The 188358-nt window shown below is 71.2% G+C and carries 155 protein-coding genes, 3 pseudogenes and 1 riboswitch; of the genes and pseudogenes, 79 read left to right on the top strand and 79 right to left on the bottom strand.

The genetic code is table 11. From position 1 onward, the window contains the following. Positions 1 to 171: 171 nt before the first annotated feature. Positions 172 to 1524, bottom strand: a complete 1353-nt coding sequence (locus ACZ6KY_RS00790; RefSeq protein ID WP_469308138.1) for a class II 3-deoxy-7-phosphoheptulonate synthase — start codon at positions 1522 to 1524, stop codon at positions 172 to 174. A gap of 130 nt (positions 1525 to 1654) precedes the next feature. Beyond that, positions 1655 to 2878: a glycoside hydrolase domain-containing protein gene (locus ACZ6KY_RS00785; RefSeq protein WP_469308137.1), complete on the bottom strand. Its 1224-nt coding sequence runs from the start codon at positions 2876 to 2878 to the stop codon at positions 1655 to 1657. 48 nt (positions 2879 to 2926) lie between these two features. On the opposite strand from ACZ6KY_RS00785, the gene ACZ6KY_RS00780 reads away from it, so the two are divergent. Beyond that, the gene (locus tag ACZ6KY_RS00780) at positions 2927 to 3067 is read left to right on the top strand and encodes a trp operon leader peptide (protein ID WP_469308136.1); all 141 of its coding nucleotides are present in this window, start codon (positions 2927 to 2929) and stop codon (positions 3065 to 3067) included. 109 nt (positions 3068 to 3176) lie between these two features. Further along, positions 3177 to 5078: an anthranilate synthase family protein gene (locus ACZ6KY_RS00775; protein ID WP_469308135.1), complete on the top strand. Its 1902-nt coding sequence runs from the start codon at positions 3177 to 3179 to the stop codon at positions 5076 to 5078. Here ACZ6KY_RS00775 and ACZ6KY_RS00770 read toward each other — a convergent pair. From ACZ6KY_RS00770 to ACZ6KY_RS00750, 5 genes and pseudogenes are all read right to left on the bottom strand, one after another. Next, positions 5030 to 6025: a 2-hydroxyacid dehydrogenase gene (locus ACZ6KY_RS00770; RefSeq protein ID WP_469308134.1), complete on the bottom strand. Its 996-nt coding sequence runs from the start codon at positions 6023 to 6025 to the stop codon at positions 5030 to 5032. The genes ACZ6KY_RS00775 and ACZ6KY_RS00770 overlap by 49 nt on opposite strands. Before the next feature lie 71 nt (positions 6026 to 6096). Beyond that, positions 6097 to 7125 (bottom strand): 6-phosphofructokinase, encoded by a 1029-nt coding sequence (locus ACZ6KY_RS00765; protein WP_469308133.1) that lies wholly within the window; start codon positions 7123 to 7125, stop codon positions 6097 to 6099. Positions 7126 to 7280: 155 nt separating this feature from the next. Continuing rightward, positions 7281 to 7928, bottom strand: coding sequence for a response regulator (locus tag ACZ6KY_RS00760; RefSeq protein WP_469308487.1), 648 nt, complete (start codon positions 7926 to 7928; stop codon positions 7281 to 7283). Between the two features lie 73 nt (positions 7929 to 8001). Then, positions 8002 to 9225, bottom strand: a complete 1224-nt coding sequence (macS, locus tag ACZ6KY_RS00755; RefSeq protein WP_469308132.1) for a MacS family sensor histidine kinase — start codon at positions 9223 to 9225, stop codon at positions 8002 to 8004. Positions 9226 to 9444: 219 nt separating this feature from the next. After that, positions 9445 to 10227 (bottom strand): annotated as a pseudogene (locus ACZ6KY_RS00750) (lysophospholipid acyltransferase family protein); the annotation flags it as partial. A gap of 158 nt (positions 10228 to 10385) precedes the next feature. Here ACZ6KY_RS00750 and ACZ6KY_RS00745 point away from each other — a divergent pair. Then, positions 10386 to 11195, top strand: a complete 810-nt coding sequence (locus ACZ6KY_RS00745; RefSeq protein ID WP_469308131.1) for an alpha/beta hydrolase — start codon at positions 10386 to 10388, stop codon at positions 11193 to 11195. Continuing rightward, complete coding sequence (locus ACZ6KY_RS00740; RefSeq protein ID WP_469308130.1) at positions 11188 to 11949, top strand: hypothetical protein; 762 nt, start codon at positions 11188 to 11190, stop codon at positions 11947 to 11949. The genes ACZ6KY_RS00745 and ACZ6KY_RS00740 overlap by 8 nt, the downstream gene beginning before the upstream one ends. Before the next feature lie 65 nt (positions 11950 to 12014). On the opposite strand, the gene ACZ6KY_RS00735 is transcribed toward ACZ6KY_RS00740, so the two are convergent. The 6 genes from ACZ6KY_RS00735 to ACZ6KY_RS00710 all read right to left on the bottom strand — a co-directional run bounded on the left by ACZ6KY_RS00735 (position 12015) and on the right by ACZ6KY_RS00710 (position 17482). After that, positions 12015 to 12779 carry an endonuclease/exonuclease/phosphatase family protein gene (locus ACZ6KY_RS00735; RefSeq protein WP_469308129.1) on the bottom strand — a complete coding sequence of 255 codons (765 nt, stop codon included), beginning with the start codon at positions 12777 to 12779 and terminating at the stop codon, positions 12015 to 12017. A 130-nt stretch (positions 12780 to 12909) separates the two neighbouring features. Continuing rightward, positions 12910 to 13863 (bottom strand): ROK family glucokinase, encoded by a 954-nt coding sequence (locus ACZ6KY_RS00730; protein ID WP_469308128.1) that lies wholly within the window; start codon positions 13861 to 13863, stop codon positions 12910 to 12912. Positions 13864 to 13917: 54 nt separating this feature from the next. Next, on the bottom strand, positions 13918 to 14403 hold the full coding sequence (locus tag ACZ6KY_RS00725; protein WP_469308127.1) for a DUF5304 domain-containing protein: 486 nt from the start codon (positions 14401 to 14403) through the stop codon (positions 13918 to 13920). A gap of 93 nt (positions 14404 to 14496) precedes the next feature. Then, on the bottom strand, positions 14497 to 15666 hold the full coding sequence (locus ACZ6KY_RS00720) for an ArsA family ATPase (RefSeq protein WP_469308126.1): 1170 nt from the start codon (positions 15664 to 15666) through the stop codon (positions 14497 to 14499). A gap of 495 nt (positions 15667 to 16161) precedes the next feature. After that, positions 16162 to 16602: an SRPBCC family protein gene (locus ACZ6KY_RS00715; RefSeq protein ID WP_469308125.1), complete on the bottom strand. Its 441-nt coding sequence runs from the start codon at positions 16600 to 16602 to the stop codon at positions 16162 to 16164. 124 nt (positions 16603 to 16726) lie between these two features. Next, entirely contained in the window at positions 16727 to 17482 is a 756-nt protein-coding gene (locus tag ACZ6KY_RS00710; RefSeq protein WP_469308486.1) for a metallophosphoesterase family protein, read from the bottom strand. 338 nt (positions 17483 to 17820) lie between these two features. On the opposite strand from ACZ6KY_RS00710, the gene ACZ6KY_RS00705 reads away from it, so the two are divergent. After that, positions 17821 to 19617 carry an AMP-dependent synthetase/ligase gene (locus tag ACZ6KY_RS00705; RefSeq protein WP_469308124.1) on the top strand — a complete coding sequence of 599 codons (1797 nt, stop codon included), beginning with the start codon at positions 17821 to 17823 and terminating at the stop codon, positions 19615 to 19617. Positions 19618 to 19853: 236 nt separating this feature from the next. On the opposite strand, the gene ACZ6KY_RS00700 is transcribed toward ACZ6KY_RS00705, so the two are convergent. Beyond that, on the bottom strand, positions 19854 to 20996 hold the full coding sequence (locus ACZ6KY_RS00700) for a glycosyltransferase family 4 protein (protein ID WP_469308485.1): 1143 nt from the start codon (positions 20994 to 20996) through the stop codon (positions 19854 to 19856). Positions 20997 to 21139: 143 nt separating this feature from the next. Here ACZ6KY_RS00700 and ACZ6KY_RS00695 point away from each other — a divergent pair, with 143 nt between their 5' ends. Continuing rightward, positions 21140 to 22381, top strand: coding sequence for a glycosyltransferase 87 family protein (locus tag ACZ6KY_RS00695; protein WP_469308123.1), 1242 nt, complete (start codon positions 21140 to 21142; stop codon positions 22379 to 22381). On the opposite strand, the gene ACZ6KY_RS00690 is transcribed toward ACZ6KY_RS00695, so the two are convergent. Continuing rightward, on the bottom strand, positions 22342 to 23661 hold the full coding sequence (locus tag ACZ6KY_RS00690; protein WP_469308122.1) for an MATE family efflux transporter: 1320 nt from the start codon (positions 23659 to 23661) through the stop codon (positions 22342 to 22344). The genes ACZ6KY_RS00695 and ACZ6KY_RS00690 overlap by 40 nt on opposite strands. Before the next feature lie 195 nt (positions 23662 to 23856). On the opposite strand from ACZ6KY_RS00690, the gene ACZ6KY_RS00685 reads away from it, so the two are divergent. Next, positions 23857 to 24381: a PadR family transcriptional regulator gene (locus ACZ6KY_RS00685; protein WP_469308121.1), complete on the top strand. Its 525-nt coding sequence runs from the start codon at positions 23857 to 23859 to the stop codon at positions 24379 to 24381. 13 nt (positions 24382 to 24394) lie between these two features. Here the strand turns inward: ACZ6KY_RS00685 and ACZ6KY_RS00680 are convergent, their stop codons facing one another. The 5 genes from ACZ6KY_RS00680 to ACZ6KY_RS00660 all read right to left on the bottom strand — a co-directional run bounded on the left by ACZ6KY_RS00680 (position 24395) and on the right by ACZ6KY_RS00660 (position 29931). Beyond that, the gene (locus ACZ6KY_RS00680; RefSeq protein WP_469308120.1) at positions 24395 to 25591 is read right to left on the bottom strand and encodes a hypothetical protein; all 1197 of its coding nucleotides are present in this window, start codon (positions 25589 to 25591) and stop codon (positions 24395 to 24397) included. 55 nt (positions 25592 to 25646) lie between these two features. Beyond that, positions 25647 to 26669 (bottom strand): C40 family peptidase, encoded by a 1023-nt coding sequence (locus ACZ6KY_RS00675; protein WP_469308119.1) that lies wholly within the window; start codon positions 26667 to 26669, stop codon positions 25647 to 25649. A gap of 238 nt (positions 26670 to 26907) precedes the next feature. Then, positions 26908 to 27942, bottom strand: coding sequence for a C40 family peptidase (locus tag ACZ6KY_RS00670; protein ID WP_469308484.1), 1035 nt, complete (start codon positions 27940 to 27942; stop codon positions 26908 to 26910). A 364-nt stretch (positions 27943 to 28306) separates the two neighbouring features. Then, positions 28307 to 29656 carry an NYN domain-containing protein gene (locus ACZ6KY_RS00665; RefSeq protein WP_469308118.1) on the bottom strand — a complete coding sequence of 450 codons (1350 nt, stop codon included), beginning with the start codon at positions 29654 to 29656 and terminating at the stop codon, positions 28307 to 28309. A gap of 35 nt (positions 29657 to 29691) precedes the next feature. Next, the gene (locus ACZ6KY_RS00660; RefSeq protein ID WP_261706939.1) at positions 29692 to 29931 is read right to left on the bottom strand and encodes a hypothetical protein; all 240 of its coding nucleotides are present in this window, start codon (positions 29929 to 29931) and stop codon (positions 29692 to 29694) included. A 153-nt stretch (positions 29932 to 30084) separates the two neighbouring features. On the opposite strand from ACZ6KY_RS00660, the gene ACZ6KY_RS00655 reads away from it, so the two are divergent. Both ACZ6KY_RS00655 and ACZ6KY_RS00650 read left to right on the top strand, forming a co-directional pair. Continuing rightward, positions 30085 to 30840, top strand: coding sequence for a rhomboid family intramembrane serine protease (locus tag ACZ6KY_RS00655; protein WP_469308117.1), 756 nt, complete (start codon positions 30085 to 30087; stop codon positions 30838 to 30840). Positions 30841 to 30882: 42 nt separating this feature from the next. Further along, positions 30883 to 31164 (top strand): Lrp/AsnC family transcriptional regulator, encoded by a 282-nt coding sequence (locus ACZ6KY_RS00650; RefSeq protein WP_326788250.1) that lies wholly within the window; start codon positions 30883 to 30885, stop codon positions 31162 to 31164. A 39-nt stretch (positions 31165 to 31203) separates the two neighbouring features. Here ACZ6KY_RS00650 and ACZ6KY_RS00645 read toward each other — a convergent pair whose 3' ends face one another. The 6 genes from ACZ6KY_RS00645 to ctaE all read right to left on the bottom strand — a co-directional run bounded on the left by ACZ6KY_RS00645 (position 31204) and on the right by ctaE (position 38424). Beyond that, complete coding sequence (locus ACZ6KY_RS00645) at positions 31204 to 32580, bottom strand: aminotransferase class V-fold PLP-dependent enzyme (RefSeq protein ID WP_469308116.1); 1377 nt, start codon at positions 32578 to 32580, stop codon at positions 31204 to 31206. A gap of 187 nt (positions 32581 to 32767) precedes the next feature. Next, positions 32768 to 32884, bottom strand: a riboswitch (SAM riboswitch). 94 nt (positions 32885 to 32978) lie between these two features. Further along, on the bottom strand, positions 32979 to 34043 hold the full coding sequence (trpD, locus tag ACZ6KY_RS00640; protein ID WP_469308115.1) for an anthranilate phosphoribosyltransferase: 1065 nt from the start codon (positions 34041 to 34043) through the stop codon (positions 32979 to 32981). Positions 34044 to 34220: 177 nt separating this feature from the next. Beyond that, on the bottom strand, positions 34221 to 35861 hold the full coding sequence (gene qcrB, locus ACZ6KY_RS00635) for a cytochrome bc1 complex cytochrome b subunit (protein ID WP_469308114.1): 1641 nt from the start codon (positions 35859 to 35861) through the stop codon (positions 34221 to 34223). Continuing rightward, complete coding sequence (gene qcrA / locus ACZ6KY_RS00630) at positions 35858 to 36934, bottom strand: cytochrome bc1 complex Rieske iron-sulfur subunit (protein ID WP_469308113.1); 1077 nt, start codon at positions 36932 to 36934, stop codon at positions 35858 to 35860. The genes qcrB and qcrA overlap by 4 nt, the downstream gene beginning before the upstream one ends. Beyond that, the gene (gene qcrC, locus ACZ6KY_RS00625; protein ID WP_469308112.1) at positions 36931 to 37740 is read right to left on the bottom strand and encodes a cytochrome bc1 complex diheme cytochrome c subunit; all 810 of its coding nucleotides are present in this window, start codon (positions 37738 to 37740) and stop codon (positions 36931 to 36933) included. The genes qcrA and qcrC overlap by 4 nt, the downstream gene beginning before the upstream one ends. Before the next feature lie 63 nt (positions 37741 to 37803). Beyond that, entirely contained in the window at positions 37804 to 38424 is a 621-nt protein-coding gene (gene ctaE, locus ACZ6KY_RS00620) for an aa3-type cytochrome oxidase subunit III (RefSeq protein WP_469308111.1), read from the bottom strand. Positions 38425 to 38626: 202 nt separating this feature from the next. Here ctaE and ACZ6KY_RS00615 point away from each other — a divergent pair, with 202 nt between their 5' ends. Further along, positions 38627 to 39028, top strand: a complete 402-nt coding sequence (locus ACZ6KY_RS00615; RefSeq protein ID WP_469308110.1) for a response regulator — start codon at positions 38627 to 38629, stop codon at positions 39026 to 39028. 29 nt (positions 39029 to 39057) lie between these two features. On the opposite strand, the gene ACZ6KY_RS00610 is transcribed toward ACZ6KY_RS00615, so the two are convergent. From ACZ6KY_RS00610 to ctaC, 4 genes are all read right to left on the bottom strand, one after another. Further along, entirely contained in the window at positions 39058 to 40329 is a 1272-nt protein-coding gene (locus tag ACZ6KY_RS00610; protein WP_469308109.1) for a L,D-transpeptidase, read from the bottom strand. Between the two features lie 130 nt (positions 40330 to 40459). After that, positions 40460 to 40858 (bottom strand): cytochrome c oxidase subunit 4, encoded by a 399-nt coding sequence (locus ACZ6KY_RS00605; protein WP_469308108.1) that lies wholly within the window; start codon positions 40856 to 40858, stop codon positions 40460 to 40462. Next, positions 40855 to 42591, bottom strand: coding sequence for an aa3-type cytochrome oxidase subunit I (gene ctaD / locus ACZ6KY_RS00600; protein WP_469308107.1), 1737 nt, complete (start codon positions 42589 to 42591; stop codon positions 40855 to 40857). Before ctaD ends, ACZ6KY_RS00605 begins: the two co-directional genes overlap by 4 nt. After that, positions 42588 to 43553 carry an aa3-type cytochrome oxidase subunit II gene (gene ctaC, locus ACZ6KY_RS00595; RefSeq protein WP_469308106.1) on the bottom strand — a complete coding sequence of 322 codons (966 nt, stop codon included), beginning with the start codon at positions 43551 to 43553 and terminating at the stop codon, positions 42588 to 42590. The genes ctaD and ctaC overlap by 4 nt, the downstream gene beginning before the upstream one ends. A 270-nt stretch (positions 43554 to 43823) precedes the next feature. Between ctaC and ACZ6KY_RS00590 the strand changes: the two genes are divergently transcribed. Beyond that, positions 43824 to 45206 carry an aminotransferase class V-fold PLP-dependent enzyme gene (locus ACZ6KY_RS00590; RefSeq protein ID WP_469308105.1) on the top strand — a complete coding sequence of 461 codons (1383 nt, stop codon included), beginning with the start codon at positions 43824 to 43826 and terminating at the stop codon, positions 45204 to 45206. A 93-nt stretch (positions 45207 to 45299) separates the two neighbouring features. Here ACZ6KY_RS00590 and ACZ6KY_RS00585 read toward each other — a convergent pair whose 3' ends face one another. Next, positions 45300 to 46274, bottom strand: coding sequence for a carbohydrate kinase family protein (locus tag ACZ6KY_RS00585; RefSeq protein ID WP_469308104.1), 975 nt, complete (start codon positions 46272 to 46274; stop codon positions 45300 to 45302). 133 nt (positions 46275 to 46407) lie between these two features. Between ACZ6KY_RS00585 and ACZ6KY_RS00580 the strand changes: the two genes are divergently transcribed. Continuing rightward, positions 46408 to 46629 (top strand): hypothetical protein, encoded by a 222-nt coding sequence (locus ACZ6KY_RS00580; RefSeq protein ID WP_401325835.1) that lies wholly within the window; start codon positions 46408 to 46410, stop codon positions 46627 to 46629. Positions 46630 to 46838: 209 nt separating this feature from the next. Continuing rightward, entirely contained in the window at positions 46839 to 49160 is a 2322-nt protein-coding gene (locus ACZ6KY_RS00575; RefSeq protein WP_469308103.1) for a hypothetical protein, read from the top strand. 180 nt (positions 49161 to 49340) lie between these two features. On the opposite strand, the gene ACZ6KY_RS00570 is transcribed toward ACZ6KY_RS00575, so the two are convergent. After that, positions 49341 to 49697, bottom strand: coding sequence for an iron-sulfur cluster assembly accessory protein (locus ACZ6KY_RS00570; RefSeq protein ID WP_385702096.1), 357 nt, complete (start codon positions 49695 to 49697; stop codon positions 49341 to 49343). Between the two features lie 338 nt (positions 49698 to 50035). Between ACZ6KY_RS00570 and nadA the strand changes: the two genes are divergently transcribed. Beyond that, entirely contained in the window at positions 50036 to 51220 is a 1185-nt protein-coding gene (gene nadA / locus ACZ6KY_RS00565; RefSeq protein ID WP_469308102.1) for a quinolinate synthase NadA, read from the top strand. Between the two features lie 69 nt (positions 51221 to 51289). On the opposite strand, the gene ACZ6KY_RS00560 is transcribed toward nadA, so the two are convergent. The 6 genes from ACZ6KY_RS00560 to ACZ6KY_RS00535 form a co-directional block, all read right to left on the bottom strand. Further along, a complete protein-coding gene (locus ACZ6KY_RS00560) occupies positions 51290 to 52399 on the bottom strand; it encodes a glycoside hydrolase family 19 protein (RefSeq protein WP_469308101.1) in 1110 nt (369 codons plus the stop codon). Positions 52400 to 52635: 236 nt separating this feature from the next. Continuing rightward, complete coding sequence (locus ACZ6KY_RS00555; protein ID WP_469308100.1) at positions 52636 to 55776, bottom strand: efflux RND transporter permease subunit; 3141 nt, start codon at positions 55774 to 55776, stop codon at positions 52636 to 52638. A gap of 156 nt (positions 55777 to 55932) precedes the next feature. Next, on the bottom strand, positions 55933 to 56616 hold the full coding sequence (locus ACZ6KY_RS00550) for a response regulator (RefSeq protein WP_469308099.1): 684 nt from the start codon (positions 56614 to 56616) through the stop codon (positions 55933 to 55935). Further along, positions 56613 to 57833 (bottom strand): sensor histidine kinase, encoded by a 1221-nt coding sequence (locus ACZ6KY_RS00545; protein WP_469308098.1) that lies wholly within the window; start codon positions 57831 to 57833, stop codon positions 56613 to 56615. Before ACZ6KY_RS00545 ends, ACZ6KY_RS00550 begins: the two co-directional genes overlap by 4 nt. 478 nt (positions 57834 to 58311) lie before the next feature. Next, positions 58312 to 58590 carry a PspA-associated protein PspAA gene (gene pspAA, locus ACZ6KY_RS00540; RefSeq protein ID WP_469308097.1) on the bottom strand — a complete coding sequence of 93 codons (279 nt, stop codon included), beginning with the start codon at positions 58588 to 58590 and terminating at the stop codon, positions 58312 to 58314. 30 nt (positions 58591 to 58620) lie between these two features. Next, complete coding sequence (locus ACZ6KY_RS00535) at positions 58621 to 59418, bottom strand: PspA/IM30 family protein (protein WP_469308483.1); 798 nt, start codon at positions 59416 to 59418, stop codon at positions 58621 to 58623. 246 nt (positions 59419 to 59664) lie between these two features. Here ACZ6KY_RS00535 and ACZ6KY_RS00530 point away from each other — a divergent pair, with 246 nt between their 5' ends. Then, on the top strand, positions 59665 to 60291 hold the full coding sequence (locus ACZ6KY_RS00530; RefSeq protein ID WP_469308096.1) for a DUF3043 domain-containing protein: 627 nt from the start codon (positions 59665 to 59667) through the stop codon (positions 60289 to 60291). Positions 60292 to 60374: 83 nt separating this feature from the next. After that, a complete protein-coding gene (locus tag ACZ6KY_RS00525) occupies positions 60375 to 61076 on the top strand; it encodes a class I SAM-dependent methyltransferase (protein WP_469308095.1) in 702 nt (233 codons plus the stop codon). Positions 61077 to 61411: 335 nt separating this feature from the next. On the opposite strand, the gene ACZ6KY_RS00520 is transcribed toward ACZ6KY_RS00525, so the two are convergent. Then, positions 61412 to 61624, bottom strand: a complete 213-nt coding sequence (locus ACZ6KY_RS00520; RefSeq protein ID WP_081216814.1) for a hypothetical protein — start codon at positions 61622 to 61624, stop codon at positions 61412 to 61414. Positions 61625 to 61737: 113 nt separating this feature from the next. Here ACZ6KY_RS00520 and ACZ6KY_RS00515 point away from each other — a divergent pair, with 113 nt between their 5' ends. Next, on the top strand, positions 61738 to 62937 hold the full coding sequence (locus tag ACZ6KY_RS00515) for a bifunctional adenosylcobinamide kinase/adenosylcobinamide-phosphate guanylyltransferase (protein WP_469308094.1): 1200 nt from the start codon (positions 61738 to 61740) through the stop codon (positions 62935 to 62937). A 109-nt stretch (positions 62938 to 63046) separates the two neighbouring features. Here ACZ6KY_RS00515 and ACZ6KY_RS00510 read toward each other — a convergent pair whose 3' ends face one another. Beyond that, entirely contained in the window at positions 63047 to 64114 is a 1068-nt protein-coding gene (locus tag ACZ6KY_RS00510; protein ID WP_469308093.1) for a class I SAM-dependent methyltransferase, read from the bottom strand. 122 nt (positions 64115 to 64236) lie between these two features. Here ACZ6KY_RS00510 and cobT point away from each other — a divergent pair, with 122 nt between their 5' ends. The 3 genes from cobT to ACZ6KY_RS00495 all read left to right on the top strand — a co-directional run bounded on the left by cobT (position 64237) and on the right by ACZ6KY_RS00495 (position 68417). Continuing rightward, positions 64237 to 65409 carry a nicotinate-nucleotide--dimethylbenzimidazole phosphoribosyltransferase gene (cobT, locus tag ACZ6KY_RS00505; protein WP_469308092.1) on the top strand — a complete coding sequence of 391 codons (1173 nt, stop codon included), beginning with the start codon at positions 64237 to 64239 and terminating at the stop codon, positions 65407 to 65409. 457 nt (positions 65410 to 65866) lie between these two features. Continuing rightward, positions 65867 to 67663: a phosphatidylglycerol lysyltransferase domain-containing protein gene (locus tag ACZ6KY_RS00500; RefSeq protein WP_469308091.1), complete on the top strand. Its 1797-nt coding sequence runs from the start codon at positions 65867 to 65869 to the stop codon at positions 67661 to 67663. Between the two features lie 52 nt (positions 67664 to 67715). After that, positions 67716 to 68417 (top strand): hypothetical protein, encoded by a 702-nt coding sequence (locus ACZ6KY_RS00495; RefSeq protein WP_469308090.1) that lies wholly within the window; start codon positions 67716 to 67718, stop codon positions 68415 to 68417. Here the strand turns inward: ACZ6KY_RS00495 and ACZ6KY_RS00490 are convergent. Further along, entirely contained in the window at positions 68354 to 69121 is a 768-nt protein-coding gene (locus tag ACZ6KY_RS00490; RefSeq protein ID WP_469308089.1) for a hypothetical protein, read from the bottom strand. The two genes, ACZ6KY_RS00495 and ACZ6KY_RS00490, sit on opposite strands and share 64 nt — an antisense overlap. A gap of 60 nt (positions 69122 to 69181) precedes the next feature. On the opposite strand from ACZ6KY_RS00490, the gene ACZ6KY_RS00485 reads away from it, so the two are divergent. Further along, a complete protein-coding gene (locus ACZ6KY_RS00485; protein WP_469308088.1) occupies positions 69182 to 69976 on the top strand; it encodes an adenosylcobinamide-GDP ribazoletransferase in 795 nt (264 codons plus the stop codon). A 247-nt stretch (positions 69977 to 70223) separates the two neighbouring features. Here the strand turns inward: ACZ6KY_RS00485 and ACZ6KY_RS00480 are convergent, their stop codons facing one another. After that, positions 70224 to 72254, bottom strand: a complete 2031-nt coding sequence (locus ACZ6KY_RS00480) for a hypothetical protein (protein ID WP_469308087.1) — start codon at positions 72252 to 72254, stop codon at positions 70224 to 70226. A 345-nt stretch (positions 72255 to 72599) separates the two neighbouring features. On the opposite strand from ACZ6KY_RS00480, the gene ACZ6KY_RS00475 reads away from it, so the two are divergent. The 7 genes from ACZ6KY_RS00475 to ACZ6KY_RS00445 all read left to right on the top strand — a co-directional run bounded on the left by ACZ6KY_RS00475 (position 72600) and on the right by ACZ6KY_RS00445 (position 83588). Next, a complete protein-coding gene (locus tag ACZ6KY_RS00475) occupies positions 72600 to 74126 on the top strand; it encodes a leucyl aminopeptidase (protein WP_469308086.1) in 1527 nt (508 codons plus the stop codon). 315 nt (positions 74127 to 74441) lie between these two features. Beyond that, positions 74442 to 75830 carry a dihydrolipoyl dehydrogenase gene (lpdA, locus tag ACZ6KY_RS00470; protein WP_469308085.1) on the top strand — a complete coding sequence of 463 codons (1389 nt, stop codon included), beginning with the start codon at positions 74442 to 74444 and terminating at the stop codon, positions 75828 to 75830. Between the two features lie 145 nt (positions 75831 to 75975). Further along, complete coding sequence (gene sucB / locus ACZ6KY_RS00465) at positions 75976 to 77787, top strand: 2-oxoglutarate dehydrogenase, E2 component, dihydrolipoamide succinyltransferase (RefSeq protein WP_469308084.1); 1812 nt, start codon at positions 75976 to 75978, stop codon at positions 77785 to 77787. A 320-nt stretch (positions 77788 to 78107) separates the two neighbouring features. Further along, positions 78108 to 78731: a GntR family transcriptional regulator gene (locus ACZ6KY_RS00460; protein ID WP_328555938.1), complete on the top strand. Its 624-nt coding sequence runs from the start codon at positions 78108 to 78110 to the stop codon at positions 78729 to 78731. Positions 78732 to 79027: 296 nt separating this feature from the next. Further along, positions 79028 to 81733: a pyruvate dehydrogenase (acetyl-transferring), homodimeric type gene (gene aceE / locus ACZ6KY_RS00455; RefSeq protein WP_469308083.1), complete on the top strand. Its 2706-nt coding sequence runs from the start codon at positions 79028 to 79030 to the stop codon at positions 81731 to 81733. Between the two features lie 154 nt (positions 81734 to 81887). Continuing rightward, complete coding sequence (locus ACZ6KY_RS00450; protein ID WP_469308082.1) at positions 81888 to 82859, top strand: helix-turn-helix transcriptional regulator; 972 nt, start codon at positions 81888 to 81890, stop codon at positions 82857 to 82859. A gap of 207 nt (positions 82860 to 83066) precedes the next feature. Next, positions 83067 to 83588, top strand: coding sequence for a DUF4240 domain-containing protein (locus ACZ6KY_RS00445; RefSeq protein ID WP_469308482.1), 522 nt, complete (start codon positions 83067 to 83069; stop codon positions 83586 to 83588). Between the two features lie 259 nt (positions 83589 to 83847). Here ACZ6KY_RS00445 and ACZ6KY_RS00440 read toward each other — a convergent pair whose 3' ends face one another. After that, a complete protein-coding gene (locus ACZ6KY_RS00440) occupies positions 83848 to 84132 on the bottom strand; it encodes a hypothetical protein (RefSeq protein ID WP_469308081.1) in 285 nt (94 codons plus the stop codon). Positions 84133 to 84244: 112 nt separating this feature from the next. Then, positions 84245 to 84943, bottom strand: a complete 699-nt coding sequence (locus tag ACZ6KY_RS00435) for a peptidoglycan recognition protein family protein (RefSeq protein ID WP_469308481.1) — start codon at positions 84941 to 84943, stop codon at positions 84245 to 84247. A gap of 425 nt (positions 84944 to 85368) precedes the next feature. On the opposite strand from ACZ6KY_RS00435, the gene ACZ6KY_RS00430 reads away from it, so the two are divergent. Both ACZ6KY_RS00430 and ACZ6KY_RS00425 read left to right on the top strand, forming a co-directional pair. Further along, positions 85369 to 86553, top strand: a complete 1185-nt coding sequence (locus ACZ6KY_RS00430; protein WP_469308080.1) for a MarP family serine protease — start codon at positions 85369 to 85371, stop codon at positions 86551 to 86553. Positions 86554 to 86739: 186 nt separating this feature from the next. Then, entirely contained in the window at positions 86740 to 87441 is a 702-nt protein-coding gene (locus ACZ6KY_RS00425; RefSeq protein ID WP_469308079.1) for a TetR family transcriptional regulator, read from the top strand. Positions 87442 to 87454: 13 nt separating this feature from the next. Here the strand turns inward: ACZ6KY_RS00425 and ACZ6KY_RS00420 are convergent, their stop codons facing one another. Next, positions 87455 to 87946, bottom strand: coding sequence for a GNAT family N-acetyltransferase (locus tag ACZ6KY_RS00420; protein WP_469308078.1), 492 nt, complete (start codon positions 87944 to 87946; stop codon positions 87455 to 87457). Between the two features lie 72 nt (positions 87947 to 88018). On the opposite strand from ACZ6KY_RS00420, the gene ACZ6KY_RS00415 reads away from it, so the two are divergent. Continuing rightward, entirely contained in the window at positions 88019 to 88936 is a 918-nt protein-coding gene (locus ACZ6KY_RS00415; RefSeq protein ID WP_469308077.1) for a TIGR01777 family oxidoreductase, read from the top strand. A gap of 279 nt (positions 88937 to 89215) precedes the next feature. Then, a complete protein-coding gene (locus ACZ6KY_RS00410) occupies positions 89216 to 90577 on the top strand; it encodes an NAD(P)/FAD-dependent oxidoreductase (protein ID WP_469308480.1) in 1362 nt (453 codons plus the stop codon). 149 nt (positions 90578 to 90726) lie between these two features. On the opposite strand, the gene ACZ6KY_RS00405 is transcribed toward ACZ6KY_RS00410, so the two are convergent. Then, on the bottom strand, positions 90727 to 92202 hold the full coding sequence (locus tag ACZ6KY_RS00405) for a regulator (RefSeq protein ID WP_469308076.1): 1476 nt from the start codon (positions 92200 to 92202) through the stop codon (positions 90727 to 90729). 331 nt (positions 92203 to 92533) lie between these two features. Between ACZ6KY_RS00405 and lipB the strand changes: the two genes are divergently transcribed. The 4 genes from lipB to ACZ6KY_RS00385 all read left to right on the top strand — a co-directional run bounded on the left by lipB (position 92534) and on the right by ACZ6KY_RS00385 (position 95716). Further along, positions 92534 to 93340 carry a lipoyl(octanoyl) transferase LipB gene (lipB, locus tag ACZ6KY_RS00400; RefSeq protein WP_469308075.1) on the top strand — a complete coding sequence of 269 codons (807 nt, stop codon included), beginning with the start codon at positions 92534 to 92536 and terminating at the stop codon, positions 93338 to 93340. Positions 93341 to 93471: 131 nt separating this feature from the next. Continuing rightward, the gene (gene lipA / locus ACZ6KY_RS00395) at positions 93472 to 94437 is read left to right on the top strand and encodes a lipoyl synthase (RefSeq protein WP_261708511.1); all 966 of its coding nucleotides are present in this window, start codon (positions 93472 to 93474) and stop codon (positions 94435 to 94437) included. A 291-nt stretch (positions 94438 to 94728) separates the two neighbouring features. Then, on the top strand, positions 94729 to 94923 hold the full coding sequence (locus ACZ6KY_RS00390) for an SCO2195 family GlnR-regulated protein (RefSeq protein WP_469308074.1): 195 nt from the start codon (positions 94729 to 94731) through the stop codon (positions 94921 to 94923). A gap of 94 nt (positions 94924 to 95017) precedes the next feature. Next, positions 95018 to 95716 carry a DUF4191 domain-containing protein gene (locus ACZ6KY_RS00385; RefSeq protein WP_469308073.1) on the top strand — a complete coding sequence of 233 codons (699 nt, stop codon included), beginning with the start codon at positions 95018 to 95020 and terminating at the stop codon, positions 95714 to 95716. A 157-nt stretch (positions 95717 to 95873) separates the two neighbouring features. Here ACZ6KY_RS00385 and ACZ6KY_RS00380 read toward each other — a convergent pair whose 3' ends face one another. Next, on the bottom strand, positions 95874 to 96341 hold the full coding sequence (locus ACZ6KY_RS00380) for an RDD family protein (protein ID WP_469308072.1): 468 nt from the start codon (positions 96339 to 96341) through the stop codon (positions 95874 to 95876). Between the two features lie 199 nt (positions 96342 to 96540). Between ACZ6KY_RS00380 and glnA (ACZ6KY_RS00375) the strand changes: the two genes are divergently transcribed. The 3 genes from glnA (ACZ6KY_RS00375) (at position 96541) to pspAB (ending at position 99742) form a co-directional block, all read left to right on the top strand. Beyond that, positions 96541 to 97950 carry a type I glutamate--ammonia ligase gene (gene glnA / locus ACZ6KY_RS00375; protein WP_469308071.1) on the top strand — a complete coding sequence of 470 codons (1410 nt, stop codon included), beginning with the start codon at positions 96541 to 96543 and terminating at the stop codon, positions 97948 to 97950. 258 nt (positions 97951 to 98208) lie between these two features. After that, the gene (htpX, locus tag ACZ6KY_RS00370; protein ID WP_469308070.1) at positions 98209 to 99153 is read left to right on the top strand and encodes a zinc metalloprotease HtpX; all 945 of its coding nucleotides are present in this window, start codon (positions 98209 to 98211) and stop codon (positions 99151 to 99153) included. 4 nt (positions 99154 to 99157) lie between these two features. Beyond that, positions 99158 to 99742, top strand: coding sequence for a PspA-associated protein PspAB (gene pspAB / locus ACZ6KY_RS00365; protein ID WP_469308069.1), 585 nt, complete (start codon positions 99158 to 99160; stop codon positions 99740 to 99742). A gap of 33 nt (positions 99743 to 99775) precedes the next feature. Here pspAB and ACZ6KY_RS00360 read toward each other — a convergent pair whose 3' ends face one another. Then, on the bottom strand, positions 99776 to 100135 hold the full coding sequence (locus ACZ6KY_RS00360; RefSeq protein WP_469308068.1) for a hypothetical protein: 360 nt from the start codon (positions 100133 to 100135) through the stop codon (positions 99776 to 99778). 116 nt (positions 100136 to 100251) lie between these two features. Between ACZ6KY_RS00360 and ACZ6KY_RS00355 the strand changes: the two genes are divergently transcribed. Next, on the top strand, positions 100252 to 101037 hold the full coding sequence (locus ACZ6KY_RS00355) for an alpha/beta hydrolase (RefSeq protein ID WP_469308067.1): 786 nt from the start codon (positions 100252 to 100254) through the stop codon (positions 101035 to 101037). Positions 101038 to 101075: 38 nt separating this feature from the next. Here ACZ6KY_RS00355 and ACZ6KY_RS00350 read toward each other — a convergent pair whose 3' ends face one another. Beyond that, the gene (locus tag ACZ6KY_RS00350; RefSeq protein WP_469308066.1) at positions 101076 to 102434 is read right to left on the bottom strand and encodes a DUF2252 domain-containing protein; all 1359 of its coding nucleotides are present in this window, start codon (positions 102432 to 102434) and stop codon (positions 101076 to 101078) included. Positions 102435 to 102439: 5 nt separating this feature from the next. Next, on the bottom strand, positions 102440 to 102949 hold the full coding sequence (locus ACZ6KY_RS00345) for a hypothetical protein (RefSeq protein WP_469308065.1): 510 nt from the start codon (positions 102947 to 102949) through the stop codon (positions 102440 to 102442). Between the two features lie 143 nt (positions 102950 to 103092). On the opposite strand from ACZ6KY_RS00345, the gene ACZ6KY_RS00340 reads away from it, so the two are divergent. Further along, on the top strand, positions 103093 to 104343 hold the full coding sequence (locus ACZ6KY_RS00340; protein WP_469308064.1) for a winged helix DNA-binding domain-containing protein: 1251 nt from the start codon (positions 103093 to 103095) through the stop codon (positions 104341 to 104343). Between the two features lie 158 nt (positions 104344 to 104501). Here the strand turns inward: ACZ6KY_RS00340 and ACZ6KY_RS00335 are convergent, their stop codons facing one another. Next, positions 104502 to 104810 carry a hypothetical protein gene (locus ACZ6KY_RS00335; RefSeq protein ID WP_469308063.1) on the bottom strand — a complete coding sequence of 103 codons (309 nt, stop codon included), beginning with the start codon at positions 104808 to 104810 and terminating at the stop codon, positions 104502 to 104504. Positions 104811 to 104974: 164 nt separating this feature from the next. On the opposite strand from ACZ6KY_RS00335, the gene ACZ6KY_RS00330 reads away from it, so the two are divergent. From ACZ6KY_RS00330 to ACZ6KY_RS00300, 7 genes are all read left to right on the top strand, one after another. Next, on the top strand, positions 104975 to 105334 hold the full coding sequence (locus tag ACZ6KY_RS00330; RefSeq protein ID WP_469308062.1) for an arsenate reductase family protein: 360 nt from the start codon (positions 104975 to 104977) through the stop codon (positions 105332 to 105334). A 142-nt stretch (positions 105335 to 105476) separates the two neighbouring features. Continuing rightward, a complete protein-coding gene (locus ACZ6KY_RS00325; protein ID WP_469308061.1) occupies positions 105477 to 106166 on the top strand; it encodes an RlpA-like double-psi beta-barrel domain-containing protein in 690 nt (229 codons plus the stop codon). A gap of 418 nt (positions 106167 to 106584) precedes the next feature. Continuing rightward, a complete protein-coding gene (glnII, locus tag ACZ6KY_RS00320; protein WP_469308060.1) occupies positions 106585 to 107613 on the top strand; it encodes a glutamine synthetase in 1029 nt (342 codons plus the stop codon). A 126-nt stretch (positions 107614 to 107739) separates the two neighbouring features. After that, complete coding sequence (locus ACZ6KY_RS00315; protein ID WP_469308059.1) at positions 107740 to 108663, top strand: DUF6891 domain-containing protein; 924 nt, start codon at positions 107740 to 107742, stop codon at positions 108661 to 108663. A gap of 331 nt (positions 108664 to 108994) precedes the next feature. Further along, positions 108995 to 109588, top strand: a complete 594-nt coding sequence (locus tag ACZ6KY_RS00310; RefSeq protein ID WP_469308058.1) for a winged helix-turn-helix domain-containing protein — start codon at positions 108995 to 108997, stop codon at positions 109586 to 109588. A 129-nt stretch (positions 109589 to 109717) separates the two neighbouring features. Continuing rightward, a complete protein-coding gene (locus ACZ6KY_RS00305; RefSeq protein WP_469308479.1) occupies positions 109718 to 110704 on the top strand; it encodes an NAD-dependent epimerase/dehydratase family protein in 987 nt (328 codons plus the stop codon). Between the two features lie 490 nt (positions 110705 to 111194). Further along, positions 111195 to 112748, top strand: coding sequence for a DUF1996 domain-containing protein (locus ACZ6KY_RS00300; RefSeq protein ID WP_469308057.1), 1554 nt, complete (start codon positions 111195 to 111197; stop codon positions 112746 to 112748). Between the two features lie 122 nt (positions 112749 to 112870). On the opposite strand, the gene ACZ6KY_RS00295 is transcribed toward ACZ6KY_RS00300, so the two are convergent. Continuing rightward, complete coding sequence (locus ACZ6KY_RS00295; protein ID WP_469308056.1) at positions 112871 to 113296, bottom strand: hypothetical protein; 426 nt, start codon at positions 113294 to 113296, stop codon at positions 112871 to 112873. A gap of 157 nt (positions 113297 to 113453) precedes the next feature. Here ACZ6KY_RS00295 and ACZ6KY_RS00290 point away from each other — a divergent pair, with 157 nt between their 5' ends. The 3 genes from ACZ6KY_RS00290 (at position 113454) to ACZ6KY_RS00280 (ending at position 116780) form a co-directional block, all read left to right on the top strand. Next, positions 113454 to 113963: a tetratricopeptide repeat protein gene (locus tag ACZ6KY_RS00290; RefSeq protein ID WP_469308055.1), complete on the top strand. Its 510-nt coding sequence runs from the start codon at positions 113454 to 113456 to the stop codon at positions 113961 to 113963. 52 nt (positions 113964 to 114015) lie between these two features. Further along, the gene (locus tag ACZ6KY_RS00285) at positions 114016 to 115944 is read left to right on the top strand and encodes a hypothetical protein (RefSeq protein ID WP_469308054.1); all 1929 of its coding nucleotides are present in this window, start codon (positions 114016 to 114018) and stop codon (positions 115942 to 115944) included. A 134-nt stretch (positions 115945 to 116078) separates the two neighbouring features. Further along, positions 116079 to 116780: a TetR/AcrR family transcriptional regulator gene (locus ACZ6KY_RS00280; RefSeq protein ID WP_469308053.1), complete on the top strand. Its 702-nt coding sequence runs from the start codon at positions 116079 to 116081 to the stop codon at positions 116778 to 116780. Between the two features lie 78 nt (positions 116781 to 116858). Here ACZ6KY_RS00280 and ACZ6KY_RS00275 read toward each other — a convergent pair whose 3' ends face one another. The 3 genes from ACZ6KY_RS00275 to ACZ6KY_RS00265 all read right to left on the bottom strand — a co-directional run bounded on the left by ACZ6KY_RS00275 (position 116859) and on the right by ACZ6KY_RS00265 (position 124290). Continuing rightward, positions 116859 to 117215: a 5-carboxymethyl-2-hydroxymuconate Delta-isomerase gene (locus ACZ6KY_RS00275; protein WP_469308052.1), complete on the bottom strand. Its 357-nt coding sequence runs from the start codon at positions 117213 to 117215 to the stop codon at positions 116859 to 116861. A gap of 157 nt (positions 117216 to 117372) precedes the next feature. Then, positions 117373 to 122763 carry a pullulanase-type alpha-1,6-glucosidase gene (gene pulA / locus ACZ6KY_RS00270; RefSeq protein ID WP_469308478.1) on the bottom strand — a complete coding sequence of 1797 codons (5391 nt, stop codon included), beginning with the start codon at positions 122761 to 122763 and terminating at the stop codon, positions 117373 to 117375. 144 nt (positions 122764 to 122907) lie between these two features. Then, complete coding sequence (locus ACZ6KY_RS00265) at positions 122908 to 124290, bottom strand: alpha-amylase (RefSeq protein WP_469308051.1); 1383 nt, start codon at positions 124288 to 124290, stop codon at positions 122908 to 122910. Between the two features lie 198 nt (positions 124291 to 124488). Between ACZ6KY_RS00265 and ACZ6KY_RS00260 the strand changes: the two genes are divergently transcribed. Next, the gene (locus tag ACZ6KY_RS00260; RefSeq protein ID WP_469308050.1) at positions 124489 to 126546 is read left to right on the top strand and encodes a carbohydrate-binding module family 20 domain-containing protein; all 2058 of its coding nucleotides are present in this window, start codon (positions 124489 to 124491) and stop codon (positions 126544 to 126546) included. 189 nt (positions 126547 to 126735) lie between these two features. On the opposite strand, the gene ACZ6KY_RS00255 is transcribed toward ACZ6KY_RS00260, so the two are convergent. The 4 genes from ACZ6KY_RS00255 to ACZ6KY_RS00240 all read right to left on the bottom strand — a co-directional run bounded on the left by ACZ6KY_RS00255 (position 126736) and on the right by ACZ6KY_RS00240 (position 131990). Beyond that, complete coding sequence (locus ACZ6KY_RS00255; protein ID WP_469308049.1) at positions 126736 to 128415, bottom strand: glycoside hydrolase family 13 protein; 1680 nt, start codon at positions 128413 to 128415, stop codon at positions 126736 to 126738. Between the two features lie 240 nt (positions 128416 to 128655). Continuing rightward, positions 128656 to 129564, bottom strand: a complete 909-nt coding sequence (locus tag ACZ6KY_RS00250; RefSeq protein WP_469308048.1) for a sugar ABC transporter permease — start codon at positions 129562 to 129564, stop codon at positions 128656 to 128658. A gap of 13 nt (positions 129565 to 129577) precedes the next feature. Next, positions 129578 to 130582 (bottom strand): carbohydrate ABC transporter permease, encoded by a 1005-nt coding sequence (locus ACZ6KY_RS00245; protein WP_469308047.1) that lies wholly within the window; start codon positions 130580 to 130582, stop codon positions 129578 to 129580. A 130-nt stretch (positions 130583 to 130712) separates the two neighbouring features. Next, positions 130713 to 131990 carry an extracellular solute-binding protein gene (locus ACZ6KY_RS00240; RefSeq protein WP_469308046.1) on the bottom strand — a complete coding sequence of 426 codons (1278 nt, stop codon included), beginning with the start codon at positions 131988 to 131990 and terminating at the stop codon, positions 130713 to 130715. A 470-nt stretch (positions 131991 to 132460) separates the two neighbouring features. Between ACZ6KY_RS00240 and ACZ6KY_RS00235 the strand changes: the two genes are divergently transcribed. Both ACZ6KY_RS00235 and ACZ6KY_RS00230 read left to right on the top strand, forming a co-directional pair. Next, a complete protein-coding gene (locus tag ACZ6KY_RS00235; protein ID WP_469308045.1) occupies positions 132461 to 133495 on the top strand; it encodes a LacI family DNA-binding transcriptional regulator in 1035 nt (344 codons plus the stop codon). A 124-nt stretch (positions 133496 to 133619) separates the two neighbouring features. Then, on the top strand, positions 133620 to 134465 hold the full coding sequence (locus tag ACZ6KY_RS00230; protein WP_469308044.1) for a phosphatase PAP2 family protein: 846 nt from the start codon (positions 133620 to 133622) through the stop codon (positions 134463 to 134465). Between the two features lie 135 nt (positions 134466 to 134600). Here the strand turns inward: ACZ6KY_RS00230 and ACZ6KY_RS00225 are convergent, their stop codons facing one another. Then, entirely contained in the window at positions 134601 to 137597 is a 2997-nt protein-coding gene (locus tag ACZ6KY_RS00225) for a bifunctional [glutamine synthetase] adenylyltransferase/[glutamine synthetase]-adenylyl-L-tyrosine phosphorylase (protein ID WP_469308043.1), read from the bottom strand. Between the two features lie 302 nt (positions 137598 to 137899). Here ACZ6KY_RS00225 and ACZ6KY_RS00220 point away from each other — a divergent pair, with 302 nt between their 5' ends. The 4 genes from ACZ6KY_RS00220 (at position 137900) to ACZ6KY_RS00205 (ending at position 142724) form a co-directional block, all read left to right on the top strand. Then, complete coding sequence (locus ACZ6KY_RS00220) at positions 137900 to 138787, top strand: alkaline phosphatase family protein (protein ID WP_469308042.1); 888 nt, start codon at positions 137900 to 137902, stop codon at positions 138785 to 138787. A gap of 1 nt (position 138788) precedes the next feature. Beyond that, the gene (locus ACZ6KY_RS00215; RefSeq protein WP_469308041.1) at positions 138789 to 140108 is read left to right on the top strand and encodes an MFS transporter; all 1320 of its coding nucleotides are present in this window, start codon (positions 138789 to 138791) and stop codon (positions 140106 to 140108) included. After that, complete coding sequence (locus tag ACZ6KY_RS00210) at positions 140105 to 141124, top strand: TolB family protein (protein ID WP_469308040.1); 1020 nt, start codon at positions 140105 to 140107, stop codon at positions 141122 to 141124. Before ACZ6KY_RS00215 ends, ACZ6KY_RS00210 begins: the two co-directional genes overlap by 4 nt. Before the next feature lie 235 nt (positions 141125 to 141359). Then, positions 141360 to 142724 carry a glutamate decarboxylase gene (locus tag ACZ6KY_RS00205; protein ID WP_469308039.1) on the top strand — a complete coding sequence of 455 codons (1365 nt, stop codon included), beginning with the start codon at positions 141360 to 141362 and terminating at the stop codon, positions 142722 to 142724. Between the two features lie 218 nt (positions 142725 to 142942). Here ACZ6KY_RS00205 and glnA (ACZ6KY_RS00200) read toward each other — a convergent pair whose 3' ends face one another. Then, the gene (gene glnA, locus ACZ6KY_RS00200; protein WP_469308038.1) at positions 142943 to 144304 is read right to left on the bottom strand and encodes a type I glutamate--ammonia ligase; all 1362 of its coding nucleotides are present in this window, start codon (positions 144302 to 144304) and stop codon (positions 142943 to 142945) included. A gap of 324 nt (positions 144305 to 144628) precedes the next feature. On the opposite strand from glnA (ACZ6KY_RS00200), the gene ACZ6KY_RS00195 reads away from it, so the two are divergent. Continuing rightward, entirely contained in the window at positions 144629 to 145834 is a 1206-nt protein-coding gene (locus ACZ6KY_RS00195) for a globin domain-containing protein (RefSeq protein ID WP_469308037.1), read from the top strand. Between the two features lie 175 nt (positions 145835 to 146009). On the opposite strand, the gene ACZ6KY_RS00190 is transcribed toward ACZ6KY_RS00195, so the two are convergent. After that, positions 146010 to 146444: an RrF2 family transcriptional regulator gene (locus tag ACZ6KY_RS00190; protein WP_469308036.1), complete on the bottom strand. Its 435-nt coding sequence runs from the start codon at positions 146442 to 146444 to the stop codon at positions 146010 to 146012. Positions 146445 to 146677: 233 nt separating this feature from the next. On the opposite strand from ACZ6KY_RS00190, the gene ACZ6KY_RS00185 reads away from it, so the two are divergent. Together ACZ6KY_RS00185 and ACZ6KY_RS00180 are read left to right on the top strand one after the other, a co-directional pair. Next, entirely contained in the window at positions 146678 to 147349 is a 672-nt protein-coding gene (locus ACZ6KY_RS00185) for a DUF3105 domain-containing protein (RefSeq protein WP_469308035.1), read from the top strand. Continuing rightward, entirely contained in the window at positions 147346 to 147969 is a 624-nt protein-coding gene (locus ACZ6KY_RS00180; protein ID WP_469308034.1) for a DUF305 domain-containing protein, read from the top strand. The genes ACZ6KY_RS00185 and ACZ6KY_RS00180 overlap by 4 nt, the downstream gene beginning before the upstream one ends. 71 nt (positions 147970 to 148040) lie before the next feature. Here ACZ6KY_RS00180 and ACZ6KY_RS00175 read toward each other — a convergent pair whose 3' ends face one another. Continuing rightward, positions 148041 to 148334 carry a hypothetical protein gene (locus ACZ6KY_RS00175; protein ID WP_469308033.1) on the bottom strand — a complete coding sequence of 98 codons (294 nt, stop codon included), beginning with the start codon at positions 148332 to 148334 and terminating at the stop codon, positions 148041 to 148043. Positions 148335 to 148638: 304 nt separating this feature from the next. Between ACZ6KY_RS00175 and ACZ6KY_RS00170 the strand changes: the two genes are divergently transcribed. Both ACZ6KY_RS00170 and ACZ6KY_RS00165 read left to right on the top strand, forming a co-directional pair. Continuing rightward, positions 148639 to 150579, top strand: a complete 1941-nt coding sequence (locus ACZ6KY_RS00170; RefSeq protein WP_469308032.1) for a S53 family peptidase — start codon at positions 148639 to 148641, stop codon at positions 150577 to 150579. A 175-nt stretch (positions 150580 to 150754) separates the two neighbouring features. Further along, on the top strand, positions 150755 to 152800 hold the full coding sequence (locus tag ACZ6KY_RS00165; protein WP_469308477.1) for an NAD(+) synthase: 2046 nt from the start codon (positions 150755 to 150757) through the stop codon (positions 152798 to 152800). Between the two features lie 148 nt (positions 152801 to 152948). Here ACZ6KY_RS00165 and ACZ6KY_RS00160 read toward each other — a convergent pair whose 3' ends face one another. From ACZ6KY_RS00160 to ACZ6KY_RS00145, 4 genes are all read right to left on the bottom strand, one after another. Next, positions 152949 to 154172, bottom strand: coding sequence for an MFS transporter (locus ACZ6KY_RS00160; RefSeq protein WP_469308031.1), 1224 nt, complete (start codon positions 154170 to 154172; stop codon positions 152949 to 152951). 204 nt (positions 154173 to 154376) lie between these two features. Further along, positions 154377 to 155414, bottom strand: coding sequence for an endonuclease/exonuclease/phosphatase family protein (locus ACZ6KY_RS00155; protein WP_469308030.1), 1038 nt, complete (start codon positions 155412 to 155414; stop codon positions 154377 to 154379). A gap of 200 nt (positions 155415 to 155614) precedes the next feature. Further along, the gene (locus ACZ6KY_RS00150; protein WP_469308029.1) at positions 155615 to 156235 is read right to left on the bottom strand and encodes a TetR/AcrR family transcriptional regulator; all 621 of its coding nucleotides are present in this window, start codon (positions 156233 to 156235) and stop codon (positions 155615 to 155617) included. A 98-nt stretch (positions 156236 to 156333) separates the two neighbouring features. Then, positions 156334 to 157935: an MFS transporter gene (locus ACZ6KY_RS00145; RefSeq protein WP_469308028.1), complete on the bottom strand. Its 1602-nt coding sequence runs from the start codon at positions 157933 to 157935 to the stop codon at positions 156334 to 156336. A 251-nt stretch (positions 157936 to 158186) separates the two neighbouring features. Here ACZ6KY_RS00145 and panB point away from each other — a divergent pair, with 251 nt between their 5' ends. The 3 genes from panB (at position 158187) to ACZ6KY_RS00130 (ending at position 161193) form a co-directional block, all read left to right on the top strand. After that, positions 158187 to 159074: a 3-methyl-2-oxobutanoate hydroxymethyltransferase gene (gene panB, locus ACZ6KY_RS00140; RefSeq protein ID WP_469308027.1), complete on the top strand. Its 888-nt coding sequence runs from the start codon at positions 158187 to 158189 to the stop codon at positions 159072 to 159074. A 266-nt stretch (positions 159075 to 159340) separates the two neighbouring features. Beyond that, positions 159341 to 160375 carry an ATP-binding cassette domain-containing protein gene (locus ACZ6KY_RS00135; protein ID WP_469308026.1) on the top strand — a complete coding sequence of 345 codons (1035 nt, stop codon included), beginning with the start codon at positions 159341 to 159343 and terminating at the stop codon, positions 160373 to 160375. Then, positions 160372 to 161193: an ABC transporter permease gene (locus ACZ6KY_RS00130; protein WP_261709340.1), complete on the top strand. Its 822-nt coding sequence runs from the start codon at positions 160372 to 160374 to the stop codon at positions 161191 to 161193. Before ACZ6KY_RS00135 ends, ACZ6KY_RS00130 begins: the two co-directional genes overlap by 4 nt. 56 nt (positions 161194 to 161249) lie before the next feature. Here ACZ6KY_RS00130 and ACZ6KY_RS00125 read toward each other — a convergent pair whose 3' ends face one another. Beyond that, positions 161250 to 164924, bottom strand: a complete 3675-nt coding sequence (locus ACZ6KY_RS00125; protein WP_469308025.1) for an AfsR/SARP family transcriptional regulator — start codon at positions 164922 to 164924, stop codon at positions 161250 to 161252. A 356-nt stretch (positions 164925 to 165280) separates the two neighbouring features. Between ACZ6KY_RS00125 and ACZ6KY_RS00120 the strand changes: the two genes are divergently transcribed. Next, positions 165281 to 166078 (top strand): site-2 protease family protein, encoded by a 798-nt coding sequence (locus ACZ6KY_RS00120; protein WP_469308024.1) that lies wholly within the window; start codon positions 165281 to 165283, stop codon positions 166076 to 166078. Between the two features lie 63 nt (positions 166079 to 166141). On the opposite strand, the gene ACZ6KY_RS00115 is transcribed toward ACZ6KY_RS00120, so the two are convergent. The 3 genes from ACZ6KY_RS00115 to ACZ6KY_RS00105 all read right to left on the bottom strand — a co-directional run bounded on the left by ACZ6KY_RS00115 (position 166142) and on the right by ACZ6KY_RS00105 (position 168288). Then, positions 166142 to 166303: a hypothetical protein gene (locus ACZ6KY_RS00115; RefSeq protein ID WP_469308023.1), complete on the bottom strand. Its 162-nt coding sequence runs from the start codon at positions 166301 to 166303 to the stop codon at positions 166142 to 166144. 54 nt (positions 166304 to 166357) lie between these two features. Next, on the bottom strand, positions 166358 to 167062 hold the full coding sequence (npdG, locus tag ACZ6KY_RS00110) for an NADPH-dependent F420 reductase (protein ID WP_469308022.1): 705 nt from the start codon (positions 167060 to 167062) through the stop codon (positions 166358 to 166360). Positions 167063 to 167130: 68 nt separating this feature from the next. Beyond that, the gene (locus ACZ6KY_RS00105; RefSeq protein WP_469308021.1) at positions 167131 to 168288 is read right to left on the bottom strand and encodes a sialidase family protein; all 1158 of its coding nucleotides are present in this window, start codon (positions 168286 to 168288) and stop codon (positions 167131 to 167133) included. Positions 168289 to 168404: 116 nt separating this feature from the next. On the opposite strand from ACZ6KY_RS00105, the gene ACZ6KY_RS00100 reads away from it, so the two are divergent. Continuing rightward, positions 168405 to 169007, top strand: a complete 603-nt coding sequence (locus ACZ6KY_RS00100) for a hypothetical protein (protein WP_355845114.1) — start codon at positions 168405 to 168407, stop codon at positions 169005 to 169007. Positions 169008 to 169324: 317 nt separating this feature from the next. On the opposite strand, the gene ACZ6KY_RS00095 is transcribed toward ACZ6KY_RS00100, so the two are convergent. Then, positions 169325 to 169561, bottom strand: a complete 237-nt coding sequence (locus tag ACZ6KY_RS00095; RefSeq protein WP_469308020.1) for a hypothetical protein — start codon at positions 169559 to 169561, stop codon at positions 169325 to 169327. Between the two features lie 58 nt (positions 169562 to 169619). Between ACZ6KY_RS00095 and map the strand changes: the two genes are divergently transcribed. Both map and ACZ6KY_RS00085 read left to right on the top strand, forming a co-directional pair. Continuing rightward, a complete protein-coding gene (gene map, locus ACZ6KY_RS00090; protein WP_469308019.1) occupies positions 169620 to 170477 on the top strand; it encodes a type I methionyl aminopeptidase in 858 nt (285 codons plus the stop codon). A 168-nt stretch (positions 170478 to 170645) separates the two neighbouring features. Next, complete coding sequence (locus ACZ6KY_RS00085) at positions 170646 to 171350, top strand: biliverdin-producing heme oxygenase (RefSeq protein ID WP_469308018.1); 705 nt, start codon at positions 170646 to 170648, stop codon at positions 171348 to 171350. Positions 171351 to 171572: 222 nt separating this feature from the next. On the opposite strand, the gene ACZ6KY_RS00080 is transcribed toward ACZ6KY_RS00085, so the two are convergent. Beyond that, on the bottom strand, positions 171573 to 172217 hold the full coding sequence (locus ACZ6KY_RS00080; RefSeq protein WP_469308017.1) for a PhzF family phenazine biosynthesis protein: 645 nt from the start codon (positions 172215 to 172217) through the stop codon (positions 171573 to 171575). A 55-nt stretch (positions 172218 to 172272) separates the two neighbouring features. Between ACZ6KY_RS00080 and ACZ6KY_RS00075 the strand changes: the two are divergent. The 5 genes and pseudogenes from ACZ6KY_RS00075 to ACZ6KY_RS00055 all read left to right on the top strand — a co-directional run. Further along, a pseudogene (locus tag ACZ6KY_RS00075) lies at positions 172273 to 172556 on the top strand (hemin ABC transporter ATP-binding protein); the annotation flags it as partial. A gap of 189 nt (positions 172557 to 172745) precedes the next feature. Further along, positions 172746 to 173882 (top strand): iron uptake system protein EfeO, encoded by a 1137-nt coding sequence (gene efeO / locus ACZ6KY_RS00070; protein ID WP_469308016.1) that lies wholly within the window; start codon positions 172746 to 172748, stop codon positions 173880 to 173882. Between the two features lie 10 nt (positions 173883 to 173892). Then, on the top strand, positions 173893 to 175248 hold the full coding sequence (gene efeB, locus ACZ6KY_RS00065; RefSeq protein ID WP_469308015.1) for an iron uptake transporter deferrochelatase/peroxidase subunit: 1356 nt from the start codon (positions 173893 to 173895) through the stop codon (positions 175246 to 175248). Between the two features lie 2 nt (positions 175249 to 175250). Next, positions 175251 to 176126 (top strand): iron uptake transporter permease EfeU, encoded by an 876-nt coding sequence (efeU, locus tag ACZ6KY_RS00060; RefSeq protein ID WP_469308014.1) that lies wholly within the window; start codon positions 175251 to 175253, stop codon positions 176124 to 176126. Further along, positions 176083 to 177126, top strand: coding sequence for an SCO2278 family lipoprotein (locus tag ACZ6KY_RS00055; RefSeq protein ID WP_469308013.1), 1044 nt, complete (start codon positions 176083 to 176085; stop codon positions 177124 to 177126). The genes efeU and ACZ6KY_RS00055 overlap by 44 nt, the downstream gene beginning before the upstream one ends. Before the next feature lie 39 nt (positions 177127 to 177165). On the opposite strand, the gene ACZ6KY_RS00050 is transcribed toward ACZ6KY_RS00055, so the two are convergent. Continuing rightward, positions 177166 to 177900 carry a bifunctional DNA primase/polymerase gene (locus ACZ6KY_RS00050; protein WP_469308012.1) on the bottom strand — a complete coding sequence of 245 codons (735 nt, stop codon included), beginning with the start codon at positions 177898 to 177900 and terminating at the stop codon, positions 177166 to 177168. A 159-nt stretch (positions 177901 to 178059) separates the two neighbouring features. Then, a pseudogene (locus tag ACZ6KY_RS00045) lies at positions 178060 to 178236 on the bottom strand (TetR family transcriptional regulator); the annotation flags it as partial. Between the two features lie 207 nt (positions 178237 to 178443). Here ACZ6KY_RS00045 and ddaH point away from each other — a divergent pair. After that, positions 178444 to 179277, top strand: a complete 834-nt coding sequence (ddaH, locus tag ACZ6KY_RS00040; RefSeq protein WP_469308011.1) for a dimethylargininase — start codon at positions 178444 to 178446, stop codon at positions 179275 to 179277. On the opposite strand, the gene ACZ6KY_RS00035 is transcribed toward ddaH, so the two are convergent. From ACZ6KY_RS00035 to ACZ6KY_RS00025, 3 genes are all read right to left on the bottom strand, one after another. Beyond that, positions 179274 to 180269, bottom strand: a complete 996-nt coding sequence (locus tag ACZ6KY_RS00035; protein WP_469308010.1) for a small ribosomal subunit Rsm22 family protein — start codon at positions 180267 to 180269, stop codon at positions 179274 to 179276. The genes ddaH and ACZ6KY_RS00035 overlap by 4 nt on opposite strands. Positions 180270 to 180360: 91 nt before the next feature. Further along, a complete protein-coding gene (locus tag ACZ6KY_RS00030) occupies positions 180361 to 181542 on the bottom strand; it encodes a serine hydrolase domain-containing protein (protein WP_469308009.1) in 1182 nt (393 codons plus the stop codon). Then, positions 181488 to 182948, bottom strand: coding sequence for a multidrug effflux MFS transporter (locus ACZ6KY_RS00025; RefSeq protein WP_469308008.1), 1461 nt, complete (start codon positions 182946 to 182948; stop codon positions 181488 to 181490). The genes ACZ6KY_RS00030 and ACZ6KY_RS00025 overlap by 55 nt, the downstream gene beginning before the upstream one ends. An 81-nt stretch (positions 182949 to 183029) precedes the next feature. On the opposite strand from ACZ6KY_RS00025, the gene ACZ6KY_RS00020 reads away from it, so the two are divergent. Continuing rightward, positions 183030 to 184040 (top strand): Gfo/Idh/MocA family protein, encoded by a 1011-nt coding sequence (locus ACZ6KY_RS00020; RefSeq protein WP_469308007.1) that lies wholly within the window; start codon positions 183030 to 183032, stop codon positions 184038 to 184040. 122 nt (positions 184041 to 184162) lie between these two features. Further along, positions 184163 to 184948 carry an SDR family oxidoreductase gene (locus ACZ6KY_RS00015; RefSeq protein ID WP_469308006.1) on the top strand — a complete coding sequence of 262 codons (786 nt, stop codon included), beginning with the start codon at positions 184163 to 184165 and terminating at the stop codon, positions 184946 to 184948. A gap of 270 nt (positions 184949 to 185218) precedes the next feature. Here the strand turns inward: ACZ6KY_RS00015 and ACZ6KY_RS00010 are convergent, their stop codons facing one another. Further along, entirely contained in the window at positions 185219 to 186427 is a 1209-nt protein-coding gene (locus ACZ6KY_RS00010) for a D-alanyl-D-alanine carboxypeptidase family protein (RefSeq protein ID WP_469308005.1), read from the bottom strand. A 361-nt stretch (positions 186428 to 186788) separates the two neighbouring features. Here ACZ6KY_RS00010 and ACZ6KY_RS00005 point away from each other — a divergent pair, with 361 nt between their 5' ends. After that, entirely contained in the window at positions 186789 to 188261 is a 1473-nt protein-coding gene (locus tag ACZ6KY_RS00005; protein ID WP_469308004.1) for an ABC transporter permease, read from the top strand. The last annotated feature ends 97 nt before the right edge of the window (positions 188262 to 188358 follow it).

Genomic DNA, 188358 nt, shown 5'->3' with positions numbered 1-188358 from the left:
ATGTGTTCCCCCCCCCGCGGGAGTGGGGGGTTGTTGCCTTCCGGGGGGTGGGGGAGAAAACCCCACCCTTACCGGGAAAAAAGAAACAAAAAAGGGGGGGGGGGGGGGGGGGGGGGGGCCCCCCCCCCCCCACTTCAGGTGCCGGTAACAGGCGTGACGCCTGTTGATCTGCTACTGGTCGCGGTACATCTCGGCGACGAGGAACGCCAGGTCAAGGGACTGGCTGCGGTTCAGGCGGGGGTCGCAGGCCGTCTCGTAGCGCTGGTGCAGGTCGTCGACGAAGATCTCGTCGCCGCCGCCCACGCACTCGGTGACATCGTCACCGGTGAGCTCGACATGGATACCGCCCGGGTGCGTGCCGAGGCCCTTGTGGACCTCGAAGAAGCCCTTGACCTCGTCGAGCACGTCGTCGAAGCGGCGGGTCTTGTGGCCCGAGGCCGCCTCGAAGGTGTTGCCGTGCATCGGGTCGGTCACCCAGGCCACGGTCGCGCCCGAGGCGGTGACCTTCTCGACCAGCTCGGGCAGCTTGTCGCGGACCTTGTCGGCGCCCATGCGGACGATGAAGGTCAGCCGGCCCGGCTCGCGGTCCGGGTCGAGGCGCTCGATGTACTGGAGCGCCTCCTCGGCCGTCGTCGTCGGGCCCAGCTTGATCCCGACCGGGTTGCGGATCTTCGAGGCGAACTCGATGTGCGCGCCGTCGAGCTGACGGGTGCGCTCACCGATCCACACCATGTGGCCCGACACGTCGTACAGGTGGCCCGTGCGCGAGTCGACGCGGGTCAGCGCCGACTCGTAGTCCAGGAGCAGCGCCTCGTGGGAGGAGTAGAACTCGACGGTCTTGAATTCCTCCGGGTCGGTCCCGCAGGCCCGCATGAAGTTCATCGCGTTGTCGATCTCGCGCGCGAGCTGCTCGTAGCGCTGGCCGGACGGGGACGACTTCACGAAGTCCTGGTTCCAGGCGTGCACCTGGCGCAGGTCGGCGTAGCCGCCGGTGGCGAAGGCGCGCACCAGGTTGAGCGTGGAGGCGGACGCGTTGTACATCCGCTTCAGGCGCTCGGGGTCCGGGATGCGGGACTTCTCGTCGAAGTCGAAGCCGTTGACCGAGTCGCCCCGGTACGTCGGCAGGGTCACGCCGTCGCGGGTCTCGGTGCCCTTGGAGCGCGGCTTGGAGTACTGGCCGGCGATCCGGCCGACCTTCACCACCGGCACCGAGGCGGCGTACGTGAGGACGGCGCCCATCTGGAGCAGGGTCTTGAGCTTGTTGCGGATGTGGTCGGCCGACACGGCGTCGAAGGCCTCGGCGCAGTCGCCGCCCTGGAGAAGGAACGCCTCTCCCTTGGCGACGGACGCCATCCGGGCGCGCAGCTGGTCGCACTCGCCGGCGAAGACGAGCGGCGGATACGACTCGAGGTCCGCGATCACATCGCGCAGAGCCTCGGCATCGGGGTACTCGGGCTGCTGCGCCGCGGGCAGGTCTCGCCAGGTGTTGCCAGCGCTCGCGCTGGGCTTAGCGTTCACGGTCACCCCGACAACATTACGTCGTCGTGTCGGGCGTCCATTCACATGCTCATCAATTGAGACGAACCGCGCTCGAACGGCATCTCTCCGGGCGGCCGTGGGACTCGGCACCGCGGCCGCCCGGGGAGGGAATCCGCTAGTCCACGTCGAGGCGGTCGCGGTCGATGGAGATCTTCACACCGCCGTGGGTCTCGGTCGTGTCGCCCACGTACTGGTGGATGCGCTGGTGCTTGCTCCACAGGGCCGAGGGGATCGAGGAGTCGGACGTGCTCGACTCGGCGTTCCATCGGGCGAAGTGGATCACGTCGGGCAGGGTGACCTCGCCGCGGTGGGCGATCAGGTCGGACACCAGGGACGAGGTGCTGCCGTACGCGCCGGAGCGGTAGCCGAGTGCGTGCAGGCGCTCGGTGTAGGCGTCGAGGTAGGAGAGCACCTGGTCGGTGACCTTGCCGCCGGGCTCGTAGTGCTCCAGGTCGTTGTAGATCACCGTGCCCTTGCCGAAGCCCAGCGCGGCGGCCTGCTTGACCGCGTCGTCGGCGGCCGCGGTGCCCTGCGGCACCGGGCTGGTGATCGCCGAGCAGCCGCCCCCGCAGCTTCCGCCGTCGGAGGAGGGCTGCCGGCCGACGTACAGCGGGAAGAACCGCCAGCCGCGCGTGTACTGCGTCCGCACCCAGTCGGCGGTGAGGTGCTGCTGGGCGCAGGCGCGGTTGAGACCACCGATGTAGACGCCGATGGCGCCGTAAGGGGAGTCGTCCTGCCAGGCGTCCATCGCCGACTGGCTCGGGGCGGTACAGGCGTCGAAACCCTCGCCGTGGTAAGTGGTCGCGTCGGTCGGCAGCGGGGCCGCGGCGGGCTGTTCCGCTGGTCCCTCCTGCCGGGCGGCGGCGACGGGCAGTCCGGCGCTGCGCAGGACGTCCTGGATACGGGTGCGGTCGTAGCCGTAGGCGGCGGTGACGGCGATGCGGTCGGCGGTGGCCCGGTAGGTGCGGGCCGTCGGGTTCTCGGTGACGGCCCGGTCCGCGGCGGGGGCGGGGGCGGGCTGGACCAGCAGCGCTTCGGTACGTCCGCTGGCCCTGGCCGGGCAGTTCTGGTCGCTGCCGGGCGTGCCGAGGTAGACGGCGTGCCGGTCGAAGCGGACGCAGGTGTCCGGATGTTTCTTCAGGTCCACGATCTGCCAGGAGGCGGGGACGGTGAAGATGTGGCCGCGGTACGCGACCTGGGTCAGGTCCTCGGAGTCGCTCGGGCGCGGGGCCGAGCTCGCGGGGCCGAGCGGCCCGGCGGCGAGGGCGGCCGCCGCGAGGAGCACGGTCAGGGCGCGGGCGCCGGTCCGGCGGGTCTGGGGCGAACGTGCTGCGTGCATGACTCTCGTTTCACGGTGGGTTCGGACGGTCGGGCTGTCTGGCCATCCATGGCCGGTGGCCGGGCGGTCGGAACGCCATGCGGGAACGGTTCACGCTGTTGCGCACCCCTCACGTCGGGTAATGTGCGGCGCATGTCCGCGCATTCGAACCAGAACTGGTGGTGGACCGCTCATCCGGCGGCCCACTGACTGCGCGTAGACACGACTTCGCGAAGGCCGCCCGAGGGGCGGCCTTCGGTGTTTGCGGACCCGGGCCGTTCCTCTCCGAGATGCACGATCCGAGAGAAGGACCGCACCGATGAATCTGCTCGACCTGCTGGACGATCCCCGTCCCTTCGCCCTGCTGCGCCGCCGCACTCCGGGCCGCGACCACGAGGTGGTGGAGCTGCTGCTGGGGCCGGTGCGCGAGGTGGAGCACCTCGCCGACATCCCCGACGAGGGCCTCGCGCTGATCCCGTTCCGGCAGATCCGGGAGCGCGGCTTCGATGTCCGCGACGACGGGACCCCGCTCTTGGTGCTCACCCCCGAGGAGCGCCACGAACTGCCGCTCGGACAGGCGCTGGAGCAGCTGCCCGCGCACGACGTCCGGGTCGAGGGCGGCGGCTTCGACGTCGGCGACGAGGAGTACTCCGGGATCGTCGAGCGGGTGCTGCGCGAGGAGATCGGGCGCGGCCAGGGCGCCAACTTCGTGATCCGGCGGACGTACGAGGGACGGATCCCGGGGTTCGGACGGGCCGACGCCCTGGCACTGTTCCGCCGGCTGCTGGTCGGTGAGCGGGGCGCGTACTGGACGTTCGTCGTGCACACCGGGGAGCGGACGCTGGTCGGGGCGAGCCCGGAGGTGCATGTCCGGATGTCCGCCGGGACGGTCGTGATGAACCCGATCAGCGGGACGTACCGCTATCCGGCCGGTGGGCCGACGCCGGAGGACCTGCTCGCGTTCCTCGCCGACGGCAAGGAGATCGAGGAGCTGTCGATGGTGGTCGACGAGGAGCTCAAGATGATGTGCACGGTGGGTGACATGGGCGGGGTGGTGATCGGGCCGCGGCTCAAGGAGATGGCCCATCTCGCGCACACGGAGTACGAGTTGCGGGGCCGCTCCTCGCTGGACGTGCGGGACGTGCTGCGGGAGACGATGTTCGCGGCCACCGTCACCGGCTCGCCGGTGCAGAACGCCTGCCGGGTCATCGAGCGGCACGAGGCCGGCGGGCGCGGCTACTACGCGGGCGCGCTGGCGCTGGTCGGGCGGCAGCCGGGGGACGGTCCGGACGCGGGGGCCGGGGCGCAGACCCTCGACTCCCCGATCCTCATCCGGACCGCCGACATCGACGCGGACGGGCGGCTGCGGGTGCCGGTCGGCGCCACCCTCGTACGGGGATCGGATCCGGCGGGCGAGGTCGCCGAGACCCATGCCAAGGCGGCGGGTGTGCTGGCGGCGCTCGGGGTGCGGCCCGGCAGGCCGCGCCCGGACGGCGTACGGCCGAAGCTGGGCGACGATCCGCGGGTGCGGGCGTCGCTGGACGGGCGGCGGGCCTCGCTGGCGCCGTTCTGGCTGCGGATGCAGGAGCGGTCCCAGGAGCTCGCCGGGCACGCGCTGGTCGTGGACGCCGAGGACACCTTCACCGCGATGCTGGCGCATCTGCTGCGGTCGTCCGGACTGGACGTGACCGTGCGCCGCTACGACGAGCCGGGGCTGCGTGAGGCGGTCCTCGCGCACGAGGGGCCGGTGGTCCTCGGCCCCGGTCCCGGCGACCCCTCCGATCCGGCGGACCCCAAGATGCGCTTCCTGCGGACGCTCACCGCCGAGGTGCTCAGGGAGCACCGGCACGGTGTCCTCGGTGTCTGCCTCGGGCACGAGCTGATCGCGGCCGAACTGGGGCTGGACATCGTCCGCAAGGACGTTCCGTACCAGGGTGCGCAGACCCGTATCGACCTCTTCGGGCGGGCCGAGACCGTCGGTTTCTACAACAGCTTCGTGGCGCGCTGCGACGACGAGGCACTGGTGGAGCTGCGGGCGCACGGTGTCGAGGTCAGCCGTGCCGCGAACGGTGAGGTGCACGCGCTGCGCGGTCCCGGGTTCGCGGGCGTGCAGTTCCACCCGGAGTCGGTGCTGACGCTGAACGGTGCTGCCGTCGTACGGGAGCTGACGGGTCAGCTGCGGGGTACCAGCACGTTCTCCGAGCGGCGGCCCTCGGTGTAGTCGAGGACGTTCCCGACGGTGGTGTCGACGATCTGGCCGACGGCGTCACCGGTGTAGTACGCCTGGTGCGAGGTGACCAGGACGTTCGGGAAGGTGACCAGGCGGGCCAGGGTGTCGTCCTCGACGGTTTCGAGGGACTTGTCGAGGAAGAACAGCCCGGCCTCCGCCTCGTACACGTCGAGGCCGACGCCCGTGAAGCGGCCCTCGCGCAACTGGGTGACGAGGGCCTGGCTGTCGATCAGGCCGCCGCGGCTGGAGTTCACCAGGATCGCGTCGTCCTTCATCGCGCGCAGGGCGTCGGCGTCGATGAGGTGCTGGGTCTGGGGCATCAGCGGGACGTGCAGGGTGACCAGGTCGGACTCGGCGAGGAGGCGCTCCTTGGAGACGTACTCCATGCCGAGTCCGGCACAGACCGGGTTCTCGGCGATGTCCCAGCCGAGCAGGTTCATGCCGAAGCCGTGGGCGATCCGGGTGAAGGCCTCGCCGATCTTCCCGGTGCCGAGGACGCCCGCGGTGCGGCCGTGCATGTCACGGCCCATCAGTCCGTCGAGCCGGAAGTCGAAGTCGCGGGTGCGGTTGGCGGCGCGCACGATACGGCGGTTGACGGCCATGCCGAGGGTCCAGGCGAACTCGGCGACCGAATAGGGCGAGTAGTACGAGACCCGGGCGACCGTCATGCCGAGGCGCTCGGCGACGTCGAGGTCGATGTTGTTGAAACCGGTGGAGCGCTGGGCGACGAGCTGGGTGCCGCCGGTCGCCAGGGTCTGCAGGACACGGTGTCCCAGGCCGCAGTTGACGCTGGTGGAGACGGCCTCGTAGCCGGACGCGATCGGCGCGGTGTCCTCGGTGAGGAAGACGCCGAGGCAGCGGACCTCGTGGCGTCCCGCGAAGGCCTTCTCGATCAGGGGCTTCTCGTCGGACTGGACGCCGAACGCCAGGATCTCCACCGGTTTCTCCCGTTCTGGGGGTATGGGCCGAATATACGGCCCATACCCCCAGAACGGCAGAGGCGCCGCCGTCAGCCGAAGAAGACCCCGACCTCCTCGTACAGCTTGGGGTCGACCGTCTTCAGCTTGGCGGTGGCCTCCGCGATGGGAACGCGGACGATGTCCGTGCCCCGCAGGGCGACCATCTTGCCGAAGTCGCCGTCCCGGACGGCCTCGACGGCGTGCAGGCCGAAGCGGGTGGCGAGCCAGCGGTCGAAGGCGCTGGGCGTCCCGCCGCGCTGGACGTGCCCGAGGACCGTGGTGCGGGCCTCCTTGCCGGTGCGCCGCTCGATCTCCTTGGCCAGCCACTCGCCGACACCGGAGAGCCGGACATGCCCGAAGGAGTCCAGGGTGCCGTCCTTGAGGACCATGTCGCCGTCCTTGGGCATGGCGCCCTCGGCGACGACCACGATCGGCGCGTACGACGCCTTGAAGCGCGAGGTCACCCAGGCGCAGACCTGCTCGACGTCGAAGCGCTGCTCGGGGATGAGGATGACGTTCGCGCCGCCGGCCAGGCCCGAGTGGATCGCGATCCAGCCCGCGTGGCGGCCCATCACCTCGCAGACGAGGACGCGCATATGGGATTCGGCGGTGGTGTGGAGGCGGTCGATGGCCTCGGTCGCGATGTTGACCGCCGTGTCGAAGCCGAAGGTGTAGTCGGTGGCGGAGAGGTCGTTGTCGATGGTCTTCGGTACGCCGACGACGTGGATGCCGTACTCGTCGCCGAGCCGGGCGGCGACGCCGAGGGTGTCCTCGCCGCCGATCGCGATGAGGGCGTCCACCTCCTGCTTGGCGAGGTTCTCCTTGATCCGGCGGATGCCGTTCTCCTGCTTGAGGGGGTTGGTGCGCGAGGACCCGAGGATGGTGCCGCCGCGCGGCAGGATCCCGCGCACGGCGGGGATGTCGAGCCGTACGGTGTCGCCTTCGAGCGGCCCCCGCCACCCGTCCCGGTATCCGACGAAGTCATAGCCGTACTCCTGCACGCCCTTGCGGACGATGCCCCGGATGACGGCGTTGAGCCCGGGGCAGTCGCCGCCTCCGGTCAGTACTCCGACCCGCATGGAAAGTCCCTTCGCCACGGTTGGCTGTCGGACTCACGCTAATAGTGATCCAGGTCACTTCGGCATGGTGCGGAAGGGCTGTTCCGGTGAATTGTCGGGCGGTTGATCGGTACAGATCACCCGAAGGGCGGCATCCGTGCCGGGATCCGCGCGGGTCACGCCTCGTCCAGGCCGCGCTCTATGGCGTAGCGGACCAGCTCGACACGGTTGTGCAACTGGAGCTTGCCCAGGGTGTTCTGCACATGGTTCTGGACGGTGCGGTGGGAGATGACCAGGCGCTCGGCGATCTGTTTGTAGCTCAGGCCCTTGGCGACCAGGCGCAGCACCTCGGTCTCACGGTCGGTCAGCTGCGGGGCCCTCGGCTGGTCGGCGCCCGTGGCGGTGACGGGCTCCGAGGCCAGCCGGCGGTACTCGCCGAGGACCAGGCCCGCCAGGCCCGGTGTGAACACCGGGTCACCGACGGCGGTCCGGCGCACCGCGTCGGTCAGCTCCTCGGCCGACGCCGACTTCAGGAGGTAGCCGGTCGCGCCGGACTTCACCGCCTCCAGTACGTCGGCGTGCTCGCCACTGGCCGACAGGACCAGGACGCGCAGGGCAGGCTGGGCGCCGACGAGTTCCTTGCAGACCTGGACACCGGGCTTGGCGGGCAGGTTCAGATCGAGGACGAGGACGTCGGGCGCCGCCGCCAGGGCGCGGCGCACGGCCTGTTCGCCGTCGCCCGCGGTGGCGACCACGTCGAACCCGGCGGCCGCCAGGTCACGGGCCACGGCGTCACGCCACATGGGGTGGTCGTCCACCACCATGACCCTGATGGGGTCCTCGCCCGCCCGCGCTTCCTCCGCCGCCCCGCCCGTCATCGCCCTACCGTCGCCTTCGTCATCGTGTCCTCGCCTTCCCCCGCACTTCCTTCGGCACCTTCAGCTCGACCTCCGTGCCCTGCCCCGGGACCGAGATCAGCTCTGCCGCGCCGCCCAGCTCGCGCAGCCTGCCGCGGATCGACAGCGCCACGCCGAGCCGCCCCTCTCCCTCGGCCTGGGCGAGCCGCCCTTCCGGGATGCCGGGGCCGTCGTCGCGCACCGTCACGATCACCGTGTCCGGTTCGTCCTCGACCAGGATCCAGGCGGCGGCGTCCGCGCCCACGTGCTTGCGGACATTGTCCAGGGCGGCGCCGACGGCAGCGGCCACCTCCCGTGCGACGGGCGGGTCTAGCGGCACCGGCGCGCCGGGCTCGGAGAGGGTCACCCGCGCGGTGGCGTACGGGGCGAGCAGGGCGCGCAGGTCGACGGGACCGGCGGGGCCCTCGTCGTCGGGTTCGTCGACGGCGCGTACGACCGCGCCGAGCGCCGAGTCCTCCGACACCCGCGAGACGGGCACCAGACCGCCCGACACCAGGGTGCGCAGCGCGGCCTCCTGCTCACCGGCCATCCGGCCGAGCTCGGCCGCCTCGCCGCCGAGCGCGGCGCCGCGCCGCTGCACCATGGCGAGGACCTGGAGCACACCGTCGTGGATGTCCCGGGCGAGGCGCTCGCGTTCACGGGTGGTCGCCTCGATCTCCAGGGCACGGGCGAGGGTGCGCTCGGAGGCGCGGGCGACCTCGACGACGTAGCCGATGGCGATGGAGGCGACCCAGACGAGGATCACGTTGTGCACGGTGTCGCGGGTCGGGGCGCCGCGCTCGATGAGGTTGGCCGCGGCGACGAGCGTGGAGGCGAAGGCCGCCCACCGCCAGCCGCCCTTGATCGCGAAGGCCAGGACGGCGCCCGCCGTCCATATCGACGGCAGCGTCGGGCCGCCCGAGTCGATGCGCGTGGTGGAGTCGGCGACGCGGGTGAGCATGATGCCGGCCAGCGCGACCGTGAGGTCGGCGGCGAGGAACCGCTTGGTGCAGTTGGCCGCGCCGGAGACCCTCGGGAGCGTGGCCAGCGTCCAGACCAGCAGGAACGCGAAGAACGCGACGGCCACCCATGGGCGGGCGAACCTGTCGTACGCGGTGGCGAAGAGCCCGATCGCGTACAGCACGGTCAGTACCCGGTACCCGGTCAGCGCACGCCACAACGGCTGCTCGACCGACATCCTCATGACTCTCTCGCGCCTGGCCATGCCCCCCACCCCACACTGCCGACGTCCCTACGGACGCTTCTAGGAGCCGGAACGTTGCCTGTCGGTCGGTTCGGCTTCCCCGCCGGCCTGCTCACCGGCCGACGGATCGGCCTGTTCCCCGGCCTGCTCCTCGACAGCCTGCCCCCCGGCCTGCTCGTCGGTCTCAGCCTTGGCCGCCTGATTCTCGGCCCTGTCTTCGGCCCGCTCCTCGATCGCCCGCTCCGCGGCCTGCTGCTCCGCGGCCTGCTTGTCGGCCTGGTCCTTGGCCGCCTGCTTCTCGGCCTGGGCGAGTGCCGCCCTGGCCGCCTTCTCCGCGTCCTTCTCGGCCTTCGCCGCATCCGCGATCTGCCGCTTGGCGGCCGTCGCGTACATGTCCACGTACTCCTGGCCGGAGAGCTTCATGATCTCGTACATGACCTCGTCGGTCACCGCGCGGAGCACGAACCGGTCGTGCTCCATGCCGCTGTAGCGGCTGAAGTCCAGCGGCTTGCCGATGCGGATACCCGGACGCATCAGCTTGGGCATCACCTTGCCCGGCGGCTGGATCTTCTCGGTGTCGATCATCGCGACGGGGATGACGGGCGCGCCGGTGGCGAGGGCCACGCGCGCGAGGCCACCCGGCTTGCCCCGGTAGAGACGCCCGTCGGGCGAGCGCGTGCCCTCCGGGTAGATGCCGAACAGCTCACCGCGCTCGATCACGTCTATGCCGCTCTTGACGGCCGCCTCGCCCGCGCCGCGCGCGCCGGAACGGTCCACCGGGAGCTGGCCGACGCCCTTGAAGAAGGCGGCGGTCATGCGGCCCTTGATGCCCGGGGTCGTGAAGTACTCGGCCTTCGCGATGAAGGTGACCTTGCGGTCGAGGACCGCCGGCAGGAAGAACGAGTCCGAGAACGACAGGTGATTGCTCGCCAGAATGGCCGGGCCGTCGGCGGGGATGTTCTCGAGGCCTTCCACCCAGGGCCTGAAGGCGAGCTTCAGCGGCCCTCCGATGGAAAACTTCATTGCGCCGTAGATCACCCGAGTGCCTCCTGTGTCGTAGATCAGACCTTAACCCGGAGCACCGTCAAAGCACCCGACGACCCTGGTCGGTGTCAGTACGGTCGCGTACGGTGAAACACACCTGGAGTCGTTTCCGCCCAACTCATGAACAGGAGACCGAGGTGCCGGTCCTTCCTGGAGCCGAGCCGTTCCGCCACGAGGGCGGAGAGGTCGGCGTCCTTCTCTGCCACGGTTTCACCGGCTCCCCGCAGTCGCTGCGCCCCTGGGCGGAGTACCTCGCCGAGCGCGGTCTCACGGTCGCGCTGCCGCTGCTGCCGGGACACGGCACCCGCTGGGAGGACATGCAGCTCACCGGCTGGCAGGACTGGTACGCGGAGGTCGACCGCGAGCTGCGCGCCCTGCGCGAGAACTGCTCGCGGGTCTTCGTCCTCGGGCTCTCGATGGGCGGCGCGCTGAGCCTGCGGCTCGCGGCCAAGCACGGCGACGAGATCACCGGCGTCGTGGTCGTCAACCCGCTGAACAAGGTGCAGGGCCTGGCCGCGCACGCCCTGCCCGTGCTCCGTCACCTCGTTCCGTCGACGAAGGGCATCGCGAGCGACATCGCGAAGGAGGGCTCGCAGGAGGTCGGCTACGACCGGGTGCCCCTGCACGCCGCGCACTCGATGCGAAAGCTGTGCGCGGTCGTGGACGCGGAGCTGCCGCAGGTCACCCAGCCGCTCCTGCTGCTGCACAGCCTCCAGGACCATGTGGTCTCCCCCGCCGACTCGGCGCGCATCCTCGGCCGGGTGTCGTCCACGGACGTGACGGAGATCGTGCTGGAACAGAGCTACCACGTCGCGACGTTGGACCACGACGCGGACCGGATCTTCGAGGAGAGCTACTCCTTCGTCACCCGGCTCGCGCCCGGTGCCGGCAAGGAGGCCGACGCGGGTCAGGTGGGTCGGCAGGAAGGGACGGCAGCCGGTGGCTGAGCACGACGCGGACCGCGGCGATTCCGAGGAGAAGGGCGTACCCGTCGGCGAGCCCCTGGACGGGACCCTCGGCGACGCGCTCAAAGAGTCCGCGGGGGACCCGCTCGGAGAGTCGCTCGGTGATGCCCGTGGGGAGTCCCTCGGCGACGAGCAGAGCGTGCCCTTCGACGAGGACGCCGCCTGGCAGTCGATCGTCGAGGGATACGGCGAGGAGCCGCCGGACCCGCCCGGCTCGCGGCCCTTCAGGTCGGTGGAGGACCTGGCGCTCCCCGAGCCCGGTACGGACCCGGGACCCGGGACCGGCGGCGAGAGCGCCGGGGACGGCACGGGCGGGGGCGACGACACCCCGGCACCTGGAGCCGCGCCCGAGCCGGAGGCCACCGTCGGCGACGGGCCCTCCGCCATCAAGCCCCTCGGCAGTTCGATCGCCTTCGCGCCCGGTGTCGGCGGCCCGCGGGACTACCGTGCGCCCGAGCCGGCCGAGGACGACTTCGACGAGGACGACGAGGGCCACTTCGTACCGCCCGAGCCTCCTCCGCTGCCGACCGCGGACACGACCGCCAAGTTCGCCTGGCTCGGCGTGCTCGGCGGCCCCGCCCTGCTCCTGCTGGCTGTCCTGCTCAGCTGGGACATGACCTGGTGGCTCACCACCCTCGGCATCGGCGGCTTCCTCGGCGGCTTCGCCACCCTGGTGACGCGCATGAAGGGCGACGACGAGGACCTCGACGACCCCGGTCGCGGCGCGGTCGTCTGACCCCCGGTTCCCAGGACTCGGGCACTCGGGCAGCGGTACTCAGGACGCGGTACTCAAGACGGCGCTCAAGACGCGGGCACTTTGAGGGCGGCCAGCACGGGCAGGTGGTCCGTGGCCGCCCTCAGGTCCGTCCCGGTGACCCCGGGAAGGCCGAGCGGCACCCCGCAGCCGAGGACCTCGATGCCGGGCGTGGCGAAGATCGCGTCGATGCGCCGGTCGGGTCCCGCGAACGTCCAGGTGTGCTCCCCGCCCCAGGGACGGGTCGCCCAGCCGTCCTGGAGCGTGCCCGCGAGACGGCGGAACGCCGGCCCTGTCGGACGTTCGTTGAGGTCGCCGCCCGCGACGGCGTGCGGGGTACCGAGACCGGCGAGACGGTCGAGGAGCATGCCGCTCTGCTGGAGGCGCTCGTCCTTCTGGAGCGACAGATGGCAGCTCAGCACGCCGAGCCGGGCGCCCCCGAACCGGACGACCGCCGTGGCGAAGCCGCGCCGGTGCTGGCCCGGGGTGAGCGGGAGCAGCACGTCCTCGGTGCGCTCCACGGTGGCCCGCAGGGTGCACAGCAGCGCGGGGCCGGAGGCGGTGGCACCGCCGGACAGGACGACCAGGCCGGAGGCGGCGGCGAGCCGCGCGAGTTTCTTGCGCCAGCGGAAGAAACGCGGCGCCTCCTGGACCAGGACGAGGTCCGGTGCGCAGGCGCTGATCACGCGGGCGAGCGCGGCGGTGTCGTCGCGCGTCGAGCGGATGTTGTAGCTGAGCACGCGGATGACGGCCGAACCGTCGGATTCGGTGCGGGACGCGGGCAGCGGACTGGCGGAGGGGCTGGTCGGCATGGCGATCAAGATACGCGCCGAGAGCCCCCGGAAGGGGTGGAAGTCCCGGCGCGGCCGGCCCCGGACACGGCGGCGCCCGCCGTCCCATGGGGGTGCGGCGGGCGCTGCCGTGCGACAGGATGTGCGGGCGCTACATGATGGGGTCGGGCTCCCGGGCCAGGTCCGCCGCTCCGACGAGACCCGCCTTGTTGCCCAGCTGGGCGGCGATCACCTCGGCGACCGGGCGCCAGTTGCCGCCGACCAGCCAGCGCTTGTACGACTTGCGGATCGGGTCGAGGACCAGCTCGCCCTCGTCCGAGAGACCGCCGCCGACGATGAAGGCGGACGGGTCGAAGAGCGAGGCGAGGTCGGCCAGACCCGCGCCGGCCCAGCGGGCCAGCTCGCGGTAGGAGTCCACCGCGACATGGTCGCCCTGCCGGGCCGCCATGGAGATGTGCTTGCCCTCGATGCCGTCGGGGGTGCCGTCACCGAGGCCCAGCAGGACCTCCGCGGCCTCCGGGGTCGCGTTGGCCCGCTGCTTGGCGTAGCGGACGAGGGCGCGCCCCGAGGCGTACTGCTCCCAGCAGCCCTGCGAGCCGCAGCCGCACAGCAGACCGTCCGGCACCATCCGGATGTGGCCGAACTCGGCGGCCACGCCGAAGTGGCCGCGGCGCAGCTTGTTGCCGATGATGATGCCGCCGCCGAGGCCCGTGCCGAGGGTGATGCAGATGACGTTGCGGTGGCCCTTGCCGGCGCCGAACTTGTATTCGCCCCAGGCGGCCGCGTTCGCGTCGTTCTCCACGACGACCGGCAGGCCCACGCGCTGCTCGACCTCGGCCTTGAGCGGTTCGTTGCGCCAGTCGATGTTCGGCGCGAAGTAGACCGTCGAGCGCTGGCGGTTCACGTATCCGGCGGCACCGATGCCGACGCCCACGATGTCGTGACCGGCGCGCGCGCCCTCCACGGCCGAGGCGATGGCGTCCACGATCGCCTGCGGCGTGGTGGGGGTCGGCACCTTGTGCGTCGAGAGGATATTGCCTTCCTCGTCGACCACACCGGCCGCGATCTTCGTGCCGCCGATATCGACGCCGATGGTGAGTCCCATGAATCCCTCAGTTTCGGTCGAGCCCCGCTACGGCCAACCGTACCCGAGGGGCGATTAGTCCAAGTCGATGTGTTCGCCGGGACCGGACTCGTCGTCGCGGGATCCGGTGCCCCGAGTGGTCCAGCGGCGCTCCTGGTTCTCGACGGCCGAACGGTAGGCGGCGAGCAGTTCGGAGCCCGCGGCCGCGAGATGGTCGAACACCTCGGGGTTGCGCTCCAGCACCGGTTCCACGGCGGCCTTGGCCTGCTGCACGACCTGGTTGACCATCTGCTGGGCGGTGCCGGAGGCGACCGCGCCGAGCAGCGGCGACTGGAGCCCGGAGAGCTTGTCGGCGACGGCGTCGACGAGTTTGCGCAGTTCCTCGGCGGCCGAGCCGGGCGGCGGGCCGTGCTGGGCGCGGCGACGGGCCTTCTCCGCGGCGAGGTCCTCCGCGCAGGCCGTCGCCCAGGCGTCGGCGTCGGTGGCGTGCGTTTCCTCGACGCGCACCTCGTCGGCCGTCTCCTCCTGAGCGGCGTCGGATGGGGGGCGCTCTTCGCTCATGGCGGGACTCCTGCCTACTTTTCTTCGTGCCTTCGACGTTACCCGAACGGGGGTATCCCGTTCACCGTGTCCGACGCCCGGATCACGGCACGGTCACTTCTCGCGCGGCCACAGCCCGGGATCGGGCGTGAAGCGGACGCGCAGCTCGCCCTCGCGCAGTGCCGCGCCCGCCACGGTGCAGCGGCGCAGTACCGAGGGGAGGGGGACGATCCTGCGGAACTGGCCGACGGTGACGACGAGTTCGTCACCGCGCCGGATGAGGTCGAGTTCGTCGCGTATCGCGCCGGGCAGCGGGATGTGCCAGACCAGCACGCCGTCGGCGGCGAGATGGTCGGTGACGGGCCACTCGACGGGGGTGGGCGCCGTGTTGACGCCGGGCACGGGGAGCGCGGCGAGGTCGTCGGTGCCGCGCGGGTCGTGGCCGCGGTGCGGGACCTCGTGGACCTCGTACGTCTCCTGCCACTCGTCCAGGGCCTTGCGCTGCTGGGCCGCGAGGGCCCCCAGCCAGGCGTCGTTGGTGGCGCCGGGCAGCACCCGGTTCGCGACCAGGCTGTCGACGGGCAGGCCGCGCAGGGCGAGGGCGGTGGCGGTGGTGCGGACGGCGTCACTGCCTGCCGGTCCTGGCTCGGCGACCAGTCGTACGGTCGTGGCGCGGTCCTCGACGACGGCCTGCACGGCGGCGAGTTCGACGTCCCAGCGCCCCGCCGTCTCGTACAGCCACTCGGCGGGCATGGGCACGCCCGCGAGCCGCCCGAGGACGGGGCGCAGGGCGCGGGCCGCCTGGCGCTCCGGCGGGAGCAGGCGGCGCAGATAACGGCGGAGTTCCTCGGGCAGGGCGAGGAGGGCGAGTGCCTGGGGGGCCGGCGGAAGGTCCACGACGAGCAGGCCGTACGCCTCCGACAGCGCGGCGTCGCGCAGGGCGCGCAGCAGGGCGAGTTCCTCGGCGCCGGGGAGCGGGGTGACTTCCTCGGCGTCCAGACGGGAGGCGCCGAGCAGGTCGAGGGCGGTGGTGGCGCGCCGCTGGAAGGCGGTGAGGTCGTCGCGGAAGCGGGCGGCGGCGTCGGGGCGCCAGGCCGTGAGACCGGGGGCGGCTTCCACGGGGTCCGGGCCGGTGGGGACGCCGAGGACGGCACCGAGGGTGTCGGTGCGGTCGGCGGTGAGCACCAGGGTGCGGGTGCCTTCCCTCGCCGCCTTCAGCGCGGTGGCCGCGGCGACGGTGGTACGGCCGGTGCCGCCTTGGCCGGTGATCAGGATGGTGCGCATAGGGGTGAACGCTACCGGTGCGGCGGCCTCGGCGGTTTTCGGGTTCCGGTCCGGTGGGTGGGCGGGCCGCGCCGGTACATCCGCGGTCCCCTCCGGTGGGTGGGTCGGGGCCGCGCCGGTACATCCGCCCGCATCCGGACGGATCCCGGCGGCGTCGCGAAGTGGGCGTGGGTGCCGATCCGTCCGGCCTGCGGGCATTTGATGTACCGGCACGTCCCCTCACGCCGGATCCCGGCTGCGCGTGCGTCGTGGTGGCCCATCACTTCAGCCCCGGCCGGGGCTGAATTCAGCCCCTCCGGCGTTTGAGGAGCGGGGGCTGGGGCGGAGCCCAGGTACGGGAAGGGTAGGGGCGGCGGCGGAAGAAGGGTTGTGGCTCCGGCGGGCGCCTTTTGGGTCTCGCCGGGGTCGTCGTCGCCCGGGGTGGGGGGCGCGGGGCGCGTTCCAGGGGCTCGCCGGGGTGACGTCCCGGGGTGCGGGGCGGGCGCCCGTGGGTGGCTAGACCGTTTCCTCGACGCGCTTCTTCAGGCCCGCCAGGGCGCGGTCGATGATGACCTTCTCGGCCTTGCGCTTGATCATGCCGAGCATGGGGATCTTGACGTCGACGGTCAGCCGGTAGGTGACCTCGGTGGCGCCCTCGCCCGCGGGCTTGAGGAGGTAGGAGCCGTCCAGGGAGCGGAGCATCTGGGACTTGACCAGGGTCCAGGAGACCTCGTTCTCGCCGGTCCAGGTGTAGCCGAGGGTCTGGTCGTCCTTGATGGCGCCGGCGTCCATGACCAGGCGGACCTGTTCGGCGCGGCCCTTCTCGTCCGTCCCGAGCACCTCCGCCTCCTTCACCTCACCCGTCCAGTCCGGGTAGCGGGCGAAGTCGGCGATCACCGCCATGACGTCAGCCGGTGCCGCCTCGATCGTGATGCTCGAACTGGTGTGTTCCGCCATCGCGGTGGCTCCTCCAGATGCGGTCCGGTGAGGGAGGTCGGTGCGCACGTGTGTGCAGCGTGAAGGCTACCGCGCACGGCCGCGGGCGCCGTCACCCCGCCCGGCGTTCACCACGGCCCGGGGCTCACCACTCCAGCGCCCAGGGCCGGCCCGACCCGGCGAAGTGCCCCACATTCACGCATTCCGTCGCCCCGACGCGCATCCGGCGGACGAGGGGCTGGTGGACGTGGCCGAAGAGCGCGTAACGGGGGCGCGTACGCCGGATCGCGTCCAGCAGGGCACGGGATCCGCGCTCGAAACGGCGCGCCACGGTGTCGTACACCAGCTCCGGCACCTCCGGCGGGATGTGCGTGCACAGCACGTCGACCTCGCCGACCGCCTCGATCTTGGCCGCGTACTCCTCGTCGCTGATCTCGTACGGCGTCCGCATCGGTGTCCGCAGTCCGCCGCCGACGAACCCGAAGACACGGCCGCCGATCTCGACCCGCTCGCCGTCGAGGACGGTGGTGCCGGGTCCGGCGTACTCCGGCCACAGGGTCGGCATGTCGACATTGCCGTAGGTCGCGTACGTCGGCGTCGGGAGCGCGGCGAACATCTCTGCGTACTGCTTGCGTACCGCCTTCTCGATCGCGGCGGCCCGGTCGGTGCCGATGCCCGCCCACAGCCGGGCGCCGAACGCGCGCGCCTCCTCGAAGCGCCGGGCGGTGCGCAGCTCGACGAGGCGGTCGGCGTTCTCCACGCCGAACAGGTCCGGGAAGATGCCGCGCGCGTGGTCGGCGTAGTCGAGGAAGAGGACCAGGTCACCGAGGCAGATCAGGGCGTCGGCGCCGTCGCCCGCGCGGGCGAGGTCCCGGGCGTTGCCGTGCACGTCACTGACCACGTGAATGCGCGTCCTCGGACGGCCGACCGGTGTGGATGCCATGACGATCAAGCGTAGGCCCGTGCGGCAAACGTGAACAGAGGCGGCCGGACCTGCGATTACTGGCTAGCCGGGAAGGGCGTGGACTACTGTGCGCGAAGGAACGCCAACACGTGTGACGCATAGAACATCTCGCCGGGACCCCCTGTCGAAGAAGGCATACCGGCGGGTAACGTCCGGGCAGTCCAGTCGTACTCAGGATTTCAACAAGCGATCTCTTGGGTACCTGCCCGAGCCTTGGACCGCACCGGCGCGTCACACAGAGTCGTGGCGTCGGCGCCCTATGAGGAGCAGCAGTCTTGCGCGAGTTCAGCCTTCCGGCTTTGTACGAGGTCCCTGCGGACGGAAATCTCACCGACATCGTCCGTAGAAACGCCGCGCAGCATCCCGACGTTGCCGTGATCGCCCGCAAGGTGGGCGGTTCTTGGACGGACGTCAGCGCCACCACCTTCCTCGCCGAGGTGCGGGCCGCGGCCAAGGGCCTGATCGCCTCGGGCGTGCGGCCCGGCGAGCGGGTCGCCCTGATGTCCCGTACCCGCTACGAGTGGACGCTGCTCGACTTCGCGATCTGGAGCGCCGGCGCCGTCACCGTGCCGGTGTACGAGACCAGCTCCGCCGAACAGGTGCAGTGGATCCTCGGTGACTCGGGCGCGACCGCCTGCATCGTGGAGCTGCCGACGCACGCGGCCTCCGTCGAGTCGGTGCGCGACGGGCTGCCGGCGCTGAAGAACGTCTGGCAGATCGAGGCCGGCGGCGTCGAGGAGCTGGGACGCCTCGGCAAGGACGTCAGCGACGCCATCGTCGAGGAGCGCGGCTCGCTCGCCAAGGCGGACGACCCGGCGACCATCGTCTACACCTCCGGGACCACCGGCCGGCCCAAGGGCTGTGTCCTCACCCACCGCGCCTTCTTCGCGGAGTGCGGGAACATCGTGGAGCGGCTGCGCCCGCTGTTCCGCACGGGCGAGTGTTCCGTCCTGCTCTTCCTCCCGCTCGCGCACGTCTTCGGACGGCTCGTGCAGGTCGCGCCGATGATGGCGCCGATCAAGCTGGGCTGCGTCCCGGACATCAAGAACCTCACCGACGAACTGGCCGCGTTCCGGCCGACGCTGATCCTCGGTGTGCCGCGCGTCTTCGAGAAGGTCTACAACTCGGCGCGCGCCAAGGCCCAGGCCGACGGCAAGGGCAAGATCTTCGACAAGGCGGCGGACACGGCGATCGCGTACAGCCGCGCGCTGGACACCCCCTCGGGCCCGTCGCTCGGTCTGAAGATCAAGTACAAGACGTTCGACAAGCTCGTCTACAGCAAGCTGCGCGCGGTCCTCGGCGGGCGCGGCGAGTACGCGATCTCGGGCGGCGCCCCGCTCGGTGAGCGGCTCGGCCACTTCTTCCGCGGCATCGGCTTCACGGTCCTGGAGGGCTACGGCCTCACCGAGTCCTGCGCGGCCACGGCCTTCAACCCGTGGGACCGTACGAAGATCGGCACGGTCGGCCAGCCGCTGCCCGGCTCCGTGATCCGCATCGCCGACGACGGCGAGGTGCTGCTGCACGGCGAGCACCTGTTCAAGGAGTACTGGAACAACGAGGCCGCGACCGCCGAGGCGCTCGCCGACGGCTGGTTCCACACCGGTGACATCGGCACCCTCGACGAGGACGGCTACCTCCGCATCACCGGCCGCAAGAAGGAGATCATCGTCACCGCGGGCGGCAAGAACGTCGCCCCGGCCGTGATCGAGGACCGTATCCGCGCGCACGCGCTGGTCGCGGAGTGCATGGTGGTCGGCGACGGGCGCCCGTTCGTCGGCGCGCTGGTCACGGTCGACGAGGAGTTCCTGGCCCGCTGGGCCGAGGAGCACGGGAAGCCGGCCGGCTCGACCGCGGCGTCGCTGCGCGAGGACGCGGACCTGATCGCCGCGATCCAGGACGCGATCGACGACGGCAACGCGGCGGTGTCCAAGGCGGAGTCGGTGCGCAAGTTCCGCATCCTCGCCCACCAGTTCACCGAGGAGTCGGGGCACCTCACGCCGTCTCTGAAGCTGAAGCGCAACGTGGTCGCGAAGGACTACGCGAACGAGATCGAGGCGATCTATCGGGGCTGACGCCCGAGCGACCGGGTTCCGCCCCGGCCGGGAACAACGGCTCGGCCCCCTTCACCGGAGGGGGCCGAGCCGTTCTCCGTCCCGGCCTAGGTGTTTCCGGGGACCGCCGTAGCCGGTACAGGTCGTTTCCGGGCGGATGGTACGTCGTGGTTGCTCGCGCAGTTCCTCGCGCCCCTGAGCGCCCTGGCGGGCGCCCGCGGGCCGCAAGTGGCAGCCCCGTAGGCGCACCGGTGACGCTAGAGCAGCTCCCGCAGCCGCTCCGCCAAGAGGTCCCAGCGCCATTTCTCCTCGACCCAGGCGCGTCCCCGTTCGCCCATCCGGCGGCGTAGTTCGGGGTCGCCGAGCAGGGTGACGATGCGGTCGGCGGCCTCCTCCGCGGAGCCGCCGCGTACGACCCAGCCCGTCTCGCCGTCGAGCACGGCGTCGGGCGCGCCGCCCGAGTCGCCGGCGACCACCGGAAGGCCCGTCGCCGACGCCTCCAGGTACACGATGCCGAGCCCCTCGACGTCCAGCCCGCCCCTGCGGGTCCGGCACGGCATCGCGAAGACGTCCCCGGCTCCGTAGTGCGCGGGCAGCTCCGACCAGGGCACCGCTCCGGTGAAGCGGACCGAGCCGGCGACACCGGTGTCGTGCGCGAGCTTGCGCAGCTCCTTCTCGTACGGGCCGCCGCCCACGATCAGCAGCACCGCGTCCGGCTCCTTGGCCAGGATCCGCGGCATCGCGAGCACGAGGGTGTCCTGGCCCTTGCGCGGCACCAGGCGGGAGACGCAGACGACGACCGGCCGGTCGGTGAGGCCGAGCCGGGCCCGGACCTCCGCGCCGCCCGAGCCGGGGTGGAACGTCCGCTCGTCGACGCCGGGCGGCAGCTGGACCATGCGCGCGGCCGCCTCGGGGCTGAGCGCGGAGGCGATCCGCGAGCGCGTGTACTCCCCGAGGTAGGTGATCGTGTCGGTGGACTCGCCGATCCGGCGCAGCAGCGTGCGCGCGGCGGGCAGCTGGGCCCAGCCGGCCTCGTGGCCGTGCGTGGTCGCGACGAGGCGTCGCGCGCCCGCCTTGCGCAGGGCCGGAGCCATCAGGCCGAGCGGGGCCGCCGCCCCGAACCACACCGACGTACAGCCGTGTTCGCGCAGCAGGCCGACTGCCCGCCGGGTGGCGCCGGGCGTCGGCAGTAGCATGGTCGTGCGGTCCCGTACGACGGTGAAGGGCTGTTCCGCGTCGAACGCGGCGGTCGCCTCGGCACCCTCGCTGCCGCGCTTCCACGTCGAGGTGTGGACGACGAGCTGCCCGGGGTCCAGGCGCAGGGCCATGTTGTGCAGAAAGGCCTGGATGCCGCCGGGGCGGGGCGGGAAATCGTTCGTCACGATCAGGGTCTTGTGCATCGTGTTCGACACTATCGAATCTATACTCACAGCTCCGCACGGCCGCGCTTGACGGCTCGCGCACAGACCGGCGTATCACCCTCGGTCCGCGAAAAGCACGGCGGCGACGCACACGGTTTCCGGACGAAGAGGGCCAGGTGGGCATGACGGGGGCACGCGGTACGAGGTTCCCGTTCGGCGTGGCCGTACTGCTGGGAGTCTGGGGCCTGACCAGGCTGATGCTGCTGCTCTTCGTGGCCAAGGTGTACGTCTTCCCCGGCCCGGACGTCACGAGCGACGTCGCCGTGATCTACCACGGCTGGTACGACGTCCTGCGGCACGGCACCTTCCCGCTGAACGACGTCACCTGGCAGTACCCGCCGGCCGCCTCGCTCGCGATCCTCTCCCCCGGCCTGCTGCCGTTCCTCGACTACCCGCACGCCTTCTTCGTGCTGGCCTTCGTCGCCGACCTGGTGACGTTCGGGCTGCTCCTCTACGCGGGCTCGCGCTCCGGCAAGACGCTGCGCGGCGCCTGGGTGTGGATGATCGGGGTTCCGCTGCTCGGACCGACGGTGTACGCCCGCTACGACGTGATGGTGACGGCCGTCGTGGTCGCCGCACTGCTCGCCGGAGCCCGCCATCCCCGGATGATGGGGGTGCTCACCGGCATCGGCGCGATGGTGAAGGTGTGGCCGGTGCTGCTGCTGCTCGGCGCCGTGCGCCGCCGGGCCTGGGTCTCGGCCGCGGCGACGGTGGCCGGGATCGCGGGACTGTTCTGGGTGACGATGCCGGGCGCGTTCGCCTTCCTGACCTTCCAGCGCGACCGCGGCACCGAGGTGGAGTCGCTCGGCTCCCTCGTCTTCCATGTGGCCCGGCACCACGGCTGGAACGGGCGGGTGCTGCTCAACTACGGCTCGGTGGAGTTCGTCGGCCCCTACGTCGACCTGGTGAGCACGGCGGCCCTGTTCCTGACGGCGCTCGCCTTCGGCTGGCTGCTGCTGTGGCGGCTGTGCGCCAAGCGGTTCCTGCCGCACACGCTCGCCGACGCCGCGTTCGTCGCCGTCCTGATGTTCACCGCGACCAGCCGGGTCATCAGCCCGCAGTACCTGGTGTGGCTGGTCGGGCTCGCCGCGGTGTGTCTGTGCTTCCGGGCGAGCCGGATGATGTGGCCCGCCTGCCTGGTGCTGATCGCGTGCTTCGTGACGGTGCTGGAGTTCCCGATCTGGTTCGCGGACGTCGTGGACAGCACGTGGCTCGGCGTCACTCTGCTCGTCGTCCGCAACGGCCTGCTGGTGATCGCCGCGCTGCTGGCGGCCCGGGTGCTGTGGCGGAGCACGGTCTCCGAGCCGACGCCGGCGCTGCCCGCTCAGGCGGCCCGCACCAAGGAGACGCTGGCGTCCTCCTGACGCCCGCTCCGCCCGGCCCACAGCCACAGGGCGGCGCACTGCACCGCCATGGACAGCGCGAGGGCCAGGCAGATGCCCGGCAGCCCCGGTCCGGACAGGGCGTGGGCGAGCGGGAGCTGGACCGCCGTTCCGGTCAGCGTCACCCGGAGCAGTACCGGCGCTCCCCCGCTGCCCTCGAAGACCCCGCCGAGGGCGATGAAGCAGGCCATCAGCAGCAGGTAGGGGCCCACGCAGCGCAGGAACAGCGTGCCGTCGTGGGCGACCGCGGGACCGGCGCCGAAGGCCCGCATGATCCAGGGAGCCAGGGCGCCCAGGAGCCCGGCGGCGAGGAGGCCGACGGTCCCCGAGACGAGGACGGCCTGCCGTCCGATGGCGCCCCGCTCGTCGCGGCCCGCGCCCCTGGTGTGCGCGGTGTGGATCGAGGCGGCCTGCCGGACGGCGTAGAACGCCATGGTGGCGACGTACATGACCTTGTACGCGATGACGTACGCCGCCACCGCCGTCGTCCCGAGCCGGGCCACGATCGCGACCAGCGTCAGGGCGCCGCCCTGACGCACCGTGAAGTCGGCGGACATGGGCAGCCCGGTGGTGAGGGTGCGGCGCAGCGCGGCGCCGGTGGTCCCGGCGGGCGGCGCGGTGGCCGCCTCGGACAGCAGGGGGTTCCGGCGCAGGGCGCGCAGGCCCACGACGAGGGCCACCGAACGGCACAGCACGGTCGAGACGGCGGCGCCCGGGACGCCGTACAGGTGGATGAGGAGCGGATCGAGGCCGAGGATCAGTCCGTTGGCCAGCAGGGCGAGGCGCATCGGGGTGCGGGTGTCGCCCGCGCCCTTGAGGATGCCGTCGACGAGGTTCTGCGCGAAGAAGACGGCGATGCCGGGCAGGGAGACGGCGAAGTACTGGACGGCGAGGGCCGGCGCGCGTCCGTCGCCGCCGAGGACCAGCCGGGCCAGCGGCTCGCGCAGCAGGTAGCCGCCGAGGGCGATCACCGGTGTGACGGCGGCGCACAGCGCCCAGCCTCCGCGTACGGCCGACCGGACCGCGCCCGGGTCGCGGGCACCCCGGGCGTGCGCGACCAGGACGGTGGTGCCGGAGGCGAAGACCAGGGCGACGCCGAGCAGCACGTTCTCGGTGTTCGTCGCGACGGCGACGGCGGCCACGGCGGCACCGCCGAGCCGCGAGACCCACACGGTGTTGATGATTCCCGCGGCGACGGAGGCGAGCAGCGAGAGGTAGACGGGATGGGCGAGCGCTATGAGCTGCTTGCGATGGGCGTTCACGAAGCCTCCCTCGATACGAGCTACATCGATTCGAGGTAGCTCGACAAGAGGTACCATGAGCATCTGAACCCCGCAAGGATCAGGACGCGTACGAAGGTGCGGGGCGCCCGTGAGCGACTCCGGAAGCGGGAGGGCGATTCGGCGGAACGGCAGGCGCGTCGTATCGTGACGGCCCACGAGCGAGGAGCCGACCGGATGCTGGAGCTGTCGATCCTGGGCTTTCTGTACGAGGAGCCCCTGCACGGCTATGAGCTGAAGGAGCGCATCAAGGCCCTCAGCGGCCATGTCCGCCCGGTCAGCGACGGTGCCCTCTACCCGGCGATCACCCGCCTGGTCGCCGCGGGCATGCTCGACCAGCACACCGAGCCCGGCAGTGGCGCGGCCCCGCGGCGCGTCCTCTCGCTCACCGACCAGGGCCGTGCGGGCCTCCTGGAGCGGCTGCGCCACCCCCAGCGGGCCGAGATCACCGACCAGGTCCGCTTCAACACCCTGCTGGCGTTCCTGCGCCACCTCGGCGAGCCCCGCGAGCAGGCCGCGGTGCTGCGCCGCCGCCTGGAGTTCCTGGAGACCCCGGCGAGCTTCTTCTACCGGGACGGCCGGCCCCTGCGCGCGGAGGAGGCCGACGACCTGTTCCGGCAGGGCATGCTGCGGGTGGCGCGGGCTACCGGTGAGGCGGAACGGACCTGGCTCGCGGAGGCCATCCAGCGGCTGGAGGAGTGAACAGCCCCGTACGTCAGCCGAGTTGGTCCTTGAGGTACTGCCGCCACAGCTGGGTGAACCCCTCCGGTGTCGTGTGCAGCACGTCCCGCAGCGCGCCCTCGACCGCCCCCGCCCGCTGCCGGTGGTCGCCCACCGCCCGGTAGAAGTCGTTCAGCCGGACCTCGCCCCAGTGGTCGGCGATCAGCCGGCAGGCCATCCAGCCGCCCTCGTAGGCCCGCGCCAGCCGGCCCGCGTCCGAGGTGAACCCGAAGTCCCCGTCGTCGGGCAGCGCGGCCGGAACCCGCCCCTCGGCCACGGCGCGCTCCAGTTCCGGCGCGACCTGCCCGGGTGCCCGCCCGCTGCCCCGGTAGCCGGCCCAGTCCGCGTACCCCTCGGAGAGCCACAGCGGGGTGGCGGCCGTGGTGTGGGCGCGGGTGGCGACGTGCGTGGTCTCGTGGGTGAGCACGACCTGTTTGCCGAAGTCGCCGAGGACGCCGTACGCGTCCGGGTTGACGATGATCCGGTCCGCGGGCGCCCTCGCCGGCCCTCCGGCCTCACCGGTGGTCACCGCCGCGATCCCCCGGTACCCGGACGCCGGAGACCCGAGCAGCCCGGCCATCCCCTCCAGCGACTTCGGTACGAGGACGACGACGTGCCGCGTCCAGTCCGTGCCCCATGCCTGCGACACGGCGGGCACGGCGTGGTCCGCGAGATCCGCGAAGGACCGCAGCCGCGCGCCGGACTGCCCGACCCCCAGGACGAGGCTGTGCTCACCCCGTACGGCCGTCACGGCCCCCTGGTCCCAGAGCTGGGCGCCGCCCTTGCCCGCGGGTTCGTCGGAGGTGACGCGCCAGGTTCCACCGGCGCGGGTCAGCCGCAGGGTGCGGTCCGCCTTGACCGGCGCGGTGTCGTAGCCCTCGACGCGGTAGCGCAGTTCGGCGTCGGCGGTGGCCCGGTCGCCGGAGCGGCGCAGACCGGTCAGCCGGTAGGACCAGCCCGCCAGCGGCACCTCGCGCAGGTTCGCGAAGCCGGTTCCGGCGCCGGCCGACGCCCCGGTGGCCCGGAAGGCCGCCGCGTCCCGGTCCAGGACCGCGGTCGCCCGCCGGTCGAGGACCCGCTGCACGTCGGCCGCCGCGGTGTCCGACGGCGCCCGGCCGCCGCAGCCGACGAGCACGGCGAGCAGCAGCACCAGGGAGAGTCCCGCTCGCGACGCACACCTTCGACCAGCCATCCTCCCGATCGTACGGTGCCCGCGGCCGGACGCCGGACGCCGGTCGCGAGACCCGTCAGACCCGGGTGACGGACGAGATCGGCATCATCCCGACCGGGTCGTAGCGCACCGGGGCGCCCGGATAGGGCGCGTGGATCACCTGGCCGTTGCCCACGTACATCGCGACATGGCTGGCGTCGGACCGGTAGGTGACCAGGTCACCGGGCTGCGCCTGGGAGAGCGGGATCTGCCGTCCGGCGTACCGCTGGGCCTGCGAGGTGCGCGGCAGACCGACCCCGGCGTGCGCGTACGACCACTGCATGAGGCCCGAACAGTCGAAGCCGCCGGGCCCGTTGGCGCCCCACACGTAGGGGCGGCCGAGCGCCGAACGGGCCGCGGCGACGGCGACGGCCGCGCGCGCCGAGGACGCGACAGCGCCGCCGAGGCCGGGCAGGTCGGCGCGCGTCGAGCGTGACGCCCGGTCGTAGGCGGCGCGTTCGGCGTACGGCAGCGAGTTCAGCAGCTGTCGCGCCTTGGTCAGTTTGCCCTCGATGACCCGCTTGTTCCGGGCGACGGCCGTGCGGCTGCGCTCCAGTTCGGCGAGTTTCCCGTCGGCCTCCTCGCGTTCCTGGGCGAGGTCGCGCAGGGCGAACTGGAGGTCCTTGAGTTCGCCGGCCTGGCGGGTGGTGATCCGGTCGAGCTCGGAGGCCTTGTCGAGGTAGTCGTCCGGGCTGTCGGAGAAGAGCAGCGCGAGGGAGGGGTCGAGGCCGCCGGAACGGTACTGCGCCCCGGCCAGCGAACCCAGCGCGTCCCGCATGGTGTTGACGCGCTCCTGCTGCCGTGCGATCTCGTCCTGTGCCGTCCCGATCTGCTCGCGCAGCGCGGCACCGCGCTCGTCGGCCTTGTCGTACGCCTGGGTGGCCTGCTCCGCCTGGGTGTAGAGGCGGTCCACCTCGGCCCGGGTGTCGTCCTGCGGCGCCGCGGAGGCGGGCAGGGCGCCGAGTGCGGCGGCCGCCGCGGACATCACGCAGGCTGTGACGCCGAAGGCGCCGGCGCCCCGGTCGAGGCCGGTCGGTGCAAGGCGGCGATGGAACCCCACGGGTGGCCGCACTCCCTTCCGCTGACGGTCCCCCGCCGTCGGGGGATCGCGCAGACAGTAGCCGTGCGACCGCACACCGGCCAAAGACCTCCGTGGGCACACACAGTGACGCCCCGCCGGAGACGCAGGTCACCGACGGGGCGTGGGGTCAGCGGGAGTTGTCACAATTCGCCCGTTTGGGCGGAGTGACAGGAGGCCCCCGCGGGCGGCGGAGGTCAGCTCCGGCCGCCCGTCCGGATCAGATCCGGACGCCGAACTGGAAGGGCATGTCGGCGATCGACTCGTAACGGACGACCGCGCCGGTGTGCGGGGCGTGCAGCACCTGGCCGTTGCCCGCGTAGAGACCGACGTGGTGCTGGTCGCCGTAGAAGATGACCAGGTCACCGACCTGCAGATCGCTCTGCGAGTAGATGCGGGTGCCCGCGTTGGCCTGGGCCTCCGAGGTGCGCGGTATGGAGACGCCGGCCTGGGCGTAGGCCCAGGAGGTGAGGCCCGAGCAGTCGAAGGAGCTGGGGCCGGAGGCACCGTAGACGTACGGCGAGTTGATCACGCTCTGGGCCGCGGCGAACGCGGCGCCGGCGCGGCCCGAGGCGGCCTTGGTGTTGCCGAGGTCCACGCGCTCGCTGGCGCGGGTCGCCCGCTCCTGGTCCTGGGAGGCCAGCGCCGCCTTCTCCTGCGCCGTCAGCGAGTTCAGAAGCTTCTGGGCGCTGCCCAGCTTGCTCTGGACTTCCTTCTTCTTGTTGGCGAGCTCGGTCCGCGTGTCGGCGAGGTCCTTGAGCTTCGCGGACGCCTCGGCGCGCTGCTGCGCGAGCGAACGCTGCTTCTCCTGGACCTTCTTGAGCGACCCGACCTGCTGGGCGCTCAACTGGTCCATGGCCGAGGCCTTGTCCAGGAAGTCGTCCGGGTTCGAGGAGAGGAAGAGCGCCACGGAGGGGTCGATGCCGCCGGTGCGGTACTGGGCGCTGGCCATCGAACCGAGGCCGTCGCGCAGGTCGTTGAGCTCCTGCTGGCCGCGGGCGACGTTGTCCTGGAGCGTGCTGATCTGCTTCTGCAGCTCCTGCTGCTTCTCCTTGGCGCCGTCGAGCTTCTCAGTGGCCTGCTCGGCCTCCTGGTAGAGCTTGTCGACCTTGGTCTTGACCTCGTCCTTGTTGGGCTTCTCGGACGGCGCGGCATTGGCGGCGTTGGCGCTGAGGACAACGGCGGCAGCGGCGGCGGTGGTGAGCACGGTCACACGGGTGCGGCTCGGCTGCTTGGGTCGACGGTGGGACGCCACGAAGGCGAGCTCCTTCTTCCTCCAGCCGCCTGCCGAGAACGCCGACGGGCGGTGCCCCTCCACCGTCACTCCCCATGAGTGATCACCCTAGTTGGAGGTTCGAGACCTGACCTTAGTGACCTTCTTGTGATCAGTTCAAATCCAAACCTGAAAATTCTTTGTCACCCAGCGCATTCTTTGCCATCAACTCACCTGCAGTGATGTCCGCTTGACACTACGTCGCGTGAAGGTCCGACGAATTCGGGCATCGGGCCCAGAGGTTACGCATGGGACGTAGGTGGCTCATGCGACTTAGGCCCCGGATCGCCGTTCGCGCGAACCGCGAGGCCGGGATCGGGAGAAACGGGGCGAAAGGGAAGACTGCTCAGCCGCGCGAGAAGCGCTTGAGGAGCACCACGGACGCCACCGGCCGGGCGCCCGCCTTGGCGATGCCGTCGGCCACCTCACGGTCGGTCGAGACGACGATGACCGGCCGGCCGGGCGGCTCGGCCCGCACCAGCTGACGGATCAGCTCGTCCGCCGTGACACCGGGCTTGGAGAACAGCACCCGCACCCCGCGCGGCGGCGCGAGCAGCACCGGCGCGAGCAGTTCGGCCCCGTCGAAGACACAGGTGACCTCGGCGCCGGTCTGCGCGGCCAGCTGCGAGAGCTGCCCGAGCAGCCTCAGCCGCTGCTTCTCCAGCGGCATCTGGGGATAGCCGGTCTTGGTGACGTTGTAGCCGTCGACGACCAGATGCGCCTGGGGCAGCGCGAGCAACTGGTCCAGGATCGCGGGGTCGTTCTCGGAGAGCGCGCGGGCGGCGATGTCCTTGGGCGTCATCTGCCCCGGCTCGACCGCCTCGACGGTCTCCGCGGGCCGGACGGAGACGGGGGGCAGCGCGAGTTCCCGGCGCAGGCCCTGGGCCGCGTCCAGCACGGTGTCGAGCAGCAGCCGCACACGCATGTCCTCGACGCTGCGCCCCTCGCGGGCCGCCTTGCGGGTGGCCTCCAGGGCCGCCTCCGCCTCCGCGAGACGCGCCTTGAGCCGCCGGCTCTCGCTCTCCGCGGCGGACACCTGGGCCTGGCCCTCCGCCTTCGCCGTGTCCGTCTCGGCCTGGAGCTTGCGCAGGGCCGCCTCGCCGCGCTTGATGTCACTGAGGGCGCTGCGCAGCTTGCGGTGAAGCGATTCCGCTTCCTTCCTGGCCGACTCCATTTCCGTGCGCAGCCGTTCGGTCTCGGCGCGCGTCTGCCCGCGGGCCTCCGCGAGTTCCGTGCGCAGCCGCTCCAGCTCGGCGCGGCTCTCCTCGTCGGCGCGCTCGGCGTCCGCCCGCAGGGCCTCCTCGCCCGCGGCGGTCACCAGCTTCACCCAGCCCGCGGGACGCAGCACATAGGCCGCGGCCGCCACGTCCAGCGGGTCCGCGGCCGGGGGCGGCGCGCCGGAGTCGAGGGCTCCGACGAGCTCCGGCTGGGACTCTCTGAGCTTCTCGGCGATGCGCTGTCTGAACAGCGGGTCCGTCTCCAGCGCCGCGGCCATGGCGTTGCCGGCGAACCTGGCCCGCCGGCTCGGTGTGAACCGGGCGTACTGCCGCAGCTGGGCGGGCAGTTCGGCCATCGTCAGCCCGCCGAAGCCGTCCGAGACGATCTGCACGACGCGTCGGCGCACGCCGTCGGGCAGCGGACGGTCGAGCACCTCGGCGGTGCCGTCGTCCGGCTCCCCGCCTGTGGTCTCCACCATCCGTTCACCCCAATATCCGTGCGGGGCCCGCTCCCTCAGGAGCCGGCGCCCGGCCTGTCCACGAGTTCGACCTGATCCACCGCGTTGCACCAGCGGCACCGCACCGACTCGATGGTCTCACTGACCACCTCTCGCTCCTCGACCTTCGGCTCACCGGCCAGGTCGAGGTGTACGTACTCGACGACCTTCGAGGAGCGGGTGACGTCGAAACGCGTGAGGTTGCCGCAGAGGGCGCAGCGCCAGCGGGTCTTGGCGTCGGGCAGGGGAACTGTCATAGGGCGGTCGCTTTCCTTCTAGTGTCCGTCCGGCGCCGGTCTCCCGGTGCATGTGGCTCGTAACCCTACGGCCTGGCGGGTACTCGACGCTCGGCTGTCCCCGGCGGCGAGGCGGTCTGTGCGCATCGGTGCGGTTACGTCATGCTCTGCACCATGATCGGCAATTGGAGCACGGCGGTCGGCAGGGCGCTGCGGGGTCGGCCGGCGCCGGTGACGTACGGGCTGATCGTCCTGTGCTGTCTGATCTTCGTGATCGGTCCCGCCTCGGGGCTCGATCCCGCGTACGGCACCGGGGACGAACTGCTGGTCGCCCAGCGGGCGTACTTCCGCCGCTGGGGCGTGGTGCCGGCCGAGCTGTTCGGCGGGGCCCCGCGCGAGGCGCTCACCCCCGCGACCGCCCTGTTCATCCACGGCAGCTGGCTCCACCTCCTGGGCAACATGCTCTTCTTCTACGTCTTCGGGCTGATGACCGAGGAGCGCATGGGCCATCTGGAGTTCGCCCTCTTCTACCTGGGCTGCGGATATCTGGCCCTGCTCGGCTACGCCGCCGCCAACGCCGGCTCGCAGCAGTCCCTGGTCGGGGCCTCCGGAGCGATCTCGGCGGTGCTGGGCGCGTTCCTGTACCTGTTCCCCAAGGCCCGGGTGACCAGTCTCTTCCCGTTCCTGTTCTTCCTGCCGCTGCGGTTCCCGGCCTGGGTGGTGCTGCCGTTCTGGTTCACCCTGCAGTGGCTGGCGGCGGGCCGCAGCGCCTCGGGCCCCGGGGTCGCCTATCTGGCCCACCTCGTGGGCTTCTCCCTGGGCTTCGTCTACGCGTGGGCGCGGTTCCGTCACCGTACGGCCGTCGCGCCCGCTCCGGGGCTGCTCCCGGGGCCCCCGGCCGAACGGCCGGGTCAGGTGGACCGCGAGTAGGGTGAGATCCCCAGCAGCGGCCCCCTAGGGAGAGAACCAGCCGTGATCACCGCGATCGTCCTCATCAAGACCAGCGTGGACCGGATCCCCGAGATCGCCGAGTCGATCGCGTCGCTGGAGAGCGTCAGCGAGGTCTTCTCCGTCACCGGCACCTACGACCTGATCGCGATGGTCCGGGTCAAGGCCCACGACGACCTCGCGGACGTCATCCCCGGCAAGATCAGCAAGATCCCGGGCGTCGAGGCGACGGACACGCACGTGGCGTTCCGTACGTACTCCCAGCACGACCTGGAGGCGGCGTTCGCGATCGGCCTCGACTCCTGACCGACGGAACACCGCCTCCGGGCGGAACGGCTTCGGGCGTCAGACCGCCGGGACGCAGCGGCCGCCCTCGGTGCGGTACTGCCAGCGGGCGCCGTCCCTGACCAGCTCGCGCACCGCGCGGACGAACCGCTCCACGTGCTCGTCGGGGGTACCGGCCCCGAAGCTGACGCGGATGGCGTTGAGGGACTTCTCCCCGGGGGCCGCCTCGGGGGCGCCGCACTCCCCCTGGGTCCCGGGGTCGCTGCCGAGCAGCGTGCGGACCAGCGGGTGGGCGCAGAAGAGGCCGTCGCGGACGCCGATGCCGTACTCGGCGGAGAGCGCGGCCGCGAAGTGCGAGCTGTTCCAGCCCTCGACGACGAAGGAGATGACGCCGACCCGCGGGGCGTCGTCACCGAAGAGGGACAGGACCCGGACCTCGGGGACCTCGGCGAGGCCCGCGCGGACGGTACGGATCAGGTGCTGCTCACGGGCGACGAGCTTGTCGAAGCCCTCGTCGGTGAGCGCCTTGCAGGCCGACGCGATCGAGTAGGCGCCGATGACGTTCGGCGAGCCGGCCTCGTGCCGGGCGGCGCTGTCGTGCCACTCCACGTCCACGCCGCCGTCCGTACGCCGGGTGACCTTGCGGCTGGCGCCGCCGCCCGCGAGGTAGGGCTCGGCGGCGAGCAGCCAGTCGGAGCGGCCCGCGAGGACACCGGAGCCGAAGGGCGCGTACAGCTTGTGCCCGGAGAAGGCGACCCAGTCGACGTCGAGGTCCTGGACCGACACCGGGTGGTGCGGGGCGAGCTGCGCGGCGTCGAGGACGATGCGGGCGCCGTGGGCGTGCGCGGCTGCGGCCAGTTCACGCACCGGCCACAGCTCCCCGGTGACGTTCGAGGCGCCGGTGACGCAGACCAGGGCCGGCCCGTAGCCCCCTTCAATGGACACAGTGCGGGCGGCGAGGGCGCGCTCCAGGGTGTCGACGGCCTCGCCCGGGGTGCGCGGTGCGTTCAGGTAGGTCACCCGGGCGTCGCGCCAGGGCAGCAGCGAGGCGTGGTGCTCGGTCTCGAAGACGAAGACCTGGCAGTCGGCCGGGAGCGCGGCGGCGAGCAGGTTGAGCGAGTCGGTGGTGGAGCGGGTGAAGACCACCTGGTCGTCGGCGCGGCAGTCGAGGAACTCCTCGACGGTCCTGCGGGCGTTCTCGAAGAGGTCGGTGGACAGCTGCGAGAGGTAGCCGGCGCCCCGGTGGACGCTGCCGTAGTACGGGGCGTACGCGGCCACGTCGTCCCACACCCGCTGGAGGGCGGGCGCGCTGGCGGCGTAGTCGAGGGCCGCGTAGGTGACCTCGCCGCCGGTGACGAGCGGGACGGTGACATCCCGGCCCAGAACGGCCAGAGGGGCACAAACAGACTGGTCGGCGGCAACGGTGGAGACAGACATGGCGAGCTCCTGTGAGAGGCAGGCGGGATCACCGCGCGAGCCGGCCGCCGGGAGGCAGCGCTCAGCGCGGGAAAGGTGAAAAGGGTGTGCGGGGGCGGGGCTCTACGCCCTATCGCATTCGCTTGCTCACAGAAGGCTCCCTCGAACGACCAGGACCCCTGGTTGCGTCCGCCCGGAGGGCGGGAGGGGTCCGCGCTTGCCGTAGGCCTCGCTGCCTACGACCTGGTCTTCACCCGGGGCACCCCGCCACGGACGGAGGGTTGCCGGACAGCCGGCCGGGGCCTGATGGCTGTCACTCATGACCTGGTACAGCATCTTGCCAGAGGATCTTCCCAGCGCAAGACGCGGTCCGGATCGTGGACCGCGCCTTGCTCCGTTTCCTCCGTGTCACCGGTGGATCAGGCGTTGCTGGCGGCCACCCAGCGGTCCAGGGTGCGCCTGGCGGCGCCGGAGTCGATCGCCTCGGCCGCCTTCTCCATTCCGGCGCGGAGCTGGTCCGCGAGCGGCGCGCCGGTCGGCGACAGGGCCACCAGGGCCGCCGCCGAGTTCAGCAGGACCGCGTCCCGTACGGGCCCCCGCTCGCCGTCCAGCACACGCCGGGCGACCTCCGCGTTGTACGAGGCGTCGGCGCCGCGCAGGGCCTCCACCGGGACGATGTCGAGCCCGACGTCACGCGGGTCGAAGCACTCCTCGGTGACCACGCCGTCGCGGACCACCCAGACGTGGGAGCCCGCGGTGGTGGTCAGTTCGTCGAGTCCGTCGTCGCCGCGGAAGACCAGCGAGGAGTTGCCGCGCTCGGCGAACACGCCCGCCACGATCGGCGCCATACGGGGGTCGGCGACCCCGACCGCCTGGGCCTTCACCCGCGCCGGGTTCGTCAGCGGGCCGAGCACGTTGAAGGTCGTCCGGATGCCCAACTGGCCGCGCGCCGCCGCCACATGACGCAGCGCCGGGTGGAACTTCACCGCGAAGCAGAAGGTGATCCCGGCTTCCTCGGCGACCTCGGCGACCCGCTTCACCGTGAGCTGGAGATTGACGCCGAGCTTCTCCAGGACGTCCGACGAGCCGGACGCCGAGGACGCGGCCCGGTTGCCGTGCTTGACGACCTTGGCGCCGGTGCCGGCCACCACGATCGAGGACATCGTGGAGATGTTGACGGTCTTCGCGCCGTCGCCGCCCGTTCCGACGATGTCGACGGTGTGTCCGGGCACCTCGATCACATTGGCGTGCTCGTACATCGCCCGGACGAGTCCGGTGATCTCCTGGACGGTCTCGCCCTTGGCCCGCAGGGCCACCACGAACCCGGCGATCTGCGCGTCGGTCGCCTCGCCGCGCATGATGCGGTCCATCGCCCAGGCCGTGTCGTCCGCGCTCTGGTCGCGGCCCTCGAGCAGGCCGTTCAGTACCGCCGGCCAGGAACGGCCCGCCGCGGTGTCGCCTCCAGCGGGGTTCACAGCGCTCATGGTCGCTCCTGGGTTCGTAGGTCACGCGGTGGTCGGTGACGCGGTCGTAGGTGACGCGGGGTGGATCACCCCGCACCACGGGGTGAGTCCACCCTATCCAGCCCGGGAGACGGCAAAGAGCCCCGTCCGTTGCGTGGACGGGGCTCCTGCCATGGCGAACAGCCGGGGATCAGGGGATCAGTGGTGGCCGTGGCCGCTCGTGATCTCCTTGTACTCCTCGACGGTGGGCTTGGGGATCTGGTTGTCCTCCCCGTAGAAGCCCTGGCTCATCTTGGCGCGCAGCTTCTTCGCGCCCGAGACCTTGCGCTCGACACCGTTCTCGTCGACCGTCGGGCCGATCTCGGCCGGCTTGTACTGGTCGTGCGCGGTGAGCGTGTGCAGCGCGTCCTGGCTGAGCGGCTCGTGGACCTCGATGAACTCACCGTGCGGCAGGCGCTTGATGATGCCCGACTCGCGGCCGTGCAGCACCTTGTCCCGGTCCCGGCGCTGGAGGCCGAGGCAGACCCGCTTGGTGGCGATGAAGGTGAGCACCGGCACGACGAAGAAGGCGATCCGCACGAACCAGGTGATCGAGTTGATCGCCAGGTGGAAGTGCGTGGCCCAGATGTCGTTGCCGCCGCCGACGAGCAGCACGAAGTACCAGCTGATCCAGGCGGCACCGAACGCGGTCCGGGTCGGGACGTTGCGCGGGCGGTCCAGGATGTGGTGCTCGCGCTTGTCGCCGGTGACCCAGGACTCGATGAACGGGTAGACCGCGATCGCGACCAGGACCAGCGGGAAGATCACCAGCGGGATGAACACGCCCAGGACGAGCGTGTGGCCCCAGAGGTTGATCTCCCAGCCCGGCATGACACGGATGAGGCCTTCGGAGAAGCCCATGTACCAGTCGGGCTGGGCGCCCGTGGACACCATGTCCGGACGGTACGGACCCATCGCCCAGATCGGGTTGATCGAGGCGATCGCCGCGATGGCCGCGATGACACCGAAGACCAGGAAGAAGAAGCCTCCGGCCTTGGCCATGTAGACCGGCAGCAGCGGCATGCCGACGACGTTGTTGTTCGTCTTGCCGGGACCCGCGAACTGCGTGTGCTTGTGGTAGAAGACCAGGATCAGGTGGCCCACCACGAGGCCGAGCATGATCCCCGGCAGCAGCAGCACGTGCACCGAGTAGAAGCGGGCCACGAAGTCGCCGCCCGGGAACTGGCCGCCGAACAGGAAGAACGACAGGTACGTGCCCACGATCGGCACGGACAGGACCGCGCCTTCCATGAAGCGGACACCGGTGCCGGAGAGCAGGTCGTCCGGGAGCGAGTAACCGGTGAAGCCGGTGAACATGCCGAGGACGAACAGCAGGAATCCGAAGACCCAGTTGACCTCACGGGGCTTGCGGAACGCACCCGTGAAGAACACGCGCATCATGTGCACGAACATGCCGGCGAGGAAGATCAGCGCCGCCCAGTGGTGGATCTGCCGGATCAGCAGACCACCGCGCACATCGAAGGAGATGTGCATGGTCGAGTTGAACGCCTCGGACATCAGCTGGCCCTGCAGCGGGATGTAACTGCCGTGGTACTCCACCTCGTTCATCGACGGGTGGAAGAACAGGGTCAGGTACACACCCGTGAGGATGATGATGATGAAGCTGTAGAGGCAGATCTCACCCAGCATGAACGACCAGTGGTCGGGGAAGATCTTGCGCATGTTGGACTTGGCCAGGGAGTAGATCCCCAGACGGCCGTCGGCCCAGTCGGCGACCCGCTCACCGGCGGGCGCCTTCTCGCGCGAGGAGCGCGAGTCGGAGGTGGTGGTAGTGCTCATCCGCGCTCCCAGAATGCAGGACCGACGGGCTCCTCGAAGTCGCTGAGCGCCTCGAGGTAACCCTCAGCGTTCACACCGATGCGCAGCTGCGGCAGGGCGTGACCGGCCGGGCCGAAGATGACTCGGGCGCCGTCGGAGAGGTCGAAGGTGGACTGGTGGCACGGGCAGAGCGCGTGGTGCGTCTGCTGCTCGTACAGGGAGATCGGGCAGCCGACGTGGGTGCAGATCTTCGAGTAGGCCACGATGCCCTGGTAGGACCACTCGAGTTCCTGCTTGTCCTTGATGTTCTCCGGCTGGAGCCGGATGATCATCAGGGCCGCCTTGGCGATCTCCGTCTGGAAGTCCTCGTCGTGCACCTCCAGGCCCTCGGGCTTGGCGAAGGTGAGCGAACCGACGGCCACGTCCGAGGGACGCAGCGGCTCGTTCGTGTTCATGTTGACGAGGAGCTTGCCCTTGGACCACAGCGTGTGGCGCAGCTTCGTGCCGGGCAGCGGGCCGAGGTCGCGCAGCAGCATGACGCCGGAGAGCGGGAACAGGGCCAGCGCGCCGAACATCGTGTTGCGGATCAGCTTGCGGCGGCCGAGCACCGATTCCTTGGCGCCCTGCTTGAAGTCGGCCAGGACCTTGGCCTTGACCTCGGGCTCCGCCTCGATCGGGTGACGCTCGTCGGCGATCTCCACGTCGGACATCAGGGTGCGGGCCCAGTGGACCGCGCCCGCGCCGATGGCGAAGAGCGCCACACCGAGCGACATGCCCAGCGCGAAGTTCAGCGCGCTGATGTGCCCGAGCGGGAAGACGAAGATCGACTTGTCGTTCGGGATCGCCACGTACGAGGTGATGAAGCCGACGGTGGCCACCATCGACAGCACGAACAGCATCGCGACAAGACGCTCGGACCGCTTGGCGGCCCGCTCGTCGATGTCCTGGATGCGGTGCTCGTGGGGCGGCAGCCCCGGATCCGCGAACGGGTTCTGCTCGTCCGCGACGGCTACCGCGCCATGACCGTGCTCGGCGTGGTCGTCGGAGGCCCGCTCAGCGGGCACGTTCTCTTCTGGAATGTCTTGGCTACTCATGACTTCTTGGCCTTTGCGGTCCGAGCGGCGACCCAGACGGCGACGGCGACCAGGGTTCCGAGACCGAAGACCCAGCCGAACAGGCCCTCGCTGACCGGCCCGAGGCCGCCCAGCTCAAGACCGCCCGGGCTCTCGGTGTCGTCACCGTTGACCGCGTCGAGGTACGCGATGATGTCCTGCTTGTTCTTCTCCGTCAGCGTGGTGTCGGGGAAGGACGGCATGTTCTGCGGGCCCGTCTGCATGGCCTCGTAGATGTGCTTCGGGTCGACACCCTCCAGGCTCGGCGCGAACTTGCCGTGCGTCAGCGCGCCGCCCTTGCCGGTGAAGTTGTGGCACTGGGCGCAGTTGGTACGGAAGAGTTCACCGCCGTTGGCGATGTCCGCGCCCTCGGGGCTGACCTGGCTCTTGGTCGGAATCGTGGGGCCGGCGCCGAGCGAGGCGATGTAGGCCGCGAGCTGGTCGATCTCGGCCTGCGAGTAGATGACCTTCTTGCGCGGGATCTGAGCGCCCGGCTGCTGGGCCGGCATACGGCCGGTGCCGACCTGGAAGTCGACTGCCGCGGCGCCCACGCCGACCAGGCTGGGACCGTCGGAGCTGCCCTGACCGCCGGTTCCGTGGCAGCTTGCGCAGCCCACGGAGTACAGCTTCTTGCCTTCGGTGATACCGAGGGACTGGGCGGTTTCATCGGCCTGCGCCTTGCCCGCGGGTGCGAACGCGGCGTACAGCCCCCCGGTGGCCGCCAGCGCGAGGAGTAGGACGACGACCGCCGCCAGCGGATGGCGTCGTCGTGCGGAGAGCTTTTTCACGGATTACCCCGGTGTCAGGATCTTCTGCGTCGGTGCTTCTGGATGTTTCGGGCGTGGGCCCGATTACTTGATCAGGTAGATCGTGGCGAAAAGGCCGATCCAGACGACATCGACGAAGTGCCAGTAGTAGGACACGACGATGGCGGCGGTTGCCTGCTCGTGAGTGAACCTCCGAGCCGCGTAGGTGCGACCGAGGACCAGCAGGAAGGCGATGAGGCCGCCCGTCACATGCAGTCCGTGGAAGCCGGTGGTCAGGTAGAACACCGAGCCGTACGGGTCGGAGGAGAGCGAGAGCCCGTCCTTCGTGACCAGTTCGGTGTACTCGAAGACCTGACCGCCGATGAAGGTCGCGCCCATGATGAAGGTGACGATGAACCACATCCGGAGCTTCTTCACGTCCCCGCGCTCGGCGGCGAACACGCCGAGCTGACAGGTCAGGGAGGAGAGCACCAGGATCGTGGTGTTCGTCGCCGAGAACGGAAGGTTCAGGCTGGACGCCATTTCCTTCCAGTGAGCCGGCCCGGTCACCGATCGCAGGGTGAAGTACATCGCGAAGAGGGCCGCGAAGAACATCAGCTCGGAACTCAACCAGATGATGGTTCCGACGCTGGTGAGGTTCGGCCGATTGACCGACGGGTGCGCGTGCCCGGTTTCTACTGTCGTTGCTGTCGCCACGACCGACATTATGTCGGTCGCTTATCCCGCCCTCACCCCGGGGGGTGCCGTTCGGGGTGTTGACGGGGTGTGTCCAGCCCGTATGGCCCATCGAAGCCCTGTCCGAACCGGTGTTGACGAGGTGTTCAAGGGAGTAGCATCCGCGCATCGGGCCGGGGACGATCGGCCCGATCGCTTGATGTCCGTACGACGCTGACGTCTCGGAGGAAGAATGCAGCCGACCGCCACGGTGCTGGTCTACAGCGACGACTCCAACACCCGCGCACAGGTGCGGCTCGCCACCGGGCGCAGGCCCGCCCCGGACGTTCCCCTCGTCGAGTTCGTCGAGTGCGCGACGCCGGCCGCCGTCATCAAGGAGCTCGACAAGGGCGGCATCGACGTCTGCGTGCTGGACGGCGAGGCGGTTCCGCTGGGCGGCATGGGGGTGTGCCGGCAGATCAAGGACGAAATCTTCAACTGTCCGCCCGCGCTGGTCCTCATCGGGCGCCCGCAGGACGCCTGGCTGGCCACCTGGAGCCGCGCGGACGCCGCGGTGACCCTGCCGGTCGACCCGGTGGAGTTCGCCGCCTCACTGGCCTCCCTGCTGCGTCGCAGGAACCTTCAGAGCGTCTGAGGAACCCGCGCCCCGCGAGGGGCGCGGCCTCACACGCTCTCGGGACGCAGCCTCGCGCGCTGGGCCGGGCTCGGGGCGTCCGGGGATCCGCCCGCCAGGGCGCTGCCCGCGCGCCAGTTCTTCCAGCCGAGGTTCCAGTCGCCGAACCCGTTGCCGAACGCGTCCATCGTCTTGCCGTCGGAGTTGACGACCTTGACGATGTCGCCCTCGTTGAACGTGTTGAAGAACCACTCGGCGTTCTCGGTGCTCATACCGGTGCAGCCGTGGCTGACGTTGGCGTACCCCTGGGAGCCGGTCGACCAGGGCGCAGCGTGCACGTACTCGCCGCTCCAGGTGACCCGGGTCGCGTAGCGAACCTCCAGGTCGTAGGAGTCCGAACTGCCCTCGGCGATACCGATGCTGGTACCGCGCATCCGTACGAGGGACTCCTTTCCGAGCACGACCTTGACGCCGTTGCGCGTGTCGAAGCCGGGCTTCCCGGTGGTGACGGGAATCTCCTTGATGTCCTGGCCGTTGCGGTAGACCGTCATGGAGTGCGTGGCGGCGTCGGTCATGGCGATCAGGCGGTCGCCCGTGGTGATCTTCACAGGCTTGGCGTCGCCGCCCCACAGACGCTCGCCGATCCTGACGCCGGCGAGGTTGCTGTGTGCCGTGATGGTGGCGTGGACGGGCCAGTAGTCCTTGGGGCGGTAGTGCAGCGTCTTGTCGTCCACCCAGTACCAGGCGCCGTCCACCGCGGGGGTGGAGTCGACCCTGAGGGCGCGTTCGACGACGGTGCGGGCCGCCTTGTCCTTGACGGGGGCGCTGAGTTCGGCGGTTATGGGCTGGCCGACGCCGTACTTGCCGGTCTTGGGCCCGAACTCGACGTTCAGCAGCTTCTTGGTCTTGGGCGTACTGGTGTCGAAGCCGATGACCTTGCGGCCGGGGGCGCCGTCCTCGTCCTCCGTGCTCACGCGGACCGTGTAGTGGGCGCCCGCGGCGAGGGGCGAGGTGCTGTGCCAGCGGCTGCCGTCGGCGGCCAGTTCGCCCGCGACATAGCGTCCTGACGCGTCCGTGGCGGTCACGTCGGTGATGCGCCCGGCGTCACTCTCCGAGGTGATTTCCAGCGGCTTGTCGGGGTCGGCCTTGGCCGACTTCCTGCTGTCTCCGGAGAGGCCCTTGAACGAGATCTGTCCCGCCGCGTCGTACGGCTTCGCCGAGAGCGGGTGGCCGTCGGAGCCGCAGGCGGTGGCGCCCGCTCCGAGGGCGACCACCAGCGCGGTGCAGCTGACGACCGTGCGGATTCGCGGTGAGTGGTTCATGAGCCCACGTTATGAACGCTCGTCAAGCACGGCGCGCCGAGTGGGCCGAGTGAGGGACAGAAGTCGCGGCAAACGAGGGAGCCCGGACTCTCCTGACGGAGTGTCCGGGCTCCCGGGCGTTCAGCGCGTGCTACTGGGTGCGGTTCTCACCGTGGTAGTACTCGAAGACCCAGCCCCACAGGCCGAGCACGATGAGCGGTGCCGAGAAGTACAGCAGCCACCAGCCGAAGACGACGGAGGTGAAGGCGAGCGCGCCGCCGACGCCGAGCGAGAGCGGCTGCCAGCTGTGCGGGCTGAAGAAGCCCACCTCGCCGGCCTCGTCCGCGACGTCGGCCTCCTTGTTGTCCTGCGCCAGCTTGTCGACCCGCCGGGCCGTGAAGGCCAGGTAGTAGCCGATCATCATGCAGAGGCCGAAGCCCATGAAGAGGGCCGTCGAACCGGCCGGCTCCTTGGACCACACGCCGTAGACGATCCCCATGATGAGGATGAACACGGCCAGCCAGAGGAACATCTTGCCTTGGACCTTCACTTGCCGGCCTCCTTGCCACCAGCGAGGGACGCCGAACCGTGACCGGCGTTCTCGAGCTGGTCGAGAGCGGCGATCTCCGGGTGGTGCAGGTCGAACGCCGGGGATTCACTGCGGATCCGCGGCAGAGTGAGGAAGTTGTGCCGCGGCGGCGGGCAGGAGGTCGCCCACTCCAGCGAACGGCCGTAGCCCCACGGGTCGTCGACCTCGACCTTCTTGCCGTACTTCGCCGTCTTCCACACGTTGTAGAGGAACGGCAGGATCGACAGGCCGAGCAGGAACGAGCTGATCGTCGAGATCGTGTTCAGCGTGGTGAAGCCGTCGGCCGCGAGGTAGTCCGCGTAACGACGCGGCATGCCCTCGGCACCGAGCCAGTGCTGCACCAGGAACGTGCCGTGGAAGCCCACGAACAGCGTCCAGAAGGTGATCTTGCCGAGACGCTCGTCGAGCATCTTGCCGGTCATCTTCGGCCACCAGAAGTGGAAGCCGGAGAACATCGCGAACACCACGGTGCCGAACACGACGTAGTGGAAGTGCGCCACCACGAAGTACGAGTCGGACACGTGGAAGTCCATCGGCGGCGAGGCCAGGATGACGCCGGTCAGACCACCGAAGGTGAACGTGATGAGGAAGCCGACGGCCCAGAGCATCGGTGTCTCGAACGACAGCGAGCCCTTCCACATCGTCCCGATCCAGTTGAAGAACTTCACGCCGGTCGGTACGGCGATGAGGAACGTCATGAAGGAGAAGAACGGGAGCAGAACGCCACCGGTGACGTACATGTGGTGCGCCCACACGGTCACGGAGAGACCGGCGATCGCGATGGTCGCGCCGATCAGGCCCATGTAACCGAACATCGGCTTGCGCGAGAACACCGGGATGACTTCGGAGATGATCCCGAAGAACGGCAGGGCGATGATGTACACCTCTGGATGGCCGAAGAACCAGAAGAGGTGTTGCCAGAGCAGGGCTCCGCCGTTTGCCGCGTCGAACACATGCGCACCGAATTTTCGGTCCGCCTCCAGCGCGAACAGCGCCGCCGCGAGGACGGGGAAGGCCAGCAGCACCAGAACCGCGGTGAGCAGGACGTTCCACACGAAGATCGGCATACGGAACATCGTCATGCCGGGAGCGCGCATGCAGATGATCGTGGTGATGAAGTTGACCGCGCCGAGGATGGTGCCGAAGCCGGAGAAGGCCAGACCCATGATCCACATGTCGGCGCCGATGCCCGGCGAGCGGACCGCGTCCGACAGCGGGCTGTAGGCGAACCAGCCGAAGTCGGCCGCACCCTGCGGGGTGAGGAAGCCACCGACCGCGAGCGACGAGCCGAAGAGGTACAGCCAGTAGGCGAACATGTTCAGCCGCGGGAACGCCACGTCGGGCGCGCCGATCTGCAGCGGCATGATCCAGTTCGTGAAACCGGCGAACAGCGGCGTCGCGAACATCAGCAGCATGATCGTGCCGTGCATCGTGAACGCCTGGTTGAACTGCTCGTTCGACAGGATCTGCAGTCCGGGACGCGCCAGTTCCGCACGCATCAGCAGCGCCATGACGCCACCGATGAGGAAGAACGCGAACGACGTCACGAGATACAGCGTGCCGATCGTCTTGTGGTCAGTGGTGGTGAGCCACTTGATCACGACGCTGCCGGGCTGCTTGCGCCGTACCGGCAGCTCGTTCTCGTACGAGTCTTCGGCTGCGGCGGCACCCTGGGGTTCGTTGAGGATGCTCACAGGTTGTTCGTCTCCCGGTTCTTCTCGTGGCCCGTCTGCTCAATGCCGGCCGGGACGTAACCGGTCTGTCCCTTGGCCGCGAGCTGCTTGAGGTGGGCCTCGTAGCGCTCGGGGGAGACGACCTTCACGTTGAAGAGCATCCGGGAGTGGTCGACGCCGCACAGCTCGGCGCACTTGCCCAGGAACGTGCCCTCACGGTTCGGGGTCACCTGGAAGGAGTTGGTGTGCCCCGGGATGACGTCCTGCTTCATGAGGAACGGCACCACCCAGAAGGAGTGGATGACGTCACGCGAAGTGAGGACGAAGCGGACCGTCTTGCCCTCGGGGAGCCAGAGGGTCGGACCGGGGTTGCCCGTCTGCGGGTTCTTCGTGGCGGGCGTGCCGACGTCGTAGACACCGCCGGCGTTCGCCGGAAAGTCCTTCTTGAACCGGTCCGGAATGGCGGCCAGGTTCGGGTCGGTCTTGGCGTTCCCGGAGGAACCGGGGACGTTCTCGATGTAGTTGAAGCCCCAGCTCCACTGGAAGCCGACCACGTTGACCGTGAGGTCGGGCTTCGGGCTGAGGCTGAGCAGCTTCGTCTCGTCACGTGCGGTGAAGTAGAACAGCACCGAGACGATGATGAGCGGGACCACCGTGTACAGCGCCTCGATGGGCATGTTGTACCGGGTCTGCGGAGGAACTTCGACCTTGGTCCGGCTGCGCCGGTGGAAGATGACACTCCACAGGATCAGGCCCCAGACCAGCACGCCCGTGGCGAGCGCGGCCGCCCACGAGCCCTGCCAGAGGGAGAGGATCCGCGGAGCCTCCTCCGTGACCGGGGTGGGCATACCAAGGCGGGGGAAGTCTTCCCAGTTGTACGAGCAACCAGTGGCTGTCGCCAGGACCAGGCCCGCAGTCATTGCCTGCAGCAGCTTCCGCCGCATCGGGCGCCGCGGCGAGCGGTCGGAGCCGTTGGGACTCACGTAGCGCCTTCCCGAGAGTCTCGCCCGCGCTGTTGGCTGCGGCCTTCTCGCTGGTCCGGTCGCCGCCCTGCGTCGGGCAGGGGTTTGGATGTTTATGCGGACCAAACCCTACTGGACGCTATTTGGGGTCGCGCGGGGAGGGTGCCCAACGCGCCGCCCGACTCCCCGAAGGAGTGCTGTTTCGCCTGCAAGGCCCTGTCGGGGCACCTGGAATGCCCCAGTCCGGATGGCTTCTGACGCCCCCTTGGGAGCACGGGCTAGCGTGGTGGCGTGTCCTACTTCGACGCCGCGTCCGCGGCTCCGCTGCACCCCGTCGCCCGACAGGCCCTGCAGGCCTCGCTCGACGAGGGGTGGGCCGATCCCGCCCGTCTCTACCGTGAGGGCCGGCGGGCCCGGCTGCTCCTCGACGCGGCGCGCGAGGCGACGGCCGACGCGGTGGGCTGCCGCCCCGACGAACTGGCCTTCACCGCCTCCGGCACCCGCGCGGTGCACTCCGGGATCGAGGGTGCCCTGGCGGGCCGGCGGCGCGTCGGAGACCACCTGATCGTGTCAGCCGTCGAACACTCGTCGGTACTCCATGCGGCAGACGCCCACGAGACGTCGGGCGGCGCGGTGACCCTGGTTCAGGTCGACCGCGCGGGCAGGGTGTCCCCTTCTTCCTACGCGGCCGCCCTGCGCCCCGGCACCGCGCTCGCCTGCCTCCAGTCCGCCAACCACGAGGTGGGCACGGAGCAACCGGTGGCCGAGGTAGCACAGATGTGCCGGGAGGCGGGGGTGCCGCTGCTGGTGGACGCGGCGCAGTCGCTGGGCTGGGGGCGGGTGGAGGGCGGCTGGTCCCTGCTGACGGCGAGTGCCCACAAATGGGGCGGCCCTTCGGGCGTCGGGCTGCTCGTCGTACGCAAGGGGGTACGGTTCGCGCCCCAAGGCCCCGCGGACGAGCGGGAGTCGGGGCGGGCGGTGGGGTTCGAGAACATCCCGGCGATCGTGGCCGCGGCGGCTTCGCTGCGTGCCGTCCGCGCGGAGGCGGCCGAGGAGGCGGTACGGCTGCGTGAACTGACGGAGCGGATCCGCGCGCGGGTGCCGGCGCTGGTGCCGGATGTCGAGGTGGTCGGCGACGCGGTCCGCCGACTGCCGGGGATCGTCACCTTCTCCTGTCTCTATGTCGACGGAGAGACCTTGCTGCACGAACTGGACCGCACGGGCTTCTCGGTGTCCTCGGGCTCGTCGTGCACGAGCAGCACCCTCACCCCCAGCCATGTCCTGAAGGCCATGGGTGTCCTGAGCGAGGGCAATGTGCGGGTGTCGCTGCCGCCCGGCATCCCGGAGGAGGACGTCGACCGCTTCCTGTCGGTTCTCCCGGGCCTGGTCGCGGGGGTCCGCGAGAAGCTGGGGGCACCGACGACGGTGACGAAGGTCCCCGCCTCGGTCGACGCGCTGGTGGTCGACGCGCTGGGCAGGCGCTGCCCGATCCCCGTCATCGAGCTGGCCAAGGTCATCGGGGACGTGCCGGTCGGCGGCACGGTCCGGGTCCTGTCCGACGACGAGGCGGCCCGCCTCGACATCCCCGCGTGGTGCGAGATGCGGGGCCAGGAGTACGTAGGAGAGGAACCGGCGGACCACGGCTCGGCCTATGTCGTCCGCCGGCTGTCCTAGGCCCCGTCCTGGTCTCACGGTCCGGGCCGGGACCACCACCGGGGCGGGCCGGGCCCTGACCTCCGTCCGGCGGAGGCGGGCCCGGACCTCGGCCTAGGAGAGGTGCGCCCGGACCTCGGTGGCGGCCTCGTGGCCGTACGCCTTGGTGAAGCGGTCCATGAAGTGGGTGCGGCTCAGCTGGTACTCCTGGGTGCCGACCGTCTCGATGACCAGGGTGGCGAGCATGCAGCCGACCTGGGCGGCGCGCTCCAGGGAGACACCCCAGGCGAGACCGGAGAGGAAGCCGGCGCGGAACGCGTCTCCGACGCCCGTCGGGTCCGCCTTGAGCTCCTCCTCGGGGCAGCCGACCTCGATCGGGTCGTCGCCCGCGCGCTCGATACGGACACCGCGCGAGCCGAGGGTGGTGACCCGGTGGCCGACCTTGGAGAGGATCTCCTCGTCGGTCCAGCCCGTCTTGGACTCGATGAGCCCCTTCTCGTACTCGTTCGAGAAGAGGAACGTCGCGCCGTCCAGCAGGACCCGGATCTCGTCGCCGTTCATGCGCGCGATCTGCTGCGAGAAGTCGGCGGCGAACGGGATCGCGCGGGTGCGGCACTCCTCGGTGTGACGGAGCATCCCCTCGGGGTCGTCGGCGCCGATCAGGACGAGGTCGAGACCGCCGACCCGGTCCGCGACGGCCTTGAGCTCGATGAGGCGGGCCTCGCTCATCGCGCCCGTGTAGAACGAGCCGATCTGGTTGTGGTCGGCGTCCGTGGTGCACACGAAGCGCGCGGTGTGCAGCACCTCGGAGATGCGCACGGAGGCGGTGTCGACGCCGTGCCGGTCCAGCCAGGCGCGGTACTCGTCGAAGTCGGATCCCGCCGCCCCGACCAGGACCGGACGGGTACCGAGCTGGCCCATGCCGAACGCGATGTTCGCGCCGACCCCGCCCCGGCGGACATCGAGGTTGTCGACCAGGAAGGAGAGGGAGACCGTGTGCAGCTGATCGGCGACCAGCTGGTCGGCGAAACGGCCGGGAAAGGTCATGAGGTGGTCGGTGGCGATGGAGCCGGTGACTGCGATACGCACGGCGAGGACACGCTCCTGCGGGGGGAGGGGATTGACACTTAACGCTACCGGGTCCGCGCGCGACCCCTGAAGGGCCAAAACTACCCGATAGTAGATCTTTCTTCGTGACGGCAACGGTGCATACGGTTCCGGTATGACGAACCTCAAGGTCCATGACACCGCTCCGCTCGGCCCGGTCAGTGACCTGGAAGGCGATCTGGCGTCGCTGCGCGGCGACTGCGCCCGGATGGCAGGCCACTGGTCGGCTCCCGCACCGGTCCCTCCCCTGCACGTCTCCCTCTCCCTCATCCACGGGGTGACCGTTCCGCCCACCTCGGCACGGATGCTGGACGCGATGTCCGACTACGGCGACTGACGGCGGTGGCCCGCGCGGTGCCGCCGTACGGGTGAGAGCCCCGGCGGCGCCGAACGGGTGAAGACGGAGTGCGCTCGCAGGGAACCGTGCGCTCCCCCGCTGCGTCCCAACGCTGTCCCCCGTATAGGGGATGCGTAATACGACCCTGGAGGGCCCGTCCTTGACAGGGTCGGGTCATGGGACAGCAGTGGAGCCGAAGGAGCGATGCGGTGAGCACCGAGCGACCCGACTACGACGCGACCGATCCCGTCGAGGGTCACGGCAGGGGTCCCGTCGAGGACGCCACCGAGGACGCCGTCGCGGGTCCCGCCGACGCGGCCGACGAGACGGTGGAGGGTTCCGCGGACGGAACCACCCCGGAGACGGTCACGGATTCCGGCGAGGACGCCACCGCCGTGGCCGCCGAGGCTTCCGTCGAAGGTCCCGCCGAGGGCGCCGTCGAAAGCCCCGGCGAGCGTTCGCCCGAGGGTGCCGTCGGAGATCCCGGCGACGCATCCACCGGCGGAGCGGCCGAAGGTCCCGGCGCGGGCGGTGTCGGAAGCGACGCCGAGCGGTCCGGCGCGGATCCTGCGGACGGCTCCGTCGAAGGCGGCATCGCCGGTTCCGACGCGGGTCCCTCCGGGACCGCCGTCGGAGGTCCCGCGAAGGACCCCGGCGACGCTTCCGCCGAGCGCCCCGGCGAAGGTGACACCGAGCACTCCGTCGAGGATCCCGCCGAAGCAGCGTCGGAGACTCCCGCCGACAGCGGCGTCGCGGGTCCCGCGGAACGCGGCGTCACGCTTCCCGCCGAAGGCGGCGTCGAGAGTCCCGCCGAAGGCACTACCGAAGGGCATGCCGAGGGTGCGCTCGACGGGCATGCCGAAGGCACGGTCCCCGGGCAGGCCGAGACGGTCGGCGGGCACGCCGAAGGCGCGCTCGGCAAGCAGGCCAAGGGGGCCGTCGTGAGTTCGGGCGACGGCTTCCGCGGTGAGCACGGCGGAGGTTCCCCGGAAGGTCCCGTCCCGGAGATCATCGGAGGTCCCGGCGAGGGGACCGGGGCAGGTGGGGTGCGCCGGCGGCGGACCCCGGCGGTCGTCGCCTCGGTCGTCGCCGCTGTGCTGCTGGTCGGGGGCGGCGGCGCGTACTTCGCCGCGACCGCGTCCGGCGGCGGCCGTTCCGGGACGCCCGGCGCCGACGGCACTCCCCCGCGGCTCGCCCTCGACGGCTACGCCGGGAGTACCGCGAGCGCCGGGGCCACGGGCGGTACCGCCGGTATCGCGCCCGGCGAGCCCAACCCCTACGGCACGACCTACCGCGCCGACGGCGCGCTCCCCGCGGGACCGGGCTCGGCGCGCGTCCAGTGGGCCGAGGGCGAGGTGACCCGGGCCGAGGTGGCCCGGCTCGCGAAGGCCCTGGACCTGGCGGGCACACCCCGGCTCGTCGGGGACGCCTGGACGGTCGGCACGGCCGAGGGCGGCGCCGAGCCGAACCTGCGGGTGAACGCGGACGCCCCGGGGACCTGGACCTTCAGCTCCTACATCCCGGGGACCGACAACTGCGCCAAGGGCAAGATGTGCCGGCCGATCGGCTCCGGCTCCCCGACCGGCTTCGCTCCGGACCCGGTGAGCGAGGCGGCGGCGAAGAAGGCGGCGGCACCCGTGCTGAAGGCGGTGGGCCAGGACGACGCGAAGCTGGACGCGAGCCAACTCATGGGCCCCGTAAGGGTGGTGAACGCCGACCCGGTGGTGGGCGGACTGCCCACCTACGGGTGGACGACCGGCCTCCAGATCAACGTGGAGGGTCATGTCATCGGCGGCAGCGGCCAGTTGAAGACGCCGGTGGAGGGGGACGCGTACCCGGTCGTCGGCGCGCGGAAGACACTGGACCTGATGAACGGGTCGGCGCCGACGACGGGCGACCGGCGCATGGGCATCGGCGGCTGCGCCAGCCCCGTACCGCTGAAGGACCGGGACGAGATGCCGTGCGAGCACTCGACCCCGGCACCGAAGCCGGAGTCGGTGACCGTCGAGAAGGCCACCTTCGGACTGGCGGCGCAACGCGCGAACGGGCGGCAGGCGCTCGTGCCGTCCTGGCTGTTCGAGGTGCGGTCGCCGGGCGCGGGCGACACCTACACCGTGACGCATCCGGCGGTCGACCCGAAGTTCCTGGCCGCGCCGGCGTCGTCGGCGGAGCCGAGCGCGGATCCGACCGTGCCGCCGAGCGAGCCGTCCTCACCGGCGGCCACCCGTGACGTCGACGTCCAGGGCTACACCGCGGACGGCAGGAACCTGACGGTCAGCTTCACCGGCGGCGTGTGCGCCGACTACACGGCGTCGGCGGCCGAGAGCGCCGGCAAGGTCACGGTGACCGTGACGGAGAAGCCCTGGAAGAACAGGATCTGCATCATGATCGCCAAGATCTACGAGAAGACGGTGCGCCTGGACGCGCCGCTCGACGGCCGCGCGGTCGTGGGGACGGACGGCAAGGCGGTCCACCACGGGAGCTTCGCCCTGCCCTCGCCGTCCACGGCGACGCCGGAGCCGCTCGGCTAGCGGCTGCCCGGTCCCGGATACGCGAAGGCGGCGTCCCCGTCGGAGGGGGACGCCGCCTTCGTCCGTACTCGGCGTGTACGTACGCGTCCGGCCGGAGCCGTGAGCCGCGGGCTCGGCTCAGTGGCAGTCGGGCCGGCCGAACACGGGCCCGGAACGATCCCGGGCCCCGCCGGTCGCGGACTAGCTGAAGGAGTCGCCGCAGGCGCAGGAGCCCGTCGCGTTCGGGTTGTCGATCGTGAAGCCCTGCTTCTCGATGGTGTCCACGAAGTCGATCGAGGCGCCGCCCAGGTACGGGGCGCTCATGCGGTCGGTGACGACCTTCACCCCGTCGAAGTCCTTGAGGACATCGCCGTCGAGCGAGCGCTCGTCGAAGAAGAGCTGGTACCGCAGGCCGGAGCAGCCGCCGGGCTGAACGGCGACGCGCAGTGCCAGATCCTCGCGGCCTTCCTGGTCGAGCAGGGCCTTGACCTTGGCCGCGGCGGCGTCGGACAGCATGATGCCGTCGCTCACGGTGGTGGTCTCGTCCGATACGGACATCTGCTTCTCTCCCGGGTTGTACGGAGACTGCTTGCCGCTGGTTGCAACCGGCGGGGCCGCGGATTCATTCCGGGGCCGAGCTCATGTCTTGTGCCTTCTCTCTTCATGCTCGCACATACGCCCGCGCACGAACACCGGCCTGTGGACAACCCCACGGACACCCGGGTGTCACCCGCCGGAGCGGCGACCGGGATTCACGTCACATGGACGCTATGGCCATCGTCAACGTGACGTGAAGCGGTTATGATAGATAGCGTCAATTCGACGAAAAGGTATCGTTACGCCGGGCCCGCCTCCTTACGAGCCCGGCGACCCGCAGAACAGAAAGGGTGCGTGTCGTGACCACCGCCCAGACCCAGGAGCTCGACGTACAGCCGACGCCCCTCGCCCTGCTGCTGCTCGGCCGCCAGGCCGACCCGAAGAGCGAGCGGGGCGTCGAGTGTCCCGGCGACCTGCCCTCGCCGTCCGACCCGGACCTGGTCGAGCGCGCACGCGTGGCCAAGGAGAAGCTCGGCGACAAGGTCTTCGTGCTCGGCCACCACTACCAGCGCGACGAGGTCATCCAGTTCGCGGACGTCACGGGTGACTCCTTCAAGCTGGCCCGCGACGCGGCGGCCCGTCCGGAGGCCGAGTACATCGTCTTCTGCGGTGTGCACTTCATGGCGGAGTCGGCCGACATCCTCACGGGCGACGCCCAGAAGGTCGTCCTGCCGGACCTCGCCGCGGGCTGCTCGATGGCCGACATGGCCACCGCCGAGCAGGTCGCCGAGTGCTGGGACGTACTGACCGAGGCCGGGATAGCCGAGCAGGTCGTGCCCGTCTCGTACATGAACTCGTCGGCGGACATCAAGGCGTTCACCGGTAAGCACGGCGGCACGATCTGTACGTCGTCGAACGCCCAGCGGGCCCTTGAGTGGGCCTTCGAGCAGGGTTCGCAGGTGCTGTTCCTGCCCGACCAGCACCTCGGCCGCAACACCGCCGTCCGCGACATGGGCATGTCCCTGGACGACTGCGTGCTCTACAACCCGCACAAGCCGAACGGCGGGCTGACCACGGAGCAGCTGCGCTCCGCGAAGATGATCCTGTGGCGCGGCCACTGCTCGGTGCACGGCCGCTTCAGCGTGGACTCGGTGAACGACGTGCGCGAGCGGATCCCCGGCGTCAACGTCCTCGTGCACCCCGAGTGCAAGCACGAGGTCGTCGCGGCGGCGGACTACGTGGGCTCCACGGAGTACATCATCAAGGCCCTGGAGGCGGCCCCGGCCGGCTCCAAGTGGGCGATCGGCACGGAACTGAACCTCGTACGGCGTCTCGCGAACCGTTTCGCGCCCGAGGGCAAGGAGATCGTCTTCCTCGACAAGACGGTCTGCTTCTGCTCGACGATGAACCGCATCGACCTGCCGCACCTGGTGTGGACGCTGGAGTCCCTCGCCGAGGGCAACCTCGTCAACCGCATCGAGGTCGACAAGGAGACCGAGGCGTTCGCGAAGCTGGCGCTGGAGCGGATGCTGGCGCTGCCGTAGACCCGACGGCTCGACGGCAAGGGGCGCCCCTCGGTCACGAGGGGCGCCCCTTGCCGTGTCGTCGGGCGGTCAGCAGTAGAGGTTGGCTCCCTGCGCGACGCCGAGGATCGACGTGAAGCGCTGGTAGGCGTCCACGCGGCTCTGCACCTGTGCGGGGTTCCTGCCGTCGCACTCCAGCGAGCCGTTGATGCTGCGGATGGTCTGGCCGAAGCCCGCGCTGTTGACCATCGCGTTGTGCGGGGTCATGGAGCCGGGGCCCGACTGGGTGTTCCAGTACCAGAGGCCGGTCTTCCAGGCCACCGCCGCGTCGTTCTGGACGAGCCAGGGATTGCCCAGCAGGTCGATACCGAGGGCGTCACCCGCGGCCTTGTAGTTGAAGTTCCAGCTGAGCTGGATCGGGCCCCGCCCGTAGTACGCCGCCTGGCCGGCCGGGCAGCCGTAGGACTGGCTCCAGTCGCAGTAGGTCGGGTAGTTGGCGGTGTTCTGCTCCACGACGTAGACGAGTCCGCCGGTCTCGTGGCTGACGTTGGCGAGGAACGCGGCGGCCTCCTGCTTCCTGACCGTGTCGCTGCCGGTCGTGGTGAAGGCGGGGTAGGCGCCGAGCGCGGCGGTCAGGCCGCTGTAGGTGTAGAAGGAGTTCCGGTTCGGGAACATCTGGTTGAACTGCGCCTCGGAGACGACGAATCCGCTCGGAGTGCCGCCGCCGGCCGGAGCCGTCCACTTCTGGTTCGCGCCACCGGTGCAGGTCCAGATCTGCAGCCGGGTGGAGTTGGCCGGGTTGTTCCCGGTGACGTCGGCACACTTGTCGGCCTGGGGGTTCACGATGTCCCGGGCCGCGGTGACGACCCACTGCTGGTTGGGGCCGCCGTTGCAGTCCCAGAGCTGGAGCTGGGCTCCGGAGGCGGTCGAGTTGCCGGTGACGTCCAGACACTTGCCGAGCGCCCGGATCGTGCCGTCCGCGCCGACGTTCCACTGCTGTGCCGCCGTGCCGTTGCAGTCGTAGAGCTGTACGGCCGTGCCGTTGGCGGTGCCCGCGCCGGCCACGTCGACGCACTTGCCCGCGAGGCCGCTGATCTGCCCCGTGGCGGCCGCGGCGGGCGAGGCCGGGAGCACGCTGAGCAGTCCGAGGACGAGGGTGCCGGCCGCGGCGTACGCCGCACGCCTCCACCGAATTTGCATGCCCATGTCATACCTTTCGCCGATGTGCGCCCTGAACGTTCCGGTGGGGGGTCGAAAGAGAGGTGTTCACCAGTTGTTTTAAGGCGCAAGCAAAGCGCCGTCAAGGCTTTGGTATGGACCAATTGCGGAAGGCTCGGGTGCTGCCGGAATCCCGGCGGTTCCGGTGTGGCCGAAAAGCGAGGGGTCCCCGCCCCGGCGCGTGAACGCCGGGGCGGGGACCCCTTCCTGGAACCGGATCAGACTCCGGCCGGCTCCGGGGACTTGTCCTCGTCGCCTACGGCGCTCTCGCCGGACTCGGCCTCCCGCTCCGCCGACTCCCGCTTCGCCGCCCGCTTCTTCGCCCGGCGCTCCTTGCGCAGTTCGACCATCGCGTAGAGCGTCGGAACGAGCAGCAGCGTCAGCAGCGTCGACGTGATGAGACCGCCGATCACGACCACCGCGAGCGGCTGCGCGATGAAGCCGCCCTCGCCGGTCACGCCCAGCGCCATCGGCAGCAGCGCGAAGATCGTCGCCAGCGCCGTCATCAGGATCGGGCGGAGCCGGTGCCGGCCGCCCTCGATCACGGCCTCGACCACGCCGTGACCCTGCGCGCGGTACTGGTTGACGAGGTCGATCAGCACGATCGCGTTCGTCACCACGATGCCGATGAGCATCAGCATGCCGATCATCGCGGGGACACCCATCGGGGTGCCCGTGACGACGAGCAGGCCGATCGCGCCGGTCGCCGCGAACGGGATCGACACGAGCAGGATCAGCGGCTGGACCAGCGAACGGAACGTCGCCACCAGCAGCATGAAGACGATCGCGATCGCCGCGAGCATCGCCAGGCCGAGGTTCTTGAACGCGTCGCTCTGGTCCGACGAGACACCGCCGATCGCCGCCGTGGCACCGGCGGGCAGCTTCAGCGTCTTGAGCTTCGCCGTGAGATCCGCGCTGACCGCGCCGGTGTTGTCACCGGTCGGCTTGGCCGTGATCGTGGCGGCCCGCTGGCCGTCGATCCGGGTCATCGAGACCGGCCCGTCGACCAGCTTCACGTCGGCGATGTCACCGAGCTTCACCGCGCCGAGCCGCAGCCCGCGCAGCTCCTGGAGCGTGCCGACCGGCTCGGCCGTCTTGATGACGACGTCCCGCTCAGTGTTGTCCAGGATCGCCTTGCCGCTGGTCGTGCCGCGGACCGCCTGGGTGACGGCCGCGCCGAGCGTGGCCTCGTTGAAACCGGCCGCCGCCGCCTTGGAGTTGGCCGTGACCGAGATGCGCGGCACGCTCTGGGAGAGGTCGCTCGTGACGTCGGTGACGTCGTCGAGCTTCGCGACCTCGTCACGGACCTGGCCGGCCGCCTTGCGCAGCACGTCCCCGTCCGCCGCCTTCACGACGACCTTGAGGTCCTGGCTGCCGAACCCGTTGCCGGCCGAGACCGTGAGGGTGCCGGCGCCGGAGAGCCCGCCGAGTCCCTTCTCGATACGGGCCTGGACGTCCTTGGAGGACGCGGAGTCCTCCAGCATGACCTGGTACGACGCCTGGTTGGTGTCCGTACCGCCGCCGAAGGCCGCCAGGAAGCCGGACGAACCGATGGTGACCTGGTAGTCCTTGACGCCCTTGACGCCCGCGAGGACCTTCTCGACCTTCCGCGTCTGCGTGTCGGTCGCGGCCAGGCTGGTGCCCGGCTTCAACGCCTGCTTGACGGTGAGGACTTCCTGCTCGCCCTGGTCGAAGAAGTTCGTCTTCAGCAGGGGCGCCATGCCGAACGTGCCGACGAGGATCGCGGCCGCGATGAGCAGGCTGGTCAGCCGGCGACGGGTCGCGAAGCGCAGGACGGGGACGTAGAAGCGCTGGAGACGGCTGCGCTCCTCCTTCTCCTCGGCCAGGCGCCGGGCCTCCTCGGCGTCCGCCGGGGTGCCCTTGGGGGCGCGCAGGAACCAGTACGAGAGAACCGGGACGACCGTCAGCGAGACGAGCAGGGACGCGAGGAGCGCCGCCGTGACCGTCAGGCTGAAGGAGCCGAACAGTTCGCCGACCATGCCGCCGGTCAGACCGATCGGCAGGAAGACGGCGACCGTGGTGAGCGTCGAGGAGGTGACCGCGCCGGCCACCTCGCGGACCGCGGTGAGGATCGCCTCCTGGCGCTCCTCGCCGTATCCGAGGTGCCGCTTGATGTTCTCCAGGACGACGATCGAGTCGTCGACGACCCGGCCGATCGCGATGGTCAGCGCGCCCAGCGTCAGCATGTTGAGCGACAGGTCACGGGTCCACAGCACGACCAGGGCCAGCACCACGGACAGCGGGATGGACACCGCGGTGACCAGCGTCGAACGGACCGACGCGAGGAAGAGCAGGATGACCAGGACCGCGAAGAGCAGGCCGAGGGCGCCCTCGGTGGTCAGCCCGTGGATGGACTTGGAGACCGCCGGGCCCTGGTCGCTGACGACGGTGATCGCCGATCCCGTGCCCAGGTCGGCCCGCAGGCCGGGCAGCTTCTTCTTGACCGCGTCGGAGATGGCGACCGCGCTGCCGTCGTGGGACATGGTGACGGTCACCGCGAGGCTCGGGCGGCCGTCGGTGCGCGTGATGGAGTCGGCCTTGGCCTGCTCCTGCTTGACGGTGGCGACATTGCCGAGGCGCACGGGCTTCTTGCCGGGCAGCCCCGTGACCATCAGGTCCTGGATCTGCTTCAGCGAGGTGAAGCCGCCGCCGACCCGCACGGTGCGGTTGCTGCCGCCCTCGTCGAAGGAGCCGGCCGGAACGGTCGCCCCGGCCGCCTGGAGCGTCTGGCCGAGGGCGGCCGGGGTGAGACCGGCCCGCGCCATCTTCTTGTCGTCGGGCGTGACGGTGACCTGGAGGTCACGCACACCGGCGACATCGACCCGGCCGACGCCGTCGATGCCCTCGAGGGTGGGGACGACCGTGCGGTCGAGCCGGTCGGCCAGGGCCTGCTGGTCCTGGCCGGAGGTGACGGCGAGGACGACGGTCGGGATGTCGTCCGTCGAACCGGCGATGACCTGCGGGTCGACGCTGTCGGGGAGCTGGGCGCGGGCCCGGTTGACGGCCTGCTGGACGTCGGCGACGAGCTGCTTGGTGTCGTTGCCGTAGTCGAAGGACGCCATGATGACGGCGTTGCCCTCGCTCGCGGTGGAGGTGACACCGGTGATGCCGTCGACGGCCTGGAGGCTGTTCTCGACGGGCTCGACGACCTGCTTCTCGACCACATCCGGAGACGCACCCTGGTACGGCGCGAGCACGGACACCACGGGCAGTTCGATGGTGGGCAGCAGCTGCTGCTTGAGCTGGGGGATCGCTATCGCCCCGAAGCCGAGCGCGATGATCGACATCAGCCCTATGAGGGCCCGCTGCGCGAGGCTGAATCTGGACAGCCAGGACATGGGTGGTGGGTCTCTCTTCTGTGGTTCGAGCGGAATGCGGGGGACGGGGGAACTCCCCACGTCACACCCTGGTCCATGAACGGGCCGCGATCCGTAGCCCCTGGGTCCATTTCCTTACCCGGAACCTACTCCAGGCGCAGTACGGGCAGGTAACGCTCAGTCCACCCTCGGGCGTACCAGGCCGGACTCGTACGCGATGACTACCAGTTGTGCCCGGTCACGGGCGCCGAGCTTGGACATGGCCCGGTTGACGTGTGTCTTCACCGTGAGCGGGCTCACTTCGAGGCGCTCGGCGATCTCGTCGTTGGAGTGGCCCGCGGCGACCTGGACGAGCACCTCGCGCTCGCGCCCGGTGAGCGCGTCGAGCCGCTCGGAGCGCGCGGCCCCGCGCCCGTCGTCCGCGCCGCCGCCCTGCGCGAGGAACCTGGCGATCAGGCCCTTGGTCGCCGCCGGGGACAGCAGCGCCTCGCCGCCCGCGGCGATCCTGATGGCGTTCAGCAGTTCCTCGGGCTCGGCGCCCTTGCCGAGGAACCCGGAAGCGCCGGCCCGCAACGACTGCACCACGTACTCGTCGACCTCGAAGGTCGTCAGCATCACGACGCGTACGTGCGCGAGGCCCGGGTCGGCGGTGATCAGCCGGGTGGCGGTGAGGCCGTCGGTTCCGGGCATCCGGATGTCCATCAGCACCACGTCGGCCCGCTCGTCCCGGGTCACCGCCACGGCCTGGGCGCCGTCCGACGCCTCCCCCACGACCTCCATGTCCGGCTCCGAGTCGACCAGCACGCGAAACGCGCTGCGCAGCAACGCCTGGTCGTCGGCGAGCACGACACGGATCGTCATACGGGGTCCCCCAGGGCAGGCGCGTGGTTCTTGACCGGAAGGATCGCATGGACGCGGAAGCCGCCTCCGTAGCGGGGACCGGCCGTGCAGCTCCCGCCGATCGCGGTGACGCGCTCCCGCATGCCGAGCAGTCCGTGGCCGCCGCCCTCCTGCGGGGCGGTGTCCTGTCCGGGGCCGTTGTCGAGGACGGTCACCTCCACCATGGGGCCGACCCGGACCACGCTGACCTCGGCCTTCGCCGCCTGGCCCGCGTGCTTCTGCACATTGGTCAGGGCTTCCTGGATCACCCGGTACGCGGCGAGGTCGGCGGCCGCGGGCAGAGCGGTGCCGTGGTCGGAGCGGGCCACCTCCACGGGGAGCCCCGCGTTGCGGAAGGTGTCGGCGAGCTCGTCGAGCCGGGCCAGTCCGGGAGCGGGCTCGGTCGGGGCCTCGGGGTCGCCGGACTGGCGCAGCAGGCCCACGGTGGCGCGCAGTTCGTTCAGCGCGGACCGGCTGGCCTCCCGTACGTGGGCGAGGGCCTCCTTGGCCTGGTCGGGGCGCTTGTCCATCACATGGGCGGCCACTCCGGCCTGCACGTTGACGAGCGCGATGTGGTGGGCGACGACGTCGTGCAGATCGCGGGCGATCCGCAGCCGCTCCTCGGCGACACGGCGGCGCGCCTCCTCCTCACGGGTGCGCTCGGCCCGTTCGGCGCGTTCCCTGATCGCGTGCACGAAGGCGCGGCGGCTGCGGACGGCGTCGCCCGCCGCGGCGGCCATGCCGGTCCAGGCGAAGACGCCGAGGTTCTCCTGGGCGTACCAGGGCAGAGGTCCGGCGAGCATCGCGACCGCCGTCAGGACGGTCATGGTGGCCAGGCCGACGCGCCAGGTCGTGGGGCGGTCGGTGGCCGAGGCCACGGTGTAGAGGGCGACGACGGCGCACATCGCGACCGGGGCCCTGGGGTCGGCGGTCACCAGCTCCACCAGGGAGACGGCGACGGTCGCCGCGAGGACCTTCATCGGGGCGCGGCGGCGGAAGACCAGGGCCGCGGAGCCGAGGACCATGAGGGCGAGGCTGAGGGCGTCCGGGGTGCGGGCACCCCAGGTCGTGCCGTCGGCCCCGTGCGGGTCGACGAAGGAGCCGGCCACCATGCTGACGAGGACGCCCGCGGCGAGCGCGGCGTCCAGGGCGAGGGGGTGGGCCCGCAGCCAGTCCCTCATACGCTCCAGGGTGCTCACCCGGTCCACGGTACGGGGCCCCTGCCGGGCTTGAACCCGACCGGTACGAAGCGGCGCTCCCCGCCTGGACAGGGAGCGGGCCACAGCTCCCGGACCGGCACCGGGGGTTCCGCCCGCGGGCTGGGAGAGCCGAGCGGGCCGCTCGTGAGACGCGGGACCGAGGTGGGTCACCGGACGCGGTACGGGGGTACGGGCTCACCGGACTCGGAGAGCGCGCGCCGCCCGCCGGGCTCGCGACGGGCGGTGCGGCGTCGCCCCGGACCGGGCGCGGACAGTTCGGCGCACCCGCCGGACCAGGGCGCCGGGTGTGCCGCCGGCCGGGCTCGGGACGAGCCGTGCGGTGTCGCCCGCCGGGGCCGGGGGCTGGGTGTGCCGCCCGCGGGGCGGGGGCTTCTCGGTGCCGGCCCGGGTGGCCTGCGGACGTGCCGCGGGCCGCTCTCCGCCGGTGGCGGCAGAGCGGTCGGGGTGCTGAAGGGGTTCAGCCGGGGATCAGGCCGTCGTCGCTCAGCATCTCGCGGACCTCTTCGAGGGTGGCGTCCGGAGACGGGAGGATGAGCTCCGACGGCTCCAGCGAGTCGTCGGGGAGCGGGGTCCCGGCGCGGCGCACCGCGTCCAGGAGGGCTCCGAGGGTGCGGCGGAAGCCGGGCTCGTCGCCCCTCTCCATCTCGGTGAGCAGCTCGTTGTCCAGCTTGTTCAGGGCGGTGAGGTGGCCGTCGTCCAGCCTCACCTGCCCCTCGCCCATGATCCGTACGATCATGTCGCCCTCCTCAGGCATGGGCCCGCCAGGTCACTGCTTGTCGAAGCGCGGAGTGTCCTGCGGCTGCGACGACGGCTGGGACTGACCCGGGCCGCCCTCGATCGCCTGCTGCTGCGCCGACGAGCCGCCGGCCAGTTCCGCCTTCATGCGCTGAAGCTCCAGCTCTACATCCGTACCACCGGAGATCCGGTCCAGCTCGCTCTGGATGTCGTCCTTGGCGAGCCCGGACTGGTCGTCGAGCGCTCCGGAGGCGAGCAGCTCGTCGATCGCGCCGGCCCGCGCCTGGAGCTGCGCGGTCTTGTCCTCGGCACGCTGGATGGCCATGCCGACGTCGCCCATCTCCTCGGAGATGCCGGAGAAGGCCTCTCCGATCCGGGTCTGCGCCTGGGCCGCCGTGTACGTGGCCTTGATCGTCTCCTTCTTCGTACGGAAGGCGTCGACCTTGGCCTGAAGCCGCTGGGCCGCGAGGGTGAGCTTCTCCTCCTCGCCCTGCAGGGTCTGGTGCTGCGTCTCCAGGTCGGTGACCTGCTGCTGGAGCGCGGCGCGGCGCGACAGCGCCTCACGGGCAAGATCCTCGCGGCCGAGCGCGAGGGCCTTGCGGCCCTGGTCCTCCAGCTTGGTGGACTGGTTCTGGAGCTGGTTCAGCTGCAGTTCGAGGCGCTTGCGGCTGGTCGCCACGTCGGCGACACCGCGCCGGACCTTCTGGAGCAGCTCCAGCTGCTTCTGATACGAGTAATCGAGGGTTTCGCGCGGGTCCTCGGCCCGGTCAAGGGCCTTGTTCGCCTTCGCGCGGAAGATCATCCCCATACGCTTCATGACACCGCTCATGGGCTTCGCGCGCCCCCTTCTGACGGACTCCAGCTCCAGGTACTGCAACAGGACCCACAGTACGGGCCCCGCATCCATTACCGCACTGTTCGGGGACGGATGCGCTCATCCCCAAGGACGACTGCGGCCGCCACCGCTCCGGCGTAAGGAGTAGGTGGCACCCGGGGTCCACCCGGGGGCGACATCCCCTCTGTCCCACTACAGACGCACGGTGTTGCCGGATCGTTCCCCACTCGATCGACGTCCATGCCCGCGGACCCCGTACCCTTGGGTTTTGTGTTCCGTAGCCGCGCGAAGGAAGAGAAGGCCCCCGCCGACAAGGCGCTGGTGACCGACTCCAAAGTGACCCGTGACCCTCAGGCCCCCAAGGGGCGCCCCACGCCCAAGCGCAGTGAGGCCCAGACCCAGCGCCGCAGCGTCGCCCAGACGCCGTCGACGCGCAAGGAGGCGTCCAAGCGACAGCGCGACGAGCGCCGTACGCAGATGGAGAGGCAGCGCCAGGCGCTGGCCAGCGGTGACGAGCGCTACCTGCCCGCACGCGACAAGGGCAAGGTGCGCCGGTTCGCGCGCGACTTCGTGGACTCGCGGTTCTGCATCGCCGAGTTCTTCCTGCCGATGGCCGTGATCATCCTCGTCCTGAGCGTGGTGCCGGTCGCCTCGCTCAAGAACGTCGCGCTGCTGCTCTGGCTGGTCATCATCGTGATGATCGTGGTCGACTCGATCAACATCACGATCCGCCTGAAGAAGCAGCTCAGCACGCGCTTCCCGGACCTGCCCAAGAAGGGCGCGGTCCCCTACGCGCTGATGCGTACCCTCCAGATGCGTCGACTCCGGCTGCCGAAGCCGCAGGTCAAGCGCGGAGAGCGGCCCTGAGCACTACGTCGTTCTCCGGGGGCGCGGCGGATGCCTGGCTGAGCAAGCTGGGCGGGCTGCGGAATGTCGTACGGCAGGAACTGGTGGCCCGGCAGCTCGATGAGCAGATAACCGGGCGGTATCCGGTGGGACAGCGCCTGCGGGTGCTGGACGTCGGGACGGGCCAGGGCACACAGGCCCTGCGGCTCGCGCGGGCCGGCCACCAGGTGACCGGGCTCGAACAGGACGCCACCATGCTGGCCATGGCCCGTCAGGCGCTGGCCGCCGAGCCCGAGGGCATCCGGAGCCGGGTGCGCCTCATCGAGGGCGACGGACGCGAGACCGGCGTGCACTTCCTGCCGGGCAGCTTCGACGTGGTGCTGTGCCACGGCGTGCTCATGTACGTCGAGGAGCCGGACGCGCTGCTGGCGGGGCTGGCGCGGATGCTGGCCCCGGGCGGGCTGCTCTCGCTGCTGGTGCGCAACGCGGACGCGCTGGCCATGCGGCCCGGAATCGGCGGGGACTGGGCGGCGACGCTGGCCTCGTTCGACACGACCGCGTACACGAACCGGCTCGGTCTCGGCGTCCGCGCCGACCGGCTCGCCACGCTGACCGGCACGCTCGCCGGGATCGGGGCTCCGCTGCACGCCTGGTACGGGGTGCGCGTCTTCACGGACACGGCGGCCGACGGCGCGCCGGTTCCGCCGGACACGGAGACACTGCTGGCCGCGGAGGAGCGCGCCGGGCGCACGGATCCCTACCGCCAGGTGGCGGCGCTGCTGCACCTGTGCGGCGTGCGGGGCTGACCCCCCTCTCCGGACGGGTCCGGGACAGCCCCCTTCGGGGCCGGGCGGAACAACCCGGGCGGGCCCGGAGACGCCCGGAGCCACGGGGGCTCCCGGCCCGGCAGAGCCGAAGGCCGACCCGCCCCCGGCGGAGTCGGCCGACTGCCGTTCCCCTGCGGAACCGGACGACGGCCCCGGCCTGTCAACGCCGGACGACCGGCCGTTCCCGGCACGTGCTCACGACGAGGGGCCGGCCGGGGACCGTGTCGCCGGGGTGTGCCGGGGTCTCGCTCGGCTGGGTCGCCGCGGTGGGCGGTGGCGGGTTGCCGGGGTGGGACCCGGCAACCCCTACCGGCCTACTCCGGTTCGGCGTGCAGGCTCATCGGACCGTAGATCTTCGTGCTGTCCTCGAAGAGGAACACCTGGTCCGCGCCGCCCGCCAGAAGGTCCTTCCACACTTCGCCGATCCAGGACTCGGCGTCGCCCTGGGTGGTGAACTCCTCGGGCTGCACCGCGGGTTGGACCTCTGTCCCGTCGGACTTCTCGAACCGCCACGTCCATGCCGCCATGTACGCCTCCAAGATGTGAGCACACTGCACAGCGGAAGCCGGACAAGATCCGTCTCCCGTCCGAAGCCTAGCCGGACGCGCAAGACGTGCGGGGACACGGAAAAATCGGCGACGTGGAACTGACTCTGCTCGGCACCGGCGCCCCCGCGGGCCTGCCCCGCCCCGACTGTCCCTGCGCCGCGTGCGCGACCGCGCTCGGCGAGAGGGCGCGGGCGGCGACCGCGCTGCTCGTGGACGGCACACTGCTGCTCGACCTCACCCCCGGCGCCGCGTTCGCGGCCGCCCGCGCCGGACACTCGCTGGGCGGCGTACGGCAGGTACTGCTCTCGCATCCGCACGACGGGCCCGCCGTGGAGGTGGCCGCCGGGCTGCCGCAGCCCGGCCGGGTGCCCGACGGACGGGAGTTGGCGCTGCTGACGGGACACCGGGTGCGGGCGGTGCCGATGGACGCGCCCGGCACGGGGTACGCGGTGACCGGCCCGGACGGGCGGCAGCTGCTGTACCTGCCGCCGGGCGCCGCGCCGGCCGGTCTGGACGAGAAGGGGGACGTCTACCACATGGTCCTCCTCGACGTGGTGGGACGCCCGGACGCCCTGGCGAAGCTGCGCGCGGTCGGCGCGGTCGACCCGACGACGGACGTGATCGCGGTGCACCTCGACCACGACGTGCCCCCGGGCCCCGAACTGCGGCGGCGGCTCGCCGCGGCGGGCGCGCGGGCCGTGCCCGACGGGACGACGCTCGACGTGGGCGTCTACGAGGACGTACCCGACGTGCCGCGCAGGACGCTGGTGCTCGGCGGGGCGCGTTCGGGCAAGTCGCTGGAGGCGGAACGGCGGATGGAGACCTTCCCCGACGTCCTGTACGTCGCCACGGGAGGTACGCGGGGCGGGGACTCCGAATGGGCGCAGCGGGTCAGCGTCCACCGTGAACGGCGGCCCGGCTCCTGGCAGACCGTCGAGACCTGCGACCTGGCCCCCCTCCTCGCGGAGGACGGACCGCCCCTGCTCGTCGACTGTCTCTCGCTGTGGCTGACGGACGCCATGGACTCGGTGAACGCCTGGGACGACGCCGAGTGGTCCGGCGGCGGCGAACGCGCCCTGCGCGCCCGCGTGGAGGAGCTCGTCGGCGCGGTCCGGAACACCCGCCGCACGGTCGTCGCCGTCTCCAACGAGGTCGGCTCGGGCATCGTCCCCGCCACGGCCTCCGGGCGCCGCTACCGCGACGAACTCGGGCGGCTGAACGCGGCGTTCGCCGGGGAGTGCGAGCACGTGCTGCTGGTGGTGGCGGGACAGGTCCTGAAGCTGCGGGGCTGACCCCGGCCCGCTTCTCGTCCGTCCCGTCCGTCCCGCGCTGGCCCCCGTCCATCCCGCGCTCGCTCGCTCCCGCCCGACCCCGGTTCGCGGCGGGCGGCGGGCGGCGGGCTCAGACCTCCTTGCGGGCCACGACGCGGTACGCGTTCGAGAAGCGGGTGCGGCGGAGCAGGGGGGCCATCAGGCGGTCCAGCGCGGCGGTCGAGGCCAGGAGCGGGGCGGACGCCCGGGTCAGGGCCAGGCGCGCGGTGCGCTGGAAGGGGGTCGGGGGTGCCGGGCGCCAGGGGACGTCGGGGCCGGGGAGGGCGCGCCCGAGGGCCAGGGCGAGGGCGCCCGACAGATCATGGGGGATGTGCGGCTCACGCCGGTCCGTCGCGACGACCACGCAGCCGAGGGATTCGAGCTCGCCGAGCAGATTGGGCAGCGGCATCAGATGCAGATGGCGCGGCTGGCCGTACGCCACCCACCACTTGCCGAGCAGCAGGCCGAACGCGCAGTCGGGGTCGGGCACTTCGACGAGGAGATGTCCGCCGGGGCGCAACACCTGGAGCGCGGCGCGCAGTTCCTCGCGCGGGTCGGGCGTGTGCTCCAGATGGTGGAACATGCTCACGACGTCGTAGCGGGCCCGCAGCCGCTCGGCGATCCGCGGGTCGGTGAGCCGCCCGACGTGCGCCTCCTCCACCCGTCCCGCCGCCCGCGCCCTCTCGACGCGCCGTGTCGGGTCGAGCCCGTCGAAGGACGTGTACGGGTGGACCTCCTTGGCCGCCTCCGGGAAGTACCCGTGCCCGGTACCGATGTCGAGCCAGCTCTCCGGCTCCGGGAAGGGCAGCATGGCGCGGGCCGCCGCGAGGTGGCGTCCGGCTCCGCCGCGGGCGCCGAGCAGCCGTTCGGCGAGGCTGTCCCGGGCGTCCTCGCGGAGGTCCCGGTGGTAGAAGGCCAGCCCCTCGGGGGTGAGCCGGGGGTTCTGGAAGGCGTGGGCGCAGTCCCCGCATTCGTCGACGACGAACGTCCCCGGCTTGCGCTGCCGCAGATCCGGCGTACGCAGCCGGGTGCGCAGGCGCTTCGAGCCGCACCAGGGGCAGTCGGCGCGGCGCGGTTCGTGGAACCGGGCGGTGCCCTGGGCGAGTTCGGCCGCGTAGGCGGCCCGGCGTTCGGAGACCGGCTGCGGGGTGGGGGGCATGGGCGCTCCTGTCGGGGACGAGCTGTACGACAATCCGACACAAACGGTACGTATGCGAAGGGGATCCGGAGTGCAACGACGTGGCGCGGACGCGTTCGATCGCTGCCGGTACTGTTCGGCGAATGAGCTCGCTTAATCTCGACGACTTCACCGATCTGATCGAGCGTCCCGACGGAGGCGTACGCCGTGACGCCGAGGCGTACCGGGAGCGCCGGACCGTGCCGCCCGGGGCGCTGGGCCGCCTCGACGACCTGGGTGAGTGGCTGGCGGCGGCGCAGTCCGCGGTGCCGGTGCGGCCGATCGAGCACCCGCGTGCCGTGCTGTTCGCGGGCGACCACGGGATCGCCGCCCTCGGTGTGTCGGCGCGCCCCGCGGGCAGTGCCGGCCGTCTGGTGCGGGCGGTCCTGGAGGGCGCGAGCCCCGCGTCGGTGCTGGCCCGCCGGCTCGGCGTGCCGGTGCGCGTGATCGACATGGCGCTGGAGGCCGATCCCGAGGGGCTGCCCGACGAGGTCGTACGGCACCGGATCCGGCGTGGTTCGGGCCGGATCGACGTCGAGGACGCGATGACCCTGGAGGAGGCGGAGGCCGCGTTCCGGGCCGGGGTCGCCATCGCGGACGAGGAGGCGGACTCCGGTACGGACCTGGTGGTGCTCGGCGACATCAGCGTGGGCGGGACCACGGCGGCGGCCGTCCTGGTCGCGGCGCTGTGCGGGACCGACGCTTCCGTCGTGACCGGGCGGGGCGGGCAGGCCATCGACGACCTCGCGTGGATGCGCAAGTGCGCCGCCGTGCGCGACTCCCTGCGGCGGGCCCGGCCCGTGCTCGGGGACCAGCTTCAGCTGCTCGCGACGGTGGGCGGGGCCGACCTGGCGGCGATGACCGGGTTCCTGCTCCAGAGCGCGGCACGGAAGATGCCGGTGATCCTCGACGGGGTCGTGTCGGCCGCGTGCGCGCTGGTCGGTCAGCGGGTCGCCTTCCGCGCGCCGGACTGGTGGCTGGCGGGGCAGCGCAGCGGGGAACCGGCGCAGGCCAAGGCGCTGGACCGGATGGCCCTCGAACCGCTGCTCGACCACGGGGTGACGGTGGGCGAGGGCGCGGGCGCCCTGCTCGCCCTGCCCCTGGTGCAGGCCGCGGCGAGCCTCGCCGCGGACCTGCCGGAGGCCCCCTCCCCGGAGGCGGAGGCGGCACCGGAAGCGGAGCCCGAGCTGGACTCCGAGCCCGGCGCCGCATCCGACGCCGAGCCCGAGAGCGGCACCGAGACCGACACCGGACCCGACACCGAGCCCAAGGCCTGACACCGGGTCCGGCCTCGGCGCTCAGGCCGCGCCCAGGCCCGACCCCGACTCCACGGCCCCCGGCCGGGACGAGCAGCCGGCCGGTTCCTGGGCGGCGCCCGAGCCCGGCGCCGACCGTCCGGTCCCGGCCAGGACGATTCACTGGACGAGTCGGGCTGCCGCACGCCCGAAGGGGCACCCCGTACGACACAGGCCTTTCGGACCCCTGCCGGAAGATTCACCGACCGGGGCGACCGGGGTCGGGTGCCTCGGTCCGAGGGGGCGTCCAGGGGCGGCAGTTGTTCTCCGGGCCCCGGCCGGGGCCAGTGGCCGAGCGGGCGGGGCGGTTTCGGTGTCATGGAGTCCGGTGCCCCCCGGCCGGGGCGGGCCGGCAAGGTGAGGACCCGCCGCCCGGCGGGGCACCACCCGTACCGGCCCTCCCCCGCACGGGCCACCACGACCCATATCATCGCGCTTTATGGGAGATGCCCGAATTGCCGCTGACCAGGAACGGGCGTCGGCCCGCCGGAGTGACGGGGACCGGCGGTCCACGGCTTCCTCCCGGCGGTCCGCCGCCTTCGCCGTGTGGTACCTGCGCGCGGTCACGTTCATCAACTTTCTGAGCGCCGCCTGGGTGTCGCTCGGACAGGACGTCCGACGGCACAACACGGAGAACTACTTCACGCCCTATCTGCTGACCGCGGGCTTCGCCTCCGGTGTGTTCACGATGTTCCTGGCCATCACGATGCGGCGGCGCAAGCGGGCCGCCTGGATCCTCAACTCCGTGCTCAGCGGCCTGTTCCTGCTGCTCTTCGGCGTCGCGATGGCGTTCCCTGAGATCCGCCAGTACGCCCAGAACTGGGTCTCGCTCGCGCTGACCGCAGCCTTCGTGGGCTCCCTGGTCCTGGGCCGCCGGGAGTTCTACGCCAAGGGCGACCGGTCGAACCCGAAGCTCGCCGCGGCCGTCGCGGTCGGCGGGCTGCTGGTCACCTCGCTGCTCGCCGCGCTGCTGGTCACGGTCACCAACAACGCGCACGACGCGCACCGTTCGACCTTCCTGGACCGCTGGCGCTACGGCACCCTGCGGCTCGTCTCGGTCGCCGCCGACGACTCCCGCTACCCGGGGATCGCGACGCCGAACTGGGTCAACGTCACGATCAACGTGCTCAGCACCCTGCTGGTACTCGCCGTCCTCTACGCCGCCTTCCGCTCCCGGCGCGCCGTCGACCCGCTCACCGAGGACGACGAGAAGCGGCTGCGCGCGCTGCTCGACCGCAACGGCGACCGGGACTCACTGGGCTACTTCTCGCTGCGCCGGGAGAAGAGCGTGGTCTGGTCGCCCACCGGCAAGGCGGCGGTGGCGTACCGCGTGGTGGGCGGGGTCTCCCTGGCGAGCGGCGACCCCATCGGCGACCCCGAGGCCTGGCCCGGCGCCATCGAGCCCTGGCTCGCCGAGGCCCGGGAGCACGGCTGGATCCCGGCGGTGATGGGCGCGAGCGAGGAGGCGGGCACCATCTACTCCCGGCATGGACTCGACGCCCTGGAGCTGGGCGACGAAGCCCTCGTCGAGACAGCCGAGTTCACCCTCGAGGGACGGGCCATGCGGACGGTCCGGCAGGCCTACAACCGGGTCAAGCGGGCGGGCTACCGGGTACGCATCCGGCGGCACGAGGACATCCCGGCCGCCGAGATGGCCTATCTGCTGGAGCGTGCGGACGACTGGCGCGACGGCGCGACCGAGCGCGGCTTCAGCATGGCGCTCGGCCGGCTCGGCGACCCCGAGGACGGGCAGTGCGTGATGCTCGAATGCACGGACGCCGAGGGCGGGTTGAGGGCGGTGCTGTCCTTCGTGCCGTGGGGGCCGGGCGGGCTCTCGCTCGACCTGATGCGGCGCGACCGCGACGCGGAGAACGGGCTCATGGAGTTCATGGTGATCGAACTCCTGCGGCGCGCCCGGGAGATCGAGATCACTCAGGTCTCACTCAACTTCGCCATGTTCCGTTCGGTCTTCGAACGTGGCGCGCGTCTCGGCGCGGGCCCGGTGCTGCGGCTGTGGCGCTCGCTGCTCAGCTTCTGCTCCCGCTGGTGGCAGATCGAGTCGCTGTACCGGGCCAACGCCAAGTACCGGCCCATCTGGGAGCCGCGGTTCCTGCTCTTCGAGAAGAGCGCGGACCTGCTGCGCATCGGTGTCGCGTCCGCGCGCGCCGAGGGGTTCCTGGAGGCGCCGGGCCTGCCGAAGTGGCTGCACCGCAAGCACTTGGAGTCGCACAGATGAGACCGACGGGACGGACGAGGACCGACGTGAGGAGAGCCGTGGGGACGCCCGGATGAGCACACTCGCCCGCTGGGCCCGCGCCGAGTGGGGTCTGCTGTACGCCACCGTGCGCCGGGCCCTGAAGGCGAGGGGGTGGCGGGCGGTCCCCATGACCCTCGGCGCGGTGTGCCTGACGGCCGTCCTCCAGTTCGTCCAGAACCAGTCCTGGGGCTATCAGCTGGTGCAGAACACGGGCGCCGTCCGGGCCGAGGACCCGTTGTGGCTCGCCCTGCTGCGCACCCCGCTCTCCTTGTTCGTACCGGCCCTGGACCTGCCCGTGTGGGGCGCGCTCGCGCAGATGCTGGTCGTGTTCGGGATCGCCGAGATCTGTCTGGGCTGGTGGCGCACGCTCGTCATCGCGTACGTCGCCACGCTGGCGGGGACGCTGTACGCCCGGGCCGGCATCGCGCTCGGCCCGCACCGTCCGCTGGGGCTGCCCGGGGCGGACTCGCTGGTCGTCGACACCGGGCCGTCGGCTGCCGTGGTGGGCCTGGCGGTGTTCCTGGGCTGGCGCTACCGGGCGTATGTGACGGCGGGGGTGGTGATCGGGGCGATGGTGGCCGAGGTGCTCGTCAAGGACAACCTGGCGGGCAAGGAGCACCTGGCGGCCATCGCCGCCGTGCTGGTCGTGTGCTGCCTGTCCGCGGTGCGTCACCGCCGTTCGGGCAGGGAGCGGTCGGGCGCGGGGTCGGGTTTACCGCCGATCCACTCCTGAGCCCTGCGGCTGGGGCCCGCCCAGCGGCGGTCGTGCCGGTAGGTGCGCAGCCTTGACCGGGCGCGGGCGCGCGGCCGGCGCCGGTAGAAGCGCTTGGCCCACGGTGAACCGGGCTTGGCCAGCCGCAGCGTGCCGATGAGGGCGATGAAGGGAACGATCACCCCGAAGATGGCCATGCGTACCTTGCCCTTGCTGAGGCAGAGCAGCGCGAAGAGGAAGTTCAGGGCGATGGTCACGATCACGCTGGCGCGGTCCTGCGCCTCCTGGTCGCTGACGTCGTTGACGCCGAACGGCGAGAAGCCGCTGAGCATCAGACCTACGAGGGCCGCCGTGACCACCACGACCTCGACGCTCTTGCGCCCCGCCTCGGTCCAGTAGACGTCGTCGAGGTGCAGGATCAGCGCGAACTCGTCGAGCACCAGGCCCGTTCCGATGCCGAACACCACGGCGCTGGCGCACGCCCCGGCCCCGTACCGGCTGCTGGCCACCGCGCCGAAGCCGCCGATCACCGTGAGCACGACCCCGGGCACCACGTGGTGGATGTGCAGATCACCGGCCTTGACGTTGCCGAAGGGCCCTTTGCCGGCGCGGATGAGCCGCACGATGGCGCGGGTGACCACGAAGGTCACGACGAACGAGGCCAGCGCCAGCAGCAGCGGGAGCTTCCCGGGCTCGATGACGTTCCGCTGAAACCAATGACCCATATGTGAACTTTATCCACCGCCGCCGTATCCGCCCTCCGGGCGTCCGGGTAGCCTGCGCCGATGTCCAAGACCGCCTCCGGGGCCTCCCTCGCCGACAGCCTCCGCTTCGCCTTCGGCACCCTCACCGTGCTCCCCGTGAAGGTGGGCCGCTGGGACCGCGACGCGGCGCGCGGCGGCATGCTGTGCGCCCCGCTGGCCGGTCTGGTGGTCGGGGCGGGCGCGGCCCTGGTGGGCGTGGCGCTGCTGGCCATGGGCGCCGGCCCGCCGCTCGCGGCCGTGGCCACCGCCGCCGTGCCCGCCGCGCTCACCCGGGGCCTGCACCTCGACGGCCTCGCCGACACCGCGGACGGGCTGGGCAGCGGCAAGCCCGCCGAGGAAGCACTGCGGATCATGAAGCAGTCGGACATCGGCCCGTTCGGCGTGATCACCCTCCTGTTCGTCCTGCTCGCCCAGGTGGCCGCACTCGCCCAGGCGTACGACGCCTCGTGGGGCCGGGGTGTCCTCGCGGCCGTCGTCTCGGCGACCGCGGCCCGCCTCGCGCTCACGCTCGCCGCCCGCGCCGGGGTGCCCGCGGCCCGTCCCGAGGGTCTGGGCGCGGCGGTCGCGGGCACCGTGCCGGTGCGCGGCGCCCTGCTGGTGGCGGCGGCCGTGGCCGGCGCGGCGGCGGGTGCGGGCGCGCTCGTCGGGACGTACGACCTCGTGCGTGCCGCGGTGGCGGTGGGCGTTTCCTGCCTGGCCGCGGAACTGCTGCTGCGGCACTGCACCCGGCGCTTCGGCGGTGTCACCGGCGATGTGTTCGGGGGCCTCGCGGAGACGGCGGCGACGACCGCGCTGGTGGTTCTCTCGCTGGGCTGACCACCGGGGTGTTCACGGGGCGGGGTCGAGGGTGTGCGGCAGCGTGCCCCAGGGGTGGTCCCCACTCCGGGGACCGCGCAGTACAGGGCGGCCCCCCGTTCCTGTGCCAGGGCCGCCGCGTCGATGCCGGCCGGTACCCCGTGGACGAGGTGACACAGACTCGCCCCGGCACCCGTCGCGCGGCTCGCGAGCGCACCCCGGCCGTGTCGGACCGGGGTGCGCGTCGCGAGCCACGGCGCTGCCGTGCTTACGCGGGCAGGTTCAGCTTCACTGCGGACTGAAGGAGCTCCGGCTTGGTCCAGTCATTGCGCTGTCCCGCGTACGGCGTGCCGAACGGGGTGGTGCCGACCAGGAGTTGCTTGGTGGTCCCCTCGGGCACGGTCACCGGGATCTGGGTCCCGGACGGGGCCGTGACGGTGACGGTGTTGCCGACGCGGTAGGCCGTGACCTTGCCGCTCGCCAGGGCCGTCTGCCAGTCGGTACGGCGCTGGAGCTCGGTGCCGATCGCGCTCTCGCGGGGGTTCTGCAGCGGGGTGTTGTCGGCGTAGATGTCCTTGTAGTCGGAGAGCACCTTGTCCAGGACCGGGTACAGGATGCGGTCCTCGGCCAGGTTGGACTGGTGGACGTAGTGCGGGCGCGGGTCGTTGCCGATGGCGTGCGACAACGCGTTGCGCGCCTCGACCGGGACGATGTAGTCGGCGTAGCCGGTGGCCGCGTTCAGCGGGGCCGGCATGCAGGTGGACGTGGCGTTGTTCTCGCAGAGGCCGCTGCCGCCGTCGGCCTTCGAGGTGTAGATCCAGTTGTACTCGTCGGCCATCTCCTCGGCCTTGCCGGCGTTGTAGTAGATGTTCATCGGGTAGCGGGGGACGGTCATCACGCCCTTGCCGACCGAACGCTGCTCGGGCTCACGGGAGTTGTCGGACCCGGTCCACTTGACGCCGTTCGCGGAGAGGGCGGCCGCGAGGTTCGGGTTGTCGTCGGGCTGCTGGGGCAGCGTCTTGAGACCCGAGTGCTCGCCGGTCACCAGCTCGGTGCGGTCGGTGGACAGGCCGTGGGAGGCCGCCCAGTTGTTGTTGTTCGCGATCTCCGCGGAGATGTCCGACCGGCTCACGTACTTCGTCGAGCCGTCGGCGTTCTTCGAGCAGGTCCAGGGGACGGTCGTGGTGTCCTGGACGCAGCCGAGGAACAGGTGCGTGTACGTGTGGTTCATCCAGCGGAACTTGGCCTTGTCGGCGAGCAGCCGGTCCGTGAGGGCGTCCGTGCCGCCGTTCTCGGTCTTCCACTCCTCGCCCGCGCCCGCGTTGAAGACCATGTCGAGCGTGAACCCGTGGTCGGCCTCCCACTGGGCGGCGTAGGCGGCGTCGTCCGCGGTCATCCGGATCGGCGTGGTCGTGTCCTCGCCGTCGCCGCCCGCGCAGTCGATGTCGCCCGGCGTGCAGTTGAGCTGGGAGTCCCAGCGGGCGTCGGACGCGAAGACGTCGTCGACGTGGACGGAGAAGTAGTTCCTGCTCTGCCCGAGGTGCACGCCCTGGGTGAGCCATTCGACGATGCCGCGCGCCAGGACCTTGAACTGCTTCTGGTACTGGTTGTACGCGAAGGTCACCACGAGTTCGCGGCGCCCGTCGTGCGCGTACTGCCCGAGCATCGAACCGCCGGTGGGCGCGTCCAGGTAGCTGGTGAACCCGTCCCTCGGGTGCGCCGCGTACCCGTAGGTCTCCTGCACCGCCGGGTCGTTGTCCTCGAAGGTCAGCGGTCCGTCGAGGTAGCGGAACGGGCCGGCCGTGCCCGCCGCGGTGATCTGGGTGGTCGCTCCGTCCAGGACGCCGGACCAGCCGCCGTTCTGGTTGGTGTAGTCGAGACCGACCTCGGGGTGTGCCCAGGTGTAGGCGTCGACCTGCGGGATGCCGAACGTCTTCTCGTACGTCTCCAGAGCGGTCTGTTCGGCCGAACCCGCGCCGAACGGCGCCTCGTTCGGCAGGACGACGCCCTGGTACTTGGCGCGCGGGGCGCCGTTCACGGTGTCGCTCAGGAACGTCGCGCTGATGGTCGGACGGCTCGCGTCACCCAGATTGACCGTGGTGTACGGGACACCGTCGTTCTTCAGCTCCGCGGTGATCGCCCCCACCTGGCCCGCGCCGTTGTCGACGACCAGGACCTTGAGATCGATGCGCGGTGTGGCGGCAGCGGATGCGCCGGGAGTCCCCACTCCCAGCGCCAGGAGTCCGGCGGCCCCCAGGACGGCGGCCGTCCCTCTCCACCGATGCAGACTCTGTGCCATGTGTTGCGCCTCCCCCTCGAAGATCCCCCTTCGGGTGGAAACCGTGGGGGATCTGTGGAAATCGTGCAAACCAGTGGACGACCCGCCCACCGGAACACGATGAGTGTGTCTCAGGTGACCAAGAGTGAGGGGCGGGAATCCAGCACGCCGCCACTTGTGGGTGAACGTCCGTAGGAATGAGCGAAACCCGAGCCCGAGCGTAGGCTCGTCCCGGGTACTCGCCCGCCCTGTCAGGGGCCCCGGCAAGGACCGCCCCCGAGGACGGATCTAGGGTCAGCCGTCGGGCCCGGTCGACCCACCCCTCTCGGCCACACGAACTTCAATGGAAGCGGAGATCTCACCACCGTGACTGCTCTCACTCTCAGCACCGCCGCAGCGTCAGGTCTGCGGGCCGACGCGATCGTCGTCGGTGTCGCGAAGGGCCCCAAGGGCCCGGTCGTCGCACCGGGCGCCGAGGCCGTGGACAAGGCGTACGACGGCGGGCTCGCCGGAATCCTGGAGACCCTCGGCGCCTCCGGGTCCGAGGGCGAGGTGACCAAGCTGCCCGCGCCGTCCGGATTCAAGGCCCCCGTCGTGGTGGCCGTCGGCCTGGGAGCGGTCCCCGAGGAGGAGGACGGCTTCGACGCCGAGGCACTGCGCCGCGCGGCCGGTGTCGCCGCCCGCGCGCTCGCCGGAGCCAAGAAGGCCGCCTTCGCGCTGCCGATCCGGGACGCCGCCGACGCCGGTGCCGTCGCCGAGGGCGCCCGCCTGGGCGCGTACGGCTTCGACGCCTACAAGGAGACCGGCCGGGGCGACGCCGCCAAGAGCGGCAAGGGTCCGCTCGGCGAGGTGACGCTGCTCGGCGGCAAGCCCCGGGACGCGGCGTACAAGGCGGCCGTCGCGCGCGCCACCGCCGTGACCGAGGAGCTCAACCGCGCCCGCGACCTCGTCAACACCCCGCCGAACGACCTCAACCCGGAGTCCTTCGCCGCCGTCGCCACCGCGGCCGGCAAGGAGCACGGCATCAAGGTGACCGTGCTCGACGAGAAGGCCCTGGCCAAGGGCGGCTACGGCGGCATCGTCGGCGTCGGCGCCGGAGCGGTCGCCGGTCCCCGCCTGGTGAAGCTGTCGTACACCTCCGCCAAGGCCACCAAGCACCTCGCCTTCGTCGGCAAGGGCATCACCTACGACTCGGGCGGCATCTCGCTGAAGCCCGCCGGGCACAACGAGACGATGAAGTGCGACATGGCCGGCGCCGCCGCGGTCTTCGCCGCCGTGGTCACCGCCGCGCGCCTCGGCCTGGAGGTCAACGTCACGGGCTGGCTCGCCCTCGCCGAGAACATGCCGTCCGGCTCCGCCACCCGTCCGGGTGACGTGCTGCGCATGTACAGCGGCAAGACCGTCGAGGTCCTGAACACCGACGCCGAGGGCCGGCTGGTCCTCGCGGACGCGCTGTGGAAGGCGTCCGAGGAGAAGCCGGACGCGATCGTCGACGTGGCGACGCTGACCGGCGCGATGGTCCTGGCGCTCGGCAACCGCACCTTCGGCGTGATGGCCAACGACGACGCGTTCCGCGCCTCGATCGTCGAGGCCGCCGACGAGGTCGGCGAGGAGTCCTGGCCGATGCCGCTGCCCGAGCACCTGCGCAAGGGCATGGACTCCCCCACCGCCGACATGGCCAACATGGGCGAGCGCATGGGCGGCGGCCTGGTCGCCGGTCTGTTCCTGCGCGAGTTCGTGGGCGAGGGCATCACCTGGGCGCACCTGGACATCGCGGGCCCCGCGTTCAACGAGGCCGGCCCGTTCGGCTACACCCCCAAGGGCGGTACCGGTTCCGCGGTCCGCACCCTGGTCCGTCTCGCCGAACTGACGGCGGCCGGCGACCTGGGCTGAGCCTTCGTACCGCGAGCGGCCCCGGGCGTTGACTCGCCCGGGGCCGCTCGTATGGCCGTACGGAGGTTTCGCCCGCGACGAAATCCGCGGGTTCACCCGGCTCCGCACCCCGTCGACGTGATGGATCAGACGTCCCACACACCGGCCCGGCGTCTCGCTCGCCCTCGACAAGTGCGAAGATGGGTTCTCGGCAGGACAGGGCCCCCACCACAGGGCCGTAGAAAGAGCGGCCGGACACCAGCCGACCGACCGGTCAACCACCCGCAAGGGACAACGGTGCCCGGCGTTACGGCGCACATGCATGGAGGACGTGACGTGGCGAACGACGCCAGCACCGTTTTCGACCTAGTGATCCTCGGCGGCGGTAGCGGCGGTTACGCCGCGGCGCTGCGCGGAGCGCAGCTGGGCCTGGACGTCGCCCTGATCGAGAAGGACAAGGTCGGCGGTACCTGCCTGCACCGTGGGTGCATCCCCACGAAGGCCCTGCTGCACGCGGGTGAGATCGCCGACCAGGCCCGCGAGAGCGCGCAGTTCGGCGTCAAGGCCACCTTCGAGGGCATCGACGTACCCGCCGTCCACAAGTACAAGGACGGGGTCGTCTCGGGCCTGTACAAGGGTCTCCAGGGTCTCATCGCGTCCCGCAAGGTGACGTACATCGAGGGTGAGGGCCGTCTGTCCTCCCCGACCTCCGTCGACGTGAACGGGCAGCGCGTCCAGGGCCGCCACGTGCTCCTCGCGACCGGCTCCGTGCCGAAGTCGCTGCCGGGCCTGGAGATCGACGGCAACCGCGTCATCTCCTCGGACCACGCCCTCGTCCTGGACCGCGTGCCGCAGTCCGCGATCATCCTGGGCGGCGGTGTCATCGGCGTGGAGTTCGCCTCCGCGTGGAAGTCCTTCGGCGCCGACGTGACGATCGTCGAGGGCCTCAAGCACCTCGCGCCCCTCGAGGACGAGAACTCCTCCAAGCTTCTTGAGCGCGCGTTCCGCAAGCGCGGCATCAAGTTCAACCTGGGCACCTTCTTCTCGAAGGCCGAGTACACCCAGAACGGCGTCAAGGTCACCCTTGCCGACGGCAAGGAGTTCGAGGCCGAGCTGCTGCTCGTCGCCGTCGGCCGCGGCCCGGTCTCGGCCGGTCTCGGCTACGAGGAGCAGGGCATCGCGATGGACCGCGGCTACGTCCTGGTCGACGAGTACATGCGCACGAACGTGCCGACCGTCTCCGCCGTCGGCGACCTCGTCCCGACGCTCCAGCTCGCGCACGTCGGCTTCGCCGAGGGCATGCTGGTCGCGGAACGGCTGGCCGGTCTGAAGACCGTCCCGATCGACTACGACGGTGTCCCCCGCGTGACGTACTGCCACCCCGAGGTCGCCTCCGTGGGTATCACCGAGGCCAAGGCCAAGGAGATCTACGGTGCGGACAAGGTCGTCGCCCTGAAGTACAGCCTCGCGGGCAACGGCAAGAGCAAGATCCTCAACACCTCGGGTGAGATCAAGCTCGTCCAGGTGAAGGACGGTGCCGTGGTCGGCGTCCACATGGTCGGCGACCGCATGGGCGAGCAGGTCGGCGAAGCCCAGCTGATCTACAACTGGGAAGCGCTGCCCGCCGAGGTCGCCCAGCTCATCCACGCCCACCCGACGCAGAACGAGGCGCTCGGCGAGGCCCACCTCGCCCTCGCGGGCAAGCCGCTGCACGCGCACGACTGATCAGCCCCGGCCGGTCCGCCCGGCCGCCGGCTGTACCCAGTCCCCGCGTCGAGCAGGGCGCGACGACGACCACAGACTTCCGCACTTCCCCTAGCTCTCGATTCCGATCGAGCAGGGGAGACCCCAATAAGGAGCAACAGAAACCATGCCGGTTTCCGTAACCCTTCCGGCACTCGGTGAGAGCGTCACCGAGGGCACTGTCACCCGCTGGCTGAAGGCCGAGGGCGAGCGCGTCGAGGCCGACGAGCCGCTGCTGGAGGTGTCGACGGACAAGGTCGACACCGAGATCCCCTCTCCCGCCGCCGGCATCCTGGCGTCCATCAAGGTCGCCGAGGACGAGACCGTCGAGGTCGGCGCCGAGCTGGCCGTCATCGACGACGGCACGGGCGCGCCCGCCGCCGCCCCGGCCCCCGCCGCCGAGGCCCCGGCCGCCGCTCCGGCCGCCCCCGCCCCGGTCGCCGAGGCTCCCGCGGCCCCGGCCGCTCCCGCCGCCGCCCCCGCCGCTCCGGCCGGTGGCGCCTCCGGTACCGACGTCGTGCTGCCCGCGCTGGGCGAGTCGGTCACCGAGGGCACCGTCACCCGCTGGCTGAAGCAGGTCGGCGAGGAGGTCGCGGAGGACGAGCCGCTGCTCGAGGTCTCCACGGACAAGGTCGACACCGAGATCCCCGCGCCGGTCGCCGGCGTGCTGCTGGAGATCGTCGTCGGCGAGGACGAGACCGCTGAGGTCGGCGCCAAGCTGGCCGTCATCGGCGCTCCGGGCGCGGCTCCGGCCGCCGCCGCTCCTGCCGCCCCCGCTGCCCCCGCCCCGGCTCCGGCGGCCCCCGCCGTTCCGGCTCCGGCGGCCCCCGCCGTTCCGGCCCCGGCCCCGGTCGCCGCCGCCCCGGCCCCGGCCCCGGTCGCCGCCGCCCCGGCCCCGGCCCAGCCGGCCCCCGCGCCGGTGGCCGCGCCCGCCGCTCCGGCCCCCGCGCCGGTCGCCGCCCCCGTCACCCCGGCTCCGGCGCCCGCCGCCACCGCCGGTGACGACGGCGCCTACGTGACCCCGCTGGTGCGCAAGCTCGCCGCCGAGAACGGCGTCGACCTGGCCGCCGTCAAGGGCACCGGCGTCGGCGGCCGTATCCGCAAGCAGGACGTCATCGCCGCCGCCGAGGCCGCGAAGGCCGCCGCGGCCGCTCCGGCTCCGACCGCCGCCGCCCCGGCCGCCTCCGCCAAGAAGGCGCCGGTCCTGGAGGTCTCCCCGCTGCGCGGCCAGACCGTCAAGATGCCTCGCATCCGCAAGGTCATCGGCGACAACATGGTCAAGGCCCTGCACGAGCAGGCACAGCTGTCCTCGGTCGTCGAGGTCGACATCACCCGGCTGATGAAGCTCCGCGCGCAGGCGAAGGACTCCTTCGCGGCCCGCGAGGGCGTCAAGCTCTCCCCGATGCCGTTCTTCGTGAAGGCGGCGGCCCAGGCGCTGAAGGCCCACCCGGCCGTCAACGCCCGGATCAACGTGGACGAGGGCACGATCACCTACTTCGACACCGAGAACATCGGTATCGCGGTGGACTCGGAGAAGGGCCTGATGACCCCGGTCATCAAGCGCGCGGGCGACCTGAACATCGCCGGTATCGCCAAGGCCACCGCCGACCTGGCGGGCAAGGTCCGGGCGAACAAGATCACCCCGGACGAGCTGTCCGGCGCGACCTTCACCATCTCCAACACCGGCTCGCGCGGCGCGCTGTTCGACACGATCATCGTGCCGCCGAACCAGGTCGCGATCCTGGGCATCGGCGCCACGGTCAAGCGTCCGGCCGTCATCGAGACGGAGGAGGGCACCGTCATCGGCGTCCGCGACATGACGTACCTGACGCTCTCCTACGACCACCGTCTGGTGGACGGCGCCGACGCGGCCCGTTACCTGACCGCGGTCAAGGCGATCCTGGAGGCGGGCGAGTTCGAGGTCGAGCTCGGCCTGTAACCCGCACCGCTCGCACGCTGACACGGCACCCCCGTCCGGACCTCCGGACGGGGGTGCCGTGTTTGTGCGGGGCCGGGGTTCCCGCGGCCGCCGTTCTTCCGCCGGACCCCGGGTTCGGCGGTCACATCGGCGGTACGAATCCGGACTTCACCCGGTACGAGCCCGTACGGCAGGGAACACTCTGACAGCGTGTAAGTCTCGTCTCACCTGCGGGAAAGCGCCGCCATGCACCCCTCACCGACCGGGGCGCGGCCTTATTGTCTAAAGGTCAAACGCCCTCGGGGTTTCGCCGTTTCGCCGCCCCTCCCAAAGGAGCCTTCATGACCGCGCCCGTCGTCCACTCGCTGCGCGAACAGATCCGCGAGCACATCGTGGAGGGGATCGTCAGCGGGCGCTGGAAGCCGGGCGAGCGGATCGTGGAGCGGCGGATCGCCACCGAGCTGGAGGTCAGCCAGACCCCGGTCAGGGAGGCGCTGCGCGAGCTGGAGTCGCTGCGGCTGATCGAGTCGGCGCCGAACAAGGGCGTACGGGTGCGGAATCTGACGGCCGCCGACCTGGAGGAGAGCTACCCCGTACGAGCCGGTCTTGAGGCCATCGCGGCGGAGCTGGCGGCCGGGCGGCTGGCCGAGGACTGCTCGGCCCTCGAACCGCACGTGACGGCGCTGTACGAGGCCGACCGGCTCGCGGACGGGACCGGCCAGGTGCGGCACACCGTGGGGTTCCACCGCGAGCTGGTCCGGGCGGCCGGTAACTCCGTCCTCCTGCACACCTGGGAGGGCCTGGGCATCGAGGTCTTCACGGCCCTGTCCATCCGCTGGCTCGGAACCGTCCAGCAGTCGTACGCGGAGGAGCACGAAGCCCTCGTGGACGCCTTCAGGCGGCGCGATCCGCTGATCGCCGACCTCGTGAAGGCCCATGTCCTCGGCTGCGCCCCACGCCCGTGAGGCACGCCCGGACGACACCGGCGCAGGGGAGCACACCCGCGCTCAACCGTGCTCCCACCTGCGAGAACCGTCGATTTTCAAGGCACCCGGTGCCTGGCTTCAAGGCACCCCGTGCCGACTTTCCGATCTGAAGAGGATTTCCCCCGGAATCCTTTGATCGATCATCGATCAGGGAGTTACAGTCACCGACGGGCTCCTACAAGAGCCCGCCGCCCTGTCCTGCCACAGACCAAGGGCACACCCCGAAAACCCCTTGCCGATGAGGGAACCCCCCTCCGCATCCGGAAGGCGGCGCAATGACCGACCCCACCGCAATCCAGCCGAGCGAGCTCGACCAGCTCCCGGACCGCGACCCCGAGGAGACCGCCGAATGGCAGGCCTCCCTGGACGCCGTCACCCAGGCGGCCGGGCCGCACCGTGCCGCGTACCTGATGCGCCGCACGCTGGAGCGCGCCGAGGGCAACGGTCTCGCGCTGCCCAAGCTGCTCGAGACCGACTACGTCAACACCATCCCCACCGCCGCCGAGCCCACCGTGGACGGCGACGAGGCGATGGAAGCCAGGATCACCGCGTGGAACCGCTGGAACGCGGCCGCGATGGTGACCCGGGGCGCGAAGCACGGCGTCGGCGGCCACATCGCCACCTTCGCCTCCGCGGCCTGGCTCTACGAGACCGGCTTCAACCACTTCTTCAAGGGCAAGGAGGGTGACGGGTCCGGCGACCAGCTCTACATCCAGGGCCACGCCTCCCCCGGCATCTACGCCCGTGCCTTCCTCGACGGGCGCCTGACCGAGCACCACCTGGACAACTTCCGCCAGGAGGCGGGCGGCAACGGCCTCCCGTCGTACCCGCACCCGCGCCGGCTGCCCTGGCTGTGGGAGTTCCCGACCGTCTCCATGGGTCTCGGCCCGCTGTCGGCGATCTACCAGGCCCGCTTCAACCGCTACCTCACCAACCGCGGCATCAAGGACGTCTCGGCGTCCCACGTGTGGGCGTTCCTCGGTGACGGCGAGATGGACGAGCCGGAGTCGACGGCGGCACTCGCACTCGCCTCCCGCGAGGGTCTGGACAACCTGACCTTCGTCATCAACTGCAACCTGCAGCGCCTCGACGGCCCGGTCCGCGCGAACTTCAAGATCGTGCAGGAGCTGGAGGCCCAGTTCCGCGGCGCCGGCTGGAACGTCGTGAAGTCGCTGTGGGGCTCGGCCTGGGACGAGCTGTTCCGGCTCGACACCACGGGCGCGCTCGTCCGCCGCCTGCGCCAGGTACCCGACGCGCAGGTGCAGACGTACCAGACCCGCGACGCCGCCTACATCCGCCAGGACTTCTTCGGCTCCGACCCGGCGCTCGTCGAGATGGCGAAGCTGCTGAGCGACGACAAGATCTTCGAGTGCTTCCACCTCTCGCGCGGCGGTCACGAGGCCCGCAAGGTGTACGCGGCCTACCGCGCCGCCCTCGCCCACAAGGGCGCGCCGACGGTGATCCTGGCCCAGACGGTCAAGGGCCACACCCTCGGTGAGGGCTTCGCGTCGAAGAACGCCAACCACCAGATGAAGAAGCTGTCGACGGACGAGTTCAAGCAGATGCGTGACCTGCTCGAACTGCCCATCTCCGACAGCCAGTTCGTCGACGGCGTGGTGCCCTACGGCCACCCGGGCGCCGATTCCCCCGAGGTCCGCTACCTCCAGGAGCGCCGCGCGGCGCTCGGCGGCCCGGCCCCGGCCCGCCGTACGCACGCCGTGGCCCCGCTGCCGGCCTCCGCCGACAAGACGTTCGCGGCCTTCGACAAGGGCTCCGGCACGCAGAACCTGGCGACGACGATGGCCTTCGTCCGGCTGGTCAAGGACCTGGTCCGCGACAAGCAGACCGGCCGGCGCTGGGTGCCGATCGTCCCGGACGAGGCCCGTACCTTCGGTATGGAGTCGCTCTTCCCGTCGCTGGGCATCTACTCGCCCAAGGGCCAGACGTACGAGCCGGTCGACCGCGACCAGCTGATGTACTACAAGGAGGCCAAGGACGGCCAGATCCTCAACGAGGGGATCACCGAGGCCGGTTCCATGGCGGACTTCATCGCCGCGTCGACCGCGTACTCCACGCACGGCGAAACGATGATCCCCTTCTACATCTTCTACTCGATGTTCGGCTGGCAGCGCACCGCCGACCAGATGTGGCAGCTCGGCGACCAGCTCGGCCGCGGCTTCCTGGTCGGTGCCACGGCGGGCCGTACGACGCTGACCGGTGAGGGCCTGCAGCACGCGGACGGCCACTCCCCCGTCATCGCGGCGACCAACCCGGCGGCGCTGTCCTACGACCCGGCGTTCGCGTACGAGATCGCGGCGATCGTCAAGGACGGTCTGCGCCGGATGTACGGCGAGGCGGCCCCGGGCGAGGACCAGGACGTCTTCTACTACCTGACCGTCTACAACGAGCCGATGCGGCAGCCGGCCAAGCCTGCCGGCCTCGGTATCGACGAGGGCATCCTCAAGGGCCTGTACCGCTTCAACACGGCGGAGTCTGCGGGCCTGAACGTGGCCGCGGCGAACGCCCCGCGCATCCAGCTGCTCGGTTCCGGTACGGCGATCCACTGGACCCTGGAGGCCCAGCGGCTGCTCGCCGAGGAGTGGGGCGTGGCCGCCGACGTGTGGTCCGCGACCTCCTGGACCGAGCTGCGCCGCGACGCGCTGGAGGCCGACGCGGCCCTGCTGCGCGGCGAGGAGCGCGTGCCGTTCGTCCGCCAGGCGCTGCAGGGCGCGGAGGGCCCGGTGCTCGCGGTCTCCGACTACATGCGCCAGGTCCCGGACCAGATCGCGCAGTGGGTCGAGCAGGACTGGTCCTCGCTCGGTGCCGACGGCTTCGGCCTCTCCGACACCCGTGCGGCGGCCCGCCGCCACTTCGGCGTGGACGCGCAGTCGATCGTCGTCGCGGCGCTGGCGCAGCTCGCCCGCCGCGGTGAGGTCAAGGCGTCCGCGGTGAAGGAGGCCCGGGAGCGCTACGGCCTGTAGTGCTCGGGGTATGAACCCGGTGAAGGGGTACGGCGACCGACCGCCGTACCCCTTCACTGATTTTCCCCGCCCTCGCACGACGGCCCCGCACGGCGGCCCCGCGGGGTCAGCCGCCCGTCCCCGGGTTGTCAGTGGTGCCCGGCATGATGAAGCCATGCGTGCCGCTCGTCTGATCAAGCTGGTGCTGCTGCTCCAGACCCGCGCGTCGATGACCGCCGCCGAGCTGGCGCGGGAGCTGGAGGTGTCCGAGCGCACGATCACGCGGGACGCGCAGGCGCTGTCGGAGGCGGGGGTCCCGGTGTACGCGGACCGGGGGCGGACCGGCGGCTACCGCCTGGTCGGCGGGTACCGGACGCGGCTGACGGGGCTGGCTCGCGGCGAGGCGGAGGCGCTGTTCCTGAGCGGGGTACCGGGGGCGCTGCGCGAGATGGGCCTCGAGGACACCGCGTCGGCGGCCCGGCTGAAGGTGTCGGCGGCGTTGCTGCCCTCCGTTCGGGACGCCTCGCGCACGGCGGCGCAGCGGTTCCATCTGGACGCGCCCGCCTGGTTCAGCGAGCCCCGGACGCCGGAGCTGCTGCCCTCGGTCGCGGACGCGGTGTGGGACGACCGCCCGGTCCGCGCGCGCTACCGGCGGGGCGAGTCGGAGGTGGAGCGGACGCTGGAGCCGTACGGGCTCGTCCTGAAGGCGGGCCTCTGGTATCTGTGTGCGCGGGTGGCGGACGCGGAGTCCTTCCGGGTGTACCGGATCGACCGGTTCACCGCCGTCGCCCTCGGTGCGGAGCGCTTCCGCCGGGACGAGGGGTTCGACCTGCCCGCGTTCTGGGAGGAGCGGGCCGAGGAGTTCGCCCGGTCCGTCCTGCGGTCCGAGGTCGTCGTACGGCTGTCCCCGGAGGGCGTACGACAGTTGCCGTACGTCCTTGATCCCGTGGCCGCGAAGGAGGGGCTCGGCGCGTCCGGCGCCCCCGACGGGTGGGGCTGGGTGACCCTCACGCTCCCGGTCGAGTCCGAGGAGGTCGCCCGCGTACAGCTGCGGGGGCTCGGGCCCGAGGTGGAGGTGATCGCTCCGGCGGCCCTGCGGGAGCGGTGCGCGAAGGACGCGGCCGGATCGGCCTCGCTCTACCGGTGATCGCGGCCGGACGGGTGGCGTTCCACCGGTGCTCGCGGCCGGATGCGCGGCACTTCGCCGGCGATCGCGGGCTGCGTGAGGCCGTTCCGCGCCACCCCGCTTGAAATCCGCACGAACCCGGCGGTTTTACCTTCGGCATGTGCATGCATAACAATCTGCGCCACTCCGCGTGCGTCCCTCCCGCCCAGGCCCGATGCTGGACCCGTGATGGACGAGACGGAGTTCTGGCAGCTGGTGGACACGACCCGCGAGACTGCCGAGGGCGATCCCGAGGAACAGGCCGATCTGCTCGTCGAGCGGCTCGTCCAGCTCGACCCGGACTCCGTCCTGGACTTCGCCCGGCACTTCGAGTCCCGCTACAACCGCGCGTACCGCTGGGATCTGTGGGGCGCGGCCTGGGTGCTGCTCGACGGGGCCAGCGACGACGCCTTCGACTTCTTCCGGTGCTGGCTGATCGGCCAGGGCCGGGACGTCTTCGAGGGCGCGATGCACGACCCCGACACGCTCGCCGAACTCCTGGAGGACTTCGACGAGGAGATCGACGGCGACGGCGAGGAGCTGGGTTACGCGGCCGACGAGGCCTACGAGCAGCTGACCGGTGCGGTCGCGCCCGCCCTGGGCATCCCGGCCGCGGCGGCGGAGCCCGAGGGCACCCCGCTCGAATTCGAGAACGAGTCGGTCATCGCGGAGCGCTACCCCAAGCTGTGGGAGCGGTTCAGGGAGGACTGACGGGACCGGCTGCGGGGACTGACGGGACCGCCGGGGACCGGCTGCGGGACCAGCGGAACCTGTTGCGGGACTGGCAGGACCGGCTGCGGAACCGGCGGTCCCTGCTGTGGGACTGGCGGGACCCGAGTCTCAGGCGTGGCCGGTCCGCTTCCAGGCTGCGGTCCGTCGGCGCCAGGCCGCAAGTCCGCCGGCTCCAAGCCGCAGGTCCGCCGGGTCTGGGCCGCGGCTCCGCCGGCTCCAAGCCGCAGGTCCGCCGGGTCTAGGCCGCGGTTCGTCGGCGGACCAGGTCCGAGGGGAGGTGCGCCTGCGGCTGATCGGCGTGCGCCGTTTGGTGCATCGGGGCCGCGTTGGCCTGGTCCAGCGCGGACGCCGTGACCGCCGCCGGGCCCAGGACGACCGTCGCCACCGCGCAGACCACCGCCCACGGGCCGCGCGCGGTCCTCACCCGGCCGTCGGCCGGCTCCGCGTCCCGCGCGCCCGCGATGTGCCCCGCGTGCGCCCCGCTCCCCGTGCGGCGCGCGGGCTCCGTCCGACTGATCCTCATGATCCCCACCTCCGGTCAGTGCGTACGACGACCGTAGGACGCACGGCTCTGGGGAGTCTGTGAGCCGCCGGGGGCGTGCCTGTGACTGTCGGCGCGGGGCTCGGCGGGGCCGTCAGCGGCCCTGGTAGCGGGCGGCCAGGGCGCGGATCTCGGGGAGGCGGGCGGTGAGGGCGGCACCGGGGCACGTGGTCATGAAGGCGGCGTTGTGGCCGGAGACGGTGGAGAGCACGGCGGCGGTGCCCGTCGCGTACCGGCTGAGGCTGTTGCTGGAGACGAGGCGGACGGTGCCCCGGGGATCGACGCCGGCGAGCCCGAGTTTCCAGGCCACGAGGCGGGCTATCGCCTCGGTCATCGCCTTCGGCACCGGTGCTCCCCCCGTGAAGGTGCCGATCGCGGCGATCCCGGCGGAGCGATGGTTGAAGCCCTGCGTGTGCGCCCCGGTGACAGGCCGGTCGACGCCGCCCGCGCGGCCCTCGTAGATCGTGCCGCAGCGGTCGACGAGGAAGTTGTAGCCGATGTCGTCCCACTGTTTGACACCGGTCTGGCCCGCGTAGACGTCACGGATGATGCGGGGCACGTCGGCGCAGTCGTAGCCGTTCGGCGAGTCGGTGTGGTGGATGAAGACCGCGACGACTCGGTCGTCGTAACGGGGCGGCGGCTGCTCGCGCGTGGTCGCGGCGTCGAGCCACTTCGACCGCGGCACGATGGGCGGCCGGGCGACGGGGCGGGGCACGGTGAGCCGGGCCGCGACCGGGGGCGGTCTCGGGACGGACGCGCGGGGCGCCGTGCGGTCCATCCCGGCCGTGCACATCACCAGCGCCAGGAGGGCGAGCAGGCCGGGTACGCACCCGAAGAGGATGAGGAGCGGTCTCGGCGGCCCCACCCGCGCACGCCGGCGCACGCCGGACGGCAGGGAGGCACGGGGCGCTCGCCCCGCTCCTGTGTGATCCTCGCGGGCCCGGGGCGCCGGGCGCCCATGACGCACGGGACGGGACGCTCGCTCCCCGCTCCGTATTCGAGGCCCCCGCGGCTTCCGGAAGACACGCATGGAGCCACCCTGACCCGGATCAGCGCGGCCCGCGATGTGTGGTGTGCCACCTGGTGGAACCATCATGCGTGTCCGGGACGTTTCTACAGGTCCACGGGTGTGTGGCCGTTTCCGCGGCACCGAACGCGCGTGGCTGATCACTGGGCCCGCCCGGCGCGTACTAAGGGGCCCTAGAGAAAGGCGGCTCCGTGGACGTGCTCGACCTCCTGCTGATGCTGGTGATCCTGGTCTACGCGGCGTCCGGGTACCGCCGCGGCCTGGTGGCCGGCTGTGTGTCGCTGGCCGGTTTCGTGGGCGGCGCCGTCATCGGCGTATGGGTGCTGCCCTGGATGATGGAGCTGGTCACGGCGGGGACACCGGCGGCGACGGTGACGGCGGTGCTCACGGTGCTGGTGCCCGCCGTGGTGGGCCACGAGCTGGCCGGGCGGCTGGCGCTGAAGCTGCGCCGCGAGCTGGACGAGGGGCCGCTGCGGGTGGCCGACGGGATCGGCGGAGCCGCGGCGAACACGCTGGCCGTGCTGCTGGTGGCCTGGGTGGCGGCGAGCGTGCTCGGCGCGTCCTCCTCGGTGGTGGTGACGCAGTCGATCCGCAACTCGGCGCTGCTGGGCGCCGTGCAGAAGACGATGCCGGAGACCACCCCGACCTGGTTCTCGCGTGCGACCTCGGCGCTCACGGAGGCGGGCTTCCCGCAGGTCTTCAACCCGTTCGAGAACGAACCGACGGCCGGGGTCGCCAAGCCCTCCGGGGACAGTGTGACGCCGTCCGCGACGAACGCCGCCAAGCTGAGCACGGTGAAGGTCGAGGGCGTCTCGGGCAACCAGGGCCGGGAGGGCAGCGGCTTCGTCTACTCCTCCCAGCACGTGATGACCAACGCCCACGTGGTGGCGGGCATCGACCGGCCGACCGTGCGGGTGGGCGGGGTCGGCCGCCCCTACCAGGCGCGGGTGGTGCTCTTCGATCCGCAGAAGGACGTCGCCGTCCTGTACGTGCCGGGTCTGCGGGCGCCTGTCGTCCACTTCGACGGGGTCGCCTCGCGCGGCGACTCCGCGGTGGTCGCGGGCTACCCGCAGGACGGTGGCCTCGATCTCCAGGCCGCCACGGTCGCGAACCGCATCAACGCGACGGGCCAGAACATCTACAACTCCGGCACGGTCACCCGCGAGATCTACTCGATCCGCTCGACCGTCCGTCCGGGCAACTCCGGCGGGCCGCTCCTCACGACCGACGGCAAGGTGTACGGCGTGGTCTTCGCCCGTTCGACCTCGGACAACGAGACGGGGTACGTCCTGACGGCGCACGAGGTCGCGGGCGACGCCCACAAGGCGGCACACGCCACGGCCCGCGTGGACACGGGCGACCTCGTCACCTCCTGACCCGGGCGGGTCGCGGACCGGCCCGGGAGCGCGGCCTGCCCCATGCCGGGGAACGCGGCCTCCTCCCGGCGAGGGGATACGGCCGTCCCGGCGCGGGTCCCGGGGTGTGGTGCCCACGGCCTGGGACCCTGCGGCGCGGGGCCGCCGGGACCCGCCGTGTGGCATGTTTTGCCGCATCGGCGAAACATGCCCCTCGCCTCTCTCCCGGCGTACGCTTTCCCCGTGAGCAGCCAGCCGTCCCGCGCGCCCGAAGCCCCCGCACTCTCGCTGACCGAGCGCCGCAAGGCGGCGACCCAGCTCGACATCGCGCGCGCGGCGGCGGAGCTCTTCACGGAGCACGGCCCGGACGGCACCACGGCGGAGGACATCGCCCGCCGGGCCGGCGTGGGGCTGCGCACCTTCTACCGCTACTTCCGCAACAAGCAGGACGCCGTGGGCCCGCTGCTCGCCGCCGGAGGCGACCACTGGCGGGCGCTGCTCGCGGCGACGGAACCGGACACGGCGCTCCCGAAGGCGCTGGAGCGGGCGGTCACGGAGGCGCTGTCCTCCCCCGGCGCGCACGCGGCCGAACGACTGGAGCAGACCCGCACCCTGCTGCGGGCTGCCGTCGGCGATCCCGCGCTGCGCGCCGTCTGGTACCGGGTGAACCAGGAGTCGGAGGAACGGCTGATCCCGGTGGTCGCACGGCTGGCCGGCACCGGTGCGGACCCGCTGGAGACCCGGCTGATCGCCGCCGCGGCCACGGACGCGATCCGGATCGCCCTGGAGACCTGGGCGGCCACGGACGCGGCGGCGGACGGACCGGGTTCACCCGCAGAGCTGGCGCTCCGCTGTCTGCGTCACCTCATGGACGGCCTTCGCCCGTTGCCCACCGGGGACGAGGACTGATCAGCGGGACCGATCAGAGCGGGCGTCCCATCAGGACGTCGTCCACGTACACGCCGTCCAGCAGGAACTCGCCGGGCAGGATCCCCTCGACGACGAAGCCCTCGGACTCGTACAGCCCGCGCGCCGGAGTGTTGTGGCCGAGCACGCGCAGCGTGATGCGCCGGGCGCCCTGGCGGCCGGCCTCCTCGCGCGCCGCCCGCAGCAGCGCGCGGCCCACCCCGGCGCCGCGCGCGTCGTCGGCGACGGCGAGTCCGAGGATCTGCCGGACGTGCGCGTTGCTGGCGAGCGGGGTCGGGAAGCCGAGCCGGATGTACCCCACCAGGCGGCCGTCGAGCTCGGCGACGAAATGGTCCCGGGGACCGAACCGCTCGCTGTAGAAGGGTTCGTACGGCGGCCTGGGGCGCGGCATGACGGCGTGCAGCGTGGACCAGGTGTCGCGGTCGAGCCGGCCGAGCGCGTCCTCGTCGTCGAGGGTGGCGGTGCGTATCCGCGGAGCAGCTGACATACCGGTCACTGTACGGCCGCCGCGCTGGGGCTCGTTCCGTGAAGTCCGCGGCGGCGCGGGCAGGATGGACCCATGAGCGACTCACCGCTGTCCCCGGGTTCCCGCATCGTGATCGCCGGCGCGTCCGGTCTGATCGGTTCCGCGCTGGCGCGCTCCCTGAGCGCCGAGGGGCACGAGGTGGTCCGGCTCGTGCGCCGGGAGCCGCGCTCGGCGCACGAGGTCCGGTGGGATCCGCAGCGGCAGCGGATCGACGCGGTGGGGCTCATCGGCTGTGCCGCGGTGGTCAACCTGGCGGGCGCCCCGGTCGCGGCGCGGCCCTGGACGCGAACGTACAAGCGGATGATCCGGGACAGCCGGGTGCTCGGGACGGCGACCCTCGCGGAGGCGGTGGCGTCGCTCGACGAACCGCCGCGGGTCTTCGTCAACGGGAGCGCGATCGGGTTCTACGGGGACACGGACGGCCGTGCGGTGGACGAGTCGGCGCCGCCCGGGGACGGGTTCCTGCCCTCCGTGTGCGTGGAGTGGGAGGAGGCGACGGCTCCCGCGCAGGAGGCAGGGGTGCGTACGGTGCTGCCCAGGACCGGGCTCGTGGTGGCCCGCGAGGGCGGGGCCTGGGCCAGGCTGATCCCGCTGTTCCGGGCGGGCGCCGGGGGGCGGATGGGGAACGGGCGCCAGTACTGGAGCTACATCGCCCTGCACGACGAGGTGGCCGCGATCCGGCATCTCATCGACACGGAGTCCCTGTCCGGGCCGGTGAACCTGACCGCCCCGGACCCGCTCACCAACGGCGAGATCACCGAGGCGATGGGCCGCGTGCTGCGCCGCCCGACCCTCCTCACCACCCCCGCCCCACTCCTCCGCCTCGCCCTGGGCGACATGGCCGAGGACATCCTGGGCAGCCAACGCGTCCTGCCCACCCGCCTCCTGGAATCGGGCTTCACCTTCGCGTTCCCGTCGATCGAGGGAGCCCTGCGCGCCACGCTGGACTGAGCGGGGGGGCGCGTCTCCGGGGAACCCCGGAGCACCTCGCCGGGTGTCGCCCGGGGCACGCGTACCGCCTCCGGCGGGTCCAACTGCCCCCGGCGGTCGGGTACATGCACCCCCCATGCTCCCGTGCACGGCCGCCGCGCGACTTCCCCCTCGGGCCCACACCTCGCACCCTCGATCCGAACTCGGGTATCCCAGAAGCGTGTTGGGGGCATGACGTCCCCACCGGCCGCGCAACCTCGAGGAGGGCACGTGCTAGAGCCCGCACGCCAAGCCGCGCACATGGCGGAGATCGCGGAAGACGTGGACGTCGTCGTCGTCGGAGCCGGTGTCGCCGGCCTCGCGGCCGCACGGCATCTGACCGGGGCGGGGCTGAGGACCGCCGTCCTGGAGGCCGCCCCCCATGTGGGCGGTCGTATGTCCACGGAGAAAATCGACGGCTTCCGGCTGGACCGGCTCGGCCGGCTCCTGTCCACCTCGTACCCGGAACTGCGCCACACCCCGGGCCTGGGCGCCCTTGCCCTGTGCCCGTTCTCCCCCGGCGTGCTGCTGCACAGCGACGGACAGCGCCACCCCGCGGGCACGCCCGGCACTCCCCGGAGCGCGAGGGGCGCACTCACCACCGCACGCGCCCTCGCGAGCGCCCCCCGGCTTCCGCTGCCCCGGCCCGCCCGCGGAACCACCCGCCCCGGGCCGCTCGGCGGCCCCCTCGACCAGTCCCGTCTCAGCACGGCCCTCGCGCGTCTGGCCGCCACCCCGCCGGAGCGCCTGCTCGCCCGCCCGGACCTCGCCGCGGCGGGGGCGCTGACCGCCCGTGGCCTCCCGCCCCGCACGGTCGACACCTTTCTGCGCCCCCTCCTCGCCGCCCTGCTGTGCGACCCGGAGCTCCGGACGTCGAGCCGTTGCGCCGACCTCGCGCTGCACTCCTTCGCGACGGGCCGGCTGTGTCTGCCGGAGGGCGGCGCGGACGCGCTCCCCGAGCTGCTCGCGGCCGCCCTTCCGCCCGGCACCGTGCACACCGGCGTCGAGGTCACCGCCGTCTCCACGACCCGTGTGACGACGAAGGACCACGGCGAACTCCGTTGCCGGGCCGTCCTGTTGGCGACCGGCGCCCGCGCAGCCGCCCAGTTCCTGCCCGGACTGCACGTCCCCGCCTTCCATCCGGTGACCGTTCTGCACCACACCACGGACGAACCCCCGCTCACCGAACCGGCGTTGCTCCTGGACGCCGACCGGAGCGGTCCGGTGGCGCACACGGCGGTCGTCAGCCAGGTCGACCCCACCCGGGCACCCGCGGGCCGCGCCCTGATCTCCTCGACCGTGCTGGGCACTCCGCCCGCCGCGGCCCACCTGGACGCGGCGGTCCGCGCCCAGCTGGCCCGTCTCTACGGCACGTCGACGTCCCGCTGGGAACTGCTGGCGGTCCATCACGAACCCGAGGCGGTCCCGGCGATGCCGCCACCGCACGATCCGCGCCGCCCCGTACGGCTGCTGGCGGGCCTGTACGTGTGCGGCGACCACCGGGACACCAGCACGGCACAGGGCGCGCTGCACTCGGCCCGGCGGGCCGCCCACGCCCTCCTGACGGACCTGGACGTCCGCCCGGCCCCGTTGGCGGCACCCCTGGAGTCCGCCGCCGCCTGACCCCGCGTCCCAGGCTCTGGTCCCAGAGCCTGGGACCATCCCGGCGACGCCTGCCTGCCGGGCGGGCGAAACATGCTCCCCCGGTGAGCCCATCGAGCTTCCCGGTCTCCGGTACCCCAGGCCGGAGACCGGGGACGCCCCGGCCCCGCTCAGCTCAGCGCGGCCACCTTGTCGCGGTAGCCGCGGACGGGCGCGGCGTCCTTGTACGGTTCGAGCCGTTTCTCGAAGTCCCGTACGTACTCGACGGCCCGCGCCGACCGCATCTCGGCCGCCTGCCCCGCGGCCTCCGCGCCCAGCAGACAGGCCTGGTCGAGCTCTCCGAGCCCGAGCCGTGCCGAGGCGAGCACCACCCGGCAGAACAGCCGGCTGCGCGCGTAGCCGGGTGCCCGCAGTTGCAGCGACCGTTCGGCGTGCTGCGCGGCGGCCCGGAACTGCTGAAGGTCCCGGTGGCAGTGCCCGAACTCGTCGGCGAGCTGCGCCTCGTCGAAGTACCGTGCCCAGTGCGGGACTTCGTCGCCGGTCCGGGAGGTCTCCAGCGCGCGCTCGGCCCGGACCAGGGAGGCCGTGCAGGCCCGCACCTCGCCGAGCACTCCGTGGGCGCGCGCCTCGACGGCGTGCAGCAGCGCCTGCACGACGTGCGGGCCCCCCGAGCCGAGGCCCTGCTGGGCGACCCGCGCGAGCTGCACGGCCTCGCGCCCGTGCCCGAGGTAGACGGCCTGCCGGCTCATCGTGATGAGCACGTAGGAGCCGTACACCCGGTCGCCCGCGGCCTGCGCCAGGCGTAGCGCCTGGACGAAGTACCGCTGCGCGAGTCCGTGCGCGCCGATGTCGTACGACGTCCAGCCGGCCAGCCGCGTGAGGTCCGCGGCGGCGGCGAACAGATGCCGGCCGGTCTGCTCCCCGTAGGTGCCGCGCAGCATCGGCTCGGCCTCGTGCTCCAGGTAGCGGACCAGTGCCTGCCGGGCGTGGCCGCCGCCGTAGGCGTGGTCGAGGGCGCGGAAGAGTTCGCCGACCGAGCGGAGCGCGGCGATGTCCCCGCCGCTGACCCGCTGGCCGGGGCCCCGCTCGGTCCGGCCGCGCTGCCGGGACGAGGGTCCGCCCTGTTCGGGCGGTGCCGTGAGCCTGGGCGCGGCCGGGCGGCCCTGCGCGGGCACGCGGGAGGGCTGGTCGCCGCGGGCGACCCGGTCGTCGGCCCGGCCGATCAGCCAGTCCCGGCTGGGCACGACGAGTCCGGCCGGGGTGAAGGCGATCTTGCGGAGCTCGGCGTGGCTGCCGGAGTCCTTGCGCCACAGGCCGCTGACGATGTCCACGGCCTCCTCGGGGGTCGCGGCGAACTCCAGCCCCGCGTACACGGGTGCGCAGGCGTCGAGCCCGAGGTCCTGCGCGCTCAGGCGCCGGCCGAGGCGGCGGGTGAAGACCTCGGCGATGAGCGCGGGAGTGGTCCCGCGCGGCTGCTGGCCCCGCAGCCACCGGGTCACGGAGGTCTTGTCGTATCTCAGGTCCAGTCCGTGTTCGAGCCCGAGCTGGTCCACGCGACGGGCGAGACCTGCGTTGGAGAACCCCGCTTCTGCGATGAGCGCGGCGAGCTGTCGATTGGGAATGCGCTGCGCGGGTCGTTCCGTCATCTGCGGTGCGGTCTCCTGCCTTCGGGTCCCCAAGGGGCCGCGGGGCGGCGTGGAACGTGTTCGCGCCTCCCCCGAGGACTCCTCGTGCCCGGATTGCCTGTGAGCAGCCCTTATGGCCTCGTGAACGGCGCGAATGTAGCGGAGCGTGAGCACCGCATCGCACATATCGACATTCATTCATCCGATCGTGTGAGGATTAGCCGTCGGGCTGACGCGGATCGGGCGGACGTACAGTGGCGTGGGCGCACGACGGACCTGACGAAAGGTTCCTCCGCGCGCCCCGCACGGGGACCACCACGTGCCCGAGGAAGCTTCTAGGGAGGCGCTTGCCGTGAGTGAGTTGCGGTTCGTCCGCATGGGATTCGGTGCCGAGGCCGTCGAGTACCAGCAGGCGTGGGACGAGCAGCGCCGTGTGCACGCCGCCCGGTTCCTGGACGAGATCCCCGACACCTGTCTGCTTCTGGAGCACCCGCCGGTCTACACCGCGGGCCGGCGCACGGCGGACAACGAGCGGCCCCTGGACGGCACGCCGGTCATCGACGTGGACCGCGGCGGCAAGATCACCTGGCACGGTCCTGGCCAGCTGGTCGGCTACCCGATCCAGAAGCTGCCGCGCCCGGTGGACGTCGTAGCCCACGTACGCCGTCTGGAAGAGGCCCTTATCCGTACCTGCGCGGAGTTCGGTCTGGAGGCGAGCCGGGTCGAGGGCCGCAGCGGCGTCTGGATCCTCGGTGACGCCAAGGATCCCGCCGACCGGCCCTCCGCGCCCGGGGGCCTCTCCCTCGACTTCGACCCGCGGCTGCGGGACGACGAGTTCGACCCGCGGCTCAACGGCCCGGAGTACGCCCCGTCCAACGCCGGCCAGCGCCGCGAGGACCGCAAGATCGCCGCGATCGGCATCCGCGTCGCCAAGGGCGTCACGATGCACGGCTTCGCCCTGAACGTGAACCCGGACAACGCCTGGTTCGACCGGATCATCCCGTGCGGCATCCGCGACGCGGGGGTCGCCTCCCTCGCCGGAGAGCTGGGCCGCGACGTGACCATCGCCGAGGTCCTCCCGGTGGCCGAGAAGCACCTCGGGGACGTACTGGCGAACGCGGACCTGAAGCCGCGCGTCGTCGAAGCCGCGCCGGCCTAGGACCCGCACCCCCACGGCGGGAAACCCCCGGGAATGCACCCCCGCTCCCGAAGGTTGCCCACCTCGGGGGCCGAGAACCGCACGGGCGTACCCTGGTGTACGCCGAAGAATCGAAGTTACAGGGAGCCGATGTGTCCGCAGTCGCACCCGACGGACGCAAGATGCTGCGCCTGGAGGTCCGGAACAGCCAGACCCCCATCGAGCGCAAGCCCGAGTGGATCAAGACCCGGGCGAAGATGGGCCCCGAGTACACGAAGATGCAGGCACTCGTGAAGAGCGAGGGCCTGCACACGGTCTGCCAGGAGGCGGGCTGCCCCAACATCTACGAATGCTGGGAAGACCGCGAGGCCACCTTCCTCATCGGCGGTGACCAGTGCACCCGGCGCTGCGACTTCTGCCAGATCGACACCGGCAAGCCCGAGGCGCTGGACCGCGACGAGCCGCGCCGTGTCGGTGAGTCCGTCGTCACGATGGACCTGAACTACGCCACCATCACCGGCGTCGCCCGCGACGACCTGGAGGACGGCGGCGCCTGGCTGTACGCCGAGACGGTCCGCCAGATCCACGCCCAGACGGCGGGCCGCGAGGCCGGCCGTACCAAGGTCGAACTGCTCGCCCCGGACTTCAACGCCGAGCCCGAGCACCTCGCCGAGGTCTTCTCCTCGCGCCCCGAGGTCTTCGCGCACAACGTCGAGACGGTCCCGCGGATCTTCAAGCGCATCCGTCCGGGCTTCCGCTACGAGCGCTCGCTCAAGGTCATCACCGAGGCCCGCGACTACGGTCTGGTCACGAAATCGAACCTGATCCTCGGCATGGGCGAGACCCGCGAAGAGGTCAGCGAGGCGCTCCAGCAGCTGCACGACGCGGGCTGCGAGCTCATCACGATCACGCAGTACCTGCGCCCCTCCGTGCGCCACCACCCCGTGGAGCGCTGGGTCAAGCCGCACGAGTTCGTGGAGCTCAAGGAGGAGGCCGAGGAGATCGGCTTCTCCGGCGTCATGTCGGGCCCGCTGGTCCGCTCCTCGTACCGGGCCGGCCGGCTGTACCAGATGGCCGTCGAGAAGCGTGGCGCGTACGTCGCGTCACAGGCGGTCTGATACGCCGAACGGATCACGTTGCGAAACGAAAGCGGTGGCACTCGGTGCCACCGCTTTTGTGTGAATCCGGGCACAAGCGGCCTTGCATTCACAAGGCCCCGTTCACATCCACCAAGGCATCCCCGCAGTTGACGACACCATCCGGCCCACGCCAGGGAGAAGACCCGCGGTTTCAAGGCTTCACTGGTGTTTGACCGGTCGGTCACGCCCTGGTAACACCAGTCAGTGACGCTGGTCCTACGTCACGCACCGCCCCGTCCGAGCCGCCGATCCCGAGGGGGGACCTCCATCATGCAGGCCGCGCCCGTACGCGCCACCGCGATTCCGTCGTTCACCGATGCACTCCGTGCCGTCGAGTCGCTGCTCATGAGCAGCGGGCAGCGCACCGCTCGCCGCAACGCCTGGACCTCCGTCCTGGAGGACCGTCGCCGGGCCAAGGACCGGTTCGAGGCGCAGCGCGTGCTGGAGTCCGTCTCGCACTCCTGATCGACGCACTCCCGGCCGCCGCTTCCTCGGTGCAGCGGTCCCGCCCGCCGGTACTGCCGTCGTCGGCACCTCGCGGGCCACGTAGACTCGTGGCATGGCGAGGAAGGAAACCGCAGCGGACGCTGCGAACCCCGGGCGACTCAAGCAGATCGCTCAGACGTACAAAATGACCCGCAAGGCCGATTCCAAGATCGGTCTTGTACTCGCGGCTGTCGGAATTCTCACCCTCGGTGTCTTCCTCGCGATCGGCTTCTTGATCGGTCACCCGGTCTATCTCGGGATTCTCGGGCTTCTGCTCGCTTTCCTCGCGACGGCGATCGTCTTCGGACGCAGGGCCGAGCGGGCCGCCTTCGGACAGATGGAGGGCCAGCCCGGCGCGGCCGCGGCGGTGCTCGACAACATCGGCCGAGGCTGGACCACGACCCCGGCGGTGGCGATGAACCGCAGCCAGGACGTGGTGCACCGCGCGGTCGGCAAGGCCGGCATCGTGCTGGTCGCCGAGGGCAACCCGAACCGGGTGAAGGGCCTGCTGGCCGCCGAGAAGAAGAAGATGGCGCGGATCGTCGCGGACGTCCCGGTGCACGACATCCTCGTGGGCAAGGGCGAAGGCCAGGTGGAGCTGAAGAAGCTCCGCACGACGATGCTGAAGCTGCCGCGCGTGCTCGCCGGCCCTCAGGTCACCGCGACCAACGACCGGCTGCGCGCCATGGGCGACCTGATGAGCAACATGCCGCTACCGAAGGGCCCGATGCCCAAGGGCATGCGGATGCCGCGCGGCGGCCCGAAGGGCTGACCCTCCAGCTACGACCTCTACGCGGTACCACGCACTTCTACGACGATGGGGCGCCCGGAGATTCTCCGGGCGCCCCATCGTCGTAGAAGCTCGTTCCGCCTCGTGCCGTTCCGCCCCGTGTCCGTACGCCCCCGGGGCGGACGGACAGTCGGACGCGTCAGATACGGACCTCGATCGTGCGGGCGAGACGGTCGTGCAGACCGCGGCCGTCGCGGTCCCAGATCAGCGCCGGGACGGCCACGCACAGGAGCGCGGTGCGCGCCAGGACGCGCAGCGGGTTCAGCCGGCCGCCGCCCTCGGGGACGACGCGCAGACCGAACAGGCGCTTGCCCGGCGTGAAGCCGACGGTACCGACCGTGAGCAGGCCGAGAACGAAGAAGACCAGCAGGGCCCAGTTGCCCGTCGCCTGGTCGTAGCCGTCGGTGAGCAGCCCGTATGCGATCAAGAGGCACAGGCCCCAGTCGACGGCGAGGGCGCCCAGACGGCGGCCGGGGCGGGCGATCGAGCCCGGTCCGTGCTCGGGGAGACCGAGCTGTTCACCCCGGTACCCGAAGTCGACACCGGCGTCCTCCGCCGCCGCGCGGGGGCCGGAGAGCCACGATCCGATTGCTTGCCTGTTGTCCACCCGTCCAAGGTACTGTGCCCGTTTTGCCATACGGACAGGAGGGGCCGGGACAGCCCAGGTCGGTTAACTTGGGCGAAACAAATGGGTCACGCTTGAGAAATCCCCCGTCCCTATGGTCGGCTCCAGCGTGTGCCACCGCACTGGCCGCACGAACGAACTACCACCCCGGTCCACTGTGGGCGGGAGTAGGAGGAGCTGGATGTTCCAGAACGCCGACGAGGCCAAGAAGTACATCGCGGACGAGGGCGTCAAGTTCGTCGATGTCCGCTTCTGTGACCTGCCGGGTGTGATGCAGCACTTCACGATTCCGGCCGAGGCCTTCGACCCGACCGAGGAGCTCGCGTTCGACGGCTCCTCCATCCGCGGCTTCCAGGCCATCCACGAGTCCGACATGGCGCTCCGCGCCGACCTGTCCACCGCGCGCGTCGACCCCTTCCGCCGCGACAAGACGGTCAACATCAACTTCTTCATCCACGACCCGATCACGGGCGAGCAGTACTCCCGTGACCCGCGCAACGTGGCCAAGAAGGCCGAGGCCTACCTCGCGTCGACCGGTATCGCCGACACCGCGTACTTCGGTCCCGAGGCCGAGTTCTACGTGTTCGACAGCGTGCGCTTCAAGACCTCCGAGAACGAGGCCTTCTACCACATCGACTCCGAGGCCGGCGCCTGGAACACCGGTGCGGTCGAGGACAACCGCGGTTACAAGGTCCGCTACAAGGGCGGCTACTTCCCCACCCCGCCGGTCGACCACTTCGCCGACCTGCGTGCCGAGATCTCCCTGGAGCTGGCCGCCTCCGGCCTGCAGGTCGAGCGCCAGCACCACGAGGTGGGCACCGCCGGCCAGGCCGAGATCAACTACAAGTTCAACACGCTGCTCGCCGCGGCCGACGACCTCCAGCTCTTCAAGTACATCGTGAAGAACGTCGCCTGGCGCAACGGCAAGACCGCGACCTTCATGCCGAAGCCGATCTTCGGTGACAACGGCTCGGGCATGCACGTCCACCAGTCCCTGTGGAGCAACGGCTCTCCGCTGTTCTACGACGAGGCCGGTTACGCGGGCCTGTCGGACATGGCCCGCTACTACATCGGCGGCATCCTCAAGCACGCGCCGTCGCTGCTGGCCTTCACCAACCCGACGGTGAACTCCTACCACCGCCTGGTCCCGGGCTTCGAGGCCCCGGTCAACCTGGTGTACTCGCAGCGCAACCGCTCCGCGGCCATGCGTATCCCGATCACCGGCTCGAACCCGAAGGCCAAGCGCGTCGAGTTCCGCGCGCCCGACTCCTCCGGCAACCCGTACCTGGCGTTCGCGGCCCTGCTGATGGCCGGCCTCGACGGTGTCAAGAACAAGATCGAGCCGGCCGAGCCGATCGACAAGGACCTGTACGAGCTGGCTCCCGAGGAGCACGCGGGCGTCGCCCAGGTCCCGACCTCGCTCCCGGCCGTCCTCGACCGCCTGGAGGCCGACCACGAGTTCCTGCTCGCGGGCGACGTCTTCACGTCGGACCTGATCGAGACGTGGATCGACTACAAGCGCACGAACGAGATCGCGCCGCTCCAGCTGCGTCCGCACCCGCACGAGTTCGAGCTGTACTTCGACGTGTAAGCCCGTCGCTGACGTGTGAGCCCGTCGCTCCAGCCGCACACCACCGGCCGTGCCCTTCCTCCGGGAGGGGCACGGCCGCTGTGCTTTCCCGGCGACGCGAACGTCCCGGCGGCTCCGGGCGCGTCCGCTCCGCATAAATAAGGGGCTCTTGACAGGGAAGTTCTTTGCCCACCGCGGGGCCGATCGGCACCTGTTCATGGGGAACCGCAGGAGCACAATGGAAAGCGGGACGAGTGCCTGACAGCGGGGTGGTACGAGATGCAGAGCCGATTCCGGAACGATCGGCAGCTGACCGTGCGGATGACGGTCACGCTGTTCCTGCTCGGATTGCTGTACGTGGCCTTCGTCGCCGCGTTGATCGTTTTGCTGAAGTCCTGGGTGCTGGTCGTCGTGATCGCGGCCGGGCTCCTCATCGCGCAGTACTGGTTCTCGGACCGGATCGCGCTGTACGCCATGCACGGGCGGATCGTGGAGCGGGAGGAGTATCCCCAGCTGCACGGCGTCGTCGACCGGCTGTGCGCCGTGGCCGACATGCCCAAGCCGCTCGTCGCCGTGTCGGACATCGACATGCCGAACGCGTTCGCGACGGGACGCAACGCCGATCACGCGGTGCTGTGCGTGACCACCGGGCTGCTGCGCCGGCTGGAGCCCGACGAGCTCGAAGGCGTCCTCGCGCACGAGCTGTCGCACGTGGCGCACAAGGACGTCGCCGTGATCACCGTGGCCTCCTTCCTCGGGGTGCTCGCCGGGCTGATCGTGCGGTTCGCGTTCTACTCGCAGCTCTTCGGCGGGCGGGGCCGCAAGGACCAGAACACCGTCGCCATCTTCATGGCGGTGATGGCGGTGTCCGCGGCCGTGTACGCCATCAGTTTCATGCTGATCAGGGCGCTCTCCCGGTACCGCGAGCTGGCCGCCGACCGTTCCGCGGCCCTGCTCACCGGCCGCCCCTCGGCACTGGCGTCCGCGCTGACCAAGGTGACCGGGGACATCGGCCGGATCCCGACGAAGGACCTGCGGACCGCGCAGGCCTTCAACGCCTTCTACTTCACGCCGGCGCTCGGCGCCCAGCCGGGCATCGCCAACCTCTTCTCCACCCACCCGAGCCTGGAGCAGCGGCTCGAACAACTGGCCCGCATCTCCGTCGAGCTGGGCGAGCCCGCACTGCCGGACGCGGGCGCACCGACTCCCGGAGAGGCCGTCTGACCGCATGGGGTTCCTGGACATCCTGCTCGGCCGCAGCAAGCCCGCCGCACCCGACCTCGACCAGCTCTTCGGCCTGCCGTCGGCGGCCGTGACGCTCCAGGCGGCGGCCGGGTTCACCCCGACCGGCACGGGCGCGGTGTGCTTCGCGTCCGTCGAGGGCGCGGCCTTCGCCGAGGCGCACCAGGAGGCACAGGCCCTGCTCGACGCGGACACCGGGCGGACGGGCACCCCGGTGGAACTCAGCAAGGACGAGTACGGCTACTCGTGGCTCGTCTCCCGCCGCGCGCCGGACGACCTGCCGGCCCTGGTGAGCGATCTGCACGCCGTCAACACAGCGCTGGAGGGCACCGGTTTCGGACCCCAGCTGCTCTGTTCCGTGGTGGGTTTCAAGGACAGCGGGCAGCGGCGGCTCGACCTCGTCTACCTCTACAAACGAGGTTCCTTCTACCCCTTCGCTCCGCTCGCCGACGAAGGTGAGCGGCGCGACAACGCGCTGGAACTCCAGATCAAGGCGGCGCTCGTCGACGACCTGCGTATCGAGCAGGATCTCTCCCGCTGGTTCCCGATCTGGGGCGCCCCAGGACTGTGACGCCCCGGCGCTGGGGCCGGATCCGTGGACGTCCTACTTCTGGCGCTCCTGGCGGCGCGTCCGAAGGGGGCGTTCGCGCCGGTAGCGGCGCTCCCACCTGGCCTGGCGGTCACGGCGCTCGCGGTACGCCCGGTGGCTGGCGTCCGTGCGGCCCGCGGCTCCGCCGGAGCCCGGAGCGGCGGAACCCGGGGACCCCGCGGCGGACGTGCCGCGGCACCGGAAACGGGCGCCCGCGACAGGCGCGACGGCCGCTCCGGAAGCAGGCGCTAAGGCCACACCCGGAACCGGCCCCGCGGTCGTAGCCGGAGCCGGTGCCGCCGCCTCGCCGACGGTCAGCACCACCGCGCCGGACGCGAGCGGCGCTCCCGCCTCCTCCTGAGCCGACGGTTCCACCCCGTCAACCACCCTTCCCCCGAAGGGAATTCGCCCGTCGCTCCCGTCGCCCGGGTGATGTCCCACGCGCCGCACCCACCTCAGGAGCGGCGCGACCCGCGTGCGTAAATGGGGGCATGCTCTCTCCCTTCACACACGACCACGACGGTGAACGACTGAGCTGCGTCAGCGGCGGCGCGGGCGACTTCGGCGGCGGCACGGCCACCGCCGTTCTCCTGCACGGCGCGGGCAACGGCAGCAAGGAGCGACTGCTCCCGCTGCTCGACGACTTCGCCGCCCGCGGCTGTGCGGGGCTCGCGTTCGACTTCTCCGGGCATGGTGAAAGCACCGGCACGCTGGGCGAGTTGAGCCTTCGGCGGCGTTTCGAGCAGGCCGTGTCGGTCATCGACGCGACGGTTCCGGCGGGCGCCCCGCTGATCCTCGTCGGGTTCAGCATGAGCGGCCAGACGGTGGCCGATCTCGCGCGGCACTACGGGGAACGCGCGGTGGCGCTCGTGCTGTGCGCGCCCGCGGTGTACGCCGCCGAGGCCTGGCCGGTTCCGTTCGAGGACGCGGAAGGCACCTCGCGGCAGGACGGCACCGGGACGGCGGAGAGCCGCTTCAGCCGGATCATCCGCACGCCGGACAGCTGGCGACAGGCCTCCGCGCTCGGCGTACTGCGGGCGTACGAGGGGCGGGCGGTGCTCGCCGTACCCGCCGTGGACGCGGTCATCCCGCCCGCGGTGACCGAGGCGGTCGCCAAGGCGCTCACCGCCCGCGCCCGTTTCACCCGCTTCGAACTGCCCGACGCCGATCACCTGCTGGGCCTCTGGTTCCGCGACCACGCCGAGGACCGGCGCCGGCTCGTGGACCTCGCCCTCACCGGACTCGGCGACCCGGTCCGGACAGCGGCCGACGCCTGAACGGCCTTGACGGCGGCGGGAGTTCCGGACGAGGGACCTCACACGCCGGGGGCCGCCGGGACCACGCCCGCGATCACCGCGGCGCCCAGTGCCGCGTGGTCGGTGGCGTTGCGGTCCGTGTAGCGCAGCGCGAACTCCGCGACGGCACGGTCGAAGGTGTCGGCGCCGCCGAGATAGGCGGCGATGGCGACACGGTCGCCGGAGCGGGCGTGCGCGCGGGCCAGGGCGGTGCCGCACAGCCGGGCGTAGGCGCGCAGTTCGCCCGGACTCATGCCGGCGATGTCCGCGGACCCCTTCATGTCGTGCAGTTGGCGCCAGTAGAACGCCCGCCCCTCGGGGCCGGTCGTCCAGCCGAGGAAGATGTCCCCGGCGGCCTGCATGAGCCGTTGCCCCGCGACGATCCGGCGCCCTGGATGGACGTACGGGCCGCTGGGCAGATGCTCTTCGAGTACGGACGGTCCCGCCTGCTTGATCTGCAGGAACAGCGGGTCGTCGGCGTCGCGCCCGGCGAGCAGCACGATGAAGCAGCGGGTGCCGACACTGCCCACGCCGACGACCTTGCGGGCCGCGTCGACGAACCGGTAGCGGTCGAGGAGCAGCCGGCGTTCCTCGGGGAGCGTGGAGCGGTAGTCGCTGAAGATCTTGCGGAGCGAGGCCATGTCGAGGGATCCGGCCGGTTCCAGCAGGGGCGGGTCGCGGACGATGCGGCGGCGTCCGTCGACGGTCTCGGTGAGTTTGCCGAGCGCCTGCAGGCTGGTGCGGCGGCGGGCGCGGGTGAGGGTCGCCTCGGCGCGCCGGCGCTGTCTCCCCGAGCGGACCAGCGGCAGCAGCAGATCGGCGTCGATGTGCTGGTACCAGACGGTCAGTTCGCCCTGCCGGGCCAGCCGTCGCACGACCTCGCGGTACTGCCCGGCGGCGGCCCGTGCCGCGCCGAAGACGTGCTCGTCCTTGTGCCCGTTCTCCCGGGCCGCGACCGCGACGCTGGCCGCGAGCCGTTTGACGTCCCACTCGAAGGGTCCGGGGAAGGTCTCGTCGAAGTCGTTGAGGTCGAAGAGCAGGGAGCGTTCCGGGGAGGCGTACAGGCCGAAGTTCAGCAGGTGCGCGTCGCCGCACAGCTGGACGGTGAGCCCGGTGTGCGGCTGGGCGGCGAGGTCGGCGGCCATGACGGCGGCGGACCCGCGCAGGAACGCGAGCGGTGACGCCGCCATCCGCGCGTACCGGATCGGCAGCAGTTCCGGAAGCCGGTCCCTGCCCTGCGCCTGCAGGAGGCCGACCGGGTCCGGGCGGTCGGCTGCCGGGATCCAGGTGCCGTGCGCGGAACGGGAGACCCGCTTGCGGGCCGCCCGGCCCCGGGCGGCCCGGTCCGCGGAGGTGGCCGTGACGCTGTTGCGGAGCACGGGCGTCAGTGCCTGACGGCGCGGGCGACGCCGGTCTTGACGTCACCGGTGAGGGAGCGGTTGCTGCGGGCGGTGCCGTCCTTGGACGCGCCCCCCGCGACGTCGTTCACCGTCACGACGGTCGTGTCGAGGAGGTTGCCGCTCGTGTCGCGGAAGTCGACCTGGACGACGTACGACTTCGCCGAGGAGGTGGGGTTGGTGACGGTCACCTTGACCGTGGCGCGCCCGTCGGAGTCGGGGCTCGCGTTCCCGTCGAGCTTCACCTCGCCCTTGGCGTCCACACCGCCCTTGAACTCGTCGAACTTCCGGCCGGCCTCGGCGGTCGCGGAGGCGAGGGCGTCACCCGCCTGGGTGGCGGCGGACGCGGCCTGCGAGACGGCGGACGCGGCCTTGGAGGCGGTGCCGGAGGGGCTGCTGTCGTCCGAACAGGCGGTCAGCTGCGTGGCCAGGGCCGCCACCACGAACACGGCCAGGATCAGTCGGACCGGTCCTTGTATGCCGTTCCTCTGATGCATCGTCTCTCCCCACGTGGTCCTGGTTCGCCTCCGGATCCCGCTTCCTCGCGGTGGGCCCAGTCAAGGCCGCGGTCAGGGCCGCCGCATGCCCGGCTACGTCGAACGGGTGAGCCTCGCTCTGTGACGGGCGGACGTTCGAGAGGATGTGGAGCACGAAGCGCGGAGCGCGGAGTACGAGGCGACCGGACGGAGGCGACGTGACGGGGAAGCCGCGGCACATCGGGGTGGCGGAGCGGCGGGCACGGCTCGGGCTGCGGCAGCGGCTCGTGGGCGCCGCCCGGGCGGCGAGCCCCGAGGAGGTGGCGGACTCGCTGGTCGCGCTGCACGGCACCGACCCGGCGACGGTGTACCTCGCGGTGGGGGCCCGTCTCGCTGACGCCGGGGAGACGGTGGCGCAGGTCGACCGGGCGCTGTACGAGGACCGGTCACTCGTACGGATGCACGGCATGCGGCACACCGTGTTCGTGTTCCCCACCGGCCTGGCCGCCGTCGTGCATGCCTCGACGGGGCTCGACATCGCCGCGAAGGCCCGGGCCGGACTGGTCAAGGACATGGTCACCGGAAGCGACGGGCGGCTGACCGAGGAGTGGCTCGACGAGGTCGAGGCGTCCGCGCTCGCCGCGCTGGCCCGGCGGGGACAGGCCACGGTGAACGAGCTCACCCGGGACGAGCCGCGGTTGAAGGAGCGGTTCGTCTACGGGGCCGGGAAGAGTTACGAGAGCCCGCACACCGTGTCGTCCCGGCTGATGCGGGTGCTGGGCGTCGAGGGCCGGGTGGTGCGGGGGCGCCCGCTCGGGTCCTGGACGTCGAGCCAGTTCCGCTGGGCGGTCGCGCCACCGCATCCCCCGCTCCCTCCCGCCGAGGCCAGGTCCGAGCTGCTGAGCCGCTGGCTCACGGCGTGCGGGCCCGCCACGGAGGCCGACCTGAAGTGGTGGACGGGCTGGAAGGTCACCGACGTACGGCGGACGCTGACCGTGATCGGGGCGGTGGCCGTCTCGCTCGACGACGGGGTCACGGGGTATGTGGCGGCGGGTGACGAGGGCCTGGTGGACGGGCCGGGAGCGCCCTGGGCGGCCCTGCTGCCCGCCCTCGATCCGACGCCCATGAGCCGGCAGGAGCGGGACTGGTATCTCGACCCCTCCCTGCGTCCCGCGCTCTTCGACCGCAGCGGGAATGTCGGGCCGACGGTGTGGTGGGACGGCCGGGTGGTCGGGGGATGGGCGCAGCGGCCCGACGGCGAGGTCGTCTGGCGGCTGCTGGACCCCGGGGGCGTCGGACACGAGGCACAGGCCGCGATCTCGGCGGAGGCCGGGCGCCTTCAGACGTGGCTGGGTCACACCCGGATCACTCCACGCTTCCGGACACCGCTGGAACGGGAGCTGTCGGCGGGGTGACGACCGGCACGGGAGCGGGAGCCCCCGGCCGAGCGACGACCGGCGCGAACGCCGGTCCCGGCGCCGACGTGGATCCCGTTGCCGGGTCGGGGTCGGTGCCGGGTGTGCCCCTCGGCGGGGGAGTCACCCGGCACCGGTGGATCGGCGCGCTCAACTCCTCAGCGCGCGTACCTCATCAGCGCACGCACCATGTGGCACGTGGTGTCCGACGGCGAGTGGACGCCGATGAGTTCGGCGGTGCTGCGGATCTTCTCGTTACGGGCCTGGTTCGGCACGTACACACCGGAGTCGAGCAGGGCGATGGCGAGTCGCATCGCCTTGAGCCGGCGGTTGTGGGTGACGTACCAGTCGCGGGGGCGCCCCGGCGGCAGCGGGCGCTTCTCCACGGGCTCGTACGGCAGGTCCAGCCGAACCGCCCTCTTGGATGTGGACTGGGTGGGCAGCGGCTTCAGTGCGGCAGCGGGCACAGGCATCCTCCTGTCGCGGTCAGGGCGCCGTCCGGACCGCCCGGCGACACCCTCGAACACTGCTTCTATTCTACCGCCGGGCACTGACAAAAGCCGCTGGCCACAAGGGCTTCGAGGGGGCCGTGACAGCAGAACGCGAGGGTGTCTCACGTAACGTGTGCGGGATGGAGATCTGGATCAACCCGGCCTGTTCGAAGTGCCGCAGCGCGATCAGCCTGCTCGACGCGGAGGGCGCCGACTACACCGTCCGACGCTATCTGGAGGACGTGCCAGGCGAGGACGAGATCCGCGGCGTCCTCGACCGTCTCGGCCTCGAACCGTGGGACATCACGCGGACCCAGGAGGCCGACGCCAAGGAGCTGGGGCTCAAGGAGTGGGCGCGGGACGCCGGTTCACGGGACCGGTGGATCAAGGCGCTGTCGGAGCACCCGAAGCTGATCCAGCGGCCGATCATCACCGCGGACGACGGGACGGCACTGGTGGGCCGCACGGACGAGGCGGTGCGGGACGCCCTGTCCCGGTAGCGGGCCCACGCCGGGCCCGCGCCCGCCCGGCCCAACTCCCGTGTGATCCAGGTTACTTAAGTGAATGCCGTAACCATTGAGTAACCGCGTTCGGCATCTCGTACATAGCGGCGTAACGCCCCCCACCGCTCTGGAGGCGCGCATGTCGCGTAGGAGAAGGACTCTCAGCACCAAGAAGAAGATCGCTCTGCTGGTCAGCGCGGCGACCGTGGCGGGCGGCGGGGCCTTCGCCCTGGCCGCCACCTCGAACGCGGCGTCGGTGCAGACCGCCCAGACTTCGATCGCGTGCAAGGGCCTGGCCACCGCGCTCGGCAACAACCAGCAGTTCATCGCGGACCAGCAGGCGCACCCGGACGCGCAGTCGGCGGCCAGGATCGCCAACCGCCAGGCCGTCATCGCGCAGATCAAGGTTCAGCAGCAGGCTTCCGGCTGCGCTGTCGGGGAATCGGCTCAGGACTCCCAGACCGCCCAGCAGCCGGCACAGTCCGCGCCGGCCAAGGCCGCGCCCGCCCCGGCGGCTCCGGCGAAGACCGCCCCCGCGAAGACCGCCCCCGCCAACAACGCCGGCGGTGCCGCCGCCACCGGCCAGCAGGTCTGCACCGGTTCGACCGTCACGCTCTCCGGCGAGGCGGGCGCGCCGGCCGCGTCCAGCAACCAGTTCCCGGCCGGAACGAAGCTGAAGGTCACCAACCTGGACAACAACAAGTCCACGACCGTTCAGGTCACCTCGGTCTCCGGCAGCTGTGTCCTGCTGAACAACGCGGCCTTCGAACAGGTCCGCGAGCCGGGCAAGTTCCTCATCCGCAGGGCCCGTATCGAGAAGGTCGGATAACGGGCACACCATGCTGAAGGCCCTGCCGTCGCCGATCCCCTCCCGGTCGGAAGCGGCAGGGCTTTCGCATGGACGGACCACCGCTCGCCCGGACAGGCAACCGGGGCGGAACCGGGCCACATCCCCCGTACCGCTCCCACGCGCATCGCATACGAGCAAGTCCCCCGCCGCCCCCGCGGGACCCGGCTGGGCGACCAGCCGGCCGATCGCGGTCGCGAACGATCGCGCGCGGACAACCGTGAAGGCGCAGGTCGTGTGAGACCGGGCACACACAACCCAGGTAACACGGGGTTCACATTCGGGCAACGCTCGGGAAATCGCTGGTTGACAGGCTGCCCGGCATATCGGCGGCGCCCCAGTGCCGCAGCGCCGCAGCACCCGCGAGTGCGATCAAGACCCACCCCGAAGGATGTGGCCCGTGAGCTTCAAGGCTGAGTACATCTGGATCGACGGCACCGAGCCGACGGCCAAGCTCCGTTCCAAGACGAAGATCCTGGCCGACGACGCCAAGGGTGCCGAGCTGCCGATCTGGGGCTTCGACGGCTCCTCGACGAACCAGGCCGAGGGTCACGCCTCGGACCGCGTACTCAAGCCCGTGGCCAGCTTCCCGGACCCGATCCGCGGCGGCGACGACATCCTCGTCATGTGCGAGGTCCTCGACATCGACATGACGCCGCACGCCTCCAACACCCGTGCCGCGCTGGCCGAGGTCGCGGAGAAGTTCGCCGCGCAGGAGTCGATCTTCGGCATCGAGCAGGAGTACACCTTCTTCAAGGGCGCGCGTCCGCTCGGCTTCCCCGAAGGCGGTTTCCCGGCCGCGCAGGGCGGCTACTACTGCGGTGTCGGCGCGGACGAGATCTTCGGCCGTGACGTCGTCGAGGCGCACCTGGACAACTGTCTCAAGGCGGGCCTCGGCATCTCCGGCATCAACGCCGAGGTCATGCCCGGTCAGTGGGAGTTCCAGGTCGGCCCGCTGGCGCCGCTGGAGGTCTCGGACCAGCTGTGGGTCGCCCGCTGGCTGCTCTACCGCACCGCCGAGGACTTCGGCGTCTCCGCGACGCTGGACCCCAAGCCGGTGAAGGGCGACTGGAACGGCGCGGGCGCGCACACGAACTTCTCCACCAAGGCGATGCGCGAGGGCTACGACGCGATCATCACCGCGTGCGAGTCGCTCGGCGAGGGCTCCAAGCCGATGGACCACGTCAAGAACTACGGCGCCGGCATCGACGACCGTCTGACGGGCCTGCACGAGACCGCCCCGTGGAACGAGTACAGCTACGGCGTCTCCGACCGCGGTGCCTCGGTCCGCATCCCGTGGCAGGTCGAGAAGGACGGCAAGGGTTACATCGAGGACCGCCGCCCGAACGCGAACGTCGACCCGTACGTCGTGACGCGCCTCATCGTCGACACCTGCTGCACCGCCCTGGAGAAGGCCGGCCAGGTCTGATCCCCGCACACCCGCGAAGGGGTGCCCGCCGACTCGGCGGGCACCCCTTCCGTGTCTCCCGCGCTGCCATGGAAGCCGTTCCGCCCGGTCCGTCGCGTTGTCAGTGGCGTGTGTCAGCCTTGATCCATGCAGAGCGACGAGTCCCTCGCCATCAAGGTCGAGACGGAGAACCGGCAGAAGCACGCGCGGATTTCGGGCGGGCGGCTGCGGGAGTTGGTTCACCGGATCGGCGATCACGGCGACCACTTCCTGGTCGTGCAACGGATACCGGACATCCCGGACGTCTTCGTCCAGGTGTGGCACAAGCACGGCGAGGAGTATCAGCTGGAGTACCGCGAGGGCGGCGACCGCTTCTTCGGCACCGTTCTGGGTGACCGCGACCGGGTCGCGGACGCCATGACGGGGTGGGCCCGCAAGGACGCCGGCTGGGATGCGGGAATCACCTGGGACCTGCTCGGCCACGACGCCCCGCAGGATGTGCCCGAACTCCCCGAGGACGTACGGGAAGAGGTCGAGGCCCTGATCAGGGAACAGCTGGCCTGCGGGTACGCGGACCGGGCGCAGCTCACCGAGGACGCCGAGGAGTGTCTCGTCTCCGGCGACCACCGCCCGGTGTCCAAGGCGCAGGCCCGGGTGCTCGTGGACCGGCTGTGGACGGAGCGGCTGGCCGAGCAGGAGACCTGGGAAGGGCTCACCGATCCCGAGCGCCTCACCGAGGTCTTCGAGGCGCTCGACGCGAGTGGCATCACCGCGCGCGAGAACTTCGCCTGCTGCCGCAACTGCGGCACCACCGAGATAACCGAGGAGCGCGGCGAGGGAGCGCGTGGCTTCGTCTACTTCCACAGCCAGTGCACGGAGAGCGTCGCCGCGGGATACGGACTGAGCCTGCTCTACGGCGGGTTCGACGGGTCGGCCGAGACCACGGCGGCCGTCGGACGCGAGGTCGTCGCGGCGCTCGGCGCGGCCGGGCTGTCCACACAGTGGGACGGCTCCGCCGGCACCACGATCCGCGTCACGGCGCTGACTTGGCACAAGCGCCTGGTCGGATAGGGGTTCGCGCCGTCGGCTTCACGCCAAGAATGTGTCCAGGTCCTGACGGGAGTCTCCTGCCGGGCTCCGGATTCTGCTTCAATGGGTTCATGGCCAGCTTCCAGAAGTGCATCGCGACGGGTCGCCATGACCTCGAGCCCTTCTGGCCCTCTCGTCAGCACCACGACTTCGACCGGGTGTGTTGTCGCGCGATGAACGCGCCGGCCCTCTAAAGCCGTACACCCCCGGCCTTCGGCCAGCGCGCACGACGTACGTCCTCGACGGCCCCGACCACGAACTCGCGGCCGTCGACCTTCCCGACGAACTTCTCGCGCGAAAGAGCTGACCTCTCATGGCGACCACTCGTTCCTTCTCCTCCGTCGCGACGGCCCCCACCCCCTCGACCGCTCCGGGACGGCACCGACTGCGTGCCGTCGACCGGGACGAGGTGCTGGACGTCGCCGAGTTCCTGCCGCCGGGCGCCACCTGGCTGCCCGCCCCCCAGCACGCGCTGCCGGTCCTGCCGGGGCAGCCGCCGATGATCGGCTACCTGGTCCTCGTGCCGGCGGACCAGCAGCCCCTGTTGCCGGTCGCCCTGACGGGCCGGACCGAGCCCTCCGCCGCCACCGACGGTGCGGCCGGCACTGCCGCCGACCCGCTGGTGCGCATCGACACCGTGCAGCGCACCGCCGAGGTCGACGGGCAGGTGCTGGACCTCACCTACCTGGAGTTCGAACTGCTCGCGCATCTCGTCCGGCATCCGCACCGGGTGCACACCCGCGACCAGTTGGTCTCCACGGTGTGGGGCTACGGGCACGTCGGCGACGGGCGGACCGTCGACGTCCATGTCGCCCGGCTGCGCCGCAAGCTCGGCGCCCAGTACCGGCAGGCGATCCAGACGGTGCGTCGAGTGGGATACAAGTACACGCCGCCGACCGGCCGTTGACCACTCCGACCGGGAGTTCACCGGTCTCCGGCCGGAGTTGACCCGCCCCGCGAGTCTTCTGTCAGCAGATTCGCGTGCCACCGGCCGGCCCGTCCGTGCAGAGTCGTCCGTATGACACGGAGACTTCTGATGCTGGGCGGTACGGAGTTCGTGGGGCGCGCCGTGGTGGAAGGGGCGCTCGCGCGGGGGTGGGAGGTCGCCGTCTTCCACCGCGGGCGGCACGAACCCCCGGCCGGGGTGCGGTCGTTGCTGGGCGACCGCGCCACGCCCGACGGGCTCGCGGCACTCGCCGGCATCGCGGACACCTGGGATGCCGTCGTCGACACCTGGTCGGCGGCGCCGCGGGCCGTCCGGGACGCGGCCCGGCTGCTGGCCGGGCGGGCGGCCCGCCATGTGTACGTGTCGAGCTGCTCGGTGTACGCGTGGCCCCGGCCGGCCGGGTACGCCGAGGACGCACCGCTGGTGGAGGGGGCGTCGGCCGGCGCGGACGCGACCGACTACGCCCGGGACAAGCGGGGCGGGGAACTGGCCGCTGTCGAGGCCTTCGGCGCCGAGCGGTCGCTGCTGGTGCGGTCCGGGCTGATCCTCGGGCCGTACGAGAACATCGGGCGGCTGCCGTGGTGGCTGGACCGGATCGCGGCGGGCGGTCCCGTGCTCGCTCCCGGGCCGCGCGATCTGCCGCTCCAGTACGTCGACGTCCGGGACCTCGCGGAGTGGACGCTCGGGGCGGTGGAGGCGGAACTCGACGGGGCGTACAACCTGGCCGGGCCTGCGGGGCACAGCACGATGGGGGCGCTGCTCGACGCGTGCGTCCAGGTCACCGGGGCTCGGGCCGAGCTCCGCTGGACGGACCCCGAGGTCGTGCTGGGCGCGGGCATCGAACCGTGGACCCAGCTCCCCATGTGGGTACCGCCCGGGAGTGACTTCCAGGCCGCGCTGTACTCGGCGGACGTCTCCCGCGCCCTGCGGACGGGCCTGCGGTGCCGGCCCGTCCAGGAGACCGTCGCCGGCACCTGGAGCTGGCTCCGGTCGCTCGGCGGTCCGGCTCCCCGGCGCGCCGACCGGCCGGCGGTGGGACTGGATCCCGCGGTGGAGGCGAAGGTCCTCGGAATCTGAGCCCCCGGGAATTCCCGGTCCCGGACGTTCCGGCCGCCGTGAGTGTGGCGTCGGCACGCACGTCGGGGGATTCGGTCCGGCTGCCGGTTCCCGTCGGTCGGCGGACATCTTCCTGTCGCCCGCCGGCCGGGTCCGGCCGCTTCCGGCGTACGGCTCCGAGATCGCCGCGACGGTCGGGCGCGATCTCGAACTTGGCCGTGCGATCGGCGAGTTGGAGCCAGGGGTGAGCTCCGGTCGGCGTACGGCGACGGAGCCATTCGGATGGTCGCCTACTGAATATCAGTCAAAAAAAGCGCCCTCAAACCTGAATAGCCAGATCAACTCTCGTGAATTCGCGGGCTTCTGGGACCATTGTGCCCGAATTGGTCTCAGGAACTTCCAAGTTTTCTTCGAGACCCCTGAACACCTCCCGCACCTCCCGCGTATGGAAAGGAGCCGCTTCACTCCTGTCGGGCGCCTCACTGCCCCGCAAGGAAGTCAGAGGAGTTCCATGGGACGCAACATTCGAAAACGCCGTTCGCCGCTGGTCGTTCGCGCCGTTGCCGCGTCGGCAGCGCTCGCGATCGGTGGGGGTGGGCTGGTCTGGGCGAATTTCTACGCCTCGGCACACGAGAGCAACTCGGCTCACAACACCACCAAGGCCGCTACCGCACAGGTCGCGACCATCACCTGTCCGGATGTCGGTCAGAAGCTGACCAGCGTTCCGAACCAGGCGCGGGGCCAGGTCGACGGAGAGCTGGCGACACTCGACCAGCAGATCACCGCCGCCTACCAGCGGCTCGCCACCACACGTGACGCGCAGACGAGAGACGCGAGCTTCGTCCAGAACTCCATCCTCGTACCGCTGAAGAACAACCGGTCGGTGATCCTCGACCGGATCAAGCTGGAGATCAGCCGCGTCGGCGGAAAGGTTCCTGGCTGGCTCGACGGTCTCTCCACCTGCACGGGACAGCCCGCCGACCAGACGAACACCGGCGGACAGAACAACGGCGGCGCCGCGGCCAGTCCGTCCGCGAGTGCCAGCGCGAGTGCGGGCGCAGGCGCCGGTGCAGGCGCCGGTGCAGGCGCGTCCGCGAGCGCCAGCGCCCCTGCCGGTGGCGCGCAGGCCGGGAACGGCGGCCAGGGCGGAAACGGTCCGCTCGCGACCGACTTCGTCGACATCCGCAAGGTCCAGCCGAACGTCACCGCCAAGGCCAAGATCGGGGCGGCCGGTTCGGCCGGTGTGTTCACGACGGCCTGTGGTGTCAACGCGAACAAGAAGTTCAACACGGACAACGTGATCGTGGCGCCCGGTGTCACCAACGGCGCGCACCACCTGCACGACTACGTCGGCAACCAGTCGAACGACGCCTTCGCCACCAACGACACGCTCGCGGCGGCCCAGACGACCTGTGCCAACCAGGGCGACAAGTCGACGTACTACTGGCCGGTCGTGCGTGTCCAGAACGGTACGCAGGACTTCGACCAGAACAACCTGGGCGGCGGCAAGGAAGGCAACGTCGGCCAGATCCAGCAGGTGAAGCAGGCGCAGATCAAGTTCGTCGGCAGCCCGACCAGCAAGGTCGTCGCGATGCCGAAGTTCCTGCGCATCATCACCGGTGACGCCAAGACCACGACCAACGGTCTCGGCAACGCCAACGCCCACTGGAGCTGCACCGGCTGGGAGAGCAAGGTCCAGCTGACGCAGCAGTACCCGATCTGCCCGCGAGGCAGCACCGTGGTCCGCACCTTCGCCTTCCAGAGCTGCTGGGACGGGGTGAACATCGACAGCGCGAACCACCGCACGCACGTGGCCTTCGCCGACGCCCAGGGCAACTGCGCCAACGGGTTCAAGGCGATCCCGCAGCTGACGATGCGCCTCGTCTACAACTTCCGGGCCCCGGTCCTCACCAACGGGCAGATCAAGAACGCCTACGCGGTGGACGGTTTCCCGGAGCAGCTGCACAAGCCGGCCACCGACCACGACGACTTCATCAACGTCTTCGACGACAACCTGATGAACAAGCTGGTCACCTGCATCAACAACGGCCAGCGTTGTAGGTAGGCCCCCATGAGGAAGCCGGTGGCGGGAACTCCCCGCCACCGGCTTTCTTTTGTGTCCTCACCCCGTGGCCCTCCGTGGCCCGCGCGGTCGGCCCCGCGGCCCTCGCGCGCTCAGCCGCTGTGTCAGTGGCCGGCGTGCGAGGCGTGCGAGGCGCCTTCTTCGAGGGTCCCGCCGAGCCGGCCGCGCAGCGACGTGACCATCTTCTGGTCCCCGACGGCGACCCACTTGGCGCCCACGAGGTACGAACCGCCGTAGTCCTTGGCCCCGTTGAGCCACTCGCGCTGACCACGGTCGGTGGCGAAGGTCGCCAGGATGAACTTGCCGGTGCTGATCGCGCAGACACCCTGGCGGATCTCGTCCGCGTCGGTCTGGATGCTCGGCTTGCACTTCACCTCGGCCGCCAGGTCCTCCAGGCTGCCGGTCGCCGTGGGCGGGACGGTCTCCTTCGCCGCCGCGCCCTTGCCGTCCGATCCGCCGCCGCAGCCGGTCAGTGCCAGCAGAGCGGCCACGGCCGCCCCGGTCAGAAGCTTCCCGCGTGTCAACCTCATACGTTCCTCCGGTACCTGTCGGCGTTCACGCCGAGGAGAGCCCCGGGCGAGGGCTCTGCCTTCGATACGGCTCCGGGCCGCCCCGTGCTCAATCGGCCGTCGTCACGGCTGGGGAACCCGGTACCGCCGGAGGTACGGCTGTGCGAGGGTGACACCCGTGAACGAAGACTGGGAAGAGCGTACGACGGCGGCCTGGGCCGGCTTCGACGACTACGAGGAGGAGCGGGCGGCGGACTTCCGGGCGGTGATCGACGCGCTGGTCGCCGAACTGCCCGCGGACAGCCCCCTCGGCCCCTTCGAGCAGGCCTGCGCCTGGGACTCGACGGGCCACTCCGACAAGGCCGTGCCCCTGTACCGGGAGGCGCTGGCCCGCGGTCTGAACGGGTACAAGGGCCGGCGCGCGAAGATCCAGCTCTCCAGTTCGCTGCGGAACATCGGACAGGCGGACGAGGGCGTCAAGCTCCTCACCCGCGAACTGGACGGACCCTCCGACGAGCTGGACGACGCGGTACGCGCGTGTCTGGCGCTCTGCCTCGCCGACCTCGGCCGCGAACGCGAGGGCCTGTCCCTGGTGATCGGCGCCCTGGCCCCCCATCTGCCGCGCTACCAGCGGTCGATGGCGAACTACGCGCGCCTGCTCGTGGAGCCCGGGGAATCCGGGGCCTGAGCCCTCGGCGGGGGGCCGGTGACCATCCATCGATTCGCTCGTTTTGCTGAACGTGCAGTCACAGGATGTAGCCCCGCGCCCAGCACCCTCCGCCGGAGCGGTCGTCGACCTCGAGCAGGCCGAGGCCGCGCTCGTCGAGCACTACCCTCGGCTGGTCCGGCTCGCCTATCTGATGCTTCCGCCGAGCCTCGGCCGCAATCGCCGGGTGCTCACGGCGCACGCCCTCACCCAGCGCGCGCTGCCGCGGGGCCGGGCGTCGGACGACGCGTCGGCGATCCCGGCCCAGCAGAGCGGCGGCGGCCGCGACGGCGACCCGGGCTACACCTTCGTACGCCTCCAGGTGGTGCGTACGGCACTGGAGGCGGGGCTGCCGCTGAGGCGGCGGGCGTGGCCCAAGCGGTCCCAGCTGCCGCCCCTCCTCCCCCACGTGTGGGGCCTGCGGCTCTTCCCGCGCTCGGGCGGCGCCGACGAACTCGCCCTGGACCAGCGGCTGTCCGCGCTCTCGGGACCGGCCCGCGCCGCGTATGTGCTGCGCGGCCTGGAGAAACTGCCCGACGCGGGTCTGCGCAAGGTGCTGGCGGCGGCGGGCGTCGAGGACCCCGCCGCGGCGCTGAAGGAGGCCGCGGGCGTCGAGGCGCGGGACGCGCTGCTCGACTCCCCCGAGTTCGACCCCTGTTCACTGCACGCCCGGCCCACCGACCTGATCCGGCGCAGGCAGCACATGAAGGCCGCGCTCGCAGCCACCGCCGCCGTGGCCGTGTGCGGCGCGCTGCTCGGACTGCCGGGCGACGGCTGGCGCCCGGACGGCGCCGCGGCCCCCTCCTACGCGCAGAACCCGGCCGCCGAGGCCGCCCTCGACCCGGCCCGGCTGGAGCGGGTGGCGCCCGCGGCCTGGGAGTCCTCCGCGCGCACCGACTTCTCCGTCTGGCCCGCGCGCGGCGACCTCGTCAAGGACACCGCGCTGCTGCGCCGCGCGCTCGCCGTCTGGGCCCGGCCGGGCGAGTCCGTCCAGGTCGCGGCGACGCCCGACACACCCTCCGGCGCCCCGCCCGGACCGCCGCAGCTGCTGTACGCGGGCGAGGTCGACCAGGCCCGCGTGGTGCTCCTCTACGACGGTCTGCGCGTCGTGCGCTACGCCGAGCCGAGGAACGGCACGGGCGGCGCGGCCCTCGACTTCGCGCGGGTCGACGGGGCGAGCGGGGCCGAGGCGAGCGCGGTGGTGCTGGGCCGGGCCGACGGCAACGTCCGCTATCTGACCGCGCCGTGGGTGACCGAGGCCGCCGAGCTCGACCTGCTGAAGCCCTCCGCCGGGGCCATCGACCTCACCGTGTCCGCGGACGGCGCCACCTCTCCGCTGGCGGGACCGCCGCAGACCGGGGCGTGCACCTCGTGGAACGTGCTCCAGATCAAGGACGGTTCCGGCACCCATCTGCTGAGCGACCTCGGCGAGCTGACCCCGGCCCACCTCACCGCGGGCCGGCCCGCCGCGCCCCAGGAGGCGGCGGGCGCCGAGAACCTGCGGGAGTGGGCGCCGTTCGCGTGTTCGCTGGCCTCCGTGCGTTCGCAGGGCGTGCGGTCCGTGAACGCCTGGCAGTACGCCCGGCAGCCGCTGCCCGACGGGAGCGGGCCGGCCGCGTGGGTGTGCACGCGCGCCGACACCTGGCGGGGCGGCGGCACCCGGGTGCTGGCCCACTTCCGCACCCCGGACGGGACGTCCGGGGCGGTCGTCGCGAAGGCCGAGAACTCCCCGGCGTGCGGTTCCCGCGATCCGCACGTACTGGCCGGTGTGCTGTGGAAGTCGGGTGCCGGGACGTGGTACCTCCTCGCGGCCGGCAGCCAGGACACGGCGTCGGTCATCGCGACGGGCGGGGTGCGCGGGTCGGCGGAGGGATCCCTGCTCACCGTGCGGACGAAGCAGGGGGCGCGGGCCGAGCTGAAGGGCACCCTGGCGGACGGCCGGGGCATCACCGGGCTGCGCTGAGTTCCCCACGCACTGGCGTCACAGGACGCGGTTCCTCCCGGCGTGGACGCCGGGACATCCCTCGCACGAGTCAGGTGAACACCCTCGGCCGGACCTGCCCGATCAGGGCCGGAATCGATCGGTAAGGTGTTCGCATGACAATCGGGGTACGCCGCAGGATGGGTGTCGAGGAGCGACGGCAGCAGTTGATCGGCGTCGCCCTCGAACTGTTCAGCCGACGCTCGCCCGACGAGGTCTCCATCGACGAGATAGCCTCGGCCGCGGGCATCTCGCGACCGCTCGTGTACCACTACTTTCCGGGCAAGCTCAGCCTGTACGAAGCCGCGTTGCAGCGGGCCGCCGACGATCTCGCGGGCCGGTTCGTGGAGTCCCGCGAGGGGCCGCTGGGGGCGCGGCTGCTGCGGGTGATGCGCCGGTTCTTCGATTTCGTGGACGACCACGGGCCCGGTTTCGCCGCGTTGATGCGGGGCGGGCCGGCCGTCGGCTCGTCGACCACCAACGCGCTCGTCGACGCCGTACGGCAGGCGGCGTACCTCCAGATCCTGTCGCATCTGGACGTCGGGAACCCGCCCGCCCGGCTGGAGCTGGTGATCCGCTCCTGGATCTCGCTCGTCGAGTCGACCGCGCTGATCTGGCTGGACGGACGGCGGATTCCGCGCGGTGAGCTGGAGGTGCAGCTCGTGCACGACTTCGCGGCCCTGGCCGCGGTGAGCGCCGCCTACGACCCGGAGGTCGCCGAGCTGCTGCGCAAGGGCCTCAGGGGCGAGCCGGGCGACGGACCGTTCACCGACCTCGTCGTCCGGCTGCTCGCGCTCGCCTCGCCGCCGGAGGCGTAGGAAACGGGCAGCGGGGTTCCGCCCCGCACGGACCGGGCGCGCCCCGGAGCCTCGGGACTGCGTCTCGGACCCGCGGGACTACCCCTCGAACTTGCGGTACGACGGGTCGAGGTCGCGTACCTCGGCCGAGGCGTGCAGTTCCAGTCCCCCGGACTGCTTCACATGGGTCTTCAGCAGCTCCAGTACGGCCTCGGTCAGCTTCTCCTTGACCGCCTCGGTCCGCCCGGCGAGCAGACCGAGCGTGACGTGGACGACGGCGTGCCCGCCCGTGTCCGCGCCGACGACCGTGTCCTCGGTCCGGCGGAACTGCGTCTTGCACGCGCCGATCTTCGCGGCCGCCGTCTCGACCACCTCCGCGTGCAGGGCCAGGGCGAACCCGTGCCGGTCGAAGGCGTCTTCGAGCGGCGCGGAGTAGTCGACGGTGATCTGCGGCATGAGCACTCCTGTTCCAGGGACAGTCGTGATCACCCTAACCGCAGCGCCGGCGACCGGAACGACCCCGTGCCGGGCGGGCGGACGCCGGTGAGGGCGGCTCCGGATCCCGGCTCGAACTCCCGGTCTCCGGCTCCGCCCTCACCGAGCTAGCCAGCTGTCACGGCGTCCGGGTGAAGACCGCGACCGTGCGGCCCGGAACGGCGAAGGTGCCCGTTCCCTCCGCGTAGGACGAGGACTTGACGACCGGGTCCGCGCCCGCCGCCTGCACCGGGTGCAGCGTGTATCCCGTCCCGGCCAGGGAGCCGACGGTCTGCTCCTGCTTGTCGGGGGTCGCGTTGAGGACGATCACGAGATCGCCGAGGCGCAGGGTGATCACCCCGGGGGTCTCGTCCTTCCCGGACAGCGGGAAGGAGAGCTTCGACTGCACCTGATCGGCCGTGGAGAGCGAGAAGACCTTCTCGGTCGAACGGATCCGCTGTAGGTCCTGGAAGGCGGCCGAAGTGCCGTCGATCTGGGCGCAGCCCACCTTGACCGAGGTCAACAGCGGTGTGGCGTAAGGCCACTTGGCGGCGTTGTCGGCGGCCGGGGGCAGCCCGCGCCCGAAGCCGTTGCCGTCCTGGCAGTTCCAGTGGATGGCGTTGAACCAGTCACCGCTGTCGAAGGAGTTGCGGTCGAGGGACTTGGAGCGCAGCAGGTCGGAGCCGGCCTGGGAGAGGGACGGCCCCTGCGAGAGGGTGGCCGTCGCCATCGCCAGGACCTGCATCCGGGCCCGGTCGGCGGCGCTCGTCGTCGCGGGCAGCTTGTACGTCAGCGCGTCGTACAGGGACTCGTTGTCGTGCGCGTCGGCGTAGGCGAGCGCGTCACCCGGCGCGGCCGCGTAACCGGCGGGCTGGCCGTTGTAGTCGACCTCGGAGCCCTTGACCTCCTTGCCGGCGGAGTCGGTGAAGTGGAACGCGGCCAGGTTGCCGCTCAGGCCGACCTCGATGAGGTCCTGGTAGTGCAGCAGCCGGGCCTTCTGCTCGGCCGGAGTGCCGTTGGCGGTCGAGGAGTTGGGGTCGGTGTACAGGCCCGAGGCGAAGCCCTGGACGCCGGGGTCGGAGTCGAAGGGGCTGCCGCCGCGGACGGCGTCGCGGGCGCGGTCGGAGAAGGTCGCGATCCCCGTCCCCGCCATGTTCTTCTGGGTGGCCTGGACGAACCGGGCGTCGTCGGCGACCTCACCGAAGTTCCAGCCCTCGCCGTACAGGATGATCTTCTTGCCGTCGACGCCGTCCTTCGCGGGGGTCAGCCCGTCGAGGGCCTTCCTGACCGCGAGGATGTTGGCCTTGGGCTGGTGTCCCATGAGGTCGAAGCGGAAGCCGTCGACCTTGTACTCCTTGGCCCAGGTGACGATCGAGTCGACCACCAGCTTGCCCATCATGGCGTTCTCGGTGGCCGTGTTGGAGCAGCAGGTGGAGTTGGCGACGCTGCCGTCGGCGAGGAGCCGCTGGTAGTAGCCGGGGACGACCTTGTCGAGGACGCTGGTGTCGGCCTGGCCGCTCGCGGCGGTGTGGTTGTAGACCACGTCCATGACGACCCGAAGGCCGTCCTGGTTCAGGGACTTGACCATCTTGCGGAACTCGACCGTGCGCCCGGTGCCGTCGGGGTCGGTGGCGTAGGACCCCTCGGGAACCGTGTAGTGGTACGGGTCGTAGCCCCAGTTGTAGGCGTCCTTGGCGGCGGTCTTCGCCACGCACTCCTGCTGCTTCTGGGAGTCGGCGGCGTAGGAGGCGAGATCGCAGTCGGTGCTCTGCTGGTCGGCCTTCTTCTCGGGGATGGTGGCGATGTCGAACGCGGGCAGCAGGTGCACGTACGAGGTGCCGGACGCGGCCAGCTTCCTCAGGTGCTTCGAGCCGTCGCTGTTCTTGTCGGTGAAGGCGAGGTAGGTGCCCTGGTCCTTCGCGGGGACGGTCGTGTCCGCCACCGAGAAGTCCCGGATGTGCAGTTCCTGGATCTGCGCGTCGCGCAGCGGTACGGCCTTGGGCTTCTTGAGCGCCGACCAGCCGGACGGGGCGAGGGACTTGGCGTCCAGGTCGACGACCAGGCTGCGCTCCGAGTCGGCGGTCAGGGCCACCGAGTACGGGTCGGTCACCTTGTTGGTGACGATCTTCCGGACGGTCGGCGCCCACACCTTGACGACGTAGCGGTAGGGCTTGTTCGTCCAGGACTTCCTGCCGGTCACGGACCAGACGCCGGTGGCGTCGTCGCGCCGCATGGCGACGGTGGAGCCGTCGAGGTCGAGGTGCACCGACTGGGCGGTCGGGGCCCACACGGACAGGGTGGGAACGCCGTGGTGGAAGACCGGCCCGAGGTGCGCCTTCGTCGCGGGGTACAGGTCGTCGAGGACGCCGGCGATCTGCACGCCGGTCGCCGCCAGCACGGCGCCGTTCGCGGCGCGTTGCGAGGCGACGAGCTGGCCGCCGAGCGCCGAGCGCACCCGGGCGCGGTCGCGCGGGTCGACGGACCAGGCGGTGTACGTCTTCAGATAGGGGAACTTGGCCTTCTGGGCGTCGGTGAGGGTGGTCTTCTCCAGCCGCAGCCAGCGCTCGTCGTCGCTGGTCAGACCGCCGTCCTTGACGGCGATGGAGCCGTCGTGGGAGGAGAGGAGCTGGGTGGAGACGGCGGCGTCGGAGCCGTTCCAGGCGACCGTGTCCCGGTCGATCCAGACCGCCTTGGAGGTGGTCAGGTCGAGCGCGGCGGCGCTGCCCGCGGGCTGCGGCAGGAGGTACTTCTCCTGGCCGTCCAGCAGCCACACCTCGTGGCCGTTCGCCGTGAGGTCCAGCGACTGGTCGGTGGGCAGGTCCTTGTCGTCACCCTTGTGGAGGATGTAGCTGAGGCTGGTCGCGCCCTCGGCGAGCGGCACCTCGTAGACGGCGCCGTAGGCGTCGGTCCGCACCGGCTCCAGGGGCTTCGTCCAGTCCGTGGGCGTCGCGGCCCCGGTCCACACGTGCAGACCCCAGCCGGCGTAGTCGCCGTCGGCGCGGTGGTAGTGGATGACGGCCTTGGTCTTGTCCTGGGCGGGCAGGTCGGGCTGTTCGGTGAGGACGGTGTCCTTGCCCTGCTCGACCCAGACCTCGCCGGTCTTGGTGACGTCGATCGTGCGGTCGCTCGCGACGTCCTTGTTGCCGTCCTTGTCGATGACCAGGAAGCCCACGCTGGAGGCTCCGGGCTTCAGCTTCACGTAGGCGAAGGCGCCGTAGGCGTCCCGGCCGACGAAGTCGTGTCCGGCCGGCCAGGTGGTGGACTCGCCGTCGGCGATGTCGCCCCAGGCGTACAGGCGCCAGTCGGTGTAGTCGCCGTCGGTCCGCTTGTAGTGGACGACCGCGTAGTCGCGCGAGGAGGCGGCCGGGATCTCCGCGGCGGGCACGGTGCCGGTGGTTGACTCCGCCGTCGCGCTCGCCGTGTGACCGGCCGAGTCGATGACGACGGCCTTGTAGCGCAGGGCGGTTCCGGCCGGTACGTCCTTGCCGATGGCCTGGGTGACCTTGTACGGGGCGTGGTCGGCGGAGCCGAGCGTGCGCCAGGCGCCGCTGCCGGTCTGGGCGGCGAAGACGACCCGGTCGAGCTGTCCGCCGGTGACGTCCGCCGACAGTTCGACGGTGCCGGTGGCGCCCGCGTCGGGGGCCTTCAGCGTGAGCGTCGGCTTGGCCGCGGGAGCGTCGAGCCGGCCGGCGGCCTTCAGGACGATCGCGGAACCGGCCGGGACGGTGACGGTGACCTTCTTGTCCGCGTCGCTCTTCACCGAGGCCGACGTTCCGTATACGGCGCGGAAGTCCATGTTCGCCGACCCCGTCGCGAACGTGGCCGACTTCGCGTCGTCGGCGTTGTTCACGGCGACGACGTACTCGGTGCCGGTCTTCGCGTCCGTGCGGGAGAAGGCGTACACACCGGCGCCGTCGGCGGCGTACCGCTCGGTCTGGACTCCGTCGGCGAGGGCCGGGTTGTCCTTGCGGAGCTTGGAGAGAGCGCTGATCTCGGTGTAGAGCGGTGCGCTCGTGTCGTACGCGTCGCTCGCGTGCGTACGGTCGGTGCCGATCTCGTCGTCGTCGAGGTAGTCGGCGACCTTGGAGGCGAACATCGTCTGACGGGCGTCCTTGTCACCGCCGGAGCCGGTGAAGCCCTGCTCGTCGCCGTAGTAGACGACGGGGTTGCCGCGGCTGAGGAACATCAGCTCGTTCGCCAGCTTGTCCTTCTTCAGCAACTGCGCGTCGGTCGCCTTGGGGTTGTCCTGGTTCAGGAAGTACCCGATGCGGCCCATGTCGTGGTTGCCGAGGAAGGTGACCTGCTCGTAGGCGTTGGCCTTGTCGGTCGTGTACTTGTAGTCGTCCGCGAAGAGGGACGCGAGCTTCTGCGCGCTGCCGCCCTGCGAGGCGTACGTGCGGGCCGCGTCCTGGAAGGGGAAGTCGAGGGTGGCGTCGAGGCGGCCCTGCGTGACGTACGGGGAGGTGATCGACGTGTCGGCGGAGTAGACCTCGCCGAACATGAAGAAGTTCCTGCGCCCGTGCTTGGCGGCGTACGCGTCGAGGGCGGTCGCCCACTGCGTCCAGAACTCCATGTTCACGTGCTTCACGGTGTCGATCCGGAAGCCGTCGATGCCGAAGTCCTTCACCCACCGCTCGTAGATCTTCTCCATGCCGCTGACGACCTCGGGACGCTCGGTCCACAGGTCGTCGAGGCCGGAGAAGTCGCCGTACGTGGTGGACTCACCGGCGTAGGTGGAGTCGCCGCGGTTGGAGTACATCGTCGTGTCGTTGAGCCACGACGGGACCTTGGCGTTCTTCTTCGCGGCGGGAACCGTCGGCGTCCGGGGGAAGGAGCCGGTGCCGACCGAGGGGAACTTCTTGGTGCCGTCCGCGTCGTCGAAGGGCTTCCCGTCCTTGGTGAGATACGGGAAGGCGCCCTTGGAGAGGTAGTTGTAGGACTGTTCCTTGTAGTCGACGACATCGGCCGTGTGGTTGGTGATGACGTCGAAGAAGACCTTCATACCCTTGGCGTGGGCCTTGGAGATCAGGGTCGACAGGTCCTTGTTGGTGCCGAAATGCGGGTCGACCTTGGTGAAGTCCGTGATCCAGTAGCCGTGGTAGCCGGCCGAGGCGTCCTTGCCGGTGCCCTGGACGGGCTGGTTCTTGAAGATCGGCGCCATCCAGATGGCGGTGGTGCCGAGGCCCTTGATGTAGTCGAGCCGCTTCGTCAGGCCCTTGAGGTCGCCGCCCTGGTAGAAGCCCTTGTCGGTGGGGTCGTAGCCGGTCGACAGGCGGGAACCGGTCAGTCCGCCCTCGTCGTTGGACGTGTCGCCGTTGGCGAAGCGGTCCGGCATGACGAAGTAGAACTGGTCACGGGTGGAGTCGTGTCGCGTCGGCTCGGCGGCGAGCTTCGCGTCCGACGGGGGTGCGGGCGGGGTCTGGGCCCGCGCCGCGATGGGTTGCGCAAGCGATACGGCCAGTGCGGCGGCGAGGACGGCTGCGCGCAGCCTGGGGCGGCCGATGCGGCTCGCCGCCCCTCTCGGTATCAGGTCCACAGCTGTGAACTCCTAGCGATTACGGCGTACTCGGGTCCGACCCCGCGCAGCGTTTCGGCCACGATGCCGAACGCCCGCGTGACCGTATCGCTCACGCAAGGTTTACAGCAAGAGTCTTGCAACGTGCGGAAAGACTTTTCAGCAGCTGGACTTGCCCGCGTAGATGGCAAGGGCCGTGTTGGCACCCAGCGTCGCCGTGAACTGGCCTGAACTGTTCACCGTGACACTGGTGTTGTTCTGGACGTTGCAGTAGGTCCCCGCGGCGAGCGAGGTGCTGTACGTCCGGCTCAGCGAGGACGTCTCGTGGTTGATGGCCACGAAGCCCTGGCTGCCACGGCCGAAGGCGATGGCGTCACCGCCGTTGTCCCACCAGTCGCTGAGGGCCTGCCCGCGGGTGGTGTTGCGGAAGGCGACCATCGACTTGATCTCCGGCCAGGCGTGCTGGCACTTCCACCCGTCCTGCCAACAGGCGTTGACGGTACCGCCGTTGGGCGGTCCGGCGTCCACGTCGGACCACTCGTAGCCGGAGTTGATGTCGGGGGCGCCGTAGGGGTAGGCGAGCATGAAGACGTTGGCGAGGGTGTAGTTCGCCCCGTCCTTGTAGTTGAGCGTCGAGCCGTTGCGCTCGGTGTCGTGGTTGTCGACGAAGACGGCCGCGACCGAGCTGCTCATGTAGCCCCAGCCCTCGCCGTAGTTCTTCAGGTAGGCGAGGTTCTCGTTGTTGAAGACCCGCTTGAGGTCGTAGGCGTAGCGGAACTCCTGGACGTCGCCGTTGCCGGTGTACTCGGTGGGCTGGACGGCCTCGCCCGAGCCGTAGATGACCTCCTGCTTCCAGTAGACGGACGGATTGCTCAGCCGGGACTTGATGTTGGCGAGGTCGGCCGCCGGGATGTGCTTGGCGGCGTCGATGCGGAACCCGTCGACGCCGTAGCCGAGCAGGGTGTTCATGTAGCCGGCGATGGTCGACCGGACGTACTCCTCGCCGGTGTCCAGGTCGGCGAGACCGACGAGTTCGCAGTTCTGGACGTTGGCGCGGTTGGTGTAGTCGCTGACGGTGGCCGTGCAGTCGTCCATGTCGGCGGACGAGTAGAGGCCCGGGTAGTTGTACTTCGTGTACGAAGAGCCGCCGGTGCCGGTCCCGGATCCGGCGGACATGTGGTTGATGACGGTGTCCGTCACGACCTTCACACCGGCCGCGTGGCAGGTGGTGACCATGTTCTTGAAGGAGGTGGCGTCGCCGAGCCGGCCGGCGATCCTGTAGCTCACGGGCTGGTACGACGTCCACCACTGCGAGCCCTGTATGTGCTCGGCGGGCGGGGACACCTGGACGTAGCCGTATCCGGCGGGGCCCAGCGTGTTGGTGCATTCCTTGGCGACCGAGTCGAATTTCCACTCGAACAGGACGGCGGTGACGTCCTTGGTGCCGGGCGGCGAGGCCGCCGCCGTACCGGGGGGAACGGTCACCGAGACCGCCAGGCCCGCCACGAGGGCGAACGAGGCGGCAAGCGTTTTCCTTGCCATGTGTGGGTACTCCTGCACTTCGTCGTGCGGGTGGGGGGATCGGAACGTACCGCTTGCAGTCAAGTTTCAGCAAGATGTCGAAAGAACTTCCAACTCGCTTATTGACGCGCCCCCTTCAGCGGTCCCACGCTCCACACGGGTCGGCTCACCGCGCCCCGCGGACGTGCCGACCGGATCCGGAGAGGAGCCGCACCCCCGATGGCTTTACGACGAAGAAGGGTTTCCCGGCTGCTGGTGACCGTCGCGCTGGCGCTCGGCGGACTGGCCGCGCTGCCCGCCCAGCAGGCAGCGGCGGCGACGGACACCGGTGTCCCCAACGGCGATGTGATCGCCAACCTGTGGGAATGGAACTGGAAGTCGGTCGCGTCCGAGTGCACCAACGTCCTCGACCCGGCCGGATACGGAGCGGTCCAGGTGGCCCCGCCCGCCGAGTCCCTGAAGCAGTCCAACTACTACTGGTGGGACGTCTATCAGCCCTACTCCTACAACCTGAACAGCCGCTTCGGCACTGCGGCGGGCTTCAAGGCCATGGTCGACACGTGTCACGCGGCCGGTATCAAGGTCTACACGGACGCGGTGATCAACCACACCGCCGCGCAGACCGGCACCGGCTACAACGGAACGGTCATCACCAACAAGTACGACACCCCGGACTACGACCCGGCCGACAGCGACGACTGCACCACGACGATCACCGACTGGACCAACCGCTACCAGGTCCAGCACTGCGAACTGCTCGGCCTGCCCGACCTGGACACCGCCGAGAGCAACGTCCGCTCGAAGATCACCGGTTTCCTCAACGCGCAGATCGACCTGGGCGTCGACGGGTTCCGGATCGACGCGGCCAAGCACATCGAGGCCGCCGACCTGAGCGCCATCGTCGGCGGACTGCACACCACGACCTCGGGCTCGGCGCCGTACATCACCCAGGAGGTCTATCCCGGCACCCCGCCCTCGACCGACGAGTACTACGGCACCGGTGACGTCCTCGACTTCACCTTCGCCTCGCAGATCAAGTCCCAGTTCCAGGGCGACATCGCCAACCTGTCCAGTTTCGGAAGCAGTTGGGGTCTTTCGGCCGAGGCGAACTCCAACACGTTCGTCACCAACCACGACACCGAGCGCAACGGCTACTCGCTCAGCTACAAGGACGGCGCCACCGCCGTGCTCGCCAACGTCTTCCAGCTGGCGCGCGGTTACGGCAGGCCGTCCGTGTACTCCGGCTGGACGTTCAGCCAGAGCGACCAGGCCCCGCCGAACTCGGGCGGCGGCTTCGTCACCGACACCGACTGCGCCTCCGGCTGGTACTGCCTGGACCGTGACACCGCGGTCTCCGGCATGATCGGCTGGCACAACGCGGCCGCCGGGTACTCCGTGGCCAACTGGCAGTCCCCCGCGTCCAATGTGATCGGCTTCGGCCGGGGCGGCGCCGGGTTCGTGGCCATCAACAACAGCTCGGGCGCCAGCACGTACACGTACACGACCGGTCTCGCCGACGGCACCTACCCGAACGTGATCGACGGTGGAGCCACCTCCGTCACGGTCACCGGCGGCAAGGCCTCGCTGACCGTGCCCGCCAAGGGCGCCGTCGCGTTCTACGACCCGGCCTACGTCTGCACCGTCAACTGCGGTGGCGGCGGTGGCGGTGGCGGCACCGATCCGAGCACGGTCACGGCCACGTTCGGCGAGTACGCGTCGACCGGCTCCGGAACGAACGTGTACGTGGTCGGATCGGTGGCCGCGCTGGGCGGCTGGAACACGGCGAGCGCGGTGAAACTGTCCTCGTCCGGCTATCCGGTCTGGAAGACGGACGTCTCGGTGCCGGCGAACAGCACGATCACGTACAAGTACCTCAAGAAGGACTCCTCGGGGAACGTCACCTGGGAGTCCAACGCCAACCGGACCCTCACCACCGGTACGGCGGCCGTCGCGGCCGACAACTCCTGGAACGTGGCCGACGCCGACGCGACGGACCTGACCTTCGGAGTGAACGCGACCACCGTCTACGGCACCAACGTGTACGTCGTCGGATCGGTCCCCTCGCTCGGCTCCTGGAACACCGCCGACGCGATCCCGCTGTCCTCGGCGTCGTACCCCTACTGGGGCCGGCTGGTGATCGTGCCCAGGTCGACGTCGTTCACCTACAAGTACATCAAGAAGGACGCGTCGGGCACGGTGACCTGGGAGTCCGGGGACAACCGCGCCTACACCACCGGCTCGGGCGCCGGGTACTCGGTCAGCGACACCTGGAAGTAAGGGGCCGCACACGGAAGCGGTGCTCCGGCCGTCAGGTCCCGGAGCACCGCTCTCGTACGGGTCGGGCCGGCCATCAGGTGAAGGGTGCTCCGGCGGTCAGGACCGGAGCACCGCTCACGCCAAGGCCGGGACGCCCGGCAGGCGAGCGGTACTCCGGTGGTCAGGACCGGAGCACCGCTCACGTGTGGGTCAGACCGCCCACCACACGGTCGTGTCGGCGGGCAGCTTCGCCTCGCCGTCCCGCGACAGGGTCACCTCGCCGCTGGCGACGAGCACCCGGCCGTGGGCGGGGACGGTCACGGCCTCGCTCCCGGTGTTCGCGGTGCACACGAACTCGCCGCGCCGGAAGGCGAGAACGCCCTCCGGGGCCGTCAGCCAGGTGACGGTGTCGCCCGCGCCGAGGTCTCCGCGCCCGCGCCGGACCGCGAGCGCCTCGCGGTACAGCTCCAGCGTGGACCCCTCCACGCCGGTCTGCGCCTCGACGCTCAGCTCGGCCCACTCGGCGGGCTGCGGCAGCCAGCTGCCCCCGTCACCGAAGCCGTACGACGAGCCGGCGCGGGTCCACGGGATCGGCACCCGGCAGCCGTCGCGGAAGCCGTCCTGTCCCGCGCCCCGGAAGAAGGCGGGGTCCTGGCGCACCTCGTCCGGCAGGTCGACGACGTCGGGCAGGCCGAGCTCCTCGCCCTGGTAGACGTAGGCCGAGCCGGGCAGGGCCAGCATCAGCAGGCTCGCCGCGCGGGCCCGGCGCAGACCGAGCGCGCGGTCGCCCGCGGTGCGGATCTGGGTGCCGAGGCCGGGCTCGTTGGCGAACCGGGTGGCGTGCCGGGTCACGTCGTGGTTGGACAGCACCCAGGTGGAGGGGGCGCCGACCGGGCGCATCGCGTCGAGTGTGCGGTCGATCACCGAGCGCAGTTCGGCCGCGTCCCAATGGGTGCCCAGGTACTGGAAGTTGAAGGCCTGGTGCAGCTCGTCGGGACGCACGTAGTTGGCGGTGCGCTCGATCGTCGGCGTCCACGCCTCCGCGACGAAGATGCGCTCGCCCGAGTACTCGTCGAGGATCGTGCGCCACTGCCGGTAGATGTCGTGCACGCCGTCCTGGTCGAAGAACGGCATGACATCGTTGCCCAGCAGCTTCAGCTGGTCGTGGTCGCCGAGGTCCGGCAGGCCCGCCGCCTTGACCATGCCGTGCGCGACGTCGATACGGAAGCCGTCGACGCCCATGTCCAGCCAGAACCGCAGGATCGAGCGGAACTCGTCGCCCACGGCCGGGTGTTCCCAGTTGAAGTCGGGCTGCTCGGGCGCGAAGAGGTGCAGGTACCACTCGCCGGCGGTGCCGTCCGGCTCGGTGACCCGGGTCCAGGCCGGGCCGCCGAAGATGGACTCCCAGTCGTTGGGCGGCAGTTCGCCGTTCTCGCCCTTGCCCGGCTTGAAGTGGTAGCGGTCGCGCAGGGAGGAGCCGGGGCCCTCGCGCAGGGCGCGCTTGAACCACTCGTGCTGGTCCGAGGAGTGGTTGGGGACCAGGTCGACGATGATCCGCAGGCCCAGGCCGTGGGCGTCGCGGATCAGGGCGTCGGCGTCCAGCAGGTTGCCGAACATGGGGTCGACGGCCCGGTAGTCCGCCACGTCGTAGCCGGCGTCGGCCTGCGGCGAGGCGTAGAAGGGGCTGAGCCACACGGCGTCCACGCCGAGGTCGCGCAGGTACGGGAGTCGGGAACGTACGCCCTCCAGGTCACCCATGCCGTCGCCGTTGCTGTCGGCGAAGCTGCGCGGATAGACCTGGTAGATCACCGCGTCGCGCCACCAGTCGCGATGCGCGGCGACGGTGGCGAGAACGGAGTTCGGGGCCTGGTCGGCGGAGTGCTGGCTCATGGCGTCCTTGATGCGATGAGGGTCCCCGTGTCCGAGCGCGGTCGGGCGTGGGGAGGAATTCGGCTGTGGGGGCAGACCCCTGCTCACGCGAGGCCGGGAGCACGGGGCGAGAGGCGTCGGGGAGGGGGGATGAGGATGAGGCGGCCGCGGTACCGGCGGGGTCGGATGGGCACCGCGGCCGCCACCCGCGCGCTTGGAGCGCGCGGGAGTCTTCGGGCGTTCTGGGGGCGTCCTCGCGGATCAGCCCTTCGTGCCGCCCGCGGTGAGTCCGGTCACCAGGTTCTTCTGCACCAGGTAGAAGAAGAGGGAGACGGGTATCGCGACCAGCACGGCGGTGGCCGCCATGAGGTTGCGCTGCGCGTCGTGCTCGCTGACGAAGCTCTGGAGCCCGACGGCGAAGGTGTACTTCGAGTCGTCCAGCATGAACGTCGAGGCGAAGGCGACCTCACCGAACGCGGTGATGAAGTTGTAGAACGCGGCCACCGCGAGGCCCGGCTTGGCGAGCGGCAGGATCAGCCGGAAGAAGGTGCCGAAGGGGCTCAGTCCGTCCACGCGTCCGGCCTCGTCGATCTCGAACGGGATGGTGTCGAAGTAGCCCTTGAGCAGCCAGGCGCTGTAGGGCACCGCCGTCGAGCAGTAGACGAGGATCAGGCCGAGGTACGAGTCGATGAGCTGGAGGTCCGAGAGGATCTGGTACATCGGCACGATCAGCACGGCGATCGGGAACATCTGGGTGACCAGCAGGACCCACATGAACTTCTTGTAGCCGGGGAAGCGCATGCGCGAGACGGCGTAGCCGGTGGTGGCGGCGACCATCACGCCGATGACCGTGGTGCCGAGCGACACGATGAGCGAACTCTTCATCCACTCGAAGAAGTTCGTGTGCTGGAGCACGAAGGAGTAGTTGCCGAACGTCATCGTGTGCCAGATGCGTCCGGGGTGCAGGTAGTCGTCCTCGCCCGGTCCCAGCGACAGGAAGACGAGCCAGGCGATCGGGAACAGCGCGACCAGGCTGGCGACGGTCAGGATGCCGTGGGAGGCAAGACTGCCGGCGAGGCCGCGCTGACCGCGCTTGCGCGCAGGGCGGGCCGGCTCGTCGTTCCCGGGAGCCTGCTCGGCCGGAGGCGTCTGAAGTGTGGTGGTGCTCATGGAGACTCCTGCCTCAGATCGCGAGCTGCTGGTCATTGCGGTTCAGCCAGCGCCGGTAGAAGGAGGTGAAGACGATCAGGATGGCCAGCAGCAGCATGCCGTAGGCCGCCGACTGGGCGAAGTCACGCGGCTGCTGTCCGAAGCCGAGGTAGTAGGCCCAGGTGACGAGGATCTGCGCGTCCGGCGCGGTGTTGCCGAACAGCAGGAAGATCACGGCGAACTGGTTGAAGGTCCAGATGATGCCGAGGAGCACGACGGTGGAGCTGACCGACCGCAGGCCCGGCAGGGTCACGTAGCGGAACTGCTGCCAGGCGTTCGCGCCGTCCATCTCGGCGGCCTCGTACAGCGTGCCGTCGATGGACTGGAGTCCGCCGAGCAGCGAGACCATCATGAACGGCACACCGCACCAGGTGTTGACCATGATGGCGGCGAAGCGCTGCCAGAAGGTGTCCTCCAGCCACGCCGGCGACGGCAGGTGCACCGCGTGGAGCATGGAGTCGATGATGCCGCCGTCGGCGAGCATGAAGCGCCAGCCGAAGACGGTGACGAAGGTCGGCACGGCCCACGGCAGCACCAGGATCAGCCGGTAGAACGTACGGCCGCGCAGCTTCTGGTTGAGCAGCAGCGCGAGACCCAGGCCGATGCAGTAGTGCAGGGCGACACAGATGACGGTCCAGGCGATGGTCCAGATGAAGTGCGACCAGAAGCGGTCGTACGACGTCGGACCCCACAGGATGTCCTTGTAGTTGTCCAGGCCGATGAACTTGTAGGTGGCGTCGATGTGGTTGACGCCGATCGTGCGGGCCGAGTTGAGGCTGTTGGCGTCCGTGAACGTCAGATAGAGGCCCCGTACCAGGGGATAGAGCACCAATCCGCCGAGTACGACGACGACCGGGGCGATCATCGCGTACGCGTACCAGTACTTCTGGTACGAGTGCTTGAGACGCTGCGCCCGGCCGGGACGCGGTGCTCGGTCACCGCGGCGCTTGCCGGTCGCACGGTCGATGGCGACTGTCATGGTTCGACACCTTCTGCAAGATCAGGAGTTGGGCGCACACAGCCGGTGGCCGCCGGTTCCGTTTCCCCTGTCGGGGTCCCCCCGGCCCGACCGAAGTCGGGCCGGGGAAGGATCCGGCGGCCACACGGGCTCACTTGCTGAAGTCCGGCACCAGCTTGGCGATGGCCAGCTCGACGTTGCTCAGACCCTTGTCCAGGGACTCCTTGCCACCAGCGATCTTGGGCAGCTCGGTGTCCAGCGGGCCCCACAGCGAGCTGTACTCGGGCAGCGCCGGGCGCGGCTGGGCGGCGGAGAGGACCGTGCCGTAGCCGGCGATGCCCGGGTCGGCCTTGACGGCGTCGGTGTAGGCGTCGTCACGCGTCGGCAGCGTGGAGTTCTTCAGCGCGATGGTGGCCTGGGACTTCGCCGAGGTCATGAAGTTGACGAACTTCAGCGACGCGGCCTGGTGGGCCTTGTCCGAGCCGGCGTAGACCGAGAGGTTGTGGCCGCCGGTCGGGGCGCCCGCCTTGCCGGTGGAACCGGCCGGGACGGTGGCGATGCCGAGGTTCGTCTTGTCCGAGAACGCCGAACCCTTGTAGAAGTTCGTGATCTCCCAGGGACCCTGGACGATCGCGGCGACCTTGCCGTTGACGAACGCGTCCTGGATGTGGGCGTAGGCGTCGGCGGTGGTGTCCGCCTTGTGCAGGCCCTTGCCGGCGAACAGGCCCAGCCAGGTGCCGTACGCCTTCTTCGCGGCGGGAGAGTTGACCGTGATCTTCTTCGCGGCGGCGTCGACGGTGTCGGTGCCCTCGCCGTAGAGGAAGTTCTGCGCGTAGTAGGCCTGGGTCGAGCCCCAGTAGCCGTCGACGCCGGTCTTGCCCTTGATGGTGGACGCGTCCTTCTTCAGGTCGCTCCAGGTCTTGGGCGCCTCGGTGATGCCGGCCTTCTTGAACAGCGCCTTGTTGTAGACGAGCGCCAGGGTGTCCGTGACGAGCGGCACACCGTAGGTCTTGCCGTCGTACTTGGCCTGCTCGATCAGGTTGGGCTTGAACTTGGCCTGGTCCGCGAGGGCGGCGGTGCCGTCCAGCGGCAGGAAGTAGCCCTTCTTGGCGAAGGCGGGGGTCCAGCCGACCTCGGAGCGCAGGATGTCCGGGGCGCCGGAGGCACCGGCGGCCGTGTCGAACTTGTTCTGCGCCTGGTCGAAGGGCACGTTGACGTACTTGACCTTGATGTTCTTGTTGGCGGCCTCGAACTGCTTGACCAAGGCCTGGTACGTCGGCGCCTCATTGGTGGCGTTGGACGTGTCCCACCACGTGATGGTGACGGGCCCACTGGCCTTGTCGCTGCTGTCACTGCCGCTGCCGCCGCAGGCCGTCGCCGCGAGGGCGAAAGACGCCACCAGCGCACTGGCCGCTATGCCACGCCGCATGAGTTCTCCTTGAGGGTGAAAGCCCGAGTGGGCGGGGAATCGGTCCCGCCCGATTCCCCTGCCGACTTGCCGACTGCGCCGTTGCGTCCGCCGGGCGACGTGAACGTAACAGCGTTGTAAGCGGCGCGAAAGACCTTGCAGCAAAAAAGTGCAAGAACTGCCGACAGTTACGCGGCCGTGACCTCGCGGCAGCCGTCCCGAAACCCTGCTACCAGGCCGATCAGCGGACATCCGGGCCTCTGTGCAAGACTCTGCAAGCTCTTGCCACGGGTGTCGTATACGGGGATCATCAGCCCGTCAGCGCCTTGCAGGAGCCACCCCCTTCCCGCGCGGCGCACGCACGGGACACCGAGCCGACCAGAACACTAGGGAGCGCGATGACGCAGCAGCCCGGAGCGGGCCGATCAACCGCCCGCACACGGCGTCTGGTTGGTGGGCAGGGTGAGATGCGACCGGTACAGTCCAATCCTGTGACCACACGGCTTGCCGACATCGCAGCCCAGGCGGGGGTCAGTGAGGCGACGGTCAGTCGCGTCCTGAACGGGAAGCCGGGCGTCGCCGCGACCACGCGCCAGTCCGTACTGGCCGCGCTCGACGTACTGGGCTACGAGCGCCCGGTGCGCCTGCGGCAGCGCAGCGAGGGCCTGGTGGGCCTCATAACCCCCGAGCTGGAGAACCCGATATTCCCTGCCCTCGCGCAGGTCATCGGGCAGGCCCTGACACGCCAGGGCTACACCCCCGTCCTCGCGACCCAGACTCCGGGCGGCTCCACCGAGGACGAGCTGACCGAGATGCTGGTCGACCGTGGCGTCGCCGGCATCATCTTCGTCTCCGGTCTGCACGCCGACACCTCGGCCGACATGCAGCGGTACGAGCAACTGCGCGGCCGGGGTGTCCCGTTCGTCCTGGTCGACGGCTTCTCGCCGAAGGTGCAGGCGCCGTTCATCTCGCCGGACGACCGCGCGGCGATGGCCCTCGCGGTCACTCACCTCGCCTCGCTCGGGCACACCAACATCGGACTCGCTCTCGGCCCCAAGCGGTTCGTGCCGGTGCAGCGCAAGATCGAGGGCTTCGTGCGCACGATGCAGGAGCAGCTCGGCCTGAACCCCGCCGACGTCGAGGAGCGACTGGTCCAGCACTCGCTGTACACGCTGGAGGGCGGTCAGGCCGCCGCGAGCGCGCTCATGGACCGTGACTGCACGGCGATCGTCTGTGCCAGCGACATGATGGCGCTCGGCGCGATACGGGCGGCACGCCAGCGCGGCCTGGAGGTCCCCACGGACATCTCGGTCGTGGGCTTCGACGACTCGCCGCTGATCGCCTTCACCGACCCGCCGCTCACGACGGTCCGCAAGCCGGTGCCCGCGATGGGCCAGGCCGCGGTGCGCACGCTGCTGGAGGAGATCGGCGGGACGCCCGCGCCGCACAGCGAATTCGTGTTCATGCCGGAACTGGTGGTGCGCGGTTCGACCGCTTCCGCGCCTGGGGAGCGGAATCGTCCCTGAGCAGGAGGGCAAGGGGGGCTTTCGGACTCCCCCCGGGCGTAGAACGTGCGGCCAGGAACCGATCGAGGGATGATCGGTGGGTTGAGGCTTTTCTGGCAGACTCTGTGCCTATGGGTGAAACACCGTGACGACACTGGAAGGCCGGGACAAGGCCACTCCACAACCCGTCGCGGAGGAGAAGGCGGGTAACAAAGTCCTGCGTCGGATGCGGGCCCCGCGTCGCCCCCGCCTCTGGTTCGAAGTCCTGATCATCGCCATGAGTTACTGGACGTACTCGCTGATCCGGAACGCGGTTCCGGAGCAGAGACGCGAGGCGCTGCGCAACGCGGACTGGATCTGGCGGACGGAGCACCACCTCGGTCTCGCCGTCGAGGAGTCCGTCAACCACGCGGTGAACTCGGTCGGCTGGCTGATCATCGGGATGAACTACTACTACGCGACCCTGCACTTCGTGGTGACGCTGAGTGTGCTGGTCTGGCTGTACCGCTGTCATCCCGGCCGCTACGCGGCGGCCCGTCTCGCGCTCTTCGCCACCACGGCGGTGGCCCTCGTCGGCTACTACTTCTTCCCGCTCGCGCCACCCCGCCTGATGACCGGCGGCAACTTCGTCGACACGGTCACGGTGCACGAGACCTGGGGCTCGATGGCCTCCGGCGATCTCAAACACATGTCCAACCAGTACGCCGCGATGCCCTCCATGCACATCGGCTGGTCCGTGTGGTGCGGCCTGACCGTCTTCGCGCTGGCCTCGGCCCCCTGGGCCCGCATCCTCGGCGTCCTCTACCCGGCGGCCACCCTCGTGGTCATCGTCGCCACCGCCAACCACTTCTGGCTGGACGCGGTGGGCGGCCTGCTCTGCCTCGCCTTCGGCTTCCTGGTGGCCCGCCTGTGGTACGGAGCGCTGCCGTACGCGCTGCCGCAGTGGGCCCCGGGGACACGCGGGGCCCCGGCCCTGCCGATGCGGTCCTGAACCACGCCCGGTGAGGGCCTGATCCCCGCCGGCCGCCACCGTCGGGGATCGTCACGCTCAGTGACCTCCGGGCGTCCTGCGGGACCCCTGCCGAACCGGTCGCCCGGGCGCCCGGCACGCGGTCCGGCCCGCGGCTCACGCTCCGTAGAACAGTTCGTCCACCACGGCCCGGGCCCGCCGGGTGGTGCGCCGGTAGTCGTCGAGCATGTCTCCGACGTGCCCCGGGTCGTACCCGAGGTAGCGGCCCACGGCGGCCAGCTCGCGCCCGTCCGAGGGGAAGGTGTCGCCGGCCCTGCCCCGTACGAGCATCACCGCGTTCCGTACGCGCGTGGCCAGGACCCAGGCCTCGTCCAGCGTCGCCGCGTCCTCCGTGGACAGCAGCTCCGCCGCGCACGCGGCGGCCAGCGCCTCCCGGGTCCGGGTCGTCCGCAGGCCCGGCTCGACCCAGCCGTGCTGGAGCTGGATCAGCTGGACCGTCCACTCCACGTCGGACAGTCCGCCGCGCCCGAGCTTGGTGTGCAGGGTGGGGTCGGCGCCGCGCGGCATCCGCTCCGACTCCATCCGGGCCTTCAGCCGCCGGATCTCCCGTACGGCCTCGTCGCCCAGCCCCTCCGCCGGATACCGCAGCGGATCGACCAGCTCGATGAACCGGCTCCCGAGATCGGCGTCCCCCGCCACGACCTCCGCGCGCAGCAGCGCCTGCGACTCCCACACCAGGGACCAGCGCCGGTAGTACGCCTCGTACGACTTCAGCGTGCGCACCAGCGGCCCGGACTTCCCCTCGGGGCGCAGATCCGCGTCGATCAGCAGCGGCGGATCCGCGCTGGGGAGCTGGAGCAGCCGCCGCATCTCGGACACCACGGCGTTCGCGGCCCGTGACGCCTCCTGCTCGTCGACGCCCTCGCGGGGTTCGTGCACGAAGAGCACGTCCGCGTCGGAGCCGTAGCCGAGCTCGTGGCCCCCGAAGCGGCCCATCCCGATCACCGCGAACCGGGTGGGCAGGGTGTCGCCCCAGCCGTCCCGGACCACGGCCCGCAGGGTTCCCGCGATCGTCGCCGCCGTCAGATCCGACACCGCCGCGCCGACGAGGTCGACCAGCGCCCCCTGATCGGCGACGGCCGGCGTCTCCTCGGTTCCGTAGGAGGCGACGATGTCGGTCGCGGCGGTGCGGAACAGCTCCCGCCGCCGCACGCCGCGCGCGGCGGTCACGGCCTGTTCGCCGCCGTCGGCCCGCCGCACCGCGGCGAGGATCTCCTGCTCCAGGAGGGCACGGCCGCGGGGTTCGAGGCCGCCGCTCTCCCCGTCGCCCAGCAGGGCCACCGCCTCCGGAGCGCGCATCAGCAGGTCGGGGGCGAGCCGGCCCGCCGAGAGCACCCGCGCGAGGTTCTCGGCGGCGGCGCCCTCGTCCCTCAACAGCCTTAGATACCAAGGGGTCTTGCCGAGCGCGTCCGAAACCTTCCGGAAGTTGAGCAGGCCGGCGTCGGGGTCGGCGGAGTCCGCGAACCAGCCCAACAGCACGGGGAGCAGGGTCCGTTGGATCGCGGCCTTACGGCTGACCCCGGACGCCAGCGCCTCCAGATGGCGCCGCGCGTTGGCCGGATCGGCGTACCCGAGTGCGACGAGCCGTTCCCGGGCCGCTCCCGGGCTCAACCGGGTCTCGCCCGGCGCCAGTTGGGCGACGGCGTCGAGCAGCGGCCGGTAGAACAGCTTCTCGTGCAGCCGCCGCACCATGGCCGCGTGCCGCTTCCACTCCCGGTTCAGCTCCTTGACCGGGTCGACGCGCAGTCCGAGCGACCGCCCGATCCGGCGCAGATCGGCCTCGTCCTCCGGCACCAGATGGGTGCGTCGCAGCCGGAAGAGCTGTATGCGGTGCTCCATCGACCGCAGGAAGCGGTAGGCGTCGTCGAGCTGTACGGCGTCGGCGCGCCCCACGTATCCGCCCGCGGCGAGCGCCTTCAGGGCGTCCAGGGTCGTACCGCTGCGCAGCGACGTGTCGGCCCGGCCGTGCACCAACTGAAGGAGCTGTACGGCGAATTCGACGTCCCGGAGCCCTCCGGGACCGAGCTTGAGCTCCCGCTCGATCTCGGCGGCCGGAATGTTCTCGACGACCCGGCGCCGCATCTTCTGCACGTCGGCGACGAAGTTCTCCCGTTCGGCGGCGTGCCACACGAGCGGGGCCAGGGTGGCGACGTACTCCTCGCCCAGCTCCAGGTCCCCGGCCACCGGGCGGGCCTTGAGCAGCGCCTGGAACTCCCAGGTCTTGGCCCACCGCTGGTAGTAGGCGAGATGACTGGCGAGCGTCCGCACGAGGGGACCGTTGCGGCCCTCGGGGCGCAGATTGGCGTCGACCGGCCAGATGCTGCCCTCGACGGTCGTCTCGGAGCAGATCCGCATCATGTGCGAGGCGAGCCGGGCGGCCGCCTGTACGGCCTTGCCCTCGTCGGCCCCTTCGACGGCCTCCCCGACGAAGATCACGTCGACGTCGGACACGTAGTTCAGCTCGTGGCCCCCGCACTTGCCCATCGCGACGACGGCGAGCCGGCACAGCGCGGCGTCGTCGGGGGCGGCGGCCCTGGCGATGGCGAGCGCGGCGCGCAGGGTCGCGGTGGCGAGGTCGGCGAGTTCGGCGGCGGTCTGGGCGAGGTCGATGGTGCCGCACACGTCGCGCGCGGCGATGGAGAGCAGGCAGCGGCGGTAGGCGACGCGCAGCGAGACGGGGTCCGCCGCGTGCGCCAGCCCGCGTTCGAACTCCCGGATCCCGGGATGCAGGTCCCGCGCCTCGTAGGTGACGAGGGCCTGCCAGTCGTGCGGGTGCCGGGCGAGATGGTCGCCGAGCGCGGCGGAGGCGCCGAGCACACCGAGCAGCCGGTCCCGCAGCGGCTTGGCCGCGATCAGCGTGTCGAGGAGCTCCCGCCGGGGCGAGTGCTCGTCCTGTGCCTCGACGATCCGGACGAGGCCGAGCAGCGCGAGGTCCGGGTCGGCGGTGGCGCCCAGCGCGTCCAGGAGGACCGGGTCGGATCGTATGGGCGCCAGTTCGGGTCCCTCCAGGAGCCGCTCGGCGGCCGACGGATCGGTGAAGCCGTGCCGCAGCAGCCGCGTGAAGGTACTGCTCCTGCGCCCCGGCGCCGTCATCCCGGCCTCCTGTCGATCGACGTCGTACGCCCGGTCCGGTCCCGCACACCTGGTCTCGTCCCGTACACCTGGCCCCGTTCCGCACATCTGGTCCGATCAAGGTCGTACCCGCCCGAGCCTAACCCCGGTACGCCCGGTGGCGCCCCGTGCCGACGGCCGTGCGAGGCGGTACAAAGGACGGGGAGGCAGCAGTTCATCGACTCTTCATCCCGCCGGTTGAGGGATGTGAGCGCGGGGAATGTTGGCGTGTGCATGCTCTGTCCGCACCGCCACCGTCGCCTTCCCCCCACCGGAGGTCTGAAGTGTCCGGCAGAAACGTGTACATCCGCGGTCGTGCCGTCGTGGCATCCGCCCTCGCCTTCACCGCGGCCGCGGCCGGGCTGTGGACCGGGTTCGCCGGCTCGGCCCCCGCGCACGCCGCGGCCGCCGTCCCGACCCCGGACCACGTCGTGGTCGTGGTCTTCGAGAACCACGCGTACAGCCAGGTGATCGGCTCCTCCAGCGCCCCGTACATCAACTCGCTCAAGACCGGCGGGGCCAACCTCTCCCAGTCGTACGCCGAGACCCACCCGAGCCAGCCCAACTACTTCGCCCTGTTCTCCGGCTCCACCCAGGGCATCACGGACGACAGCTGCTACACGCCCGGGTTCTCCTCCGCCGCGAACCTGGCCTCCGAGCTGATCGCCGCGGGCAAGACCTGGGGCAGCTACAACGAGACGCTGCCCAGCCAGGGTTCGACCACGTGCAGCAGCGGGAACTACGCCCGCAAGCACAACCCCTGGTTCGGCTTCAGCAACGTACCGACGTCCAGCGCCAAGACGTTCGCCCAGTTCCCGACGGACTACACGACGCTTCCGCAGGTCTCCTTCGTCACCCCGAACCTGTGCAGCGACATGCACGACTGCTCGGTGTCCACCGGTGACACCTGGCTGAACACCAACCTGAGCGCCTACGCCACCTGGGCCAAGACCCACAACAGCCTGCTCGTCGTCACCTTCGACGAGGACAACCGGCTCGCCGGCAACAAGATCCCGACGGTGCTGTACGGCCAGCAGGTGACCGCGGGCTCCTCGTCCACCACGACCTACAACCACTACGACCTGCTGCGCACGCTGGAGGACATGCACGGCCTCACGCACGCCGGCAACGCGGCCTCCGCCAAGGACATCACGGGCATCTGGACGTCCTGACATGTACGTAGCGGACAGCCGCGCCGGTACACCGGAGACTCCGGCGGCGTCCGCGGAAGGCGCCGCCCGGCCACGAGCCGGGCGGCGCCTCGCCGCGGTCGCGCCCACGGTGCTGGCACTCGGCACGGTCAGCCTGATCACCGACGTCTCCTCGGAGATGGTGACGGCCGTCCTGCCCCTGTACCTGGTGGCGGGCCTCGGCCTGTCCCCCCTCGGTTTCGGGCTCCTCGACGGGATCTACAACGGCTTCTCGGCCCTTGTCCGCCTGGCCGGTGGGCATCTCGCCGACCGGGGCGGCGGTCGCCACAAGTGGGTGGCGGGTGCCGGATACGCCCTCTCGGCCGCCTGCAAACCGCTGCTCCTGGTGGCACAGACCCTGACCCCGATCGGCCTGGTCCTCGCCGCCGACCGCACCGGCAAGGGCCTGCGCACCGCCCCGCGCGACGCCCTGATCTCCCTGTCGAGCACCCCGGAGACCCGCGGCCGCGCCTTCGGCGTCCATCGCGCGATGGACACGGCGGGCGCCCTGCTGGGCCCGCTGGTCGCCTTCCTGATCCTCCGGGCGACCGTCGACGGCTACGACGCGGTGTTCATGGTGAGCTTCTGCGTCGCCGTCGTGGGCGTCCTGGTCCTGGTGCTGTTCGTGCCGGGCGGCACGGCCGCGCGGCCCACGCGTACGGCTGTGCCGGCCGCGTCCGCCGCCCCCGCCACTGCGCGCCCCACCCTGCGCGCCGCGCTCGCCCTCCTGCGCCGCCCGGAGCTGCGCGGTATCGCGCTCTGCGCGCTGCTGCTCGGCCTCGCCACGGTCAGCGACTCGTTCATGTTCCTGCTGCTCCAGCGCAGGCTCGGGGTGCCGGACCGCTGGTTCGCGCTGCTGCCCGTCGGCACGGCCGCCGCGTTCCTGCTGCTGGCCGTCCCGCTCGGCCGGCTCGCGGACCGGGCCGGCCGCTGGCGGGTGTTCCTGGCAGGCCACGGCGCGCTGCTCCTCGCGTACGGCCTGCTGCTCACGTCCTGGCACGGCACGGCCCTGCCGTTCGCCGTCCTGTTCCTGCACGGCGGCTTCTACGCCGCGACCGACGGCGTTCTCATGGCCGCCGCCTCGGACAGCGTGCCCGAGGAACTGCGGTCGTCCGGGCTCGCCCTGGTCCAGACGGGTCAGGCGCTGGCCCGTTTCGTCTGCTCGCTCGCCTTCGGCGCGGCCTGGACGGCCTGGGGCGACCGTACGGCGCTCACGGCGTCGGCCGTGGCGCTCGCCCTGTGCGCCCTGTTCTCGCTGAGCCTGCGCCCCGTCCGCCGCACCCCCTCAGAAGGCCTGGTATGACGCTGCGAACCCGCATCCTGGTCCTGGTCTGCGCCCTGGTCGTCCTGGCGGGCGTCGCGACGGCCTCCGTGCTGCACGCCTCGGCCCGCGCGGAGCGCCGGAACCAGGCCCAGCCGGGCGGCCCGCGGATCACCGCCGGTCCCGTCTCCCTGACCGACTCCCGGCGGCTGGTGTTCCGCAACATGGCGTGGGGCCCGCACCGCGACGAGCTGACGTCCGTCCCGGCGTCCGACCCGTCGGGCCCGCGCACCGCGTCCAAGGTCAAGTGCCTGCGTTTCTACGCCGCTTCGGGCACCGGGGTGTGCCTCCAGGCGGTGCACGGCGCGGTCCAGGACACCTACCGGGCGGTGATCCTCGACGCCGGTCTGCGCGTGAGGGCCCGCTACGACGTGCCCGGCATCCCGTCCCGCGCCCGCGTCTCGCCCAGTGGACGGTACGCGGCCTGGACGGCGTTCGTGGGCGGCGACTCGTACGCGGGGACGAACTTCTCGACCCGGGCGGCGATCGTCGACACCCGCACGGGGAAGCTGACGTCGTCCCTGGAGGAGTACCGCGTGGTGATGGACGGCAGGACCTACCACGCGGCCGACGTCAACTTCTGGGGCGTGACGTTCGCGGGCGACGACCGCACGTTCTACGCCACGATGGCCACGCACGGCACGACCCACCTGGTCCGCGGCGACCTGGCCGCCCGCACCGTCACCACCCTGCACACGAACGTCGAATGCCCGTCCCTCTCCCCCGACGGCACCCGTATCGCGTACAAGAAGCGCGTCAAGGGCCTTCCCAAGGACGCCCCCTGGCATCTGTACGTCCTCGATCTGCGCACCGGGCACGAGACCGCGCTCGCCGAGCCCCGCAGCGTCGACGACCAGGTGGTCTGGCGCGACGACCACACCCTCGTCTACGCCCTCCCCGGCGACTACGGAGCCGACCTCTGGACCCTCCCGCCCGACGGCACCGGAAAGCCACGCCGCATCAGCACCGCGGCGGTGTCTCCCGCGTACGTGCGCTAGGCGGTCACCTGGGTGTCCCCCGCGGCGCCTTCCCTCGACGCACTTGAGGCGAGGGACCGCGGGGTGACCCCACCGGTTCCGCCTCGGTACGACCGCCGGGAAACGGAACACGGGCTTCCGCGCGGCCGGCGAGCGTCGTCGATCACTTGGGAAGGTACGCCGTTCGCGTACACCCCGAGCCCCATCCGCAGGTCCTGAGCATGGCCCGCTCTCCCACCGTGATTGAGTCGCCGGTATGACCAAGAGTGACGCCGAGGCTCTGTTCGGCAACCGTTTCCTGACCGTGCCCGCCCCCTCGGAGACCTTCCCCGAGGAAGGCATGGCCGCGACGGACGCGATGAGGCTCGTGGATGTGGATCTCGCCATGGAGGGTGACCCGCAGCGCAACCTCGCCACGTTTGTCACGACTTGGATGGAGCCGGAGGCGCAACGGCTGATCGCCGAGAATCTCCACCGCAATTTCATCGACCACGCGGAGTACCCGATCTCCGCCGAGATCGAGCAGCGTTGCGTGCGCATGCTCGCCGACCTCTTCAACGCGCCGGGCAGGACGACCGGTTGCCGGACCCAGGGTTCGTCCGAGGCGATCATGCTCGGAGCGCTGTCGCTGAAATGGAAGTGGCGGGAGCGCCGGCAGGCGGCCAAGCTGTCGGTCGACCGACCCAACTTGATCTTCGGCGGGGACGTCCACGTCGTGTGGGAGAAGTTCTGCCGCTACTTCGACGTAGAACCGCGGATCGTGCCGCTCGCCGAGGGCAAGTACACGATCGGCCCGGAGGACGTGGAACCTCACCTCGACGAGAACACGATCGGTGTCGTCGCGGTCCTCGGCACCACGTTCACCGGCCACAAGGACGACGTCGTCGGGATCGACAAGCTCCTGCGGGACGTCCGCAAGGAGCGGGACCTCGACATCCCGATCCACGTCGACGGAGCCAGCGGCGCCTTCGTGTGGCCCTTCCTCTACCCGGACTCGAAATGGGACTTCCGGCTCGAACAGGTCCGCTCCATCAACGTCTCGGGACACAAGTACGGCCTGGTCTACCCCGGCATCGGCTGGCTGGTCTTCCGCGAGGAGTCCGACCTGCCCAAGGACCTCGTGTTCGAGGAGAACTACTTGGGCAAGACCGACGCGACGTTCACGCTGAACTTCTCCACCGGCGCGTCGATGGTGCTCGCGCAGTACTACAACTTCGTCCGGCTCGGTCGCCAGGGCTACACCTACGTCATGAAGATGTTGCAGCAGAATGCCCACGTGCTGGCGGACAACCTGCGCAGCAGCGGCCGCTTCGAAGTGATCGGGAGCGACCTCGAGCAGCTGCCGCTGGTCGCTTTCCGTCTCGCCGGCAAGCACGCCTACGACGAATCCGACGTCGCCTGGCAACTCTCGGCCGAGCGCGGCTGGATGGTACCGGCGTACACGCTCCCGCCCAACGCGGAGCGGGTGAAGATCATGCGTGCCCTGGTCAAGGAGACCCTGAGCCGCGAGCAGGTCGACCGCCTGAGCCAGGACATCGCCGACGCTTGCCGCACTCTGGACGACAAGGGTGCGGCCCATGGGACCGAGCGGGCCCAGGTCAAGCGCGGCACCGGCTACTGACGCCCGCGACCGGCACCCCCGGAGACGGGCAGGCGGCGTTGTCCACAGGCCTGCGCGCGATCCCGGCTTCCGGCGGACGAGATCCGCTTCGACACTGGCCGGCTTCCGGGGCGGACGGCCCGCAGACGGCTCAGGGGCAGTGAGGACAGCTACGGGGCCTGCGGTCGTCGACCGCAGGCCCCGCGCGCTGCACCGCAAAAAACGTCTCCGACCTGCCCTTACAGCACCGGCAGGCTCTTCCGCAGCTCGAAGGCGGTGACCTCGGAGCGGTACTCCTCCCACTCCGCCTTCTTGTTGCGCAGGAAGAAGTCGAAGACGTGCTCGCCGAGGGTCTCGGCGACGAGTTCGCTGCGCTGCATGAGGGCCAGGGCCTCGCCGAGGTTCTGCGGGAGGGGCTCGATGCCCATGGCCCGGCGCTCGGCGTCGGACAGGGCCCAGACGTCGTCGTCGGCGCCCGGCGGGAGCTCGTAACCCTCCTCGATGCCCTTCAGGCCCGCGGCCAGGAGCAGCGCGTACGCGAGGTACGGGTTCGCGCCCGAGTCGATCGAGCGGACCTCGACCCGCGCCGAGCCGGTCTTGCCGGGCTTGTACATCGGCACGCGGACGAGGGCGGAGCGGTTGTTGTGGCCCCAGCAGATGTACGAGGGGGCCTCGCCGCCGGCGCCCGCGGTGCGCTCGGAGCCGCCCCAGATGCGCTTGTAGGAGTTGACCCACTGGTTGGTGACGGCGGAGATCTCTCCGGCGTGCTTCAGGAGGCCGGCGATGAAGGAGCGGCCGACCTTGGAGAGCTGGTACTCCGAGCCGGACTCGTAGAACGCGTTCCGGTCGCCCTCGAAGAGGGAGAGGTGCGTGTGCATACCGCTGCCCGGGTACTCCGAGAACGGCTTCGGCATGAAGGTGGCCTGGACGCCCTGCTCCAGCGCGACCTGCTTCATGATCAGCCGGAAGGTCATGATGTTGTCGGCCGTGGAGAGCGCGTCGGCGTAGCGCAGGTCGATCTCCTGCTGGCCGGGGGCGCCCTCGTGGTGGCTGAACTCGACCGAGATGCCCATCGACTCCAGCATCGTGATGGCCTGGCGCCTGAAGTCCTGGCCGACGTTCTGCGGGGTGTGGTCGAAGTAGCCGGAGTTGTCGGCCGGAGTGGGCCGCGAGCCGTCCAGTGGACGGTCCTTCAGCAGGAAGAACTCGATCTCGGGGTGGGTGTAGAAGGTGAAACCCAGGTCCGAGGTCTTGTTGAGGGCGCGCTTGAGGACATAGCGCGGGTCCGCGAAGGACGGGGAGCCGTCCGGCATGAGGATGTCGCAGAACATCCGGGCCGTACCGGGGGCCTCGGCGCGCCAGGGCAGCACCTGGAAGGTGGACGGGTCCGGCTTGGCGATCATGTCGGACTCGTACACGCGGGCGAAGCCCTCGATGGCCGAGCCGTCGAAGCCGATGCCCTCGTCGAAGGCCTGTTCCAGCTCCGCCGGGGCCACGGCCACCGACTTGAGGAAGCCGAGCACGTCCGTGAACCACAGACGTACGAACCGGATGTCACGCTCCTCCAATGTCCGGAGCACGAACTCCTGCTGCTTGTCCATCTTCCGCTTCCACCCATCCTTGCTGGTCAGGCCGCCTGCTCCCACGCCTCGAAGACGATCGGCGCACCTGAGCATCCCACCACAACACCATTTCATGCGCGTTGCGGACCATGATCGGCCGGGCGACCTCGGTCTGAACGCCTCGCGTACGGCAGGTGTCCTGCTCTGCCGCACATACTGCCTGCTCACACGCGCCCCCGTAAGAGCCGACCGGCACTCTCTCGCCGCACGGGCTTTAATTTGCATCTTAGATGCAAGTTTTACTAGTGTCCGGTGCCGACAGGGCGCAACCCACCGTTCCCGCCCCGGCTTCGAGGAGTCCTGATGCTGTCCGAACAATCCGCCTCCACCGTGCGCGCGACCCTCCCCCTGGTCGGCGCCGCCATCGGCGAGATCACCGAGCGCTTCTACGCCGGACTGTTCACCGCGCACCCCGAGCTGCTCCGCGACCTGTTCAACCGCGGCAACCAGGCCGCGGGCACCCAGCGTCGGGCCCTCGCGGGATCCATCGCCGCCTTCGCCACCTGTCTGGTCGAACACCCCGACGAGCGGCCCGACACGATGCTGGGCCGCATCGCCCACAAGCACGCCTCCCTGGGCGTCGCGCCCGAGCAGTACGAGGTCGTGCACGAGCACCTCTTCGCCGCCATCGTCGAAGTGCTCGGCGACGCGGTCACCGCGGAGGTCGCCGCCGCCTGGGACGAGGTCTACTGGCTCATGGCGAACGCCCTGATCGCCATCGAGAAGCGCCTGTACGACGAGAACGCGGACGACGGGGCCCTGCGCCCGTGGGTGGTCACCGGGCGCGTCGAGGAGACCGCCGACGTCGCCACCTTCCGGATCCGCCCGGCCGACGGCGGAGCCCTGCCGGACTTCCGCGCGGGCCAGTACGTCTCCGTCGGCGTCGGGCTCCCGGACGGCGCACGCCAGATACGCCAGTACAGCCTCTCCAGCGCGCCCGGCTCCCCGGTACGCCAGATCAGCGTCAAGCGGGTCCGCGCGGACGGGAACGCCGGCCTGACGAGCCCCGAGGGCGAGGTCTCCGCCCACCTGCACGCACACGTCCGCGAGGGCAGCGTCCTGGAGGTCTCCGCGCCGTACGGCGACCTGGTCCTCGACGGCACGGACGCCCCGCTGCTCCTCGCCTCCGCGGGCATCGGCGTCACCCCGATGATCGCCATGCTGGAGCAGCTCACGATCACCGGCCACAAGGCCCCCGTCACCGTCGTGCACGCCGACCGCTCCCCCGCCGAGCACGCGCTGCGCGCCGAACACCAGGCGTTCGCGGGCGAACTCGCCGACGCGGAGACCCACTTCTGGTACGAGCGGCCCGAGCCCGGCCACCCCGCCGGGCGGACCGGTCTGGTCGACCTCTCCGGGGTGACCGTCCGGCCGGGCACGCACGCCTACCTGTGCGGTCCGCTGCCCTTCATGCGCGCGGTACGCACCCAGCTCCTCGACAAGGGCGTGCCCGCCTCCGACATCCACTACGAGGTGTTCGGACCGGACCTCTGGCTGGCCCAGGCCTAGCCAGGCCGTCCACCGGACGCCGTACGCGCAGGACCTCGTGCCCGGCCGGGGGCGGAGACGGCACCGGGGGCGGAGGCGGCACGAAGGCGGAGCCAGGTCCGGGGTCCCGCCGGTCTGCCGGAGGAGCCGGGCAGGGGTCCCGCCCGGTCCGCAGGAGGAGCCGGCGCCGGGAGGTCTACGGCCTCCGGGTGATGCCGAGCAGCAAGGGCCCGGTCGGCTCGGCGACGACGTCGGTGATGGTCAGCGGGTCCAGAGAGGCGTAGAAGGCCTCCTGGGCCCGCCGCAGCGCACCCCGCAGCCGGCACGCGGAGACGAGTGGGCACGGCGTGGCCCCCTCGCACTCGACGACATCGCCCTCCCCCTCGAAGGAGCGCACGATCGCGCCGACGGACTCCCCGCGCCCCTTCTCGGTGAGCGTGAGACCGCCTCCCCTGCCGCGCCGGGCATCGAGCAGCCCGAGGTGCTGGAGTTCGGCGACGACCTTGGCGGCGTGCGTGTAGGGGACCCGCATGTCGTCCGCGACCTCGCGCGTGGTGGGCGACGAGTCGCCGACGACGGCCAGTCGCATCAGGACGCGAAGGGCCAGGTCGGTGGATCGCAGCAACCGCATACCCGACAGCGTAGGTAATGCGCATCTACGGTTCAAATTATCCGGCCGGCCCCCGACGGACACCCTTCGGCCCGACCGCCGTCGCAGGGCACCCCGCCCCCGTCCAACCGGTCCAGTCGGTCCACCCAGTTCCACCCCTTTCTTCGGCCATTCCCCCGCCCTCCCTGCCGACACCCCTCCCTTCCCGATTACGATCGGCGGACCCGCCCGTCCCATCCCCATAAGGACTCACCATGGGTTCCGCCAAGAACACCAGCACCGGATCGCGCAAGGCACGCATCGAGGAGCTGCGCCGTGCCGAGCGCACCCGTGAGCGGCGCAACCGGATCCTCGTGACAGCGGCGAGCGCCGTCGTCGTCGCCGGTCTCGTCGTCGGTGGTGTCGTCCTCGTCCACTCGCAGTCGGACGACGGCAAGAAGGACACGGCGAGCGACTCGAAGGCGGCGTCGGGGCACTTCGTCACGGGCGCGGACGGTGTGAAGACCTGGACGGGCAAGCTGACCCGCAACCACGTCACGAAGACCGTGGCCTACCCGATGGAGCCGCCGGTCGGCGGTGACCACAACCCGGTCTGGATGAACTGCAACGGCGACGTCTACACCAAGGCCGTCAACAACATGAACGCCGTGCACTCCCTGGAGCACGGCGCGGTCTGGGTGACGTACAACGGCAAGGCGTCCGCCGCCGATGTGAAGACGCTCGCGGCGAAGGTCAAGAAGACCCCGTACACGCTGATGAGCCCGGTCGAGGACCAGAAGGACCCGATCATGCTGAGCGCCTGGGGCAAGCAGCGCACGGTGACCGGCGCGAGCGACAAGAACGTCGACGCGTTCTTCGCGGAGTTCGTGCAGGGCAAGCAGACGCCCGAGCCGGGCGCGGCCTGCACCAACGGTCTCTCCCAGTGAGGCACATCGGGTGGGTCGCGGGCGCCGCGGCGACCGTGCTCGTCGCGGCCGGGGCGATCTCGTACGCGGTCGCCGACGGCGACGACTCCGGGACGCGGGCACCCGCCGCCGACTCGGCGGACGCGGGCTTCGCCCGGGACATGGCGGTCCACCACCAGCAGGCCGTCGAGATGTCGTACATCGTGCGGGACCGCACCAAGGACGTGGAGGTACGGCGTCTCGCGTACGACATCGCGCAGACGCAGGCCAACCAGCGCGGCATGCTGCTCGGCTGGCTCGACCTGTGGGAGCTGCCGAAGGTGTCCTCGGACGCGCCGATGACCTGGATGGGCATGGGTGACATGGCGTCCGGCGAGGACGGCTCGCTGATGCCGGGCATGGCCACCAACGCCGAGATGAAGCGGCTCGGCACGCTGAACGGGAAGCAGGCCGAGGTCTTCTACCTCCAGCTGATGACCGACCACCACAAGGGCGGTATCCACATGGCCGAGGGCTGTGTCGCCAAGTGCGCCGTCGGGGTGGAGAAGCGGCTCGCGCAGGGCATGGTCGATGCCCAGCAGTCGGAGATCAAGATGATGGCGGACATGCTGAAGGAGCGGGGCGCGAAGGCGCGCGACTAGGACCGGTCCGGGAGCCTGGGGCGCGTCGGCCGGGCGTACGGAACGGGTCCGGGGCGGCGCCCCGGACCCGTTCACCCCCTCCGCCGCATGGTCAACCGCGCCAGTCCGTACCGCACTTCAGGGCGACGCCGGTCGGGACGAGCCGCTCCATCGAGCCGGGCCGGCCGTGGGTTACGGCGCGGCGCGGTGGACGGGTGGCCGTAACCCGGCGCGCCGAGCGCGAGGCCAGCGGCCTCGGTGACGCCCACGGCCGCGACGGCCACGCGGCCTTCGGCCGGCTGGCGGTCGCCCACCGCGGCGAGGACCGCCCGCAGGCAGACGTCCCGCCCGCTCCGGTAGAACTCTTCGAACTCCAGCTGCTTCACACCCGCAACACGCCCCAGGGACTCGATCCGCTTACAGAAACCGGGCGCCTCTTTGCACAGCCCGAGGGGAGACAGAGGGAAAACCCTCGAATGTGGGCGAGGGTCCACTCCAAAACAGCCCAAATGATCGCCAATCGCGGCCACTTGGTCTTTCCTTGGCTTTTTCATTCCCCTGGCATGAACAGTTCACCGAAAGAGTGACCCCCATCTGTGATCCATTCCTCACGCTCCGACAGGGCGTGAGGCTTTCGTGTGGATCACCGACCAACCACTACATGCGACGAACCGCATCGCAGGGGGTTCTATGAGATCCAACCGCGCCACCGCGCGCGCCGGAGTGAGCCTGGCGGCGACACTGCCTCTGCTCGCCGGTGCGCTGGCGCTCGGCATACCCGCGGCCCACGCCACGGACGGCCCGAGCCGGGACACCCTCACGGGCACCAGGCCCGCGTGGGCGACGGCGAAGGCGGACAAGGGAGCGGCGTCCGACAGCTCCCAGCTCTCGGCCCGGGTGTACTTCGCCGGCCGGGACGCCAAGGGTCTGGCGGCTTACGCCAGGTCCGTGTCCGACCCGCACTCGGCTTCGTACGGGAAATACCTCAGCGCCAAGAAGGCGCAGGCACGTTTCGGCGCCACCAAGGCCCAGGTCACCGCGGTGACCAACTGGCTCAAGTCGGCGGGCCTGAAGGTCACCGGAACGACGCAGCACTACGTCTCGGTGACCGGCGACGTGGCCGCCGCCGAGAAGGCGTTCGGCACGCAGCTGCACAACTACACCAAGGGCAAGAAGACTTACCGGGCGCCGTCGAAGACGGCTTCCGCGCCCGCCGCCCTGAACGGCGCCGTCCTGACCGTCACCGGCCTGGACAACGCTCCGCACATGGCGCAGCACGCCGATCAACTGCCGGGTCCGGACGCGGTGTTCAAGAACTCCGGGCCGTTCTCCTCGTACTACGGCTCGAAGACCGCGAGCACCCTGCCGGACGCGTACGGGCACAAGATCCCGTACGCGATCCAGGGGTACACCGGCAAGCAGCTGCGTGCGGCGTACGGTGCGGGCAAGCGCACCGGCAAGAACGTGCGCGTCGCCATCACGGACGCGTTCGCCTCGCCGACCATCGCCTTCGACGCGGCGACCTACGCCGGGAAGCACGGCGACGCCGCGTACACCAGCGGTCAGCTCCGTCAGGTGCTGCCCGACACGTACACGAAGACCGATGAGTGCGGGGCGTCCGGCTGGTACGGCGAGGAGACCCTCGACGTCGAGGCCGTGCACGCGGTCGCGCCGGGCGCGAGCATCACGTACGTGGGTGCCGCCTCCTGCTACGACGACGATCTGCTCGGCTCGCTCAACAAGATCGTCGACGGGCACCTGGCCGACATCGTCTCCAACTCGTGGGGCGACATCGAGGCCAGCCAGACCCCGGACCTCGCGGCCGCCTACGACCAGACCTTCCAGTTCGGCGCGGTCGAGGGCATCGGCTTCTACTTCTCCTCCGGTGACAACGGTGACGAGGTCGCCAACACCGGTACGAAGCAGGTCGACACCCCGGCCAACTCGGCCTGGGTGACGGCGGTCGGCGGTACCTCGCTGGCGGTCGGCAAGGGCGACAAGTACCTGTGGGAGACCGGCTGGGGCACCGAGAAGGCCGCGCTGTCCACGGACGGCAAGAGCTGGACCGGGTTCCCGGGCGCGTTCACCTCGGGTGCGGGCGGTGGCACCAGCAAGACCGTGGCGGAGCCCTTCTACCAGAAGGGTGTCGTCCCGGACGCGCTGGCCAAGGCCAACAACGCCGCGGGTAACCGGGTCGTCCCGGACATCTCGGCGATCGCCGACCCCAACACCGGTTTCAAGGTCGGCCAGACGCAGACCTTCCCGGACGGGTCGGAGCAGTACAGCGAGTACCGGATCGGCGGCACCTCGCTGGCCGCTCCGGTGATCGCTGCCGTCCAGGCCCTCGCCCAGGAGGCGCGCGGCGGCAAGGCGATCGGTTTCGCCAACCCGTCGATCTACTCCAAGGCCGGCTCGAAGGCGTACCACGACGTCACGGACAACCCCACGGGCTCCGGACTCGCCGTGGCGCGCGTCGACTTCGCGAACGGCTTCGACGCCTCGGGCGGTCAGGTCATCTCCGTCCGCAGCCTCGGCAAGGACAGCTCGCTGTCGGCCGTGAAGGGCTACGACGACGTCACCGGTGTGGGCTCCCCCGCCCCGGGCTACGTCGACTCGTTCAGCCGCCGCTGACCCGGCGTTCACTGACGATGCGCCCGTCTCTCCAGTGGAGGCGGGCGCATCGCGCGTTCTCGGTGACCCGCGCGACATCCCCGGTACCTGACGTCTGCCGTGGAGGGTGGTCCGCCACACACCTCGCGCCACCCCATCGCGTCGCTCTGACGATTACACTGGCCGGGTGCCTCCTCTGAACTTCCGGTCGCTCTATCAGCACGGCTTCGCACGCGTCGCCGCCTGCACGGGCCACACCGTCATCGCGGACCCGCACGCCAACGCCGAGGCGGTCCTGCGCCAGGCGCGCAGGTGCGCCGGCGAGGGTGTCGCCGTCGCCGTCTTCCCGGAGATGGGGCTGTGCGGTTACTCGATCGAGGACCTGCTGCTCCAGGACGCGCTGCTCGACCAGGTCGAGGAGGCGCTCCAGGCGGTGGTGGCGGGGTCGGCGGGACTCCTGCCGGTCCTGGTCGTGGGCGCCCCGCTGCGCCACCGCAACCGGGTCTACAACTGCGCGGTGGTCGTGCACCGGGGCCGGGTCCTCGGTGTCGTACCCAAGTCGTACCCGCCGAACTACCGGGAGTTCTACGAGCGCCGGCAGATCGCCGCGGGCGACGACGAGCGCGGCGGCACGATCCGGGTCGGCGGTGAGTCCGTGCCGTTCGGCGTGGACCTGCTGTTCGCCGCCGACGACGTCCCGGGTCTCGTGCTGCACACGGAGATCTGCGAGGACATGTGGGTGCCGGTGCCGCCGAGCGCCGAGGCGGCCCTGGCGGGCGCCACCGTCCTCGCCAACCTCTCCGGCAGCCCGATCACCGTCGGCCGGGCCGAGGACCGCAAGCTGATGTGCCGTTCGGCGTCCTCACGCTGCATCGCCGCGTACGTGTACGCGGCGGCCGGCCTGGGCGAGTCGACCACCGACCTGTCCTGGGACGGCCAGACCATGATCTACGAGAACGGGGCGCTGCTGGCCGAGTCCGACCGCTTCCCGCTCGACGACCAGTTCGCCGTGGCGGACGTCGACCTCGACCTGTTGCGCCAGGAGCGGCTCCGGACGGGCAGCTTCGACGACAACCGGCGCACGCACGCCGCCCGCACCGCCGATTTCCGGACGCTGTCGTTCCGGCTCGACCCGCCGGCCGGCGACCTGGGCCTGCGGCGCCGCGTCGAGCGCTTCCCGTTCGTGCCCGCGGACCCCGACCGGCTGGCCCAGGACTGCTACGAGGCGTACAACATCCAGGTCGCGGGGCTCCAGCAGCGGCTCGCGGCGATCGGTGGCCCGAAGGTGGTCATCGGGGTGTCCGGCGGTCTCGACTCCACGCACGCGCTGATCGTCGCGGCCCACGCGATGGACCGGGCGGGCCGCCCGCGCGGCGACATCCTCGCCTTCACCCTGCCCGGCTTCGCCACCAGCGACCACACCAAGGGCAACGCGCACGAGCTGATGCGCTCCCTCGGCGTCACCGCGGCCGAGCTGGACATCACGCCGACCGCCCGGCTGATGCTGGACGAGATGGGCCATCCCTTCGCCTCCGGCGAGCCCGTGTACGACGTCACCTTCGAGAACGTGCAGGCCGGACTGCGCACCGACTACCTGTTCCGGCTCGCGAACCAGCGTGGCGGCATCGTGCTCGGGACCGGTGACCTGTCGGAGCTGGCGCTCGGCTGGTCCACGTACGGCGTGGGCGACCAGATGAGTCACTACAACGTCAACTCGGGTGTGCCGAAGACGCTGATCCAGCATCTGATCCGCTGGGTCATCGGCAGCCACCAGTTCGGCGAGGACACCGACCGGACGCTCGCCGCGATCCTCGACACGGAGATCAGCCCGGAGCTCGTACCGGGCGAGGAGATGCAGTCCACCGAGTCGAGGATCGGCCCGTACGCCCTGCACGACTTCACCCTCTTCCACGTGCTGCGCTACGGCTTCAGGCCGTCGAAGATCGCCTTCCTGGCCTGGCACGCGTGGCACGACCCGGACGCGGGTGCCTGGCCGCCGGGCTTCCCCGAGGCCGAGCGGGTCGCGTACGACCTGCCGGAGATCCGGCGCTGGCTGGACGTGTTCTGCCGCCGTTTCTTCGGGTTCGCGCAGTTCAAGCGCTCGGCCATGCCGAACGGGCCGAAGGTCTCGGCCGGCGGTTCGCTCTCACCGCGCGGCGACTGGCGCGCGCCGTCCGACAGTTCGGCCCGCGTCTGGCTCCGCGACCTGGCCCGCTTCGACCTCCCGGGGGCGGAGGGCTGACTTCCCCGGGGACGGCTGACCGCCCCGGGTTCGACGCCCCGACCGGTGCTACCGGCCGCGCGGGGCGAGTCGGTGCGGCAGCCCGGCGGAGGTGCCGCTCCCTGCCGGGCGGCGGCGCGCGGCCCGGGGGCACCGCCGTCAGGCGTCCTCACCGGTGCGCGTGTTCCGCGGGCGCGGGCAGGTGGGTGGCGACGAGGCGGCCGGGTGCTCCCGCGACCGCCGCCGCGCGGCGGCGGTCGACCGAGTACGCCGCTCCGGCGACCGCCAGGCCGAGCACGGCGAGGGCGGCTCCGGCGACCGCCGGGGAGGTGGCTCCGAAGCCCGCCGCCAGGGCGAGCCCGCCGATCCACGCGCCGCCCGCGTTGGCGAGGTTGAACGCGGCCTGGTTGGCGGAGGACGCGAGGGAGGGCGCGGCGGCGGCCTTCTCCATGACCATCAGCTGGAGGGGCGAGCCGGTGACGAAGGCGGCCGTGCCGAGCAGCACCACCCCCACCGCCGCGCTCCACTCCGTACGCATCAGCAAGGGGAAGGCGGCCAGCACGACCACCACCGAGGCGAGGCCGCCGAACAGGGTGCGGCGCATCGCGTGGTCCGCGAGCCGGCCGCCGAGCAGGTTGCCCGCGGTCGCGCCGACCCCGAAGAGCGCCAGCAGCGGTGTGACACTGCCCTCGGCGTATCCGGCGGCGTCCGTGAGCATGGGCGTGATGTAGCTGTACGCGGAGAACAGGGCCCCGAAGCCCGCGACCGTCGTGCCGAGGGCGAGCCAGACGGGCAGCGGGCGCAGCGCGGCGAGTTCGCCGCGCAGGCCGCCGACGGGGGTCTGCCCGGGGGTGTGCGGGATCAGCAGGAACAGCGAGGCGATGGCGGCCACGCCGATCACGCTCACGCCGAGGAAGGTGGCCCGCCAGCCCAGGTGCTGTCCCACGAGGGTGGCGGCCGGGACGCCTGCGATGTTCGCGACGGTCAGGCCGAGGAACATCAGCGACACGGAGCGGGCCTTGCGCTCGGGGGCGACCAGGCCGGTGGCGACGACGGCACCGACGCCGAAGAAGGCGCCGTGCGGCAGACCGCTCAGGAAGCGGGCGGCGAGCAGCCAGTGCTCGTCGGGGGCGAACGCGGAGAGCGCGTTGCCCGCGGCGAAGAGGCCCATCAGGGCGATGAGGACCTTGCGGCGGGACATCCGGGCGGTGGCCGCGGCGAGCAGCGGGGCGCCGATGACGACGCCGAGCGCGTACGCGGAGACCAGGTGTCCGGCGGCCGGGATGGATATGCGCAGGTCGCCCGCGACGTCGGGCAGCAGGCCCATCATGGCGAACTCGGTGGTGCCGATGCCGAAGGCGCCCACAGCGAGGGCGAGCAGGGCCAGAGGCATGAGATGCCTTTCGAAGGAGCGGGGACGAGCGGGGCTCCGTACGGGCGCGGGCGGCGTGCGGGAACACGCGCGGGCACGGACGCGCCCGCGCACAGCCATGTGCGCGGGTCGCGGATCACAGGTCGAACGTATATTAAGTTCCGCTGGTGAACAAAGTCTGCCGGGCCCAGTATTCCAAGAGATGGAGAACGGGATTCCAGGAAGTTAAGACGCGCTTGCGTCCACCTTGACGCGGGCCGCGATCGGGAGGTGGTCGCTGCCGGTCGCGGGCAGGGTCCACGAGGTCACCGGCTCGATGCCCTTGACCATGATCTGGTCGATCCGGGCCATCGGGAACGACGCCGGCCAGCTGAACCCGAAGCCGCTGCCCACCGCGCCCTGCGTGGAACGCATCTGCGCGGTGACCGCGTTCAGGGCCCGGTCGTTCATCGTGCCGTTGAGGTCACCGAGCAGAACGACCTGCTTCAGGGGCTCGCCGGCGATCGCCTCGCCCAGCGCGTCCGCGCTCGTGTCGCGCTGCCGGGCGGTGAACCCGGCCTTCATCTTCACGCGCACCGAGGGCATATGGGCCACGTACACCGCGACCCGGCCGGCCGGCGCCGACACGGTCGCCCGCATGGCACGCGTCCAGCCCAGCTTGATGTCCACCGGCCGGATGTCACTGAGCGGGTACTTGCTCCACAGCCCGACGGTGCCCTGCACCGAGTGGTACTTGTACGTCGGCGCGAGCGCCCGCTCGTACACCGGCACGGCCGAGGCCGTCAGCTCCTCCAGGGCAAGCACGTCGGCACCCGAGGCGGCCACGTCACGGGCGGTTCCGGACGGGTCCGGGTTGTCGGCGTTGACGTTGTGGGTGGCGACGGTCAGATCGCCGCCGCCGCCGGTCTTGTCGGTGAGCAGTCCGCCGAAGAGGTTCAGCCAGACCACGCCGGTCAGCAGCACGGCGATCAGGGCGCTGGCGGACTTCCGCACGAAGGCGAGGACCAGCAGGACCGGGATGAACACGCCGAGCCACGGCAGGAACGTCTCTGTGAGGCTGCCGAGGTTGCCGATCCGGTTCGGGATCCGCCCGTGCGTCAGCATCACCAGGGCGAGCAGCAGCGCGAGGGCGGCGAGGACCAGCCCGCGCCGCCAGATGCCGCGGTCGCCGCGCCAGCCGTCGAGCAGGCGCCGAAGCCGGGACTCTCTGCGCTCCGGCCCCTGGCCGTCGCTGCCCGTCTCCGTCATATACGCCTGCGCCATACCGTCGCCTCACAAACTGCCGTGCGCACCGTCTGCCCCTCGACTACGACCCTAGGGGATGTCCGGTGTCGTTCTCGCCGTCCATGACGGCCGTACAGGCAAGGGGACGTTCAACTTCGTGCCCGGAGTTCCGCATCCTGGCACGCGATGCGCCGTCTGTGACGAAACGCGCACATTCACCCCGTCAGAAACAGTTCGTGTCACGGCCGGGCGGGGCGCAGGCCCTCCAGCAGCGTGTCGACGATCTGTTCGGCGAGGCCCTCGGGAAGTTCGGTGTCCGGGCGCATGACGGAGCGGACGAGCATCGGGCCGACGAACATGTCGTTGAGCAGTTCGATGTCGACGTCGTCGCGGAGTTCGCCGTTCTCCTGTCCGCGGCGCAGTACCTCGTAGCCCAGTTGGCGTCTGGGGGCTATGACCGTGGCGTCGTACGCGGCCCACAGTCTGGGGCTGCTCTTCATCTGCGCGTAGACGTTGTGCAGGATCGCCGACGAGCGGCTGACCAGACCGCGCCGGCGCAGCGTCTCCAGCAGGGCGACGAGGTCGTCGCGCATGGAGACGCCGGGGAGTTCGGGGTCCGCGGGCTCGGCGCCGCGCAGCACGTCGACGAAGAGTTCTTCCTTGCCGCTCCAGCGGCGGTAGATCGTCGCCTTGCCGACGCCGGCGGTGCGCGCGAGGCGCTCGATGGAGATGTCCGCGAGCGGAACCCCGTCCTCCAGGAGCTTCATCACGCCCTCGACGATGGCGCGCTCCACCGCCTCGCTGCGGGGACGTCCCCGGCCGGGGCACCCTTGCCTGTCTCGGCTGTCCGCGAGGCTCACGTCGAACTCCGTTCCCATCGTTGACCTGGTGCCATTCTCCCCCGCGAACGGCGACGGCGGGCACCCGGTCAGGGTGCCCACAGTCGCGTACGCCGATGTCAGTCCTGTCCGAGGTCGGCCGTCACCAACTCGGCCTCGTCCTTGCCCTCCCGCGGGGCCGCCGGACGGCCCGGCAGGAACAGCGCGACGACCACCGCGCCGATGACCGCGACGCCCGCGCCGCACAGGGCGGTGACGTGCATGGCGTGCAGGAACGCGTCGTTCGCCGGGGTGATGAGCGCCTTGCCCTGCGGGCCGAGCTTGGCGGCGACGCCGAGGGTGGCCTCGATGGACTCGCCCGCGGTGTGCCGCAGCGGGGCCGGGACGAGGCTGAGCTTGTCGTCGATGCCGTTGCGGTAGGCCGTGGAGAGCACGGAACCGAGGACCGCGATACCGAGGGCGCCGCCGACCTGGCGGAAGGTGTTGCTCAGCGCGGACGCGGAGCCGGCCTTCTCGCGCGGCAGCGCCTGCATGATGACGACGCTGGTCGGGGTCATGATGTGCGCCATGCCGGTGCCCATCAGGAAGAAGATGACCTCCAGGAGCCAGATCGGGGTGTCCGCCTCCAGCGTGCCGAACGCGGCCAGCGTCGCGGCCATGAGCACCAGGGCCGCCGTGCAGGTGGCGCGGTTGCCGAAGCGGTCGACGACGAGCCGGGCGCGCGGCGCGAAGATGATCTGGGCTGCGGCCAGCGGGAGCATCAACAGGCCGGTCTGCAGCGGCGAGTAGCCCCGCACGCTCTGGGTGTAGAAGACGGAGAAGAAGGTCACGCCCATGAGGGCGAAGAAGACCAGTGCGATGGCCGTCATCGCCGCCGAGAAGACCTTGTTCTTGAAGTACGTGACGTCGATGGACGGGTGGTCGCTGCGCTTCTCGAACCACACGAAGCCGATGAGGACGACGAGGCCGGCGCCGAACGTCGCGAGGACCCGCGGGTCGGTGAAGTCGGCGAGCTGGCCGCCCTTGATGATGCCGTAGACCAGCAGGACGAGGCCGATGACGGAGAGGACCACACCGACCGGGTCCAGACGGCCCGGGTTCGGGTCGCGGGAGTCGGGGACCAGCCAGATCATCAGGCCGATCGCGAGGATCACGATGGGCACGTTGATCAGGAAGACCGAGCCCCACCAGAAGTGGTCGAGCAGGACGCCGCCGGTGATCGGGCCGATCGCGATGGCGAGGCCGACGCCGCCGGCCCAGATGCCGATGGCCTTGGGCTGCTCGTCGCGCTCGAACACGTTCATGAGGACGGCGAGGGTGGCGGGCATCACGAAGGCGGCGCCGAGGCCCATCAGCGCGCGGAACGCGATGAGCTGGACCGGCGAGCCGGACTCGGCGGCCAGCGCGGAACCGATGCCGAAGACGGCGAGACCGGCGAGCAGCACCTTCTTGCGGCCGAGCCGGTCACCGAGGAGACCCGCGGTGAACAGCAGTCCTGCGAAGACGAGTGTGTAGGCGTTGATGGCCCACTCCAGCTCACCCTGGGTGGCGCCGAGCCCGGTGGGCGCCGGGGTCGAGATCGTCTTGATCGCGACGTTCAGGATCGAGTTGTCGAGCACCACGATCAGCAGGCTGAGCATCAGCACGCCGAGGATCGCCCAGCGGCGCCGGTGCACCGCCTCGGGTACCCGTCGGTCGAGCGGAGGAGCGGAAGTTGTCATGGCGACCACCCTAGAGGCAATTCGATACGACACCGTCTCGTATCGGAAAGGCTTTACGCAGAACTTACGAAGTGACCTGGGTCTCCGGCCGGAGACGCCCGTCCGGACGGGTCGGCCGGACGGGGTGGGCGTGGTGTGAACTACACCGGTCCTTCGGGGCCGGTCTAGCCGCGCGTAGCACGAGGTGCCACCATGGAGCTGATCCGGGGACGCCGTCAGGGTGCCTCGAGATGACAGAAGGAGCCGTTGCGATGACGCAGCTCTCTGCTGCCCAGAAGCAGCCTGCGGAGGGTGCCCTCAAGGCCACCGACAGCAGCAAGGCGCTGTACGGAGGCAAGATCACCCGCCGTATCACGGTCCGCGACATCACCGCCGCCAAGGAGCGCGGCGAGAAGTGGCCCATGCTCACCGCCTACGACGCGATGACCGCGTCCGTCTTCGACGAGGCCGGCATCCCGGTCATGCTCGTCGGCGACTCGGCGGGCAACTGCCACCTGGGGTACGAGACGACCGTCCCCGTCACCATGGACGAGATGACCATGCTGTCCGCCGCGGTCGTACGGGGCACCAGTCGCGCCCTGATCGTGGGCGACCTGCCCTTCGGGTCCTACCAGGAGGGTCCGGTGCAGGCGCTGCGCTCGGCGACCCGGCTGGTCAAGGAGGCCGGGGTGGGCGCGGTGAAGCTGGAGGGCGGCGAGCGCTCGCACCGTCAGATCGAGCTGCTGGTGGAGTCCGGCATCCCGGTGATGGCGCACATCGGCCTGACCCCGCAGTCCGTGAACGCCATGGGCTATCGCGTCCAGGGCCGGGGCGAGGAAGCCGCGCAGCAGCTGCTGCGGGACGCCAAGGCGGTCCAGGACGCGGGCGCGTTCGCCGTCGTCCTCGAACTGGTCCCGGCGGAGCTCGCCGCCGAGGTCACGCGCACGCTGCACATCCCGACCGTCGGCATCGGCGCGGGCCCCGAGACCGACGCGCAGGTCCTGGTGTGGACCGACATGCTCGGTCTGACCGGCGGCAAGGTGCCGAAGTTCGTCAAGCAGTACGCCGACCTGCGCAGCGTCATGGGCGACGCGGCGAAGGCGTTCGCCGAGGACGTGGTCGGCGGGACGTTCCCGCTGGAGGAGCACTCCGTCCGCTAGGCCCCGCGTCCGTCCGCCGAGGACACCCGCCCCCGGGGCCTCGCGGCCACCGGGCCCCCTGAGCCACTGCGGCACCACAGACAACCCGCCGATCTTCCCCCGTCGGCGGGTTGTCGCCTTCCTGCGTCCCTTCCGCTCCCTTTCCGCTCCCTTTCCGCGTCTCGTCGGGGTCCTGTCGGCCGACTGTCGGCGACCTATCGGTAGCGGTCGGAACCTGTAGGCATCCTGTCGGTCGTTTGTCGGTGGCGGCTGGCACCTTGATGGACATGACGCGAATCGACAACACGCCCCGACAAGCTGCGACCGGCCGCAGTGCCGTCACCGTACGGGGGCTGGTCAAGCACTACGGCGAGACCAAGGCACTGGACGGTGTCGACCTGGAAGTGCGCGAGGGCACCGTCCTCGGAGTACTGGGCCCCAACGGCGCCGGCAAGACCACCCTCGTCCGCTGCCTGTCCACCCTCATCACCCCCGACGCCGGACAGGCCACGGTCGCCGGTTACGACGTGCTGAGGCAGCCCCGGCAGCTGCGCCGGGTGATAGGCCTCACCGGCCAGTACGCCTCGGTCGACGAGAAGCTCCCCGGCTGGGAGAACCTCTACATGATCGGGCGACTGCTCGACCTGCCCCGCAAGGACGCCCGCCGGCGGGCCGACGAGCTCCTGGAGCGCTTCTCCCTCACCGAGGCCGCCAAGCGCCCGGCGTCGACGTACTCCGGTGGCATGCGCCGCCGGCTCGACCTCGCCGCCTCGATGATCGGCAGCCCGACCGTGCTGTTCCTGGACGAGCCGACGACCGGCCTCGACCCGCGCACCCGCAACGAGGTGTGGCAGGAGGTCAAGCGCATGGTCGCCGACGGCGTCACCGTGCTGCTCACCACCCAGTACATGGAGGAGGCCGAGCAGCTGGCCTCCGAGCTGACGGTCATCGACCGCGGCAAGGTCATCGCCAGCGGCCGGATCGACGAGCTGAAGGCACGCGTCGGCGGCCGGACGCTGCGGATCCGCCCGGTGGACCCGCTGCAACTGCGCCCGCTGGCCGCCATGTTCGACGAGCTGGGGCTCACCGGCCTCGCCACGACGATCGTGGACAGCGAGACCGGCAGCGTGCTCGTGCCGATCCTCAGCGACGAGCAACTCACCGCCGTGGTCGGCGCGGTCACCGCGCGCGGCATCACGATCGGCTCCATCTCCACCGAACTGCCCAGTCTGGACGAGGTTTTCCTCTCCCTCACCGGCCACAAGGCCAGTGCCCCGCAGGACGCCACGCCCGCCAACTCCCGCGAGGAGGTCGCCGTATGAGCGCCGCCACCGTCACCCCGCCCGACGTCGTCTCCGACGCGCCGATCCCGCTGCGCTCCCATCTGCGCCACACCGGCGCGCTGATCCGCCGCAACCTGCTGTGGATCCGCCAGGACCCGGAGTCGATGTTCGACGCCATCCTGTTCCCGGTCATCTTCACGCTGCTGTTCGTCTACGTCTTCGGCGGCTCCATCGGGCAGTCGCTCGGTGGCGGGCAGCAGGCATACGTGCAGTACGTCGTGCCCGGCCTGATGGCCATGATGGGCATGAACATGGCCCAGGGAGTGGGCACCGGCTTCAACACCGACTTCAACTCCGGTGTCATGGACCGGTTCCGGTCCCTGCCGATCGGGCGCGGCTCGGTGCTGTTCGCCAAGATCGCGGTCGAAGTGATGCGGATGCTCATCGCGACCGCGGTCCTCATGGTCGTCGGCGTGCTGGTCGGCTTCGACATCACCAACTGGCCCGGTCTGTTCGCCTCCGTGGGTCTGTCCGCGCTGTTCGGCTCGGCCCTGATGTGGGTGTTCCTCACCCTCGGCGTGATCATGAAGAGCGCGCAGTCCGTGCAGGCGATGGGCTTCCTGGTGCTGATGCCGCTCCAGTTCGGATCGTCGATCTTCGCGCCGACCAAGTCGATGCCGGGCTGGCTGCAGAACTTCACCGCGTACAACCCGCTCTCCGCCCTGGCGGACGCCGCGCGCGGGCTGATGGTGGGCGGCCCGGTCGCGCACGGTTTGTGGGTGACGCTGGGCTGGTCGTTCGCCCTGACCGTGGTGATGGCACCCGTCGCCATTCACAAGTTCCGTACCAAGAGCTGACGTTCGACCCGGGTCCCGGGCACCGGGACCATCGGGCGCCGGTTCGCGTCCGCGCCTCAGATGAGGGCGGCGGCCTCCTCCACGGAGAGGCCGCCGCCCTCCGCGTACGCGGCCTCGTACGCCATGTCGTCGAGCAGGTCCCGCACCCCCGTCTCGGCCTGCCTGCGCACCTCCACCTCCATGGGGCCGGCGAAGTGGCCCGGCGGCAGCAGAGCGTCCGCGGCGCCCAGCAGCCGGGCCGCGTCCCGGGCGCGACGGCCGCCGTCCACACCGGTGAGGGCGATGGCGGCCGTGGTCAGATGGGCGGAGGGCATGTGCGGCGCGATCATCCGCGACAGCCGGTCGCTGGACCGTTCCAGCGCCACGCGCACCTTGTCCAGGGCGCTTTCGCTCTGCCCGTCGATCGCGTCCAGCCAGGCTTCGATGCCGAGCATGAACCCGTCGAAGAGGACGAAGGATCCGGCCCCGAAGTCCTCGCGGAGCAGCCGTATCTGCTCGCGCGCCTCGGCGACCCGGCCACTGCGGCCGAGCCAGGTCGCGAGCAGGAGGTGGGCCGCCGGCAGGGCCTCGTTGTGGGCACCGTGTCCGTTCGCCAGGACCTCGCGCATCATCCGCTCGCCGCGCTCGGGTTCCCCCAACTCGACGTACATGCTGCCGAGCCGGACGTTGAGCACCGCCGTCTGGGCGCGCGCCCCCAGCCGATCCGCGTACTTCCCCGCCTCCGCGTAGTCCGCGGCGGCGGCCTCGAAGTCGCCCTTGCGTTCATGGGCCTCGCCGCGTGCGGAGAGCGATTCGGCGGCGCCCCACGCGTCACCGATGCGCCCGAAGAGTTCCAGCGCCTCGTCGGCGTCCACGGTGGCGTCGCCCGCCATGTCGGTGCGGTTGGCGAGGATGTTGGCGCGCATCTGGAGGGCGGTGGCCAACTCCCAGTCGTAGCCGAGTTCGCGGCAGGTTCTGACCGTCTCGTTGATCACCTCGGTGAACCGCTCCATCGTGCCGGTGAGCAGCACGGCGTAGAACCAGAGGTAGCCCGGGGTACGGCAGGTCTGCGGCATGCCGGGCTGGTAGGTCGCGCCGATGACGTGGAGCTTCTCCTGTGCCTCCGGGGTCTGCCAGGCTCCCATGTCCATGTCCATATAGGCGAGATGGACCAGGTGGACACCGCGCCGGGCCTCTTCGAGGACCTCCTCGCGCATCGGCGGCGGGAAGTCCGTGCAGCGCTCGTACAGGGCGGCGGCCGGGCGCACGGGCGGTACGAACGGGTCGGGGCCGAGGGCCATCACCTCGCGGGACCAGGCGCGGGCGTCGAGGCGCTGGTCGCGGATCTGCCAGTACCAGGCCAGCGAGAGCACCATGCACAGCGCCTCCTGCTCGTCGCGTTCGGTGACCGCGTGCCGCAGGGCGGTGCGCAGGTTCTCGTACTCGCGCTCGATGAGGTCGATCCCGGAACGCTGTTCGGGACCGCGCAGGAGGGGGTCGGTGGTGCGCGCGAGTTCGCGGTAGTACGTGAGGTGGGCGCGCTCGGTGGCGTGGCGGGCGCCGGCCTCGTCGAGGCGTTCCCCCGCGTACTCGGCGACGGTCTCCAGGAGTCGGTAGCGCATCTGCGTCCCGTCTTCGCCCGAAGGGGCCGCGACGACAAGGGACTTGTCGACGAGCGAGCCGAGGACGTCCAGCGCGGCCGGCCCGCAGACGGCCTCGGCGGCGGCGAGGTCGCAGCCGCCCGCGAAGACGGACAGCCGCCGCAGGGCGTCCCGTTCGGCCTCGTCGAGCAGGTCCCAGGACCAGTCGACGACGGCGCGCAGGGTCTGCTGCCGGGGCAGCACGGTGCGGCTGCCCGAGGTGAGCAGCCGGAACCGGTCGTCGAGCCGGTCGGCGATCTGGCGCGGGGTGAGCATCCGCAGCCGGGCGGCGGCGAGTTCGATGGCGAGCGGAAGGCCGTCGAGGCGCCGGCAGATCTCCGCGGCCGCCTCGGGGTCGTCCTCGACGCGGAAGCCGGGCCGGGCCGCCGCTCCCCGGTCGGCGAGCAGCCGCAGCGCGACGGGCTCCGGCAGCGGATCCACCGGGCGCAGCAACTCCCCCGGCACGCCGAGGGGTTCACGGCTGGTGGCGAGCACGGTCAGTCCCGGGCAGCGCTCCAGCAGCGCCTCGGCGAGATGCGCGGCGGCGTCGACGACATGCTCGCAGTTGTCGAGGACGATCAGCATGCGGCGCTTGGCGCAGTGTTCGGCGAGCCGGGTGAGCGGGTCGTCGTGCCGGTCGGCCACGGCCCGCATCTCCTCGGCGCCGGCTCCGCGCAGCACGGTCTCGCGGGCGCCGACGGCGGTGAGTACGGCCTCGGGCACGGCCTTCGGGTCGTCCACCGGGGCCAGTTCGGCCAGCCACACCCCGTCCCGCAGGGTGGGGGCCAGGGCCTCTGCCGCCTCCTGCGACAACCGCGTCTTGCCCGCGCCACCGGGTCCGAGCAGGGTGACGAGCCGGGCCGCCGCGAGGTCGCCCCGGATGGCATCGATGTCTTTCTCCCGTCCGACGAAGGACGTGAGCCGGGCACGGAGGTTGCCGGGGGGCGGGGGCGCGGGGCGGGTACGGGAGGTGGACGCCCCTCCGGGGACGTGGGCGGCCTCGCCCGCGGCGGAGGCGTGGACGTCGTCCGGGACGGGGTGATCGGGACCGGCGGCCGGGGCCAGGTGCCCGGCGCCCGCGCTCGCGGCTGTGATGCCTGAGGTGCGCGTGTTGGCGCGGATGCCGGTGCCGGTGCCAGTACCGACGCCGGCGTCCTGGGCCGGGGTTGCGGGGTCCTCGGCTGAGGCCGCGGTGTCCCCGGCCGGGGCGGAGGAGCCTTCGACGGAGGCGAGGACGGGGGCGGGGGCGGGGGCGGCAGCGACGAAGTGGGCAGCGGCGGGCGTCCCGGCGCCAGGACGCCCACCGGCCTGGATGCGGGCTCCGGACTGGTCCCCGGCTCCGGCTCCGGACCGGTCCCAGGTTCCGGCTCCGGACCGGTCCCGGGGTCCGGCCAGCAGGTCCGCGTGCAGGGAGCGCAGTTCGGGACCCGGGTCCGAGCCCAGGCGGTCGGCGAGCAGCGCGCGTACGGATTCGTAGGCGGCGAGGGCCTCGGCGGCCCGGCCCGCGTCACGCAGCGCACGCAGCCGCAGGACGTGCAGCGGCTCGTCGAGCGGGTGCAGATCGCAGAGGGCGGTGAGCTCGGGCAGGGCCTGTTCGGCGTGGCCGAGCGCGAGGGCCGCGGCGAGGCGGGCGCGCCGGACGTCGAGACGGCGGGTCTCCCAGCGCGCCGACTCGGCGGCGCGGTCCGGGAGATCGGCGAGGGCCGGGCCGTGCCACAGCGCGAGGGCGTCCTCCAGGGCGGCGGCCGCCTTGGCGGGGTCGCCGTCGGCGAGGGCGCGGGTGCCCTCCCCCGCGAGCCGCTCGAAACGGTGCAGGTCGATGTCGTCGGACGCCACCGCCAGCCGGTAGCCGCCCTCGACCGACTCCACCGCGTCCGCGCCGAGCGCCCTGCGCAGCCGCCCGACCAGCGCCTGCAGCGCTCCGGGCGCGTCGGCGGGCGGGTCGCCGTCCCACACCTCGTCGACCAGCACGGCCGCGGAAACGGTCCGCCCCGGCCGCAGCGCGAGGACGGTCAGCAGCGCACGCAGCCGCGCCCCGCCGACCGGGACGGGCGTGCCGTCGGGGCGGAGTGCCTGGGTGGTGCCGAGGATGCGATAGCGCACGGGGTCCATTGTCTCTGCTGACGTCAGGTGCGGGGGCCGGGTGGGCCGGGTTCGGCGGGGACTCCGGTCCGGCCCTCACCGGACCACCCGGGGCTGTCCACCGCCTCCGACGACCGCGACGCGGGCGCCGGTTCCCAGGTACGCGAGCCGGGGGCGGCCTTCGTGAAGTCCTGGTGCACGCACCAGGTGGATCGTACGGACCGTACCTGCCGTCGCCGCCGGTCCGCGCCGGACTCCCTCCTTCGCCGCATCCCCCCACCCTCCCCGGAACCAATGGCCGTTGGCGAGACGTTTTCGGCGTGAGCCCGGTACGGTCGGGCAGGCCCGAGCACACAGGTATCAGCCCAGCCAGTCCAGGGAGCACCATGACCACCGCCGCGACCCGCAGCAGCGACCGGAGGATCAGCCCCGTCTTCGTCGGGATCGTGGCCGTCATGGCGGTGACGGGCTGGGCCACCTGGACCGGTTTCGCCGAGCAGCCCGGTGTGGCCGTCTTCCTGTTCGTGACAGCGGCCTGGATCGTCTCCCTTTGCCTGCACGAGTACGCGCACGCCCGCACGGCGCTACACAGCGGAGACATCTCCGTCGGCGCGAAGGGCTACCTGAGCCTCAACCCTCTCGCCTATACACATGCCCTGCTGAGCATCGTGCTGCCGGTGCTCTTCGTGATCATGGGCGGGATCGGGCTCCCCGGCGGCGCCGTCTTCATCGAGCGGAACCGCATCCAGGGCCGCTGGAAGCACAGCCTGATCTCGGCGGCGGGCCCGCTGACGAACGTCCTGTTCGCCGTCGTGTGCACGGCGCCGTTCTGGCTGCACGCCCTGGACGGCGTCCCGGCGGCCTTCCGCTACGCGCTGGCGTTCCTCGCGCTGCTCCAGGTCACGGCCGCGATCCTGAACTTCCTGCCGGTCCCGGGCCTGGACGGCTACGGCGTGATCGAGCCCTGGCTGTCGTACGGCGTCAAGCGCCAGGTGGAGCCGTTCGCGCCGTTCGGTCTGCTCGCCGTGTTCGCGATCCTGTGGATCCCGTCGGTGAACCGGGAGTTCTTCGACATGATCGACGCCATCCTGCGGGGCCTGGGCATCGGTACGGGCGAAGCCGACTGCGGACAGTGGCTCTACCGCTTCTGGCAGGCGAACAACGACATCTGCCTGAAGTCCTGACCGGCCTGGCTTCCTGACCGGCCCGACACCCAGTCCGGCCGTGACGCCCCGGTCGGCCGGCCGCTACGCCCTGCCCCGCCGCGCGTAGTACCAGGTCATGTTCGACGACAGGCCCGCCACCAGCACCCACACGATGCCCAGCAAGCTGCCCTGGACGAACGAGACGACGGCCGCGGCCACGGAGAGGACACAGACGGCGAGGGCGTAGAGAGCGAGGCGGGGCATGGGGTCGGCTCCTGTCGGGGGGACACTGCTTTCGACCAGTGTCCCCCACGCGACCTATACGTCCGTCACCCGCAGGCCCGCGTGTGCCTTGTAGCGGCGGTTCACCGAGATCAGGTTGGCGACCAGGGCCTCGACCTGATGGGCGTTGCGCAGCCGGCCGGAGAACACGCCCCGCATACCGGGGATGCGGCCCGCGAGGGCCTGGACGATCTCGACGTCGGCCCGCTCCTCGCCGAGGACCATCACGTCGGTGTCGATCTCCTCGATCTCCGGGTCCGCGAGCAGCACGGCGGAGAGGTGGTGGAAGGCCGCGGTGACGCGCGAGCCCGGCAGCAGGGCGGCGGCCTGTTCGGCGGCGCTGCCCTCCTCCGGCTTCAGCGCGTACGCGCCCTGCTTGTCGAAGCCGAGCGGGTTGACGCAGTCGACGACCAGCTTCCCGGCCAGTTCCTCACGCAGCGATTCGAGGGTCTTGCCGTGGCCCTCCCACGGCACGGCGACGATCACGATGTCGCTGCGCCGCGCGGTCTCCGCGTTGTCGGCTCCCTCCACACCGTTGCCGAGCTCCTCGGCCGCGCTCCGCGCGCGGTCCGCTGCGCGCGAGCCGATGATCACCTTCTGTCCCGCCCTGGCGAGGCGGTAGGCGAGGCCCTTGCCCTGCGGACCGGTGCCACCGAGCACGCCGACGACGAGTCCCGACACGTCGGGCAGGTCCCAGGGGTCCTTGGCGGGGGCCTTCTGTGCACTGTCAGTAGAGGTCATGGACCGACTTTACGTGCGCGGGTCGCGGCCACGCGCCTCAGGTGGCCGAGCCCGCCGGGTGAGTACGGTCACCCGAGCGCGGTCACCGGAACGCGCCGGAAGGTGATCGTCTCGTACGCGCCGAAGTCGCCCGTCTCGTAGAGGAGTCCGACGGTCGTGGTGTCGACGCGGACGAGATCGGAGTACGCGGCGGGCAGCCCGTCCACCGTGTGCACCGGCCGCCAGGTGGTACCGCCGTCGGCCGAGGCACGGACCGTCATCAGGGCGCGGAACTCCGGGTCCGCGGGCCCGGAGTACAGGAGCAGGTCGGGGTCGCGGAGCTGGAGCAGGCTGCCCTGGACGACGGGGGTGACCAGACCGGCCTGCGGGCGGAAGGGCTTGACGAGGGTTCTGCCGCCGTCGAGGGAGTGGGCGTCGGCGCGGTTGCCGGGCGACGGGGAGTCGTTGCGGGTGTTGAAGTAGACGCGTCCGTCGAGGAGTTCGGCGGCGGTGGTCTCGTTGGCGTTGACGTAGCCGTTGGTGTTCTCGTCCACGTAGCCGAGGTACCAGGTCGCGCCGCGGTCGTCGCTGAGCAGACAGTGGCCGCTGTTGTACTTCGCCTCGGTGCCGTTGTCCGTGCCGCTGGGCGGCAGCGTGTGGTTGCCGGGGACGACCACCCGGCCGGAGCCGAGCTGGAGGGCGTGCCCCGGCGTGGTGGCGTACCACCGCCAGCCCGCCTTCTTCACCTGTGCGGTGATCTCCTTGGGAGCCGACCAGGTGAGCCCGTCGTCGTCGCTGTGCTGCGTCCACACGCGCCGCCCGTCGGCCGCCTTCACCTTGCCGCGCAGCAGCGCGTCCTCGGACGCGGTCGCCGCGCTGCGGACGTGTACGAGCAGGACGCGGCCGATGTCGAGGGTGACGGGCGCGGGGTTGCCGGCGAGGTTGACCCCGTTGTTCGCGACGACCTGGAGCGGGCCCCAGGTCCGGCCGCCGTCCGCGGACCGCTTGAGCACGATGTCGATGTGGCCGTGGTCGTTCGCGGAGCCGACCCTGCCCTCGCAGAAGGCCAGCAGTGTGCCGGTCCGGGTGGCGACGACGGCGGGGATCCGGAAGCTGGCGTAACCCTCACGCCCGGCCCGGAAGGGAACACTCACCCCGGCGCTCGTGCCCGTACCCGTGCCCGTACCCGTGCCCGTGTCCGTGCCTGTCTCCGTGCCGGTGCTGGGCTCTGCGCTCGACTGTGTCATGGCCGGGCTCCCTGCTGCGGTCGCTGTTGGGGTCGGTGGTGTGGACTTCTGCCCAACTTGGGCGAATTCGTGGTGAACTCCGGGTCACGAGTGGCTGGTTGCGGCAGGATGCGGCCATGGATGCCGTACGGGTCGCGTTGCTGCGCGAAGTGCTTGCCGGGACCGAATGGCTGGGGGCGACACGGCGGTTCGGGGGGACGCTGCGGGGGTCCGTGGTGTCGTACGGCGGCGGGCTGCTGCTGGTCGGTTCGGAGGAGTACGAGCCCTGGCACCTCGCGGCGCACCTGGTGGACGAGGCGGCCTGGTCGGGGACGCCGGAGCTGTCGCCGACCCTGGTGCGGCACGGGGCGCGGGAGTCGGATCCGGCTCACCTGGCGGTGGGGCTCGGGCGGATCGAGGCGGCCCGGCGCGGAGAGACGCTGCTCGTGGTGGCGCCGGACGCTCCCGGGGCCGCTCTGCTGGAGCGGGTGCACGACGCCCGGCGGGCCGGGGCGACGGTACTGGCCCTGTCCCGGGGGGACGGCGAGCTGCCGGCGCTGGCCCACGAGTCGCTCGCGGTGCCGCCGGATCCCGAGCTCGACCTCGACACCGTGCAGCATCTGGTCAGCGCGGCGGCCGGGGAGAACGCGCTGCCCTCCCCCCGGGGCCGCCACCGCTTCCGCGACCGCCTGTCCCGCATCGCGGACCAACTGACGGCCCCACCGTCGTACCGGTGGTAGCAGGGGAAACCTCCGGTCGGCGGACACCGGACCGCCGGGCGCTCGCCGGTGGCGCGGACCGGCAGCGGCCCGGCGGCGGAACCCGGGCGGTCAGCCCCCGCTTGCGGAAACCGGGCCCGGAGCCTCCCGCCGGTGGTATCCGGAGCGAGACCGTCCCGCCTGGGGAGCGGGGCCGCCTCCACCGTCGGTGGCCGGAGCCGGCGGGCGTGGTCGTGGCGTACGCCGGGCTGGGCTGGGCCTACCCGCTTCACCAGCGGGTGGACCCGTCTCGGCCCCCTCGGCGCCCGGCGCCACGGCCGGCCCCTGGGTCCTGTGCCTCAGTCGTCCTCGGTGCCCGGTGCCGTGCCCGACGCGTCGTGCCACTTCGGGTCCGTCTCCCACTGGAGGTTCCGCTCCTGCGCGTTCTGCATCGCGTGTTCGGCCTCCTCGCGGGTGGCGTACGGGCCGAAGCGGTCCTTGGCCGGGCACTCGGGGCCCTCCTCGACCTTCTTGTGCTCCAGGCAGTAGTACCACTCACCGGGCTTGCCGACCGTCCGCTTCTTGAACAGGGCCATCACCAGCTCCTTTCGCCTAGGCCATGTTCCCCCATGGCCGCTGGTTAGACTCGCTGCCATGTCTGGCCAGTCGCTGCTCGTACCAGGGGAGCTTTCTCCCACCCGTCCCGTGCCGGGAAACATCAGGCGTCCCGAGTACGTGGGGAAGCCCGCCCCCACGCCGTACACCGGACCGGAGGTGCAGACGCCCGAGACGATCGAGGCGATGCGGACCGCCGGGCGGATCGCCGCGCAGGCGATGGCCGAGGCCGCGAAGCTCATCGCGCCGGGCGTGACCACGGATGAGCTGGACCGGGTGGCGCACGCGTACATGTGCGACCACGGCGCCTACCCGTCGACCCTCGGCTACCGCGGCTTCCCCAAGTCGCTGTGCACCTCGGTCAACGAGGTCATCTGCCACGGCATCCCCGACTCCACGGTCCTGCGCGACGGCGACATCATCAACCTCGACGTGACCGCGTACATCGGCGGCGTGCACGGCGACAACAACGCGACCTACCTGGTCGGCGCCGTCGACGAGGAGTCGCGGCTCCTCGTGGAGCGGACCCGGGAGTCCCTCGACCGCGCGATCAAGGCGGTCAGGCCGGGGCGCCAGATCAACATCATCGGGCGCGTCATCGAGTCGTACGCGAAGCGTTTCGGGTACGGGGTCGTCCGGGACTTCACCGGGCACGGGATCAACTCGTCGTTCCACTCCGGGCTGATCGTCCCGCACTACGACAACCCGCACGCGACCACCGTCATCCAGCCCGGGATGACCTTCACCATCGAGCCCATGCTCACGCTCGGCACGCACGAGTACGACATGTGGGACGACGGGTGGACCGTCGTGACGAAGGACCGCAAGCGCACGGCGCAGTTCGAGCACACCCTCGTCGTCACCGGGAGCGGCGCGGAGATCCTCACCCTCCCGTAGCCGTCCGCAGTCCCCGAGCCCTCCTAACTCTCCGAACCCTCCGAGCCTTCCGGACCTCCTGAGCCCGCCCTGTCCAAAGGGCGGGCTCTGTCATGTGGACGCGGCCGGGAATCGGGGTACGGTTTTACCGACAGGATGCCGGGAAGACCCATCGGCTCCGGAGGCCCCATGAACGCGTCGGACACGTCGGTCTCGACGAGCACGCCGGACACCGCGTGCCCGGCGGGCACACCCTTCTCGACGCTCATCCGCACCGCGTCGCACGAGCAGCACGCCGAGGCGGAGACCTCGACGTTCATGAGCGACCTGCTCGGCGGTCGGCTCGGCATCGAGGCGTACGCGCGCTACACCGAGCAACTGTGGTTCGTGTACGAGGCGTTGGAGGCACGGACCGAGGAGCTGGCCGCCGATCCGGTGGCCGGGCCCTTCCTGCGGCCCGAGCTGCCGCGCCGTACCGCCCTGGAACGCGACCTCGCCCATCTCCGGGGCCCCGACTGGCGCGGCACGCTCACCGCGCTGCCCGCGACCCGCGCGTACGCGGACCGGGTCACGCGGTGCGCCCGCGAGTGGCCGGGAGGCTATGTCGCCCACCACTACACGCGATACCTGGGCGACCTCTCCGGCGGCCAGATCATCCGCGGGAAGGCGGAGCTGACCTGGGGGTTCGGCCGCAAGGGCGACGGCGTCCGCTTCTACGTCTTCGAGGACATCGCCAACCCGGCCGCGTTCAAACGGAGTTATCGCGGACTGCTGGACGGGATCATGGCCGACGACCTGGAGAAGCAGCGGATCGTGGCGGAGTGCAAGCGGGCGTTCGCCCTGAACACCGGGGTGTTCAGGGCTCTCGGCGAGGAGTTCCCGCTGACCGCGTGACGGCTCACCCCGGGCGCGGGGTCAGCACCGGGTCCCAGCCGCCGGAGTGCTCCGGGGACCGTGTCCCCCCAATTCCCCGGGGAGGGACCAGCCCGGTCCGTGCACCTGCGGGCCGGTGGGGGGCTCGTCGCGCAGTTCCCCGCGTCCCTGAAGGGCGCTGACCCGGCGTTCGATGCGAAGCCTGCCCTGAGGGGCGCGGGGCCGGCCCCGACCGGCTCCGCTTCAGCGTTCCAGGTGGACCCGGCCGCCCACTTCGACCCAGTCGTTCGGCTGGGGGGCCGTGAGGATCTGGGAGCCGACTCCCTGGGTGATGTTGAGAGCCCGGCCGAGTTCCTGGGTCAGCAGCAGCGCCGCCGCCCCGGTGGCCTCGTCCTCCTCGATGCCGTCGTTCCGGCCGGGGAACGCACGCGCCCGTACCCGGCCGCCGGCCTCGTCCTGCCAGGCCCAGGCGTAGATCCACTCACCCGACGGCGGCACGGCCAGCGCGTCGACCTCGGCCGCGGACCCGTACCGCCGCAGCGTCCGCGGCGGCGCCCACTCGGCCCGTGCCTCGATCCAGCTGAACTCGCCGTCCAGCCGGACCCCCACCACACCGGCGGGTGTGACCAGTTCGGGCACGTCGAGCAGCCAGCCCACCCCGACGCACGGGTGCCCCGCGAACGGCAGCCGCAGCGTCGGGGTGTAGATGTCGATGACCCCGCGTTCGGGGTCGTCGACGAACACGGTCTCGCTGAAGCCGAGCTTCGCGGCGAACTCCTGCCGCTCCGCACGGTCCGGCATCACCGAGCCCTCGCGCACGACACCGAGCTCATTGCCATACCCGCCGCCTGGTCCGCAGAAGACCCGCAGCACGTCGTAGTCAGTCACTCCGGCATTCAAACACCATCGGCGCGATCGGTGACCTACAGGACCGGACCGCCCTCCCCCGGCCGCACTCGACCCGCGGCACCAGGAGTTGGTGCCGCGGGTGTGCCGGGAAAGGGCGCACGCCGGTGACGCGGTGGTCGTGGTGTCGCCCGATCCGGACCTGGCGGCGGCCTACGCGCACCGGGTCGCGATTCTGTGCGCCGGTCGCGCCGCGGCCCACGACCGGCGGCGGAGGTCTTCACCAGCGGGCCGCCGGCCGACGCCCACCGGCAGCCGGTCGAGGTGTTCCCGCGCCCCGGGACCGGCGCCGCGCTCATCACCCCGAAACGGGACCCTTGACTCCCCCTTGACCTTTTCATGGCACTCGTTTTGAGTCACCGTGATCAAGCCGTTCCTGTACGGGATCCGTGAGAGCTGAATCACCGCACGGGTGGGTATCAGTGAGGCAAGCCTCAGATAAGTTAGGCCAGCCTCACCATGCCGAACGGGCCCCGCCGTGCGGCTTGTCCGACTTCTCTTGGAGCCTGAATGCGAGCCGTCCGACTCTCCGTTGTCACCGCTGCCGCCACCGTGGCCGCTCTGGCCGCCGTCACGGGTTGCACCCAGAAGAGCGACGCGAAGAACGGCGACGCGATTCAGGTCACGGCCGCGGACTCCACGTGCGACACCTCGACCAAGACCGTGCCGTCCGGCCAGGTGACGCTGAAGATCGAGAACAAGGGCTCCCAGGCCACCGAGGTCGAGATCGTCTTCCCCGACGACCGGATCGTCTCCGAGAAGGAGAACATCGGCCCCGGCACCAAGTACACGCTGACCGCCGAGGTGAAGGCCGGTTCGTACGAGATCGCCTGCCGCCCGGGGATGAAGGGCCACGGCGTCCGCCAGAAGCTCACCGTGACCGGCGGCAAGGTCGCCAAGCGCGACCCGCGCCTGGACAAGGCCGTCGCCGACTACCGCGCGTGGGCACAGGACGAGGCCGACGCCACGATCCCGAAGGTGAAGACGTTCACCGACGCCATCAAGGCCGGCGACCTCGAAGCCGCCAAGAAGGCCTACGCCCCCTCGCGCGTCGGCTGGGAGAGCACCGAGCCGATCGCCGAGTCGTTCGGTGACATCGACCCCAAGACCGACACCCGCGCCGACGGCCTGGAGAAGGGCCAGAAGTGGACCGGCTGGCACGCGCTGGAGAAGGCCCTCTGGCAGGACAAGAAGATCGGCGCTGAGCAGAAGGCCCTCGCCGACCAGCTCGTCACCGACCTGACCGACTGGCAGAAGCGCGTCGGCAAGGCCGAGATCACCCCGACGTCCATGGCCAACGGAGCCAAGGAACTGCTCGACGAGGTCGCCACCGGCAAGGTCACCGGCGAGGAGGACCGCTACTCGCACACCGACCTCAGCGACTTCAAGGGCAACGTCGACGGCGCGCAGAAGGCGTACGAGCTGCTCAAGCCGGTCGCCGCGGAGAACGACGCGGCGCTGACGACGGAGCTCGACAAGCAGTTCGCCGCGCTGAACAAGCTGCTCGACAAGTACCGGACGGACAAGACCTCGGACGGCTTCGTGTCGTACGACAAGGTCGGCAAGGCCGACCGCAAGGAGCTCTCGGACGCGGTCAACGCGCTCGCCGAGCCCCTTTCCAAGCTCGCCGCCGCCGTCGTGAAGTAGGAGCAACGCCATGACGGACAACCCGGACAGCATGAACGGCACGGACAGCACGGACACCCAGGCCGGCGCGGGCAGTGCTGAGGGCACCGGCGCCGCGCAGGCCACCGGGTCCACCGGCAACGGCTCCGCGCCGACCCGGCGTTCACTGATCGGCTGGGGCGGTGCCGGGCTCGCGCTCGGGGCCGCCGCGGCCGGCGGCGCCGTCGCGATGACCCGGGCCGGCAACGACGTCGACCCGGCCGCCGCCGACACCGGAGCCGCTGTCGCCTTCCACGGCGCACACCAGGCGGGCATCGCCACTCCGGTCCAGGACCGGCTGCACTTCGCCGCGTTCGACGTGAAGACGGACGACCGCGCCGAGTTCGTCCAGCTCCTCAAGGACTGGACGCGGGCCGCCGCCCGGATGACCGCCGGACACACGGTCGGTGAGGGCGCGTACGGCGGTCTGGCCGAGGCCCCGCCGGACGACACCGGCGAGGCCCTGGGCCTCAAGCCCTCGCGGCTGACGCTGACGATCGGCTTCGGTCCGTCGCTGTTCGAGAAGTTCGGTCTCGCGGACCGGCGGCCGGAGGCACTCGTCGACCTGCCCGAGTTCTCGGGCGACAACCTGGACAAGGCCCGCAGCAACGGCGACCTGTGCGTCCAGGCCTGCGCGGACGACCCGCAGGTGGCGGTGCACGCCATCCGCAACCTGGCCCGTATCGGCTTCGGCAAGGTCGCCATCCGCTGGTCGCAGCTCGGCTTCGGCAAGACGTCGTCGACGACCCCGGACGCGCAGACCCCGCGCAACCTGATGGGCTTCAAGGACGGCACCCGCAACATCGCGGGCACCGAGACCGCGCGGCTGGACAGGTTCGTGTGGGCCGACGGGAAGGACGGCGGCACGAACTCGTCCTGGATGAGCGGCGGTTCCTACCTCGTCGCCCGGCGCATCCGGATGAACATCGAGACGTGGGACCGTACTTCGCTCCAGGAGCAGGAGGACGTCTTCGGCCGCGACAAGGGCGAGGGCGCTCCCGCCGGCAAGGCCAAGGAGCACGACAAGCCGTTCCTGAAGGCGATGAAGCCCGACGCGCACGTCCGGCTCGCGCACCCCGACGCCAACCACGGGGTGACGATCCTGCGCCGCGGCTACTCCTTCACGGACGGCACGGACGGTCTCGGCCGGCTCGAAGCGGGCCTGTTCTTCCTCGCCTACCAGCGGGACGTACGCAAGGGGTTCATCCCCCTGCAGCGCAGCCTGTCGCGCTCCGACGCGCTCAACGAGTACATCCAGCACGTGAGTTCGGCGGTCTTCGCCGTCCCGCCCGGCGTCCGGGACAAGGACGACTGGTGGGGCCGGACGCTGTTCTCCAAGGAGGCATAGCCGTGTTCAGCAACTACCTGATCGGTCTCCGCGAGGGACTGGAAGCCAGCCTCGTCGTCTGCATCCTCATCGCCTACCTGGTGAAGACGGAGCGCAGGGACGCCCTGAAGCCGATCTGGATCGGCATCGGCGTCGCCATCGCCGTGGCGCTCGCCTTCGGCTGCCTCCTCGAATTCGGCTCCCAGGAGATGACGTTCCAGGCGCAGGAGGGGCTCGGCGGTTCGCTGTCGATCCTCGCCGTGGGTCTGGTGACGTGGATGGTCTTCTGGATGCGGCGCACCGCCCGGCACCTGAAGTCCGAGCTGCACGGCAAGCTGGACGCGGCGCTCGCCATGGGAACGGGCGCGCTGGTCGCGACGGCGTTCCTGGCGGTCGGCCGGGAGGGCCTGGAGACGGCCCTGTTCGTGTGGGCGTCGGTGCACGCCGCCAGTGACGGCACGCCCCGCCCGCTGATCGGCGTGGCGCTGGGCCTGGCCACCGCGGTCCTGCTCGGCTGGCTCTTCTACCGTGGCGCGCTGAAGATCAACCTCGCCAAGTTCTTCACCTGGACCGGCGGCATGCTGGTCGTCGTCGCCGCGGGCGTGCTCGCGTACGGCGTCCACGACCTCCAGGAGGCCGACTTCATCCCCGGCCTGACGAACCTCGCTTTCGACATCAGCGGCACGATCGATCCGTCGAGCTGGTACGGCACCCTGCTGAAGGGCGTCTTCAACTTCCAGCCCGACCCGACCGTCCTTCAGGTCACGGTGTGGGCGCTGTACTTGGTCCCGACCCTCACGATCTTCCTCGCCCCGGTAGGGTTCGCCTCCGGGAAGGGGAAGGTGAAGGCACCTGATGAGCAGGGATCGCACGGGTCGCAGCCCACGAAGGCCTCGTAGTCCCATCCGTTTCGCGCTGGGCCGCTTCACCTTGGGCCGTTTCTCGCTGGCCGCGGCGACGGTGACCGTCCTGTCGTCGGCGGCGAGCGGCTGCGTGGTGGTGCACGGCGAACGAGAGGTCGTGCCGGCGGCGACCCGCGCCGAAGCCGCCCGCGCGCTCAGGGACTTCACCGTCGCCTACAACAAGGCGGACGCGACGTACGACCGTTCCAAGGACGCGGACCGGGTTGCCGGTCCGCTCGCGGACATCGACGGCGCCAAGCTGAAGGCCGGGCGTACGAACAACCCGGCCGGGAATCCCGCGCATTCGGCGCTGGAGTTCGGCGACGCCGAGTTCTCGATCCCCGCGAAGGCCGGCTGGCCGCGCTGGTTCGTGGCGAACGCGACGGCCAACAAGGGCGCGCCGGGCAGCCGTTGGCTGCTCGTCTTCACCCGGGGCAGCGCCGGCGAACTGTGGCAGGCCTCGTATCTCACGGTCCTCGGGGCCGGTGACGTGCCGAAGTTCGCGAAGGACAACGGCGGCTGGGCACAGCCGGTCACGGCCGACGACCCGGCGCTCGCGATCGAGCCGGAGAAGCTCGGCCGGTCGTACGCGGCCTATCTGAAGGCAGGCGGTGACGCCTTCGCCGCGGGCGTCCACACCTCGCAGTGGCGGGCCCAGCGCGAGAAGTTCGCCAGCAAGCCCGGCCTCGCCAGGCAGTACATCGACCAGCCGCTGACCTCGGGCGACTACGCGCCGGTGGGTCTGCGCACCGCGGACGGCGGGGCGCTGGTGTTCTTCGCCACGCACCGGTACGAGAAGGAGACCGCCGCCGAGGGCATCGGGATCCCCTCTCCCGGCGCGGACGTGCGGGCCTTGACGACCGGCGAGATCAAGCAGTCCCTCACCCTGGAGTTCGTCTCCAACCAGGTCGTCCTGGACCCGCTGAAGGGTTCCGGCGCGGGCCAGGTGTCCGTCCTCGGACGGATCGAGGGTCTGACGGGAGCCGAGGGCGAGTAGCCCGGCGCGGCCCTCCCGGGCCGCCGGCCGGGTGGGTCCTCAGCCCCGGTGGGGCCAGGCGGCGAGCTGGTCCGCGCCGTTCTCACCGGCGTAGCGGGCGCATTCGTCGGTCAGGATCTCCAGGAGGGTGAGCGGGTCCGGCAGCGGATGCTCGGGGCCGCGCACCCAGTCGACGCTCAGACCGCCGGGAAGCTGGGCCGGCGGCACGAGGACGTACGAACCGCGGCAGTGCCAGCGGAAGCCGGGGTGCTCGTCCATCGTCTCGGGGTGGCAGTCCAGCTCGCAGGGCCACCACTCGTCCTCGTCCTCGGGCGTACCGCGGGTGAGGGTGAAGAACAGCATGCGTCCGTCGCCGGTCTCCGCGACGGGTCCGACCTCGATGTCGGAGGCCAGTATCCGCTCCAGCGCCTCGCGCCCGGCGTCCAGCGGCACGTCCAGCACGTCGTGCACCATGCCGGTCGCGGTGATGAAGTTCGCCTTCGGCTGGTGCCTGGCCCAGCGCTCGATCTGCGCTCGGTCGGTCGTCGACTGTGTCTGCCAGGCGAAGGAGACGGGGTGGCGCGCGGGGGTGGGGCAGCCGACGCGGTCACAGGAACAGCGGTAGCCGGAGGGGTACGCGGCCTGCGCGAGCGGCAGCCCCGCGGCCGCGGCGGCGAGCAGCAGGGCCTCACGCCCGTCGGCGGATGTCTCCGCGGGGGCTTTGGGCCGGCGTCCGCGCAGCCACTTCGAGATCCTGCCCTGCGTGCCGGAGCGGCGGCCGAACTCTGCGCTCATCTATCCCCTCGCCTCGCCGTAGTGCACTCGTCCTTGCCCCATGGTCCCACCATCCTGCGCCCCGGGTGGCCGGAGCCGACAACCGGGGTAGGTGGGGCGATGCGTTCGCCAGGCCCTGATCAGGTGTTATTACATGATGTGAGGAGATTTCTTCACCCCTCAGCGGGGCGCGAGACCGTGCGGGGCGTAGTCGACGGGCGTGTCCGTGTAGTCGTACGGGATCGGGGCCGTGCGCTGGAGCCAGCACTGGGCGAGCGGGGACACGAACAGCTCCAGGACGATCCGGGGGTCGGCGTCCCGGCGTACGTCGTCCCTGGTCCGCGCCGCACGCAGCCGCCGATGGTGCTGCCGCCCGGCTCGAACCATCTCGCCCTGTTGGGCCCGCTCGGCGGAAGCCGGGGCTCATGGGTGCCGGGGCCGATGGGCGCCGGCCCCGGCGAAGGCCAGGGCCGGTGGACACGGCCCGCATGCCTCCCGCTCCCGGGGCCGTACGCACCGCACCATGAGCATCAACTGCCCCTGCGGTTGCGTAAGGAGTCCTCCTTGCACCCTCTTCGTCGTGCCACGCCCCGGCGTTACCTCATGTGCCCACCGGTGCACTTCGACGTCACGTACGCGATCAATCCGTGGATGGACCCCGCCAAGCCGGTCGACGTGCCGCTGGCCCTCGCCCAGTGGGAGGACCTGCGGGACCGCTACCGCTCCCTCGGCCACTCGGTCGAGGAACTCACCCCCCGGCCGGGTCTGCCGGACATGGTCTTCGCGGCGAACGGCGCGACGGTCGTGGACGGCAGGGTGCTGGGTGCCCGGTTCGCGTACCCGCAGCGCGAGGCGGAGGCTGCGGCGCACCTGGAGTGGTTCCGTGCCCGCGGCTTCGGGCAGATCCGCGAACCGGCGCACATCAACGAGGGTGAGGGCGACTTCGTCGTCACGGGGTCGTACCTGCTCGCGGGCCGCGGCTTTCGCGCGAGCCCTCTCTCGCACGGGGAGGCGCAGGAGTTCTTCGGCCGCCCGGTGATCGGCCTGGACCTGGCCGACCCGCGCTACTACCACCTCGACACGGCCCTGGCCGTCCTGGACGACACGACGGACGACGTCATGTACTACCCGCCGGCGTTCTCCCCGGGCAGCCGCGAGGTCCTGCGCCGGCTGTTCCCGGACGCGCTGACCGCCGAGGCGGAGGACGCCGCCGCGCTGGGCCTCAACGCGGTCTCGGACGGTCTGCACGTGCTGTTGCCGCAGGAGGCGACGGGCCTGTTCGACCCGCTGAGGGAGCGCGGCTTCGTCCCCGTCGGAGTCGACCTCGGCGAGCTCCTCAAGGGCGGCGGAAGCGTGAAGTGCTGCACCCAGGAGCTGCGGGGCCCGGCCGGGGCCTAGGGGGTGCCCCCGGGCGGCGGCCAGGCGTCGCCCCACTCCGCGTCGCGGGCCGCCTTGTACAGCGGTCCGTGGCGCTTGGTCACCGTCTCCCGGCGCAGCGCCTCGTCCGGCTCGCACAGGTCGAGCAGGACCTGTCCCTTGCGGATCTGCGGCTTGCGCACGATGCGGGAGGGCGCCGGGGCGGGCGGGAAGCGGGTCGCGGCGACGTAGCTGAACTTCTCGTCCTCGTAGGGCAGGGAACCGCCCTTGACCTGGCGGTGCAGGGAGGAACGGGCGACCCGCGCGGAGAAGTGGCACCAGTCCTGGCCGGGGACGATGGGGCAGGCCGCGCTGTGCGGGCAGGGCGCGGCGATGTGGAATCCGGCGCCGATCAGACGCTCGCGGGCGGCGAGGACCCGGGTGTAGCCGTCGGGAGTGCCGGGCTCGATGATCACGACGGCCTGGGCGGCGCTCGCGGCGGCGTCCACGACCGAGACACGGTCGGCGTCGGTCAGCTCACCGAGAACGTAGGAGACGGTGACGAGATCAGTGCTCTCGATGGTGAGCGCCGCTCCGATACGAGAGCGCTGCCATGTCACGCCCTCCAGTTCCGGGTTGGCGGCGGCGATCTCCCGGCCGAGCGCGAGAGCGGGCTCGGCCCAGTCGAGCACGGTCACCGGGCGGGTGCCCTCCCAGGTCGCGTTCACCGCCCAGGTGGCCGCGCCGGTGCCGCCGCCGACGTCCACATGGCTCCCCGGCGCCCAGCCGGGCACCGCGTCCGCGAACGCCTCCAGCGAGGCGCACACCGCCTCGAACGTCGCGGGCATCCGGTACGCGGCGTACGCGGCCACGTCCGAGCGGTCCCGCAGGATCGGGGCGTGGGTCGGGGTGGTCCCCCGGTAGTTCACGATCAGCCGCTCGACCGCCTGCGCGGCGGACTTCGGCGGCAGACCGTCGAGGAGCCCGGCGAGGGCACCGCGCAGGGTGTCGGCGGGGGGTACGGGGACGTTCACGGCCCGATTCTCTCAGGTACCCCGCACGGCCCGTACCCACGAGGCGATCCCTCAGGTGCCCCGCACCGCCCCCAGCCGGGCAGGCCGTCTCTCAGGTGCCCCGCACCGCCCGTCGCAGCCGGGTGGCCGCTGCCGCGCGGGGCGCGTTGTCCGCCGGTCGGCGCCGGGGGTGGACCGTGTTGGCGAGCAGCACCAGGAACGTGTCCGTCGCCGGGTCGAGGACCAGGGACGTACCGGTGAACCCCGTATGACCGGCCGCGCCGTGGCCCGCGAGGGTGCCCATGAACCAGGGCTGGTCGAGGGCGAATCCGAGGCCGGGCGGGGTGAGGAGGAGTTCGACGAAGTCGGGGCCGAGAATGCGGGCGGGACCGTACGAGCCGCCCGCGAGCAGGGTGCGGCAGAACACGGCCAGGTCGCGCCCGGTGGAGAAGAGGCCCGCGTGACCGGCCACCCCGCCGAGCGCGAAGGCGTTCTCGTCGTGCACCACGCCCCGCAGCATGCCCCGGTCCGCCTTGGCCCACGACCGCCGCTGGTCCTCCGTGGCCGCCGCGCCGGGGCAGGGTCCGAAGGTGGTGGCGTTCATCCCGAGCGGGCGGGTGATGCCGTCCCGGACGAGGACGTCGAGCCCCCGGCCGGTGATGCGTTCCAGCACGTACTGCAGGAGGATCAGGTTGATGTCGGAGTACCGGTACTCGCCCGGTTCGGACGAGGGGGCCTCCGCCCGCAGCAGCGCCAGCCGGGCCGCGTCGTCCGGGCAGTCGTAGAGCGGGAGTTCGGGGCGCAGCCCGGAGGTGTGGGTGAGCAACTGCCGTACGGTGATGCCGTGTTCGCGGGCCGCGCGGAACTCCGGCAGATACGCGCCGACCCGCGCCTCGATGCCCAGCGTGCCGCGCTCCAGTTGCTGCACCGCGGCGACCGCCGTGAACAGCTTGGTGAGGGAGGCCAGGTCGAAGGGCGTGTGCACGGTGACCGGCACCCGCGCTCCCGGCGGCAGTTCGACCCCGGTGCCCTTCTCCTCGTCGTACGACGCGTAGCGCACCGCCCACCCCGCCGCCTCCTCGACGGCGATGACCGGGCCCCGCCCCGCGACCACGACGACGCCCGCCGCCCAGGGGTCGGCGCCGCGGGTGAGGGCGCGGACCTCCTGGACGAGCTGCCGCAGTTCAGCGGTGTCGAGTCCGGCCCGTTCCGGTGTACCGGAACGCAGTCTTGGCGCGCTCAGCTCTCCGCCGCCTTTCCGTCCGCAGTGCGTCCCGTCAGCCGGGGACGGCACAGTCCCACGAAGCAGGCGACGGCTACCAGTGCCGCGGCCAGTTGGACGACGGCCATCGGGACGGCGGTGTGCTCCCCGGCGATGCCGACGAGCGGTGAGGCGACCGCGCCGATGAGGAAGGAGGAGGTGCCGAGCAGCGCGGAGGCGGAACCGGCCGCGTGCCGCACGCGCATGAGGGCGAGCGCCTGGGTGTTGGGCAGGGCGAGGCCCATGGCGGACATCAGCACGAAGAGCGCGGCGGCCACCGGTGCGAGGCCGACCGGGCCGAGGACGCCGGTGGACATGAGGAGCAGCGCGGTCGCGGCGAGGACGACGAGCGCGAGGCCGACGGCGAGGACCTTCTCGAGGGCGACCCGGCCGACGAGCAGCTTGCCGTTGATCTGCCCGGCGATCACCAGGCCGACGGAGTTCACGCCGAAGAGCAGGCTGAAGGTCTGCGGGGAGGCACCGTAAAGCTCCTGGATCACGAACGGGGAGGCCGAGATGTAGGCGAAGAGGGCGGCGAAGGTGAAGCCGCCCGCGAGCATGTACCCGGCGAAGGCGCGGTCGGCGAGCAGTCCGCGCATGGCGCGCAGTGCCTCGCCGACGCCGCCGCCGTGCCGGTCCTCCGGCCGGAGGGTCTCGGGCAGCTTCGCCCACACGACGGCCGTCAGCACGAGGCCGACGGCGGTGAGGACCACGAACACGCCCCGCCAGTCGGTGACGCGCAGGATCTGTCCGCCGATGAGCGGCGCGACGACCGGGGCGACGCCGGAGATCAGCATGAGCGTGGAGAAGAAGCGGGCCATCGCCACGCCGTCGTAGAGGTCGCGGACGACGGCGCGGGCGATCACGATCCCGGCCGCGCCCGCGAGACCCTGGACGAGGCGGAACGCGACGAGCAGGCCGATGCCGGGTGCGAGGGCGCACAGCACGGTGGCGACGACGTAGACGGAGAGCCCGGCGAGCAACGGGCGTCTGCGGCCCCATCTGTCGCTCATCGGCCCGACGACGAGCTGCCCGAGCGCCATGCCCGCGAGGCACGCGGTGAGCGTGAGCTGCACGGTGGCGGCGGGCGCGTGCAGTGATCCGGTGACCTCCGGCAGCGAGGGGAGGTACATGTCCATCGCGAGCGGGGGTGTGGCGGTGAGCCCGCCGAGGACGAGGGTGACGAGGAGTCCGGTACGGCCCGGGGCACCGGGACGGGTGGCCGGCCGTGACGCGGCGCCGGACGCCGGCCGTGACGGAGAGCCGGACGCCGGCAGCGGCACGGAGCCCGGTGCCGGTCGCGGCAGGGCCCCGGGCGCCGGTTCGGATGCCCGCCGGGCGGCCTCGGCGACCGACGTCGTGGTGTCGGTGGCTTCCGCGTTCGGTATGTGCCCTCGCGGGCCTTCCTGGTCCCGCGCGATGCGGCCCCGCTCGGGCATGTGCCCCCCTCTCCCGAAGATGCGCCCCCTATGCTCTCAGTTCGAACAGCGTGTTCGGGATCACGGATCAAGGGGCGGACCATGACGGGCGAGCGCGAACGCGTGCGGTGGGGGATTCTGGCGACCGGCGGGATCGCCGCGGCGTTCACGGCGGACCTGGTGGACATGCCGGACGCCGAGGTCGTGGCCGTCGCCTCCCGGACGGACGCCTCGGCGAAGGCGTTCGCGGAACGGTTCGGAATCCCGCGGGCGTACGGGGACTGGGCGTCGCTCGCGGCGGACGCGGACGTCGACATCGTGTACGTCGCCACTCCGCACTCGGCGCACCGGGTGGCCGCCGGGATGTGCCTGGAGGCGGGGCGCCACGTGCTGTGCGAGAAGGCGTTCACACTGAACGCGCGGGAGGCCGGGGAACTGGTCGCGCTCGCCGGACGGCACGACCGGTTCCTGATGGAGGCCATGTGGATGTACTGCAATCCGCTGGTCGGGCGACTGAAGGCGCTCGTCGACGACGGCGTGATCGGTGAAGTGCGCACGGTGCAGGCCGACTTCGGTCTCGCGGGGCCGTTCCCGCCCTCGCACCGGCTGCGGGACCCGGCACAGGGCGGCGGCGCGCTGCTCGATCTCGGCGTCTATCCGGTGTCGTTCGCGCAGTTGCTGCTCGGGGAGCCCTCGGACATCGTTGCGAGAGCAGTGCTCTCCGACGAGGGCGTCGATCTCCAGACGGGTGCACTGCTCTCCTGGGAGAGCGGCGCTCTCGCTTCGGTGCACTGCTCCATCAACGGTGGCACCCCCGTCGCCGCCTCCGTCACCGGCTCCGCGGGCCGCATCGACATCCCGGACGGTTTCTTCTTCCCGGACCACTTCGTCCTGCACCGCGACGGCCGCGAGCCGGAGATCTTCCGCGCCGACCCCGCGTCGGGTCCCCGCAACAGCCTCAAGCACGAGGCCGCCGAGGTGATGCGGGCCCTGCGCGCCGGCGAGACCGAGTCCCCGCTCGTCCCGCTCGACGGCACCCTCGCCGTGATGCGCACGCTCGACACGATCCGGGACCGCATCGGCGTCCGCTACCCCGGCGAGGCGAACGCGTAGGACGCCGGGCCGGCTCAAGTCCCTTGTTTCCGGCCCCGGTCGAGGGACAGTTCACGTCCGGAGCCGGGCCTTCACGTCCGGATGCCGGACCCGCCGGTCCCCCTCCCCTACGCTGCGGGCCCATGAACGCCATGAATCCCCCGCAGCCCCCGCACCCCCCGGAGACGAAGATCGCGGTGGTGACCGGGGCGGGCTCCGGCATCGGCCGCGCGGTGGCCGCCGAACTGCTGCGCACCGGCTGGTCGGTGGCGCTCGCCGGACGCCGGGCCGAGACCCTGGAGGAGACGGCGGCCCTCGTGCCCGAGGGCCCCTCGATCGCCGTACGCACGGATGTGTCGCGCCCCGACGAGGTGGCGGCCCTGTTCACCGCCGCGCACGACCGGTTCGGGCGGCTCGACCTGCTGTTCAACAACGCCGGGACGTTCGGCCCCGGCGGTGTGCCGCTCGAAGAGCTGCCGTACGAGGCCTGGCGGCACGTCGTCGACACCAATCTGAACGGCGCGTTCCTGTGCGCGCAGGCGGCGTACCGGCGGATGAAGGACCAGGACCCGCAGGGCGGCCGGATCATCAACAACGGCTCGATCTCGGCGCACACACCCCGCCCGCGGTCGATCGCGTACACCGCGACCAAGCACGCGCTGACGGGCCTGACCAAGTCGCTGTCCCTGGACGGGCGTCCGTACCGGATCGCCTGTGGGCAGATCGACATCGGGAACGCGGCCACCGACATGACCGAGCGGATGCGGACCGGGACGCTCCAGGCGAACGGCGAACTGGCGGTCGAACCCGTGATGGATGTGGCCGACGTGGCGCGCACGGTACGGCACATGGCCGAGCTGCCGCTGGAGGCGAACGTGCAGTTCGCGACGGTACTGGCCACGGCCATGCCCTACGTCGGACGCGGCTGATACATACGTAGGGCAAGCGCCCGTGGTTCACCAAGAACGGGTAAACGACCCGATCCACACAAACGGAAGCTGAATCTCCGGACCATATAAGCCGTTGGTGCGCTTATGCTCAGCATCTCCCCCACCAGAGCTTCACACTTGGAGCACGAGACTTCGGTACGACCACGGTCCACACCGAGGGGGGAGGTGGCAGTCGCTCCGCGGCCCGGGAGGGGGCGGACCTCGCGCGGGACCGCGAGGTGTGCACCGGACCGCGGAGCGACAGCCCCGTCATCGGCGCCGACGGCGGCCCTTCGCCTCGGCCGGCTGCCCGGCGGCTTCCTCGGCGGCTTCCTCGGCGGACCGGCGTCCGCGGTTGCGCAGCGCGAGCGCGCCGCCCGCCAGGAGCGCGACCGCCGCCCCGGCCCCGCCGACCAGTCCCCACGGCGCGCCGTCCGACGTGGAAGCCTCGGCCGAGGCCGGAGCGCCCGCCGCGCCCTTAGCCGGCTTCCGCGTGGGCTTCGCGCTCGCGCCGCCCGCGCTGAGCGGATCGACGAGCGTGCCGACCGGCCCGGCGTGCGCGCCCTTCCCGAATGCCCAGTCGAGGAGCTGGGCCGTCTCCTCGTAGACGCCGCTGCCGCCGCTCTTCGGGTGCATCACCGTGACGAGCAGGGTCCGTCCGTCGCGGGTCGCCGCGCCGGTGAAGGTGTTGCCGGCGTGGCTGGTGTAGCCGTTCTTCACGCCGATCAGGCCGTCGTACGGCCGCACGCCCCACGCGCCCGTCAGCAGGCGGTCGGTGTTCTGGATCTGGAAGGTCTTCTTGCCTCCGGCCGGGAAGTCCGCGGTCTTCGTCGAGCAGTAGCCGCGGAAGTCGGCGTCCGCGAGACCGCGCCGGGCGAAGAGCGTCAGGTCGTACGCGGACGACAGCTGGCCAGGGTGGTCGAAGCCGTCGGGGCTGACCACATGGGTGTCCAGGGCCTGCAGGTCCTTCGCCAGGGCCTGCATCTCGGCGACCGTGGCCGCGATGCCGCCGTTCATGTGGCTGAGCACGTGCACCGCGTCGTTGCCGGAGCGCAGGAAGACGCCCTGCCACAGCTGCTCGACGGTGTAGGTGATGCCGGGCTTCACCCCGACCATGCTGGAGCCCGAGGGGACGTCGGCGAGGTCGGCGTCGACCACCTTGTACGTCTGGGCGCGCTCGAACTTCTTCAGCACGGCGTCCGCGAAGAGCATCTTCAGGGTGGAGGCGGGCGGGAGACGCAGGTGCGCGTTGTACGAGGCGAGCACCTCGCCGCTCGTGTGGTCCGCGACCAGCCAGGAGCGGGCGGTGAGCCGCTTGGGCAGCCCTGGCCCGCCGCTCACCTGGATCCCGGCGCGGGCCAGTCTCGCGCCGCCGATCGTCGTCGTGGCGTACGCGGTCGTGGCCGTCGCGGCGGCGAGGGGTACGGCGGCGGCGAGGCCCAGAGCGGCACGACGGGAGAGCCCGGAAGAATCACGCATCCCGGGACCGTACAAAGTCTCTTCGAGAGCGTTGACAGCGGGGTGTCAAAGAGAAGGAACGCCGATTCCAAAGCGGCGGCAAAACAGGGCGCGCGGGCGCGGGCCCGCCCCGTCGGCACCGTCCGCCGTCCCACCGGGAGACGCGCGTGAGGCGGGCCCGCCGATCTCCGCCGCGAGGCCACTCAACAGGTGTTTCCTGGCAATGAGCCCTTGAAAGCCTGGGAACAGGCTGTCTGACCCAATATTGATTCCGAGGTCCGGATTCTCAGCCCTCACACATCTCTTACTCAGCCCGGCTCAAAGGTTCCTTCATAGCTTGTGGCCGCGCCCACTGGGGCGCCAAGAACCTTTGAGGAACGGGATGTTTGGCATCTATCTCAAGCGTGAGCTGAGCCGGCGCAAGAAGGCGGCGCTGGTGATCGCCCTGGGTCTGGCGCTCGGAATCGCGCTGGTCATCACCGTCAACTCGGTGTCGGCCGGCATGCAGCAGGCCCAGGGCAAGGTCCTGAAGTCGCTGTACGGGCTCGGCACGGACATGACGGTCACCAAGGCCCGGACGGCTCCGACGGGCAGCTCCTCGGGCCGCCCGAAGTTCGATTTCGACGCCAAGTCGAGCAGCAGCAAGACACAGAGCTCGGACCGGGTGATGACCCAGGGCGGACAGTCCCTGAAGTCCTCGCTCGTCACCGAGGTCGCCGCGCAGAAGGGCGTGTCGAGCGCGGTGGGCGCGCTGAGCCTGAACGTCACCAAGGTCAACGGCTCCTTCACCCAGGGCAAGGCGAAGTCCACGACGTCGAGCTCCGGCCAGCAGGGCGGACCCGGCGGCCAGAACGGCGGCGGCAGCACCGGTGCGCCACAGGTGCAGGGCGGCGGCGCCTCCTTCGACGTGAACTCGTACTCCGTCGCGGGCGTCGACGTGACCCACCAGGACCTCGGTCCGCTGGCCACCTCGAAGGTCACCACGGGCAGGACGTTCACGGCCGCGCAGACGTCCGCGAAGGTCGCGGTGCTCAGCAAGTCGTACGCCAAGCAGAACAAGTACACGGTCGGCAAGACCTTCAAGATCTCCGGCACCGAGTACACGGTCATCGGCATCGCGACGCCCGACAGCAGCGAGTCGACCACCGACGTCTACCTGCCGCTGAAGCAGGCCCAGACACTCGGTGACGCGAAGAACAAGGTCACCACGATCTACGTCAAGGCGACCGACTCGAAGCAGATCGCCACGGTCAAGGCGACCATCCAGAAGAACATCTCCGGCACGACCGTCACCACCTCCGCCGACCTCGCGAGCACCGTCTCCGGCTCGCTGTCGACCGCCTCGAACCTCGCGACGAGCGTCGGCAAGTGGCTCTCCATCGCGGTCCTGATCGCCGCGTTCCTGGTCGCGGCGCTGCTCACCTCCTCCGCCGTCTCCCGCCGGGTGCGCGAGTTCGGCACCCTGAAGGCACTCGGCTGGCCGTCCCGCAAGGTCACCCGGCAGGTCGTCGGCGAGTCGATCGTGAACGGACTGCTCGGCGGCGTGCTCGGTATCGCGCTGGGTCTCGGCGCGGCCTACACCGTCACCGCGATCAGCCCGAAGCTGACGGCGGAGCTCGGCTCCACCGGCGGCGGTGGCGGCATGGGCGGCGGCCCCGGTGGCGGCGGTCCCGGCCAGCAGGCGGCCTCCGCGGCCAAGAACACCATCGACATCGCCCTCACCGCGCCGGTCTCGTTGACCACCATCGCGCTCGCCGCGGGCCTGGCCATCACCGGCGGTCTGATCGCCGGCGCGATGGGCGGCTGGCGCGCCTCCCGGATGCGCCCGGCGGACGCGCTCCGCAGCGTCTCGTAACCCGCCCCCTGGCCACACCCCTTGAGCCGGGGGGGGGGGGGGGGGGGGGGGGGGGGGGGGGGGGGCCGGATAACCTGCGGGTGCGGGTGAGGGTGTA

This window comes from Streptomyces sp. NPDC042002 (genome assembly GCF_055588305.1).
The sequence above is the reverse complement of the archived record's forward strand: the minus strand, read 5'-3'. Positions and strand labels throughout refer to the sequence as shown.

Excerpts from the sequence above, each read along its gene's own strand:
- ACZ6KY_RS00785 (WP_469308137.1), bottom strand. The coding sequence starts at position 2,878 with ATGCACGCAGCACGTTCGCCCCAGACCCGCCGGACCGGCGCCCGCGCC.
- ACZ6KY_RS00780 (WP_469308136.1), top strand. The coding sequence starts at position 2,927 with ATGGCCGGTGGCCGGGCGGTCGGAACGCCATGCGGGAACGGTTCACGC.
- ACZ6KY_RS00775 (WP_469308135.1), top strand. The coding sequence starts at position 3,177 with ATGAATCTGCTCGACCTGCTGGACGATCCCCGTCCCTTCGCCCTGCTG.
- ACZ6KY_RS00765 (WP_469308133.1), bottom strand. The coding sequence starts at position 7,125 with ATGCGGGTCGGAGTACTGACCGGAGGCGGCGACTGCCCCGGGCTCAAC.
- ACZ6KY_RS00760 (WP_469308487.1), bottom strand. The coding sequence starts at position 7,928 with ATGGTGGTGGACGACCACCCCATGTGGCGTGACGCCGTGGCCCGTGAC.
- macS (WP_469308132.1), bottom strand. The coding sequence starts at position 9,225 with ATGGCCAGGCGCGAGAGAGTCATGAGGATGTCGGTCGAGCAGCCGTTG.
- ACZ6KY_RS00735 (WP_469308129.1), bottom strand. The coding sequence starts at position 12,779 with ATGCCGACCAGCCCCTCCGCCAGTCCGCTGCCCGCGTCCCGCACCGAA.
- ACZ6KY_RS00730 (WP_469308128.1), bottom strand. The coding sequence starts at position 13,863 with ATGGGACTCACCATCGGCGTCGATATCGGCGGCACGAAGATCGCGGCC.
- ACZ6KY_RS00725 (WP_469308127.1), bottom strand. The coding sequence starts at position 14,403 with ATGAGCGAAGAGCGCCCCCCATCCGACGCCGCTCAGGAGGAGACGGCC.
- ACZ6KY_RS00720 (WP_469308126.1), bottom strand. The coding sequence starts at position 15,666 with ATGCGCACCATCCTGATCACCGGCCAAGGCGGCACCGGCCGTACCACC.
- ACZ6KY_RS00715 (WP_469308125.1), bottom strand. The coding sequence starts at position 16,602 with ATGGCGGAACACACCAGTTCGAGCATCACGATCGAGGCGGCACCGGCT.
- ACZ6KY_RS00700 (WP_469308485.1), bottom strand. The coding sequence starts at position 20,996 with ATGCACAAGACCCTGATCGTGACGAACGATTTCCCGCCCCGCCCCGGC.
- ACZ6KY_RS00695 (WP_469308123.1), top strand. The coding sequence starts at position 21,140 with ATGACGGGGGCACGCGGTACGAGGTTCCCGTTCGGCGTGGCCGTACTG.
- ACZ6KY_RS00685 (WP_469308121.1), top strand. The coding sequence starts at position 23,857 with ATGCTGGAGCTGTCGATCCTGGGCTTTCTGTACGAGGAGCCCCTGCAC.
- ACZ6KY_RS00680 (WP_469308120.1), bottom strand. The coding sequence starts at position 25,591 with ATGGCTGGTCGAAGGTGTGCGTCGCGAGCGGGACTCTCCCTGGTGCTG.
- ACZ6KY_RS00665 (WP_469308118.1), bottom strand. The coding sequence starts at position 29,656 with ATGGTGGAGACCACAGGCGGGGAGCCGGACGACGGCACCGCCGAGGTG.
- ACZ6KY_RS00660 (WP_261706939.1), bottom strand. The coding sequence starts at position 29,931 with ATGACAGTTCCCCTGCCCGACGCCAAGACCCGCTGGCGCTGCGCCCTC.
- ACZ6KY_RS00655 (WP_469308117.1), top strand. The coding sequence starts at position 30,085 with ATGATCGGCAATTGGAGCACGGCGGTCGGCAGGGCGCTGCGGGGTCGG.
- ACZ6KY_RS00645 (WP_469308116.1), bottom strand. The coding sequence starts at position 32,580 with ATGTCTGTCTCCACCGTTGCCGCCGACCAGTCTGTTTGTGCCCCTCTG.
- trpD (WP_469308115.1), bottom strand. The coding sequence starts at position 34,043 with ATGAGCGCTGTGAACCCCGCTGGAGGCGACACCGCGGCGGGCCGTTCC.
- qcrB (WP_469308114.1), bottom strand. The coding sequence starts at position 35,861 with ATGAGCACTACCACCACCTCCGACTCGCGCTCCTCGCGCGAGAAGGCG.
- qcrA (WP_469308113.1), bottom strand. The coding sequence starts at position 36,934 with ATGAGTAGCCAAGACATTCCAGAAGAGAACGTGCCCGCTGAGCGGGCC.
- ctaE (WP_469308111.1), bottom strand. The coding sequence starts at position 38,424 with ATGTCGGTCGTGGCGACAGCAACGACAGTAGAAACCGGGCACGCGCAC.
- ACZ6KY_RS00615 (WP_469308110.1), top strand. The coding sequence starts at position 38,627 with ATGCAGCCGACCGCCACGGTGCTGGTCTACAGCGACGACTCCAACACC.
- ACZ6KY_RS00610 (WP_469308109.1), bottom strand. The coding sequence starts at position 40,329 with ATGAACCACTCACCGCGAATCCGCACGGTCGTCAGCTGCACCGCGCTG.
- ACZ6KY_RS00580 (WP_401325835.1), top strand. The coding sequence starts at position 46,408 with ATGACGAACCTCAAGGTCCATGACACCGCTCCGCTCGGCCCGGTCAGT.
- ACZ6KY_RS00570 (WP_385702096.1), bottom strand. The coding sequence starts at position 49,697 with ATGTCCGTATCGGACGAGACCACCACCGTGAGCGACGGCATCATGCTG.
- ACZ6KY_RS00560 (WP_469308101.1), bottom strand. The coding sequence starts at position 52,399 with ATGCAAATTCGGTGGAGGCGTGCGGCGTACGCCGCGGCCGGCACCCTC.
- ACZ6KY_RS00555 (WP_469308100.1), bottom strand. The coding sequence starts at position 55,776 with ATGTCCTGGCTGTCCAGATTCAGCCTCGCGCAGCGGGCCCTCATAGGG.
- ACZ6KY_RS00550 (WP_469308099.1), bottom strand. The coding sequence starts at position 56,616 with ATGACGATCCGTGTCGTGCTCGCCGACGACCAGGCGTTGCTGCGCAGC.
- pspAA (WP_469308097.1), bottom strand. The coding sequence starts at position 58,590 with ATGATCGTACGGATCATGGGCGAGGGGCAGGTGAGGCTGGACGACGGC.
- ACZ6KY_RS00535 (WP_469308483.1), bottom strand. The coding sequence starts at position 59,418 with ATGAGCGGTGTCATGAAGCGTATGGGGATGATCTTCCGCGCGAAGGCG.
- ACZ6KY_RS00530 (WP_469308096.1), top strand. The coding sequence starts at position 59,665 with ATGCCCGCGGACCCCGTACCCTTGGGTTTTGTGTTCCGTAGCCGCGCG.
- ACZ6KY_RS00520 (WP_081216814.1), bottom strand. The coding sequence starts at position 61,624 with ATGGCGGCATGGACGTGGCGGTTCGAGAAGTCCGACGGGACAGAGGTC.
- ACZ6KY_RS00510 (WP_469308093.1), bottom strand. The coding sequence starts at position 64,114 with ATGCCCCCCACCCCGCAGCCGGTCTCCGAACGCCGGGCCGCCTACGCG.
- cobT (WP_469308092.1), top strand. The coding sequence starts at position 64,237 with ATGAGCTCGCTTAATCTCGACGACTTCACCGATCTGATCGAGCGTCCC.
- ACZ6KY_RS00500 (WP_469308091.1), top strand. The coding sequence starts at position 65,867 with ATGGGAGATGCCCGAATTGCCGCTGACCAGGAACGGGCGTCGGCCCGC.
- ACZ6KY_RS00495 (WP_469308090.1), top strand. The coding sequence starts at position 67,716 with ATGAGCACACTCGCCCGCTGGGCCCGCGCCGAGTGGGGTCTGCTGTAC.
- ACZ6KY_RS00490 (WP_469308089.1), bottom strand. The coding sequence starts at position 69,121 with ATGGGTCATTGGTTTCAGCGGAACGTCATCGAGCCCGGGAAGCTCCCG.
- ACZ6KY_RS00485 (WP_469308088.1), top strand. The coding sequence starts at position 69,182 with ATGTCCAAGACCGCCTCCGGGGCCTCCCTCGCCGACAGCCTCCGCTTC.
- ACZ6KY_RS00480 (WP_469308087.1), bottom strand. The coding sequence starts at position 72,254 with ATGGCACAGAGTCTGCATCGGTGGAGAGGGACGGCCGCCGTCCTGGGG.
- sucB (WP_469308084.1), top strand. The coding sequence starts at position 75,976 with ATGCCGGTTTCCGTAACCCTTCCGGCACTCGGTGAGAGCGTCACCGAG.
- ACZ6KY_RS00460 (WP_328555938.1), top strand. The coding sequence starts at position 78,108 with ATGACCGCGCCCGTCGTCCACTCGCTGCGCGAACAGATCCGCGAGCAC.
- aceE (WP_469308083.1), top strand. The coding sequence starts at position 79,028 with ATGACCGACCCCACCGCAATCCAGCCGAGCGAGCTCGACCAGCTCCCG.
- ACZ6KY_RS00450 (WP_469308082.1), top strand. The coding sequence starts at position 81,888 with ATGCGTGCCGCTCGTCTGATCAAGCTGGTGCTGCTGCTCCAGACCCGC.
- ACZ6KY_RS00445 (WP_469308482.1), top strand. The coding sequence starts at position 83,067 with ATGGACGAGACGGAGTTCTGGCAGCTGGTGGACACGACCCGCGAGACT.
- ACZ6KY_RS00440 (WP_469308081.1), bottom strand. The coding sequence starts at position 84,132 with ATGAGGATCAGTCGGACGGAGCCCGCGCGCCGCACGGGGAGCGGGGCG.
- ACZ6KY_RS00435 (WP_469308481.1), bottom strand. The coding sequence starts at position 84,943 with ATGTGCACGGCCGGGATGGACCGCACGGCGCCCCGCGCGTCCGTCCCG.
- ACZ6KY_RS00425 (WP_469308079.1), top strand. The coding sequence starts at position 86,740 with ATGCCCCTCGCCTCTCTCCCGGCGTACGCTTTCCCCGTGAGCAGCCAG.
- ACZ6KY_RS00420 (WP_469308078.1), bottom strand. The coding sequence starts at position 87,946 with ATGTCAGCTGCTCCGCGGATACGCACCGCCACCCTCGACGACGAGGAC.
- ACZ6KY_RS00415 (WP_469308077.1), top strand. The coding sequence starts at position 88,019 with ATGAGCGACTCACCGCTGTCCCCGGGTTCCCGCATCGTGATCGCCGGC.
- ACZ6KY_RS00410 (WP_469308480.1), top strand. The coding sequence starts at position 89,216 with ATGGCGGAGATCGCGGAAGACGTGGACGTCGTCGTCGTCGGAGCCGGT.
- ACZ6KY_RS00405 (WP_469308076.1), bottom strand. The coding sequence starts at position 92,202 with ATGACGGAACGACCCGCGCAGCGCATTCCCAATCGACAGCTCGCCGCG.
- ACZ6KY_RS00390 (WP_469308074.1), top strand. The coding sequence starts at position 94,729 with ATGCAGGCCGCGCCCGTACGCGCCACCGCGATTCCGTCGTTCACCGAT.
- ACZ6KY_RS00385 (WP_469308073.1), top strand. The coding sequence starts at position 95,018 with ATGGCGAGGAAGGAAACCGCAGCGGACGCTGCGAACCCCGGGCGACTC.
- glnA (WP_469308071.1), top strand. The coding sequence starts at position 96,541 with ATGTTCCAGAACGCCGACGAGGCCAAGAAGTACATCGCGGACGAGGGC.
- htpX (WP_469308070.1), top strand. The coding sequence starts at position 98,209 with ATGCAGAGCCGATTCCGGAACGATCGGCAGCTGACCGTGCGGATGACG.
- pspAB (WP_469308069.1), top strand. The coding sequence starts at position 99,158 with ATGGGGTTCCTGGACATCCTGCTCGGCCGCAGCAAGCCCGCCGCACCC.
- ACZ6KY_RS00355 (WP_469308067.1), top strand. The coding sequence starts at position 100,252 with ATGCTCTCTCCCTTCACACACGACCACGACGGTGAACGACTGAGCTGC.
- ACZ6KY_RS00345 (WP_469308065.1), bottom strand. The coding sequence starts at position 102,949 with ATGCATCAGAGGAACGGCATACAAGGACCGGTCCGACTGATCCTGGCC.
- ACZ6KY_RS00340 (WP_469308064.1), top strand. The coding sequence starts at position 103,093 with ATGTGGAGCACGAAGCGCGGAGCGCGGAGTACGAGGCGACCGGACGGA.
- ACZ6KY_RS00330 (WP_469308062.1), top strand. The coding sequence starts at position 104,975 with ATGGAGATCTGGATCAACCCGGCCTGTTCGAAGTGCCGCAGCGCGATC.
- ACZ6KY_RS00325 (WP_469308061.1), top strand. The coding sequence starts at position 105,477 with ATGTCGCGTAGGAGAAGGACTCTCAGCACCAAGAAGAAGATCGCTCTG.
- ACZ6KY_RS00315 (WP_469308059.1), top strand. The coding sequence starts at position 107,740 with ATGCAGAGCGACGAGTCCCTCGCCATCAAGGTCGAGACGGAGAACCGG.
- ACZ6KY_RS00310 (WP_469308058.1), top strand. The coding sequence starts at position 108,995 with ATGGCGACCACTCGTTCCTTCTCCTCCGTCGCGACGGCCCCCACCCCC.
- ACZ6KY_RS00305 (WP_469308479.1), top strand. The coding sequence starts at position 109,718 with ATGCTGGGCGGTACGGAGTTCGTGGGGCGCGCCGTGGTGGAAGGGGCG.
- ACZ6KY_RS00300 (WP_469308057.1), top strand. The coding sequence starts at position 111,195 with ATGGGACGCAACATTCGAAAACGCCGTTCGCCGCTGGTCGTTCGCGCC.
- ACZ6KY_RS00295 (WP_469308056.1), bottom strand. The coding sequence starts at position 113,296 with ATGAGGTTGACACGCGGGAAGCTTCTGACCGGGGCGGCCGTGGCCGCT.
- ACZ6KY_RS00280 (WP_469308053.1), top strand. The coding sequence starts at position 116,079 with ATGACAATCGGGGTACGCCGCAGGATGGGTGTCGAGGAGCGACGGCAG.
- ACZ6KY_RS00275 (WP_469308052.1), bottom strand. The coding sequence starts at position 117,215 with ATGCCGCAGATCACCGTCGACTACTCCGCGCCGCTCGAAGACGCCTTC.
- ACZ6KY_RS00265 (WP_469308051.1), bottom strand. The coding sequence starts at position 124,290 with ATGGCAAGGAAAACGCTTGCCGCCTCGTTCGCCCTCGTGGCGGGCCTG.
- ACZ6KY_RS00260 (WP_469308050.1), top strand. The coding sequence starts at position 124,489 with ATGGCTTTACGACGAAGAAGGGTTTCCCGGCTGCTGGTGACCGTCGCG.
- ACZ6KY_RS00255 (WP_469308049.1), bottom strand. The coding sequence starts at position 128,415 with ATGAGCCAGCACTCCGCCGACCAGGCCCCGAACTCCGTTCTCGCCACC.
- ACZ6KY_RS00250 (WP_469308048.1), bottom strand. The coding sequence starts at position 129,564 with ATGAGCACCACCACACTTCAGACGCCTCCGGCCGAGCAGGCTCCCGGG.
- ACZ6KY_RS00245 (WP_469308047.1), bottom strand. The coding sequence starts at position 130,582 with ATGACAGTCGCCATCGACCGTGCGACCGGCAAGCGCCGCGGTGACCGA.
- ACZ6KY_RS00240 (WP_469308046.1), bottom strand. The coding sequence starts at position 131,990 with ATGCGGCGTGGCATAGCGGCCAGTGCGCTGGTGGCGTCTTTCGCCCTC.
- ACZ6KY_RS00225 (WP_469308043.1), bottom strand. The coding sequence starts at position 137,597 with ATGACGGCGCCGGGGCGCAGGAGCAGTACCTTCACGCGGCTGCTGCGG.
- ACZ6KY_RS00215 (WP_469308041.1), top strand. The coding sequence starts at position 138,789 with ATGTACGTAGCGGACAGCCGCGCCGGTACACCGGAGACTCCGGCGGCG.
- ACZ6KY_RS00210 (WP_469308040.1), top strand. The coding sequence starts at position 140,105 with ATGACGCTGCGAACCCGCATCCTGGTCCTGGTCTGCGCCCTGGTCGTC.
- ACZ6KY_RS00205 (WP_469308039.1), top strand. The coding sequence starts at position 141,360 with ATGACCAAGAGTGACGCCGAGGCTCTGTTCGGCAACCGTTTCCTGACC.
- glnA (WP_469308038.1), bottom strand. The coding sequence starts at position 144,304 with ATGGACAAGCAGCAGGAGTTCGTGCTCCGGACATTGGAGGAGCGTGAC.
- ACZ6KY_RS00195 (WP_469308037.1), top strand. The coding sequence starts at position 144,629 with ATGCTGTCCGAACAATCCGCCTCCACCGTGCGCGCGACCCTCCCCCTG.
- ACZ6KY_RS00190 (WP_469308036.1), bottom strand. The coding sequence starts at position 146,444 with ATGCGGTTGCTGCGATCCACCGACCTGGCCCTTCGCGTCCTGATGCGA.
- ACZ6KY_RS00185 (WP_469308035.1), top strand. The coding sequence starts at position 146,678 with ATGGGTTCCGCCAAGAACACCAGCACCGGATCGCGCAAGGCACGCATC.
- ACZ6KY_RS00170 (WP_469308032.1), top strand. The coding sequence starts at position 148,639 with ATGAGATCCAACCGCGCCACCGCGCGCGCCGGAGTGAGCCTGGCGGCG.
- ACZ6KY_RS00160 (WP_469308031.1), bottom strand. The coding sequence starts at position 154,172 with ATGCCTCTGGCCCTGCTCGCCCTCGCTGTGGGCGCCTTCGGCATCGGC.
- ACZ6KY_RS00155 (WP_469308030.1), bottom strand. The coding sequence starts at position 155,414 with ATGGCGCAGGCGTATATGACGGAGACGGGCAGCGACGGCCAGGGGCCG.
- ACZ6KY_RS00145 (WP_469308028.1), bottom strand. The coding sequence starts at position 157,935 with ATGACAACTTCCGCTCCTCCGCTCGACCGACGGGTACCCGAGGCGGTG.
- panB (WP_469308027.1), top strand. The coding sequence starts at position 158,187 with ATGACGCAGCTCTCTGCTGCCCAGAAGCAGCCTGCGGAGGGTGCCCTC.
- ACZ6KY_RS00135 (WP_469308026.1), top strand. The coding sequence starts at position 159,341 with ATGACGCGAATCGACAACACGCCCCGACAAGCTGCGACCGGCCGCAGT.
- ACZ6KY_RS00130 (WP_261709340.1), top strand. The coding sequence starts at position 160,372 with ATGAGCGCCGCCACCGTCACCCCGCCCGACGTCGTCTCCGACGCGCCG.
- ACZ6KY_RS00125 (WP_469308025.1), bottom strand. The coding sequence starts at position 164,924 with ATGGACCCCGTGCGCTATCGCATCCTCGGCACCACCCAGGCACTCCGC.
- ACZ6KY_RS00120 (WP_469308024.1), top strand. The coding sequence starts at position 165,281 with ATGACCACCGCCGCGACCCGCAGCAGCGACCGGAGGATCAGCCCCGTC.
- ACZ6KY_RS00115 (WP_469308023.1), bottom strand. The coding sequence starts at position 166,303 with ATGCCCCGCCTCGCTCTCTACGCCCTCGCCGTCTGTGTCCTCTCCGTG.
- npdG (WP_469308022.1), bottom strand. The coding sequence starts at position 167,062 with ATGACCTCTACTGACAGTGCACAGAAGGCCCCCGCCAAGGACCCCTGG.
- ACZ6KY_RS00105 (WP_469308021.1), bottom strand. The coding sequence starts at position 168,288 with ATGACACAGTCGAGCGCAGAGCCCAGCACCGGCACGGAGACAGGCACG.
- ACZ6KY_RS00100 (WP_355845114.1), top strand. The coding sequence starts at position 168,405 with ATGGATGCCGTACGGGTCGCGTTGCTGCGCGAAGTGCTTGCCGGGACC.
- ACZ6KY_RS00095 (WP_469308020.1), bottom strand. The coding sequence starts at position 169,561 with ATGGCCCTGTTCAAGAAGCGGACGGTCGGCAAGCCCGGTGAGTGGTAC.
- map (WP_469308019.1), top strand. The coding sequence starts at position 169,620 with ATGTCTGGCCAGTCGCTGCTCGTACCAGGGGAGCTTTCTCCCACCCGT.
- ACZ6KY_RS00085 (WP_469308018.1), top strand. The coding sequence starts at position 170,646 with ATGAACGCGTCGGACACGTCGGTCTCGACGAGCACGCCGGACACCGCG.
- efeO (WP_469308016.1), top strand. The coding sequence starts at position 172,746 with ATGCGAGCCGTCCGACTCTCCGTTGTCACCGCTGCCGCCACCGTGGCC.
- efeB (WP_469308015.1), top strand. The coding sequence starts at position 173,893 with ATGACGGACAACCCGGACAGCATGAACGGCACGGACAGCACGGACACC.
- ACZ6KY_RS00055 (WP_469308013.1), top strand. The coding sequence starts at position 176,083 with ATGAGCAGGGATCGCACGGGTCGCAGCCCACGAAGGCCTCGTAGTCCC.
- ACZ6KY_RS00050 (WP_469308012.1), bottom strand. The coding sequence starts at position 177,900 with ATGAGCGCAGAGTTCGGCCGCCGCTCCGGCACGCAGGGCAGGATCTCG.
- ACZ6KY_RS00025 (WP_469308008.1), bottom strand. The coding sequence starts at position 182,948 with ATGCCCGAGCGGGGCCGCATCGCGCGGGACCAGGAAGGCCCGCGAGGG.
- ACZ6KY_RS00020 (WP_469308007.1), top strand. The coding sequence starts at position 183,030 with ATGACGGGCGAGCGCGAACGCGTGCGGTGGGGGATTCTGGCGACCGGC.
- ACZ6KY_RS00015 (WP_469308006.1), top strand. The coding sequence starts at position 184,163 with ATGAACGCCATGAATCCCCCGCAGCCCCCGCACCCCCCGGAGACGAAG.
- ACZ6KY_RS00010 (WP_469308005.1), bottom strand. The coding sequence starts at position 186,427 with ATGCGTGATTCTTCCGGGCTCTCCCGTCGTGCCGCTCTGGGCCTCGCC.
- ACZ6KY_RS00005 (WP_469308004.1), top strand. The coding sequence starts at position 186,789 with ATGTTTGGCATCTATCTCAAGCGTGAGCTGAGCCGGCGCAAGAAGGCG.